General features: G+C 57.9%; 182 protein-coding genes, 3 pseudogenes and 8 riboswitches (2 of these 193 only partly in view). Of the genes and pseudogenes, 53 read left to right on the top strand and 132 right to left on the bottom strand.

Annotated features, from left to right (window positions below; genetic code table 11):
• The 3 genes in view from FFV09_RS13380 to FFV09_RS13370 are tightly spaced (each overlapping or abutting the next) and all read right to left on the bottom strand, a layout consistent with a single transcriptional unit that may run on beyond the window.
• Window positions 1–632, bottom strand: the beginning of a protein-coding gene (locus FFV09_RS13380; RefSeq protein WP_170315027.1) for a response regulator. The gene continues 1,681 nt to the left of window position 1, outside the view; only the first 632 of its 2,313 coding nucleotides appear in the window; it begins with the start codon at window positions 630–632; its stop codon lies off the left edge, out of view.
• The gene (locus tag FFV09_RS13375; RefSeq protein ID WP_141448294.1) at window positions 625–3,810 is read right to left on the bottom strand and encodes an ATP-binding protein; all 3,186 of its coding nucleotides are present in this window, start codon (window positions 3,808–3,810) and stop codon (window positions 625–627) included. The genes FFV09_RS13380 and FFV09_RS13375 overlap by 8 nt, the downstream gene beginning before the upstream one ends.
• On the bottom strand, window positions 3,807–4,190 hold the full coding sequence (locus FFV09_RS13370) for a response regulator transcription factor (RefSeq protein WP_141448293.1): 384 nt from the start codon (window positions 4,188–4,190) through the stop codon (window positions 3,807–3,809). The genes FFV09_RS13375 and FFV09_RS13370 overlap by 4 nt, the downstream gene beginning before the upstream one ends.
• Window positions 4,191–4,404: 214 nt before the next feature.
• Between FFV09_RS13370 and FFV09_RS13365 the strand changes: the two genes are divergently transcribed.
• Entirely contained in the window at window positions 4,405–4,956 is a 552-nt protein-coding gene (locus FFV09_RS13365; RefSeq protein ID WP_141448292.1) for a CcdC family protein, read from the top strand.
• Between the two features lie 688 nt (window positions 4,957–5,644).
• Here FFV09_RS13365 and FFV09_RS13355 read toward each other — a convergent pair.
• Window positions 5,645–7,078: a glycoside hydrolase family 1 protein gene (locus tag FFV09_RS13355; RefSeq protein WP_141448291.1), complete on the bottom strand. Its 1,434-nt coding sequence runs from the start codon at window positions 7,076–7,078 to the stop codon at window positions 5,645–5,647.
• Between the two features lie 95 nt (window positions 7,079–7,173).
• Here FFV09_RS13355 and FFV09_RS24185 point away from each other — a divergent pair, with 95 nt between their 5' ends.
• Together FFV09_RS24185 and nagZ are read left to right on the top strand one after the other, a co-directional pair.
• Window positions 7,174–8,391, top strand: a complete 1,218-nt coding sequence (locus FFV09_RS24185; protein ID WP_246098334.1) for a LacI family DNA-binding transcriptional regulator — start codon at window positions 7,174–7,176, stop codon at window positions 8,389–8,391.
• 108 nt (window positions 8,392–8,499) lie between these two features.
• Window positions 8,500–10,335, top strand: a complete 1,836-nt coding sequence (gene nagZ / locus FFV09_RS13340) for a beta-N-acetylhexosaminidase (RefSeq protein ID WP_141448290.1) — start codon at window positions 8,500–8,502, stop codon at window positions 10,333–10,335.
• A gap of 173 nt (window positions 10,336–10,508) precedes the next feature.
• On the opposite strand, the gene FFV09_RS13335 is transcribed toward nagZ, so the two are convergent.
• Window positions 10,509–11,507 carry an NADP-dependent oxidoreductase gene (locus FFV09_RS13335; RefSeq protein WP_141448289.1) on the bottom strand — a complete coding sequence of 333 codons (999 nt, stop codon included), beginning with the start codon at window positions 11,505–11,507 and terminating at the stop codon, window positions 10,509–10,511.
• A gap of 308 nt (window positions 11,508–11,815) precedes the next feature.
• On the opposite strand from FFV09_RS13335, the gene FFV09_RS13330 reads away from it, so the two are divergent.
• Window positions 11,816–12,772, top strand: coding sequence for an L-lactate dehydrogenase (locus tag FFV09_RS13330; RefSeq protein WP_141448288.1), 957 nt, complete (start codon window positions 11,816–11,818; stop codon window positions 12,770–12,772).
• Window positions 12,773–12,983: 211 nt separating this feature from the next.
• Here the strand turns inward: FFV09_RS13330 and FFV09_RS13325 are convergent, their stop codons facing one another.
• The 5 genes from FFV09_RS13325 to FFV09_RS13305 form a co-directional block, all read right to left on the bottom strand.
• Window positions 12,984–13,358, bottom strand: coding sequence for a hypothetical protein (locus tag FFV09_RS13325; RefSeq protein ID WP_141448287.1), 375 nt, complete (start codon window positions 13,356–13,358; stop codon window positions 12,984–12,986).
• 137 nt (window positions 13,359–13,495) lie between these two features.
• A complete protein-coding gene (locus FFV09_RS13320) occupies window positions 13,496–14,236 on the bottom strand; it encodes an ABC transporter permease (protein ID WP_141448286.1) in 741 nt (246 codons plus the stop codon).
• A 1-nt stretch (window position 14,237) separates the two neighbouring features.
• Window positions 14,238–14,954, bottom strand: coding sequence for an ABC transporter permease (locus FFV09_RS13315; RefSeq protein WP_141448285.1), 717 nt, complete (start codon window positions 14,952–14,954; stop codon window positions 14,238–14,240).
• A complete protein-coding gene (locus tag FFV09_RS13310) occupies window positions 14,951–15,937 on the bottom strand; it encodes an ABC transporter ATP-binding protein (RefSeq protein ID WP_141448284.1) in 987 nt (328 codons plus the stop codon). The genes FFV09_RS13315 and FFV09_RS13310 overlap by 4 nt, the downstream gene beginning before the upstream one ends.
• 230 nt (window positions 15,938–16,167) lie before the next feature.
• A complete protein-coding gene (locus tag FFV09_RS13305) occupies window positions 16,168–16,941 on the bottom strand; it encodes an SDR family NAD(P)-dependent oxidoreductase (protein WP_141448283.1) in 774 nt (257 codons plus the stop codon).
• A gap of 114 nt (window positions 16,942–17,055) precedes the next feature.
• Between FFV09_RS13305 and FFV09_RS13300 the strand changes: the two genes are divergently transcribed.
• Window positions 17,056–17,412, top strand: coding sequence for a MerR family transcriptional regulator (locus tag FFV09_RS13300; protein ID WP_141448282.1), 357 nt, complete (start codon window positions 17,056–17,058; stop codon window positions 17,410–17,412).
• 75 nt (window positions 17,413–17,487) lie between these two features.
• On the opposite strand, the gene FFV09_RS13295 is transcribed toward FFV09_RS13300, so the two are convergent.
• The 28 genes from FFV09_RS13295 to FFV09_RS13200 all read right to left on the bottom strand — a co-directional run bounded on the left by FFV09_RS13295 (window position 17,488) and on the right by FFV09_RS13200 (window position 42,096).
• Window positions 17,488–17,682 carry a DUF4177 domain-containing protein gene (locus FFV09_RS13295; RefSeq protein ID WP_141448281.1) on the bottom strand — a complete coding sequence of 65 codons (195 nt, stop codon included), beginning with the start codon at window positions 17,680–17,682 and terminating at the stop codon, window positions 17,488–17,490.
• A gap of 169 nt (window positions 17,683–17,851) precedes the next feature.
• The gene (locus FFV09_RS13290; protein ID WP_141448280.1) at window positions 17,852–18,106 is read right to left on the bottom strand and encodes a hypothetical protein; all 255 of its coding nucleotides are present in this window, start codon (window positions 18,104–18,106) and stop codon (window positions 17,852–17,854) included.
• Between the two features lie 105 nt (window positions 18,107–18,211).
• On the bottom strand, window positions 18,212–19,510 hold the full coding sequence (locus FFV09_RS13285) for an ABC transporter permease (protein ID WP_141448279.1): 1,299 nt from the start codon (window positions 19,508–19,510) through the stop codon (window positions 18,212–18,214).
• Window positions 19,507–20,403: an ABC transporter ATP-binding protein gene (locus tag FFV09_RS13280; RefSeq protein ID WP_212635439.1), complete on the bottom strand. Its 897-nt coding sequence runs from the start codon at window positions 20,401–20,403 to the stop codon at window positions 19,507–19,509. Before FFV09_RS13280 ends, FFV09_RS13285 begins: the two co-directional genes overlap by 4 nt.
• Before the next feature lie 671 nt (window positions 20,404–21,074).
• Window positions 21,075–21,731 (bottom strand): response regulator transcription factor, encoded by a 657-nt coding sequence (locus FFV09_RS13275; RefSeq protein WP_037285098.1) that lies wholly within the window; start codon window positions 21,729–21,731, stop codon window positions 21,075–21,077.
• Window positions 21,728–24,058 (bottom strand): sensor histidine kinase, encoded by a 2,331-nt coding sequence (locus FFV09_RS13270; RefSeq protein ID WP_170315026.1) that lies wholly within the window; start codon window positions 24,056–24,058, stop codon window positions 21,728–21,730. Before FFV09_RS13270 ends, FFV09_RS13275 begins: the two co-directional genes overlap by 4 nt.
• Before the next feature lie 25 nt (window positions 24,059–24,083).
• On the bottom strand, window positions 24,084–24,269 hold the full coding sequence (comX, locus tag FFV09_RS13265; protein WP_141448276.1) for a competence pheromone ComX: 186 nt from the start codon (window positions 24,267–24,269) through the stop codon (window positions 24,084–24,086).
• Between the two features lie 243 nt (window positions 24,270–24,512).
• Window positions 24,513–25,430, bottom strand: a complete 918-nt coding sequence (locus FFV09_RS13260; protein ID WP_141448275.1) for a polyprenyl synthetase family protein — start codon at window positions 25,428–25,430, stop codon at window positions 24,513–24,515.
• A gap of 170 nt (window positions 25,431–25,600) precedes the next feature.
• Window positions 25,601–26,332 carry a nitroreductase family protein gene (locus FFV09_RS13255; RefSeq protein WP_141448274.1) on the bottom strand — a complete coding sequence of 244 codons (732 nt, stop codon included), beginning with the start codon at window positions 26,330–26,332 and terminating at the stop codon, window positions 25,601–25,603.
• Between the two features lie 14 nt (window positions 26,333–26,346).
• A complete protein-coding gene (locus FFV09_RS13250) occupies window positions 26,347–27,690 on the bottom strand; it encodes a YcaO-like family protein (protein ID WP_170315025.1) in 1,344 nt (447 codons plus the stop codon).
• Window positions 27,687–28,268: a TOMM precursor leader peptide-binding protein gene (locus FFV09_RS13245; RefSeq protein WP_141448272.1), complete on the bottom strand. Its 582-nt coding sequence runs from the start codon at window positions 28,266–28,268 to the stop codon at window positions 27,687–27,689. Before FFV09_RS13245 ends, FFV09_RS13250 begins: the two co-directional genes overlap by 4 nt.
• Window positions 28,268–29,089 carry a daptide-type RiPP biosynthesis methyltransferase gene (mpaM, locus tag FFV09_RS13240; protein WP_141448271.1) on the bottom strand — a complete coding sequence of 274 codons (822 nt, stop codon included), beginning with the start codon at window positions 29,087–29,089 and terminating at the stop codon, window positions 28,268–28,270. Before mpaM ends, FFV09_RS13245 begins: the two co-directional genes overlap by 1 nt.
• Before the next feature lie 43 nt (window positions 29,090–29,132).
• Complete coding sequence (locus FFV09_RS13235; RefSeq protein ID WP_141448270.1) at window positions 29,133–29,987, bottom strand: SDR family NAD(P)-dependent oxidoreductase; 855 nt, start codon at window positions 29,985–29,987, stop codon at window positions 29,133–29,135.
• 44 nt (window positions 29,988–30,031) lie between these two features.
• Complete coding sequence (mpaP, locus tag FFV09_RS13230) at window positions 30,032–31,174, bottom strand: daptide biosynthesis intramembrane metalloprotease (RefSeq protein WP_141448269.1); 1,143 nt, start codon at window positions 31,172–31,174, stop codon at window positions 30,032–30,034.
• 127 nt (window positions 31,175–31,301) lie between these two features.
• Window positions 31,302–31,439 carry a daptide-type RiPP gene (locus FFV09_RS23790; protein ID WP_170315024.1) on the bottom strand — a complete coding sequence of 46 codons (138 nt, stop codon included), beginning with the start codon at window positions 31,437–31,439 and terminating at the stop codon, window positions 31,302–31,304.
• A gap of 104 nt (window positions 31,440–31,543) precedes the next feature.
• Complete coding sequence (locus FFV09_RS24380) at window positions 31,544–31,669, bottom strand: daptide-type RiPP (protein ID WP_281288441.1); 126 nt, start codon at window positions 31,667–31,669, stop codon at window positions 31,544–31,546.
• 52 nt (window positions 31,670–31,721) lie between these two features.
• On the bottom strand, window positions 31,722–31,847 hold the full coding sequence (locus FFV09_RS24375) for a daptide-type RiPP (RefSeq protein ID WP_281288440.1): 126 nt from the start codon (window positions 31,845–31,847) through the stop codon (window positions 31,722–31,724).
• Window positions 31,848–31,913: 66 nt separating this feature from the next.
• Complete coding sequence (locus FFV09_RS23785) at window positions 31,914–32,051, bottom strand: daptide-type RiPP (protein ID WP_170315023.1); 138 nt, start codon at window positions 32,049–32,051, stop codon at window positions 31,914–31,916.
• 48 nt (window positions 32,052–32,099) lie between these two features.
• Window positions 32,100–32,225: a daptide-type RiPP gene (locus FFV09_RS24370; RefSeq protein WP_281288441.1), complete on the bottom strand. Its 126-nt coding sequence runs from the start codon at window positions 32,223–32,225 to the stop codon at window positions 32,100–32,102.
• 52 nt (window positions 32,226–32,277) lie between these two features.
• On the bottom strand, window positions 32,278–32,403 hold the full coding sequence (locus FFV09_RS24365; RefSeq protein ID WP_281288440.1) for a daptide-type RiPP: 126 nt from the start codon (window positions 32,401–32,403) through the stop codon (window positions 32,278–32,280).
• 66 nt (window positions 32,404–32,469) lie between these two features.
• Complete coding sequence (locus tag FFV09_RS23780) at window positions 32,470–32,607, bottom strand: daptide-type RiPP (protein ID WP_170315022.1); 138 nt, start codon at window positions 32,605–32,607, stop codon at window positions 32,470–32,472.
• Window positions 32,608–32,628: 21 nt separating this feature from the next.
• A complete protein-coding gene (locus FFV09_RS24360) occupies window positions 32,629–32,751 on the bottom strand; it encodes a hypothetical protein (RefSeq protein WP_281288439.1) in 123 nt (40 codons plus the stop codon).
• Between the two features lie 163 nt (window positions 32,752–32,914).
• The gene (gene mpaD / locus FFV09_RS13225; RefSeq protein WP_141448268.1) at window positions 32,915–34,234 is read right to left on the bottom strand and encodes a daptide-type RiPP biosynthesis aminotransferase; all 1,320 of its coding nucleotides are present in this window, start codon (window positions 34,232–34,234) and stop codon (window positions 32,915–32,917) included.
• A gap of 25 nt (window positions 34,235–34,259) precedes the next feature.
• Window positions 34,260–36,659: a hypothetical protein gene (locus FFV09_RS13220; RefSeq protein ID WP_141448267.1), complete on the bottom strand. Its 2,400-nt coding sequence runs from the start codon at window positions 36,657–36,659 to the stop codon at window positions 34,260–34,262.
• A gap of 642 nt (window positions 36,660–37,301) precedes the next feature.
• Window positions 37,302–38,600 (bottom strand): ABC transporter permease, encoded by a 1,299-nt coding sequence (locus FFV09_RS13215; RefSeq protein WP_141448266.1) that lies wholly within the window; start codon window positions 38,598–38,600, stop codon window positions 37,302–37,304.
• Complete coding sequence (locus FFV09_RS13210; RefSeq protein WP_141448265.1) at window positions 38,597–39,493, bottom strand: ABC transporter ATP-binding protein; 897 nt, start codon at window positions 39,491–39,493, stop codon at window positions 38,597–38,599. The genes FFV09_RS13215 and FFV09_RS13210 overlap by 4 nt, the downstream gene beginning before the upstream one ends.
• Window positions 39,494–39,889: 396 nt before the next feature.
• Window positions 39,890–41,398, bottom strand: coding sequence for a sensor histidine kinase (locus FFV09_RS13205; protein ID WP_170315021.1), 1,509 nt, complete (start codon window positions 41,396–41,398; stop codon window positions 39,890–39,892).
• 20 nt (window positions 41,399–41,418) lie between these two features.
• A complete protein-coding gene (locus FFV09_RS13200; RefSeq protein ID WP_141448263.1) occupies window positions 41,419–42,096 on the bottom strand; it encodes a response regulator transcription factor in 678 nt (225 codons plus the stop codon).
• 268 nt (window positions 42,097–42,364) lie between these two features.
• On the opposite strand from FFV09_RS13200, the gene FFV09_RS13195 reads away from it, so the two are divergent.
• Both FFV09_RS13195 and FFV09_RS13190 read left to right on the top strand, forming a co-directional pair.
• On the top strand, window positions 42,365–42,751 hold the full coding sequence (locus FFV09_RS13195) for a hypothetical protein (protein WP_141448262.1): 387 nt from the start codon (window positions 42,365–42,367) through the stop codon (window positions 42,749–42,751).
• Window positions 42,752–42,958: 207 nt separating this feature from the next.
• Complete coding sequence (locus FFV09_RS13190; protein WP_141448261.1) at window positions 42,959–44,731, top strand: glycoside hydrolase family 13 protein; 1,773 nt, start codon at window positions 42,959–42,961, stop codon at window positions 44,729–44,731.
• A gap of 107 nt (window positions 44,732–44,838) precedes the next feature.
• Here the strand turns inward: FFV09_RS13190 and FFV09_RS13185 are convergent, their stop codons facing one another.
• Window positions 44,839–45,345: a GNAT family N-acetyltransferase gene (locus FFV09_RS13185; protein ID WP_141448260.1), complete on the bottom strand. Its 507-nt coding sequence runs from the start codon at window positions 45,343–45,345 to the stop codon at window positions 44,839–44,841.
• Between the two features lie 178 nt (window positions 45,346–45,523).
• Here FFV09_RS13185 and FFV09_RS13180 point away from each other — a divergent pair, with 178 nt between their 5' ends.
• Window positions 45,524–46,246 carry a serine/threonine-protein kinase gene (locus FFV09_RS13180; RefSeq protein WP_141448259.1) on the top strand — a complete coding sequence of 241 codons (723 nt, stop codon included), beginning with the start codon at window positions 45,524–45,526 and terminating at the stop codon, window positions 46,244–46,246.
• Between the two features lie 147 nt (window positions 46,247–46,393).
• Here FFV09_RS13180 and FFV09_RS13175 read toward each other — a convergent pair whose 3' ends face one another.
• Both FFV09_RS13175 and FFV09_RS13170 read right to left on the bottom strand, forming a co-directional pair.
• Window positions 46,394–47,122 (bottom strand): amino acid ABC transporter ATP-binding protein, encoded by a 729-nt coding sequence (locus tag FFV09_RS13175; protein WP_141448258.1) that lies wholly within the window; start codon window positions 47,120–47,122, stop codon window positions 46,394–46,396.
• Window positions 47,115–48,587 (bottom strand): amino acid ABC transporter substrate-binding protein/permease, encoded by a 1,473-nt coding sequence (locus FFV09_RS13170; RefSeq protein WP_141448257.1) that lies wholly within the window; start codon window positions 48,585–48,587, stop codon window positions 47,115–47,117. The genes FFV09_RS13175 and FFV09_RS13170 overlap by 8 nt, the downstream gene beginning before the upstream one ends.
• A 545-nt stretch (window positions 48,588–49,132) precedes the next feature.
• On the opposite strand from FFV09_RS13170, the gene FFV09_RS13165 reads away from it, so the two are divergent.
• The 4 genes from FFV09_RS13165 to FFV09_RS13150 all read left to right on the top strand — a co-directional run bounded on the left by FFV09_RS13165 (window position 49,133) and on the right by FFV09_RS13150 (window position 55,929).
• Entirely contained in the window at window positions 49,133–50,266 is a 1,134-nt protein-coding gene (locus FFV09_RS13165) for an NADH-dependent flavin oxidoreductase (protein WP_141448256.1), read from the top strand.
• 406 nt (window positions 50,267–50,672) lie between these two features.
• A complete protein-coding gene (locus FFV09_RS13160; protein ID WP_170315020.1) occupies window positions 50,673–52,127 on the top strand; it encodes a sensor domain-containing diguanylate cyclase in 1,455 nt (484 codons plus the stop codon).
• Between the two features lie 233 nt (window positions 52,128–52,360).
• The gene (locus tag FFV09_RS13155; RefSeq protein WP_141448254.1) at window positions 52,361–53,386 is read left to right on the top strand and encodes a LacI family DNA-binding transcriptional regulator; all 1,026 of its coding nucleotides are present in this window, start codon (window positions 52,361–52,363) and stop codon (window positions 53,384–53,386) included.
• A 179-nt stretch (window positions 53,387–53,565) separates the two neighbouring features.
• On the top strand, window positions 53,566–55,929 hold the full coding sequence (locus FFV09_RS13150; protein WP_141448253.1) for a glycoside hydrolase family 65 protein: 2,364 nt from the start codon (window positions 53,566–53,568) through the stop codon (window positions 55,927–55,929).
• A gap of 905 nt (window positions 55,930–56,834) precedes the next feature.
• Here FFV09_RS13150 and FFV09_RS23975 read toward each other — a convergent pair.
• A complete protein-coding gene (locus FFV09_RS23975) occupies window positions 56,835–57,122 on the bottom strand; it encodes a hypothetical protein (protein ID WP_212635438.1) in 288 nt (95 codons plus the stop codon).
• Window positions 57,123–57,575: 453 nt separating this feature from the next.
• On the opposite strand from FFV09_RS23975, the gene FFV09_RS13135 reads away from it, so the two are divergent.
• The 3 genes from FFV09_RS13135 to FFV09_RS13125 all read left to right on the top strand — a co-directional run bounded on the left by FFV09_RS13135 (window position 57,576) and on the right by FFV09_RS13125 (window position 63,116).
• On the top strand, window positions 57,576–59,699 hold the full coding sequence (locus FFV09_RS13135) for a BglG family transcription antiterminator (RefSeq protein ID WP_141448251.1): 2,124 nt from the start codon (window positions 57,576–57,578) through the stop codon (window positions 59,697–59,699).
• Complete coding sequence (locus FFV09_RS13130) at window positions 59,696–61,663, top strand: PTS mannitol transporter subunit IICBA (RefSeq protein ID WP_141448250.1); 1,968 nt, start codon at window positions 59,696–59,698, stop codon at window positions 61,661–61,663. Before FFV09_RS13135 ends, FFV09_RS13130 begins: the two co-directional genes overlap by 4 nt.
• Window positions 61,664–61,967: 304 nt before the next feature.
• The gene (locus tag FFV09_RS13125; protein ID WP_141448249.1) at window positions 61,968–63,116 is read left to right on the top strand and encodes a mannitol-1-phosphate 5-dehydrogenase; all 1,149 of its coding nucleotides are present in this window, start codon (window positions 61,968–61,970) and stop codon (window positions 63,114–63,116) included.
• A 542-nt stretch (window positions 63,117–63,658) separates the two neighbouring features.
• Here FFV09_RS13125 and FFV09_RS13120 read toward each other — a convergent pair.
• The 5 genes from FFV09_RS13120 to FFV09_RS13100 form a co-directional block, all read right to left on the bottom strand.
• On the bottom strand, window positions 63,659–64,648 hold the full coding sequence (locus FFV09_RS13120; protein WP_246098333.1) for a metallophosphoesterase: 990 nt from the start codon (window positions 64,646–64,648) through the stop codon (window positions 63,659–63,661).
• A 393-nt stretch (window positions 64,649–65,041) separates the two neighbouring features.
• Window positions 65,042–65,857, bottom strand: a complete 816-nt coding sequence (locus FFV09_RS13115; RefSeq protein WP_141448247.1) for a carbohydrate ABC transporter permease — start codon at window positions 65,855–65,857, stop codon at window positions 65,042–65,044.
• 12 nt (window positions 65,858–65,869) lie between these two features.
• Window positions 65,870–66,754: a carbohydrate ABC transporter permease gene (locus tag FFV09_RS13110; RefSeq protein WP_246098332.1), complete on the bottom strand. Its 885-nt coding sequence runs from the start codon at window positions 66,752–66,754 to the stop codon at window positions 65,870–65,872.
• Between the two features lie 19 nt (window positions 66,755–66,773).
• Entirely contained in the window at window positions 66,774–68,045 is a 1,272-nt protein-coding gene (locus FFV09_RS13105) for an ABC transporter substrate-binding protein (protein ID WP_141448246.1), read from the bottom strand.
• The gene (locus FFV09_RS13100; protein ID WP_141448245.1) at window positions 68,042–69,235 is read right to left on the bottom strand and encodes an LLM class flavin-dependent oxidoreductase; all 1,194 of its coding nucleotides are present in this window, start codon (window positions 69,233–69,235) and stop codon (window positions 68,042–68,044) included. Before FFV09_RS13100 ends, FFV09_RS13105 begins: the two co-directional genes overlap by 4 nt.
• A gap of 209 nt (window positions 69,236–69,444) precedes the next feature.
• Here FFV09_RS13100 and FFV09_RS13095 point away from each other — a divergent pair, with 209 nt between their 5' ends.
• The 3 genes from FFV09_RS13095 (at window position 69,445) to nspC (ending at window position 72,986) form a co-directional block, all read left to right on the top strand.
• Window positions 69,445–70,332 carry an AraC family transcriptional regulator gene (locus FFV09_RS13095; protein ID WP_141448244.1) on the top strand — a complete coding sequence of 296 codons (888 nt, stop codon included), beginning with the start codon at window positions 69,445–69,447 and terminating at the stop codon, window positions 70,330–70,332.
• 291 nt (window positions 70,333–70,623) lie between these two features.
• Window positions 70,624–71,823, top strand: coding sequence for a saccharopine dehydrogenase family protein (locus FFV09_RS13090; protein ID WP_141448243.1), 1,200 nt, complete (start codon window positions 70,624–70,626; stop codon window positions 71,821–71,823).
• A 20-nt stretch (window positions 71,824–71,843) separates the two neighbouring features.
• Entirely contained in the window at window positions 71,844–72,986 is a 1,143-nt protein-coding gene (gene nspC / locus FFV09_RS13085; RefSeq protein ID WP_141448242.1) for a carboxynorspermidine decarboxylase, read from the top strand.
• Window positions 72,987–73,056: 70 nt separating this feature from the next.
• On the opposite strand, the gene FFV09_RS13080 is transcribed toward nspC, so the two are convergent.
• From FFV09_RS13080 to FFV09_RS13060, 5 genes are all read right to left on the bottom strand, one after another.
• Window positions 73,057–73,554, bottom strand: a complete 498-nt coding sequence (locus FFV09_RS13080) for a glycosyl-4,4'-diaponeurosporenoate acyltransferase CrtO family protein (RefSeq protein WP_141448241.1) — start codon at window positions 73,552–73,554, stop codon at window positions 73,057–73,059.
• Between the two features lie 154 nt (window positions 73,555–73,708).
• Window positions 73,709–74,464: a copper amine oxidase N-terminal domain-containing protein gene (locus FFV09_RS13075; RefSeq protein ID WP_246098564.1), complete on the bottom strand. Its 756-nt coding sequence runs from the start codon at window positions 74,462–74,464 to the stop codon at window positions 73,709–73,711.
• Between the two features lie 119 nt (window positions 74,465–74,583).
• Window positions 74,584–75,375 (bottom strand): copper amine oxidase N-terminal domain-containing protein, encoded by a 792-nt coding sequence (locus FFV09_RS13070; protein ID WP_141448239.1) that lies wholly within the window; start codon window positions 75,373–75,375, stop codon window positions 74,584–74,586.
• Between the two features lie 264 nt (window positions 75,376–75,639).
• Entirely contained in the window at window positions 75,640–76,170 is a 531-nt protein-coding gene (locus FFV09_RS13065) for a transcription repressor NadR (protein WP_141448238.1), read from the bottom strand.
• A gap of 6 nt (window positions 76,171–76,176) precedes the next feature.
• Complete coding sequence (locus FFV09_RS13060) at window positions 76,177–77,337, bottom strand: IscS subfamily cysteine desulfurase (protein WP_141448237.1); 1,161 nt, start codon at window positions 77,335–77,337, stop codon at window positions 76,177–76,179.
• A 135-nt stretch (window positions 77,338–77,472) separates the two neighbouring features.
• Between FFV09_RS13060 and nadB the strand changes: the two genes are divergently transcribed.
• From nadB to nadA, 3 genes are read left to right on the top strand one after another with little or no spacing between them, the layout of a single operon-like run.
• Entirely contained in the window at window positions 77,473–79,065 is a 1,593-nt protein-coding gene (nadB, locus tag FFV09_RS13055; RefSeq protein WP_141448236.1) for an L-aspartate oxidase, read from the top strand.
• A complete protein-coding gene (nadC, locus tag FFV09_RS13050; protein WP_141448235.1) occupies window positions 79,047–79,931 on the top strand; it encodes a carboxylating nicotinate-nucleotide diphosphorylase in 885 nt (294 codons plus the stop codon). The genes nadB and nadC overlap by 19 nt, the downstream gene beginning before the upstream one ends.
• Window positions 79,910–81,016, top strand: a complete 1,107-nt coding sequence (gene nadA / locus FFV09_RS13045; protein WP_141448234.1) for a quinolinate synthase NadA — start codon at window positions 79,910–79,912, stop codon at window positions 81,014–81,016. The genes nadC and nadA overlap by 22 nt, the downstream gene beginning before the upstream one ends.
• A 372-nt stretch (window positions 81,017–81,388) precedes the next feature.
• Here the strand turns inward: nadA and FFV09_RS24180 are convergent, their stop codons facing one another.
• From FFV09_RS24180 to FFV09_RS13000, 10 genes are all read right to left on the bottom strand, one after another.
• Window positions 81,389–81,754 carry an RHS repeat-associated core domain-containing protein gene (locus tag FFV09_RS24180; protein WP_246098331.1) on the bottom strand — a complete coding sequence of 122 codons (366 nt, stop codon included), beginning with the start codon at window positions 81,752–81,754 and terminating at the stop codon, window positions 81,389–81,391.
• Window positions 81,738–82,040: a hypothetical protein gene (locus FFV09_RS24175; protein WP_246098330.1), complete on the bottom strand. Its 303-nt coding sequence runs from the start codon at window positions 82,038–82,040 to the stop codon at window positions 81,738–81,740. Before FFV09_RS24175 ends, FFV09_RS24180 begins: the two co-directional genes overlap by 17 nt.
• Before the next feature lie 104 nt (window positions 82,041–82,144).
• The gene (locus FFV09_RS13035) at window positions 82,145–82,504 is read right to left on the bottom strand and encodes a hypothetical protein (protein WP_141448233.1); all 360 of its coding nucleotides are present in this window, start codon (window positions 82,502–82,504) and stop codon (window positions 82,145–82,147) included.
• 19 nt (window positions 82,505–82,523) lie between these two features.
• Entirely contained in the window at window positions 82,524–83,162 is a 639-nt protein-coding gene (locus FFV09_RS13030; protein WP_141448232.1) for a polymorphic toxin-type HINT domain-containing protein, read from the bottom strand.
• Window positions 83,163–83,272: 110 nt separating this feature from the next.
• The gene (locus FFV09_RS13025) at window positions 83,273–83,818 is read right to left on the bottom strand and encodes a hypothetical protein (RefSeq protein ID WP_141448231.1); all 546 of its coding nucleotides are present in this window, start codon (window positions 83,816–83,818) and stop codon (window positions 83,273–83,275) included.
• Complete coding sequence (locus FFV09_RS13020) at window positions 83,815–91,890, bottom strand: RHS repeat-associated core domain-containing protein (protein ID WP_141448230.1); 8,076 nt, start codon at window positions 91,888–91,890, stop codon at window positions 83,815–83,817. The genes FFV09_RS13025 and FFV09_RS13020 overlap by 4 nt, the downstream gene beginning before the upstream one ends.
• On the bottom strand, window positions 91,887–92,603 hold the full coding sequence (locus tag FFV09_RS13015; protein WP_141448229.1) for an ArpU family phage packaging/lysis transcriptional regulator: 717 nt from the start codon (window positions 92,601–92,603) through the stop codon (window positions 91,887–91,889). Before FFV09_RS13015 ends, FFV09_RS13020 begins: the two co-directional genes overlap by 4 nt.
• 182 nt (window positions 92,604–92,785) lie before the next feature.
• Window positions 92,786–93,598, bottom strand: coding sequence for an undecaprenyl-diphosphate phosphatase (locus tag FFV09_RS13010; protein ID WP_141448228.1), 813 nt, complete (start codon window positions 93,596–93,598; stop codon window positions 92,786–92,788).
• Window positions 93,599–93,833: 235 nt separating this feature from the next.
• Window positions 93,834–94,874: an EAL domain-containing protein gene (locus FFV09_RS13005; RefSeq protein WP_141448227.1), complete on the bottom strand. Its 1,041-nt coding sequence runs from the start codon at window positions 94,872–94,874 to the stop codon at window positions 93,834–93,836.
• Window positions 94,875–95,145: 271 nt separating this feature from the next.
• Window positions 95,146–95,562, bottom strand: a complete 417-nt coding sequence (locus FFV09_RS13000) for a pyridoxamine 5'-phosphate oxidase family protein (RefSeq protein WP_141448226.1) — start codon at window positions 95,560–95,562, stop codon at window positions 95,146–95,148.
• Between the two features lie 172 nt (window positions 95,563–95,734).
• Window positions 95,735–95,848, top strand: a riboswitch (TPP riboswitch).
• 126 nt (window positions 95,849–95,974) lie between these two features.
• On the opposite strand from FFV09_RS13000, the gene FFV09_RS12995 reads away from it, so the two are divergent.
• The 5 genes from FFV09_RS12995 to FFV09_RS12970 all read left to right on the top strand — a co-directional run bounded on the left by FFV09_RS12995 (window position 95,975) and on the right by FFV09_RS12970 (window position 100,699).
• Entirely contained in the window at window positions 95,975–97,036 is a 1,062-nt protein-coding gene (locus FFV09_RS12995; protein ID WP_141448225.1) for an ABC transporter substrate-binding protein, read from the top strand.
• Window positions 97,037–97,116: 80 nt separating this feature from the next.
• A complete protein-coding gene (locus FFV09_RS12990; protein ID WP_141448224.1) occupies window positions 97,117–97,416 on the top strand; it encodes a thiamine-binding protein in 300 nt (99 codons plus the stop codon).
• Complete coding sequence (locus FFV09_RS12985; protein WP_141448223.1) at window positions 97,413–98,213, top strand: ABC transporter permease; 801 nt, start codon at window positions 97,413–97,415, stop codon at window positions 98,211–98,213. Before FFV09_RS12990 ends, FFV09_RS12985 begins: the two co-directional genes overlap by 4 nt.
• Entirely contained in the window at window positions 98,210–99,241 is a 1,032-nt protein-coding gene (locus tag FFV09_RS12980) for an ABC transporter ATP-binding protein (RefSeq protein WP_246098329.1), read from the top strand. The genes FFV09_RS12985 and FFV09_RS12980 overlap by 4 nt, the downstream gene beginning before the upstream one ends.
• A 516-nt stretch (window positions 99,242–99,757) precedes the next feature.
• Window positions 99,758–100,699 (top strand): TatD family hydrolase, encoded by a 942-nt coding sequence (locus FFV09_RS12970; protein WP_141448222.1) that lies wholly within the window; start codon window positions 99,758–99,760, stop codon window positions 100,697–100,699.
• Window positions 100,700–101,461: 762 nt separating this feature from the next.
• Here FFV09_RS12970 and FFV09_RS12965 read toward each other — a convergent pair.
• Window positions 101,462–102,280, bottom strand: coding sequence for a purine-nucleoside phosphorylase (locus FFV09_RS12965; RefSeq protein ID WP_141448221.1), 819 nt, complete (start codon window positions 102,278–102,280; stop codon window positions 101,462–101,464).
• A gap of 390 nt (window positions 102,281–102,670) precedes the next feature.
• Here FFV09_RS12965 and FFV09_RS12960 point away from each other — a divergent pair, with 390 nt between their 5' ends.
• Entirely contained in the window at window positions 102,671–102,880 is a 210-nt protein-coding gene (locus FFV09_RS12960; protein ID WP_141448220.1) for a hypothetical protein, read from the top strand.
• 211 nt (window positions 102,881–103,091) lie between these two features.
• Here FFV09_RS12960 and FFV09_RS12955 read toward each other — a convergent pair whose 3' ends face one another.
• The 7 genes from FFV09_RS12955 to FFV09_RS12925 form a co-directional block, all read right to left on the bottom strand.
• Window positions 103,092–104,066 carry a protein kinase family protein gene (locus FFV09_RS12955; protein WP_170315018.1) on the bottom strand — a complete coding sequence of 325 codons (975 nt, stop codon included), beginning with the start codon at window positions 104,064–104,066 and terminating at the stop codon, window positions 103,092–103,094.
• Window positions 104,067–104,151: 85 nt separating this feature from the next.
• The gene (gene nfsA / locus FFV09_RS12950) at window positions 104,152–104,901 is read right to left on the bottom strand and encodes an oxygen-insensitive NADPH nitroreductase (RefSeq protein ID WP_141448218.1); all 750 of its coding nucleotides are present in this window, start codon (window positions 104,899–104,901) and stop codon (window positions 104,152–104,154) included.
• Between the two features lie 207 nt (window positions 104,902–105,108).
• Window positions 105,109–105,390 carry a hypothetical protein gene (locus FFV09_RS12945; RefSeq protein ID WP_141448217.1) on the bottom strand — a complete coding sequence of 94 codons (282 nt, stop codon included), beginning with the start codon at window positions 105,388–105,390 and terminating at the stop codon, window positions 105,109–105,111.
• Window positions 105,391–105,565: 175 nt separating this feature from the next.
• The gene (locus FFV09_RS12940) at window positions 105,566–106,579 is read right to left on the bottom strand and encodes a hypothetical protein (RefSeq protein WP_141448216.1); all 1,014 of its coding nucleotides are present in this window, start codon (window positions 106,577–106,579) and stop codon (window positions 105,566–105,568) included.
• A 325-nt stretch (window positions 106,580–106,904) separates the two neighbouring features.
• Window positions 106,905–109,469 carry a heavy metal translocating P-type ATPase gene (locus FFV09_RS12935; protein ID WP_141448215.1) on the bottom strand — a complete coding sequence of 855 codons (2,565 nt, stop codon included), beginning with the start codon at window positions 109,467–109,469 and terminating at the stop codon, window positions 106,905–106,907.
• 109 nt (window positions 109,470–109,578) lie between these two features.
• Entirely contained in the window at window positions 109,579–109,779 is a 201-nt protein-coding gene (locus FFV09_RS12930) for a copper ion binding protein (protein WP_141448214.1), read from the bottom strand.
• Window positions 109,780–110,048: 269 nt separating this feature from the next.
• Complete coding sequence (locus FFV09_RS12925; RefSeq protein ID WP_141448213.1) at window positions 110,049–110,402, bottom strand: metal-sensitive transcriptional regulator; 354 nt, start codon at window positions 110,400–110,402, stop codon at window positions 110,049–110,051.
• A 155-nt stretch (window positions 110,403–110,557) separates the two neighbouring features.
• Here FFV09_RS12925 and FFV09_RS12920 point away from each other — a divergent pair, with 155 nt between their 5' ends.
• The 6 genes from FFV09_RS12920 to FFV09_RS12895 all read left to right on the top strand — a co-directional run bounded on the left by FFV09_RS12920 (window position 110,558) and on the right by FFV09_RS12895 (window position 117,552).
• Complete coding sequence (locus FFV09_RS12920; RefSeq protein ID WP_141448212.1) at window positions 110,558–111,133, top strand: thymidine kinase; 576 nt, start codon at window positions 110,558–110,560, stop codon at window positions 111,131–111,133.
• A gap of 206 nt (window positions 111,134–111,339) precedes the next feature.
• The gene (locus tag FFV09_RS12915) at window positions 111,340–112,185 is read left to right on the top strand and encodes an MBL fold metallo-hydrolase (protein ID WP_141448211.1); all 846 of its coding nucleotides are present in this window, start codon (window positions 111,340–111,342) and stop codon (window positions 112,183–112,185) included.
• 372 nt (window positions 112,186–112,557) lie between these two features.
• Window positions 112,558–114,261: a methyl-accepting chemotaxis protein gene (locus FFV09_RS12910; RefSeq protein WP_141448210.1), complete on the top strand. Its 1,704-nt coding sequence runs from the start codon at window positions 112,558–112,560 to the stop codon at window positions 114,259–114,261.
• A 371-nt stretch (window positions 114,262–114,632) separates the two neighbouring features.
• Window positions 114,633–115,679, top strand: a complete 1,047-nt coding sequence (locus FFV09_RS12905; protein ID WP_141448209.1) for an ABC transporter permease — start codon at window positions 114,633–114,635, stop codon at window positions 115,677–115,679.
• Window positions 115,676–116,863, top strand: coding sequence for an ABC transporter permease (locus FFV09_RS12900; protein WP_141448208.1), 1,188 nt, complete (start codon window positions 115,676–115,678; stop codon window positions 116,861–116,863). The genes FFV09_RS12905 and FFV09_RS12900 overlap by 4 nt, the downstream gene beginning before the upstream one ends.
• Window positions 116,860–117,552: an ABC transporter ATP-binding protein gene (locus FFV09_RS12895; protein WP_141448207.1), complete on the top strand. Its 693-nt coding sequence runs from the start codon at window positions 116,860–116,862 to the stop codon at window positions 117,550–117,552. The genes FFV09_RS12900 and FFV09_RS12895 overlap by 4 nt, the downstream gene beginning before the upstream one ends.
• 77 nt (window positions 117,553–117,629) lie before the next feature.
• Here FFV09_RS12895 and FFV09_RS12890 read toward each other — a convergent pair whose 3' ends face one another.
• From FFV09_RS12890 to FFV09_RS12880, 3 genes are all read right to left on the bottom strand, one after another.
• The gene (locus FFV09_RS12890; RefSeq protein WP_141448206.1) at window positions 117,630–119,489 is read right to left on the bottom strand and encodes an ABC transporter substrate-binding protein; all 1,860 of its coding nucleotides are present in this window, start codon (window positions 119,487–119,489) and stop codon (window positions 117,630–117,632) included.
• An 81-nt stretch (window positions 119,490–119,570) separates the two neighbouring features.
• Window positions 119,571–121,106, bottom strand: coding sequence for an ABC transporter permease (locus FFV09_RS12885; RefSeq protein ID WP_141448205.1), 1,536 nt, complete (start codon window positions 121,104–121,106; stop codon window positions 119,571–119,573).
• Window positions 121,107–121,125: 19 nt separating this feature from the next.
• Complete coding sequence (locus FFV09_RS12880; protein WP_141448204.1) at window positions 121,126–122,568, bottom strand: ABC transporter permease; 1,443 nt, start codon at window positions 122,566–122,568, stop codon at window positions 121,126–121,128.
• Window positions 122,569–122,748: 180 nt separating this feature from the next.
• On the opposite strand from FFV09_RS12880, the gene FFV09_RS12875 reads away from it, so the two are divergent.
• Window positions 122,749–124,614 carry an ABC transporter ATP-binding protein gene (locus FFV09_RS12875; RefSeq protein WP_141448203.1) on the top strand — a complete coding sequence of 622 codons (1,866 nt, stop codon included), beginning with the start codon at window positions 122,749–122,751 and terminating at the stop codon, window positions 124,612–124,614.
• 834 nt (window positions 124,615–125,448) lie between these two features.
• Here the strand turns inward: FFV09_RS12875 and FFV09_RS12870 are convergent.
• The 3 genes from FFV09_RS12870 to FFV09_RS12860 all read right to left on the bottom strand — a co-directional run bounded on the left by FFV09_RS12870 (window position 125,449) and on the right by FFV09_RS12860 (window position 128,901).
• The gene (locus FFV09_RS12870) at window positions 125,449–126,966 is read right to left on the bottom strand and encodes an NAD(P)/FAD-dependent oxidoreductase (protein ID WP_141448202.1); all 1,518 of its coding nucleotides are present in this window, start codon (window positions 126,964–126,966) and stop codon (window positions 125,449–125,451) included.
• A 116-nt stretch (window positions 126,967–127,082) separates the two neighbouring features.
• A riboswitch (purine riboswitch) is annotated at window positions 127,083–127,183 on the bottom strand.
• Between the two features lie 226 nt (window positions 127,184–127,409).
• A complete protein-coding gene (locus tag FFV09_RS12865; RefSeq protein ID WP_141448201.1) occupies window positions 127,410–128,333 on the bottom strand; it encodes a hypothetical protein in 924 nt (307 codons plus the stop codon).
• Window positions 128,323–128,901 carry an RNA polymerase sigma factor gene (locus FFV09_RS12860; RefSeq protein WP_141448200.1) on the bottom strand — a complete coding sequence of 193 codons (579 nt, stop codon included), beginning with the start codon at window positions 128,899–128,901 and terminating at the stop codon, window positions 128,323–128,325. The genes FFV09_RS12865 and FFV09_RS12860 overlap by 11 nt, the downstream gene beginning before the upstream one ends.
• A 174-nt stretch (window positions 128,902–129,075) precedes the next feature.
• On the opposite strand from FFV09_RS12860, the gene FFV09_RS12855 reads away from it, so the two are divergent.
• On the top strand, window positions 129,076–129,600 hold the full coding sequence (locus tag FFV09_RS12855; protein WP_141448199.1) for a GrpB family protein: 525 nt from the start codon (window positions 129,076–129,078) through the stop codon (window positions 129,598–129,600).
• Window positions 129,601–130,240: 640 nt separating this feature from the next.
• Here FFV09_RS12855 and FFV09_RS12850 read toward each other — a convergent pair.
• From FFV09_RS12850 to FFV09_RS12780, 15 genes and pseudogenes are all read right to left on the bottom strand, one after another.
• Window positions 130,241–132,442 carry a DEAD/DEAH box helicase gene (locus FFV09_RS12850; RefSeq protein ID WP_141448198.1) on the bottom strand — a complete coding sequence of 734 codons (2,202 nt, stop codon included), beginning with the start codon at window positions 132,440–132,442 and terminating at the stop codon, window positions 130,241–130,243.
• A gap of 686 nt (window positions 132,443–133,128) precedes the next feature.
• Window positions 133,129–134,403 (bottom strand): annotated as a pseudogene (locus tag FFV09_RS24170) (ATP-binding protein); the annotation flags it as partial.
• A gap of 99 nt (window positions 134,404–134,502) precedes the next feature.
• Window positions 134,503–138,858, bottom strand: a complete 4,356-nt coding sequence (locus tag FFV09_RS12840) for a TerB N-terminal domain-containing protein (protein ID WP_141448197.1) — start codon at window positions 138,856–138,858, stop codon at window positions 134,503–134,505.
• A 201-nt stretch (window positions 138,859–139,059) separates the two neighbouring features.
• Window positions 139,060–141,111 (bottom strand): methyl-accepting chemotaxis protein, encoded by a 2,052-nt coding sequence (locus FFV09_RS12835; protein ID WP_246098328.1) that lies wholly within the window; start codon window positions 141,109–141,111, stop codon window positions 139,060–139,062.
• A 250-nt stretch (window positions 141,112–141,361) separates the two neighbouring features.
• On the bottom strand, window positions 141,362–143,500 hold the full coding sequence (locus tag FFV09_RS12830) for a serine hydrolase domain-containing protein (RefSeq protein WP_246098327.1): 2,139 nt from the start codon (window positions 143,498–143,500) through the stop codon (window positions 141,362–141,364).
• A gap of 149 nt (window positions 143,501–143,649) precedes the next feature.
• The gene (locus FFV09_RS12825) at window positions 143,650–144,948 is read right to left on the bottom strand and encodes a sensor histidine kinase (protein ID WP_141448196.1); all 1,299 of its coding nucleotides are present in this window, start codon (window positions 144,946–144,948) and stop codon (window positions 143,650–143,652) included.
• A complete protein-coding gene (locus tag FFV09_RS12820) occupies window positions 144,945–145,685 on the bottom strand; it encodes a LytR/AlgR family response regulator transcription factor (protein WP_141448195.1) in 741 nt (246 codons plus the stop codon). The genes FFV09_RS12825 and FFV09_RS12820 overlap by 4 nt, the downstream gene beginning before the upstream one ends.
• 69 nt (window positions 145,686–145,754) lie before the next feature.
• Window positions 145,755–146,342: a hypothetical protein gene (locus FFV09_RS12815; protein ID WP_141448194.1), complete on the bottom strand. Its 588-nt coding sequence runs from the start codon at window positions 146,340–146,342 to the stop codon at window positions 145,755–145,757.
• 155 nt (window positions 146,343–146,497) lie between these two features.
• On the bottom strand, window positions 146,498–147,319 hold the full coding sequence (locus FFV09_RS12810; RefSeq protein ID WP_141448193.1) for a transglutaminase-like domain-containing protein: 822 nt from the start codon (window positions 147,317–147,319) through the stop codon (window positions 146,498–146,500).
• Between the two features lie 13 nt (window positions 147,320–147,332).
• A riboswitch (cyclic di-GMP riboswitch) is annotated at window positions 147,333–147,416 on the bottom strand.
• Window positions 147,417–147,607: 191 nt separating this feature from the next.
• Window positions 147,608–148,426, bottom strand: coding sequence for a transglutaminase-like domain-containing protein (locus FFV09_RS12805; protein ID WP_141448192.1), 819 nt, complete (start codon window positions 148,424–148,426; stop codon window positions 147,608–147,610).
• A 13-nt stretch (window positions 148,427–148,439) separates the two neighbouring features.
• Window positions 148,440–148,524, bottom strand: a riboswitch (cyclic di-GMP riboswitch).
• Window positions 148,525–148,589: 65 nt separating this feature from the next.
• A riboswitch (cyclic di-GMP riboswitch) is annotated at window positions 148,590–148,674 on the bottom strand.
• Between the two features lie 242 nt (window positions 148,675–148,916).
• The gene (locus FFV09_RS24355) at window positions 148,917–150,818 is read right to left on the bottom strand and encodes a choice-of-anchor A family protein (protein ID WP_141448191.1); all 1,902 of its coding nucleotides are present in this window, start codon (window positions 150,816–150,818) and stop codon (window positions 148,917–148,919) included.
• Between the two features lie 78 nt (window positions 150,819–150,896).
• Window positions 150,897–150,986: riboswitch (cyclic di-GMP riboswitch) on the bottom strand.
• 111 nt (window positions 150,987–151,097) lie between these two features.
• The gene (locus tag FFV09_RS12795; protein ID WP_141448190.1) at window positions 151,098–151,763 is read right to left on the bottom strand and encodes a class D sortase; all 666 of its coding nucleotides are present in this window, start codon (window positions 151,761–151,763) and stop codon (window positions 151,098–151,100) included.
• Window positions 151,764–151,965: 202 nt separating this feature from the next.
• Window positions 151,966–153,945 carry an LPXTG cell wall anchor domain-containing protein gene (locus FFV09_RS12790; protein WP_141448189.1) on the bottom strand — a complete coding sequence of 660 codons (1,980 nt, stop codon included), beginning with the start codon at window positions 153,943–153,945 and terminating at the stop codon, window positions 151,966–151,968.
• A gap of 105 nt (window positions 153,946–154,050) precedes the next feature.
• A riboswitch (cyclic di-GMP riboswitch) is annotated at window positions 154,051–154,141 on the bottom strand.
• An 84-nt stretch (window positions 154,142–154,225) separates the two neighbouring features.
• Window positions 154,226–154,313: riboswitch (cyclic di-GMP riboswitch) on the bottom strand.
• A 142-nt stretch (window positions 154,314–154,455) separates the two neighbouring features.
• Complete coding sequence (locus FFV09_RS12785; protein ID WP_141448188.1) at window positions 154,456–156,162, bottom strand: proline--tRNA ligase; 1,707 nt, start codon at window positions 156,160–156,162, stop codon at window positions 154,456–154,458.
• A gap of 444 nt (window positions 156,163–156,606) precedes the next feature.
• The gene (locus FFV09_RS12780) at window positions 156,607–158,046 is read right to left on the bottom strand and encodes a M14 family zinc carboxypeptidase (protein WP_141448187.1); all 1,440 of its coding nucleotides are present in this window, start codon (window positions 158,044–158,046) and stop codon (window positions 156,607–156,609) included.
• A 176-nt stretch (window positions 158,047–158,222) separates the two neighbouring features.
• On the opposite strand from FFV09_RS12780, the gene FFV09_RS12775 reads away from it, so the two are divergent.
• The 3 genes from FFV09_RS12775 to FFV09_RS12765 all read left to right on the top strand — a co-directional run bounded on the left by FFV09_RS12775 (window position 158,223) and on the right by FFV09_RS12765 (window position 160,693).
• Window positions 158,223–158,555 carry a PadR family transcriptional regulator gene (locus tag FFV09_RS12775; RefSeq protein WP_141448186.1) on the top strand — a complete coding sequence of 111 codons (333 nt, stop codon included), beginning with the start codon at window positions 158,223–158,225 and terminating at the stop codon, window positions 158,553–158,555.
• Window positions 158,552–160,027 carry an FtsW/RodA/SpoVE family cell cycle protein gene (locus FFV09_RS12770; protein WP_170315017.1) on the top strand — a complete coding sequence of 492 codons (1,476 nt, stop codon included), beginning with the start codon at window positions 158,552–158,554 and terminating at the stop codon, window positions 160,025–160,027. The genes FFV09_RS12775 and FFV09_RS12770 overlap by 4 nt, the downstream gene beginning before the upstream one ends.
• Before the next feature lie 318 nt (window positions 160,028–160,345).
• The gene (locus FFV09_RS12765) at window positions 160,346–160,693 is read left to right on the top strand and encodes a hypothetical protein (RefSeq protein WP_141448184.1); all 348 of its coding nucleotides are present in this window, start codon (window positions 160,346–160,348) and stop codon (window positions 160,691–160,693) included.
• Here the strand turns inward: FFV09_RS12765 and FFV09_RS12760 are convergent.
• From FFV09_RS12760 to FFV09_RS12750, 3 genes are all read right to left on the bottom strand, one after another.
• Window positions 160,688–161,761: a hypothetical protein gene (locus tag FFV09_RS12760; protein ID WP_141448183.1), complete on the bottom strand. Its 1,074-nt coding sequence runs from the start codon at window positions 161,759–161,761 to the stop codon at window positions 160,688–160,690. The genes FFV09_RS12765 and FFV09_RS12760 overlap by 6 nt on opposite strands.
• A complete protein-coding gene (locus FFV09_RS12755) occupies window positions 161,758–162,318 on the bottom strand; it encodes an RNA polymerase sigma factor (RefSeq protein ID WP_141448182.1) in 561 nt (186 codons plus the stop codon). The genes FFV09_RS12760 and FFV09_RS12755 overlap by 4 nt, the downstream gene beginning before the upstream one ends.
• Before the next feature lie 145 nt (window positions 162,319–162,463).
• Entirely contained in the window at window positions 162,464–162,817 is a 354-nt protein-coding gene (locus FFV09_RS12750; RefSeq protein WP_141448181.1) for a hypothetical protein, read from the bottom strand.
• On the opposite strand from FFV09_RS12750, the gene FFV09_RS23775 reads away from it, so the two are divergent.
• Both FFV09_RS23775 and FFV09_RS12740 read left to right on the top strand, forming a co-directional pair.
• Entirely contained in the window at window positions 162,792–163,520 is a 729-nt protein-coding gene (locus FFV09_RS23775; RefSeq protein ID WP_170315016.1) for a hypothetical protein, read from the top strand. The genes FFV09_RS12750 and FFV09_RS23775 overlap by 26 nt on opposite strands.
• The gene (locus FFV09_RS12740) at window positions 163,517–163,987 is read left to right on the top strand and encodes a hypothetical protein (protein WP_170315015.1); all 471 of its coding nucleotides are present in this window, start codon (window positions 163,517–163,519) and stop codon (window positions 163,985–163,987) included. Before FFV09_RS23775 ends, FFV09_RS12740 begins: the two co-directional genes overlap by 4 nt.
• Window positions 163,988–164,224: 237 nt before the next feature.
• Here the strand turns inward: FFV09_RS12740 and FFV09_RS12735 are convergent, their stop codons facing one another.
• Window positions 164,225–164,737 (bottom strand): hypothetical protein, encoded by a 513-nt coding sequence (locus FFV09_RS12735; RefSeq protein ID WP_141448179.1) that lies wholly within the window; start codon window positions 164,735–164,737, stop codon window positions 164,225–164,227.
• 273 nt (window positions 164,738–165,010) lie between these two features.
• Here FFV09_RS12735 and FFV09_RS12730 point away from each other — a divergent pair, with 273 nt between their 5' ends.
• Window positions 165,011–166,972 carry an FAD-dependent oxidoreductase gene (locus tag FFV09_RS12730; protein WP_141448178.1) on the top strand — a complete coding sequence of 654 codons (1,962 nt, stop codon included), beginning with the start codon at window positions 165,011–165,013 and terminating at the stop codon, window positions 166,970–166,972.
• A 208-nt stretch (window positions 166,973–167,180) separates the two neighbouring features.
• Here FFV09_RS12730 and FFV09_RS12725 read toward each other — a convergent pair whose 3' ends face one another.
• The gene (locus FFV09_RS12725) at window positions 167,181–167,555 is read right to left on the bottom strand and encodes a DUF2750 domain-containing protein (RefSeq protein ID WP_141448177.1); all 375 of its coding nucleotides are present in this window, start codon (window positions 167,553–167,555) and stop codon (window positions 167,181–167,183) included.
• A gap of 139 nt (window positions 167,556–167,694) precedes the next feature.
• On the bottom strand, window positions 167,695–169,566 hold the full coding sequence (locus FFV09_RS12720; RefSeq protein WP_141448176.1) for an ABC transporter ATP-binding protein: 1,872 nt from the start codon (window positions 169,564–169,566) through the stop codon (window positions 167,695–167,697).
• A 247-nt stretch (window positions 169,567–169,813) separates the two neighbouring features.
• Between FFV09_RS12720 and FFV09_RS12715 the strand changes: the two genes are divergently transcribed.
• Window positions 169,814–170,788 (top strand): aldo/keto reductase, encoded by a 975-nt coding sequence (locus FFV09_RS12715; RefSeq protein WP_212635436.1) that lies wholly within the window; start codon window positions 169,814–169,816, stop codon window positions 170,786–170,788.
• Between the two features lie 117 nt (window positions 170,789–170,905).
• On the opposite strand, the gene FFV09_RS12710 is transcribed toward FFV09_RS12715, so the two are convergent.
• Window positions 170,906–171,646, bottom strand: a complete 741-nt coding sequence (locus tag FFV09_RS12710) for a HEAT repeat domain-containing protein (protein ID WP_141448175.1) — start codon at window positions 171,644–171,646, stop codon at window positions 170,906–170,908.
• A gap of 134 nt (window positions 171,647–171,780) precedes the next feature.
• Here FFV09_RS12710 and FFV09_RS12705 point away from each other — a divergent pair, with 134 nt between their 5' ends.
• Complete coding sequence (locus FFV09_RS12705; protein WP_141448174.1) at window positions 171,781–172,317, top strand: GNAT family N-acetyltransferase; 537 nt, start codon at window positions 171,781–171,783, stop codon at window positions 172,315–172,317.
• Between the two features lie 114 nt (window positions 172,318–172,431).
• On the opposite strand, the gene FFV09_RS12700 is transcribed toward FFV09_RS12705, so the two are convergent.
• The gene (locus tag FFV09_RS12700; protein ID WP_141448173.1) at window positions 172,432–173,040 is read right to left on the bottom strand and encodes a hypothetical protein; all 609 of its coding nucleotides are present in this window, start codon (window positions 173,038–173,040) and stop codon (window positions 172,432–172,434) included.
• Window positions 173,041–173,205: 165 nt separating this feature from the next.
• On the opposite strand from FFV09_RS12700, the gene FFV09_RS12695 reads away from it, so the two are divergent.
• The gene (locus tag FFV09_RS12695; protein WP_141448172.1) at window positions 173,206–175,875 is read left to right on the top strand and encodes a DUF4084 domain-containing protein; all 2,670 of its coding nucleotides are present in this window, start codon (window positions 173,206–173,208) and stop codon (window positions 175,873–175,875) included.
• Window positions 175,876–175,994: 119 nt separating this feature from the next.
• Here the strand turns inward: FFV09_RS12695 and FFV09_RS12690 are convergent, their stop codons facing one another.
• Entirely contained in the window at window positions 175,995–176,339 is a 345-nt protein-coding gene (locus tag FFV09_RS12690) for a hypothetical protein (RefSeq protein WP_141448171.1), read from the bottom strand.
• 163 nt (window positions 176,340–176,502) lie between these two features.
• Window positions 176,503–177,000, bottom strand: coding sequence for a hypothetical protein (locus FFV09_RS12685; protein WP_141448170.1), 498 nt, complete (start codon window positions 176,998–177,000; stop codon window positions 176,503–176,505).
• 348 nt (window positions 177,001–177,348) lie between these two features.
• Here FFV09_RS12685 and relB point away from each other — a divergent pair, with 348 nt between their 5' ends.
• Together relB and FFV09_RS12675 are read left to right on the top strand one after the other, a co-directional pair.
• Window positions 177,349–177,561, top strand: coding sequence for a type II toxin-antitoxin system RelB family antitoxin (relB, locus tag FFV09_RS12680; protein ID WP_141448169.1), 213 nt, complete (start codon window positions 177,349–177,351; stop codon window positions 177,559–177,561).
• 3 nt (window positions 177,562–177,564) lie between these two features.
• Window positions 177,565–177,831 carry a type II toxin-antitoxin system RelE family toxin gene (locus FFV09_RS12675; RefSeq protein ID WP_141448168.1) on the top strand — a complete coding sequence of 89 codons (267 nt, stop codon included), beginning with the start codon at window positions 177,565–177,567 and terminating at the stop codon, window positions 177,829–177,831.
• A gap of 29 nt (window positions 177,832–177,860) precedes the next feature.
• Here FFV09_RS12675 and FFV09_RS12670 read toward each other — a convergent pair whose 3' ends face one another.
• The 15 genes and pseudogenes from FFV09_RS12670 to FFV09_RS12600 all read right to left on the bottom strand — a co-directional run bounded on the left by FFV09_RS12670 (window position 177,861) and on the right by FFV09_RS12600 (window position 187,608).
• Complete coding sequence (locus FFV09_RS12670) at window positions 177,861–178,388, bottom strand: hypothetical protein (protein ID WP_141448167.1); 528 nt, start codon at window positions 178,386–178,388, stop codon at window positions 177,861–177,863.
• Entirely contained in the window at window positions 178,363–178,689 is a 327-nt protein-coding gene (locus FFV09_RS12665) for a hypothetical protein (RefSeq protein ID WP_141448166.1), read from the bottom strand. The genes FFV09_RS12670 and FFV09_RS12665 overlap by 26 nt, the downstream gene beginning before the upstream one ends.
• Before the next feature lie 226 nt (window positions 178,690–178,915).
• Window positions 178,916–179,659 (bottom strand): hypothetical protein, encoded by a 744-nt coding sequence (locus FFV09_RS12660; RefSeq protein ID WP_141448165.1) that lies wholly within the window; start codon window positions 179,657–179,659, stop codon window positions 178,916–178,918.
• A 105-nt stretch (window positions 179,660–179,764) separates the two neighbouring features.
• Window positions 179,765–180,922: an RHS repeat-associated core domain-containing protein gene (locus FFV09_RS12655; protein ID WP_141448164.1), complete on the bottom strand. Its 1,158-nt coding sequence runs from the start codon at window positions 180,920–180,922 to the stop codon at window positions 179,765–179,767.
• A 241-nt stretch (window positions 180,923–181,163) separates the two neighbouring features.
• On the bottom strand, window positions 181,164–181,670 hold the full coding sequence (locus FFV09_RS12650) for a DUF2247 family protein (protein WP_141448163.1): 507 nt from the start codon (window positions 181,668–181,670) through the stop codon (window positions 181,164–181,166).
• 15 nt (window positions 181,671–181,685) lie between these two features.
• Complete coding sequence (locus FFV09_RS12645) at window positions 181,686–182,060, bottom strand: hypothetical protein (protein WP_141448162.1); 375 nt, start codon at window positions 182,058–182,060, stop codon at window positions 181,686–181,688.
• Between the two features lie 3 nt (window positions 182,061–182,063).
• Window positions 182,064–183,188: an RHS repeat-associated core domain-containing protein gene (locus FFV09_RS12640; RefSeq protein ID WP_141448161.1), complete on the bottom strand. Its 1,125-nt coding sequence runs from the start codon at window positions 183,186–183,188 to the stop codon at window positions 182,064–182,066.
• A complete protein-coding gene (locus tag FFV09_RS12635) occupies window positions 183,175–183,369 on the bottom strand; it encodes a hypothetical protein (protein WP_141448160.1) in 195 nt (64 codons plus the stop codon). Before FFV09_RS12635 ends, FFV09_RS12640 begins: the two co-directional genes overlap by 14 nt.
• A 118-nt stretch (window positions 183,370–183,487) precedes the next feature.
• Entirely contained in the window at window positions 183,488–183,871 is a 384-nt protein-coding gene (locus tag FFV09_RS12630) for a hypothetical protein (protein WP_141448159.1), read from the bottom strand.
• 96 nt (window positions 183,872–183,967) lie between these two features.
• Entirely contained in the window at window positions 183,968–184,624 is a 657-nt protein-coding gene (locus tag FFV09_RS12625) for a polymorphic toxin-type HINT domain-containing protein (RefSeq protein ID WP_141448158.1), read from the bottom strand.
• A 93-nt stretch (window positions 184,625–184,717) separates the two neighbouring features.
• Window positions 184,718–184,990 carry a hypothetical protein gene (locus FFV09_RS12620; RefSeq protein WP_141448157.1) on the bottom strand — a complete coding sequence of 91 codons (273 nt, stop codon included), beginning with the start codon at window positions 184,988–184,990 and terminating at the stop codon, window positions 184,718–184,720.
• Window positions 184,991–185,098: 108 nt separating this feature from the next.
• Entirely contained in the window at window positions 185,099–185,806 is a 708-nt protein-coding gene (locus FFV09_RS12615; RefSeq protein WP_141448156.1) for a HEAT repeat domain-containing protein, read from the bottom strand.
• A gap of 353 nt (window positions 185,807–186,159) precedes the next feature.
• On the bottom strand, window positions 186,160–186,543 hold the full coding sequence (locus FFV09_RS12610) for a hypothetical protein (RefSeq protein WP_141448155.1): 384 nt from the start codon (window positions 186,541–186,543) through the stop codon (window positions 186,160–186,162).
• A gap of 14 nt (window positions 186,544–186,557) precedes the next feature.
• Window positions 186,558–187,007: pseudogene (locus tag FFV09_RS12605) on the bottom strand (polymorphic toxin-type HINT domain-containing protein); the annotation flags it as partial.
• Between the two features lie 355 nt (window positions 187,008–187,362).
• Window positions 187,363–187,608, bottom strand: coding sequence for a hypothetical protein (locus FFV09_RS12600; protein WP_141448153.1), 246 nt, complete (start codon window positions 187,606–187,608; stop codon window positions 187,363–187,365).
• Between the two features lie 526 nt (window positions 187,609–188,134).
• Here FFV09_RS12600 and FFV09_RS12595 point away from each other — a divergent pair.
• Window positions 188,135–188,866, top strand: a pseudogene (locus FFV09_RS12595) (IS30 family transposase).
• Between the two features lie 305 nt (window positions 188,867–189,171).
• Here the strand turns inward: FFV09_RS12595 and FFV09_RS12590 are convergent.
• From FFV09_RS12590 to FFV09_RS12530, 13 genes are all read right to left on the bottom strand, one after another.
• Window positions 189,172–190,650 (bottom strand): RHS repeat-associated core domain-containing protein, encoded by a 1,479-nt coding sequence (locus FFV09_RS12590; protein ID WP_141448152.1) that lies wholly within the window; start codon window positions 190,648–190,650, stop codon window positions 189,172–189,174.
• A gap of 35 nt (window positions 190,651–190,685) precedes the next feature.
• A complete protein-coding gene (locus tag FFV09_RS12585) occupies window positions 190,686–191,375 on the bottom strand; it encodes a hypothetical protein (RefSeq protein WP_141448151.1) in 690 nt (229 codons plus the stop codon).
• A gap of 242 nt (window positions 191,376–191,617) precedes the next feature.
• On the bottom strand, window positions 191,618–192,292 hold the full coding sequence (locus FFV09_RS12580; protein WP_141448150.1) for a hypothetical protein: 675 nt from the start codon (window positions 192,290–192,292) through the stop codon (window positions 191,618–191,620).
• Window positions 192,293–192,428: 136 nt separating this feature from the next.
• The gene (locus FFV09_RS12575; protein ID WP_141448149.1) at window positions 192,429–194,471 is read right to left on the bottom strand and encodes a polymorphic toxin-type HINT domain-containing protein; all 2,043 of its coding nucleotides are present in this window, start codon (window positions 194,469–194,471) and stop codon (window positions 192,429–192,431) included.
• Window positions 194,468–197,611: an RHS repeat domain-containing protein gene (locus FFV09_RS12570; protein ID WP_141448148.1), complete on the bottom strand. Its 3,144-nt coding sequence runs from the start codon at window positions 197,609–197,611 to the stop codon at window positions 194,468–194,470. The genes FFV09_RS12575 and FFV09_RS12570 overlap by 4 nt, the downstream gene beginning before the upstream one ends.
• A gap of 35 nt (window positions 197,612–197,646) precedes the next feature.
• Window positions 197,647–199,482 (bottom strand): DNRLRE domain-containing protein, encoded by a 1,836-nt coding sequence (locus FFV09_RS12565; protein WP_141448147.1) that lies wholly within the window; start codon window positions 199,480–199,482, stop codon window positions 197,647–197,649.
• A 953-nt stretch (window positions 199,483–200,435) separates the two neighbouring features.
• The gene (locus FFV09_RS12560) at window positions 200,436–203,801 is read right to left on the bottom strand and encodes a GAP1-N2 domain-containing protein (protein WP_141448146.1); all 3,366 of its coding nucleotides are present in this window, start codon (window positions 203,799–203,801) and stop codon (window positions 200,436–200,438) included.
• Window positions 203,802–203,804: 3 nt separating this feature from the next.
• Window positions 203,805–205,061, bottom strand: a complete 1,257-nt coding sequence (locus tag FFV09_RS12555; protein ID WP_141448145.1) for a TRAFAC clade GTPase domain-containing protein — start codon at window positions 205,059–205,061, stop codon at window positions 203,805–203,807.
• Window positions 205,062–205,117: 56 nt separating this feature from the next.
• Window positions 205,118–205,786, bottom strand: coding sequence for a beta-mannanase (locus FFV09_RS12550; protein ID WP_141448144.1), 669 nt, complete (start codon window positions 205,784–205,786; stop codon window positions 205,118–205,120).
• Between the two features lie 304 nt (window positions 205,787–206,090).
• Entirely contained in the window at window positions 206,091–207,452 is a 1,362-nt protein-coding gene (locus FFV09_RS12545) for a dihydrolipoyl dehydrogenase family protein (RefSeq protein ID WP_141448143.1), read from the bottom strand.
• A 145-nt stretch (window positions 207,453–207,597) separates the two neighbouring features.
• Window positions 207,598–208,872, bottom strand: coding sequence for a vWA domain-containing protein (locus FFV09_RS12540; RefSeq protein WP_141448142.1), 1,275 nt, complete (start codon window positions 208,870–208,872; stop codon window positions 207,598–207,600).
• Between the two features lie 875 nt (window positions 208,873–209,747).
• Entirely contained in the window at window positions 209,748–212,231 is a 2,484-nt protein-coding gene (locus tag FFV09_RS12535) for a transcription initiation factor TFIID (protein ID WP_141448141.1), read from the bottom strand.
• Window position 212,232: 1 nt separating this feature from the next.
• Window positions 212,233–215,622, bottom strand: a complete 3,390-nt coding sequence (locus FFV09_RS12530) for a tubulin-like doman-containing protein (RefSeq protein WP_141448140.1) — start codon at window positions 215,620–215,622, stop codon at window positions 212,233–212,235.
• A 77-nt stretch (window positions 215,623–215,699) separates the two neighbouring features.
• Here FFV09_RS12530 and FFV09_RS23770 point away from each other — a divergent pair, with 77 nt between their 5' ends.
• Window positions 215,700–215,876: a hypothetical protein gene (locus FFV09_RS23770; protein ID WP_170315014.1), complete on the top strand. Its 177-nt coding sequence runs from the start codon at window positions 215,700–215,702 to the stop codon at window positions 215,874–215,876.
• Window positions 215,877–216,417: 541 nt separating this feature from the next.
• Here the strand turns inward: FFV09_RS23770 and FFV09_RS12525 are convergent.
• The gene (locus tag FFV09_RS12525; RefSeq protein WP_141448139.1) at window positions 216,418–218,226 is read right to left on the bottom strand and encodes a vWA domain-containing protein; all 1,809 of its coding nucleotides are present in this window, start codon (window positions 218,224–218,226) and stop codon (window positions 216,418–216,420) included.
• Between the two features lie 678 nt (window positions 218,227–218,904).
• Here FFV09_RS12525 and FFV09_RS12520 point away from each other — a divergent pair.
• The 4 genes from FFV09_RS12520 to FFV09_RS12505 all read left to right on the top strand — a co-directional run bounded on the left by FFV09_RS12520 (window position 218,905) and on the right by FFV09_RS12505 (window position 225,783).
• Window positions 218,905–219,840 carry a hypothetical protein gene (locus FFV09_RS12520; protein WP_141448138.1) on the top strand — a complete coding sequence of 312 codons (936 nt, stop codon included), beginning with the start codon at window positions 218,905–218,907 and terminating at the stop codon, window positions 219,838–219,840.
• Complete coding sequence (locus tag FFV09_RS12515; RefSeq protein ID WP_141448137.1) at window positions 219,837–221,810, top strand: hypothetical protein; 1,974 nt, start codon at window positions 219,837–219,839, stop codon at window positions 221,808–221,810. The genes FFV09_RS12520 and FFV09_RS12515 overlap by 4 nt, the downstream gene beginning before the upstream one ends.
• 170 nt (window positions 221,811–221,980) lie before the next feature.
• On the top strand, window positions 221,981–222,826 hold the full coding sequence (locus FFV09_RS12510; RefSeq protein WP_141448136.1) for a methyltransferase domain-containing protein: 846 nt from the start codon (window positions 221,981–221,983) through the stop codon (window positions 222,824–222,826).
• Between the two features lie 233 nt (window positions 222,827–223,059).
• A complete protein-coding gene (locus FFV09_RS12505) occupies window positions 223,060–225,783 on the top strand; it encodes an ATP-binding protein (protein ID WP_141448135.1) in 2,724 nt (907 codons plus the stop codon).
• 220 nt (window positions 225,784–226,003) lie between these two features.
• Here the strand turns inward: FFV09_RS12505 and FFV09_RS12500 are convergent, their stop codons facing one another.
• Window positions 226,004–226,261 (bottom strand): hypothetical protein, encoded by a 258-nt coding sequence (locus FFV09_RS12500; RefSeq protein WP_141448134.1) that lies wholly within the window; start codon window positions 226,259–226,261, stop codon window positions 226,004–226,006.
• A gap of 503 nt (window positions 226,262–226,764) precedes the next feature.
• On the opposite strand from FFV09_RS12500, the gene FFV09_RS12495 reads away from it, so the two are divergent.
• Window positions 226,765–230,055, top strand: a complete 3,291-nt coding sequence (locus FFV09_RS12495) for an alpha-mannosidase (protein ID WP_141448133.1) — start codon at window positions 226,765–226,767, stop codon at window positions 230,053–230,055.
• A 202-nt stretch (window positions 230,056–230,257) separates the two neighbouring features.
• Here FFV09_RS12495 and FFV09_RS12490 read toward each other — a convergent pair whose 3' ends face one another.
• On the bottom strand, window positions 230,258–230,686 hold the 3' portion of the coding sequence (locus FFV09_RS12490) for a hypothetical protein (protein ID WP_141448132.1). It continues 186 nt past the right edge of the window; 429 of the gene's 615 nt are visible here — the last part of the coding sequence; its start codon lies off the right edge, out of view; it ends in the stop codon at window positions 230,258–230,260.

Here is a 230,686-nt window from a genome sequence, read left to right as displayed (position 1 = left end):
CCGCCGGGCGGCGAAGCTTCCGGAGACGGCGTCTCCGGGGCTGCGCCCGCTTCCGGCCCGGCCTCCGGTGCCGGTCCCGAATGCGCTCCCGCATTCGGGGCCGACCCGGCCGGAGCGCCGGCCTGCGGCCCGTTTGCGGCCGCGGCGGTTCTCTCCGCCGCTTCGCGGGCGGCTCGGGCGTCCTCTTCGCCGGTACCGGAACCGGCGGCCGCGCCGGGCCGGTCTCCGGCACTTGCATCGGCACTTGCACCGCCGTTTGCACCGCCACCTCCGCCGGCACTTGCGCCGGAATGTGCGCCGGCGCCCGGAGCTTCCGGCAGCGGCGGGTAAGGCCGGGCCGGAGGCTCCGTCTCCAGCGCCGCGTCCAGCAGGGCGGACAATTCGGCCAGCTCGGCGGACAGCTCGGCTCCGCCGAACGTCCGCTCGCCGTCTTCGCGGAACCGTTCCAGCAGCCGCAGCGCCGACTCGTACCAGGCCTGCAGCCCGATCGTGCCCGACGTACCCTTGATCGAATGCAGCAGCCGATAGACGGATCGTTCGTCCGTGCGGGCGTCGGGGGCCAACATCCGGCCCAGATTCTCTTCCATTTGACCGACAAACAACTTCTGATATTTATTCATGTATTTATTCATGCCGTTCCCCTCCTTCATCCGGCCGGATCTCCACGATCGCAAAGTCCGATTCCACTTCGATCTTCCGTACGTCCAATCCGTGATGTTCGAGCGAAGCACGCGCCATCGGCTCGCTCGGCAGCGGCAGCGCGAGCGAACCGGCATCGCGGCCCGCTCCCGTCAGCCGCTGTCCGAGCGCGAGCAGCTCTTTGACGGTGAACGGCTTGCGCAGATACTTCTCGCTCTCCGATTCCGCGTACCCGTCCGGCGGATCGAGCGCGGACGAGATCGCGATCGGCACGCGGCGCAGTTCCCCGTCGGCGGCAAGCCGGCGGATAAAGTCCCATCCGCCCAGTTCGCCGGCCAATACGAGATCGACTACGCACAGGTCCGGCACCCCTTCGGCGCGACCTTGCTCCAGGGCGAGCAGCGCCGTCTCCGCTTCGGAGAAACGGGAGACCCGGCGGCCTTCGCCGAGGAACGCTTCTTCGATCAGGCGGCCGAGACCTTCGTCGTCTTCCAGAATGAGCACGGTGCCGGCGGTCTGCGCCAAGGCCAGCGCCGGAAGCGAGAAGCGGAACGCGCTGCCTTCGCCGAGCGTGGAATCGAAGCCGATCTCGCCGCCCAAGCCTTCGACCATCTCCTTGACGATCGCGAGGCCGAGCCCCGTCCCGCCGATCTGACGGCGATCGGAATTGTCCACGCGGTAGAACTTGCCGAACAGCTTGGGCTTCGCTTCGTCCGGAATGCCGAGGCCGTAATCGCGGATCTCGACAATCCAGCGGCCGTCTCCTTCCGGCGAACCGTCCGCTTGGGACGGACTTCCGAGCCGGATGGAACAGTCGACGAAGGAGGCGCCCGGCGAATATTTGATCGCGTTGCTCAGCAGGTTGTGCAGCACCTGCTTCAACCGGTCGGCGTCGCTGCGCACCGCGCACGGTCCTTCCGGCAGGGACAGGCGTACGGCATGTCCTGCGCGGCCGTCCCACTGCGCGGCGACGTCTTCCGTCACCGTTCTCAGGTCAAGCGGCAGCGTGCGGTAAGTCTGCTTGCCGGCTTCGATCCGCTGCAAATCGAGGAAATCCCCGATCAGCCCGGACAGCCGCTTCGCTTCCCCGTGGATCGTGCTCAGGTATTTCTGCGCCTTCTCCGGCTTGACGCTGCGGTTCAGCATAATCTCGGCAAAGCCGAGGATGCTGGCGAGCGGCGTGCGCAGCTCGTGCGACACGACGCTGACGAACTCGTCGCGCAGCCGGTTCGTCTCTTCTTCTTCCGTCCGGTCGCGGAACACGAACAGGCGGACGTCGCCCCAGACCGCGTCTTCGATCCGCTGCACGTACACTTCGAAATACTTCGCCGGGCGTCCAGGCGGCTCGAACGCATACCGCGCCCGGCCGCCGTCCAGCCCCGATTCCAGCACGCCGCGAATCCGTTCGCCGCCATCGCCCCCGATGCCGAGCTTCTCGTTCATCTCGTCCATCGTGTCGGCAAAATTCCGGCCCGTACGGAAGATCGGGTCCAGCAGTTCGCCGGTGATCCGGTTGCACATGAGAATCTCGCCGCCCGGGCTGCAGACGATCAGCGCTTCGTGGATCGAATCGACGACCTGCTGCGTCGAATCGCGCTGGTCGCTCAGATTGCGCTTCTCGCGTTCCAGCTCCCGGTTGAGCCGCTCCATCTCCCGGCTCTGCCGCTGCCGCTGCGCCTGCGTCAGCTGCGCGAACAGCGCTCCGATGAACTGCCGGATCAATCCGTCCGCCAGTTCTTCTTCGCCTTCTTCCGCCGAACGGTCGCCGTACAGCGTCAGCAGCAGGAAGCCCGCGGGACGTTCTTCCCCGCCTCCGTCGTACACCGGATAATACGTGTCCACGGCCGTCTCGTAAGCGCCGTGGGCGCCCCGCTCCGCGCCCGACAGCGGACGCCGCCGCGCGATCGGGCGATTCGTCCGGATCGCCTGCAGCGCCGGGCCGGCCGGTTCCCCGCCGAACTCTTCGGCCGACAGCGGATAGCCCCCGCTGTACAGCACTTCGTAGCCCTGCTCGCCGAAGCGGTCGAGAATGCTGCGGCGGACGTTCTCTTCGTCCGTCCCGCCTGTATGCCGGTTCGACGCGCCGCGGTCTTCCGCCGCTTCGCCGCGCATGACGAGCATACCGGCATCCCGCCCGGTCACGCTCAGCAGCTGCCCGATCGCCTGCTCCAGAAAATCGCCCAGATCCGTCAATCCGACGAGCGACCGCTGGTAGGCGTTGATCGCTTCCAGCTGCGCTTCCCGGCGTGTCAAGCGCTCCAGCGTCCGCTCCAGCCGGCCGCGCTGCTCCAGAATCTGTTCGTTCTGGGCTTCCAGCTCGTCGTTCTGCGCTTCCAGTTCTTCGCGCTGTTCTTCCATCTGAACCAGATTGTCTTCCAGCGCATGCTGCCGGCTGCGAATGCCTTCGGCCATGCGCCCGATTCCGCCGAGCAGGCTGCCGATCTCGTCCTGCCGCGCGGCGCCGGCGAGTTCGACGATCTCGCCGCGCTCGATCCGCCCGACCGCCGATTCGGCGTCCACGACCGGTGCGATAAACGCCCGGCGCAAATACCGGATCAGCAGCATCGCCGCTCCGAGCGCCGCCGCCAGCGCAAGCGCCGGCACGATCAGAATCGCGCGCCCGAGCGTGCGCACCCGATCGGTCAACGACTCGATCTGCTCCCGCTCCTGATTGACCAGACTGGAGAAAGCCGCTTCCATGCGCCGCACGAGCGAACTGCCTTCCGAAGCCGACAAGTCCGCCAGCGCTTCGGCATCGTCCGCCTGGATCAGGCTCAGCGCCGTGATCGAATAGCGGTCGAACCGTTCGTTCAGCTGCGCCAATTCCCGCACGCTTTCCGCTCCGCCCGACGTCTCCGCGGCGTACGCTTCGTTCAGCGCGCGAAACAGCCGGTCGTACCCGTCCCGCGCCGACATCTTCTGCCGGTAGAGGTCTTCGCGTTCATAGGCGGCATACGCCCGCAGATAAGAGACCGATTCGAGGAATTCGCGCTCGGTATCCTGCAGCAGGTTCAGCCGCTCGATCCGTCCGTTCAGACCGTCGGACAACGACGCGTACTGCCGGTGCACGACCAGTTCGGCCGCCGCCAGCAGCACGCCCAACACGAGAAACAGCGCCAGCGTCCCGTACGTGATCCGCCGCGACAATCCTCCGGAGACGCCCGCCTTCATGACGGACGGCTCTCGGTCAGCTTGCGGACGATCTCCGTCAGTTCCACCGGACTGAACGGCTTGGACACGAACATCGAGACGCCGGCCTGCATGGCCGCCTCGCGGTCTTTCCCTTCGGCTTTGGCGGTCAGCAGGATGACGGGCTTGTCCGCGTTCGCCCCGCCTTCGCCGCGCAGCCAACGGCACACTTCGATTCCGGTCGCCTCGGGCATCATATAATCGAGGATGATCAGGTCGTATTCGCCGTACCGCAAACTGTCCATCGCGATCCGGCCGTCTTCGGCTTCGTCGATATCGAATCCTTCGTCTTCCAACGTTTCCGTCAACAAAAAACGCAGTACCATTTCGTCTTCGGCGATCAGAATTTTTTTGCGGGTCATCTCGGCCACTCCGTTCGTTGAAGGCTGCCGGGTCTGGAAGCCAATGGAATTTGTACTCTTCTTTCTAATCTTACCCCAAAACGAATCTCCCGTGCGGAAAGCGGCTCTAAAAACGTCCGGTTCGGTGTGCTATACTGGAACTGCGGCTGTTTACGGCACGCCCGGTCCCACCGCTTTATTCGTACCGATTCCAATCAGAGAAGAGGCCCTATAGATGATAGACTGGATCAATTCCGTATTCGACCGATTTTTCTCGCTGAACCCGATTCTGCTGAGCGTCCTGTTCACCCTGTTCTTCGCGGGCATGGCGTTCATGGCGCTGTTCATGCGGATGAAAGCGAGCAAACGCCCGCTGACCGCACGCAAAATCATGATGCCCCCCGTCGGGATGGCCACCGGCTTCTTCATGTTCGTGATCCGCGACATCCAGATTCCGTGGACGGGCGCGCTGATCGCGTTCCTCGTCGGCTGGTTCCTGTTCGCGTACCCGCTCATTCTCGGCACCAAGTTCGAGCAGATCGGCAGCGACCTGTTCGTCAAAAGATCCAAAGCGTTCCTGTTCATCCTCGTCGCGCTGATCGTGATCCGTCTGGCGCTGCACGGTTACGTCGAACGGTTCGTGACGCTTCCGCAGACCGGCGGCGTGTTCTTCATCCTCGCGTTCGGCATGATTCTGCACTGGCGCCTCAACATGCTGCTGCGTTTCAAGCGCATGACGGGCGGCTCGGAAGGCGGCGGCACGCCGGCGGGCGCGGCAAAAGCCTGAGACGCTGACGCAGACCGCCGCCGCGTTCCTCCCGTCCAGCCGGACAAACCGCGCGCATTCGCATTCGCATTCGCATTCGCATTCGCATTCGCATTCGCATTCGCATTCGCATTCGCATTCGCATTCGCATTCGCATTCGCATTCGCATTCGCATTCGCATTCGCATTCGCAAAGTATACGTCCCGGAATAACTGCGAGAAAACACTTATTTCGCTCCAAGAGCACCTTTTCGGAAAATAACTGCCCCAGAGCAGTTATTTTTTCGTTTACAGCCGTCTTTTCCCCGTTTCCCGCCAAATAAGTGTTCTGAGGCAATTATTTCGAAAAAAGCAGCGGAATTCGGGCAAATAACTGCTGCTGCGCAGTTATTTGCTCTGCCGTACCTGTTGTCCGCCTATGCCGTGCCCGCAGCCCGCAAGTTTGCGGAGCGGCACGGAACCCGGAACCCGAAATCCGGCGCTGCGCGCCCTGAACGCAAGAGCGCCGCTGCCGTTTGATCTCGGCGATCCGTGCCTTTCGCGACGCGCTTTTCCCCGACGCGCAGCACGCTCAGACGCATGGCCCGCCTCCCGCGCGCCCGATCTCCCCATACGCTCCATCCACCAGCGCGCGCACCAAAAAGACGCCTTCCTCTCAGGAAGGCGTCTTTCTTTTCCACATGCAGCCCGCAGTCATTCAGGCTCGAAGCTTAACGCTTCAGACTTTTGCCGTTCGTCGCGATGACGTCTTTGTACCAGTTGAACGATTTCTTCTTGTAGCGTTCAAGCGTGCCGCTGCCGTCGTCGTGACGGTCCACGTAGATGAAGCCGTAGCGCTTCTTGAGCTGCGCCGTGGAGGCGCTGACGAGGTCGATACAGCCCCAGGTCGTATAGCCCATCACTTCGACGCCGTCTTCGATCGCTTCGCCGACCTGCACGAGGTGATCGTTCAGGTAGTTGATGCGGTAATCGTCTTCGACGGTCTTCTCGCCCTGATCGTTCGTGATCAGCTCGTCGACCGCGCCGAGTCCGTTCTCCACGATGAAGAGCGGCTTCTGGTATCTGTCCCAGAACGAGTTCAGCACGTAGCGCAGGCCCTGCGGATCGATCTGCCAGCCCCACTCGCTCGCTTTGAGGTGAGGATTCGGCACGCCGCCGAGCAGATTGCCTTCGCCCTGGATTTTTTTGTCCGGATCGGCCGTCTCGCAAATGCTCATATAATAACTGAACGAGATAAAATCGACCGTATGCTTGAGCGCTTCCGCGTCGCCGTCTTCGAATTTGATCTCGATGCCGTTCTCGCGCAGATAGCGCTTCATGTAGCCCGGGTACACGCCGCGCACGTGGATGTCGGCGAACGCCATGTTTTTGTGATCGGATTCCATCGCCTGGATCACGTCGTCCGGGTTCGGCGTCAGCGGATAAATCGGCATGCTGAGCACCATGCAGCCGATCTGGAAGTCCGGGTTGATCTCGTGTCCGACTTTGACCGTCTTCGCGCTTGCGACCAGCTCGTGGTGAATCGCCTGGTACAGGTCCTGCTTGCTGAGGTCTTTTTTCGGTGTTGAGATGCCTCCGCTCATGAACGGCGCTTCGAGGATCGAGTTGATCTCGTTAAACGTCAGCCAGTATTTGACTTTGTCTTTGTAGCGCTTGAACACCGTCGTCGCGTAATGCACGTAGAAGTCGACCAGCTTGCGGTTGACCCAGCCGTCGTATTCGCGCGACAGATGCAGCGGCGTCTCGTAGTGGGAGATCGTCACGAGCGGCTCGATTCCGTATTTATGGCATTCGTCGAACAGTTCGTCGTAGAACTTCAGGCCTTCTTCGTTCGGCTCGGCTTCGTCGCCTTTGGGGAAAATACGCGACCAGGCGATCGAGGTGCGGAACACTTTGAAGCCCATTTCGGCAAACCATTTTACGTCTTCCTTATATCGGTTATAGAAGTCGATTCCGATCAGCTTCATGTTGTCTTCCGTCGGCGCTTCCGTGATCAGCGGATCTCCGCCGTGTCCCGCGAAGCCGCCCTTGGGCGTGACGTCCTGAATGGACCAGCCTTTACCGTCTGTCTGGTAAGCGCCTTCCAATTGGTTCGCCGCTACCGCGCCGCCCCACAAAAAGTTTTCCGGAAACTGCATGCTCATATCGATTCACTCCTGTGTGTTAGAATGGATAAAGAAGTCTTGAAGTCAGCATAAACCGTGAAACGCGTTCCACGTCAACCCCAAGGAGCCAGAAGATGTCCAATCTCGAAGAAATCGCGAAACTGAGCGGCTTTTCCAAAGCGACCGTCTCCCGCGTCCTGAACAAATCCCGACACGTCAGCCCATCCACCCGGGAAAAGATCCTGAACGTCATCCGCGAAATGGACTACGTGCCGAACCGCAACGCCGTCTCGCTCTCCAAAGGCAAAACGCTGCAAATCGGCATGGTGACGGAAAATATTAGCGAGATCATTCTCCCGTTCATGACGCGCTTCGTCGAAGTGGCGGCAGAACACGGATTCCAGACGATCATCTACACGTCCGATTCCGATCGAACTAGGGAGCTTCAGGCGTTCGAAGACTTGAAGCAGAAAAGGGTCGACGGCCTGCTGATCATTACGTGCGTCAACGAACTGTCGCTCGTCAGCTCTTACGGCAAATACGGGCCGATCGTCTCGTGGCAGCGGACCGACCGCCCGGATATTCCGTCCGTGGCGATGGACCAGTACGCCGGCTACCGGCTGGCGGTCGAACATCTGCTGTCGCTCGGCATCACGGACATCGCCAACGCGTTCGGGCGGCCGAGCAGTCTCAATACGAAGCGGCGGGCGCAAGCCTACGAAGACCTCATGCGCGAGCGCGGTCTGGACATCCGGCGCGACTGGTACTTCGAAGCCGTGTATCATATGGAAAGCGGCCAGGAGACGGTTCGCCGGCTGTTGGCTGGTGCGGGGGATGAAGGCGCGGTGCCGCAAAAAAATCCGGTTCGCAGCGAATCGGATCAGCCTGCGGATGGCGAGGACGCTGAAGACGCTGGGGAAGCTGGGACGCGAAAAATTCCGGAAGGAACATCCGGAAGTTTCGCGGTTTCGCAAAAAATTCCGGCAGAGACATCCGGACTTTTCGCGGTGCTGCAAAAACTTCCGGAAGGAACATCCGGAAGTTTTGCAGTACCGCAAGCCATTATCTGCGCCAACGACTTCGTGGCAACGGGCGTGCTCAGCGAAGCGCGGAGGCTCGACTGGGACGTGCCGGGCGAGCTCAGCATCGTCGGGTTCGACAACATGCCGATCGCGGAGACGCTCGGGCTGACCACGGTCCAGAATCCGATCCGGGATCAGGCTTACAACGCGTTCGCCCTGCTCTCTCCCGGCCTGCTCGGCGAGCAGCTGCCGCTCAAGCCGCTGGAATTCGGCCTGGTCGTGCGCGAGACGACGCAGAGCCCGGCAAGCAGTGCAGTGCGCGGCACCTAAGCCGCACCTGACCTCATCAACCTGACCTCATCAATAGGAAGAAACCCATGCCTCAAGTTCCTCCAGCCTCACCAAATCCATGTATGACGAAAAGGAGCCGATCCGAAGATGGCCCGCAATACCCGGAGCTCCGCTCCCGTTCTCAAAATCGCCGCCGCCGTGTTGATGATGCTCGTTCTGATTAGCGGCGCCCTGCTGTACCTGCAGGATCAAGGCGGCTCGACGTCCACGGCCGGTTCGGCCGCTCCGCCCTCCGCGCCTGCCGCGGAAAGCGAAGCCCCGCCGCCCGACCAACCGCAAGCTGCCGCCGAGGAACCGCCGGCCAAGGCCGATCCCGCGGCCGACCGGATCGCGGCGATCGTCGCGCTCGCCGGGCAAGGCCGGATCGATACGGCCGACTTCACCGTCGGCCGCACCTCCCTGGGCGAAGTCGAGCGCAAATGGCAGTCCGCCGACCAGACTTCGGCGAACGGCAGCTCGACCTACGCCAAGTACGCGGCGCACGCCACGACGATCGGCTACAAGAACAAGGTCGTAACCGACCTGCGCTCAAACGACGGGTCGCTCGCGGAGATTCGCTACCGCGATATTCTCGATACGCTCGGCGAAGCGGACAGCGTCAATACGTACAAAGACGATACGGTCAACCAGCTCATCCTTGGCTATGACCTTCCCGGCGGCTACACGCTGCGCTGGGTGCTGCCCAAGCCGTGGGCCGGCGAAGGCGATACGGCGGAAGAGAATCCGCCGCTCGACCATATCTCGCTCGTCGGCCGGGCGTCGAAGCCCGCCGCGGCCGCTTCCGGCGAATCGCCCGCCGCGCCGCAGGCTGACGGCGGCACCGCGGCGACCGGCACGGCGCCGGCCGCAGGCGCCGAAGCTGCCGCGGACGGACCGACGCCGTCATCTGCCGCTCCCGCCCCTGCGGGCGATACGGCCGACCTGCTCGCCAAGCTGACGCTCGACGAGAAGATCGGCCAGATGGTCATCGCCGGCGTCGAAGGCACTTCGCTGCGCGAAGAAGATCGCGCGCTGATTCGCGATTACGGCGTGAGCGGAGTTATTTTCTACGCGGACAATATCGATTCGGCGGCGCAGACGAGAACGTTCGTCGACGAAGTCCAAGCCGCGAATCCGAACGGCGAACTTCCGCTGCTCGTCAGCGTCGATCAGGAAGGCGGCCGGGTCGCGCGCCTCAAAGGCGTGGACAAGATCCCGACCGCCGGCGCGATCGGCGAACGCGGCGACGCGGCTTACGCCCGTTCGATCGGCGAGCAGTTGGGCGAACAACTGCTCTCGCAAGGGTTCAACCTCGATTACGCGCCCGTGCTCGACGTCAACAGCAACCCGGACAATCCCGTGATCGGCGACCGTTCGTTCGGCGCGGACGCGGCGCTCGTCTCGAAGCTCGGCATCCCGGTCATGCAGGGACTGGAATCCAAAAAGGTCATTCCGGTCGTCAAGCATTTCCCGGGCCACGGCGACACGTCGGTCGATTCGCATATCGCGCTGCCCGTCGTGGACAAAAGTCTGGAGCAGTTGGACAAGCTGGAGCTGATCCCGTTCAGAAAAGCGATCGCCGCGCAGGCGGACGTCGTCATGATAGCCCATATTCTGCTGCCCAAGCTCGACAAGCAGTTTCCGTCTTCCCTGTCGCCCGCCGTCATAACCGATCTGCTGCGCGGCAAGCTGGGCTTCGACGGCGTGATCATGACGGACGACATGACGATGGGCGCGATCGCGGACAACTACGGAATCGGCGAAGCGGCCGTTCAATCGGTAGCGGCCGGCAGCGATATCGTCCTCGTGGCGCACGGCGCGGGCAACGCGATCGATACGATCGAGGCGATCAAGCAGGCGGTGCGATCCGGCCAAATTTCCGAGTCGCGTATCGACGAGAGCGCAGCCCGGATTCTGGCGTTGAAGAAGAAGTATTTGAAGTAACGGATCTATCGCGAAAAAAAGGCGTTCGAACCCCCAAAAAACGCCATAAAAAAACGAGCCCCGGTTTCCCGGCAGGCTCGTTTTTCTTGCGATTTTTATTTATGCTTTTCTCGCGCTTTCCAGTTCTTTTTTCATATAAAAATAAAAAGCCGGTCTCGATTTTCGTCCGGCCGTTAGACCTTGACGAGCTGCTTGCCGAGGTTCTCTCCGCTGAACAGTCCGAAGAACGCTTCCGGCGACTGCTCGAAGCCTTCGACGATATTTTCGCGGTATTTCAGACGTCCGTCTTTGAGCCAGCCTGCCATTTCCGGAATCGCTTCGCCGTATCGATCCTGGTATTGGCCGACGAGGAACCCTTTGACCAGAGCGGTACGGGTCAGCAGCAGCGGCAGAAAGCGGGGACCCGGCTCCGGTTCGGTCACGTTATACAGCGAGATCTGGCCGCACAGCGGCACGCGCGCGTTGGCGTTCAGCAGCTGGAAGACCGCGTCGCTCACTTCGCCGCCCACGTTGTCGAAATAGACGTCCACGCCGTCCGGGCACGCGGCCGCAAGCGCTTCGTCCAGCGATTCGGTCTTGTAGTTGACGACGGCGTCGAAGCCGAGTTCTTCGGACAGATACCGGTTTTTCTCTTCCGAACCGGAAATGCCGACGACGCGCGCGCCTTTGATCTTCGCGATCTGGCCGACAATCATGCCGACCGCTCCGCCTGCGCCGGATACGACGACCGTCTCGCCTTCCTTGGGCTGCCCGATATCCAGCAGGCCGAAGTAGGCGGTCAGTCCCGGCATGCCGAGTACGCCGAGCGCCGTCTGGATCGGAGCGAGGCTCTCGTCGACTTTGACCGCCAGATCGCCGTTCACGACGGCGTGCGTCTGCCAGCCCCAGCCTCCCTGCACGATATCGCCTTCCTTATAGGAAGAATGCCGGCTCTCCGTCACGCGTCCGACCGATCCGCCGCCGAATGTGCCGCCGATCTCGTACGGCTTGGCATACGATTTGCTGTCGTTCATCCGTCCGCGCATGTAGGGATCGACCGACAAATACAGCGTCTCGACCGCGATCTCGCCGTCTTCCGGCCGAGCCGCTTCTTCTGTCTTCAATTCGAAATTTTCCCGCGTCGGCATGCCGTTCGGGCGGCTGGCCAGTACAAAGCGTTTGTTTTGCGTCATGGGTCTCCGTCACCTCCGTTAAAGTTCGCCGTTTGCCGGCAGTTGCTCCCTCACGAAAGCGGACTGCCGAAAAAGGCACCTCTATGTATTACCCTTTTGGCGCGAAAAAAGCCCGTTTTGGCCGTAATTGCTGCTTTTGTCCCTTTTCCTTTCATCGTATCCGCTCGAAATCGTCAATGGTGTCACGTATTGTAACATATTTCTGTATTTGCTGGCTGACAACCGTTCTTTTTTCCGTTAAAATGAAAAAAGTCACTTTACTGAAAAATTTCATGTAAGCAAATAAATCATAAGCAAGAGGTGCGAATATGGGCAAAAAAAACCGTAAAGTCGCGATTATCGGCTCGGGTCTGGTCGGATCGAGCAGCGCTTACGCGATGATCAACCAGTCCATCTGCGACGAGATCGTTATCATCAGCCGCAATCACGAGCATGCGCTGGCTCAGGCGCTCGACCTGTCCCACTGCGCGGACTTCACTTCGACGCGCACGCGCGTGCGGGCCGGACGTTACGCCGACTGCGCGGACGCGGACATCGTCGTCCTGACGGCCGGCGCCAACGTCAAAGCCGGACAGAAGCGCATGGACATCATCGCCGAAGCCGCTTCGATCACCCGCGAAGTCGTCACGTCCGTCATGGGCAGCGGCTTCGACGGCATCTTCGTCGTGGCCGCGAATCCGGTCGACGTCGTGACGATGATCGCGGCCCAGGTGTCGGGTCTGCCGCGCCACCGCGTCATCGGCACCGGCACGTCGATCGATTCCGCGCGGCTCAAAACGCTGCTGGCCGACGTGTTCCAGGTCGATCCGCGCAGCGTCCACGGCTACGCGATGGGCGAGCACGGCGAATCGCAGTTCGTCGCCTGGTCGCACGTCACGATCGGCGGCAAGCCGATGCTGCATATCGTCGAAGAGCACAAGTTGCGCTTCCCGGATCTCGACCTGAACGATATCGCGCGCAAGACGAAGGACGCGGGCTGGGAGATCTTCACCCGCAAAGGTTCGACGCAGTTCGGCATCGGCAGCGCGATCGCCTATATCACCCGTTCCATTTTGAACGACGATCACCGCATCATCGCCGTCTCCGCGATCCTCGACGGCGAATACGGCCAGCGGGACGTCTGCGTCGGCGTACCCGCGATCATCGGCGACGGCGGCATCGAGGAACTGATCGAATTCAATCTGAACGACGACGAGAAGATCCTGTTCGAGCGCTCGTGCGACATCATTCGCGCAGGCGTCGACAGCGTCGTGCAGCCTTCCTGAACGAACGGACGCGCACCGCATATCCACGCGATCGATACTGCGCAGCACCCGGTTTTCCGATCCGATCAAATCGGCCTTCCCCTTGGGGTCAGGCCAACCGCTGTCTTCATCTTCGTTATATCCTTGCCAAGCCGAAAAACCCTTGCGACGGAGTCGCAAGGGTTTTCGTTATGCCGCTTTCGGGTCGGTCCCGTCTCCGCCCGAAGCGGGCTCAGCGGCTCCGGCGGCCGTTTTTTCTCAGGTTCGACAGACCGAACACGCCGAACATCAGCGCCAGCGACAGGGCCATCGATACGCAGAACACGACCAGCCCTTTGCCGTCGGCAAGCGAGGCCGCTTCCGGCTGCAGACGTTCGAGCGCATCCGCCGACACGGCGAGTTCGCGGTTCAACGTCTCCTGCGCGCGGGCCGGGCTTGCGGACGCTGAGGATGCCAGTTCGCCGACCAGCACGTCGGACTCCACGGACGCGGCCGAAGGTCCGGCAGGGAGCACCGGCGCGGCCGCATGGGTCGAAGAGACGGCTCCCGTCAGGGAGAACGCGATCGCGACGGCCAGCGCCGCCGGAGCAAGCTTTCTTTTGAACATGATCGATATAACCTCCTGGGTACGTTTTCCTTTTTCTATATCAACGTCATTTCGGGACAAAACCTTAACAGCGAACAGCAAATTTTTTCGTTTTTTTATTCCGGTCGCGGATTGCTCCGCCCGTTCGCCGCTCTTGTTCAGACCGGCTTGCGGTTGAAATAGACGAGCCCGACAGCCAGAAACAGCGCGAAACTTCCTCCGATCGTCAGCAGCAGCGTTTGCGTCGGCGTCGCGAACGCGCCGAAATCGTAGCCGCCGCCCGCCTCCATCATGACCAGCATCGGCTGCGCCCACGGGTAATACGGGCCGTAGGTCGCCGAGTTCGAGATCAGGATATTGGGTACGGTGAACATCATGTTCAACACGAGCGGAGCGGCGAAGCTGGTCCACATCGTGGACACGAACAGCTGCAGCGCGACAAGCGGCAGGCACGCCACGAAGCCCAACACCGCCCGCTGCGCGAATTCGCCCCACGGCACGTACGAGAGATCGAACCCTTTGAGCAGGCCGACGCCCAGCACCGCGGCGAAGAACAGCAGCTGGCTGATCGCCAGCACGCCCGCCACGACCAGCAGCTTGGACAGGTACAGCGCGCTGCGCGAGACGGGCAGCGACAAAATCTGCTTCCAGCCGCCGCCCGCATGTTCGTAGCGGCAGACAAAAGCCGAGAAGATCCCCGCCATCATCGGCAGCAGTAGCATCGCGTGCAGCATCGTCATGACGAGCAGCAGGGCGAGCCAGCCGTCCGCATTGTTATCGACGCTTGAGAGCAGGCCGATCCCTGCACACAGAATCGGATCGATGATCGCCAGCAGCATGATCTGCGAGCGGCCAAGCTTGATCCGTTCGCTGCGCAGCGCCGAAATCCAGGTTGCCATATCAAGCCACGTCCTTTCTCGAAAAATGCATCGAGCCCAGCAGGTACAATACGGCGAACACGCCGACGCCCAGCCCGATGAACAGCGGCACTTCCTGGCCTTGGAGCACGGCGGCCGGCCAGGCGATCGGAACCGCTTCGCTCATTGCCAGACCGAACACGGAGACGAGCGAGGCGGCGATGCCGATCGAGATGGGAATCGCCTGATTGCGCACGGTTAGCGTCATCCAGAGCATGAAACCGAGCATCGGCAGCGCGGCGAGCAGCGGATAGACGCCAAACTTCAACAGGTCGAGCAGCGGGACCGGTCCGTTGAGCTTCAGGATCAGACCGACGGCCGCGACCGAACCGGCCAGCAGCACGCAGGCCGCGAGCAGCTGCACCATGCAGCAGAGAAACTTCGCCGCGAACACTTCGGAGCGGCGCACCGGCAGCGCCAGCACCTGCTTCCAGGCGTTCTGCCGGTTCTCGACGTTTGCGATCATCGACATAAGCAGCGTCATCGCCAGATAGATCGCGATCGGTACGAACAGGCCCGTCTCGTTCAGCAGGCCGGCCCACGGATCGGCCGCGTAGATGTCCCCTACGAGATAATCGTAGCGCAGGCCGAAGTTGAGCATCTGCATCGCCGCCAGGCCGACGGGTCCGATCAGGACGACCCACCAGATGCCGGTCCGGCGCGTCTTGAGCAGGTCGGCTCTCAGCAGTTTGCCGATCATTGCGCCGCCTCCTTGCGCAGGCCGGCCGCTCTCGGAGCACCGGTGGCTGCCTGAAGTTCGGACACTTCCGCTTCCGAAGTTCCGCTGCCGGTCATCGTCAGGAACAGGTCTTCCAGCGACTTGCGGCGTTCTTCCACCCGGTAGATGCTGTGGCGGGCGTCAACCAGCGCGGATACGAGCCGGGCGATCTGTCCGTTGTCGATACCCTTGAACACGAGCTTGCCCTGATCGAGCCGCGGGAAGCAGCCCTGCTCGCGCGCCGTAATCATGCCCGCTTCTGCGTCGGACAGGGCGATATGGATCTCGCTGCCCGCTTTGCGCTGCAGGTTCGGCATGCTGTCCTGGAAAATCATGCGGCCCTGATTGACGATGCCGACGCTGCTCGCCATCTGCTCGATTTCGCTCAGCAGGTGGCTGGAGACGAGCACCGTAATGCCCTGCTCTTTCGGCATTTTTTTGATCAACTCGCGAATTTCCAAAATGCCCGACGGGTCCAGCCCGTTCGTCGGCTCGTCGAGAATGAGCAGTTCCGGGCTGCCGAGCAGCGCCGCCGCGATGCCCAGACGCTGCTTCATGCCGAGCGAATAGCCTTTGACGGCACGTTTGGCGTCCTTGGTCAGGCCGACCGTACCGAGCACTTCGTCGATCCGGCTTCGCGGCACGTTCAGAATATGGCGGAGCGTCTCCAGATTCTCGACCGCGTTCAGGTGGCCGTAATACGACGGATACTCGACGAGCGAACCGACGCGGCGCAAAATTTTGATCCGGTCGCGCTTCAGGTCCTGCCCGAACAGCTGCACGATGCCGCTGTCGGGCTTGATCAGGCCGAGCAGCATGCGGATCGTCGTCGTCTTGCCCGCTCCGTTCGGTCCGAGAAAGCCGTAAATTTCGCCCTGCGGGATCGCCAGATTAAGCGCGTCCACCGCCCGGGTCCCCCGATATTTTTTGGTCAAGTTCCGGGTCTCGATCATCATTTGTGTCATGTCCCTCACCTCTTGTTCGTTATCGTTGCTTCTTATGATAGAGACGCCAGGTTAAAGGAAGGAGTGGCCCAAGTTTAAATTTCGTTTAAAAAAACAAACAGCCGCATCCCCTCAAAAGGGCCTGCGGCTGTTTTGATCTGTCTTTTCGATCCGTCTTTTCGCGTCTTCGTTTGCTTCAATCTCTCGCTTCGACCGTTTGCTTCATATAGAAGGCTTTCGCTCCCGAACGCTTAATCCCGGCTTCCGGTCTGGCTTCGGCCGGCGTACGGGTAGATCGGATCTTTCAGTTCGAAATCGTACGTCGCGCCGTTCACGATGCCGACTGTGTGCTCGCTGTCGTACAGGTCGAGCAGGAAGCCGGCCATCTGCGCTCCGGTATGGAACTTGGCGACCCGGCCCGCATATTCGAATTCGTCGACGTCAAAAGAACGTTTGGCGAATTCGGTCTCTGTCGCGGCGGGAGCGAGCACTTTGGCGCGCATCGGCAGGTTTTTGCCTTTTAACTCCTGGGCGAGTCCTTCGGTAAAAGCGCTGACGTAGAACTTGGTCGCGCAGTAGGTTACCGCGTCGGCCACGATCGTATAGCCGCCGCCGGACGAAATGTTGAGGATCTGCGTGCCTTCTTGTTCCGCATAATCGCGTACGTACAGAGAAGACAGAATCGTCAGCGCTTCGATATTGAGATGGATCATCTGCTCGATCTTGGGCAGCTGCTGCTCTCCGACGGACGCAAAATTGCCGAAACCGGCGTTGTTGATCCACGTCTCGATCGAATAATCGGCCAGGCTCCCGTAAAATTCGTGCACGTTGGCCGAGACGGACAAGTCCACAGTACGAATCACGACGTCGAGACCGGCATCGATCTCCGCGACCTGCGCTTTGAGCCGCTCCAACTCTTCCGTGCGGCGCGCCGCCAGAATCAGGTTTTTGCCGCGGGCCGCAAACGCCAGCGCCGCTTCGTACCCGATGCCCGAACTGGCGCCGGTAATGACCGTATACTTCATGGATATTCCTCCTGGGGCTCCGATCGAATTTGGGTCTTGCGATCGGGCTATGCGTTGATTATAGTGATTAGAGCTAACTCTAAGTCAAGTTTAATTTCCAGGGAGGGTTCGGACATGTACACGATCGGCGAAACGGCGGAACTGCTCGGTATCAGCGCGCATACGCTCCGGTATTATGAAAAAGAAGAAATCGTTCGTCCGCTCCGGGATGCCGGAGGCGACAGAAGGTACGACGAATCGCATATCAAATGGCTGCAGTTCGTCATCAAGCTCAAGGAAACGCGGATGCCGATCGCTTCGATCAAGAAGTACGCTTCCCTCGTGATCGAAGGCGAACAGACGGCGGGCGACCGCCTAAACCTGCTGGCCGAGCACCAGCGCTCCATTCGGGCGCAGATGCAGACGCTTCAGGACGCGGACGAGATGCTGACGTTCAAGATCGCGTCTTACCGCACATTGGCCGAAGCGTAGGCGCGGGAGAAGACTTACGCTGCAACGACTTCAATAGCCCCGATGACCTCGATCAAAGCCCGCGCGTTCCCTTGCTTACGCTTCCGGCACGAACCGTTCGAAGATCAGCTCGTAGAACGTCGCGATACCGTAACCCGAGATCGCCGGGGCGAAGATCTGATTCAATCTCCAGCCCTCCGCCGCATACTGATGCACGATGTCGTGGTAGGGCTCTTTCGGGTCCCGTTTGAAGCTGCTGAGTTCCACTTTGACGAATTTGTATTCATACATATCAGATTCCTCCTTCATTGTTCAGCAGCCCGCCTCGGCGGAGCTGCTGTTCTTCGTACAGCAGGTACAGATCATTCAGCTCCAGGCCTGCACCGCCGGTTTCGTCTGCCTTCCGGCAACCTCCTACAGGCAGAGCGAGCTCTCTTTTCGCAAAAATGTAAGCTTGTCTTCATCCATGCGCTCGCCCTGGATCAGCACGGTCCATCCTGCGAGCAGACTGCATGCCGGACCGGAAGGACTGACGATACCCTGCGCCCGGATCGGCCGCCAGCACGATTACCGGCGTCCAGGCACCGAAAGCTCCGGCGGCGCCGCGTATCGCTTTGATCTCTCCGCTTCCCTCTTCGAACAAGCGGACCTCCCGCCAACCGACAAGCAGGCCGATAACGGCTCCGAGCAGCAGCGGTACGAATTTTCTAAGCATAATCGACTCCTCTTTGGCATTCGGAATGTGCAGCCGAGCGATTCGAAGCGGATTCCAACGGTATACACTTGGGAGCGAACGAAACGACAAGCGGATAACTCCGGCTTAAGCGGCGTCTTTCGCGCCGGGAGCGGGTGCTCCGGACTGCGAACGGGAAGCTTTCTTCTCTGTGGAACCCAGCATCTTGAGCATCGTCACCATCGAAGGCTTTTGTCCGTACAGCAGCACGCCGCCGCGATAGATTTTGGCCGATAACAGACCAACCAGCACCGTCGATGCGGCGAGAATCACGATCGGCAACGCAATCTCTATTAGCGCGGGTTCGCCAGCACCCACCCGGGCCAGCAGAACCATCGGCGTGAAGAACGGAATGTATGAGGAGACGACTGCCAAGATTCCATCCGGATTGCTAAGCACGATCATCGCGAGAAAATATCCGGCCATCAGTACCATAGAAACCGGCATGATCGCTTGACTGACTTCTTCGCTGCGGCTGACAATCGAACCGGCTGCCGCAAACAAAGTCGAATAGAAGAAGTAACCCAGTACGAACATCAGAGCAGCCACAACGATCATTTTCCCATTAAACACCGATAAGTCGAAGGATAGTCCGGCCAGCGATAGGCTTTCGCCCGTCCCGCTGAATGTCAGCAATAGAGCACCCGAGCCGAGAACGATCGCAAACTGCAGGATACCCGCCAGCCCTACGCCCAATACTTTTCCTGCCAACAGCTGTACGGGACTGACTTTCGTAATCAGAATTTCTTGAATGCGCGAGCCTTTTTCCACGGAGACCGAAGTTGCGACATTTCCGGCGAACAAATAGATCATGAAGAACATCAGCATCAACAACGCATAAATCGGCAGATAGGTCTCGGTCAACGACTTGGCTCCGGCATTCAGCTCGTTCAATTCAAAAATCGGCTGTACCGTTAACGCAGTCGCCTGCTCAGTCGTTAATCCCAGTGATTCCACGCGGTCGCTCACGTTCAGACGCTCCACGTAGGCCGACAGATTCGATGCAAAAGTCACATCATCCTGCCGATTGACCGACAATGTGATTTGCGGAGCCGCAGCAGCGTCCGCGCTTCGTTCAATAACAACGATCGCGGCTAAATCTTCGCTTTGCAGCAGCTTTTGTTGAGCCGCAAGTTCACTCTGCTGCACCATGTCCCATTCATAGATCGGCGAGACGGTCGAGGCCAGCTCGTCGGCTTGAACCGGCAGCGACGAGTTGTTAACAACAGCAACCGTACCCTGCGTCAGCGCTTGACCGCCAAGGAATTTCGGGACTACCACGATCGCTGCAATGACAGCTACCAACAATAAGGTCATCCATGTGAAGGACTTGGAGCGGACGCGCCCCTTGAACGAATGTCCGAATATAATTCCGAATGGTTTCATACCGCTTCTCCCACCTTTTCAATAAAGATTTCATGCAGCGAAGGTTCCTTGAGTTCGAACTTGAGCATCGGTATCCCGGACTGACCGAGTTCGCGCATCAGCGCATGGGCTTGCTGTTCTCCCTGCACCTTGATTGTCCATTCTTGCGCATTGCGACGGATATCCGACAACCCCTTTTCTTCAAGGAAAGGCGTCAGATCCGCGTCGCTTCGCAGAATGAGATTGTTGCGACCGTATGAACTTTTGATATCGGACAAGCTTCCGTTCAGTCGCATCTGCCCTTTTTTCATAATGCAGATGTTTTCGCAAAACTGCTCGACCTGCATCATCTGGTGACTGCAGAAAACCACAGCTTTCCCGAGTTCAATCTGCTCCTTGACTACCGAGGCCAGCATATCCGCATTGACCGGATCAAGTCCGCTGAACGGCTCATCCAGAATCACCAGTTCAGGGTCATGAATCAGCGCCGAAATGATTTGCACCTTCTGCTGATTGCCTTTCGACAGCTGCTCGACCCGCTTATGCTCATGCTCCGCAATGCCGAGACGTTCCAACCAACCCTTAAGAGCCTTCTGCGCTTCGCCTTTCTTCATTCCCTCCAGACGGGCCAGATATGTAAGCTGCTCGCTCACCGTTTCTTTCGGATACAATCCTCGCTCTTCCGGCAGATAGCCGATGCTCGGACGATTTTCCAGAAACGACTTGCCGTTCCAGAGTACCTCGCCCCGGTCATATTCGAGAAGTCCCAGCACCGAACGAATCGTCGTCGTCTTGCCTGCCCCGTTTCCGCCAAGCAGCCCGAACGCTTCTCCGGCTTTAACCTCTAACGTTACATTGTCGACCACGTAATGGCCTCCGTATTGCTTGCCCAATTGATTGATTGAAAGTGTCACTTTACTCGCTCCTTCCGAAATGATAACTGATATCTTGTCTTGATCAGATGTACGTAAACCGACTATTTAAGTGAGAAAAACTGCTGAACAAGTACGGCGCCTCTTGGCTTGATTTCACTATACCAGCCTATTTTCGAGGAGAAAACGACAACCGACTCCGTAATTCCCGCAAATCGCCGTTCTTTCTTTTGCGGTCCGCAAAGACTGTTTTTCGGTAGGTACGCACTTTTGAAAACAGGACAAAAACCCCGCCTCGATAGGAGATGGGGCTAAGGCGTGTCTTCAAACCTCAATGGACGTAGATTGTGCTGAATTTTCGTTCTCGGCGATGCTAGTTTACGCCCCTCGAAAACCCGCTTGAACCGTGCGTGTTTCCGATGAACGCAAACCTCAGATTTGATTCGGTCAAGCTACTAGGCTGTCGAAAAAGTCACGTGAGTACGGGAAGCGAGAAGACTCCGAGAAAAATTCCGTTCCGATCGCGTGTTGAAATCGAGAAAAAGATTGAATGTTTAGCAGAATTTTCTCGCTTCCGGCTACGTTGGACTTTCTCGACGCGTTGAACCCGTCTCCTATCGAGACGGGTTCAACGTGCTCGCAGCGCTTCGCAAGCGCAAGATTATGCTCGTCTGAGGTAAGCCGATGGTGACTTGTCCCAAGTTACCGTAACACTAAAAAATCGTATTCTCGGACAATAGTCCGATTCGTCTCGCTTCGGCGATCGCTTCGGAACGCGAACGCACGCCGAGCTTTTCGAACACGCGCGTTAAGCTGTATTCGACGGTACGCTGGCTCATCAGCAGCTTGGCGGCAATGTCTTTGTTGCTTCGTCCGCTGGCGACTTCCTGCAAAATCTCCTGCTCGCGTTCGTTGATCGAGACCGTTTCGAGCGTGTTGTCTTCCCGCGTAGAGACGCGAATATCGCTGCGCCGAAGCTGGCGAAGCAGCTGCACGGGAATCACGGCCTCGTCGCGCATTACGCACCGGATCGCCGTAAGCAGCTGCTCCCGGCTGGCAGTCTTGCTGACGAAGCCCGAGACGCCGGAATCGATCAGCACATTAAAGTGCGGACTGATGTCGTATCCGGTATAGATCAGCACCCGGCTGTCCGGCTGCGCGGTCACGACCCGCTTCGTCAGCTCCAGTCCGCTGATACCCGGCATATTCAGATCGAAAAGCAAAATATCGAATTCTTCCGTTTGCAGCAGCTCTAACGCTTCCATCGGCAAAGACAGCGAGGTCACGCGAACTTCGGGGTCCTGCTCCAACAGCAGCTTGGTTCCTTCCCCTACGGAAGGGTGGTCGTCGACCAGCAAAATTTTAATCATTGAACGGCCTCCTTATATGAAAAATCAGAACGCGGCTTAAGCGGGATAATAATCTCCGTTTCCATGCCGGCTCCCGGTTGCGAATGCCAGTCGAACGTTCCTTCGAAGCTTCGGACTCTTTCTTTCATGCCGGCAAGTCCCATATGGCTGAATGAGTCCGCCGCGTCTGCTTCATTCATGCCCACCCCGTCGTCCCGATAGCGATAATAAAATGCTTCTTCGTCGGCGAACATGGAGATTTCCACTTTCGAAGCATCCGCGTGCTTATCCGCATTGCGCAGCAATTCCTGGGTAATCCGGTAAATCGCCAGCGTCTGCTCGTCGTCGAGGACACCGCCTATATTGTTGGCCTGAAAATCAACGATATAATCGGCTCTCATCTGGGCTTCAGTGAACAGCTGTTCAAGCGACTGTTCCAGTCCCATCTCTATCAAGAGCGGCGGACGAAGCTCGTTGCAAGTCTCCCGAATCTGATGAATAACGTCCAACAACCCTTCTTTGATCCGATCCAGCTCGGCTTTCAGCAAGCCGCTCATCTCGTAATCTACGATCGCGGTCTCCAAGCGGCGCAGCCAAATGATCTGGTCCTGAAGCGCGGAGTCGTGCAGGTCGGAAGCAAGCCGTCTTCGTTCGTTCTCCGAAAGATTAAAGATCAGGCGCAGCACCCAGCCCGGCGTCTCGCCATGCTTCTTCATTTCCGCTTCCAGACTGCCGATCAGTCCTTCGACCAGATAAAGATTCTCGAACACGATCGCGCTATAGTTGGCGAGCGTGATCAGTCGATTGCGTTCGTCGGGGTTGTACCGGGTATGATCCGCTTTGTCGTCCAGCCAGAGCAGATATGCTTGATCTCCGCGGCGGCCGATCACCAGACAGGCGCCGCGCGAAAGCATCGTCAGCGAACCGGGAACGAGCTGCTCGTTTTTGCGTCGGAGCGCTTCGGCAATCTCGCGTCGTTCCGCAGTCGTCATTTTTTCGATCGATACTTCATTCACCGAAGCGTCCCAATCGAAAAATTGCAGCGCAGGGATGCGAATGCTTTCCTTGATCTCCTGTTCGAGCGCCCGTTCCAAATCGGCCCGCTTCATCACGCGCGCGATATTGTGGGAAAATCGCTCGAAATTCCCATCCAGGCTCGTTCCGCCTTTCCCTTGCCGAAGTTTGCGGTCCAAAGCTTCTTTGACGAACAATAACATGACCAGCACCAGATAAAAAATCAGGAACATCCTCGTTATGCCGATTCCGCTGGGGCCTTCGCTGCGAACGATCCACATGCCGAGCAGCGCCATGATCGCCGAAGGCAATACGGCCACCGAAGCATGATAGATAAATCGGTTTAATACGAAATTTACGTCGAAAATCCGACGGGTCATCAGCATATACATGTAAGCCAGCGGCAGTACCAATAAAAAGGCTGTTGCGGTTCCGACGGAAATGATCGGAGCTCCGATTAACAGAGGGAGGCTGTATAAGACGATAAACGGCGAAAAAGCCAGAATATGCGTGATCAAAGTCAGTTTGAACAAGGAGTCCAGGTCGCCTTTTCGATGTTTTCTGTATTTTCGTATCAGTTGAATGATGGCGATGACGTTCGGAATCGCAAAAAAGAGCGTGAATAGCGGCGATGTCCAAGCCAAAATTTCAAGTTTAACAAATGATCGAATACAAAGTAAGGCAAGCTCAAAACTTAAGCAAGCATAAAAGAAAATCATCCATTTAGAAGATAATAAGCATTCGTTGAATCTTTTCAAATACATATTCATGAAATGGATAAAAACAACGGGAACCATCAAAAACAGAAAACGGAATAACAAATCGCCGACAGGCTCGAGTTTATGAGTCGTATACCCGCCGATATAAGCCGCTCCCGTAAACAGGAAAAAGAGCGCCAGCATAAAAGCGGAAGGGTCCAGTCGTCCGTATTTCCAAAGCACAGCCGCAAAAATTAAAAATAAAACCGAAGCGGCTAAGGGCACCCCGATAAATTGAAGCGTCTCCGACAACGGAGGCCGCTCCAATTCATAATGACGGCTTTCACCTTGAGTATTCACGATATCGAGCGATTTAACCCTTTCAAGCTCGCTGTAACGTCCAACGATATAATTTTCTGAAGGATCTTGACCATTGACTGCTGCGATTCGATTACCGACTTCGAGGTACTTCTCTCCCCATCCGCCTTCTCCAATCGATGTTACGTGATAGGAACCATCCAGCTCGCGAAATACGTCAACAAATATGTTTGGACTTGACGCAACGGTATAAAAATATTGAAAAACAATAATTATGTATATGAATAAGGCAATCGGCCACTTCCATCTTCTTAACATGGAATCCTCCATTTCCTACAGAAATCTATACGACTCCCCAAGCTGCTAGGCTGGCGTTTTTTAAGACCTTGTCGTTTTTGCCTTCTTGGAACACTTCTTTCAATGCCCGCTGCTCCATTGCTCCAAGCCCGACAAACTGTAGTTGTCCCGATTGGAATTCGACCCAAGCATTCTTGTTTTGCATAAGCATCGCTATCGCTTCTTTCAACATTTCCGATCAACCTCCGTAAGTTGGGATGGATGCAGCCGGCAGTGCATCTGCCTGGAGCTGTCAGCTTAACCGGCGATCGGAAGCGAGAAGATTCTGGATAGTGGTTCCGGCGTTTGGCTTGATTTCACTATACCAGCACCAAGAAGTTCGGGAAACGACAACCGCCGCGACAATTCCCGCAATTGTTTTTGCGGTGTTTTTGCGGGAACGCAAAGCGGGCTGCGGACATGCAAAAAAAGACTTTCACACGCGAATGGTCTGGTCCAATATCTGCTTGAATTCAGATTGCACGGGTAACGATTCGATCACGTCCAGACAACGATAATAAGCGATACGCATTCTTACCGAAGCATAGGCGAGCGCACCGGATTGTTCAAGTGCCTCCTCAAATTCGGCTGCTTTGGTTTGGACTTCATCATAGCTTAATTTCCCTTCAAAATACTCCTTTGCCCAATGATCTTCACCTTCCAAATAATTCAGCAGCATCAAAACCGGAAGCGTACGCTTACGGTTCCAAAAATCATTTTTGCCTTCATGATTCGTAATATCTTTGATATCGTTCTTGATCTGAGCCGCTATCCCCAGTTGAAGAGCAAATTCCGCACTTTCGGTCTTGGTTTCCCCGCAACCGAGCAACGTACCCAGTTGAACCGCCAGTACAAGCAAGGAAGCCGATTTACCCGAAATCATCTCCATATACTGTTCTTCCGTATAAACGGCATTCAAAAGATCGATCATTTGTCCGCTTACGGTCGTAAGCAATTGAGCATTGAGCAGCGCAGCCGCTTCATATTTGCGTTCGGACGGAAAAGGAGCTTGCAGCAGCATCTGCTGAGCCAAAAACGAAAATCCGAGCGCGATATTCAAGGTAAGATCGCTTCGGAATTTGCTCCACGGAGCCACTTCATTATCTCCGTCCTGCAGATCGTCGATCATGTCCAAAGACAGTACCAATGCTTCGACGGCAGCCGCCGCTTGCAAAATCCCGTCACCCTCTCCGCCGTACATTTGATAGTGGAGCATAGTAAGATTGCCGAAAAGCGCTTTTTCCGACAGCTTGTACGCCGCGCATTCCGCTGCCATTTCCCGAAGTTCGGCCTGGTTGAATCCTTGTTCGATCCCTTGCATCAACGTTTGCTTAATCGCTTCATTCCAATTCAACGTAGGTTTCTCTCCTTATCGAATACTGATTAGGATTAGATTTATTCCTATCCTCTATTCTACTTCCAAACCCTCTTTATTCCAACAGAGAAACACCAATCTTCATATCCCCTGAATACGCAAAAAAGACCTTTCCGTTCGGAAAGATCTTCTGCATGATTCATATGCGGTTACGGTTTGTCGTACAGAACGACTGCCGCGAGCGCAACTTCGTAAATCCCGTCCAATCCCAGCCATTCATTCACTCTGTCGTCATAAAACGTGGCAATCGGAGCCGTATCTGTTGCTTGAGGCGCGCAGCTCTGCACTTGTTTCGCGATTCGCCCTGCTTCCAGCAGACTATAACGGTAGCCCCGTTCGCCGAGCAGCTTATGCGAACGATGCAAATTGGCGGCGACGAACCAGATCGCCCGCGGCGAGCCGCTCAGCAGTCCCGGCGGAAAAGCATCTTCCAACGAAATATTCCAAGGCCGGCCGCAGCACTTCAATCCCCGCCCTTGCTCCTCGATATGATAGCAAACGTGCTTTCCTTCTTCGTTCCGGCAAACCATGTACAGCTCCGACTGATCGGGCTTGAATCCGGCAGCTTGCTCCAGTACGCGCAAATCCTCGAAAGGAGCTTCGGAATGGAACATCCAGGTTCGGACATAAGCGTCTAACCATTGCTTCAGATTCGGCGGGATGTCCGCTTCGCTCGACGGAATCGTCGACGAACCGAAATAACGTTTGTCCGACGAAGCCTGACCGTCCAGGTGCCGAAACAGGTTGCCAAGCATTTTCATCCGAGATCTCATCAATATGTCCAATTCGGGGTGGTGAGCGGAACCGGCATGGTAGGTCAGCGAGAGACGTTCTTCATCCAATTCACGTTCGGATCTCCAATCGTTAAATTTAAGACTCATCAAGCATTCTCCTTTCAGGGAAAAGGGTGCGGCGCCGCATTCAAGTCCGTCGGCGCGATCGGGAACGTGCGGTACCCCATCTCGACCGGAACATCGAAAATGCGGCGGCTTCCGACCAGGCGTTCATGCTCGCTTCGCGGAAGCTGCACGCTTCCGGGTACGATCATTTTGACGACATGCAGCCCGAGCGCTCTCGCGTCTTCGGTCGTAATGTCCGCGCAGATCGCTTCCAGTCCGCGTGCCGCAAGCCGATCAAGCACCTGCTTCAACTGCTCGGCATTGGACATTTTGACGTCGATCGGGTTCGCGGCGAGCTTTCGCGTTTTGGGTGCCCCGCAGGCGAAATCAAGCTCGCGCATCGCATTGGGCTGCTCGTAATAAGGCAGCCGCAGACCGTAATCGACGATCTGATCCGCTTGCAGCTCGGGAAGTCCCGAGGCGTAAATCTGCGCTTTGTTGCCCATATACAGCTGGCTGATCTCCATCAGCGTCTTGGCGGCGGCCTCCTCAAGCGTACTGCGGGCCGCACCGCCGAACGAGACTTTTCCGTCGCGGGTATGCAGCAGGCCGAAGACGGAAGGCACGCCGATATCCGAAGTCGTATCCACCAAATCAAGCCGGAAACGCCGCTTGTCCATCAGCGCTCCGAACGGTTCCAACAGCGCGGAGCCGTTCAAGTCGATACCCGGCATCTGCAAACGGTTATACCACATGATCATGAACGAATCCCGTTCGATGATTTCCAGCAGCCCGCCGAGCATGGCTTGTTCCAAGGTCGAGCCGGCCGCAGAGCCCGTCATAAGACCGAAGCAAATCGCGTCTTCGTTCGGAGCGATCGGCCGGTAAGAGTCCCAGGTCAGCGCAGCCGGAACGTATACGTTCCTTCTTCGGGTCAGGCTGTAAGCCTCGAACCATCCTATACGGCTGTCCTCCGTGAACGGACGGTACGGAAACCCCGACTTGGCGTGCTGCTCTTTCGTGAACAGCGGAAGTTCGCTCGGGTGCAGCGCGTTGGCACCCAACTCCTGCCACGAAGCGAAGATCGTCCGGTCGGGCTGCACGTAAGACGCGCAATAGCGTTCGACCGCTTCCGCAACAGCAGATGTATTTGCTTCTTCCGGCGTGCGTCCCATGCCGCTCGCAAAAAAGTCGATCAACCCTTCCTGGCCCGGAACGAAGCTTTTGGGATTGCCCGGAATGGCCAGACTCAAAAAAAGCTCGGGATCTTCCGCGTCGGAATTCACATTTATCAAGCCTTTCACGATCCCGCCCCGACCGCCTAGCGTTGCGGCCAATGCTTTCGGCACGCCGGCATTCGCTCCGACGGACGAAGATCTGCGAATCAGTTGACGGCTCATGCGAGCACCGCCGCTTCCGTCCACGGCTGCGCGGCCAGCGAAGCCGATCGACGCACGCCGCATACGCTGCAGGTCGGAACGCGATGTACCGCCGACAACTCGCCTTCGATATGGAACGCATCGAATTCCAACAGATGCCCGAGCGTCAACGGCGCGAAGCTGCTTTTGTGCCGGGATGACCACTTCGCAACTTCAAGCGCGACGATGCCGGCAAAAATCTGCCAAGACAATTCGAACCCGGCTCCCGCCTCCGGAAACTCGGGGCTGGACAAAGACGCCATGCGCTGCTTCAAGCATTCCCGGCAAGCGGTAACTCCGGGAATGACCAGCGGACCCAAACTGCCTCCAAGGCGATTGAAACGCACCGGCAGCCAATTGAACCCTTGGCGATGCGCGATCTCGTTCCAGGCCAAAAGTCGTTCCTCGCTGCCGATCGCGATCACCAATTCAGGCACTTCCCGTACTTCGTCTGGGGACTCCGTCCATCGAACCGGCAGTCCGGCGATTTGAAGCATACCGCCGATCTTCTCGGCTTTCGCCCGGTCTTCTTCCGCGTGAAGAATCCAATATTCGCCCATCAGCTCACCTTTCCTTTCTCAAGCACAAGGCAGCGCACAGGGGCCTGATCCGCGGGATAAGTATGCGTCTCGATCAGCTTCAAGGAAGATCGATTCACGCAGTCCAGAATTTGCGCTTCCGGGAAAAAGCTTTTGGACGTGGAGCCGAAGTAACGGCGCGTGCTTCCGCCTTGTACCACTTCCGCGTAAAAGTTCATAACGGCTTTGCGCGAGTCGTGCTCTTCGTGCTCGCCCATCAATACGAATTGCTTATGATCGGGACCGAGATCGATCGTAACGCCGTCCACTTTGCCGTCGCGCATTTCGCGGTTGTGCTCGCTGTTCTCGTAGACATAGTCGAACACGAAACGCCCGCCTTCCTCCAGATGCGCGTATACCGTTTCCAGCATTCTTTCTACCGAAGCCATATCCGGCAGCAGGCTGACGCTTGTGGCCGACAACACGATCAGCGGAAACTTTTCTGCTTGTACGAACGAAGTCATGTCCGCTTGTCCGACTTCGATACGGCCACGAACATTTTCCGGCAGCCTAACGCTTTTCCGGCGGTACAAGGCCAGCATATCCGGCGACAGATCCAAGCCGAGCGTCGAATGTCCGCGCCGGGCCAGTTGGATCAACACGCGTCCGGCACCGCAAGCCAGCTCCAAAATCCGTCCTTGACCGCGAACCCGTTCGGCTTGCTCGGCCAGCAATTCAATGTCGTACTCGGTCCGATCCGTCAACGCTTCGTAGAACTCCGAGTAATAACCTTCATACAAGTCCATATCATGACTGTGCGGCAGGTTCAGGCTGCGCAGCTCTTTGAAAATTCCGAAATACATAATCCTCTCCCCTTTTCTTGTCGGTCTTATCGAAATCCGTCCGTTAGGCGACCGTCCAGCCGCCGTCCACAATCAGATTATGTCCGGTGATCATACCCGCTTGATCCGAAGCCAAAAACAGCACGGCTTCCGCAATATCCGAAGGTACGGCAAGTTTGCGCAGCGGAATTTTCGGCAGGCTCATTCGGCGGAATCTCGGATCTTCCACATGTTCGCGATTGGCTTCGGTAGCGACGAAAGTCGGCGAAACCGCATTGACGCGAATTCCGTACTTGGCCCATTCCAGCGCCAAAGCTTTGGTGAGATGAATCAATCCCGCTTTGCTGGCGCAATACGGCGCGCGATTCTCGTTGGCCACCACGCCGTGTTGGGAAGCAAGCATGACGATCGAGCCGCTTCTTCGTTTCACCATGCTTTTGGCAATCTGTTGGGTCAGGAAAAACGTACCTTTCAAGTTGACGTCCGCGATCAGATCCCATTGCTGCGGCGTAACCTCCAATGCCGGCACGAGCATGTTGACGCCGGCATTGTTAACCAAATAGTCGATCGCCAGTCCGTCCTGCTTGAGCGCGGCTGCGCACTCTGCTATCGATTCGCCGCTGCGAATATCAAGCATCAGGCTTTTGGTTTCTTGTCCGTACGATTTTCCCAACTCTTGAGCCACCGCTTCCAGCCGTTCCATTTCGGTCGGAATTTCGGTCATGACGATCGCCGCTCCTTCTCTGGCGAAGCTTTCAGCTACCTTGGCTCCGATTCCTCTTCCCGCACCTGTTACAAGAACCCTTTTTCCGGCCAGGTTTCTATGGCTTTGAACAAGCTGATCGCCTTTAGCGGATAATAACCGATCCCTTGCATCTTCGGTCGGTTTCGACAGCATTTGTGCCTCATCCCGGTTCATCGCAGTCCCTCCTCACTCGTACTTCTATCGTCCTTTTATCCGACTTAAACGGTTTCTCTAAGCGTTCTCCAGAACTTCATCGCATGCACGGCCAACATGATCAGCAAGATCGATGCCGCGGCGTAGGCGAACATTCCGAGATAAGGCTGCAACCGATCAATCAGCTGATAGATGCCCCAGCCCCAGAAGAGCGGAGTAAAAGCTGCGGCGGCAATGCCGTAAAGCAGCAGTACTCTTTTCTCGAAAGGTCGTTCCGCATTAGCTTTCATGCCGTCTTTCCGCTTCGAACGGGGCAGGATTTTGCTGAACACGGCACGGAATGCTTTTTGCCTCAAATTGACGATGCCGAGCGAATGGCAGAGCATCCAATAACCGTCGAGCTTTACCAGAGGAATCAGATTGAGCAAACTCATCCCCAAGTTGGCGATAGAGTAGTACAGCAACAGAGGCGCTTCGATTCCGGCTTGCAGCAAACCATAGAACGTGATAGCCGATATAGCGGTCATCATCCACTGGCTGTAAATGCCGGCGAACAGAACAGCCAATTTATGACGCTTCTTTTTGAACAAATAGGTCGAGCTGACGTCGCAGAACATGGCAGGCCCGAAATAAAACAGCATCACGCCGGTTTCAGGAACGCTTCCTCCGTACTTTTTGCATACGGCGGCATGGGACATCTCGTGAAAAGCCGTCGTTGCGATCATCATCAGATACAGGATCAACCCTTCTTTGATTCCGATTCCGTTCAGAGAAATACGGTTGACCAAATCGGGATCGGACATCATCATATAGAGCGCTCCGAGCATCAGCAGTCCGTAGGCAGCAACCGCTACCGGATGCAGCAGGATTCGAATGATATAAAGATTTTTTTCCAACCAGCGGTTCGGATTGAAGCGGAAAAGCTTGATCAGCGTCATATCCCGTTTTTTCGCCGGCATTTCTTCGGCTTCCGTTTGAAGAAATCCCCATTCCTCGAACTTTTCCATCAAATACCGCCGCTCTTTTTCCGTTAATTCGCCTTGATAAAGACGCTCTCGTTCGCTGTCTTCCGGATGGCTGATCAGCAGCTTCAGATAATCCGCTTCCCGTCGGCCTACTTTGATGTATTTGTTCAACAATTTATGTTTAATCATAAAAGAATTATTTTCAGTCTCATGAAATTCAACAACTTCTGCTGCTTGAGTCAATGTTCATCACCTTCGTTTCCCAGAATAGATACGTGGTTCGTAAGGAACGGGGCCTTCCGCCTTTGCGGCTGCCGCTTCAGCGGAATAAGCCCCCTATGTCCCGATCATGTCATGCCAAGCTTATTTTTCAAGTAAAAGCAACCAGTGCCGCTCCTGCCGCAACTACGCCTACGCCTGTCGCTACCCCTGTAATGAAGTCCTGGGCGTTACCCGGTGCTTCCACGTTTTCCAACAGTTCCAGATCCACCGCTTGCTGTTCGTTCATTTTTATATTCCTCCTAGAATTGGGTTTGATTTTCAGGATTTGAAGTTACCAGTTTTCAGATTCAGAGTACTTCTGCTGCGCTTTGCGTTTAGCAAAAATACTCTTTACGTAAAAGCGATCAGACCGCCGCCCACGATGACGCCTACAACTACTCCGCCGATAAACGCTCCGTCTCCCGGTGCCGCTACTTCTTCCAGTTCTTCCAGTTGTACATTCAGCATGTTTTCCATAATTAATCGCTCCTCGATTTTAGTTTTGGTTTTGATTCAGTTTTTGCTTAGCTTACGTCAATGCGACGATTACGCCGCCCACCGCTACGCCTGCCGCGAATCCTGTAGCAATCTCTGCCCAACCCGGCGTGTCCATCATTTCCAGTTCCTCAACATTCAGATTGTTTGCTTGTTCCATGTTCAATCGCTCCTTTTTTCGTATGGATTTATTGGGTGATTCGGTATTTGGTTGTTCAAAATTCGCTTACGTGAAGGCAACCAATGCGGCACCGGCTGCGACTACGCCGACTCCGGCTGCTACGCCTGTTACGAAATCTCTCGCATTGCCCGGCGCTTCCACGTTTTCCAGCAGTTCCAGATCCAGTGCTTGTTGTTCGTTCATTTTCATATTCCTCCTAATGGGTTTGGTTTTGGGATTTTGAAAAAGATTTTACGTGAAAGCGATCAGACCGCCGCCGACAATAACACCGACAACTACTCCGCCGATAAACGCTCCGTCTCCCGGTGCCGCTACTTCTTCCAGTTCTTCCAGTTGTACATTCAGCATGTTTTCCATGATTAATCGCTCCTCGATTTTAGTTTTGGTTTTGATTCGGTTTTTGCTTAGCTTACGTCAATGCGACGATTACGCCGCCCACCGCTACGCCTGCCGCGAATCCTGTAGCAATCTCTGCCCAACCCGGCGTGTCCATCATTTCCAGTTCCTCAACATTCAGATTGTTTGCTTGTTCCATGTTCAATCGCTCCTTTTTTCGTATGGATTTATTGGGTGATTCGGTATTTGGTTGTTCAAAATTCGCTTACGTGAAGGCAACCAATGCGGCACCGGCTGCGACTACGCCGACTCCGGCTGCTACGCCTGTTACGAAATCTCTCGCATTGCCCGGCGCTTCCACGTTTTCCAACAGTTCCAGATCCAGTGCTTGCAGTTCTTTCATTTTCACATTCCTCCTCGAATATTAGGTAAGGGAGATCAATCCGCCGACAACCACGCCTATGATCGGTCCGCCTATGTACATGCCGCCTGTCGGCGCCGTGACAGCTTCCAGCTCTTCGGCTTCTACGCTCCAAGCTTTTTCCATATTTCTCACCTCCTTCACAAAGTAAACTCTTTTAAGGCTCTTGGATATCCGGAAAGGGATTAGAACAATACCGTTGCGTTAAGCGGCTCATCGCCGGGATATTCGCCGCCAAAAAGCGTCGTTTCTTTCAAAGGATCAAACGAATAGCCACGCTGCATACTTCTCACCTGCCTCCCAGCGTTTTTTTGATAATAGCGACGATCTTCGATACTTCCTGAGCGGAAATGACGAATGGAGGATAGAGATGGAATCCTGTTGTGACGCCCGGCGTGTAGAACGGATACACGATTAATCCCCGCTGCTTCAGCCGGTTGACCAGGGCGGAAAGACGCTCGGCCTCCATGCAAACGCCGCCCACCAGATCATCTTGCAGTGCAACCCCTGTCATCAAGCCTTTGCCGCGTGTTTCCAAAAAGACCGGGCAATCCGCAAGCTCTTCGTTCAAAAGTTCGCGCAGCAATTCTCCCATCTCGGAAACATGCTCCAGCATGCCCGGTTGGTTTAAGGCTTCGATCGTCGCCAATCCAGCTGAGCAGGCAATAGGATTGCCATTTTGTGTGGACAAATGCTCAATATGCAGATTGGCAACCGCGAATTCACGGTAGATCGCTTCACTGAACAGAACTGCTCCAAGCGGCAAATATCCGCTGTTAATGCCTTTGGATAAACAAAGGATATCCGGTACGGCACCGCTGTATTCGAATGCGAACATTCGGCCTGTTCTGCCCATTCCCGTGGCTACTTCGTCAAAAGCAAGGAGTGCGCCATGCAAGTCGCACAGTTCCCGAATTTTTCGCAAAAACGAATCCGGCAGAGGAATTGTTCCGCCCGAGCCGATAATCGGCTCAACAATCATTCCGGCAATACGGTCTCCTTCACGTTCAAACAACTCTTCAATCGCACGCAGTTCTTCGTCTTCGCTGCCTCGTCCCAGGCTGCTAAGCGGCGTATCGTGGAACAGGAAGCCCGGTACTTTCGGACCGTAGCCCTGGGAAATCTCCCTATCGATCCCGCTTGCGCTCATCGCTCCGTAATATGTGCCGTGGTAGGAAATGCTCAGCGCCACGATATTCTGCTTTTGCTCCAGACCACGCAGGCTCTGGTATTTGCGTATCAGCTTGATCGCCAACTCGGCCGATTCCGAACCGGTGCAGGTGTAAATCGCCCGGGACAGACGCTCCGGCGTCAGTGCCAACAGCTCTTGCGCGAATTTGACCGTGGTCGGATTGGTCTGATCGACCAGGTTCACGAACGGAATCCGGTCGAGTTGTTCGATGATCGCCTGCCGAATGCCGGAATGTCCGTACCCGAGCGATACATTCCATAGGCCGCTGATTCCGTCAATATAAGGCTTTCCGTTCTCGTCCCGAACATAGATGCCCGATCCTTCAAGCAGAGAAGTGAACGATTCGCCCAGCTGAACGTTTTTTAGCGGGTGGATCAGCGGATAGACCGCCCTTTGCACATTTTGCATCGTAGACATAACCGATTCTCCTTTATCTTTTGCTTTAAGAAGCTCTGCGCGAAGCGGACAAGATGCCCATTTCGTCCAGCTTGAGACCAACCTGACGCGCTGCCGTTTCGGCTTGTGCTTCGTCGGCCTTGAATACTTCGGAAATCGCTCGTCTGAGCGACATTTCGGACAATCCTTTGATCCCCGCTTCTAGCACCAAAGCCATCAGAGGACTCAGTTTCAGCAGTTTCCCTCCATTTGCCTGGTAAAGCAGCGGTTGACCGCCGACGAACAGAACAAACAGATGATCCGGTACCCATGCGTCGCCTTCGCTTGCATAGGACGCGGGCAGCACATGCGTGCAGGTTCGCAGGGATACTCCGATTTCGCGGATATCAATATCACGGAATACCGCCGTATATTGACGCAGTCCTTTAAGCAGTTGCGCGACCTGCATATAACGGTGCAGCAGTACATGACGCTTGCGAAGATCACAGTATTGGTCTCGGGTCATATACCCCGGCAAAAACGTGCATTTGGAGCAGGTATCGCGGATTTCACAGCCGTCGCAGCCGCGCAGCAGTTGTTCGCGAGTGGAAATTGCTGCCGCTTCGCGCTGCAGCGCGTCATAAGAATCTCCGATTCGGCCGATGGCGGAGCACCCTCCGCAGCCGGAAACTTCACCGTCGGCTTCCGTGTACAGGCGCGGAAGCTGCTTGATCGGGCATTGTCCGGCAGCTGACCATCGACAACTGTCCGCGACATACCCTTGTACCTGATAGCCTCGAACGAATCGGCCTTCTCGTTCGAAAGCTTCTACGTCTTCCATGAAAGCATCCAGATCGGCGGGTTGGGCAAGCTGCAAAATCTCCAAACCTCGTCCGTTCGCATTCTCCTTATCGGCCGGCTCGGAAGCTTCCCGATAATTCCTCAGTCCGATCTCAACCGGAGATCCGAAATCAAATTCGCTCATCTCCAAACGCGTCATTCCGTCAGCGGCATTTCGAATCTCCGCATGGACGTGAGGCACATACTGCCGCTGCTGTTCTAACTCATGATCGATAGGCCTGTACCATTCTCGGGTTTGCTTCACGACTCCCTCAATATCGATATATTTTTCTCCCTTTTCCGATTTGCAAACTGAGTTTTCGTTTAAAATGAAGGCGCTGTTGATTCCCATCAGCTGATCCGGCTCCAATCTCGCAAGACCTGCTACATGCTCTTCGGACACCGCGATGTGCTTCACTCCGCTTCCGAGTACTTGCGGCGGATACTGACCCGTTTTGAATGCGAGATAACCGTTCAGCAAGGCCGGATCGCTGCCGCCTGTACAAACCGATAAAAGCTCTGCCGTTTCAGCGTCAAGCTTCGTTTTTTCCGGACCGTTCACGCGAATGGTCAAGTCTCCCTGCCCGATCAAACCGGCATTCAGCCAATCCCGGAGCGCAGGCGCTGTTTCTTGTCCGGATAAGACGCTTTTTTCGTCGAGTTTGATTCGAAGCCTTACATTGGCCCTGCATGTTTTCCAATGTGTCAGTCGATTTCTTGTCTCGGGTGAACGGAAAGCATCGGAATCCGTCACTATGAGTTCAAGCACTGCGATATTCAAGGCTGCCAAACGTTCAGGTTCGATCCAACCCAACTGCTCGGAACTCAAAGCAATCTCGAACCCCGAATCGGTCGCATACTCCCGCAAAACGTCAAGCCCTTGAAGAAGTCGTTGCGGCGATTGTTCAAGCTCAAAGCCTTCTACGACTATCGGCGAGCCGTCTCCGCGATTCGCTTCTTGCTGAAGCTCCCGGGCGAATCGGCTTGCGGAATACCGTCGAAGTCCTTTGCTTTTCGAAATTTCGCCTTGAAGGTCGGCCCAACGAACCGTACATCCTGGACCTTTGGCTGCTTCCGGCGAGCTTAAGCGATCCAGCAGATACAGGTCTTCTTCGATTTCGGCTTCCGTATACGAAAAGGCTTCTTGGTGCATTTCTTCGATATAAACCTCGCCGGCAAGCTTCAAATCCGATTCGCTTCGCCAGCTTTCTTTGTCCGACTCGGACAGTCTCCACAGGAGGCTTTCGGGTCCTGCCATAATGAAAGCATCCGCGCCTGCATCTGCCGGATCCATATCCCGAAGCTTTCCGACCCATTCTCCAAACCAGATGATTCGGATGTCGGGGTCCAATCGCTTCAGCGTTCTGCATAGCCCCCGGCAAAGCGAGTAGGTCTGCGGTTCGACTTCGAGTGCGACAATGGCGCTTCCGAACGATTCGATCTCTTCGGCGCAATCCTGAAGTGTCCCCAAGCTGGCTTCGATGTACTGCGCAGCGTTGCCGCCACGGCTTTTGAAATGGGCTCTTATGTATCGACAGTTCAAGCTGTCGCCGGCTGTGTACAGTCTAGAAGACTGAGCTTTAAAATGAATGAGCGTAATGCCATCTCCGTAAGTGAAACCGTACAACTGCTTCGCCTCCTTAACCATCGGCTTTGATTCGTCCTCACCGGAGCGCTGCGACTTGCTCGGCGGCGTTCTTTTTCGGTGCGGCGTGTCTGTGTTCCTTTTGCTTGATTTCATCATAAACCCGTTTCAAAAGGATTTCACCGAAAAGAATGTAAGGTTTTCCCACAAACGCATTGCGCTGACTTGAGCCTGTCTTTGCGGTCTTTGCGCGGCTCCGCAAGTTTGATGTAGCGTTCGGAATCGCGGTCGGAGCGAAGAGACGAACCACACCTCCATGCGGGATACGGATAGAAGTTCAAAACAAAAAGACGACCGTATATGCGGTCGTCTTCAAACTGTCGGTAAGTCTAGTTCATGCTTGCGCCATGCGGCACTCTTCCCACGCAATCAACGCCCCCGTAAGAAGGCGGACGCTGTCCAGGGCACGAACCGACTGCACGTACTCGCGAGCGGCCTTTTCCGTTCTTTCTATGAAAGCACGGGCTTTGAGCCGCAGCGGCGACGGTAGCAGCCAGCGCGCCGACAGCCGCTCCGATACACAACGGAAACACTTTTCTGAACATAAGCCGCACTCTTTTCCTCCTATATAAAGGGACTTGCAATTCTTCAACCTCATTCCCCTTGCTGCATCGTTGCTGTTCATTAAACCGCGTGTTTGGCTTGGCCTTCGGATGTCGCGATCTTGGCTCGGGAAGCTTTGTTTCCTGCGGAGCCGAGCATTTTAAACATCATGCCCATGGAAGGCTTCTGTCCGTAGAGCAGCACGCCGTTACGGTAAACTTTGCCCGACAGCCAACCGACCAACAGCGTCGATACGACCAGGATCACCATCGGAAACACGATTTCCAGCAAAGCCGGTTCTCCTGCGCCTACGCGGGTTATCAGAACCATCGGCGTCAAGAACGGAATATAGGAAGAAACGACAGCTAATGTTCCGTTGGGGTTCGCCAATATCATCAAGGAGACGATAAAGCACGCCATAAGCAGCATCGACACCGGCAGCATCGCCTGATTCAACTCTTCGCTCCGGCTGACCATCGAACCTGCCGCCGCAAACAACGTCGCATAGAAGAAGTAGCCGAGGATGAATAGTGCAGCCGCAACAACCAGAGTTTGGCCGCCCAGAATCGATAGATCGATAGACAAGTTGCCGATCGACAGCGCTTCTCCCGTTCCGCCGAAACTCATCAACAGCACGCCGAAGCCCGCGATAATGGCAAACTGGAGAATTCCCGCTGCGCCGACGCCGAATACCTTGCCTGCCAGCAGTTGACCGGGTCTGACTTTCGTAATGAGAATTTCTTGAATGCGCGAGCCTTTTTCGACCGAGACCGAAGTGGCAACGTTGCCCGCGAACAGATAGATCATGAAGAACATCAGGGTAAGCAGCGCATAGACCGGCATATAAGTCTGTGTGAACGACTTGCCTCCGGCGTTCAACTCGTTCAGTTCCAAGGAAGGCCGGGCCGTAACCGAAGCCGCCTGTTCCGCAGAAAGTCCGAGCTCTTCGACGCTTTCTTTCACGTTCAACCGCTCCACGTAAGCCGATAGATTCGGCGCGAACGCAACATCTTCCTGACGGTTCACCGACAACGTGATTTGCGGAGCCGCTGACGCTTCGGCAGCCGGCGCAATCGCGACGATCGCGGACAGTTCTTCATTTTGCAACAATTTCGCTTGTTCGGCCTGTTCGCTCTCCGGCACCATCTTCCATTCATACAACGGAGATACGGAAGTTCCCAGTCCCTCCGCATCGATCGGCAGCGAGGTGGTATTGACGACCGCAACCGTTCCTTGCGTCGATGTTCCTCCGCCCGTGAGTCTCGGAATAAGCACGATCGCCGCGATCAGCGCGACAAGCAGCACCGTCATCCACAAAAACGATTTGGAACGAATCCGTTCCTTGAACGAATAGCCGAATACGATTCCGAATGATCTCATACCGCTTCCCCTACCTTTTCAATAAAGATTTCATGCAGCGACGGTTCCTTCAGTTCGAACTTGAGCATCGGCACGCCCGCCTGCCCGAGTTCGCGCATCAGTTCGTGTGCCTGCGCTTCATTGTTCACCTTGAGCGTCCATTCCTGCGCATCCCGGCGAATGTCCGTCAGGCCGCGCGTTTCCAAAAACGGCATCAGATCCGCTTCGCTTCGCAGAATCAGATTGCTGCGTCCGTAAGAGCGCTTGATCTCCGCAAGCTTGCCCCCGATCTGCATGCGGCCTTTTTTCATAATCGCGATATTCTCGCAGAACTGTTCGACCTGCATCATCTGATGGCTGGAGAAGACCAGCGCTTTGCCCGCCGCGATCTGCTCTTTGACCACCGAGGCCAGCATGTCCGAATTCACCGGATCGAGTCCGCTGAACGGTTCGTCCAGAATAACCAGCTCGGGATCGTGAATGAGCGCCGAGATGATCTGGACTTTCTGCTGATTGCCTTTGGACAGCTGTTCGACCCGCTTGTGCTCATGTTCGCCGATGCCGAGACGCTCCAGCCAGCTTCTCAGCGCTTTGTGCGCCGCCTGCTTCTTCATTCCTTCCAGGCGGGCCAGGTAGACAAGCTGTTCGCTGACCGTTTCCTTCGGATACAGCCCGCGTTCTTCCGGCAGGTAGCCGACGCTCGGGCGGTTCGCCAGAAACGGCCTGCCGTTCCAGAGCACTTCGCCTTCTTCGTGCGCCAGCAGTCCCAGCACCGAACGGATCGTCGTCGTCTTGCCCGCGCCGTTGCCTCCCAGCAGCCCGAACGCTTCGCCGGCTCGCACCGTCAGCGAAACGTCGTCTACCACGACCTTGTCCCCGTACCGTTTGCCCAAATGTTTGATCGAAAGTGTCATCTTGATCGCTCCCTTCATTCTGTTCGATAGATTCGATAAGTTTCGCCGCTGATTCGTTTCGCGCTGCGGCGGCGGGGTGTGTATGTACAGTGATTACTGTATATGTCTATATGCACACTATATTACGGAGGCGTTCCTGCTGTCAAATCTTTTTGCGAAAAAAGAACAAGCCCGCCAGAGAAACGGCAGGTTTGTCAAGCGGCACAAACCGCGCCGCATCAACGTTCTTGCGGACAGTAGACGTCGCAAAAAAACGCTTGGGCGCCGTTATCGAACCGGGCGCGCCAAGCGCTTGGAGGTGTGTATATAGAGGCGAAACACTGTGTATAGGGAAGACACAGCCTGCGCCTGCAAAAAAGTGGTCCGCTCTGCTCCGCCATCCGGATCTGCGCTCCGTCAGCCGTCGCTCCGGGCCGAATCGCCCGCCGCGCCGGGCGGCCAAATCGCGATCACCGTGCCGCCTGCGCCGCTCTCGATGCTCCAGTCCATCCCCATCTCGCGGATCATCAGCTCCACGATCGACAAGCCGATCCCCGCTCCTTCGGCGGGGTTGCGGCGCGGCGGCGCTTCCGATTCAAGCGGCCGGCTGATCTCGGCCGAGGCTTCGCTCCCCGCGCCCGCCGGCCCCGGCAGCCCCGGGCCTTTGTCGCGCACCAGCAGCGGGCGCCGCCCGCCTTGGCCTTCCGCGCCGAGCGCCAAGCCGACATAGCGCCCTTCCTTCGCATGGCGCACCGCGTTCTGGAACAGGTTATCCAGAATGCGGACAAACCATTCCCGGTCGACGCGCCAGACCAGCGCTTCGTCCGGCAGGTCGGCATCGACTTCCATGCCTTCCTTCTCGAACACCGGATACCACTGCGCGGCGGCCGTGCGCACGATACGCAGCACGTCCGCGTCTTCCATCCGCATCGGATAGCGCCCGGCGGCGATCAGCGTGTACGACAGCAGATTGTCGATCAATCCGCCGAGATCGTCCAGCTTGCGCTCCATCAGCGCCAGCGATTCGCGCCCGCGTTCGCCGAGCGGCTCGGCTTCGAGCGAATACGCATGGCTGCGAATGACGGTCAGCGGAGTACGCAGATCGTGAGACAGGTTGGCGATCAGCTTCTTGCGCAGTTCTTCTTCTTCGCGTTCGCGTTCGCGGCCCGCCCGCAGCTTGGACACCATCTCGTCGAACGTGCCGCCGAGCGCCGCGATCTCGTCATGCTGGGGATCGGGGCCGATCGGGATCGGCATGCCGTCGCCGTCGTAGGACGTCATCGCGGCCTGCAGCCGGACGAGCCGCCTGCGAATCCGGTAGAAGAACGTCCAGGACAGCACCGCGAACAGCACGAGCAGCAGCACGAACAGCGAGATCGCCACGATCTGCGGCAGCCGGGCGTTCTGGTCGGGCACGGACGAAGCCGTCCACTCCCGGGAGACACGGGCGGCCAGTATGCCTTGCCGTGCGTCGCTCAGGCCGTCTTCCTGCTCCCCAACAAAAGCGACCACGGTAAAATCGGGCGCGTTAACGCCCGTCGAACGCTTCATGAACTCGGCTGTCCAGCCGGGCGTCCACACTTCGGGAATGTCCGGCTGCGGCGGATCGGTCACAATCGTCCGGCCTTGCCCGTCCGTCGCGACGACCGACACGAGCGGATTGGCGGCGCGGAATTTGCGCATCGCTTCGACGATCTCGGCGGCGCCGGCTCCGTCCAGCCCGGCGGCCAGTTCGTGCCAATCGCTCTCCAGAGCCCAGGTCGATACGTTTTTCTTGGGATCGATCTCCGCCGCGCGGGGCTGCCAGATCAGATACGTGTAGCCGAGATAGAGCAGCGTGACGAAGATGAGAATGATCGGCAGCAAAAAAACGGCGAACCCGATCAGCATCAGGTAGCGGGCCATCAGCGAGTCGCGGAATTTCATGCCCGATTGGTGGCGCCTTTTCATCCTCTCACCCGGTAACCGATGCCCCGGACCGTCTCGACGATCGCCGGACTGCCGGGATCGATTTCGATTTTCTCGCGCAAATACCGGATATGGACCATCAGCGTCTTGTCTCCGTCGAGATACGGTTCGCCCCATACCGCTTCGTAGATCTGTTCCTTCGTCAGAATCTGGCCGAGATGGCGCAGGAAATACATGAAGATATGAAACTGCTTGCCGGTCAGCGCGATCTCTTCACCGCTCTGCGCGTCGACGATCCGGCTCTCGCGTTCGTATACGAGCAGATGCCCGATCGCTCTCGCTTCCGGCTCGGCCGGCGCGCTGCGGCGCAGCATCACTTCGATGCGGGCGGCCAATTCGTCCGGATGAAACGGCTTGGTCAGATAATCGTCGGCAAAACGCAGCGCCTCAAGTTTGTCGTCGATCGACGTCCGCGCCGACAGCATCATGACCGGCAGCGACGGATGATCGCGCTTGAGCCGCTGGCCGACCGTGAATCCGTCCAGGCCGGGCAGCATGATGTCCAGCACCGCCGCGTCGCAGTCTCCCGCGGCGGCGGACGCCCCGTCCCCGCTTTCGAGCCAGACGACGCCGTAGCCCCGTTCTTCCAGATTGCGCACGACCCACTCGCCGATCTGCCGTTCGTCTTCGATATACAGCACCGTTTTTTTGGTCACTTCTCAAGTCCTCCCCCTTCGATCGCTTGGGCCGCCGCGCGCATTCCGCCGCCGGCGTCCGTCCTGCGTCCATGATACCAGCATTTGCGTATTCAGGCACATTCGCGCTTTTTCCATAATCTGTTTTTTGGTAAAAAAGCCCGTTTCTGCCCGCCTTGCGCAGGGGTAATGAAGAGTATTGTTTATGACGCCCGCTTCCGCTTCATCTCGCCGCCTTATTCCCTGAACCCTATAGCCTGACCATCCATCATTGAGGAGGGAACCCGCCATGATTCCTGTCGCCGTCTTTTGGATGCTTGGAGCCGCCCTGCTCGCCGGCAGCGTCACCGGCCTGCTGCTGCGCTCCGCGCGCAGCCGCCGCCGGTCTTCCGGCAATATCGTCGATCTCGCCGCCGCCCGCCGCCGCAAGCTCAAAACCGTGTCCGTTCCGGCCAAGCCCGTCGAAGCGGATCTTTGCAAGCCCAAACGTTCGGTCGCGGGCGGGGAGGTCCGCGCTTTTGTTCCCAAAAGCCCGGAAGCCCGGCCGCAGGCGTGTTCCCGCTGCCACAAGAAGAACGGTCCGGTCGGCTTCTACGTCGACGATTACGGCAGCCTGGTCGGCCTCTGCAAAGAATGCCGCAAATCGGCCAAAAATCGCGACCTGATGCCGCTCTGACCGAAGAGGATGCTTCACGTGGAACTTTTTCCCAACTTTTATCAACGGCCTTTTCCCGGACAGAACCCCGGTAAAAGGCCGTTTTTGCCGCTGCCCACTTTTTGTCTGTTTCTCGCTTCCCCGTTCGCGGGTATACCAATCTTGTCGGTCCAGGACCGAAAAAGGTTTACCGAACGCCACCATTCCAACACTCAAGGGGGAAAACCGATGCTGCTTGAAGCGATTGAGCACCGGCCGAAGCTGAACTGGGCCTATACTGTGGACAACGAGACGATCCACCTGCGGATTCGCACGAAGAAAAAAGACGTGGAGCGCGTATTCGTGATCGGCGGAGACAAATATGCGTGGGACCGTACCCGCGAAGAGACGTCCATGCGCCTATTTGCGTCCGACGCTCTGTTCGATTATTGGGAATGCGAGATCAAGCCGCCTTATCGCCGTCTCAAATACGGTTTCCGGCTGGAAAGCGGAACGCAACAAGTCTGGATGAACGAAGACGGCTTCCACCATACGGAGCGCGAGACGTCCGACGATTTCTACGAGATCGCCTACATCAATCCGGAAGACATTTTGCAAACGCCGGACTGGGCCAAAAACGCTGTCTTTTACCAGATCTTCCCCGAGCGTTTCGCGAACGGCGACAAATCCCGCGATCCGGAGAACGTGCAGCCGTGGGGCGGCAAGCCGGAAGTGGACAGCTTCTTCGGCGGCGACCTGGAAGGCGTGCGCCAACATCTGGACTACATCGCGGATCTCGGCGTCAACGCGATCTATTTTACCCCGATCTTCAAAGCGCCGAGCAACCACAAATACGATACCGAAGACTATATGCAGCTCGATCCGCATTTCGGCGATATCGACACGCTGAAGAAGCTGATTGCGGAATGCCACGGCCGCGGTATCCGCGTGCTGCTCGACGCCGTGTTCAACCATTCGGGCAAAACGTTCAAGCCGTTCGTCGACGTGAAGGAAAAAGGCGAACAATCGCAGTACAAAGACTGGTTCCACGTCCGCGAATTCCCGATCGACGTCAAGGACGGCATCCCGACGTACGAGACGTTCAGCTTCGAGCCGAACATGCCGAAGTTCAACACGGGCCACCCGGAAGTCAAAAAGTATCTGCTCGAAGCGGCCCGCTACTGGATCGGCGAGATCGGCTTCGACGGCTGGCGGCTCGACGTGGCGGACGAAGTGGACCACAAGTTCTGGCGCGAATTCCGCAGCGTCGTCAAGGAAGCCAATCCGGAAGCGTACATTCTGGGCGAACTGTGGCACGAAGCGACGCCGTGGCTGCAGGGCGACCAGTTCGACTCCGCGATGAACTATCCGTTTACGTACGCGGTTCGAAACTTCGTTGCGCTCGGTCAGACGGACGCGCTCAAATTCTCCCATTCGCTCGCGACGCAGCTGGCGCGCTATCCGCTGCCGGTCAGCCAGGCCGCGTTCAACCTGCTCGACAGCCATGACACGGAGCGCATGCTGACGGTAGCCGGCGGAGACAAAAACAAGCTCAAGCTGTCCGTCGCCATTCAGATGACGTATCCCGGCACGCCGTGCGTCTACTACGGCAGCGAGATCGGTATCGACGGCGGCGCGGACCCGGACTGCCGCAAATGCATGGAGTGGGAGACGTCGAAGCAGGATCTGGACCTGCACGCGTTCTACCGCAAGATGATCGCCCTGCGTCTGGAGCACAGCGCGCTGCGCACCGGCAGCTTCGACGTGCTGCACGCCGAAGAAGGCGGCCGCGCGATCGCGTACCGCCGGCAGGACGACGCGGGCACGTTCGTCGTCGCTCTCAATGCGTCGGAATCGGCGCAGAGCATTGAAGTGGACGCAAGCGAAGCCGCAGCGTGGAGCGTGCTGTACGCGGGCGGCGCCGATACCGAGTCGCAGTCGGAAGGCAGCCTGGACGCGAACAGCGGCAAGCTGACGATCGAACTGCCGGCCTACGGTTATACGGTGCTGCGGGCGCAGTAACGAACGGAGCGGGCGGCCTTGGCGGCCCGCGTCATGCCCGAACGCGACGTTTAGGCATGGAACAAACGAAAGACCCGGCGCCGAAACGGCCCGGGTCTTTTGCTTGTTCAATTGGGTTCGCGGCCCGGCTTCAGCTCGAACAGCTGGAACCGCCGGTCTTCTTCCATCTGCTCGATCAGCGCAGGCGCGCCGGTCAGATCGAAGATCACCCGGTCCCAGAAACGCTGGGCCGGAATATTGTTCGCCAGTTGGTGCAGCCCCCAGCGGCCGGCCTTCGTCTCGAACACGAGCCGGGCAGCGCGGCTGCCGACGCCCGTGCGGCGGTATTTGCGCATCACGAAGAACTGCGCCAGGTAAGCCGCTTCGTTCTCCCAAAATTCGTGGACCATCGCGAAGCCCGCAATTTGCCCGTCCGCGAGAATGAGGTACGCGCAGTTGCCGCCCCACTTTTTCCAATACAGCTCGAACTCCGCGAAATAAGGGTACGTCCCGTCGGGGCGAACGCTCATGCCGGTAAATTCGCTAAAATCGTACAAATACAACTGCCACAGCCGTTCGAACAGTTCTCGGTCGGCGCTTCGGGCTTTCCTGATCTCCACATGTTCGATGTTCATTCGCCAAGTCCCCTAGTCTGTGTCGTGTCTTCTCTAATCTACCAAACGCTTTTCGAAAAATCCATTCGCGGCCCGGTCTCCTCGGTCTCAAGACCGTTGCCACCGACCGTCCGGGGGACTATGATAGGAAAAAACGCCAGGCGGGCGTCATCGCCATTTCCTTCAAGGAGTGAACGTTATGATCTACAGCGGCGAGCAAGAACCCTCGATCCGCCTGATTGAAGATACCCTGCTGCCGGATGTGCGTCTGGAGAGCGTCGATCCTTTTAATCCGGTCGTGGTGCACCATGCGCCTTCGGGTTGGACGGTGCTTGGAGCGGGCAATTACGCGGCCGTCTTCGAACACCCGATGCTGCCCGGCAAAGTCGTCAAGATCTATGCGCCGGGCCGCCCTGGCTGGCAGGAAGAATGCGACGTATACGAGAAGCTGGGGCAGCACCCCGCTTATTCGACGCTGTACGCGGCGGACGTGCACGGCGAACATGGCTACCTCGTCCTCAAGAAGCTCGAAGGCAAGACATTCTATAACTGCCTGCGCGACGGTACCCGAATTCCGGAGAAAGCGGTCCGCGACGTCGACAAAGCGCTGGACTACGCGCGCTCGCGCGGCCTTAATCCCAAAGACGTGCACGGCAAAAACGTCATGCTCAAAGACGGCCGCGGCCTGGTCGTGGACATCTCCGACTTTTTGCAGGAAGGCCCGTGCATCATGTGGAAAGACCTCAAAAAAGCGTATTTCAAGCTATATAAGCCGCTCATGCCCAAACGCGCTTTCCCGATGCCCGACTGGTCGATGAACCTGATCCGCTTCCTTTATCGCCGCCTGCGCAAAAAGTCCCGCCTCGACGGCCGGCATCCGCAGGGCAAACGGTATAAGGCGAAGCCCCGGAAATCGGGATAAAGGCAGCCCCGGCCCGGCGACGGCGGCCCGCTTCGAGGCCCAAGCCTCCAGCCTCTACAGCAAATCACGCACACAAAAAAAGGACGATCCGATAACGGATCGTCCTTTTTGGCATAAGCCGAACGGCTGCGGAAGACGGGCGGGCGGTTACAGCACCTTCTCCAGAAAACTGATCGTCCGCTCGTGCTTCGGATTGCCGAACACTTCTTCCGGCGTGCCTTCTTCCACGATGTAGCCGCCGTCCATGAAGATGACGCGGTTGCCCACTTCGCGGGCAAAGCCCATTTCGTGCGTGACGATGACCATCGTCATGCCTTCGCGCGCCAGATCCTGCATGACGCCGAGCACTTCGCCGACCATTTCCGGGTCAAGCGCGGAAGTCGGTTCGTCGAACAGCATGACGTCCGGGTTCATCGCGAGCGCCCGGGCAATCGCCACGCGCTGCTTCTGCCCACCCGACAAGGACGCCGGATAAGCGTCCGCCTTGTCGGACAAGCCGACGCGGTCCAGCAGGGTCAATGCCTGTTTGCGCGCTTCTTCTTTGCTCTGCTTTTTGAGCTCGGTCGGCGCGAACATGATGTTCTGCATGACGCTCATATGCGGGAACAGATTGAAATGCTGGAATACCATGCCAATATTTTCACGGATTTTGTTGATATCCGAGCTTTTGTCGCTGAGGTCGTGATCGTCGACGATCACTTTGCCTCCGTTGATCTCTTCCAACAGGTTGAGACAGCGCAGGAACGTGCTTTTGCCGGAACCGGAAGGGCCGATGACACACACCACTTCGCCTTCGCGCACTTCCATATCGATGCCTTTGAGCACTTCGTTGCTGCCAAAGCTTTTCTTGAGGCCGGTCACTTTGATCTTATCCACGGCTTACTCTCCTTTCGAGACGATCCGCAATCTTCGTAAGAATGGTGATGACGATCAGGTACATGATACCGATGGTCAACCAGACTTCGAACGACCGATACGTACTCGCGACGACCAATTTACCCGATTGGGTCAGTTCGACCAGACCGATAATGGACATGATCGACGTGTCTTTGAGCGTGATTACCATCTGATTGATGAAGGACGGAATCATGACTTTGACCGCCTGCGGCATAATGATTTTGCGCATCGCGGTGCGGTAAGGCACGCCGAGCGAACGGGCCGCTTCCATCTGGCCTTTGTCGATCGACTGAATGCCGCCGCGAATGATCTCGGTCACGTAAGCTCCCGCATTAAGCGACAAGGCCAGAATCGCGGCTGTCCAGATCGGCATCGTGAAGCCGAGTGCCTGCGGAATCGCGAAGTAGATGAAGAAGGCCAGAATCAACAGCGGGATGCCGCGGAAAATATCGACGAACACCGTGGCGACCCCGCGCAGCAGTTTGTTGTGACCGACTTTCATGGAACCGAAGATCAGGCCCAGAATGAAGGCGAAGAACAGCGACACGATCGTGTAATACAGCGTGAGCCCCATTCCTTTGAGGAAAGCGGGCATCGAAGCGCCGATCAACTCGAAGCCGCTCATCTGCTCGGTCGCGGCAATTTCGATTTCGCCGCCTTCGGACGCAAACGACTCGCCCAGGTAACCGGCTACGATCTCGTTGTACTTGCCGCTCTCTTTGAGATTGGCCAATCCGGTATTGAACATCTTGAGCAGTTCGGCATCTTGCCCTTTGTTGACGGCAAAGCCGTACGAACCGCCTTTTTCTTTGGGCAGAGGCATCTTCATGCCGTTGCCCTGGGCGATCCCGTAAGCGACGACCGGATAGTCTTCGAAGTAGGCAGCCGAACCGCCCGCTTTGACTTCCTCGATCAGTTGGGGCGAGTCGTCGAACGTCACGATGCTGAACCCGTACTGGTCTTTGATCGATTCGGCGAAAGTCGCGCCTTCCGTACCGGTCTTGACCGCTACGCGCAGTCCGCGCAGGTCTTCATAGGACATGATCGCCGTGTTCTTGGCATCGACGCCCATGATCGGACCCGATTCGAAATACGAATCCGAGAAATCGAACGTCTGCTTGCGCTCGTCCGTGATGCTCATGCCGGCGATGACGCCGTCCACGTTGCCGGACTGAAGCGCCTGAACCGCCGCGTTGAACCCAAGAGGCTGCAGGCGGTACTTGAAGCCCTGATCCTCGGCGATCGCTTTAAGCAAATCCAGGTCGATCCCTACGTAATTGCCGCTTGCGTCTTGATACTCGAACGGCGGAAAAGTCGTATCCGTCGCGATGGTGTACGTTTTGTTCGCTTCCGCGGCCTGGGCCGACGGCACCAAACTTCCCATGAATGAGAAAAAGAATACCAATAAAACCAAAAACCCCGTCACTTTTTTCTGTATACGCATAGGTTCCTCCAGTCGCTGTACGCGGCTTTTGAATTTTTAATTCATTTTACATGACCCATTAACCCTTGACCATGCCTGAGCATTAAAAATTTTAATGAATCATATAAAAAAGCTTCATGATCCCGAAGCATCGTACAAAGTGACAAGCTATGTAAGTTGGATACCCAAATCGCTCGTTCCGCAAAACATCCTGCCTGCTTTTACCCGTTTTTTGCCGGAATGATGAGGTCGTCCGACCGTCTTCTTTTTAAAAAGGAAATCCGAACAAGAAAAGAAGCCGATATTACACGGAAACCCTTTCGGCCCTGCTCTTGAACGGTTGGTCGACGATCGTGAACGATTTTCGAAGGGAAAGGTTGGCTCAACTGGAAACACGAACGCTTCTCAAGATCGAAAAACCGCTTTATTTTGATTTAAATTTTACACGATTAAATAATAAAAAATATTTTTCTCCGAAACGTTGAAATACGCTTATCTTCTTACTATAATATACTTATGTGTTTTTAATAAACGTGCATCATCGACTATGAGGAGGAACTTCCCCTATGACCAACGCCAAATTCGCCAAGCTGTTCGACAGCGTGGAACTGCACGACGGCATCAAGCTGCAAAACCGTATCGTGCTCGCTCCGATGACCCACTCTTCGTCCAACCCGGACCTGAGCGTGTCCGACGCCGAGCTGAGCTACTACGAGCGCCGCATCAACAAGCTGGGACTGGCCGTAACCGCCGTTGCCCACGTTATGCCGGGCGGTATCGGCTTCCAGAACCAATTCGCCGCTTTCGGCGAATCGAACCTGCCGGGCCTGACCCAGCTCGCTTCGACGCTCAAAAAAGGCGGAGCCAAATCCGTCCTGCAAATTTTCCATGCCGGTATTCAAGGCCCCCGCGCCCTCGTGCCTGAAGGCGACGTCGTCGGCCCGAGCGCGATCGAACTGAAAGACGGTTCGATGTCCCGCGAACTGACGCATGAAGAGATCGAATCGATCGTACTGGACTTCGGCCGCGCGACCGAGCTTGCGATCCGCGCAGGCTTCGACGGCGTGGAGATCCACGGCGCCAACGGCTACCTGATCCAGCAGTTCTTCTCCGGCTGGTCCAACCGCCGCGAAGACAAATGGGGCGGCAGCGTCGAAGCCCGCCTGACGTTCCCGCTGGCCGTCGTCGACGAAGTGCAGCGTGCGGCCGCAGCCGCAACCAAAGAACCTTTCATCATCGGCTACCGCTTCTCGCCGGAAGAGCCGGAAGAAGACGGCTTGACGATGGACCACACGTTCGCGCTGCTCAAAGCGCTGGGCGGCAAACATCTCAGCTACCTGCACGTATCGCTGATGGAATACAACTCCAAGCCGCGCCGCGGCGGCGACCTGAACCGGACACGTCTGGAACAGATCGTCGAAGCCGCAACCGGCACGCCGGTGATCGGCGTCGGTTCGATCCATACGCCGGAACAGGCCGTCGAAGCGATCGAGCTTGGCGCGGCCATGGTCGCGCTCGGACGCGAACTGATCGTGGAACCGGATTGGGTACAAAAAGTCGAAGCCGGCCAGGAAGCCGACATCGCGTTGACGCTGACTGCCGCCGATCAGGACCGTCTGGTCGTGCCGGACAATCTGTGGGGCATGATCATCGGCCTGCCGGGCTGGTTCCCGGTCGTCGAAGCCGAAACGGCCGAGTAACCGAACAATAACGACGGCATTCTCCAGAGGCGGACAAAGAGCGTGCGGTTCGAGATTCTCGAACCGACAATCGTTTACGCCGCGTGCCGGCGCTTCCATATAGCCAGACTGATCACGAACCTCGTCCCCGCCGCCCGGCGGGAACGGGGTTCTTTTGTTTGGCGGTTTCGAGGCGGCGACTTTCCGGTTGTACGCTTTTTTTTGCGTTTGACAGCGGCATTCGGCGGTTTCCGCCGCTCTTCCTACAAATTTTGGGAATTATTTGGCGTCATGCCTTTATATTCGTCCCTTTTTCTCATTGCTCCCGGTGAAAAAATCCCGTACCTTTAACATCATCAGGACATGTATGCGCCAAAGGCCGTTTTTTTGCGCGGTCCACGCTTATTTCGGGAAAGGAAGGCTCTTCTTGAACATTTTATTTTACAGGGACTCGCAGGATCAGCTTTTCCATATCAGTCCGCGTCAGCGGCGGGTTGCGCTCGCTTTGTCGCTGATCATGGTTTCCTTTACGGCGGCAGCGCTCTTTTTCGCCCAAGTGCGCCTGCCCGTTATGGCCTCGTTTTTTCCGGTGCTCAGCGCGTGGGGAATCATGGGCGATATTTTGACGGCCTTTATCCTGTTCAACCAGTTCCGCGTGTCGCGGATCGTGCCGCTGCTGCTGCTGGCCTGCACGTTCCTGCTCACCGGCCTGCTCAGCTTGTGTTATCTGCTTGCGCTGACCGATATGCTGCCGGCTTCGGGCTTTCTCGCTTCGGGACCGCAGACCGCTTCGTGGCTCTGGGGATTCTGGCATACGCTGTTCCCGATCGGCATTCTCGCTTTTTTCTGGTCGCTGCGCGCGAAGCTTCCGGTTCTTCCGATGCGTCTGCTGCCGCGTTATTTGCTGGCCGCAACAGGCATCGTGCTGACTGTCGCCCTGCTGCTGCTGGTGCTCGCGACGGCGGGACAGGGACTGCTGCCCGTGCTGGTCGAAGGCGGCAGCTACCGCAGGCTGATCGATTCCGGCATCGGGCCGGTCGTCTGGGCGTTCTGCGCGCTCGCTTTCGTCTTCTCGATCTTTCCGTACAAGGAACGCGGCGTGCTGCGCGTCTGGCTGAGCGTCGCCGTGCTGGCTTTTCTGCTCGGCATTACGCTGAGCCTTGCGGCCGGCGAACGCTACACGCTGGGCTGGTACGGATCGCGCGTCGATTCGCTGATCGCGTCGACCGTCGTGCTGCTGTCGATCGTCAGCGAGGTCAACAAACTGTTTCTTCGCCTCACCCGCCAGCATGAAGAACTCGAAGAATCGAAGTGCGCCCTGGAGGAAGCGAACGAACAGCTCAAAGAGCTGGCCGGCATCGACGCCCTCACCCGTATCGCCAACCGGCGCAAGTTCGACGAAGTGCTGCGGCAGGAACTGAACGCTCCCCAGCGGCAAAAAGAACATTTGTCGCTGCTGATGATCGATATCGACTTTTTCAAAGCGTACAACGACAACTACGGCCATCTCGGCGGAGACATGGTGCTGCGCACCGTCGCGCCCAAGCTCGAATCCGAAGCGCTGGCCCATTTCGGCTTCACCGCCCGCTACGGCGGCGAAGAGTTCGCGATCATCCTGCCGGGCCACAGCGAGCAGGAAGCGCAGCAGATCGCCGAACTGATGCTCGAAAGCGTACGCTCGCTCTCGATCCCGCACCGCTACTCCGCCGTCTCCGACCAGATCACGATCAGTATTGGGGGCTGCACGCTGTACCCCGGCGAGAACACGAGCGCGCACGACCTGATCGGCCGCGCCGACGAAGCGCTCTACCAAGCCAAAGCCGAAGGACGAAGCCGGTTCGTATTCGCCAGATCGGGGCGTCCCAGGCGTCCCTTCTCCTGAAGCTTCCCTGTTCCTGCGCTAGACCGCGGCCCGCGCCGCCCCATTCGGGCGTGCGCGGGCTTTTTGGCGTCGGCGTTGTTCCCGAGCCGGGCTCTTTTGGCCGCATGCCCGTGTTCGCAGCCAAAAAGGTTTCGTTTACAAGCTTATCGGTTTGAACTAATATGAAGACGAAAGAGAGCGCCTTCCCAAGCGGAGAGGCGCAGTCCTACGTCATCGAAAAAGGAGGGGCCCGTTTGCCCGTCACTATCAAGGACGTCGCCCGAGAGGCCGGCGTCTCGCCTTCCACCGTGTCCCGGGTACTCTCCAATCATCCGCGCATCAGCGCCGCCACGGCCCGCAAAGTGCGCGAGATCATGCAGGAGATGGGCTACCATCCGAACCTGATGGCCAAAAGCCTCGTCTCCCGCACGACCCGCAGCCTGTGCGTCGTGCTGCCCAAGCCGGCGGAAGAGCTGTTCCTGAATTTGTTTTTCATGGAGTTGATCCGCGGCATCGTCGCCCAGGCGGCCCATGACGGGTATGACGTACTGATCAGCCCGGGCGCAAGCGCCACCGAAGAGATCGAAGCGGTCGCGCGCCTGGTCAACGGCCGGCGCGTCGACGGCGTCATCCTGCTGTATTCCCGGCGCGACGACCCGGTCGTGGAATTCCTGCGCGAACGGGACTTCCCGTTCGTGCTCGTCGGACGCAGCCCGCAGTATCCGGACGTCCGCTCGGTCGATACCGACAACGTCCGCGCCGCTTACGACGCGGCGAACCACCTGATCGCGCTCGGCCATACGCGGATCGGCTTCGTCGGCGGCCCGCCGGAACTCGTCGTGTCCGCCGACCGGCTGGAAGGCTATCGCCGGGCGCTTGCGGAAGCGGGCCTTCCGGTGCGGGGCGAATGGATCGTCGAAGGCGAATTCCTGCAGGACAGCGGCGTGCGTGCCATGTCGCTGCTCATGCGCCTGGACGAGCGCCCGAGCGCGCTGCTCGTCGTCGACGACTTCGTGGCACTCGGCGTGCTGCGCGGTCTGCCGGAGCTGAACCTGCGCGTGCCGCAGGATCTAAGCCTCGTCAGCTTCAACAACCTGGCGCTCGCGGAGCTTGCGAACCCGCCGATCAGCAGCGTCGATATCGGCATCTACGAGCTGGGCCGCGCCGCTTCCGGCAGCCTGATCGCGGCCGTGCAGCCTGCGGCGGACGAACAGGCGCCCAAGCGGCAGATCGTGCCGCACCGCCTGATCGTTCGGCAGTCCTCGGGCCGCGCCGACTGAGGTTCGCGGCTCTGCGCCGCCTTTCCCTGCCGTGCAGTTCAAACGTTTGCACAAAAAGCCGGGCCGTTCGCTTTTCCCACCTTCCCCCTGCGTGCGCGGCCGTTTTCCGGCTTTTTTTTCACATAAATGTATCCGCTTCACCCGGCTTCAACATTACCTAAACGAGGAGAGATCCAGCGATGAGACCGTACCTGAAAGTCAACGCATGGCAGATTGTCGAAGAAGGCTTCGACCCGCAGCTCAACGAGGTATCCGAAAGTGTATTCAGCATCGGCAACGGCTACATGGGGCAGCGGGCGAACTTCGAAGAAGCTTATGGCGGGCCTTCGCTGCAGGGCAGCTACATGGCGGGCGTGTATTATCCGGACAAGACGCGGGTCGGCTGGTGGAAAAACGGGTATCCCGAATACTTCGCCAAAGTGCTGAACTCCGTCAACTGGATCGGCATCGACGTGGAAGTCGACGGCGAAACGCTGGATCTGTCGACGGCTTCGGCGGAAGATTTCGTGCGGACGCTCGATATGCGCGAAGGGACGCTGAGCCGCTCGTTCACGGCCGTGCTTCCGAGCGGCCGGAAGGTACGCGTCGAATCGCTGCGCTTCGTGAGCGTGCCGTTCAAAGAGATCGGCGCGATCCGCTACTCGGTCACTCCGCTCGGCGAGCCGGCGCAGCTCAAGCTGACCCCGTATCTCGACGCCGACGTCGCGAACAAAGATTCCAATTACGAGGAAAAGTTTTGGGATACGGTGTCGCAGCACGCGGCCGTCGATCATGCCTGCGTCGAAGTGCGCACCAAAAAGCTGGATTTCCGCGTCGCGTCGCATATGGTGTACGAGCTGGCGGCGACCGGCGACCCGAACCAGGAGTTCCACGTGGAAGCCGAGACGCATAAGCGGGACAAGTTCGCGGGCCTCTCGCTGTCGCTGCGGGCCGAAGCGGATCAGACGATCACGCTCAGCAAATACGTCGCCAACGTCACTTCGCGCGATTACGAGCCGGAAGCGCTCGGCGACACGGCGCGGCAGCTGGCAAACGAAGCGCTGGAGCGCGGCTTCGACGCCCTGCTGGACGGCCAGCGCGAAGCGTGGGCGGAGAAATGGCGCGACGGCGATGTTGCCATCGAAGGCGACGAGACCGCGCAGCAGGCGATCCGGTTCAATATTTTCCAGCTGCACCAGACGTACACGGGCGAAGACGACCGGCTGAACATCGGACCCAAAGGCTTTACGGGCGAAAAATACGGCGGCAGCACCTACTGGGATACCGAAGCGTACTGCCTGCCGTTCTATCTGAGCACCGCCGATCAGAACGTCGCGCGCAACCTGCTGATCTACCGTTACAAGCATCTGGAAAAAGCGAAAGAAAACGCGGCCAAGCTGGGCTTTGCCAAAGGCGCGCTGTATCCGATGGTGACGATGAACGGCGAAGAATGCCACAACGAGTGGGAGATCACGTTCGAAGAAATTCACCGCAACGGCGCGATCGCCTACGCCATCCACAACTATGTCGAATACACCGGCGATTTCGCCTACCTCGGCGAATACGGCTTCGAAGTGCTGGCCGAACTGTCGCGCTTCTGGGAAGAGCGGGTGAACTATTCCGAGCGCCGCGGCGCTTACCTGATTCTCGGCGTCACCGGCCCGAACGAATACGAGAACAACGTCAACAACAACTGGTACACGAACCGGATGGCCGCCTGGACGCTGGAATACACGCTTCAGGTCGCCAACAAGCTGAAGCACGAGCAGCCGGAAGCGTTTGCCGCCGTGGCGGAGCGAATCGGCCTGAAGGACGAAGAAACGTCCAAATGGAAAGACATCGCGGCGCGCATGCTGCTGGCCGAAGATCCGGAGACCGGCGTGTTCCTTCAGCAGGACGGCTTCCTGGACAAAGACATCCTGCCGGTGGCGCAGCTCGATCCCGCCCATCTGCCGATCAACCAGAACTGGTCGTGGGACCGCATCCTACGCTCGTGCTACATCAAGCAGGCGGACGTGCTGCAGGGGCTGTTCTTCCTCGGCGACCGGTACGACCTGGAGACGAAGCGCCGCAACTTCGACTTCTACGAACCGATCACGGTACACGAGTCCTCGCTGTCGCCGTGCGTGCACGCGATTCTGGCGAGCGAACTCGGCTATACGGAAAAAGCGTACGAGATGTACCTGCGCACATCGCGGCTCGACCTCGACAACTACAACAACGACACCGAAGACGGCTGCCACACGACGAGCATGGCCGGCACGTGGATGTCCGTCGTTCACGGCTTCGGCGGTCTGCGCGTCCTCGGCGGACGCCTGATCCTGAACCCGTTCAGCCCAGACAGCTGGACGTCGCTGTCGTTCAAGGTCGGCTTCCGCGGCGCGCGGCTGCAGGTGACCGTGGCCGGCGGCCGCACGACCGTGCGCAACGAAGGCCCGGCGGCGGCTTCGCTGACGCTGTACGGCCGCGAGCTCGACCTTGCCGCAGGCGACAGCGTCTCCGGCGAGCGCGACCCGCACGAAGGCGCTCCGCAGGCGGCGGAAGCCGGGGAGGCGGCGGAGTAGGCTGCGGCCGGGCTGCGGTGATGGCGCGTGCGGCGATGGCGCGTGCGGCGATGGCGCGTGCGGCGATGGCGCGCGCGAGATGCGTGAGGGCGCGGCCGGCGGAAGCCGGGCTGCAGTGATAGCTCGCGCGGGCTGCGCGAGAGAGCGCCGCGAACGGCGGAAGCCGGGCTGCGGTGATAGTGCACGCGGGCGCGAACGGCGGAAGCCGGAGAGGCGGCTGAGTACGCTCGGCCGCATTGGCGGCGGCTGCGGAGTCGAATCCAAGAAAAAGCTGACCTGAGGTCAGCTTTTTTCTTTGGATGCGGCTTTTTTTGGCACAATGTTGACTTGCGGTCAGCAATTTAGGCCAAAACAGCTATTGGACAGCCTAAATGCGGCAGATTGCTGACTTTTGGTCAGCTTTTCGCTCCCTGGGCGCTTTTTACTGACGAAATGCTGACTTTTGATCCACATTTAGTGAGGCAGGCAAGCTTCTCGCCGGACGAAGACAAGGGCGAAGACCAGGGCAGAACCAAGGCTGCTGCCAAGAATGGCAGTTCGCCGGCAAACCAGGCCACTCCCCCGGCTCGGCTCGGCTCGGCTCGGCTCGGCTCGGCTCGGCTCGGCTCGGCTCGGCTCGGCTCGGCTCGGCTCGGCTCGGCTCGGCTCGGCTCGGCTCGGCTCGGCTCGGCTCGGCTCGGCTCGGCTCGGCTCGGCTCGGCTCGGCTCGGCTCGGCTAACGGATTGTATGTCCGTTAGAGCGCCGAATCAACCCTTTCGCGCCTTTTAACGGATTTTAGTTCCGTTAGCCGCTTTTTTGCCCTCTTTTTCCGCCAAAAACAAACCGTATTCCCTTCTAAGCGTCATCTGAATCCGTTAGAATGCTCAAGCGTTCCAAATCGGCCGCTAAGCGTCGCCTCGATCCGCTAGAATTCCGTGCCGCTCAATTTTGCCGCTTTGCCGTCCCGTCTTTTGGCTCCACCGCGCCGATAAGCCAAATCGACGTAACGGTAACCGCCATGATCATCGCGCACTTCCCATTCCGCATGCAGATCGTCCAGATGCCCTACCGTCGGAAACCAAATGTGCCGTAAAAATTCGATCGTACCGTGTCCCGGTCCCTTTTGCAGAAGTTCCCGCCGCCGAAAGCCTTTTTCGCCTTCGATCTGCATCGCCAACCAAGTCGCATAGATCTTTTCGAAATCGCCCGCCATCTTTCCCCTCCTTAGCAAAAACGCAAAAAGCCGCCGCGATACCCGAGTATCGCAAGCGAAGCAAGAGCGGGCCTTTTTTCATACTCATCTTCTTGAATCCCATCAAAATCCATCTCATACATATATCAAAACATTAAGTAGGTTGAAAGCCATGAAAAAACATGCACGTTTTCACCCGGAAACTGATTGATTTCCTGCTGCTTTGAGTAATAATGGAATGGAATTCTTTTGTCCGGTAAAGGGATGGCCCGCCGTTGTTCGGCTTTGTCACTGGTTGATTCGGGACAAATTCCGGCATCTTTCCTTTGCCAATCCGAAGCGGGGTGCTTAAAATTTGATTAGAAGACGAGATCTTGCAGCCTGTGGCTTTTATCGCGGCGATTCGTCTCCTCCCTGTTACGGGGGAAATGATACCGTTTTCAAAAAAGAGGGTGTGCAAAAGGAGGAATCCGCGTGGACAAACCGACCGGGCGACTACTGCCGATCCTGAAGCGTCTTCTCGCTTCACGGGAAGGGTTCGTTACGGTACGGGATCTGTCGGATGAATTGGACGTCAGCGAAAGAACGATCAAACGCGAACTTCCCGGCGTGGAACACTGGCTCTCGGCAAGAGGAGCTTCCTTGATCCGCAAACCGGGCGCCGGAGTCAGACTGGAAGCCGCTCCTCCCCAGCTGGACGCCCTCATAGAAGAACTGAGCGCGGCAGGTCCGGTCAGGGATTACAGCAAGGACGAACGGCATTACTTCCTGATCAGCGAGCTGCTGCTCGCGGCCGAACCTGTCAAATCGTACAGTTTTGCTTCACAGTTCAAAGTGACCGAAAGCACGCTGAGCGCCGATCTCGACCGCGCGGAACATTGGCTGGAACCGTTCGGTCTCCGCCTGATCCGCAAACCGGGATACGGCGTCTACGTGGAAGGCAGCGAGAACGCGATCCGCTCCGCCCTGATCCAGCTGGTCTACGAAAGTATCGCCGAAGACCAGGTGGCCGGGCTGCTGAGCGAATTGCCCGCGGACCCTGCGGCCGACCCGGAACGGGTCCGCGCCCATATCCGCAGCCGCCTGCTGAACCTGATCGACGAAGAAGGCGCCCTCCAGCTCCAGCGGATGGTCGAAGAGCTGGAACAAAGCCTCGACCTGAAGCTGACGGACAGCGCCTATATCGGACTGGCGGTTCATCTGGCGCTGGCGCTCCAGCGTATCCGTTCCGGGCAGCGCATCGTGATCGAAGCGCGCGTGCTGGACGGCCTGCGGAACCTGCCCGAATTCGGGCAGGCGCAGCGGCTGGCCGACCGGCTGGAAGAGATGCTCGGCATCGACATTCCCGAAGACGAAGTCGGCTACATCACGATGCACCTGAAGGGAGCCGAGACGCGCCCCGACAGCGAACGCGACAATTATTACGACTACGTCAGCTTCGACCTCGTCCGGCTTGCACGCAATATGCTCAAAGCCGCCGAAGCGGAGTTCGGCTACGAACTCAAAGGCAGCAGCAAGTTGTTTGCCGGCTTCGTCCACCATCTCGGGCCTGCCGTCGAACGGCTCCGGCTCGGACTGGACATCCGCAATCCGCTGCTCCGGCAGATTCGGGAACAGTACGAAGACGTATTCGCGATCGCGGCCAAATGTTCGCGGCTGCTCGCCGATTACGTCGACCGGGAAGTGCCGGATTCCGAAGTCGGCTACATCGCGATGCATATCGGCGCCATGAGCGAATACGCCCGGGCCGAACGCCCGTCCCCGAAAGTGCTGATCGCCTGCGCAAGCGGCATGGGTACTTCCGGGCTGCTGATGGCCCGGGTACGCAAAGAGTTTCCGTCGTTCAACCTGATTGGCCTCGCTTCCGCTTCGGAAGCGGCCGAGAACGACGAAGCCGACTTCATCGTCTCGACGGTGGACGTCGAGACGGACACTCCGGTCGTCCGCGTGTCGGTTCTGCTCTCGTTCCATGACGTCGAGAACATCCGGCGCTTTGTGAACGAGCAGCAGCGGTCGTTCGTCAAGAAAAAGCCGCGGCATAACGTGCAGGCCGACCTCGTCGGCACGCTCGAAGAACACCGCCGGACGCTCGATGGCATTCTCGATCTCATGAAGCATGTCGATATCGCCGACGGCTTCGCTTCCCGCAGCGTCGGCGAGCTGATCGCCGCCATCGCGGAACGCTTTACCGAAAGCGCCGCCGACGCGGACGTGCTCGAACGCGAACTGCACGAGCGCGAGCGGCTCGGCGAGACGGTGCTGTCGCAGGACGGACTGATCCTGCTGCACTGCCGCTCCGAAGTGATCGGGCGGCTGACGCTCGGCATCTTCCGCTTCCCGGCAGGCATCGACGCCGAATCGGAAGACAAGCCGATTACGCTCAAAGCGGCCCTCCTGCTGCTCGCGCCGAAAAGCAGCGGCAAGTCCTACCTCCAGGCGGCCGGGGAGATCAGCAAATCGCTGATCGACAAGCCCGGCTTCGCCGCCCGGCTCGCTTCGGCCGAGCCGGAACTGCTCCGCGGCGAGATCGCCGACATGATGCGCGAACTGTATGCAAGAAAAATCGAACAATACACATTGGAGGTTGAACAATTATGAGCAGCGTATCGACGCCTGCAAAATCGGGCGGAGCCAGACAGGGCGTTCAAAAATTCGGACGTTTCCTGAGCGCGATGGTCATGCCGAACATCGGCGCATTTATCGCCTGGGGCCTTCTGACTGCACTGTTTATTCCGGCCGGTTACTTCCCGAACGAAAACATCAATTCCATGATCGGTCCGATGATTCAGTATCTGCTTCCGCTCCTGATCGCTTATAGCGGCGGTAAAATGATGGCCGATCATCGCGGCGGCGTTATCGCCGCTATCGCGACCATGGGCGTGATCGTCGGTGCCGGCGACGTCAAAATGTTTATTGGCGCCATGATTATGGGTCCGCTTGCCGGATGGCTGATCAAACAGTTCGACCGCTTCATGGAGGGCAAGATACCAGCCGGTTTCGAAATGCTGATCAATAACTTCTCGCTCGGTATTTTCGGTGCTATTCTTGCCATCGGCGGCTATTACGGTATCGGACCGCTGGTCGGCGCATTCACCAACATCCTGGAATCCGGCGTACAAACGATTGTAAACTGGGGCATTTTGCCGCTCGTTTCGATCTTCGTTGAGCCCGGCAAAATTCTGTTCCTCAACAACGCGATCAACCACGGTATCTTTACACCGCTGGGCTTGGAAGAATCCCAACGCCTCGGCAAATCGGTCTTCTTCCTGATCGAGTCCAATCCGGGTCCGGGTCTCGGCGTCCTGCTCGCTTACTGGGTATTCGCCAAAGGTTCGATTAAAAGTTCCGCTCCCGGCGCTGTCATCATTCACTTCCTGGGCGGTATCCATGAAATTTACTTCCCGTACGTCCTGATGAGACCTATCCTGATACTGTCGGTTATTCTGGGCGGTATGGCTGGCGTATTCACTTTTGGCCTGTTCGATGCCGGTCTTGTATCCGCAGCCGCGCCAGGCAGTATCTTTGCCCTGATGGCCGTAGCACCTAAAGGCGGGCACCTTGCCGTACTTGCAGGTGTAGCTGCAGCTACAATTGTATCGTTCCTGTTGTCTGCCATCTTCCTGCGCAACTACAAAGCAGACGACGAAGATTTGGCAAAAGCGCGCGAAGCATCGAAATCGATGAAGAGCACGAATTCCGCGACTGCCGGTGCAGGCACAACGGTACGCGTAAACGGTAAAGTCGAAAAAATCGTCTTCGCCTGCGACGCTGGCATGGGTTCGAGCGCAATGGGCGCCACTTCTTTCCGCAAAAAAGTCAAAGCAGCGGGTCTGCCGATCAACGTGACGAACACCGCGATCGAAAACATCCCCGGAGATGCCGACATCGTCGTGACGCAGCAGAATCTGACCGACCGCGCCAAAGCGAAAGCTCCGAACGCGCATCACGTTTCGATCGACAACTTTATCAACAATCCGGTCTATGACGACCTGATCGAAGAACTGAAAGCTTCCCAGGCAGGCGGATCGCCGGCCGAGCGCAACACGACCGCAACGACGGCCGACGCGCAGTGGGATATCGACAACGCGCTGGACAAAGCGGCGCCGGGCGCCGGTTCCGCAGTCGTGCACTCCGACATCCTGCGCAAAGAAAATATTCGCCTCGGCCTGCCGAGCGTCAGCAAAGAAGAAGCGATCCGCGAAGCGGGACGCCTGCTCTCCGCATCCGGTTACGTCAAGCCGGGTTACGTGGATGCCATGATCGAACGCGAAGGCGTAGCCTCGACCTACATCGGCAACGGCGTCGCGATCCCTCACGGCGTAGGCACCGCGAAGAACGAGATCGACAATTCCGGCATCGTCGTCCTGCAGTACCCGAACGGCGTCGAATTCGAAGCTGGCACGGCTTATCTCGTAATCGGTATTGCCGGAGCGCGCGGCGAGCATCTGAAGATTCTGACCAAGATCGCCGAAGCGATCGAGGACGAATCGACGGTACACCGCCTGGCGCAGACCAAAGACGTCAACGATATTTACAACACGCTGAGCGTGCAGCCGGAGTAATCTTCGGTTAGCGGACGATTCTTGTCGCTTGCGTGCCTTACCGTCAGCCTTTGTCCTTATTGGAATCGCAAGCCGGCAGAGAGCCCCCTCTGCCGGCTTCGGTTTTAATAGCCGGTTTATTTCAAATTCAAGCTTTCTTTTTTTGCTTTTACCGTCCTGCCGTTTCCTTTGCCTTAAAATGGTTTGATGTGTTTTGAAGTGTTTGAGAGTTTCACCGGAAGAACTTTTTCCATATCCCGGGTTCGAATAGGCCGACTGAAGCGACAGACCGGCTATTCGAAGCCCCCACACGGAGGTATCACCCATGACCAAAAAAGCGATTCAATTCGGAGCCGGCAATATCGGACGCGGCTTTATCGGAGCCCTGCTCGTCGAAGCCGGGTACGAGCTCGTCTTCGCCGACGTCAACGAAGCCATGATCAACGAACTGAACGAAAAGCACGGCTATACGATCCAGATCCTCGACCTCGACAAGCGCGAGATTCCGGTGACCGGCGTATCCGGCTGCCTCTCGAACAGTCCGGACATGTCCAAACATATCGCCGAAGCCGAGATCATCACGACGGCCGTCGGCCCGAACGTGCTCAAATTCATCGCCGTCAACATCGCTGCGGGCCTTGAAGAACGGTCCAAATCCGGCTCCGGCTTCTTGAATATCATCGCCTGCGAGAACATGGTCGGCGCAAGCTCGCACCTCAAAGAGCAGGTCTACACGCATTTGTCCGACGAAGCCAAAGCGTACGCGGACGAGCATGTCGGCTTCCCGAACTGCTCCGTCGACCGGATCGTGCCTCCGTTCAAAGGCGACAACCTGCTCGACGTGGGCGTGGAATCGTTCTTCGAATGGATCGTCGAAGAGCCGGCGTTCAAAGGCGGCGTGCCGACGATCGAAGGCATGAAGCTGACCGATACGCTCGTCGCTTATGTGCAGCGCAAGCTGTACACCCTGAACACGGGCCACGCGATCACCGCTTACCTGGGCTACCTCAAAGGGCTGCCTACGGTCGACAAAGCGATCGAAGACGAATCCGTCCGCACGGTCGTACGCGGCGCGATGGAAGAGAGCGGCGCGGCGCTGGTCAAAGAACACGGCTTCGATGCCGGCGAACACGCCAAATACATCGACAAGATCGAGAAACGGTTCCGCAATCCGTACCTCAACGACGATGTCAGCCGCGTCGGCCGCGAACCGCTGCGCAAGCTCGGACCGAACGACCGCCTGAGCGGCCCGGCGCGCATGGCGCTGAGCCTCGATCTGCCGATCGACAATCTGCTGACCGGCATCGCCGCAGCGCTCCATTACAACAACCCGGAAGACAAACAGTCCGTCGAACTCCAAGCTTCCATCGAGGAAAACGGCTTGGAAGGCGCAATCGCCGAAGCGACCGGCTTCACCGAAGACAGCGGCGAGAACGCGAAGATTGCGGACGCTTACGAATCGCTGAAGAAGTAAGGCGATAAGCCGGCAAGTCGGTCAGCCTACAAGTCGGTAAAAGAGACGACCTTGACCGCTCCATCGCTTGCAGCGCTCCCTATGACGACAAAAAGCCCGGCTCTCGGAAGAGGCCGGGTTTTTTCGTTCGGATTTTTTTGCGCCTGTTTTTCTATACCCACTATTTGCTGGATACGCTGTACGGCTTGCGCTGCGGCTCGTCTTCCATAGGCCGCAGTCTGCCCGCTAACGAACCGACATCACGCTATTGCGCTCTTTTCGGTCTTTTTTCACATCTAACGAATCGTCGGTTCCTTATTCGAACTTATAAGCGGCCAATGCGTACAAATCGCAGCAATAGCGCCCCTTCGATTCCTTAGCCTTCGCAAAACGGCCAAAATTCCCGATTAGCGCTATCCGGATTCGTTAGCTTGCACCCTCGACAAGCCGCGGCGCGCATGCGAGCAAGCGGCAGACGCTCCGTCGAGGCGCCAGCGGCAGCGCTGCGGAATCCGCCGAGCTCCCGCTCACGGCGGCGGCCCCGCGCGCTTCCACTCTATCCCCTACTCGAAGCTCACATTAATGATCGTAATCTCCGACCGGGTCCCCATGCGCATCGGCAGTCCCCAGAAGCCGTAACCGGACGTCACGATCGAATGCATGCCTTCTTTTTGCAGGTAACCCCAGTCGTTCTCGTAGATCCGGTTCGTGATGAAGTTCGCCGGGAAAATCTGGCCGCGATGCGTATGGCCGGAAACTTCCAGGTCGATGCCGGCTTTGGCTGCCAGCTCCAGCTCGTACGGCTGATGGTCCAGCAGCACGAGCGGCGCCGCCGGATCGGTCTGCTCCGCAAGCTCCGCGACGGACAGGCGGGCCGGGTCGGTACGGTCTTTGCGTCCGATCAGGGTGACCGGCAGGCCGTCGGAGACGATCTCGTCGTACAGCAGCGTCATGCCGCTACCTTCCAACGTCTCGATCAGTTCCGTATCGCCCGCTTCCAGCCGATCGTGATTGCCGAGCGAGGCGTAGACGGGAGCTTCGATACCCTGCAAAATTTCGGGAATGCCCTGTTTGACGTACTGGACGATATCGTCGTCGACGAGATCGCCCGGGAACAGCACCAGATCCGGCGCTTCTTCGTTGATCAGGCGCACCAGCCGCTTGGCATGCCCCGGCCCGGACAGCGCTCCGAAGTGCATGTCCGCCGCCATGACGATCTTCATCGACTTGCGCCCGTCCAGCGCCGGCTTGGCGATCTTCACGTCGTACGTGAGCACGACCGGGCTGTAGGCGCTGAACACGCCGAACGCGCCCAGAAATAGCGTCAAAGCCAGCGCAACGGCCGTCACCGAACGGGTCAACTTGCGCCGGTCCATACGCGTGAAGAGGCGCAGCAGCAAGACGGCCAGGTTCGTCAGCGGCAGCACGAGCACCATGACGTAAGCGAACATCAGCCAGATCCCCGCCACCCAATGCGCCCAGGCATATTCGCTGAATATGAACCGGAAAGCCATCGACCAGGCCGCGATCAGCAGCCCCGCCGACAAGATCACCAGCCACCTCCGCCGAAGATCCGGCCGAAACGATCGAAGTCCTTTCCATAAATTCCAACCGATATACAAAAGAAACCCGTGGTACACAAGCAGCGAAATGACAATGCGAATAACCAAAACCTTTAGGCTCCTCTCCGACTTTCGACAAGCGGCAGACCCCATCATCCGCCCTTATGCGTTTTCTTCTATTATACGAAGCCGCCAACCGTGAAGTCGAGCCGCGCCCGTCCGTCCCATGGAAAAAGGCCGACCCAAGCCCCTTTCGGGGTCATGAACCGGCCTTCCCTTTGCTCTTTGTCCTGTTTACGAATCAAGGTTGTCCTTTTTTTCGGTTCCAGACCCGAGTCCAGACCCGAATCCGGGCCCGGTTCTACGCCGGCGGCGTTCGCCTCGTCAGCCTTTGATTGCTCCCGCCGTCATGCCCGCGATGAAATAACGCTGCAGGAACAAGAACAGCACCAGCATCGGCGCCGCCGACAAGATGACGCCGGCGAGCAGCGTCGTGTAATTGGTCACGTATTCGCCGCGGAACTGCATGAGCGCAAGCGGCAGCGTGAGCTTGGAATTGCTGTTGATCAGCAGCAGCGGCATGAGCAGATCGTTCCACGACATGACGAACAGAAACGTCGCGCAGGCCGACAGCGCGGGCGCGGACAGCGGAATGGCGATGCGCGCGAACAGCCGCCATTCGCTGGCGCCGTCGATGCTGCCGGCTTCCAGCACTTCGCGGCTCAGCGAGCGCATGAAGCCGGTCAGCATGAACACCGTCAGCGGCAGGAACAGCGCCACCGACACGACCACCAGGCCGAGCAGGTGGTCCGACCAGCCGAGCTTGCGCACGAGCGCGTAAAGCGGCAGCATGTTCACCTGCGTCGGCACGATCAAGCCGGCGGCGTAGAGCGCGAAGAAGAACGCGCCGATCCGGCCGCCGAAGCGCACGATCGCGTAGGCGATCAGGCTGCCGAGCAGCAGGTCGAGCGCCACCGTGCCGAGCGTGACGAGCGCGCTGTTGCCGAAATAACGCAGCATCGGCTGCTGCTCGAACAGCGCGCGGAAATTTTCGAGCGTCAGCGGCTGCGGCCAGCCGAGCGGGTCGGCGAAGAAAGCCGTCGTCGGCTTGAACGCCGAGATGACTACGAAATACAGCGGCGCGGCAATGACCGCCGCGTACAGCAGCATGATCAGCCGGCCGAGCCATTTGAAAGCCATAGGTTCCCCTCCTTAGAAAGCCCGGTCGGTCCGCAGCGCTTTGAACTGCAGATACGTCAGAATCGCCAGCACGACGAGGAAGATCATGGAGCCGGCCGAAGCGAGCCCGAACTCGTAGTTCCCGAAGGCGGTGTGATAAATATACGTCGACAATATTTCGGTGGCGTTGTTCGGGCCGCCGTCGGTCATGACGAAGATCAGGTCAAACGCTTTGAACGACTGGATCGTCGTGTAGGCGATGACGATCGCGGACGACGGCGCAAGCAGCGGCCAGGTGATCTTGCGGAACAGCTGGAAACGGCTGCCGCCGTCAATACGAGCCGACTCGTACAGCTCGCCCGGAATCGCCTGCAATCCGGCGATGAACACGATCATCATCTGGCCGGCGTGCGCCCACACCTGTACCGCCGCGATCGCGTACAGGGCGATCTTGCGGTCGCCGATCCAGTTCTGCGCCAGGCCGTCCAGACCGGCTCCGCGCAGGCCCAGATTCAGCATGCCGATCGTCGGGTCATAGACGAACGACCAGATCAGGCCGACCGAGACCGACGACAGAATCGCCGGCAGGAAATACAGCGCGCGCAGGAAGACGCGCGTTCGCGTGTTGCGGGACAGCAGAAGCGCAAGCACCAGCGAGACGACCGTCTGCACGATCACCACGCTGAGCATGAACTTCACGTTGTTCAGCAGCGTTTTGCGGAAGACGAGGCTCTCGAAGCTGTCTTTGTAGTTGTCGAGTCCGACCATGTTGTAGGACGGCGAGACGCTGTCCCAATCGGTGAACGAATAGAACAGCCCCGACAGCGTCGGGTACGCGAACAGGAAGAGATACAGCAGCGTGCCCGGCAGCAGGAACAGCCACAGGACACGCTTGTGCTTCAATCGGTTATTTTTCATCTGCGGATTTCGCCCCGGCCTAGGACTTGCTCAGGTTCTGATCGATGACCGCCTGGGCTTCCTGCGCCGCTTCCTCCGGCGTGGACCCTCCAAGCACGGCCTGAATGGAATTCGTGACGGTTTTTTGGTTGTCGCCGTTCTTGATCGTGAAGCGCGGCTGGAACAGCGTCTTCTTGCCGGTCCACTGCTCGGCGATCTTCAGTTCCGGACTGTCGTACGAGACGCCGTCGACCGTCACGTTCTGTCCGGTCGCGTTGGCATATTCGCCGGCCGCTTCCGGCTGGCTCAGATAATCGAGAAATTTCTTCGCTTCCTCGGGATGCTTCGACTTGCTGTTGACCGCCAGCATGAACGTGCTCGTATGCACGCCTTCGTACTTGGCTTCGCTCTCGCTTACCGTGATCGGCGCGAGCAGCGCCTGTTCAAGTTCGGGATTTTGCGCCGCGTTCTGCGCGAGCTGGTACGAGCCGCTTGCGAGCATGCCCGCTTTTTCCTGAATGAACAGCGCTCCGGCCGCGGCGTCTTTCGTGCCGAGCGCGTCGGGCTGGAAGTAGCCTTTGTCGTTCAGTTCCTTGATCTGCGTCAGCGTCTTGACCCACCATTCGTCGGTCAGCTTCGCTTCGCCCGCTTCGACTTGCTCGAAAATGTCGTCGCTCGGTTCGTTGTTCATCACCATCGTGTTCATGAACTGCCCCGGACCGATATCGGCGCCGGCGAACGCGATCGGAATGATGCCGTTATCCTTGAGCGTCTGGCACAGCGCCAGGAAGCCTTCCCAGTCTGCCGGCGGCGTCAGGCCGTACTGCTCGAACAGTTTGACGTTGTAGATCGGATCGTTGTAGACGAGCTGGTACGGCACGGCGAGCTGCTTGCCTTCCTGCTGTCCGGCTTCGATCAGGTCGGCATTGAAATGGTCCAGAAAAGCAGAGCCGCTCAGATCCGTGAAAGCGCCGGCTTTGGCCAAAGCGTCGAACTGCGCGCCGGGGAACGAGGCGAACACGTCGCCGACCGAGCCGTCCGACAGTTTCGCCTGCGCCGTCGATTGATACTGATCCGAAGGCAGCGTCTGCATTTCGACCTTGATGCCCGGATTGGCCGTTTCGAACTTGCCGATCAGCGTATCCAGCGCTTTCACGTCTTCGCCCCGCCAGTGCAGGAAATTGATCGTGACGCTGCCGTCCGGGGACGAAGCACCCGATCCGCCGCCTCCGCATGCGGACAAGACCGCCGTCAGCGCGAGTGCGCCGGATGCCAATAAGTAACGAAGCTTTTTCCCGGATTTTCCCGTCATCGTACAACCTCCTTATGAATGTCGGCCCATTTTTGTTTGAACAGCGGCAGCGCTTCGCGGCCGAAGATTTCGGCTTCTTCCAGATGCGGATAGCCGGACAGGATAAACGTCGATACGCCGAGTTCGGCATATTCGATCAGCCGCTGCGACACCTGGTCGGCCGTGCCGACGATCAGGATCGCGCCGCCGGAACGTACGACCGACAGCCCTGTCCACAGATTCGGCCCCGCCACGAAGCGGTCCGCTTTGGACAGCTCGCGCAGTTCGTTCTGGCGCCGCTGGTTGGTCGCGTCGGTAGCGGCGAATTCGCGCTCCGCTTTCTCGATCGCTTCCGGGGACACTTTGCTGATAATGTCCCAGGCCGCGGCCCATGCTTCTTCTTCCGTGTCCCGGACGAGCACCTGGGCGCGCATACCGTAGCGCAGTTCGCGCGGTTCGCCGGTCTCCTGCTCGTACTGCTGCCGCAGACTCTCGATCTCCGCGATCTGCTCCCCGATCCAGGCATGCGGCTCGCCCCACATCAGGAACGTGTCCGCGTGCCGGACCGCGACCCGCTTGGCGCCTGCCGAACTGCCGCCCAGATAGAACGGCGGATGCGGGTCTTGCACCGTGCGCGGCGAACCCGAAGCCCGCTCGAACGTATAATGCTTGCCGCGGAACGGTTCTTGCTCTTTGGCCGAACCGCCCGCCGTTCCCGACGCGAATTCCGAAGCCTGCGGCTTGTCGCCGTTGGCCCACGTTTGGCGCATGACCTGCAAATATTCGTCCGCCCGCTCGTAACGCTCGTCGTGCGAACGCGCCAGCGGATCGCCCAGTTCTTCGAGGTCCTGCACGGAACTGCCGGTGACGACGTTGATCATCGCGCGGCCGCCGGACAGCTGATCCAGCGCCGCGCCCATGCGCGCCGACAGCACCGGAGCCATGAGGCCCGGGCGCACCGCCACAAGCGGACGCAGCGTCGTCGTGCGGCTCATGACGGCCGATCCGACGACCCATGCGTCCAGGCAGGCGCCGCCGGTCGGAATAAGCACGAACCCGAACCCGGCCGCTTCGGCCGTCTGCGCCACCTCCGTCAGATACTGAAGCGTCGCCGGACGTTCCGGTTCCACGCCCACGTACTTGCCGTCTCCCGCGGTAGGCAAAAACCAGCCAAACTCGATCCCGCGCGTTTCCTGTTCTCCGTTTGCCATGTTCGATTCCGTCCTTTCCGCTCCGCCCTGCCAAGCGCTCGGTTTATTTGAATTTTTGTATTTAAAATTGCAGGAGTATATTCCAACTAAACAAGTTGGATTACTTTTGATAGAATGATAGCAAGCCCCCGAGCAATAGTAAATGTCATTTCGCCGTTCCGAACTTTTGTCATTTTGCGTGCAGGACGTTTGAAGGAAGGAGCTTTCCCGTGCCGATCGATGCCGATTACACCAAAGAAGACGCCAACGAATATTTGCGCGTCCACTTGTTCACCCCGTCCGATTACGAGAAAGCCGGGCCCGCCTGGCCGATCCGCCTCGGGTCGAACCTCGCCAAGCCGGACTACCATATCGGGCCGCGTACGACCGCTTATTATTACCTGCTGCTGGTGCTCGGCGGACGCGGCACTTTTGTCCAGAACGGGCGGACGTATCCGCTCGCGGCGGGCGACCTGTACTGCCTGTTTCCGCAGGTGACGCACGAATACTGGACCGACCCGGACGCGCCGCTGCGCAAGATTTTCCTCGCGTTCGACGGCAAAATGGCGCTTGATCTGCTGCGCCGCGTCGGGCTGACGCCCCAGCGTCCCCATCTGCCGGCGCTGCATGCGGAAGAAGCGGCGGCGGACCTGATCGCTTTTCTGCAAAAAACGGCAGGCGGCGCGGCGGAAGCGTCCGATCTCGACCGGTTGTCGGCGTTCTACCGCATCTTCGCTTCGCTGGAGCGCGACGCCGCGCCCGAAGGCAGCGAAGCGAATTCCGTTTCCTGGCTGCAGCGCGGGCTCGACTATATGGAGATCCATTACGCGGACGGGATCACCGTCGAAGAAGTGGCACGGCACGCGGGCGTCGGACGGACCCATTTCAGCAAAAAATTCCACGAGCGCTACGGCATCACGCCGGTCCGTTACATGCAGCGGCTCAAGCTCGACGAAGCGAAAATGCTGCTGGAGCAGACCTCCTACTCCCTGTCGGAAATCGCCCATTCGGTCGGTTACCCGGACCTGTTCTCTTTTTCCAAAGCGTTCAAAAAAGAAAGCGGCATGCCGCCCAAACAATATCGCAAGCAGCATTCGCCGCCTCGCGCCGCGGAATGAAGAAACGCCCCTTCCGCCCCTGCGGGCCCGCTGCGCTTCGATAGGGCTTCCAAATGGCCTGCTGAACGGACAAAACGGAGGAATAGGACGGATTACGGAGGATTACTGTTAAAACTATGTTAAAATACTGGGTTGGTTCGGTAAAAAGCCGTTTTTTTCGTGTTTTTCTTGTGTTTTTGCGTTATTATTTGTATAATCCTTCTTGTTGATTTTTTAACCAGCGTTTATTTCTTGAAGGCCACAAGCAGGCTTGACACTATCTTTTCAAACGGACTAAGGGGGGACTTGATTTTGGGAAAAGCATTGATTATCGGTGCGGGCGGCGTAGCAAGCGTTGTCGTGCATAAGTGTGTCCAGAATCCTGACGTATTTGAGGAAATTTGTATCGCGAGTCGCACGCTGTCGAAGTGCGAAGCTTTGAAGACCAAGTTGGACGGAGGACGCACGAAGATTTCGGTCGCACAGGTCGACGCCGACCGTACGGAAGAAGTCGTGGAGCTGATCAAAAGCTTCGGGCCGGACATCGTAATCAACGTGGCGCTCCCTTATCAGGATCTGACCATCATGGATGCCTGCCTCGAGACGGGCGTGCATTACCTCGACACGGCCAACTACGAGCCGCTCGACAATCCGAAATTCGAATATAAATGGCAGTGGGCGTACCGCGAGAAGTTCGAGAAAGCCGGCCTTACGGCGGTCCTCGGCAGCGGCTTCGACCCGGGTGTAACGGGCGTATTCAGCGCTTACGCCCTGAAGCATTACTTCGACGAGATCCACCAGATCGATATCGTCGACGCCAACGCCGGCGATCACGGCTATCCGTTCGCGACCAACTTCAACCCGGAGATCAATATCCGCGAGATCACGGCGAAGGGCCGCTACTGGGAAAACGGCGAGTGGATCGAGACCGAACCGCTCACGGAGAAAAAAGTGTACGATCTGCCGGAAATCGGACCGAAAGACATCTACCTTCTGTATCATGAAGAGTTGGAGTCGCTCGCCGAGAACATGCCGGGCCTCAAAAAGATCCGCTTCTGGATGACGTTCTCGCAAAACTACCTGAACCATCTGAAGGTACTCGAGAACGTCGGCATGACGTCGATCGAGCCGATCGACTTCGAAGGCCAAAAAATCGCGCCGCTTCAGTTCCTCAAAGCCGTTCTGCCGGACCCGGCTTCGCTCGGACCGAGAACGAAAGGCAAAACGAACATCGGCTGCATTTTCCAGGGCACCAAAAACGGCGAGCCGAAAACGTACTACGTCTACAACGTATGCGATCACGAAGAATGCTACCGCGAAGTCGGTTCGCAGGCGATCTCCTACACGACCGGCGTGCCGGCGATGATCGGGGCCATGATGGTTCTCAAAGGCCTGTGGAAAAAACCGGGCGTCTACAACGTGGAAGAGTTCGATCCGGACCCGTTCATGGAAGAACTGAACAAACAGGGCCTGCCGTGGGTCGAGGATTTCTCGCCGACGCTGCTGGACTAAAAGGGGCTTAGAAAACCATTATGACAGATATCGATTTCAGCGCCGTCCCTTCTCCCTGCTACGTCGTGGACGAGCGTCTGCTCACCAAGAACCTTGAACTGCTCGGCTCCGTGCAGGCACGTACCGGCGCCAAGATCCTGCTCGCCCAAAAAGGATTCTCCATGTTCGCGGAGTATCCCCTGGTCGGGAAGTATCTGGCGGGCGTAACGTCCAGTTCGCTGTTCGAAGCGCGTCTCGGCTACGAGAAAATGGGCAAGGAAGTGCACGTATACGCGCCGGCTTACGTCGATCGCGAGTTCGACGAGCTGCTGAGCTATACGGACCACATCGTGTTCAACTCGTTCGCCCAATGGCGCAAGTTCAAGGATAAAGTGCTGAACTACCCGGGCCGCAAGATCGAAGTGGGCCTGCGCATCAATCCGGAATATTCGGAGCTTGAAGTGCCGCTGTACGATCCGTGTTCGCCGTATTCCCGTATGGGCATTACGCTTGAGAACTTCGACGAGAGCGATCTCGAAGGTATCGACGGCCTGCATTTCCATACGATGTGCGAGCAGAACTCCGATACGCTGGAGAACACGCTCAAAGTCGTCGACGAGAAATTCGGCCACGTCATCTCCAAGATGAAATGGCTGAACTTCGGCGGCGGCCACCATATCACGCGTCCCGACTACGACGTCGAGCGCCTGATCCGCTGCATCGAATTCGCGCGCGACAAGTACGACGTGCAGGTCTACCTCGAACCGGGCGAAGCGATCGCGCTGAATACCGGCTACCTGGTCGCGACCGTGCTCGACACGATGAAGAACGGCATGGACATCGCCATTCTCGACACGTCGGCCGAATGCCATATGCCGGATGTGCTGGCCATGCCTTACCGCCCAAGCATCGACGGCGCGGGCATGCCGGGCGAGAAAGCGATCACGTACCGTCTCGGCGGCATGACCTGCCTGGCCGGCGACGTCATCGGCGACTACTCGTTCGACCGCCCGCTCGAAGTCGGCGACAAGCTCGTCTTCGGCGACATGGCGCATTACACCATGGTCAAGAACCATATGTTCAACGGCGTGAACCTGCCTTCGATCGCTTCGTACAGCGAAGCGGAAGGCATCAAAGTGATCCGCGAGTTCAAGTTCGAAGATTACAGTTCGCGCTTGTCTTAATAACGCCAAATAACCCCCAGCCTGCTCCGATTCTTAATCGGAAGCGGTTTGGGGGTTATTTTTATACGTTTTATACGTCCTGGAGTTCACTTCCCTTGCGTGCCAAGCGCGCTCTCAAGCGGATCAACCGCGGCCGGTTATACCTCTGAATCAGACAAAACGGGATCTGGACCACGACGTTGACGCCCGCGCAAATCAAAGCCATCCCTACATATTCGTGCGGATTCACCGCTATGCAAGCAAAGCCCAGGATCGCCATGGCGAAATGTCCGACTTCTCCGTACTTCGTTTCCAAAATGAATTTATCCGCATAGTCTACCGTAATTTTCTCGTTGAGATTTTTCTTTTGGAATTTCCATAACCCGCCGGCTTCCGGAAGCTTGTGTTTCCACCGATCGAGCCGGATTTTTTTGTAAACCTTTTTTTCAAAAGAACGTTCCGCAAAAAACCAATCGTTTTTCCGATACCATGCAGCCGGCAGGAATCGAACCGCATGGGCGGTCCCCAGGCAGCAGAGCAGCCAAAACGACGTATTGATAAGAATCATCCATACAATAAAACCGACCATTGTCCACCGTCCTTATCTGAGCAAACCGGACCTGCCTCTTCATCATACCCTGCCAGGCGAACATTTTGTACCCGAAAAGGGCAAACCCCGACTCTTCGCGCGAAGGGTCGGGGTTGTTTGGCGGGGAGAGGATGCGGCTTGCCTGCAAGGACGATTAATTCAATTCCCGGCCGACCGTGATGACGTAATCGACCTTCGGATCGATGCCGCCTCTCGTCTTCTTCTTCACCGTATCTCCCTTGCGTACGGCCGTAAGTGGAGGAATAGCCGAACGCGAATAGGGATCCATCGCAAATCCTCCTTTTTTATAATGAATCAGAATATTGATATCCGCTTTACCCGCAGGGATCGTATGACTGGAAACGTTCAGAGCGGTTATCGTCATATCGTCCCCTTCGGTCGAATAAGACTGAATGACCAGCGCATGTTCGTCTCTGACGCTTGCCACATCATTCCCCATAAAGGCTACAAAAGGCGCCCCTTTCACCACCCGATCGTCCGCAAGGACCAACTGCTGCGAAGCCTGGTCCCAACGCCATTTCACGTCGGTCGCATCGAGAAAGAAGCGGAGCGGCAGGAACATCGCTTGGTTCTTCAAAACGGGCGTCGTGTCCATTTGCACGGTTTTCCCGTCGATTACAGCCGTTTGGGAAGCGATCTCGACCCGGAAAGTATGCCCGACCCACTCGACCTCCGCCGTTTTGGCCGCCGCGTCGTACTTCACTTTCCCGCCCAGTAAGTCTTCGATCGAACGCAGCGGAACCTGCACTCTTCGGGCTTGATCGATAAAAGGCGGCGCAGGCTGGGTGTACAGGATCGAATATTTCCCGACTTTCAGGTGAACGGGCACGACAGCGGCTGCACTGGCATCGGCAGAAGAGATTCCAAAACTAAATGCGCTCACCATCACAATCGTCAACAGAACGGCTATCCTCGATTTGAGTTTCATGCGTATCCCGACCTTTCGATTCTGCGTGATCTGTAAATTGAAGTGATAAGCCGTTTACTCCAACTAGCGTATAAGGACACTTATTTTAATTCCCGGCCGACCGTGATCATATAGTCCATGTCTTTAATATCCACCTCCATCTTCTTCTCGACCGTGGCTTCATCCGGCACTTTTTTCAATGGGGGATAAGAAGGACGATTATAGGAATCGACAGAATATTGTCCGTAATTGTAATGCATGTGCGGTTGAATATCGGCTTTTTCGGCAGGGATCGTATGTCCGGATACGTTGAGGGCGGTTAGGGTCAAGCGATTCCCTGCAATCGAATACGATTGGATGATCAGCGCGTTCTCGTTTTTGACACTTGCCGTATCGTGCATATCGAATTCTTCAAAAGGTTTGCCTTTCACCACCCGATCGTCCGCAAGCACCAACTGCTGCGAAGCCTGGTCCCAGCGCCATTTCACTTCGGTCGCATCGAGAAAGAAGCGGAGCGGCAGGAACATCGCTTGATTTTTCAAAACGGGCGTCGTGTCCATTTGCACGGTTTTCCCGTCGATTTGAGCCGTTTGGGAACCGATCTCGACCCGGAAAATATGCCCGACCCACTCGACCTCCGCTGTTTTGGCCGCCGCGTCGTACTTCACTTTCCCGCCCAGCAAATCTTCGATCGAACGCAGCGGAACCTGCACTCTTCGGGCCCGATCGATAAAAGGCGGCGCCGGCTGGGTGTAGAGGATCGAATATTTTCCGACTTTCAGGTGAACGGGCACGACAGCGGCTGCACTGGCATCGGCAGAAGAGATTCCAAAACTAAATGCACTCACCATCACAATCGTCAACAGAACGGTGAGCCTCGATTTGAGTTTCATGCGTATCCCGACCTTTCCTTGCGCTATGATGAGACCGAGTATAGCAGCATACTAATTCAAATCAAATAGTTATTTAAACCCAATTTAATTCATAAAAAATACTCTTCCACCTTCGTCAACCGTCCCGTAAAAATCCCCACGCCAAAATCCCCGTCTCTCCAAGAGAGACAGGGCTTTTTTTCACAAACGACTCCCGAATCGCGCGTACCGTCCAAGTACCGTCCCGTACGACTCGTAGGACCCGGCTTCCAAGCGGCGGAAAGCTCAGTCCTCGATCAGAAAACCGGCTTTTCTCAAAGCTTCGCACGCTTTTTCGATCCGTCCGGGCTCGGGCGCGGAGATCGTGTGCAGATGAACGCCGTCCGTCAGTTCCGACAAATACGAAGCACCGGTCGACGTGATCTTTTCGATGAATTCATAGACTTCGCTTCGCGTGCCGACCCGGATCAGCGCCGTCAATTCGCCGTAGACCGGATGTTCGATGATGACATCGTCGACGCTCACGCCGTAATCGACGAGCAGCAGCAGCTCTTCTTCCGTCCGATCGCGGTCGTGCCGGCAGGCGATGATGCTTCGGGCTGTCGGCTCGTCGCTCGGCGTCACATGGACATAGCCTTGGCTGGTCGCCAGAATGGCATGGTTTTTGGCTTTGAGCAGCGTGATGTCCTGCACGATGACCTGCCTGGACACGGAAGCCCGGCGGGCCAGTTCGCTCCCGGTCAGCGGCGAAGACGCTTTGAGCCATTCCAGCAGCTTTTCGCGCCGCCGCTCTCCCGTCAATTTAATCTCTTCCATAGGAATTCACGAGAAACTCCCTTCTTTTTTGGTCTGTTCCAGTTCGTGCAGCGTTTGAACGAGCAGATCCAGCTGCTGCGTCGTCGTCTCGGGGCCAAAAGAAATGCGGAAAAAGGAACGTCCTTCCCCTTCCGACAAGCCTAACGCAAGCAGCGTGTCCGGAATGGCCTGGTGCCCCGAAGAGCAGGCACTTCCGGTGGAAATGCAGAGGCCTTTTCGATTGCATTCCAGCATAACATATTGGCCTTCGTATCCCAAGCCGGCGCATCCCGCGATATGGGGCAGCACGTTCGCCGGCTCTCCCGACAGTCGGTCGGCTACCAGATAGGCGGACAGGCCGCAGGCGCGGAACCGTTCTGTCAGATGCTTCCTGAGCCGAACGTAATGCGCCGTCCGCGCTTCCCGCTGCCCGCACGTATGGACCGCCGCCGCGGCAAACGCGGCGATGCCCGGCACGTTGACCGTGCCCGGCCGGAAGCCGCTCTCGTGCAAAGAACCCGGGTACAGCGGCACGAACGGAACGCCGGGACGGATATACGCCGCGCCGACGCCTTTGGGTCCTTGAATTTTGTGCGCCGAGAGCGAGACCGCGTCCACGCCCGATTCGCCGACGTCGAGTTCGATTTTCCCAAAAGATTGAACGGCGTCGGCATGCAGCAAAATCCCCCGCTCATGCAAGAACGCGCCGATCGACGCCAGATCCTGCACGAGTCCCGTCTCCGAATTGGCATGCTGCAGCGACATCAGGCCGGTATCCGGACGCAGCAGCGGCTCGATCTGCCGCGGACCGATGCGTCCCGACGCATCCGGCGCCACGTAATCGACCTCGTATCCGAGCGACACCAGACCGGCCACCGCAAGCTTGACCGAATGATGCTCCAAAGTGGACGTCAGAATATGCCGCCGGTCCGGCGGAAGCGCCCCGGCCAACGCCCGAATCGTCAAAAGGTTCGATTCGGTGCCGCCGCTCGTGAAGAACAGGCCGTCCCGGTGTCCCCCGATCGATCCGGCCACGAATTCCCGGCTCCGTTCCAGAATATGGGCAGCGTGCCCGCCTCCGTCGTGCAGGCTGCTTGCGTTGCCGTAGACGTCGCGGCTCATGGTCATCAAAGTCTGCAAAGCTTCCTCGCACATCGGCGAAGACGCCGCGTAATCCAAATAAATCATTCCCAACCCCTCTTCCGGCATAAATCCAGCGATTTATGAAAATGGACTTGAGTTTAGTTTATGTTTATGTAAATATAGGTGTCAAGACACCTGTAATCCAATATGTAAACACTTTGCGAAAGAGAGGGATCGTTCTTGTCCAAGCCATCCGTACTGATCGTCGGAGCCGGAGCGGCCGCCCTCTCGCTGATCGACTCGCTCCCCGAAGGCTGCGACGTGCAGCTTCTGACCAAAGATTCGGTCCGAAGCGGCAACTCCATGTATGCCCAGGGCGGCATCGCCGCCGTCCGTCTGCCGGAAGATTCGGTCGATTGCCATGTCCAGGATACGCTGACCGCGGGAGACGGACATGCCGACGCCGTTCTCGCGGCAGAGCTGCTTGCGGAAGGCAGCGACCTGATCGAACGATTGGACCGGGACGGATTTCCGTTTGACCGGGACGCGCAGAACCGGATCCGGCTCGGCCTCGAAGGCGCGCACTCGTTCCACCGTATCTTTCATGCGGGCGGGGATGCCACGGGCCGCGTGCTGATGGACTATTTGCTGGCCCGCACATCGGGCCGCGCTTCGGTCGTCGAACAGGCGACCGCGGTGAAGCTTGTCGTCGAAGACGGCCGCTGCGTCGGGGTTCTCGCCCTGCACGAAGGCAAACTGACCGAGTTCCGGGCAGACGCGGTCGTGCTGGCAAGCGGCGGATGCGGCAGCCTGTATGCCCACTATACCGGCAGCTCCGGCATGACCGGAGACGGCCTGATGCTCGCTTACGAAGCGGGAGCCGAGTTGTGCGACCTGGAATTCATGCAGTTTCATCCGACCGTATTGGTGAAAAATGGCACAACCTACGGCCTGATCTCCGAAGCGGTACGCGGCGAAGGCGGCGTGCTGCGAGGCGAAGACGGCCGGCCGGTCATGGAAGGCCGGCATCCGCTCGGCGATCTCGCGCCGCGCGACGTCGTGGCCCGCGCGATTCACGAACGGATGCAGAGCGGGCAGAACGTCTATCTGGACATTCGCGGCTGCGTACGTTTCCGCGAGCGTTTCCCGACCATTACCGGCATTCTGGAACAGGCCGGCATTGATGTCGACTTGGGACAAATTCCGGTCGTTCCCGGCATGCATTTTATGATGGGCGGCATCAAGGTCGATGCCTCGGGCGCCTCCCGCGTTCCCGGCTTGTACGCGATCGGGGAAGCGGCCTGCACCGGCCTGCACGGCGCGAACCGCCTGGCCAGCAATTCGCTGCTCGAAGCGCTCGTGCTGGGCCGCAGGGCGGCGCGGCACAGCTTCGACTACGCGCCCCGGCGGCCTGCCGCGGACACGTCGCCGCAGCCGTCGAACGCGGCGGCTGCGCTCCACGCCGGCACGCTCGAAGTGCCGGCGGTCTCGCTCGCCGAGCTTCAGCGGCAGATGAGTCTGCACGCTTCGATCGTGCGCGATGCTGCGGGACTTCGCCGGCTCGAACGGTGGCTGCGCAAGCTGCCCACCGAGCCGGTGCCTCTCTCCGCGCTCAAGCGCGAGCAGGCGGAATTGGCGCGCCTCCGGCAGCTCGCCCTGCTCGTCGTCCGCTCCGCCCTGCTGCGGACCGAGAGCCGGGGCGCCCATTATCGCGCCGATTATCCGGCGCGGCTCGATCCCGACTGGTCCGGTCGGACGATTACCTACCGCGATCAGACCGCTCCCATTTTACGAACAGAAAGGACAACCAGCGAATGCACCGTATCCCTTTGAGACATCTGTTGGAACGATTCTATATGGAAGACATCGGAAGCGGCGATCTCAGCGCCCAGTTGATCTCGGACTCGGGTCCGCAGCAGGCGATCATTCATGCCAAGCAGCCCGGTATTCTAGCCGGCGTCGACGTGATTCGCGAAGCTTTTGCCCTGCTGGACCCGGACATCTCCGTCAACGTGCTCAAGCGGGACGGAGACGCCCTCGCCCCGGGCGACACGATCGCCGCGCTCGAAGGCAATCCGTCGACGCTGCTGACCGGAGAACGCGTCGCGCTGAATCTGCTGCAGCGGATGTCCGGTATCGCTACGGCGACCCGGCGGGCGATCGAGACGCTGGACGATCCGTCGATCCGGATCTGCGACACCCGCAAGACGACGCCCGGACTGCGCATGCTGGAAAAATACGCGGTAACCGCAGGCGGCGGCTATAACCATCGGTTCGGCCTGTACGACGGCGTCATGATCAAAGACAACCATATCGCGGCGGAAGGCTCTATCTCGGCCGCCGTCGCCAAAGCCCGGGCCCGCAACGGGCATATGGTCAAAATCGAAGTCGAGATCGAAGACGAAGCCCAACTGCAGGAAGCGATCGCCGCCGGCGCGGATATCATCATGTTCGATAACTGCGATCCCGCCGCCGTCACCCGATTCGCGCACATGACGCCGCCCTCCATCGTCACGGAAGCTTCCGGCGGCATCGACATGCACACGCTGCACGCTTACCGCGGCACGGGCGTCCATTATATTTCGCTCGGATTCTTGACGCATTCGGCAGGAAGCCTCGACATCAGCATGGACATCATCCCCAAGCAAGAATCGAAACCGGAAAGGCAGGCGACCTCATGTCCATCTTCAATGAATTAATGCCTCAATATCAACTGATGCCCGATGCGTACCGCAGCATTCCCGAGGCGGAAATGGAACGCCGGGTGTGGGAAATCAAACGGAGATACGGCGACGAACTGCTGATTCCCGGCCATCATTACCAGCGCGACGAAGTCATTCAGTTTGCCGACGTGACCGGGGATTCGCTGGAGCTGGCCCGCCTCGCTTCCCTCAATACCAAAGCCCGCCATATCGTGTTCTGCGGCGTGCATTTCATGGCCGAGACGTGCGACATCCTGACCGAGGAACACCAGCACGTCATTCTGCCCGACCAACGGGCCGGCTGTTCGATGGCCGACATGGCCAATATCGTCCAGACCGAAGAAGCCTGGCGCCTGCTGACCGAACAGGTCGGCGACACGATCCTGCCCCTGACGTACGTCAACTCCACCGCCGAGATCAAAGCGTTCGTCGGACGACACGGCGGCGCGACCGTCACGTCGTCCAATGCCCGCCAAGTCATCGAGTGGGCTTTGCGGCAGCGCAAACGGATCCTGTTCCTGCCCGATCAGCATCTGGGACGCAATACCGCTTACCAGCTCGGCATTCCGCTGGACGAGATGGCGGTATGGGACCCTTACGCGCAGCGCCTGCTCACCGACAAAGACCCGGAGCAGATCCGGATCATCCTGTGGAAAGGCCACTGCTCGGTACACGAAAAATTCACGACCGCGCAAATCACGGAGATGAAGCGGCAGGACCCCGAGATTCGCGTGATCGTACACCCCGAGTGCACGCACGACGTCGTGATCGCGGCCGACGACGCGGGTTCCACCAAATACATCATCGACCGCATCAAAGAAGCGCCTGCCGGCACCAAATGGGCCGTCGGTACCGAGATGAACCTGGTCCGCCGCCTCGCCGCCCAGCACCCGGACCAACAAATCGTGTCGCTCAACCCGGACATGTGCCCGTGCCTGACCATGAACCGGATCGATCTGCCGCACCTGCTCTGGTCGCTGGAATGCATCGACCGCGGCGAACCGTCCGGCATCATCAAAGTCCCCGCGAACATAGCCCAAGACGCCAAAGCGGCGCTGGAGCGCATGTTCGAGCATGTGTAAGCGGCGAGTGCCGAGAGAAAACCACCTGGCGGGTCATGCCGCCGGGAGCAGATTACCGCGACGAGCGCCTGTGAGTCAGGGTGGGGTCGCGGTTTTTTGTGGGGGTTATCCATTATTTCTTCAAAGGAATCCGTAGTCATCGCAGTTAAACAATATTGATAATCAGGCCACTTGTCATCTCTCATTTTTTGCAATTCAATTTCAAACCCAAGGATCTCAGCAGAACCGAACAAATCATACGGCTCATATTCCATATATCCATATTGCAGCTCAGGTATATTCAAGCCAGCTTCAATTTTCAAACCTAACTCTTGCAGGGTGCCCTTGTATTGGATAAAAACCTTTGCCTGAGTTCCGTGTATTTCGCTTTCTCTATCCATGATTTCCTCCTATCCATAGGTTGTCTGTAAGTAGGTTTATTAGGGTCTCCTCCTTTTCTGCACTGTAGCAAGACAGATCCACGCCGCTGAACACTTCCTGAATGCCTTTGAGCGTTCCGACGAACGGGGTCACATCCGCGGCGAAGCTTAGTCCGGTCTCCCACCACGTCGCACCGTCTGCGCTTAGGCCGAACGGGTCGATGTACGACACGGGATTGCCGTTGACGTAGGCATACCGGTTCATCGTCAATCCATCAGAGAGGCTGCCGCTCAACACGTCCCGGTTCACAAACCGCTTGATCGCGGGATTATAGTAACGGGCTCTCATCTGGTACAGGCCGTTAACATCCGTCTGCACGCCGCCCGCGTCCATTGTACTGGAACGGCTGCGAGCTTGCACCTTCGTGGCTCAAGCGCTCGCCGTACGTGTCGTAGCTGTACGTATCGGTCACTTGACCCTGCTCGTCGGTCAGAGCGACCGTGCTGCCACGCAGGTCGTAGTGATACGTCTGGTACTTCCCTGCCGCGTCTTCGCGGCCGATCAGACCCAGGCCGTAGACGTAGCGGACTTGCGGCGTTCCGGCCGCGTCGGTCTCCATCATCACCTGGGACAGCACAACTCTACCTTGAAGCGATTTTTGCAATCCTTCATATCTTAAAATTGATTAACATAAAAAGGCTGTTGATACCTTCTCAACAGCCTAAAAAGCAATTCAGTGAAATTAAATGTTATGTTGAACAATTAAATTCAGTTGTAATAACCTGTGCCAGATTGCCACAATAAACTTTCAATTCTTTCAGCAAGATCTTGTATATCCTTTGTATCTACACTAACTAACGGATTGCTCCAATCATAGTTTTTGATTAATTCAAGCCCATAATATCCATCAGGATCCCTTTCTGGATACCAACCAACATCTAACAAGATGCCGAACTTTGTGTGTTTCACTTGAAGCAGGTCCTCTGTAAAGTTAAACCATACATTTTCGTCATCTGTTTTTTGTTGAGATGGGTCCATTTCAGTCAACGAATTATAGCTTACTTCCCAACCAGAAGGGATTCGTAATGGCAGTAATTTGACTTTGGGCACAAACAAATTTGCTTTCAACTTTTCTACCTACTTTCTATTATCTTGACTTGGCTTTATTTAGATAATCTATTAACCTCTGACCCGCTATTGGGTGTCCATGGTATATGCCGCCGTATGTTAATTCTGCTCGAATCCAACTTGCTTCCGTTCCTAAATCATATCTTACTGTCCTTCCCATGTCATAGAAGAAATAAATTGAACCTTTATCTCCTTCAACAATTACTCCCTTCTCCAAATCCATTTTTTCCAAAACTTTATTATTCACTCCTGGTAGATATTGAGCTTGTTTTCTTCCAGTTTCACTAAATCGCTTTGCTTCTTCTGCAGACTTTGCTTTTAGATGCTTATAGCCATGTTCTGTATAAGTAGCATTATAAATCGCAGATCTAAATCCTTTTATTTGAAAAAAACCACCATATGGGTCTGCTTTTTCAGGATCTTTAATTAATCCAGTAATCCCGCAAGGATTATTATTCGTATTATGCACCCAGATCCCCAGGTCGCTCACGAAACACGTATGGAACTTGTCCACCGTCATGTTATACACGCGGGCCGAGCGCGACTCCAGCTCAATCTGCTGGGTCGCAAGCTTTGTTCCGTCCGCTTGTTCCAGCTCGTCTCCGACCTTCAAGTCTTTGACGTATATCCGCCCTTTGTGCTTCTCGAATGGAATCAAATTTTAGCAGTTCTCACTCCAGTTAAGATACGGTCGGTTAAACAATAAGTAAGATTAAAAAACCTTGAAAGGCTTAAAGCCAATCAAGGTTTAATCTTACCTGCGACAATTTAGTGGTCTAGTTCCTTTTTGATTATAAAATCGTCGTTTAAAGAAGAATCTAAACATAACTCATTTACCAATAGTCCGATTAAAATTTTTGTAATCTTTGAGAAGATAGCTTCACTAGAACCTACTCTACTATGAGCACTTAAAGCAAAAGAAAGAGTTCCTGCAAGCTGCAGATTAGATTTAATCATTGCATCCTTTACAGTATTGATAATTACATTAGCATATTCATTTGGGATACTTAAGTAAATATCTTCTTCCGATACAAGCTCAGAATTATACAAAACGTTGCTATCCTTATTTACGTAAACTTTGATTTTCAATTGTGAAGTTTGATTAGGAATGTACTCTCCCCCTAGCAATGCATAATACGAACTATTCCTAGGTAACTTCAATTCTACTGCTATTTTTTTGTATTCAGAGACCATCGGCATACTTAATTGTAGAGATGTTTCTAACTCATTCACTTTTTTATTAGGGTGAATTGGGTATTCATCTTTCCATACCATTACCTTTCTGAATTTGTCGAGATCAATTACTACTTTCATTTTTCTATCCCCCAAAATTTATACCATAATAAATTAAACTCTTCTGGAAGAGATTTAATAACATCTGGATGATAAACACTGAATGGCGAAACATTATACTTCTCAATCGCAGATCCATGAGCAGAATCGTAACTCATGCCTTTTCTCATTTTAGTAAATTCAGAAACTTCATGCATATAAAAACTTGCATCTGCTCCTGTTAAAGGAGTGCCATTTTTCAAAGCATTTTCTAGTCTTTGTATCATCATCTGGTTCGGGACATAAGGATCAAATGTAGAGAGGTGGTTTTTAACGATATCAAGTCCCTTTTGAGATACGCTTATCTCCATCTCTTCAAGTTTCCCTAAACCTTTACCGGCCTTTCCTACAAAATCAGAATTATATGCTCCAGTTCTAACCGTTTTTTCAGCAAAAGATTGAGACTTTACCTTCCCCGCCAACCTAGCCCCGCCTTCAATCCCTTCCTTCGCCAGATACTTCCCGACATGCTTCCCGAACGGGATCACGCTGGCCACCGTTCCGACGCCGGTCGCCACGCGATCCGTCACCGACATCTGCTCTCCGGTGATCAGATCCACGCCGCTAAATACTTCCTGGATGCCTTTGAGCGTGCCGACGAACGGCGTGGCGTCCGCGGCGAAGCTCAGTCCGGTCTCCCACCACGTCGCGCCGTCCGCGCTGAGTCCGAACGGGTCGATGTACGACACCGGATTGCCGTTGACGTAGGCATACCGGTTCAGGGTCAACCCGTCCCCGATGCTGCCGCTCAGCACGTCCCGGTTCACGAAGCGTTTGATCGCCGGATTATAGTAACGGGCACGCATCTGGTACAGGCCGTTAACATCCGTCTGCACGCCGTCGCGTCCATTGTACTGGAACGGCTGCGAGCTTGCACCTTCGTGGCTCAAGCGCTCGCCGTACGTGTCGTAACTGTACGTATCGGTCACTTGACCCTGCTCGTCGGTCAGAGCAACCGTGCTGCCGCGCAGGTCGTAGTGATACGTCTGGTACTTCCCGGCCGCATCTTCGCGGCCGATCAGGCCCAGGCCGTAGACGTAGCGGGCTTGCGGCGTTCCGGCCGTGTCGGTCTCCATCAGCACCTGGGACAGCACGGCGTGCGGATTGATGATCTGCTTGGTCGTCACGCCGTTCACGGTGATGGAATTGCGGTTGTTTTCGTTGTCGTAGCCGTAGCTAACGCCGCCGGCTTCGATCAGGCGATTGCGGGCATCGTACCGATAGCTTTGCAGGCTGCCGTTCAGCGGACCGGTCAGCATGTTGCCTTCGCCGTCGTAGGTGACGGCTGCGCCGTTGACGGTCACCAGACGGTTATCCGCGCCATACGTCATCTGCAGGCCGTACACATCCTGCATGACGGTCGGGTTGCCGTAGACATCCCGAGTCACGCCCGGATTGCCGTACACGTCCCAGGTCACGGTCGGATTTCCATACACGTCCCGGGTTACGCTCGGGTTCCCGTATACGTCCCGGGTCACAGGCACGCCGTAGACGCTGTCGCCTACCGTTCCCGTGCCGCCCGTTCCGTTCGGACCCGTGGCTTCTCCCGGATTCGGCGACAATCCCGGCCCGTTTTCGGTATAGACGACATCGGGCACCGCCTTTTCGAACGTGCCGCTGTTTTCCCGCACGAGGTTGCCGACCGCATCGTATACATACGTCGTCTCGACGCGAAGGCGGCCGTCGGCCTGCAGCTCGGATACGTTCGTCACCTGGCCGGCCGCATCGTACAACCGCGTCTCTCTCGTCCCGTTCGGACGATTCGTGGCGATCAGGCGGCCGTTGGCGTCGTAGTCATAGCGCGTCACCCGGCCGTTCCAATCCGTCACGGTGGACAGACTGCCGATCGCGTTGTACGCGTAGTTGACTTGTTTTCCGTCCGGATACGTCAGTGTCTTGAGCTGGCCGGCCGCGTCATACGCGTAGCCGATCGTGTTCCCGTCGCCGTCCGTATACGTCTCGACCCGATCCAGCGCGTCGAATGTCCGCTTGAGGACCTTGCCGTCACTTCCGGTCACGGACAGGATGTTCCCGTTGGCGTCGTACTGATATGAGACGCGGCCGGCTTCGTCCGTGAACTGGCTGAGCTGGCCGGCGGCATCGTAGGCGTACGCCGTGCTGCGGCCGTTTTTGTCCGTGTCCGCACTGAGCAGGCCAAGGGCGTTGTACGTGTACGTCCGGCTGCCGCCCGCCGCGTCGGTCTCGTTCATCAGACGCCCGAGCCGGTCGTATTGCGACTTCGCGGAATGGCCGTTGGCATCCGACCGCTGCGTGATCTGGCCGAACGCGTCCGCGGTCTGCGACGTTTGGCCTTGCATGGCGTCGGTCACGCTCGTCAGCAGGCTGCGCTTGTCATAGCCGTAGCGGGTCGCGTGGCCCAGCGGATCGACCGATTCCGTCAACTGATTCAGCTGGTTGTACGTGCTCATATACGCATTGCCCCGCGCATCGGTCCGTTTGACCGGGTTGCCGGCGCTGTCGTATTGCACCGTGTAGACCTTGTTATTCAGCGCGTCGTACGCTTCCGTCGGACGGCCGAGCGCATCGTATACGTAGCGGACGCTTGCGCCCAGCGCGTTCGTCTCGCTCAGCAGGTGGCCGGCTTCGTCGTACGCGAACTTCGTCTCGCGCTTCAAGGCGTCCGTTACGCCGGTCATGCGGCCTTCGGCGTCGTACCGGATCGTGCTGCGGCCTCCAAGCGCGTCCGTCACGCCCGTCAACTGCGCATTATTATCGTACGTATAACGGGTGGTATTGCCCATCGCGTCCGTCACGCTCGTTAGATTGCTCTGATCGTCATAAGCATAACGGGTCGGATGACCGAGCGCATTGATCACGGCCGTCAGCTGATCGCCGTCGTTGTACACGATTTTGGAAATGTTTCCGTCGGCGTCGGTCTGGGTGGTCATTCGTCCGGCTGCGTCGTAACCGATACGATCCACTTCGCCCGTTGATTGGGTGACTTGGGTCAGTCGGTTGTTTTCGTACGCATACTTCGTCGTTCCGCCCTGCGGATCGGTCGCCGAGAGCAGCTGCCCTTGAGCATTATACGCGTAAGCGACCGTGTGTCCTTCGGTGTCGGTCGTGCTCAGCAGGCGCCCGGCCTTGTCATACGTATGCGTGACCCGGCTGCCGTCCGGTCCGACCGCAGTCAGCAGGTCGCCGCGGGCGTCGTACGTCATCGTGATCGACTGCCCCGACGGATCGGTCGCTTGGGTCAGATTGCCCTTGTCGTCATGCGCGAATGTGGTCGTCTGGCCCAGCGCATTCGTGAGGCCGGTCCGGTTGCCTTGGGCGTCGTACGTATACGTCGTTTTGCCGGCCCGCGTGTCCTGCATTTCGACCAGCTGGTAGCGGGTATCATGGACGCGTTCTTGGACATTCCCGCTGCGGTCGTTGATGGTGGTCGTCAGCCGCCCTTCCGACCGGCTGTACACCAAGGTCGTCGAATGAGCGGCCACGCCGTCGGTCTGCTTCACGACTCGGCCCTCTTCGTCGTAGGTGTTGGCGAAGCGTTCCTGACCGGCCACCGATCCGGTGACGATCCGGTCTTGCCCGTCATACGTGTAGGCGGTCTTCTGCCCGGAAGGATCGGTGAGCGTCAGCAAACGTCCGGCCGGATCGTATACGAAGCTCGCCGTCCGGTCGGCTTGATCGCTGACCGAAACGACCCGACCCGCGGCGTCATAGGTCAGCCGCAGCTTGGCGCCGGTCGCCGCTTCGGTGACCGCTGCCAGCTTGCCGTCCGCGCCGTACTGCAGCGTCAGTTCGAAGCCGCCGGCCGTGTGCATCGATTGGAGCACACCGTTCGCATTGAATTGATACGTCGTGCCTTCGTAACGGTTCAATGTGTAACGGCCGTCGGCGTTCTTTTGCAAAACATCATGACGTGCCGCTTTGTCGGTCGACACATACGTACCGTCCGCTTGACGAGCAAACGTATGGTAGCGGAACGCACTCCAGTGAACGCGTACGGCTGGATCGCCGGGCATTTCCTTGAGGCGGATCTCGTAGTTATGCGTCCACCCTTTGCCGAGTGCCCCGTCGCCCTGCAGCAAGGAATAATACTGGGCCTGGAAAGGCATGTCCACGCTGCCGTGCGCGACCAGCATCGTTTTGTTGATGATCTGCGCGCCAGTGGACGTATCGATCGGATCGGCGTAGAACGTCGCTTCGTCATAATCGGACGGACTGAGCGAAGCGACCGGCGTACCCGCGGGCGGCGCCGTCGGTTCGGTCGTCTCTTCCCAGCGGAACAGGCCGTACGGGCTGTAGACTTCCGCCGCGCTGCCGCTGGTATTGTGCAGCGTGGCGGTGTTGCCGCCGCCGATCAACAGCGGACCGCTGCCGGTCTGCTCGGCCTGCTGCTCGATCCGGTACGCGAAGCGGCCGCTTACCTGCAGCGTGCGGCTCCGATCGGTCACGTTGACCGATTTGAGCCATTTGTCTGCGGCCAGGCTGTAGATCGACAGCGCATCGCGGTCGTGCGCGGCCCAAGTAAACGACTCTTTACCGGCGGTCACGGTCGTGGCCGAGCTCTGGCGGCCGGTCAGGATGGCGTAGCCGCCGGCCGGAACGGCAACGGGAACTCCCGTGCGCAGCCGCTCATAGTTGCCGGTCGGCTGCCCGGAGGCGTCATAGACAGCCAGGTCGTACTTGCCGTTCAGGGTCAGCAGGGCCGGATTGCCCGAACCGTTGACGGCTTTCAGGCTCTCGCCGTCCGCCAGCGAGCGGAGCAGCAGATCGTCGCCCTGCGTGACGCGGATCGCTTCCGTAGGCGCCAGGACAGTGATCGGACCGGCGTCGACGTTGCCGATGTTGATCCGTTCGGAAGCTTCGAAGCCTTGCGTGTTCCGCGTGCGGTCGCTGGAACCGATCAACGTCCCCGACCGGTCATACCGCTGGTACGCGTGGGCTCCGTTGATTTTGAGGGCGAAATAGCCCGGCGTAAGATTGCGCAGCGAATACGTCTCGCCGACGGCCAGCACTTTGGCCGTTACCGCCTTGCCTTTTGCCGCATCCGGCTTGAAGGCATCATAGGAACCGGAAAGCGTAACCGGCGCGGTCGACGCTCCGGTAAAGACGATCCGATCGCCTTGGTCCACCATTTGGGTCGAATCCGCGTTGACGTTATACGCTTTGACTTTGCCTTCGGCATCGAACCGGGCATAATCGTAGACGCCCTGCGTTTGAATGAACCTATTGGAACGTTCGTTTTGAACATAAGCCGCGGTCTCGCCGGGGCTCAGCGTTTTCTTGAACGTGACGGGCGCGGCGCGATCCGTGATCCGGAACGATTCGTAAGGCCCGTACACCACATACGCTTTTTGATCGCTATTTTGGACGGCCAGTTTCCCGCCTGCCGCCACCGTTTGCGCGGACGTGAAGTTCCGGGCGTACTGCTTCAAGCGGCCGGCGGCTTCGAACTCGGCCAGATCATACAGCCCGCCCATATGCAGCTCCGAAGAGGCGGTCTCCAGATGAGTCGTTTCGATCGTGTCGCCGACTTGCAGCGTGCGTTTGATTAACGCAGGATGGGCTCTGGCCGTTATCCGGAAAGCGTCGAACGCGCCTTCAATGATCGTCGGCGCCGCCGACACGCCGGTGATCGCGATCTTCTCGTTGGCCTGCTGCACGGTTGTCGACGGGTTGGCGCCCAGCCCGATCCGGTCAACCGCACCGCTGGCCAAGCGGCTCGCATAATCGAACGGCCCTCCCGCCGTGTACAACCGGTAGGCTTTGCCCTGCGTATTCGTAAAGTCGAAGCTTTCATTCGAATTCAACACGTGCCGGAACGTGACGGGATGGAGCCGGTTCTCCGCCGTATACCGCTCGTAAGCGCCGTACGCCTCGATCGGCGCTTCGCTTGTGTTCATGACCGCCACTTTTTGCGCAGGCGCAACCGAACGGACGCCGGTTATCGTCTGTCTCACGTAGCTGTCCGGTTTGCCCGCGGCATCGTAATCCATCAGGTCGTGCCGCCCCGTCACATAGAGCGATTGGGTCGTCGCGGCGGTGCTGACGAACTCCGCACTCTGATGGATCGCCAGCGTCTTGATCAGCAGAGCCGGATTCGGACTGTCTTGCACCGTGGTTACGTCGTACGGCGCCAGCAGCACGACCTGCGACGCTCCGGCGTTGGTGATCGTCGTCCGCTCGCCGGGATAGAGCGCAAGCGAGCTTTGTTTGCTCTTATGGTCCAGCGATCGCAAAGACTGGTCCGCTTTGTAACTGGCCTGGTCATAGACGCCTTCGGTCTGCAGGCTGAAGTTGGCCGGACTGGTGTTGAACAGCTTGCGGCTTTGCCCCGAATCCAGATAGCCTTTGTAGAGCGCCGGTTCCGAGCGCCGGGTCACGTCGAACGCGTCGATCGGACCCGACACGGTCAGCGTGCCCGTCCCGCTGTTGGTCACGATCAGCTTTTCGTTTGGGGCTACCGGATACGTATCGGCTTGGACCCGGTGATCGAAGCGGCCGACCTTATTGTTCGCCTGATTGTACAAAGCGTAATGGTGCGCCTGATCCGCGGCGATCCCAAACGCGTGGCGCGACGTATTGACGGCTTTGAGCGTTTGTCCCGGTTCGATCGTCCGTTTGAACGTGACCGGCTGCGTCCGGGCGGAGAAGCGGAACGCTTCGTACGGCGCGTAGACGTCTTGCGCCGCGCTGCCCACGTTGGTCAAAGCGACACGCTCCCCGACATTCAAACGGAAACTGGCGTGCAGCTGGGCGGCGCTGTAGTTCGTAAGGCCGATCCCGTCATAAAAAGCGGCGTCGTACCGGCCTTCCCCCCTGAACGTGGCGTCGCCGCGGGTTACGTTGTTCGCTTCGAGCGACTGGCCGGGCTCCAGGGAACTGCGGTACAAGGCGGGATGGGCCGAATCCGAATATTGGGCCTTTTCTTTGGGTACCTTGATCGTGATCGAAGCCGTGGCGCTGGGATTCGTGAACACGGCGAAGTGATCCGCAGGCAGGGAGTAATTCGATAACAGACTGCTTTTGGCATACGCGGCGACTTTGCCGGTCGAATCGTATTCGGCATGTTCGTACGCGCCGTCCAGCAGCAGTTTCATGCGGTCGTTCGACACGTTTTTGACTTTGAAACTGGCTTTCGGAGCCAGCGTCCGGGTGATCATCGGTGGTTCGACCTGTGTCGTGGTAGAGAATGCAGGGTACGCGCCCGATACGACCATGGAAGTCGCAGACACGTTCGTGATGATGAATCGCTGCCCCGGCTTGACTAATCGGCTGCCGGAAGACGTTCTGCCCGTAAAAGCAAGGGTGCCGTCTTTGTTGTACGTGGAATATTCATAAATCCCGGTTCCATCCACATAGATATAATAACTGCTGTCGGAAATATTGGTGGCCTGAAAAGAGCTGTTGGCGGCAAGCGAATGCCGAAAATCGGCAGGTCGATTCGAATCGTTCGCGAACCGGAAAGCCCGACCGGGACCGAATACGTAAATATCTCCGCGATCCCGGTTCGTCAAAGCGATGCTCCCGCCCGCAAGGATGTTTTCTGTACCGCCGGAAGAATTGCGTTCAAAGCTGCTCGCTCGGTAAGCTCCGCCCTTGTATTCGATACTGGCGTTTTTGCCGCTGGCTTTGATGCTGTTTTCGTGCACCCCGTCCGTATTTTCTGCCCAGACGCTTTGGCCGGGCTGCAGTCGCACTTTTGCAAGGGCCCTCGAAGATCGGGGAGTCACGTTGATCACTTTGCTTTTCGTCTCGATTCTGAGGTTGGAAAAAGAGGTGTTGGTAATGTCCAAGTCATTATTTTTGTACAGGATGAAAGACCTTTTGCCTGAATCTTCGCCGTATGAGCCCGTGTTGCCGCTCGTGGTATAACGGGCATAGTCATATTGCGCTCCGTCGACGTATACATAGACCCCGGCTATCGATGTATACGAATGATTGACCGTTACGCTTTGTCCGGGAGCAAGCGTATAAGCATTCACCCCGGCCGATAGCGCCTGAGGCATTCTAATCAGCAGCAGCGAAGACAGAAGCAGAACGGCAAGCATAAATACCGGGAGAACGATTTTCTTTTTCATGATCCGACCTCCGCTGCCGCCGGCTCGAACGTCCGATCCATAAAGCCGGCTTTGGCCTGCCCGTTAGCCCGAAGCAGCACCACCTGCAGATGCACCCGGGCCGTGACGGCGTCCGAAGGCGCCATCCGCTTCTCTTGATACGCCTGCCAATCGGTGTCCTGCTTCAGGCCAAGAATCTGATCGTATCGGATCATCCGGTTGGCGCGGTCGTAATAATTGACGACGACCTGCACCACGGCGTCTTTCATCTGCTCGGCCTTGACCTGCCCTTGGTACGTATAAGCGGTACCGCCCTGTACGGCCAGATCCCTGTAAATATTCGCTCCGCCCGGGCGCGGGCCGTTCAACACAAGAACCTGCGACGCGGAAGGGAGATACGTCTGTTCGGTAACGGTCGCGGAACCGGGAGCCGTCACGCCGCTGCCGTCCGGAGCGGAAGTCGCGTACCGCGGCTGCATGCCGGACGTCCGATACGGCGTCCAGCCCGCAAGGACCGACGACGGTCCGGCCGATGAAGCGGGAGCGGAAGTCGCGCTGAGCAGATTGCCGCCTTGATCATAGGTATAACTCGTGATCCGGCCTTCTTTTTCGACCGAGGCGACCCGATCCAGACCGTCGTACCGATACTCGGCCGCATATATCGTCGACCCGACCAGAGTGAGCATACATAACGTGAGCACGACTGCCGTGGACTTTTTCCCTTTGAATTTCATCGGTTCCGTTCCCCCTTGGATTGGCTTTTCTACTGCTTTACCTACTCAGCCTCAGACTATAGCTTCTTCCTAAGGGTAACCATAGTTGAATTGGCACATTTAACCATTCATAAATACCTAATTTATTTTCTCATACAAAAAAAGCGCGCTTCCCTGTTCGGAGAAGCGCGCTTTTGGATACTTTACAAGAAAATCAACAACAAAATCCCTACCACGAAGCAGTAATACGAGAAATACCTCAGGTTCCCTTTCGCCATGATGCCCATGAACCAGCGCATCGCGAAATACGTCACGATCAGCGCCGCGAAGAACGCCAGCACGTAAGGAAGCAGCATACCGGGCGCGTCCGACGCTTCGATAATGTCGGGTACGCCGAGCACGATCGCGCCCAGACTGACCGGGATGTACAGCATGAACGAGAAGCGCAGCGCGGTGTCCGGCTTCATGCCCGTCCCGATCGAGGCGATGACCGTCGAGCCCGAACGGCTCACGCCGGGAATAAGCGCCACGGCCTGCGCCAGGCCGACCAGCAGGGCGTCGCGGAATTTCAGGTCGCCGTCCTGCTTGCGGCCGCGCATGTTGCGGATCAGCCACAGCGCGAGGCCGGTGAACAGCAGCGCGACCGCGACCGTCTTGACCGACGAGAACGTCGCTTCGATCCAATCTTTGAACAGCAGGCCGACCACGACGGCCGGGATCGTTCCGACGACGACGTAGACGGCGAACATGAAGTCCGACTTGTATGCCGCGTTCCGGGTGCGCATGTACTTCCAGCTCCCCGTGATCAATCTCCAGATGTCGTGCCGGTAAATGAACATGATCGCGATCAGCGATGCCGTATTCGTTAAAATTTCGAACGTCAGTCCCGTCTGATCCACGCCGAGCAGACGCTGCGCGACGATCACGTGACCGCTGGACGAGACGGGGATCGGTTCGGTCGCGCCCTGCACGATGCCCAGAATCAGGTATTTGAGCCACAGCCAGCTTTCTTCCATTTCTCTCCCACTTTCTTCTATGTATACTTGTGCCCGGTCGAAAAACCGAACGTCGGCTCCCGGCACATCTTCCCAATTTAACATGAAGCGGAGGGAATAGGAAAGCCACGCACGCACTCGCCGCCCCTGCCCGCTCGCTGCATCGCCGGCTTCCAAACCAAAAAGCAGGTCCGCCCACCGGGCAGGCCTGCTCTGTTTTTCGCAAAAGAAACGACCGATTAATTATCGCAATCCGTCAGCCGACGGCGATCGGTTCCGACGCCGGGCGGCCGAACAGATAACCCTGGGCCAGCGAAATGCCAAGGCTGCGGCAGAACTCGTATTCTTCGCGCCGCTCGATGCCTTCCGCCAGCACGACGCCGCCGAAGCTCGACGAAATGTTGACGATCTCTTCGATGCGGCGCTGCTTGTCCGGCGATTCGTCGCAGCGGTCGATCAAGCCCCGGTCGACTTTGACGAAATCGGGCTTCAGGTTGGCCAACACTTCCGGCGTCGAATAACCCGAACCGACGTCGTCCAGCGCCACCGACACGCCGCGCGAACGGTACACGTTGAAGATGCGCTGCAAATGCGGCATGTCGCTGATCCGTTCCGTCTCCACCACTTCGAACACGAAGTCCTGCGGGTCCTGCTGGTAGCGCTGAATAGCGGCAAACGTATGCTTCAGGCAGTAGTCCGGATTGTAGATCGAGGACGGCAGAAAATTAATAAAACGTTTTACGCCTTTGGGCAGCACTTCCGCGCTGCGACGGATCGCCGAGATTCGCGCCGCCCGGTCGAGAAACGAGTGCATCCCGGTACGCCGCGCCACGTCGAACAGTTCAAACGGATTGAACGACTCTCCCCCGGGAGCCGCGCGCAGCAGAAATTCGTAAGCGACGATCGCTTCCTGATCGTTGACGATCGGCTGCATGAAGCTTGTGAATTTCTCCTGCGTGATGATGCTGACCATGTCCATGTTTTGAAACCGCGCCGCGATCTGGGAGAACGGCAGCCATGGCAGCAGAACCGGCGAATCTTTTTCCCCGCAGATCTTCACCTGAAGCGGTTCCGTCCATTCGACCGGCAGGCTGTTCAGCCATTCCGCCATCTCCAGAAATTGTTCCTTGCTCGTATATGAAAAAAACAGAACGCCGCTCTCGTAGCCGTTTCGTCCCGATTTCCAGTTGCGATCTTCGACCAACTCATTCAGCATCTCCGTCACGGGACGCAAATACACGGTACCCCAATCTTCGATGGGCTTTACCGGCTGACAGCTGCTGCATATATGCTCCATACTTAAGGAACCCCCCAAAACTTATAATTGACGCAATATCCACTCCGACCAAAAAACCGGTTCCTTTAACCTAGACAGCAAGCGATTCAATCTTCACCTATTACCCAGTGCCCCTCTTTTAGAATCGGGTTCTTTCGACTTATTTTTTAGACCTTTTAGCTGATTATCAAAACAATTTCACACAATTCTCATACAAAAAAGCTCCGACCGGCGCCACTGGGCCGATTCGGAGCTTTTTATACAACAATTGACTTATGCGTTCAGAAGAGGTTTAGCCTTCCCAAACTTCCACTTCGTGTTTGCTTTTGGCGTATTCCGCACGCGAAGGCGTGATTTTGATCACGACGTAATTCGGATCTTCCGGTCCTTCGAGCCACTGCTCGAACGAATCGTGCCACAGCTTTTTGCGCAGCTCTTCGTCACGCGTAATTTCGGCCGTACCTTCGACCTGGACTTCGTCCTGCGTTCCGCCTTGTTCGAAGCCGAGCAGCAGCGCCACGTTTGGGTTCTTCTCCAATTCTTCGACTTTGTGCGTCTGGGAGCTGGTGACCAGATAGATGGTCATGCCTTCATTGAATACGGTCATGTAACGTACTTTCGGACGGCCGCCTTCGACCGTGGCGAAAGATCCGAAACGGTTACGTTCCAAAGTTTCCGTAATTTTTTGTTCCAATTGTTGTTGGTCCATGGTATAAAGCCTCCTAAGCAAGATGGGTGTATTCGAGCTACAGTGGTTCGTCTCTCTATTAGTAAGTACCCGAATAGACGAAAGTGAACCGGATGCTTACCGAATCGATTCGTTCGCTGGACAGCTTTTCTTTTAAAGGCTATAATGACTCCGAAGCAAACCCGACAAATTCATAACCCCCGGGGGGTGCCGGAAGCAAGGCCGGCTGAGAGTGTATCCCAAGCAGATACTGACCCTTATACCTGATCTGGGTAATGCCAGCGTAGGAACGTTTAAGCGTGTTTGCCCCATCTAGCTTCTCGATCGGGACCCGCAGCTTGCATCGACGTGACGCGTCCCGGAATCCGGGGCGCTTTTTTGGCGTTCCGGCGGGCATGAAGCAGCGGGCAATACGGTTGAAGGAGACAGAGAAATGAGAAGCACGCACAAGGGGATCGGCAAAAGAATAAAATGGACGGCTCCGCTCGCGGCGCTGCTGCTGGCGCTGACCGCCTGCTCGGGCGGTGCCGGCGGCGGAACGCCTGCGGCGACCGGTGACCCGAAAGCGGCGGATGGCGGCGAAGCGCAGACGCTGCGCGACGTAAGCGTCGTGCTGGACTGGACGCCGAATACGAACCACACCGGCCTGTATGCCGCGGTGGATCAAGGTTTTTACGAACAGGAAGGCTTGAAGGTCACGATCCTGCAGCCGGGTGCCGGCGGCGCGGACCAGATGGTCGCTTCGGGCGAAGTGCCGTTCGGCATCAGCTACCAGGAAAGCATCACGCAGGCGCGCGTCCAGGGCGTTCCGCTCGTCTCGCTCGCCGCGGTCATCCAGCATAATACGTCCGGCTTCGCGGCTCCGACCGACCGGAACATCAAATCGCCCAAAGACTTCGAAGGCAAACGGTACGGCGGCTGGGGTTCCCCGGTCGAAGCGGCGGTCATGAAATCGATCATGGACCAGGAAGGCGCGGACGTGTCCAAAGTGGAAAACATCAACATGGGCGACGCCGACTTCTTCACCGCGGTCAAACGCGATATCGACTTCGCCTGGATCTTCTACGCCTGGACAGGCATCGAAGCGAAGCTGCGCGGCGAACCGATCGACATGCTGTACGTCAAGGATTATTCCGACAGTCTCGACTACTACACGCCGGTCATCGCGACGAACGAGAAGCAGATCGCGGACGACCCGGAACTGGTCAAAGCGTTCATGAAAGCGACGAGCGAAGGCTACGAATACGCGATCGACCATCCGGCCGAAGCGGCGGATATCCTGATCCAGGCCGTGCCGGACCTTGATCCCGAACTGGTCAAAGCGAGCCAGGAATGGCTCAGCCCGAAATACCGCGACGACGCGGACCAATGGGGCATGCAGAAGCCGGAAGTATGGGACAACTACGGCAAGTGGATGAGTTCGCAGAACCTGCTCGAAGGCGAATTCGATTCCACGAAGGCGTTCACCAACGACTATCTGCCGACAGCGAAATAGAAGCACTCCGGGTCGGGTCCGATTCGGACAAGATTCGGATAGAATCCAGATAAAATTCAGCCCAGAGAGGAAGATGGTTTATGGCAGCGACCCTGCTTAGCATTCAGGTTATCCCGAAGACGCCGAACGGCGAAGACTCCATCCCCTACGTGGACAAAGCGATCGAAGTGATCCAGCGCTCCGGCGTCAAATACGAGGTACACGCGCTGGAGACGACCATGGAAGGCGAACTGCCGGAACTGCTCGAGATCGTGCGGCAGATGCATGAAGCGCTGACCGAAGCCGGCGCGCCGAGTGTCATCTCCCAGATCAAAATCGCGCATTATCCGAGTCCGGACGGGATCAGCATCGAACGTCTGACCGCCAAATACCGTCCATGAGCCTGCGCTTGACGCTCGGCCGATGGTTCCGCTCCGCGTGGCCGCCCTTCGTGGCGGTCCTCTTGTTTTTGTTCGTGTGGGAGATGGCGGTCCGCTTCTTCGCGATCGAAGCGTGGATTCTGCCGTCTCCTTCGCTGATCGCCGGCGAAGCTTCGCGCAGCGCGGACTCGCTCTGGATGCACACGCTGTCCACGCTGCGGCTGACGCTGATCGGATTCGCGATCGGCTCGACGGTCGGCCTGCTGGTCGCCTGCCTGCTGCATCTGGTGCCCCTGCTCAAATCGGCGCTCTATCCGCTGCTGATCCTGAGCCAGAACGTGCCGACGATCGCGCTTGCGCCGCTGCTCATGATCTGGTTCGGCTTCGGCCTGCTGCCGAAAATTATCGTCATTACGCTCGTGTGCTTTTTCCCCGTCGCCGTCTCGGCGATGGACGGATTCGCGCAGACCGACCGGACGATGCTGAACTACATGCGCATGATCGGGGCGAAACGGGTGCAAATTTTCCGTAAACTGGAGTTCCCCCACGCCCTGCCCTCCCTGTTCTCGGGACTGCGCATCGCCGCGACGTACAGCGTCATGGGCGCCGTTATCGCGGAATGGATCGGCGCGCAAAAAGGAATCGGCTATTACATGATTTTGCAAAAATCGGCGTTTCGCACCGACCGCATCTTCGCCGCCATCGTGATCATCGTCGCGCTCAGCCTGCTGCTGTTCCTGCTGGTCACGCTGATCGAGCGGCTCGTCGTGCGCGGCGGACGCCGAAGCGGGAACGCGGAAGGAGGCGAAGCGGAATGAGCGGGATGAGCGGAATCGAAGAGAACGGCCTGCCGGTTAAAAGAGTCGGAGACGACGGTAGGCTCGGGAGCGGTGCGCGTCGCGAGGTAGAGCATGGCGAGAGCGATTCGCGGCGCGGGGTAGAGAACGGCGGGAGCGGTGCCGGAGCGGATGCGGGCCGCCGGCTTGAATCCGGCGGCAGGAACGCTGACGGAGAACACGCGCAGCTGCGAGCCGCTTCCGGAGGCGGGCACGATTCGCCGGTCAAGCTGGCGCTGTCCGGCGTAAGCAAATCGTTCGGCAGCCGACGCAAGCCGCTGCCCGTCATCGGCGGCGTCTCGCTCGAAGTGCGCGAGGGCGAGTTCGTCAGCCTGATCGGACCGTCCGGTTCCGGCAAAAGCACGCTGTTCCACCTCATCGGCGGACTGCTTCGGCCGGACGCCGGCGAGATCGCGCTGGACGGCCGGGTCATTACCGGCGAGCGCGGCCATATCGCCTACATGCCGCAGCAGCCGGCGCTGCTTCCCTGGCGCACGATCGAAAGCAACGTGATCCTCGACCGCGAGATCAACGGCGCCTCGCGCCGGGAGACGCTCGAAGAAGCCCGCCGCTGGATGGCGCGCGCCGGTCTCGCCGGCTTCGAGCAGGCGTATCCGCACATGCTGTCGGGCGGCATGCAGCAGCGCGCGGCCTTTGTGCGCGCGCTGCTCAGTCCGCACGAACTTATGTGCCTCGACGAGCCGTTCAGCGCGCTCGACGCTTTTACCCGCAGCGAGATGCAAGCGTGGCTGCTCGATATTTGGGAAGAGACGCGGCGCTCCGTGCTGTTCGTCACGCACCATATCGAGGAAGCGCTGCTGCTGTCGGACACGATCTATGTGCTGTCCGGCCGCCCTTCCGCCGTGCTTCGGCGGATCGAAGTCCCGTTCCCGCGCCCGCGCCGCGAAGAGATCGCGGAAACGCCGGAATTTCTGGCGCTGCGCCGCGAACTGACCGGACTGATGAAGGAAGAGCAGCGCAAAAGCCGCGACGCGGCTGCGAGAGGGTAAGACGGCCTCGCAGCCGCAGCCGCAGTCGCAGTCGCAGTCGCAGTCGCAGTCGCAGTCGCAGTCGCAGTCGCAGTCGCAGTCGCAGTCGCAGTCGCAGTCGCAGTCGCAGTCGCAGTCGCAGTCGCAGTCGCAGTCGCAGTCGCAGTCGCAGTCGCAGTCGCAGTCGCAGTCGCAGTCGCAGTCGCAGTCGCAGCGTAGGCTGAGGGAATGTTGACCTTTCGTCAACATTTTCACCCGGAAATCCGATTTTTTAGCGAAAAGTGATCAAAATGACAACAAATCCGAGCTTTAAGTACGTTTTGGGCCGATTTTCGCGGAAAATGTGAGCATAATGAACACTTTTTCGCAAAATCGGCTTGTTTCGGTATAAAATGTTGTCATTTTGCACACATTTTAGTTTGGGTTTGGGTTTGGGTTTGGGTTTTAAAGGGTCCGGACGGCCCGTCCTTTTTCGCCCTGCCCTTTGCGCCCCGCCGCTTTTTTTCATATAAAAAAACGACAGGAGGTTCGTCCGCCATGAGCGCCAAATTGGCCGATTCGCATATTCATCTGGAGCAGTACGATCCGCAGCAGGCGGCGCGCATGCTGAGCGAGTTCCAGGACGAAGGTGGAGCGTTTGTCGTTGCCGTCTCGATGAACCTGGAATCCGCGCGCCGGACCGAGGCGCTGGCGATACAATATCCGGACGTCGTGCGCCCGGCTTACGGCTTCCATCCCGAGCAGCCGCTGCCGACTCCCGAGGAAGAAGAAGCGCTATTCGCCTGGATGGAAGCCCGGGCTGCGACAAGTGAGGGGATAGGCGAACGGGCAGATGCGCAGGCAGAGGAAGAGGCTTCGCCGGCAGAGTCCACGCCCGAAACGGCGTCCGGCGTGCAGAAATCGGCAGCACCCTGTTTGCTTTCCGCGCCTTCAAATTCTGCCCAACCGCCGCGCATGACGGCGGTCGGCGAAGTCGGCCTGCCTTACTATAGCCGGCTCGAAGCGTCGGAACGCGGCGAAAGCCTCGACGAAGACGGATACGTCCGGCTGCTCGAACGCTTCGTCGCTTTTGCCGCCCGGCACGACCTGCCGATCGCTCTGCACGCCGTGTACGAAGATGCGGATACCGCGTGCGACCTGCTGGAGCGATACAGCGTCGAACGCGCGCATTTCCACTGGTTCAAAGGCTCCGAGCACACCGTCCGGCGCATGATCGCGAGCGGCTACCGGATTTCTTTTACCCCGGACCTGCTCTATGAAAAAGAAATCCGCGACCTGGCCCGGCTCTACCCGGAAACGCTCGTCATGAGCGAAACCGACGGCCCGTGGCCGTTCGAAGGTCCTTTTTCCGGACGCGCTACCCATCCGTCCATGACCGCCGACGTCTGCCGCGAATGGGCGCAGCTCCGCGGACTCGACGAATCCGCTGCCCGCGCCATCCTGCTGGATAACGCCCGGCGTTTCTACGCGCTGCGTTAGACGGGTTAAGGAGCGAATAGCCGGACGCGGGAGGGTCGGCGGATGCGGGCGTTTACCGGTACGTGAGTCCGCGGATGCGGGCGTTTGCCGGTACGTGAGTCTGCGGGTGCGGGCGTTTGCCGGTACGTGAGTCCGCGGGTGCGGGCGTTTGCCGGTACGTGAGTCCGCGGATGCGGGCACTGACCGGTGCATACGTTTGCTAGTGCGTAGATTTGCTGGTAAATACGCCGCCCGTCTGCACACCCTCGCGCCTGTGTGTACATCCTCGCGCCCGTCTGCACATCCTCGCGCCTGTCCGTCCATCGCCTACCCGGCCGGCAGACCGCCCGTCTATCCGCCGCCCCGCCCAAACTCCAACGAACCCTTCTATCGCTATTTTCGATTTTCCGGCCTTTTTGCAAATCTAACGAATCGTCATATCGCTATTCGTCCGACTTCCCGGCCAAAACCGGCTTTTGGCCCGATTAGCGTGCTCACGATTCGTTACATTCGAAAACCACGCCAAAAAGACGACTTAGCGCGCCCAGGATTCGTTAGCCTCTCCCTTTTCGCACGCCGCGTCATCGGCTATCGCTCCGACGCCCGCTCACCCGGATCGCGGCTCCCTGTTCCCCGCACACCGCGTCCCGAATATTCGCTCCCGCCCAAAACAACCCAAAAAAAGAGCCCAAAAACCGTCATCCGGTTTTCTGGCTCTTTTTCCATGCCCAATTCCCGCCGCGACGCCGCAATGTCTCGCCGCCCCGCCGGTTCCCGCTTTTTTTACGCCCGGTCCAGAATGCCTTTGACCAAGCCCACGAACTTCTCCCGCACCTGCGCCGCGACTTCGATCACTTCGTCGTGGCTGAGCGGCTGATCCAGAATACCGCAGGCCATATTCGTCAGGCAGGAGATGCCGAGCACTTTCATGCCGCCGTGCACGGCCACGATCGTCTCCGGAACGGTGGACATGCCGACCGCGTCGCCGCCGAGCGTGCGGATCATGCGAATCTCCGCAGGCGTCTCGTAAGCCGGACCGCTCCACCAGGCGTAGACGCCCTGCCGGAGCGTCGTGCCCTGCTCAGACGCCACTTCGAGCGCCAGATCGCGCAGTTCGCGATTGTAGACCTGCGACACGTCCGGGAACCGAACGCCCAGCTCGCTGTTGTTCGGCCCGATCAGCGGATTGGCGCCGACGAGATTGATATGGTCGCTGATCAGCATCAGGTCGCCCGGCTTGAAGTCCGTGTTGACCGCTCCGCAGGCATTCGTGACGATGACCGTCTCGACGCCCAGCGCTTTCATGACCCGCACCGGGAACGTCACTTCCTTGAGCGAATAGCCTTCATAGTAATGGAAACGCCCTTTCATCGCTACGACCGTTTTGCCGTTCAGCTGGCCGATGACCAACTCGTTGGCGTGGCCGATCGCTTCCGATTTGGCGAAATACGGAATGTCGGCGTACGGAATAACGACCGCGTTTTCGATCTCGTCGGCGAGCGTGCCCAGACCCGATCCCAGAATCAGGCCGATCGTCGGCCGCTGCTCCGTCTTGGCGGCGATAAAGTCGCGCGCTTCCATGATTTCCTGCGTTTTTTGCATGATGAATCCTCCTCGAATGGTCGCTTCCCGAACGTGTTCCGCGGCTGCGGCAGTGCGGCAGGTCCGGCGAAGCCGTTTTTCCCTCTGGCGTACCGCGTGCCTAGACCAGTGTACCGGGAGAAGCGCCCGCGTGTAAACCGTCCCCGTCCGCGCAGGCCGCAGCGCCGCTGTTTCTCATGAACTTCTAATGTTAGCGACCCACCGAAACGGGTAACTTCAGAGCAAGGACCTCTTTGGCGAAAAGAGTGCCGATCCGACACCGCCGGTCCGGTCCGTCCGGGCCGCAGCCCGATTGAAACGCTGCGCAAGCCGCATCCGTATAGCTCTTATCACGATCGTTATCGCCGAACCGTCTTCGGACGCGGCGCACCCAACCGAGGAGGCATTCCCATGTTCAAAAAAATCGTCGACAAGATCGTCCATTCCGCTTCGAGCTCCAGCCACAAGCGCGGATCGAGCAGCCATCGCGGCCGCCGCCATCACGGGTCCAGCAGCAGCCGTCCGAGATACTCGCGTTCTTCGTCTTCCGATCACCGCCACGGCGGGCACGGACGTCACGGCCATTCCTACTACAAAAGAAAATCCGGCAGCTCCAGTTGATCCCAAGCAGGGACGCTTACGCTGACGGCAGCGCGAAAAGGCCGTTCTCCTCGTCGATATCGACGAAGGGAACGGCCTTTTGACGTTCGGATCGGACGCCGCGCACACCCACATGGTGCTCGGCGCGGCAGCACTTCCGGCCCGCGAAGCGGCCTGCGCCGACGGCAGGCTGTCCGCTTCGCGCACCCGGCTTCTGCCGCCGCGAAGCGCACTAAGCCGGCGGCGTATCTCCACCGCCACCGCCGTCCGCGCCCGCCTCGCTTCCGCCGCGCAGACGCTCCAGACTGGCGCGAATCGCGTGCGCCGCCGCCCGCGTATCCGCATAAGGCTCGTCCAGCCGCAGCAGGCGCCGCAGCAGGGCGGAAGTCGGCCCGGACAGCTCCAGTTCTTCTTCCCAGGACGGTCCGCCCTCCTCCGGCAAGCCGCCGTCTGCGGACGCGGAACTGCCCGCGGCGGCGGAATCTCCGCCTCCGACGCCGGCCCGCAGGCGCGCCGCCGCGGCCGCTTCGGAATCGCGGGCCGTGTCCGGCAGCTCGCCGGGCGGCGCGTAGCCGGAGTAGAGCATGTACAGCAGCAGATGGCCGGCGTCTTCCAGATCCGAGACGATGCGGGCCGGCATGCGGCTCGGCAGCGGCGAACCGTCGGGCGCCGACGCGTCGTCCTCGCCGATGCGCCGGGCCAGGCCGAAGTCGATCAGGTGAATGCCGGCTTCGTCCATCATCACGTTCGGAATCCGAATATCCAGATGGACGTAGCCGCGATCGTGCACATGCCCGATCCGGTCCAGCAGCTCCAGCGCCCAGCTCAGGCAGTCGGCTTCGCCGAACACGCGCCCTTCTTCGAAAATCAGGTCTTCCAGCGTCCGGCCGCGCACGTAATCGGCGGCGAGCCACCGGCTGCGGCGATCAATGAAAAAGCCTTGGCAGCGGGGAATGAACGGATGGTCCATCGCCAGCAGCGCGCGGCTTTCCCGCTCCAGCAGCAGTCCCGCCAGCCGGCGGCGGCTCGGCTTGGCCTGCTTGAGCGCCACCTCGCCGCCGCCCTGCCGGTCGGTGCAGCGATAGCTCAGCCCGTAGCTGCCCATGCCGAGCCATTCGGACACTTCGTAACGTTCCCCGATCACGTCGCCGGGCTGCAGCGGATAATCGCGCCAGGCCCGGATAAACTCTTTGATGGATTCAAGCATCCCCTGCTCCTTCATGCGAACGCCGGCTCAATGTCCCGGCGTCGTCTCTTGTGTCCGCAGCCCGTCTTTTTCCAACGGCTTCGATCTACTCTTTGTTCAACCCTTTTCCGGCCAAAAAAGCCCGAAGCTGCATCCGCGACGGCGTCGTCAGTTTGGCCGCCATCTGCTCGGACCAAGACGATGTGCGCTGACCGCCGGTACGCTCGGTCATGTAGCGGATCGACGTCTCGTCGTAGGCGGCCGTGCCGCGCTCGCTCTGCTCCGCGCTGTAGCCGTTCATGTGCAGCACCGCTTCCTGCGGCAGCCGCGGACGCAGTCCCGCTCCGTGCTGCGGATCGGGATACCCGACGCACATGCCGAATACCGGGTAGACGTAGTCCGGCAGCCCGAGCAGGTCCGACACGCTCTCGATATCGTTGCGGATGCCGCCGATGTACACGATGCCGAGCCCAAGCGATTCGGCGGCCACGGCCGCGTTCTGCGAAGCCAGCGCCACGTCCACCGTCGCGACGATAAAGTTCTCCGCCGCTCCTTCGTACGACGCCGCATCCGGCGCGTGGGTGTCGGCGGCTTTTTTGAGCCGGGACAGATCCGCGCACCAGACGAGGAACACCGGGCATTCGCGGATATACGCCTGATTGCCGGCATATTCGGACAGTTTGCTTTTCAACGCGGAATCGGTAACGGCCACGACGGTATACGCCTGCACGTTGCTGGAACTGGAAGCCATCTGGCCGGCGGCCACGATCGCTTCGAGCTGCTCCTGCGAAACAAGGCGATCGGTATATTTGCGCACGGAGCGGTGGTTCATTAACAGGGATAGCGTTTCGTTCATGAGCCAAGCCTTCTTTCCATCGGTTTTGATTGCTCGATTTCGATTTTTCGGTTTCGATTTCCGTCTCTATTATGGAACTCCGGCGGACGCGGCGCAAGCCTGCGGATAGGCCCACATGTGCAGACGCAGCAAAAAGCCCCTCGGGCAAAGCCCGGGGACCCGCTACGGTCTGTCTCTCGCACCTTGCGTCAGGCCGCGCTCCCGGCGCTAACGTTCTTCGCGGGGAACGTCCGCCCGGACCGGAGCGTGCGGCTCGGAAAGCGTATTCAGAAAATCGGGGCGGAACAGCTCGTACGGCTCGGTGTAGGGCGAAGGCCCGACATCCGGCGCGGCGGCGAACACGGAACCTTCTGTCCGGCGCTCCACGGACAATCGCTCTGGCATGGAATCGGAATCGGAATCGGGGCGAGGATCGCGCAGTGCCTGAATGAGCGCAAAAGCGGCGGTAAACGAAATATTCGGCTGATGGACCCGGCGGCTTCTGCTCATTCCGTTCTCTCCCTTCGCGTGATCTTATCCTACATATCGGCTGAGCTTTTTGTATATTTAACGCTTATATGTCTGTTTGACTCGAAATATTTGGAAAAAAGAGGGTGGATTTCGAACTTTCCCGACATACTTTGTTCACATGGGTCTCAACGGCTGAAGCTTTGGACCGGATACGTTAGCTCTTCGCAGGATTGCGCGCGTCGCGGAACTTCTCCGCCGCCGGCGTCAGCTTGCCTCCGCCCTGCTCCAGCACCGAGACGTAAGCGCGCAGCATCCGGGCAAACGCCGACGTGCCGCCTTTGCGTGCGTGACGCCCATAAGCGGCTTCGGCGTCCGGATCGATCCGCCGCGTCGCCGAGTCGAACAGCGGCACGTTGTCCGTGCCATACAGCACCAGATAGACCGACTGCCGATACATCTGCGCCACGACTGCGGATTCCGGCGAATCGGCGTAACGCTGCAAGTACACGCTCTGACGTTCGGCCCGCTCCAGCAGTTCCTGCCAGCTGACGATCAAGCCGGCGTCCTTCGTCACTTCGCTTCGCGTCTCGTCGGCCCGGATCGTCAAATATTCGGCGTAGCGCCGGCTTACGCGGTCCGCCTGTTTGCGGTAGCGTCCATAATCGATCTTCGGAAAATAGTACCCTTCGGTCACGTCCAGCACGTAGCCTTCGGTCTCGATCTCCCGAAGCAGCGCGTCGGCCGCGGCATTGCCGGTACGCGCGCCGCGCAGCCAGCGCCCGTCCGCGTAGCCGAACAGCTTCGCTCCCGACAGTGCGCTCTGCACCTTCTCTGCGCCCAGTTGTTCTTCCATTAACGTCAGGCGCTTCGCCTGCACGGCTTCGAGGCGGCGCAGCCAGACGGTGACGGTGGACGGCGCGGACCGCGCGGCTTGCGCTTCGATATGCTTCCACATACCCGGCACGTCGCTGCGGGCGGACAGCTTGGCGAACGCGGCAGCCGCGGCTTCGCCGGAAGTCTCTCCGGCGGACGCAGCCGCGTGGTCGCGCCGGGGCTTCGATCCGTTCTGGGCGGCTTTGGCTTCGCGGCCGCTCGGGGACGGTTCCTGCCCCGCGCTTGCCGCTGCCGCCCGTTCCGCCGGAAACGCCGAGCCGGTCAGCGCGGTCATCAATGCGATCGCGGCCAGCGCGGGAATTTTCTTGCTTGTCCGATTTCTTGTTCCGCTCATGCGCTCTCCTCCTCGAATGCCGCTCCGCCGCCTTGTTTTTTTGCAAACGGATACATGGCCTTTCGCGTATATACGCACGAACAATCGAAACGACTCGTAAATTCGAAAAATTAATGTGTTCTTAATGTAGGGAGACGCGGGAGCGTCCAGAAAAAACGTACAGAAAAAGCCGTACCGAGAGCGCTAATGCTCTCCATACGGCTGTTCCGACGCTGCTGCGCACTTTCTTCTGGATCTTTGCGAAATCCGAATCCGCCTCCGCCTCCGCATCGCGGCCCGAAACGTCAGGCGCGCAGCCTGCGGACGCCGGCCCGGATCGCGGCGGTCACAGCTTGACCCGCTGCAGCCGCAGCGCGTTCAGCACGACCGACACGGAGCTGAACGCCATCGCCGCACCGGCCAACCAGGGCGCGAGCAGCCCGATCGCGGCGATCGGAATGCCGAGCACGTTGTAGCCCAGCGCCCAGAACAGGTTCTGGCGGATATTGTCCATCGTGCGGCGGCTCATCAGGATCGCGTCCGCTACGCTGTTGAGGTCGCCCCGCATCAGCGTGATATCCGCGGCTTCCATCGCCACGTCGGTGCCCGTGCCGATCGCCATGCCGGTATCGGCCGTCGCCAGCGCCGGCGCATCGTTGATGCCGTCGCCGACCATCGCCACTTTGCGGCCGGCCTGCTGCAGCTTTTTCACTTCGTCCGCTTTGCCTTCCGGCAGCACTTCCGCCAGCACATCGGCTTCGTCGATACCGGCCTGCGCCGCGATCGCCCGCGCCGTCGCCAGATTGTCGCCCGTAATCATCATGACGCGCAGCCCCATGCCGCGCAGGCGGCGAATCGCTTCCGGCGACGATTCCTTGAGCGTGTCGGCAACGGCGACTACGCCGGCCAAACGGCCTTCGACGGCGACGAGCATCGCCGTCTTGCCGTCGCCTTCCAGGCGCTCCATGTCCGGCAGCGCCGCGGACGCTTCAATACCGAGTTCCTGCAGCATCCGGCGCGTTCCGACCCGCACTTCGCGGCCGTCGACGACGGCAGAGATGCCGTAGCCCGGCAGCGATTCGAACCGTTCCGCCTGAGGCATGGCGACGCCGCGTTCGCCCGCTCCGCGGACGAGCGCTTCGGCCAGCGGATGCTCGGACGCGTTCTCCGCCGCGCCGACCAGCGCCAGCAGGGCGTTCTCGCGCGCAGTTCCGGCGTCCGCCGAAGCGTCGGCCGCCGTCTCGGCCGTAGAATTCGCGGCTTCGAAGTCGCCGTAGACGATAACGTCTGTCAGTTCCGGCTTGCCTTTGGTTACCGTGCCGGTCTTGTCCAGCACGACCGTGTCGACGCTGCGCGCCGTTTCGAGATGCTCGCCGCCTTTGAACAGGATGCCGAACTCGGCTGCGCGGCCGGAGCCGGCCATGATCGAAGTCGGCGTAGCCAGGCCAAGCGCGCACGGGCAGGCAATGACCAGAACCGCGATCGCTTTTTCCAGCGCGCCCGGGAAGTTGCCGATATCGACAGCAAAGTACCAAAAGGCGAACGTCACGACCGCGATGCCGACCACGATCGGCACGAAAATGCCGGAGATGACGTCGGCCATGCGCTGGATCGGCGCTTTGGAGCCCTGCGCTTCTTCCACGACGCGCACGATTTGGGCCAAAGCGGTATCGCGGCCGACTTTGGTCGCTTTGATCAGCAGCGAGCCGTTCTTGTTGATCGTCGCGCCTGCGACCTGCGAACCGGGTTCTTTGCCGACCGGCAGGCTTTCCCCGGTCAGCATCGATTCGTCGACGGAAGAGAGCCCTTCCGTCACGACGCCGTCGACCGGAATTTTCTCGCCCGGCCGTACGCGCACGATATCGCCGGTCATGACTTCTTCTACCGGAACCTGTACTTCTTCGCCGCCCCGGATCACGATCGCCGTCTTGGCCTGCAGGCCCATCAGGCTGCGGATCGCGTCGGACGAACGCCCTTTGGCCCGGGCTTCGAACCATTTGCCGACGAGCACGAGCGTAATCAGCACCGCGCTCGTCTCGAAATACAGAGCCGGCATGCCTGGGGCGCCCATGCCGGACATCCCCGCCATATCCGGTCCGGCCGCGCCGCCAACCGCGCCTCCGCCGGCTGCCCAATTGATCGTCAGATATACACTGTAGAAATACGCGGCCGACGTGCCGAGCGCGACCAGGACGTCCATATTGGCGCTGCCGTTACGCAGCGCTTTGTAGGCGCCGACGTAGAACGGCCAGCCGATCACAAGCTGCACCGGCGTTGCCAGCGCCAGCTGGAACCACGGATTGAGGAACAGGTCCGGCACGTAGAGAAACGACGTGAACGAGAAGTGCCCGACCATCGCCCAGAGCAGCGGCAGCGACAGCAGCGCGGCGGTGAGCAGCCGGATCACGCGCTTGCGTTCTTCGCCGCCGCGATCCCGCTCCGTACCTTCCTGCTTCAGCTTGGCTTCATAACCGAGCTGCTGCACTTTGCGCATGATGTCCGCGGGCGCCATCGCTCCCGGCGAATATTCCACATGCGCCGTCTCCAGCGCCAGATTGACGCTCGCGTTCAGCACGCCGGGCATCCGGTTCAAGCCTTTTTCGATTCGCGTGGAGCAGGCCGCGCAGGTCATGCCGGAAATGTCGAAGTCCGACACTTCCTTGACCGTGCCGTAGCCGAGCGATTCGATCTTGCGTTCGATCTCGGCCGGATTCGTGGCTTTGGGATCGTAGCCGATCGACGCTTTCTCCAGCGCCAGGTTCACGTTCGCTTCGGCGACGCCGGGCATCCGGTTCAAGCCTTTCTCGATCCGGATCGCGCAGGCGGAGCAGGTCATCCCGCTGATCTGGAGCGTCGCCTGCTGCGTGGGACCGCTGCTCGACGCCGGTTTGTTTTCGGTTGCGCTTTGCATCTGAATAGCCTCCTTCTTACTAATTAGTACCCCTGGGGGGTATATTTTATTGAAAATAAAGCCCGGACGAAGCTCGCGAACAGCAACGTCCGGATCGGGGCAGGCGGGCTTAGACGACGTCGTAGCCCTGTTCTTCGATCGCCGATTTGATGGCGTCGAGGCTGACTGCGGCTTCGTCGTACGAGATGTCTACCGTTTTGGCGTTCAGGTCGACCGTGCCTTGGGCTCCGACTTCCTGCACGGCTCCTTCAACGGCTTTGACGCAGTGGTTGCAGGACATGCCTTCGACGTTAAGGGTTGCAGTTTGCATGGGTGGTTCCTCCTTGGGGGTGTGGGATGGTTGGATTATGGTAAAAAAACGGATTGTAGAAGTGAACTTGTTGTGAGAGTGACTTGTTGTAAAAGTGAACTTGGGAACGTGTGCGGACTTCCCGGCCCGGATTGGAATCGCTCCTTGGGAAGCCTTTTACTTCCCGGCCTTCATTGAAATCGCTCCTCGGGAAACCTTTGCTAACCGGTTGGACCGTCCAGTTAGCAAAGCCTTTGATTGAGGTCGCTGGTAGGGCGGCCGGGAAGTTTTTACTTCAATAATTTATTAACCGTAATCAGAAGTTCATCGATCACTTCGGTCTCGCCGGCTTCGATACGTTCGACCACGCAGCTCTTCATATGGCCTTCGAGCAGCAGGCGGCCGACGCTGTTCAGCGCGGACTGGGCGGCGGCGATCTGGTTCAGCACGTCGTCGCAGTACGTATCTTTCTCGATCATGCCCTTGATGCCGCGGATCTGTCCTTCGACGCGGTTCAGCCGGGACACGAGATTGCTCTTGGTAGCTTCGGAGTGATGGCTCTTTCTCGGCAGTTTGCCGTCTTCTCCGGGAACGCCGCAGTGTTCGGGTTCGAGCACGATCTCCGTATTTTTCCGAATCGCCATGGGTCCGCTCCTTTCGTTTGCATGGATAGTGTACCGGTATGCGTCTATTATAATATACCCCCATAGGGTATGTAAAGAGACAATAATTCTTTTTTTCCCGGAGGCGCATTCCTGCTACAATGGAGATCGGACTTTACAGCTAAGGAGAGAATATGATGGCACAGCTTTTTTTCAAATACGGGGCAATGAACAGCGGGAAATCGATCGAGATTCTCAAAGTCGCCCATAATTACGAAGAACAAAACAAAAACGTCCTGATCTTCACCTCCGGCATCGACGACCGCGACGAAGTCGGCCACGTGTCTTCCCGGATCGGGATGAAGCGCGAAGCGATCTCGGTCTACGCGGACACCGACTTATATGAAGAAGTGAACAATTACGACGGCAAAAAGATCAGCTGCGTGCTGTTCGACGAAGTGCAGTTCGTGACGAAGGAACAAGTGCTGCAAATGACGCGCATCGTGGACGAGCTGAATATCCCGGTCATGGGCTTCGGCCTCAAAAACGACTTCCGCAACGAGCTGTTCGAAGGCAGCCAGTACATGCTGCTGTACGCGGACAAAATCGAGGAAATGAAAACGATCTGCTGGTTCTGCGAGCGCAAAGCGACGATGGCGCTCCGCGTCGACGAGAACCGCAAGCCGCTCTACGACGGCGAACAGATTCAGATCGGCGGCAACGACCGCTACTTCCCCGTCTGCCGCAAATGCCACGCCAATCCGCCGCTATAATCGCATATCCGCCGGCACGCCGAATTGGCGGCGCCGCGCCGGCCGGTTGTTTTCCTTCCCGGGAAAAGACCGGCTTTTCTCGTTTCTCGCCTGCCGCGTCTCGCCTGCCGCGCCCGATGTGTCAGCGCTCTCTGTAACGGGTAAAACAGGGCAACCGTCTGATTCCAGCTTTTTCCCAATTCCAAATTTGCGGAGGTGCAACGCGCATGCAAGCTTATCCGAATTCCGGTTCGCCCGATGCGAGCCGTCCCGAAGACCGCCTGCCCGAAGACGTCACTTATTTGCGTACGAAAATTTCGAACGTCGTCCTGATCGGTATGCCCGGCAGCGGCAGCTGGGTGCTCGTCGATACGGGCATGCCCGGCTCGGCGTCCAAGATCATGAAGGAGGCGCGCGAGCGTTTCGGCAGCGAGAAGCCGCTGGCGATCCTGCTGACGCACGGCCATTTCGATCATACGGGTTCTATTCAGGATCTGCTCGAACTGTTCCCCGACGTGGACGTGTACGCCCACGAATTCGAGGTTCCGTTCCTGACCGGAGCAGCGGATTATCCACCCGGCGATCCGACGGTCGGCGGCGGCCTGATGGCCGCTTCGGCTCCGCTCTACCCGAACAAAGGCATCGACCTCGGCAGCCGCGTGAAGCCGCTGCCGGCCGACGGCAGCATGCCGTTCCTGCCGGACTGGCGCTGGCTGCACACGCCGGGGCATTCCGAAGGCCATGTCTCGCTGTTTCGCAGCGCGGACGGGACGCTTGTCGCCGGCGACGCGTTCATTACCGTCAAGCAGGAATCGGCATTGGCCGTGCTGACGCAGCGGCGGGAAATCCACGGGCCGCCGACCTACTTCACGCCCAACTGGGAAGCGGCGCGCACTTCGGTTGCCCGGCTTGCGGCGCTTCGCCCTGCGGCAGCGGTGACCGGACACGGCGAGCCGATGGCCGGACGCGAGCTGACCGAAGGGCTGGAGCTGTTAAGCAGCCGGTTCGACGAACTGGCCGTACCGGCCAGCGGCCGATACGTCGATTCGGCGCATATCGATCCCGAAGCCTGACGCGTAAAGCGAGAAACAGGCCGCCGTTGGCAGGAAAGTCCGGCATACCCCCGGCGGGTACCTTTCCGAGTGCGGGAACGAACCGATCGAACAGACCGACAGACCGAGATCCATGGACGTAAAGTTCATGGATTCCGGTCTTTTTTTCATGCTTTATTATCTGTTATCAGTTATTTTATGAAACAAAACTTAAGAACTAGGCACAAAGGCTTAATTCGACAAAATAACATCCAATAAATTCAAAAAACCGCTTTTAAAATCTTATTCTCCTGCCGATATATAAAATACTTACTTATATTCGACAAAATTCGAACTTTAAATGAATAAATGCAGATAATATTATCCATTTAAAGACACCCAGGAGGCTCTGCCATGAGAAATTTGAACGTACGCTGGAAGATCATGATTTTAACCGTTGTATCCGCTGTCTTGCTTGCCGTCATCGGTGTAGGCGGATATAACGCGACCCAAAAAGTATCCGCCGCTTCCGAACGCATGTATAACCGGAACGTCAAAGCGATGGCGATTTTGGACGAAGTCCGGACCAACAACGTCACCATGCAGTCGATCGTGCTGGAAATGATCGTCTCGACGAATGCGGCCCAGTCCACGGAACTGCAAGCCCAACTCAAGGAACGCCAGGACGCCAACAACGAGTCTTACGCGAAGCTCGAACAAGTTCCGATGTCGGCGCAAATGGAGAAGGAATACACCGCCTTCCGCAACGTTGTGCCGACTTATCGCACCGCGCTGCAGGAAGTCGTGGAGCTCAGCAAGCTGGACGACAAGACGCGGGCCTATACGGTCTTCACGGAAAAAGTCCAATCGCTGCGCCAGCAGACGAACGACATGCTGCAGCAAATCACGGCGCTGCAAGCCGGCGAAGCACAGGCCAGCAGCGAAGCGACCGTGCAGCTCAAGAACGGCTCCCTGATCTTGATCCTCTCCCTGCTGGTCGGCGGCATCGTGCTCTCGCTGGCGTTCGGCTACCTGATCGCGCGCGCCGTCTCCGTTCCGCTGCGCAAGATCCAACAGCTGATGCAGAGCGCCGAAGAAGGCGACCTGACCGTGCAGTCGGATTACCGTTCCCGCGACGAGATCGGCCAGTTGGCCAACTCGTTCAACGGCATGATCGGCGGCCTGCGCAGTATTATCCGCAAAGTGGATGAAAGCGCTCTGACGCTGTCCGCTTCGTCGCAGCAGTTGACCGCCAGCGCCGAACAAACGGCGGTCGCGTCCGGTCATATCGCTTCTTCGTCCAGCACGTTGGCCGACGGATTCGAAGCGCAGACGCAGACGGTGTCGGAAGTGACCCACTCCGCCGAGCAGCTGGCCGATAACATGGACAGCATCCGCGGCGGCAGCGAATCGATTACGGAACTGGCCGGACGCACCGAAGTGTCGGCCCGCGACGGACTGAACGAAGTGCAGGACGTCCTGCGCCAGATGCAGGATATCGATACGAGCGTCTCGCATACCGGATCGGTCATGGTTTCGCTGGAACAGCGCATCGCCGATATCGACACGCTCGTCTCCGCTATTCAACAGGTCGCCAAGCAGACGAACCTGCTGGCGCTTAACGCTTCGATCGAAGCGGCCCGAGCCGGCGACGCCGGTCGAGGCTTCGCCGTGGTCGCCCAGGAGATTCGCAAACTGGCCGAGTCGGCCGCGGAGTCCGCTTCGCAAATTACCGATACCGTCCGTTCCGTCCAGGTCGAGAGCCGCAAAGCCGTCGTCTCCATGGACGAAGCGTCCGGCCGCGTCAAGCACGGCGTGGAAGGCGCCGGCCGCGTCTCCGCCTCGTTCTCCGTCATTCAGCAGTCGATCGCCGACGTGTCCGGCCGGATCGGGCAGATCTCGCATTCCATCGCTTCCGCTTCCGGCCAATCGGCCGAGATCGGCCGGGCAATGCAGAGCATCAGCCGCGTGACCGAGCAGGGTGCGGCGGGCCTCGAAGAAGTGAGCGCGGCGAGCGAGCAGCAGCTGTCGACGATGGAAGAAGTCAACGGCTCCGCCCGTCACCTGTCCCAGCTGGCCGAAGACCTCCAGCATGAGATGACCAAGTTCAGCCTGTAAACCTGTCTCCTTCGCAAGTTCCTCGGCCTCGGGCGGCGCGCTGCCGCCTGCGAAGCGGGTTCCTCCCCTGTTCGCGGCCGTTTCCACATATTTCGAAAAACCGGCAGAGATTTCTGCCGGTTTTTTTGCTTTTTTGCGCTGCGTCGGAGTTCCCGTGTATCTACCGGAATATAGGGAGAAAAGGTTGGCGTCCTATTTTTCAAAAAAACCGTAACGTTTTGTTTTCCGGCAGCGTTTATTTTTTACGGCAAATACCTCTTTTTTATCGATAGCCTTCTTATAGAAGTCTTCTGAAATCTCTTTGAAAAATTAAAGATAAGACTCTTCTTCTTAATGTGGAAGGGTCTTATTTTGTTCTGGAGCGTGGATGCATGTTTTTTCTCAAAAGATCGCTATATCTCATTATTTATTATGTCGTCGTTGCCACTTTTACATGCTTGTCTTTTTCCGCTCTGCTCACTTCCTACGCGAGTACAGAGGTCATCCAGAACGGCTTGACGAAGAATGCCTTACAATTCAATATACATACCGGTGCCGCGGGTGCCTCTTCCGATTTGAAAAACAAACACCTTATCGAGCGTCTCGAACAGGGAAGCGATTCTTTCGTTCTCTACAAAGACCAAGATAATTATTATGCCAAGTCCGTTTACCTGCATCAGGCCAAACTGCCTTTTCCTCTGGATCACGGGCCAAGTCCCGATTCCCTTCCGGCGAACCAGATCTTGTTGGATCGCGGTTTGATGAACAACACGATCGTGCGGGACGGACAGCCCTATTTCTATTATCAGGGTCAGGCTTACCCGGTCTTCGACTCTTTCGTTTGGGTGAACAGTTATATGCATCGAAACAGCAATATTTTGATTACGCTCGATCCGGAAAAGCCGGCCTACGGCCCCTACTCCATTGACGGTATTTCCGAGACCGATCTGAACGCGGTACTGGGTCAGTGGATGTCGGAACAGCCCGAAGCTTTTTCTTATTCCATTGAACCTGCGGTTGCCGGATTCATGGATCGGTTTATGCTCGCCCTACGCGATCAGGCTTTTATCGTCATGGTATTCGGGATCGCTCTTCTGCTGATGATGCTGAGCACGCTTGGCACGACCATGTCCTGGGTACAGTCCAAAACAGACGAGATCCAGGCCCGACATTTGGTCGGAGCGAATGCGTGGCAGATCCGATTCTGGCTGCTTCGGGAATATGCGGTCGTTCTCCTGCTGAGTTTTATCATTGGCAACGTTCTGGCCTGGCTAATCGCAAAATGGGGTATTTTCCATGAACTGATTCGGGAAGTCACCCTGTTGGGCAGCCTGCTGGCCTTGTTGTTCTGTATGATTATAGGCACGTTGACCGCCCTCATCTCGACTTCTCGCTATGATAAAAGAAAGCGGACAAGAAAGAAGGTTGTCCTTCCATGAATCAAATGAAATACTCGGTACAGGATCTTTGGCGGCATAAAGGCAATTCGTTCGTTCTTTTGCTGGAAACGATCATGCTTCTGGTCATCGTCAACCTGATCGCTTGGAGCTTGAACGACATGAGTAAAATGAAGAACGAAATTCAACGGCTTAACGCGACCAAAGAAATTTACGGCTTGATTAATTTTACGGGAAACATGCAACAAAACCTTTTACTGCAAGACGACAAGAATATCCCGAAGTTAAACCGGATATACGATTCGATCTATGCCAACAATAAAGTGGAAGCTTTTTCGCTTTATTCTTCTACCTTTAATTTAAAAAAATCTTCTTTCGGCAATCCTGAATTTTTGTACACCTCGGATGCCAATGTATTTATTCCTTATGTTTATGCGAACGATCTCTTTTTTAAGTATTTCAATCTTGAAGTGGAGAAAGGGAGAACTTTCAGGGCTGAAGATTATCAGAAAAAGTCTTCAATCATTCCGATATTGATTGGCAGCGATCTTACATTCAAATACAAACTGGGAGACATTCTTTCCCCGCTCGGCAGCCAACGCTACCAAGTTGTAGGCATTTTAAAACAAGACAGCTCCTATATCGATATCATGGCAACCAGGGATTTCAAAAATTTGGACCGAATGATTTTGCTTCCGCTTAACAAAAACGACTTGTTAAGCGCGCTTGATTACGAAAGCGTAATTACGAGAGCTTACGTCGCCACCGACGATACGTCCGCGTTGGCTGAAATCGTCCAACGCGCGGCCGAATCCAACACGCTTTCTTTCGCTTTTAAAAGCATGCTCTACCAATCCAAATTCGTCGCCCAGGATAAAGAAAAATCGCTGCAAATCCAGATTCTTCTATCCAGCCTGATCCTGGTCTTTACGTTCGTTACGGTGACGGTCTCTTATTTGCAATTTATCGAAAAGCATATTTACGAATTCGGCGTCCATTTGCTGTCGGGAGCCACGCGGTCAGATCTGGCGCTCCGGCTGGGCGGACAATTTCTGCTGCTGCTGGCATTGGGCAATCTCGTTACGGCCCTCGTATTCGGAGCTTTTTCGAACCTCGCCGTTTCCCTGAGTGTAAGCGCGCTGCTGGCTGTCGTCTTTTTGACCATTCCGGTCATCCGATTGAATCGAATGTCCATGACTTCCATGCTGAGAGGAAGAAGCCGATGAACCCGATCGAAATTCGCAACCTGAACAAAGTGTTCAAAACCAAGCAGCATGCGCTGCACGCTTTGAACGACGTTTCGTTGAGCATACAAAAAGGAGAAATGGTCGCGATTATGGGGACCTCCGGCTCGGGCAAAACGACGCTGCTCCATATTCTCGGCTGCATCGATCATCCGAGCGGCGGCAGCTACCGCCTCAACGATATCCCGGTCGAACAGCAGTCTCCCAAAGCTTTGGCCCGAATTCGCAACCGTGACCTGGGGTTCGTTATGCAGGATTTTGCTTTGGTCGATCACTACTCCGTCCAAAAAAACGTGCTGCTGCCGCTGAACTACATGAAAGAACCGCAGCTTCGCAAAGAACGGGCGGCCCGCCTGCCGGCACTGCTGGAGAAGCTGCATATCGGACAGAAACGGCATGAGAAAGTCATGAATTTGTCCGGCGGGCAGAAGCAGCGCGTCGCGATCGCCCGGGCGCTGATTAACGATCCCGGCATCATTCTGGCCGACGAACCTACCGGAGCGCTGGACCAGAAAACGTCGCAGGAAATCATCGAGCTGCTTAAGTCCATCAATCAAGAAGGCAAAACGATCATCATCGTGACGCACGATCCGAATATCGCGGCTTACTGCGACCGGATCGTAAGGATCGAAGACGGTCGAATGATCGAGGCGGGCGAGCTCATCCCGTAGAACCCAAAAAAGGCGCTTTCCCGAGAGGGAAAGTGCCTTTTTTCTTAGCATTATGTTTCCGATCCGGTCACCCCGTCTTACTTCGCAGCCTCATAAGCCGCCAGCGCTTCTTTGACCTTGGCCGGGTCGGCGGTCAGCACGTTGCCGGTATCGACAAGCGGGCTGACGGTGGAAGCCGCCTTGATCTTGTTGCCTTCGTAGAATTGCAGGATCTCGTCCTGGTTGATCGAGTACAGCACGGCTTTGCGCAGGTCTGCGCTCTTGCCGATCGGACGCTTGTCCGACGTGTTGAACAGCAGGTAGCTGACCGCGTTGCTCTCGATCTTCTGGAGCTGCAGCTTGGCATCGCCTTCGACTACGGAGAATTTCGTCTCCGGCACGCCGTAGTACGAATAGATTTCGCCGCTGCGCAGAGCCGCCAGCGCGCTGTCGGCATCGGCGATAAAGCGGATCGAGATGTTGGAGATGTTCGGTTCGTTCTCCGTTCCCGGCATGTAGGCCGGGTTCTTGACGAACTTCGCGTCATAGTCGTTTTTGGTCGTCAGGATGTAAGGACCGCTGGCGTACAGCGTGTTGTCGTAAGCGGCGCCTTCCGTAACGGTGTTCTGGTCGCCGTAAGGAATGTCTTTGGTAACGTCGAACTTGGCCACGTCGTACGTGTTGATGCTTTCGACCTGCTTCTTGGAGACGATGCCCGCCGATTGGTGAGCCAGATAGTTCAGCACCTGCGGGAAAGGCTCGGTCGTCGTCAGCTTGATGACCTGGTATTTGCCGGCCGCGTTGTCGGCCTGCGTCTTGTCCGCGACCAGAGCGGAGATCGGCGCTTCAAGCCCCTGCTCCAGCGCTTCGCGGACCGTGCCGCCGTCCGCCGTCTTGGCGGAATCCAGTTCGGACAGATCGGAGACCGCCGAGACCGTCTTGATATGTTCGTGCAGCGAGTACGTGCGGTGATCCGGCACGGAGTCTTTGTTTTTCGCGCGATCCAGCGCGAACACGACGTCGTCGGCGCCTACGCGCTCGCCGGTATCGACAGCTTTGTCGCCTTCGACTTTGGCGAAGTTGATATCGTCGCGCAGGATGAAGTAGTAATCCGAGTTGCCGTCGGCGATGCTGAAGTTGCGCGACAGCGAGCCGTCGGACGTGATCTTGTCGTCGTCGGTCAGGTTGATCAGACGCACATACATGTTCGTGTTCAACGTATTGATCGAACCGTCGTTGCCTTTGATCGGATCAAGCGAAGTCAGCGTGGACATCGCCTGCGTCATTACGAGCGGCTCGGTTTTGTTTTTGGCGGAATCTTTGAATTCGATGTCTTCCCAGGCCAGCGCGCGGGATTTGGACAGGCGGACGGATTCCGGATTCAGGATATCCTTGTTGATCGCCTGGCTCTTGAGCGAGATGTACAGCGGCGCGATATACGCGTTGTCGAACACGAGCTTTTGCTCAAGTTCTTTGTAGGTCGCCACGTAATCTTCCGGCGATTCGGTCGCCGCTTTGTCGATCAGCTTGTCGATCTCGGAGTCGGCGAGGATGCTGTAGTCGCCGCCCGTCTTGAACAGCGAGCGCACGGCGTAATCCGGGTTGCCGGTTACCGTCGTCCAGCTCGACAGCGCGGCGTCGTAGTTGCCGGCGTCCTGCTGGGCTTTGAAGCTGCCGTAATCCGGCTGCAGGTTCAGCTTCACGTTGAAGCCGTTCTTGGTGAGTTGGTCGCGGATGATATTGACGTCCGATTCCTGCGAAGTCATGGCCAGCAGCTCGATATCGACCGGAGCCGAAGTCGTCGCTTCGGCGGCCGGCTGTTCGCCCGTGTCCGCCGTGGACGCCGCCGGAGCGGCCGTGTCGGACTTGGTTGTCACCGACGAGCAGCCCGCCAGCACCAGCAATAAGGCCAGCAGCAGTACGGTCAGCGTCTTGGTAAACTTGTAAGAATTACGCATGTTTTTCTCCCCCTCCGTGAGTGTGAAACTGTATATTTTTGTCCGAAGCCAAGCCGTGTTCTTTTGCCGATTCCGATAAGGTCAGTCCAGTTTCGGGTCCAGCGCATCGCGCAGCCCGTCGCCCAAAAAGTTGAACGACAGAACAAGCGCGATGATCGCAAGCCCCGGATAGACAGCCAGATAAGAATTCGTTTCCAGATACGCGCTGCCGAGCTTCAGAATGTTGCCCCATTCGGGAATGTGCGGTTCCACGCCGAGCCCCAGATAACTGAGACTGCTCGTGGAGATGACGGCCGTGCCGATGGTCAGCGTCGCTTTGACGATCATCGGAGCCATGGCGTTCGGAACGATATGCTTGAAAATGATCGACAGGCTGCCGGAACCGAACGCCCGCGCCGCGTCGACGAATTCGTAGGTGGACACCATCATGACGTTGGCGCGCATCGTTCGGGCGTACGTCGGGATGGCCCCCACGCTGAGCGCGAGAATCAGATTGACCGTGCTCGCGCCGAACGCCGCGATGATCGCGATCGCAAGCAGGATGCCGGGAATCGAATACAGGATGTCGAGCGCCCGCATGATGATATTGTCCGTGCGACGTCCGTAGTAGCCGGACACCGCGCCGAGAATTCCCCCGATCACGAACGGAATGAGCGTGGACACGGCGCCGACGATCAGCGAGATCCGGGCACCGAACACGATCCGCGAGAACAAATCGCGGCCGAAGTTGTCGGTGCCCAGCGGATAAGCCAGGCTCGGCGTCTGGAGGATCGCGCTATAATTGTTCTCGACGGCCATGCCGTAATCGAACGTGAACAGACTGGACACGGACAGCGAGAACAGGAAGAAGATGAAGAACATCCCCAGCATCGACGTGGTGCCTCTCGACAACCGGTCGATCGCGTCTTCCCATCTCGGGGAAGCCGGCGATTTCTGACTGCGGATCTTCGCCAGCAGCACGATGCCGAGCAGCAGCGCGAACAGATTGCCGGTCGCCGCCGTCAGGATCAACGCGAGCGCGAGCCCGGTCATTTTGGGCGGCACGGCGTTACGCTTGACGAACGCGGCGATCAGGATCATCGTCAGCAGATGGAAGCCGGCCACGATCAGCAGCACCAGCATGCCGAGCGGGAACGTATCCGCGACGTACGGTTTGAACAGGTTGAGCGCCGACACGGCGATAACGCCGATCTGGGTCAGCACCATGTACCCGGCGAATACGTACTCCGGCGTTTTGGCCTTTTTGACCAGTTGGAACGCGGCGGCGGCAGCGAACACGTTGCCGGTCGCGAGGCTGAGCAGCTGCACCCAGCCGAGCGCCCGCGTACGGTTCTTGATCCGGCCGGCGGTCGCCAGGTCGCGACGGATCAAGAGCGAGATCAGAATCTGTACGAGTGTAAAAAAAGCGTAAGCCGCGGCGATCGTCAGCACCGCGGGCTTGATCGTGCCGGCGGCGTAATCGAACGCGTTGGCCAGTAGCAGCAGCGTCAGCAGCAGCGAAGCGACCCAGGCGAAGCCGGCCTGCGCGTATTCGGACGAAGATTTGGCTCCGCCGGCATCCAGCCCCGACGGGGAAGAACCTGCGGCCGAAGGTTCGGTAACCGATAATTCGGACATTTCGCATGTCCCCCTTTGTCTAATATTGCTTCATCTTGGTCCGGATTCTCGGATCGATGAACGCGTACATGACGTCGATGATGACGTTGACGAGCGAGATCGCGATCGCCGTATAGACGACGCCGCCCATGACGGCCGGAATGTCCGGCACGAACTGCTTGTCGACGATGTAGCTGCCGAGGCCGCTGATGTTGAACACTTTCTCCGTGATGGCCGCTCCGCCCAGCATCCCGCCGAACTGGAGGCCGACCACGGTCACGATCGGAATGAGCGCGTTGCGTACCGTATGCTTCATTAATACGGTGCTGCGCCCGAGCCCTTTGGCTTTGGCGGTCAGAATGTAATCTTCGTTCATGACCTCAAGCGTCGAAGAGCGCGTCATCCGCGCCACCGCCGCCGTCAGGCCCGTGCCGAGCACGACGACCGGCATGATGAACGATAACAGATTGCCCGGCGTGTACGTCGCCGGCAGCCAGCCGAGCTTGATCGAGAAGCCGAGTATGAACACGAGGCCCTGCCAGAAGTTCGGGATGGACAAGCCGATCAGCGCGATGAACATGAAGCTGTAATCGAGCCAGGAACCCCGGCGCGCCGCGGACAGGATGCCGATCGGCAGCGCCACCAGCAGCGCCAGTACCAGCGAGACCGACGCGAGCGTCAGCGTGACCGGGAATTTGCGCAGAATCGTCGAAGCGACGTCTTCGTTGCCGGCGAACGATTTGCCCAGATCAAGCGTCAGCACGCCGCGGATATTGTCCCAGAGCTGGGCCAGATACGGCCGATCCAGTCCGTAGATCCGGTTAAACGTATCGATCTGCTCGGCGGTAGCCGTCTCGCCGAGAATGTTGGCGGCGGGATTCATCGGAGACAGATGCAAAATGCTAAAGACCAGGGCCGACACGCCCACGACCACGAACAGCGTCATGAGCAGCCGTTCGAATATGTATTTCGTGTACGCGTTGGCGTACAGCAGCATCAAAGCAACCATCGGCAGTCCCAGGATCGCCGCCGGCACCGCGAAGACCGGATAGCCGATCAGCGATTCGAACGTCGCCGCGTAATCGCTGCGCGCCACGCCGCCGCTGCGCGCCCGTTCGGCCGTAATCTCGTCGGCCCGGGCCTGCAGCCGTTCTTCGGCCCGGCGATGAACTTCGCGTTCGGTCTCTTTGGCATTCGTGGGCTGCTTGAAAAAGCGCTGCTTCTCCGCCAACTGCCGCGCGAAGTCTTCCTTGAGTTCTTTTTCCCAACCCGACTGCCGAAGTTCTTCCAGCACCGAAGCCCGCAGAGCCGCGTATCCCCCGCTGCCGCGCCGCGCAAGCCATACGGCAAGCACGATCAGGTTGACGGGAGCCCCGAGCAGCAGCAGCCAGAACCGGTAACCGGGAATGCCCAGCATCTTGCGATAGAGTCGCCCGACGGGCAGCTGCCACGGCGAACGTTGATTTTTACGAGCTATATCCATAAAAAACTTGCCTCCTAAAACGTTGCAAATGTATAATCCGTTTAATGACTCATTTAATTCCGATGGATATACTCGTATTTATAGTCGTATTTTAGGGTTGTTTGTCTCCTAAAGTCAAGACATCCGAAAACATTTTTGGTCATGGAATATAATGGAATACATAACGGGGGCCTGTGAAAAATGGAGAAACTGTTGCAAGTCAGCAATTTGCGCGTATCCTTCGCGGCACGCGAAACGGAGACCGCAGCGGTCCGGGGAGTCAGCTTCGACCTGCACAAAGGGGAAACGCTCGGCATCGTCGGCGAGTCGGGCAGCGGCAAAAGCGTCACGGCCCGGGCGATCATGCGGCTGCTGCCGGAAGCTTCCGCGCGCGTCAACAGCGGGGAAATCCTGTTTCTGGGACAAAATCTGGCGCAGAAAACGAGAAAAGAAATGGAACAGATCCGGGGAAAAGAGATCGGCATGATCTTCCAGGACCCGATGACGTCGCTCAATCCGACACTGCGCATCGGCGAGCAGATCGCCGAGACGCTGCGCAAACACCGCAAAATCTCCAAGCGCGAAGCCCGCGAAGAAGCGGTCGAAATGCTCAAGCTTGTCGGTATCCGCGATCCGCAGACCCGCTTCAACCAATATCCGCACGAGTTCTCCGGCGGCATGCGCCAGCGCGCGATGATCGCGATCGCCCTCGCCTGCCGGCCGTCGCTGCTGATCGCCGACGAACCGACGACCGCGCTCGACGTCACGATCCAGGCGCAGATCCTGAACGTCATGAAGCAGATGCAGGAAAAGTTCGGCACGTCGATCGTCCTGATCACGCACGATCTCGGCGTCGTCGCCGGCATGTGCGACCGCGTCGTCGTCATGAAAAGCGGCGAGATCGTCGAAGAAGGCCGCACGGCCGACCTGTTCGCGAATCCGCAGCATCCGTACACGAAAAAGCTGCTCAACGCCCTACCGCGGCTGGACGAACCGAAAAAGCCCAAGCGGGTACGGGCGGGTGCTTCGGTCGGAGAAGCCGGCGGGGCAAGTGGCGGCTTGGCAGGAGCGGCAGCGGACGGAGCCGAACGGCATGTCGAAGGCCGCCTGACGGAACAGGGCGGCGGGACGCCAGCGCTTCCCGAGGATCGCCCCCTGCTCGAAGTCCGCTCGCTGCAGCAGCATTTCAATCTCGGCAAAGGCCGGACGCTGCGCGCCGTCAACGATATCAGCTTTTTTATCCGCGAAGGCGAGACGCTCGGCATGGTCGGCGAATCCGGCAGCGGCAAATCGACGACCGGGCGTGCGATTCTGCGCCTGCACGAGCCGACGAGCGGCGACGTGCTGTACCGCGGCATGGCCGTCAACCGGCTATCGCCGAAAGAGATGAAGCTGATGCGCCGCGAGATGCAGATGATTTTCCAGGACCCGTATGCTTCGCTCAATCCGCGGCTCAAAATTCTGGACATTATCGGCGAAGCGATGGACGTGCACGGCTTGTCGCAAAATCCGGTCCAGCGCCGCGCCCGCGTCGAGGAACTGCTGGAGATGGTTGGCCTCGATCCGGCGTTCGCGCTGCGTTACCCGCACGAATTTTCCGGCGGCCAACGCCAGCGGATCGGCATCGCCCGCGCGCTCGCGGTCGAACCGAAGTTCATCGTCTGCGACGAACCGCTGTCCGCGCTGGACGTGTCGATCCAGTCACAGATCGTGACGCTGCTGGAAGACCTCCAGCAGAAGCTCGGCCTGACGTATCTGTTTATCGCGCATGATTTGTCGATGGTCAAGCACATCAGCGACCGCGTTGCGGTCATGTACGCCGGCAAAATCGTCGAACTGGCCGAAAGCGAAGAATTGTACAGCAACCCTCAGCATCCGTACACGAAGTCGCTGCTGGCCGCCATCCCGGTCCCCGATCCGGCGATCGAAGCGAAGAAAAAGCGCGTCCTGATGGAAGAAGATACGCGCGAAGACAAGTACGGGCTGGAAGGCTCCGCGCTCGTCGAAGTATCGCCGGGGCATTGGGTGGCGATGCCGGCAGGAACGGCGGAATTGGCGGGCGATTGACGGGTAGGGCGGCGGCGTGGGGTTCGCGGTGACGAGTCGCTGGTACGAGGACCGGCATGAGGCGACAAGCCGACGATGGTGACGAGTCGCTGGTACGAGGACGGCGTGAGGCGAAAAGCCGGCGATGGTGACGAGTCGCGGGTACGAGGACGGCGTAAGGTGGCGGTGCAAGACGTACGAAAGTCTGCGGCGAGCTGCGGAAGCGAGTGCTTCGCATGAGGCTTCGGCGGCGGCGAACGTCTCGGGCGCCTTATCCGCAGCCGACGACATGCCGGCGGCGAAATAACTGCGAAACTGCAGTTATTTCGTCTGCAAAATTTGTCCCTGTGCAAATAGGTGCAGGAATACATCTAATTGGCGTGTTTCCGCCGAAGTTTGGGCTTCAGCGGGCAAATAGATGTAGTAGCGCAGCTATTTGCGATTTTGGGCGCGAATTGGGGGAAATAGATGCTCTGGCGCAGCTATTTCTGCTAGCGGTCGCGAAGGCGGGAAACGGCTGCGAATTCGCCGTTCCTTTTGCCGGTTGGCCTTCAGCCGAAGGAATCCGTTCAGCCGCGGGAACCCGTTCGCCAGCGCCAACGACAAATTCATCACAAAAAGGCCCGAATCCCTATGTGTTTGTAGGGATTCGGGCCTTTTCGCCTTCGTTCCGGCTGCCGAGACCGCTTCGGCCGGCCGAACGGATCTTGCCGGGCGACCTTGCATGGTCTTACCCGGTCTTACATGGCCATGCATGGTCTTGCATGGTCTTACCCGGCCTTGTGCCCGGTCCTGCCCGACCCGGCTTGCCCGGCCCAAGCGGCTCGATCGGCCGGCCGCTCAACCCGGCCGATCCTAAGCCAGCGTCCGCTCCGCAGCCGGACGGCCGCCCGCTGCGGCTTTCTTCACCATGCCGCGAGCGACGTGCACGCCCGCCGCGCCGGCCTGGGCCAGGCCGCGCGTGATGCCCGCGCCGTCGCCGCCGCAGTACAGACCGTGGATCTCGGTCTCAAGCGTCTCGTCCAGCTTCGGACGGGCGGAGTAGAATTTCGCTTCGACGCCGTAGAACAGCGTATGTTCGGACGCGATGCCCGGCGTTACTTTTTCCAAAGCCTCCACCATTTCGATCAGACTCTTCATCGTGTTGTAGGGCAGCACCAATCCGAGGTCGCCCGGCACGGCTTCCTTCAGCGTCGGTTCGAGGAAACCTTCGCGAATCCGGTCCGGCGTGGAGCGGCGTCCGCGCAGGATGTCGCCATACTTCTGGACGATGACGCCGCCGCTCGACAGATCGTTGGCGCGTTCGCAGATCTCGCGGGCATATTCGTTCGGCTTGTCGAACGGCTCGGTAAACTTGTGCGAGACGAGCAGCGCGAAGTTCGTGTTGCGCGAACCGAGAGCCGGGTCTTTGTACGAGTGGCCGTTCGCCGCCATGACGCCGCTGTGATTCTCCACCACGACGTGGCCGGACGGGTTGCTGCAGAACGTCCGGACCCGCGTGCCGACCGACGTATTGAACACGAATTTGCCTTCGTACAGATGCTCGTTGATCTGGCGCATAACGACGTCGGACGTCTCGACGCGCACGCCGACGTCGACCTGGTTGTTGGTCAGCTTCAGGCGGCGCTTTTTGAACACGTCCGCCAGCCAGGCCGAACCGTCGCGTCCCGGCGCGATCATGACGCGCGGCGCGTGGTATTCTTCTCCGTTTTTGAGACGAATGCCCGTGACCGTGTGCTCTCCGCCTTCTTTTACCGTAATCAGGTCGTCGACTTCCGCCTTGTATTTCATCTCGACGCGCGGTTTGAGGTATTCGAAAATGGACTTCAGAATCTCCAGATTCTGCTCCGTGCCAAGATGGCGAACCTGAGCGCGCAGCAGCTTGAGCCCGGCCGAATACGCTTTTTGCTCGATGTCGCGGATCGTATCGGTCGTCGGGTCGGTGATCGATTCGGTCGCGCCGTGCTCCAGATTGATGGAATCGACGTACTGAATCAGGTCGAGCACCTGCGAAGGCGCGAGGTAATCGGTCATCCAGCCGCCAAATTCCGTCGTAATATTGAACTTGCCGTCGCTGTACGCGCCCGCACCGCCGAAGCCCGCCGTGATCGAGCAGGCCGGCAGGCAGCCCGCAAACTCTTTGCGCCCCGCGGCAGGCGGACAGAACTGGACTTTATTTTCCAGAATCGGGCAGCGGCGTTTGTAAATATCGTGGCCTTTGTCGACGAGCAGCACTTTCCAGTCGGGCGCCTGGCGCGTCAGTTCGTAGCTGGCAAAAATGCCGGCCGGACCCGCACCGACGATAATGCAGTCGTATCGATTGGACTCTGCGGCATTGCGTTCGATATTTTCGAAAGTCAGGGAATCGGTCATGATGGATAGTCTCCTCCTCGGGTGGACGCATACGTGCTTCGGATTTCGGCAGCATGGCGGGCGGCGGCAGCGGACAAGGTCCCAAACGCGCAAAAAAGCCCGGCTGACGGCAGGTATGCGAAAAGCATCCTATCCGTAGCCGGGACTTTACGGTTCCCTGGTAGAGACTCCCGAACCTTATCTCCGGGAATATACGAATGATTATATGATAAGTGATGGAATTGTTCGCTTTTCAACAAAACCATCATATCCAAACGCAGAGACGGAGTCAAGCATATTTCGTGAAATCATTCGCTTTTCAACTCGAAATCTACACCCATCCCATTATAAAAAGAAGAATAATCGATTTTTCCCGAACATTATTCGTTTCAAGATCCGGTCCATACATTTTTTAAACATATGGTTATGATCCTGCTATGCCTGTCGTTTTCCGCACCTCTCTTCTACGTCCCATTTTCCTCTCGCACGATATCAAGCAGTTTGTCCTGCCAGATGCCCAGTTCGTCCGGCTGTTCCGGTTCGCGCAAAAAGGTGACGGTCAAATATTGGCGCTCGCCGCTTCGATCAAGCGTGTAGAGCAGCTTCTCGTTCCCGGACATTCGCGATCCGCCTTTTCGCTCGAAGTCGCGAAAACGCAGCTCGTTCAGTATCCGCTCTCTCTCCGTATCCGTCAGGTCGGGCTGAAGCACGTCCGTCACATAACGAATTACAGCCGTATCGGACGGGTCCGGGTTCCGGCCGCTCGTCGAAGGACCGAGCCAAAACGTGATTTCGCGCAGGCGGCCGTCGTCGCGATTGCTCCATGCCGCATACCGGTAGCCTTTTTCCGGACGGCCAAAAGCCTGACGGTATTCATCCAGATGCGGCAGACTGTCGAGATACGCCTCTGCCTCGCCGGATACGGCGGTTAATTCGCCGCCGGCCGCGCTCGAACCCTGTTCCCAGCGCTCGCGAAACTCCCCGTAGCCCAAGCTCAGCAGCGGCGCCGCTAACCCTTGCGGAACCGCTTCGTTACCGGCCGCACCGGATGCCGGCGTCTCCCCGCTGCTTGCTTCGCCAATCGCGCTTTCCGTCCGACTTGCCACGTTCAATCCGGAAGAGGGATCTCCTGTCGTCTGAAGCAGCAGGAAGCTCAGCGCCGCCGCGAGCCCTGCCAGGCCCAATCCGCCCCCCAGCAGCACCCGTCGACGCCGGATTCCGCGCGGCTGCGGCTGCACCGGATCTTCTGCACTCTTTTTCCAGGAACGGATTCCGGTCAGAATGCCGCTGCGAATCTGCTCTTTGCGCTGCGGATCCAGCTTCGGAATATCGATCAGCCCCCTGCCCGGTTCCTGCCTGTTTCCGCCCTTCGGTCCGTTAGTCCCCATCGCTCGCTTCTCCCCCGATCCATTGTTGAAATTCGCTGTTCTTGCGCAGGACGCGCAGCGCCCGGTGGCTGGTCGTTCGCACTCTCGCTTCGCTGCAGCCGAGCAGGGCGGCCGTTTCTTTGACACTCCGTTCTTTTTGATACAGAAAAAAGATCACTTCCCGCTGTGCAGGCTTCAGCGCGTCCAGCAGCCCCAGCACTTGGGCGCGCCGTTCTTCCGTCAACAAAGCTCGTTCCGGCTCGTCCGACGGCGGCGCCTTGTCCTCTTTGTGGGATACGAAACCGGTCAGCGCCCAGCGCCTGCGGCGCATCGCATCCAAAGCGGCGTTCCGCGCGATGGCCGTCAGCCACGTTTTGGGCGAAGATTGTCCTTTGAACGCATGCAGATTCCGGTATGCCTTAATAAACACTTCCTGCAAAATATCTTCCGCTTCACCGCCCCGATCTCCCAGCATGAAATACAAATACTGATAAATGTCCTCGTAATAAGATTCGAACCATTCGGCAATCAGGCGCTCTCCGTCCGATCCGTCCGCCGCCTTGCCCCTGTCCCCCGCCCGCTCTGCCAAAACACCGCCTCCTTTCTATCCCTTTTTTATATTAGACGCATCTTGACTGCCGGATATGTCCGTTTGGCACAAATGCGGCAGGAATTTTGCTCCGATCCGTCGAAGCTTGCGAAAGAGATCGCGGGACGGACGGTTCGACTGCCGGTCCGCCCCGATCGCAAAGGAGGAATCGCCATGCAGGTCCGTCTGACCGATTACGATCCGCAGTGGGTCACGAAGTTTGAACAGGAAGCCGCGTTTCTGCGCACCTTGTTCGGCGATACAATCGTCGGGTTCGAGCATTTCGGCAGCACGTCGGTGCCCGGCATGAGCGCCAAACCGGTCATCGACATGATCGCGATCGTCCGCGACCTGACGGTCGTCGACGCCGGCAGCGGGCGCATGATCGAACTCGGGTACGACGCCGCGGGCGACTGGGGCATCCCCGGCCGCCGTTTGTTCCGCAAAGGCGGCGAGGCGCGCACGCATCATCTCCACTTCTACGAGGCAGGCAATCCGCATATCGCGCGCCATCTGGTCGTTCGCGATTATCTGCGGGCCGCGCCGGACGAAGTCCGGGCTTACGCCGCTCTCAAAGCCGACCTGGCTGCCCGCTTCGCAGACACGAGCGGCTACAGCCCTGCCAAAAAAGCTTACGTCGGCGAATTGGAAAACCGTGCGTTGGCGTGGGCGGCAGCGTCCGGACGAAGCGTCGAGTAAGGAGCGCACATACGCGAACAGCCCGGACCGAGGTCCGGGCTTTCGGCTTTGCAGGCGGGGGACGGTGGGTGCGGACGGAGAGGGCGGACGCGCGGAAGATGGCGCGGAGCAGCCCGGCGGCGGTGCGGAGGGCGCGCGGAAGCAGCACTTAGATCGTGCGAAGAACGCACGAAGTCGGCGCAGAGGAGGCGCGAAGCAGCACGGCGACGGCGCGGAGGGCTCGCGGAGCAGCCATGAAGCAGCGCGGACGCAAATAACTGCGCAGAAGCATCTATTTTGCTCAAATCGTCCTTCCCGCGTCAAATAGATGCAGGAATCCATCTATTCGCCGATCAGATCGCCGAAAACTCTCTTTTACCGCGAAATAACGAGATCTGCGCAGTTATTTTCCCAAAAGCGGCTTTTCGTGCTCAAATAACTGGACTTACGCAGCTATTGTCCGTACCGCAGCCCCGCGCGCAAAAGCGCCATCCCTACAGCTACCGCAACCCCGCAGCCGCAGCAAAAAGAAGCCTCCCCACCTCTCCACGAGGCGAACAGGCTTCTTTTTCCATTATCCGCATTCCGACACCGTCCGCGATCCCTGTCCCTGCGGCTGTCGGCGCCTATCACAACCCGGCCCTGACGCCCGAATCCACGGTCAAGCGCCGTAATCCGAACCCCGCAGTCCGCGGCGCAGCCCTTCCAGATCCAGCCCGTCCGCGGCGAAAGCGGCGCGGATCAGGCCGGGCGGCGTGAACTCGTCGTATTTGCCGAGGTACGGCGCTTCGAACTCGTCGAGCATCTGGATCGAATCTTCCATACGCTCGCTCTCGGACACGATCAGATGCTGCAGCTCGTCCGCATCGGTGCGGCCGGCCACGACCATGTAATGAGGTTCCATCGGGACGATCGAGCGAAGCGAGAGCTGCTGCGACAAATTGTTCTTCAGCAGGCGCTCCAGCGTCCGGAATTCCCGGCTGCCGATCCACGGCATGACGAACATCGAATCGCCGCCCGCGGGCAGCACGAGGCGTTCGGTCAGGCCGGTCTCGCGGGACAGCCGCCGGGCGCGTTCGAGCCGGGCCGCCGCGTTGGGCGCCAGATACGGGTAGAGCGTGTTTTCCCGCAAAATATCGCGCATCTTGCGCACGATTCGCGTATGCATGTCGCCGCCGGCTCCGAGCCAGAGCGTATCGACTTTGCCTTTGGCATGCTTGACGTAGACGGCTTTGTGCCGGCTGTCGACTTCTTCGACTTTCCAGAGCCGACCCGCGAGCGAGAAGCAGTAGCCGGCCGGCGGCACGGTCGTGATCGACCCGATCTCTTCCGAGCCGTCGTAGACGGAATGTTCTTCTTCGTCCTGGAACACGGCGTAGAAGCGGTAATGGCCCGATACGCGCTCGCCCATCAGGCCCACGATCAGCATGCCGTCTTCGGTCTGCTCGAGATGGTCGGTCGCAAGCAGGTACTCCAGCAGCTCTCGGTACTGCTCCGTCGTAAAGTTCGCAAAAGGCGGCAGCGTCAGCACGGCGCGGGCGAGTTCGCCCGCTTCGGCTTCGCCGAAGCTGCGCAGCACGCTCATCGTCTGATGGTACAGCAGGCCGAGCGGCAGCTTGCGCACCGTCTGCGGCTCGATCCATTTCTCTTTGACATACAGTTCGCATACCGCGATCGCCCGCAGCAGCGTCCACGGCATCCGTGCCGGAAGCTGCGCTTCCTCGTCGTCTTCTTCCGCGCAGACGAACATCATCTCCGCTACCGCGCCTTCGCGCCGGCCCGATCGGCCGAGCCGCTGGACGAAGCTGGCGCAGGAGTAGGGCGCGCCGAGCTGCATGACGCGTTCGAGGCTGCCGAGATCGATGCCGAGCTCAAGCGTCAGCGTCGCCGCCGCGACCGCCGGGCCGTAGCCTTCGCGCAGCGCGGCTTCGGCTTCTTCGCGCAGCATCGAAGAGATGCTGCCGTGATGCACGTGGAACACGTCGGGCTGCTGACGCAGCGCGGCGATCCGGCGCATCTCCAGAATTGTCGTCTCGGCGACGGTGCGGCTGTTGGTGAAGATCAGCGCTTTTTTGAGATGCGTATGGTCGTAAATGAAGTTGTTGTACGACTTCTTCGCGTTCTCCAGCGCTTCGCTCTGCCGCTCGTCGCGGGCGTCCGGCATGGCGAAGTTCTCGATCGACAGCCGCAGCTTGCGCCCGCCCGGCGGCGAGACCAGCTCGACCGGAATACGCGTGCCGCCGGCCAGCCACGACTTCACGGCTTCGTAATCGCCGAGCGTCGCGGACAAGCCGATCCGGCGCGGCGAACAGCCCGCCATGCGGGACAGGCGTTCGAGCTGGCTGAGCACCTGGGAGCCGCGGTCCGCGCCCATGAAGGCGTGCACTTCGTCGATCACGATAAAGCGCAGGTCGCCGAACAGCGCCGGAATGGCGTTGGGGCGGTTCATGAGCAGTCCTTCCAGCGATTCGGGCGTAATCTGGAGCACGCCCGACGGATGGCGCATGACTTTGGTCTTCTCGGACTGCGGCACGTCGCCGTGCCAATGCCAGACCGGGATATGCGCGTCGCGCATCAGTCCTTCGAGCCGCTGGAACTGGTCGTTGATCAGCGCTTTGAGCGGCCCGATGTACAAGATGCCGACCGACGAAGACGGTTCCTGGTCAAGCAGCGTCAGCGCCGGGAAAAAGGCGGCTTCGGTCTTGCCCGAAGCCGTCCCGGAAGCGATCAGCATATGATGGTTCGTATCGAGCACCACGCGGCTCGCTTCCACCTGTACTTCGCGCAGCTCTTCCCAGCCGCTGCGGTAAATGTATTCCTGAATAAACGGGGCAAGCCGGTAAAACGGATGCTCCGCGCTCACAGATCAAGCTCCGCGAGAATGTCGTCCGGCTCTTCGCCCTGCGGCGCCGACTCTTCGAGCGAGCGAGCCGCGCGTTCCGCGTCGGACAGGTCGCGCGGAGATGAGTCCGCCGAGTCGGAAGATTCCGTTTCCGAAGCACGGGAACCGTTCTCGCGCAGGCCGCGTTCCGGCAGCACGTCGACCGAGCCGCCGCGGACAGCCCGCTGCGCCGAGTCGGTCGAGTCGCCGCCGTACGAAGCGGCGGACGCCGCCGCTTTCAAGCCTTCGACGTTCTCTCCGCTCTGGAACCCGCTTCCGCGCGGACGCAGCGGCCCGGCCGATGCGAGGTCCGGCGCCCCGTAAGGCGCCTCCGCCGGCGAAGACGGTTCGCCGTAGCCGCCGTAACCGCGGCCGGCTCCGTCGCTCCGGCCTCCGTGGCTCCGGCCGGCGCCCGCATCGCGTCCCACGGCTTCGCTTCCCGAAGCTTCGTGGCCTTCGTAGCCTTCACGGCCGCCAGGCGAGCGGCCGCCGTAATCGACGCTCGACCCTCGCGGATCGGAGTCGCCGCCCCGCCCCGCAGGCGGGGCGTTCGTTCCGCTTGCGGACGGCGCGCTCGCCGCAGCCGCAGACGCAGCCGTGCCCTGCGTTCCGCTGCCGCGCGCACCTTCGGAAGCGCCAAGCGTGCCTAGGGCGCCCAGACCGCCGATCTGCGGCGCGCGGCCCAGCAAGTCCGGCAGCAGCTCGTCGAAGCTGCGGTCCGGATATTGATGCAGCGTATTGAGCAAATCCATGAAGTCGCGCACGACTTCGCGCGTCGTCAGCAGCGCGTCCGCGCCCATCCGGCCCAGCTCCGATTCCATGAATCGGGTGAGGTGATGCTGGTCGAGCGCGGACACGTAGCCGTAATGCGACGCGTGCAAATCGCGCAGCTTCTCCAGCAGCACGAGAATCTCCGCGTGCGAGAGCATCTCCAGCCGCAGGATCGGGCCGGCGTAATGCAGCATGCCCGCCCCTTCGCCGAAGCGGCCCGCGACGAGCCGCGAACGCAGCGCGTCGTAGCTGAACAGTCCGCGTCGCTGGTCTTCCACGAACTGCGGCGTACCGCCGAGGAAGATGCCGAGATGCTGGGCTTTGCCCTGCATCGTATCGTTGAAGATCGTCAGCAGCTTCTCGTAATTGCTCTGCCGCGAGACGGTGTTCGTGATCTTGTACAGGTTGACGCCTTCGTCGATAAACAGCAGCAGACCCTTGTACCCGATCTTCGCCATGAATTCCGCCCACAGCTTCATGTAGTCGTACCAGTTGTCGTCGTCGATGATAACGCCGACGCCGAGGCATTTGCGCGCCTCGGTCTTGGTCGGGAACTCGCCCCGCAGCCAGCGCAGCGCGTTCTGCTTCAGTTCGTCGTCGGACATTTTGTAGCCGTTCCAATAAGCGGACAGGACGCGCGCGAAGTCGAAGCCGTGCACCATATGTTCCATGTTGCCCGTCACTTCGAAGATGCGGCGTTCCACTTCGACCGGCAGTTGTTCGTCGTCCGGCCGCAGCGCAAGTTCCGCCATCGCCTGCTGCTGCAGCGAGGCGAACCATTTTTGCAGCACCGCTTCGAGCGCGCCGCCGTCGGGACGCGTGCGCGTCGACAGATGCGTCATCAGTTCGCGGTACGTGCCGAGTCCCTGCCCTTTCGTGCCGACCAGCCGGCGTTCCGGCGACAGATCCGCGTCGGCCACGACGAAATCGCGGTCCATCGCGTAATTGCGCAAAATTTGGATCAAAAAGCTTTTGCCGCTGCCGTACCGGCCCGTAATCAGCTTGAACGCCGCTCCGCCTTCGGCGACGTTGCCCAGCTCCCTGAGCACCGATTCGATCTCGAGCTTCCGTCCGACCGCTATATATTCAAGTCCGATCCGCGGCACGACGCCGGCGCTCAGCGAGTTCACCAGCGCCGACGATATCCGCTTGGGGATCTTCGTCTGATTCACGTTCAGTCACCTCCGAATGTTGCTCTGCAAATCTGTTCCGACCAAACTATACCATAGTCTTTCTTTTTGTTCCGGTTAAAAAAGAGCCGCGCGCCGATTTCACGGCGCGCGCAGCCCGTCCAGATTCGGCAAATATTCGTCCAGCACTTCGCCGGCGTCGATCAGCAGATCGCCGATCGCTTCCATCGCCGCTTCGTTGATCCGGTCGATCATCGTCTCCGGCAGCTCGCCGGAGAGACCGGCGATGGCCATCCGCTCCGCGTCGCCCAGATCCAGCAGGACGGCGCGGATCATGTCCCGCTCGGCCGGGCCGAGCATAGCCGCGAAGGCCTGCCAGTCCGCGTCAAGCTTCGACACGTCCCAGCCGTCTTCTACCGGGGCCGGGGCCGCGCCTGCGGCCGAAACAGGCTCGGCCGCTTCGGCATCCGACTCGGCATTCGCCTCGGCCCGGGTGTCCGCCGCGTCAAGCGAATGCGGCGCAGGCCCGGCGGCTTCGGCCGCCTCCTCGCGCGAACTGCCGCGCGCCGCATACTCCTCCGGCTCGAACGACAACGCGCCCGGAACATCTTCGCCGCTCCACCCTTCTCCGGCATCCTCCGGCAGTTCGAGCATCTCGAAGCCGTCGTATTCGCCGGACTCGGCGCCGATCGGCCGCTCCGCCGCATCGGTCGGAGCGCGATCCAAGCCGGCTTCCCGCTCCCTGTCGGCAGCATCGGCTTGCCCGGTATGTCCGGCTTCTCCAAGCGGTTCCCTGATCGGCTGTCCGTTCGGTTCTCCGCTGGGTTTCCCGCTTGCTTCTCCGTTTATTCCTTCGCCCGGCTGCCCGGCTCCAGCCTCGCCCTGTGCGGCCGGCTTCTCTTCCGGTCCGCCTTCCGGGCCGCCGCCGGCCATCAATTCGCCGGTCAGCATGCGCAGCACTTCGTCGGAATCGCGGCGCAGCTTCTCCAGTTCTTCCAGGTCGAAGCGGACTTCGGGCCGCTTGGGCGCCTGCTGCGCGGCGCGTTCTTCCGGCGGCAGGAACTCGCGCTCGACCGCTTCGGCGATCACCCCCATCAGCTCGGGATCGAGCTTGATCCCGCGCAGCCGCCCGCCGAACTTGAAGCGGGCCCGCAGTTCGTTCTCGCTCTGGCGCACGACCTGCGTCATGAATTCGCGCAGCTGCGCGTGCAGGCCGAGCTTGGGCGCGCGCACGAGAAACGTCCGGCCATACAATTCGGAATCGTAGACCGCGCTGCGGAACAAATAGCGTTCCGTAATCCGGTCGTCGGCCGCGCGGAACAGTCCCGGCAGCCGGATGCCGCGCGCGCGGAGCAAATGCTCGTCGAGCGCCCGCACGACGTGGGGGACGACGCGCGGCAGCACTTTTTTACCCTGATCCTTATAGAAACGGCTCGTCGTCGCGTCGTAGTCCGACAGCCGGGCGATCAGTTCCCACGTCAAATCGAGCGGCTCTTCGGCAAAGCGCCGCGCCAGTTCCAGATCCAGCAGTTCGCCGCCCAGCAGCGCCGAAGTCTGCTCCAGCGCGGACGATTCCGGCAGATCGAGCGCATGCACGAGCGCGAATTCGCGTACCCATTCGGCCATGTAGCCGTCCAGGCGGCGGAAGCGCGCGCGGTACGTCTCCCAGACGCGGACCAGCGTGTCCAGCCCGTCCTGCGGATGCTCCCACCCGACGCCGTTGATCAATTCGTACACGTAGATGAACAGATAAGACAGATCGGTCTCGACTTTTTCGCCCCGGCGGAATTCGCTCCGCCAGTAGTAATACCACTGCTCCTGCTCCGGCTTCATCGCCGCGTACGTCGGCCAATAGCTGGAGAACGGTGCGAACGGCACTTCGGACTCCGTCCGGCCTTCCATCTCCCGGGCGCGGCGCACGAACTCGCGCTCCGCCGACTGCGGCTGTACCGGCCGCACCGGACGGACTTCGCCGCCGGCGTAAGGAGCCGGACGGCGGCGCGCTGCGGAACCCGGTCGCTGCGGCTCCGGCCGCGAGACCTGCGTATCGCGGGGGTCCGGCCGTATGCCGCCGCCACCCGCCCGATCCGCGGCATCTGCGCCGTCCGGGCCCGAAGCCCCGCCCGGGCGGGGCGGGATCGCCAGACCCCGGCCCGGCTGCTTCGCTTTCGCCGCAGGCTCGTCGACGAACAGTTCGGCCATGCCGGCCGCGTCTTTGTGCCAGGAAGGCAGCTGCATCTCCGGCACGCGGCGCAGCGGAGGCCGTGCTCCCGGCGCGGCGGAGCCTTTGCCGGGGTCCAGCAGCAGGAAGCTGCGCGTCAGCGAATCGTACAGCTTCAGCAGCCGGATCTGCACGGCGCGGACGCGCGCATCGTTCATATGCCCTTCGTCCGAATAGACGGCGATCCGCACTCTCGCTTCGGCCGAGTCGATCCGGCTGAACAGCCGCGTCTCGTCGGAACGCACGGAAGCGTCCGGCTCCAGCAGCAGCAAAATATCCGCCTGCAGCTTCTCGTCGAAATCGGCTTTTTGCAGCTGCGAGATCGGCAGCAGGATCAGTCCCGTCGACGCGTCGGCGTAAGCCCCGCCAGATGCGGTCGTTCCGGCATCGGCCGGCGCAGCTTCCGGTGCCGCTTCTGGCGCCGCTTCCGAAGCGGCAAAGCCGCTCCCGGTCCGCGCATCATCGGCGCCCTGTTCTCTTCGCGCAGGCAGCGGCATGCCCCGGCCGGCGCCGGGCACCGATTCCGCCGATTCCGCCGCTTCTTCGCCGTGCGGACGAGCAGGCTCCGCTTCCCCGTCCGCCCAGCGCCGCAGCGGATCAATCGCGCCGCCATGCTCGGCTTCGCTCCCGGCAGCGGCGCTTTCCGCCGCCCCGCCGCCCGCATCGCGGCCTGCCGCTTCGGCCAGCGCCGTCAGCAGTTCGCGCCGCCCGACGACGACCAGCCGGCAGTCCGGCGCTTCGGCGATCGTCCGCGCCGCAAAAGCCGCAAGCTCCGCCAGCCACCGCTCGGCTCCGCCGTGCAGGCCGCCGTTCATACCCCAGCCGGCCAGGTAGCGCAGATGATTATAAGCCGGCCGTGCTTCGCCGGCCTGCACGGGCTTCGGCCCTTCGAGCGCCAGCGGCAGCTCTCCGGCCGCAGCCTCGCCCGGCAGCCCGATCCGCTGCCGGTACGAGAAGCCGGCCGAGATCAGGCCGGCCGACCCGCCGCCCGCGCCGTGCTCGCGCAGGCTTCGGGCAAATTCCGGCGCCTCGAGGTCGATCCATCCGTCCTCAAGGCGCAAATACCGACGCCCTTCGCTCCAGGCGTCGATCAGCTCGGCGGCCGCAAAATGCAGCCCGCCCGCGCTCAATACCGGCTCGGCGCGCACGACGCCGACGCCCCGTTCCGGGACGGGGCCGCCGCGAAGCGACCAGTTCCAATCCGCCGCGTCATAGAGCCGGTGCAGGTCGCGGAATTTCGCCGCTTCCCGCCCGGCAATCAGCGGTCCCCATTCCCGCTCGGCCAGGCGGGCGAACTCCGCCAGCGCGTCGCCGCGGACCGTTCCGCCGCCGTCGGAGCCGAACAGGCGCCGCACGCTCTCCGCCTGCAGCGCCGGGCGCATCGTAAACGCCGGACCGCCGACCGATTCAACCGCATCGGACGCGTCGGGCAGCCGTTCCACCAGGCGATCGCGTTCGCCCGCTCTTTTTTCCACGCCGCCTTGTCCGTCCGATTCTTCGCCTGAAGTCCTCGCTTCCTCAGCCCCGGACCGACCGTCCGCGCCGAATTCGTCGCCGGCTGGCCCGCTTGGCGTGTGCGGTTCCAGCACGTAACCTTCCAGTTCTGCCATACGCAGCACGTTCCCGCCGCCGGATACCGCGACCGCTGCATAGTCTTCGCCGCAGTCCGTAATGTCCAGCCGGCCTGCCGGCTTCGCCGAATATTCGATCTCGCTGCGCACGGCAAGGCCGCGCTCGCGCATCGACGGAATGACCCGGACCAGCAGTTCTTCCCATTCGTCCGCGCCGATGCGGCGTCCGATCCAGTCCAGGTCGTCTTCCTCGAAGCCCGGCAGGTCGATCAGTTCGTAGCCGTCGTCGATAAAGCGGCCGAACCAGCCCGGTTCCAGGTACAACGCCCCTTCCGGCAGCCGGCCGATCAGCGAAGAACGCTCCCCGTCGAGGAAAAAGGCGAGGCCGTGATCGCCGTCCGGGTCGGCCATAAGCGCAAGTTCCACTTCGTCGCCCATATGCAGATGCATGCCCGGGGCGTCGCCCCGACCGATCGCTTTGAGCAGCGTATCGCGCACGACGAGCAGCCGCGAAGCGCGGACCGGCGTCTCTTCCCGGTTCAGCCGATACTCCGGCAGCATGTAGCGCGGCAGCGGCGTCAAGGCATCGCGAAGCAGAACGGGCCCTTCCCCGTCCGTCGCGCTCAGCCAGAACTGTCCCCCGCTGTCCGCATTCAAATATAGATGGTACGAATACGCCGCCGTCCTTGCGAAAAAGTCGCTCATTTCACTCCCCTGACTCCCCTGTCCGACCGTTTGCGTGCGTGCGCCGATCACGGGCTTGCCTGAATTTTCGATTCGTCCATTATACCACCGTTTGACCGGAACGCGGAACCTCGGGCTTTCTTTTTGATCGGCGCATGAAAAAGGACCATTCCGACTTGCCGGAGCGGCCCTTTTCTTTTTCGGTTGCGGGTTCGTGCGCGTTTAGACTTTGAACTGGCCGATCATTTGGTTGAGACGTTCCGCGCTTTCGTTCGTTTTCTGCGCTTCTCCGGCGATGCCGTTCGCTTTGTCGACGACGCTGGCCGTTTTGCTCGCGATCTCTTCCGTACTTTCCGCCGATTCGTTGTTGGAGCCCGAAATTTCGTTGATCGCCTGCGCCAGGCTTTGCACGGACGCGCTCAACTGCTCGCTGGTCGAGCTGAAGTCGGACACCATCCGGTCCATATAGTTCGCGTCGTTCAGGTACGATTCGCTCGTGCGGGTCATCATCGCGTAATCGTTGGCGATCGTCCCGGTCAGGATTTCGACGAGATGCTGCGTGAAATGCTGCAAATTGCCGACCGAATCGGTCACTTCGCCGGTAATGATCTGGATTTGTCCGACCGTATTTTTGGAAGCGTCGGCCAGCTTGCGAATTTCGTCCGCCACGACGGCGAATCCTAGGCCGGCTTCGCCGGCTCTTGCGGCTTCGATCGAAGCGTTGAGCGCGAGCAGGTTCGTCTGTTGGGTAATTTGCAAAATCGCTTCGCTCAGCGCTTTGATCGCATCGACCGATTTCGATTTTTCCAGAGCTTCTTCCAGACCGGATTTCACTTCTTCGTAAGCGCTCGTCGTCTGCGCGATCGACAGTTCGAGCGCCGTTTTCAACTCTTTCGCGCGCGTGCTGATGACAGCCGCTTCCTGCGCGCCTTCCTGCGCTCCCTTGGAGATCGAGCCGATCGCTTTCTCGAATTCGTCCGTGGACGCATTGATCTGCTGCGCCGCGGCCGCCGTCGCTTCCATGCCCGCGGACATGCTCTGCGTCGTGCCCGATACGTCCTGAAGTTCCCGGTCCATATCGGCAAACATGACGCTCGCGGTGTTGGACGACTCTTTGAGGTAACCGGATTCGTCGTTGACCGATTGAATGACCTGCTTCGTGTTTTCGTGCATTTTGTTCATGGACCGAATCAGCACGCCCGTCTCGCCGACGCTGTTCGCGTATTTGGCCGGCATTTCGCCGGAGAAATCGCCCTGGGCCATAATCTCCAACTGCTCGGACGCCACGCGAATCGGGCGAACGATGCTGCGCACGACGAGGAACAGCACGGTCAGGGCGATCAGCAGCGCGGCGAGCGTAATGGCGACCATCGTCGTCAGCATGCCGTACAGATTGTTCATGTAGCTGCTGACCGGCAGGAACGTCACGACGTTCATCTTGAGCACGTCGTCTTTGATGAAAGAAGCGAGGTAGCGCACGCCGTCGATCGTAATGTAGCCCGTACCGGTTCCGGCTGCGGCGATCTGCTGCATGCCTTCTTCGTTGCCGAGTTGGGTAAAGTCCGTCTTGAGCACCTGCTCCGCATCGTTCGAAGCGATTACGATACCTTTTTCGTCGGTCACGACGGTCGAGATCACTTCGCTGTCCGCTTTTTCCGTAATTTTACCGAGCAGCACGTTGATGTTGATCGGCAGCGCGAACACGCTGAGCAGATCCCCGCTGGCGGGATCTTTGACCGGGGACGCGATCACGATCGCCGGCAGGCCGGAGACCGGGGAAGTTTGCAGGTCCCCGACGAGCGGGCTGCCGCTGTCGCGGGCCGGCTTGTACCAGGGCGACGTCGACAGCATGTCCGTGCCCTGCGATTTGCCGGACAGGCCGTCCAGGTACAATTTGTCCTGGTACGTGAAGAAGATATTTTCGTACAAGCCGTTCGAATTGTTCAATTTTGCGTCGAGATTGCTTTGGATGCGGGCAAAAGCCGCCGCGTCCGTCACCCCGGTCGCGATCAACTTTTTGAAATAGTCGACGTTGAACACTTCGGTGGAAATCGAATTGGCCATGTCCTGCTGGGCCGTAATCATCATCTGGAGTTCGGTTACTTTCTCGTCGGCGACCCGCGTCAGGGAATCGGTATTCATGGTCTCGTACGAACGGGACGTCATATACCCGATCGCCACGGTCGAGATGATCATGGATAACACGATACACAAAGCCGCAATAGACAAAATCCGTAAAAACAAGCTCTCGGTGAGGCTTCGTAATAATTTCATGTCGGTTGTAGGCTCCTCTAGTCAAAGTGCGGGGCTTACGTCTTGAAAAAATGAGTCGCTAGTCACATAGGCCCGCATCTATTTTTCGACATTTACGGCCCCAATATGTATAGTGCATGATATTATTTTTTGAAATTCAATTTAAACAGACAATTTTCGTGTTTTTCAGGCAAAAAAATCCGGCTCCCCCCGAAGGAGAACCGGATTTCCGCTTACGATCGCCGCAGCGATTTCTTGTCTAATACCTGGCTTATTTGTGGGTCAGCGTCACTTTCAACACGTCTCCGGCTTTGCCGCCGAACAAGACCGTTCCGCCTTCCGGCAGCACTGCCGTCTTGGCGCCGGTAGCGGCCGAGAGGGCGACCGGCATGCCGTCTTTGTCATACACCGCGAAGCCCGCGCCCTGCGGGAATTCCGCCGTCAGCGTCTTGCCTGCCGCGCTTGCCGGAACGTCGAACCAGCGTACGCTGCCGGCTGCCGGAATGGTCACGACCGAGGAAGCGCCGGCATAGATCGGACCGATCGCGTCTTCGCTCACGTACGTGCGGCCGTCGGCTTTGAGGTACTCGACGCCGCCCTGGCGCGAGAAGTCCAGATCGAACGTATCGCGGCCGTTCATGACCGGAATCTCGGCCGCGTTGACGGCGTGGTCCGCGTCGGTGATCCGGGTTCCGTTGGCGTAGCCGCCGCTCGGGTCCAGCGCAATTTTCTTCGTCAGGATCGAAGGAGCGATATAGAACAGGGAATTGATTTTCTCGTCCACCGCGTAATACGATTTGCCGTCGCGCTTCTGCCAGGCGGCCTTCGCCGCCGGATCGACCTTGTTGGCTTCAAGCTTCTGCGCTTCGTAGAACGCCATCCGCGTGCTGCCGATGCCCGGAAGCTCGATCTGGCTGCTGATACGAATATACGTGTGGCCGTTGGTCTGCTCGTCGAAGCTGAGTTCGGTCCGTCCGTCTTCGCTCGTAAACGCTCCGTTTCCGGTGTAGACGTAAGCCTGCGCCGGAATCATGTCGCTCATCAGCGCCGGCATGGCAAGTTCGCCGTTTTTAAAAGCAATCTGGCGCGTCTCGCCGACCGTTCCGTACAAGCCGGCATATTTCTCGAGTTCGGCCGGAAGCGCCTGTTTGACCGGCTTGGCGAACGTCGGCTCCGGCAGTACCTTCGGAATCTCGCCGTTCTCCGCCAGATACTCCAGCAGGATGCTGCTTGCCGCCGTCGTGTTGAACACCGACGAACCGCCGGACGTCAGGAACGCGATCGAAACGTCGGAATCGGGCAGCGAGACCAGGGCGGAATGGTACATGATCGTGTCTCCGCCTTTGGTAGCTGCGCGGATGCCGTAATCGCCGAACGGTTCGAGATCGACCGAATCCCAGCCGAGGCCGTAACCGAACGCGTTTTTCGTATCTTTGACCCAGACGCCGTTGCGGTATTCCGGCTGAAGCATCGCTTCGACCGACTTCCCGGACAGCAGCTGCGGAGCTTCTCCGGTCAGCACGTCGGAGAACCGTGTCAGCTCTTCCGCCGTGGCGTAGACGCCTCCGGTGCCGAGAATGTTCGCGTTTTCCGGCGGCAGCGCGTTCGGGATGCCCGGCAGCCGGATCGGCTCAAGCTGCGTGCGGTCGAACTCGTCCATCGGCGTCTTCGTGCCGGTCAGGTTCAGCGGATCGCTGATGCGCTGCTTGATGAACGCGCTGTAGCTCATGCCGCTCACCCGCTCCACGAGCAGTTCCAGCAGTTGGAAGCCGTCGTTGGCATACACGGAGTATTCGCCCGGATCGGACTTGAGACGCTGCACGCTCAGGTTCGAGAGCAGGGAATCGTAGTTCTGCGTATCGTTGTCGTTCATCAGAATCGTATTTTTGTAATGCGATCCGTACAGGCCGGACGAATGGTTCATCAGCATGCGAACGGTAATCTGCTTGTAGCGTTCGTCCGCCATTTTGAACTCGGGCACGTAGTCGGTCAGCGGACGGTCGATGTCCACTTTGCCGTCGTCGACGAGCATCATCGCGGCAGCCGTTACGTACATCTTACTGACCGAGCCGATCCCGAACATGCGGCTGGCGGAAATGTTCTGCTTGCTGCCCGCGTCGTCGAGCGTCGCGCCTCCGGACAGGACGACTTTGCCGCCATCGCGAATCGCGTACTGGGCGCCGGTCACGCCGTACGCCTCCATCAGCGTTTTGGTCATCGCTTCCGCTTTGGCCTGTGCGTTTTTCGTGACGGTCGCTTTCGACGCCGATTGAGCAGCCGCCGGACTCGAAGCGTCCGCGCCCTGCGCGAAAGTCTGTGCCTGCGCTACCGGCATCGCCAGCAGCAGAGCCGCCATTGCCGCTGCTCCGCTTTTTTTCCATTTATCCATCGGACGCTTGATTCTTTTCATAATAATTTCGCCTTCTTTCTCTATGTATTCGGGTTGTCCTTGCCTATGGACCCAGCATAACCGGACCGTCCCCGTTGGGCGCAAAAAAATGCCGAAACGTCAAAAAAGGCTCCCGAACGGCATATTCGCCGGGGAACCTGTTCGAACACTCAGGTGGAAAAAGGCAGCACGACCATATTGTCGAACGTCCGATGCTCCGTCTCGATCGCCATATGGCCGCCGTATTTGGTGCAGATCCGCTCAATATTGGTCAGTCCGAACCCGTGGTCGTCCGGATCGGCTTTGCGGCTGCGCAGGTCGGTCACTTCCCGCTCGGTCCGGTTGCGCACGCGAATGAACAGCGCCGCTTCGCTCGAACGGATATGGACGCGGATATGCCGGTCTTCGGCGAGCTTGATCCGCTTCGACGCTTCGACGGCGTTGTCGAGCATGTTGCCGAGCACGACGCACAGGTCGTAGCGTTCGATCGGCAGCTCCGGCTCGCGCAGGCCCAGTTCCGTATCGATGCGGATACCGTTGGCCTGGCCGACGTTCAGCGCGTTCGTGACGAGCGCGTCGACGACCAGGTTGCCGGTATTGACCCGCCGGTAGGCGTTGTCGATCTCGCTCAGCGTCGCCCGGATATGCTCGCGCGCTTCGTCCCCGCGGCCCCGCTCGATATATTCGGCCACGACGAGCAGCTGCTTGTTCGTATCGTGGATGATCCGCTTGATCTCTTTGAAGCTGTGCACCGTTTTCTCGTAGTTGGCGTCCTGATAATCCATCTGGCTCTGCAGCCGTTCGTTCTGCAGCGTCAGCCGGAACCGGGCGATGACCGTATCGAGCATATAGACGACGAGAATGTTAAGCACGATAAAGCCGAAGATGGACAGAAAATAATGAATGTTTTTTACGCTGTACAGCGTAAAGACGTTCACCAGATAGATGCTGATCAGCGGAACGCACAGAAACAGCAGCGTATACCGCGGCTCCAGCGGAAAACGGCGTTTTTTCACCACGAGGCGAATCACTTGAATGACCGCGAACATAATCGTGCAGCCGATCAGCATCGTGACGGCGAGCGAAAGGGTACTCGGAATCTCGTTCGAAGGCGTCCTTAGCCCGAACGGCGCAAGCGACGGATGGATCAGGTAGATCAAGATCAGGTTGATCAACGTCAGCAGCACCGCATACAAGATCGCGAACATCAATTTGAGCTTCTGCGAAACGTCATAGCCCTGCGCAAACATAAAAATAACCGCCACCGCAAAAAAAGACGACAGCAGATCGGGCAGCGCAACGGACAGATACACGAAGATCAACGGTAAAAAAGCGGCGGTCCAATATTTTTTGCTGCGTTTGCTGCGTTCCCTGTCGAACACGGAATTGAAATAAAAATTTACTTGAACGGCCATGACCAGCGAGGTCCCGATATTCAGAATAATCAGAAGCGGCAGATCTCCCATCATTCCGTCCTCGCAACCATGAACCGGGTGCAGGCGTCTTTGACTTCTTTGACTTTGGAGCGCCCGATCGGCAGTTCCGCCGCATTGGACATCACGACGCGGCTGCCGGAAAATTTGTGCACATGCGACAGGTTGATCAGGATCGAACGGTGGATTTGCAGAAACCGTCCATCTTTCAACGCTTCGGCGTAACTTGAGATCATTCCCCGGCCGTCGTGGACGCCGCGGGTCGTCGTAATCTTCAGCTTGTTTTTGACAGTCAGGCCGTTGGCAGCTTCGATCGAGATGATCTCGTCGTGATGCAGCACCAGATCGCCGTCCGCCGACTTGACGATCAGGATCTCGCTTTCTTTTTCTTCAAAATAACGGCACAGCTTGAGCATCTTCTCTTCGAAAACGGCGGGATCGACCGGCTTCAGCAAATACTGGAACGTCATCACGTCGAAGCTCTCCAGCATATATTCGGCGTAGCTCGTCAGGAAGATAATCTGTTCGCTCAGCCGCCGCTTCTCCCGCAGCTTCCGCGCCGTGTCGATGCCCGTGAGTCCGGTCATCTCGATATCGAGCACGAGAATATGAAAAGGCTCTCCGCCTTCGTCGTAATGGTTCAGCAGTTCTTCGCCCGAAGCGAACAGGCCGGTCTCGAAGTCGATGCCCGACTTCACGGACAGCCCGAGCAGCATCCGCTGCACGTCTTCCCTGCGCGGCAGCTCGTCGTCGCAAATGGCGATCCGGTACATAATGGCGTGCCTCCCGTACTTTTTCTTCCTATTATACGTTCAGCGTCTTCAGGGAGAAAGGTCCTTCATTCAAAAGCCGAACCAATCCGGATACGTTTCGCTGAGTTTCCGCCGGACCTCTTTGGCCTGCGCTTCGTTTACCGCCTGCCCGGTAACTTCAAGGTTCCGCGCTGCCTGCTGCGGCTCGCCCATCCATTCAAGGGTCGAAGTCGATAGATGCACCTGTTCAAAATCGTCGTCGAACCAGATCAGCGACGTCTTGATATACTTCGTCCAGTCCGAGCCGGCATATTCGGGGGTATAAGCATGCTGCAAAGTCCCCATATTGATATCCTCGATCCGTTCGCTTGTGATGATTTGGCTGGAATGACGACCGTCGGTCATCCAGCCGAATCCGTCGACGGTCACGGTCACGTTGAATTCCGGTTGGCGAAAAAGTTTATGTGACACTTCGCCCTGAACGCGGATCACGGTCGGCGTGTCCGTATACGTCGTGGCCGCCGCTCCGGAATCGGAACTTTCATACGGATACGGCGTATCGGCGACCGACAAGATTGCCGGAATCTGCGTATCGATCTTTTTGGAGAACGGATATTCCGCCAGAAAGATCGCCAGCATGAACAGGAAAATAAGTCCAAGTGCGTAGTGTGTTTTCATGCGGCCTCCTCGTCTTGCGGGTCGATCGATTTGCCCCGCTTCCTCTCATTGAACGTGTCGCGGGCGGGATTCGTTGTTTCCTATTTTCCATGCCTTCTTTTCCATAAAAAAAGAACCCCGCTATAAGGCGGAGTTCCGGTTCGCGCATATTGGGATCAATACACTTTCTGCACGCTGTACTTGCCGGAGTCTTTCGCAAACGACACTTTCTGTCCGGCCTGCTTGTAGGCCGCATCGACCGTGGCGTCCACGGTCACCCATCTGCCGTTCAGGTAAATCTCGTTCCACGCATGATACTCTTTGACGTAAGTCGTTTTGCCCATGACGAGCTTGGTCGGGACACCGGAACTTCTCAGCATAACGGCCATAAGCGAAGAATAATCGTAGCAGATGCCTGTTTTCGAAGCGAGCGTGCCGTCCGCCGAAGGCAGATACGCGCCGCCGAGCGACTTGGCTTTGGCAAAATCGTAGCGGATCTGCGCCGTGACGTACCGATGCACGGCTTCCGCTTTGGCACGGTCGGTTTTTTTGCCGGCTGTCAGCTTTTTGGCCAACGCCGTGGCGCTTGCGGATTCTTTCCAGTTCACGTTTTGCACCGAGCCGAGAAAGACCCGGTTGGCGCCGGAAGCCTGAAGTTGGACAGACGTGCTGCCGATCTTTTTGTAACTCGTCCCGCTTATTTGTTCAAGCAGCGTCACCTCGTAAGAACCGCTCCCGGATTGCAGCGGAAAAATCTCGGCTCGCTTCGCTTGGCTAAGATCGTACGTATAGACAGTGCCTGCTTTGGCAATCATCACTTTATGCCGTTTGGAGGCTGCGCCGCCGTAATGAACGCCCACCGTTCCCTGTTTGGCATAGGAAGCATCGACCCACGATGGGGCCTGCGCCGCCGCCGCGTTCGCGGTCGCTCCCGTGCCTGCCGTCAAGCCGGCTGCCAAGGTCAGGGCAAGAACGCTCTTCAAAATCCATTTATACATGAAATAGACTCCTTTCGATAGCTGGCTGCCATCCCCTGCGGGTAAGGCCCTATAGCTTTGCGCCCCCGTTTTTCAATCGGGTTTGCCTTTTTCGGGTAGCGGGAGGCACCTCGGATGAACTTGCGTCCAACTTGCGTCCCTACTCTTTACAACGGCAAAATCGGCAGCCCCTTCATGAGATTCAGCTCCTATTTGCATAAAAAATGTAAACGCAAAAAAGCCCCGTCTCCTGGACGGGGCTTTGAAAATTCGTGCGTATGTTCCTATAACAGGAAGGACGGACCTTTTTTAGTACACTTTTTGGGCGCTGTATTTGCTGGCTTCTTTGGCGAACGGAATCGTTTTGCCGGCTTGTTTGTAAGCGGAGTCGACGGTTGCGTCCACGATGACCCATTTGCCGTCCAGGTAGATTTCGTTCCAGGCGTGATACTCTTTGACGTAAGTCGTGCTGCCCATCATCAGTTTGGTCGGGATGCCGGAACTTCTCAGCATAACGCCCATGAGGGAAGCATAATCGTAGCAGATGCCTTTTTTGGAAACGAGCGTGCTGTCTGCCGAAGGAATATATACGTTACCGACCGCTGCGGCCAGCTGCGTGTCGTATTTGATGTTCGAAACGACGTAGTCGTAGATCGCCTGCGCTTTTTCTTTGTCCGTTTTTTTGCCGGCTGTCAGTTTGGCAGCCAGGGCGGAAGCGTTGGCGGCGTCTTTCCAGTTGACGTTCTGCACGGAACCGAGGAAAACGTTCGTTTGGTCGTTCGCGCTCAGCTCGACGGAAGTCGATCCGATCTTCTTGTAGCTCGTTCCGCTCGTGTTCTCGAGCAGCGTCACTTCGTACGAACCTGCGCCGGATTGCAGCGGGAAGTTCTCGGATTTCTTGGACATGTTCAGGTCGTACGTATAGACGGTGCTGGATTTGGCGATCATGACTTTGACTCTTTTGGAAGTGTTGGTGCTGTAGCTGACGCCGATCGTTCCCTGACGAAGGGAAGACGTATCGAGCCACGAAGTTTCTACGGAAGAGGCGGAAGCGGGTGCGGCGACCGTCGGCAGCAAGCCGGCAGTCAAGCTCAGTGCGAGCGTAAGTTTGAGGATCCATTTGCGCATGGATAAAACTCCTTTCGGTGGCTGGCTGCCAACCCCTGCGGGGTAAGGCCCTTTAGCTTTGCGTCCCTGTCTTTCGATCAGGTTTGCCTTTATCGTTTTAGTCTTATCTGGAAATGTCGGGTGCCCGGGGCACAAAAGCGAGAATAAGAAAAAAGCCCTATCTTTCGGCGGCTGGCTGCCATCCCCTGGGGGTAAGGCCCTATAGCTTTGCGTCCCTGTCTTTCGAAGCAGGTTTGCCGTTTGTCGTGAAAAGCTTCTATTAGTTATATAGTATCATTAAAGAGCGACTTAGCAATACGGGTTTTTTTGATTTTTCCAACTAAAGACACAGTTTAATTTTCGTGCGACGCGAAAAAAGGATAAAACTTTGCTTACTCTTTATATTATCGGCATGGATAGACGTTTTCTTTATAAGTCGAACAAACTATTTATGGGCAAAAAAAATCCACTCCCGCCAAACGGGAGTGGATTCGGTGCGAATCTTCGAAGGTTATTTGCGCAGTTCGCGCTTGAGCAGACCCGCTCCGAGCGCGATCAGCGCAAAGCCCCACATATAGAGAGGCATCGGCGAAGCATCGCCGGTCTGCGGCAGCGCGTTCGGCCGTTCCCCGCCGGGTACGACCGTACCCGGCACGGTCGGCGTGCCGAGCGGCGTCGGATCTTCCGGAATCGTCACTTCTTCCGCCGGAACGGACGGCGTCTCCTCTACGGGAGTCGACGGCGTCGGTACCGGAAGGTCAGGCGTACCGAGCGGCGTCGGGTCTTCCGGGATCGTCACTTCTTCCGCCGGAACGGACGGCGTCTCCTCCACGGGAGTCGACGGCGTCGGTGCCGGAACGTCAGGCGTGCCGAGCGGCGTCGGGTCTTCCGGGATCATCACTTCTTCCGCCGCAACGGACGGCGTCTCTACTGGAGTTGAGGGCGTCGGAGTTGAGGGCGTCGGAGCCGACGGCGTCGGACTCGGCGTGACGGAGCCCTGCGGCACCGGTTCATCCGGTAGGAAGACGACGACCGGGTCGGTCGGCATTGTCGTCGGCGGCGTTTCCGGCGTCGGCGGCGTCTCTGGCGTCGGCGGCGTTTCCGGCGTCGGCGGCGTTTCCGGCGTCGGCGGCGTTTCTGGCGTCGGCGGCGTTTCCGGCGTCGGCGGCGTCTCTGGCGTCGGCGGCGTTTCTGGCGTCGGCGGCGTCGGCGGCGTCTCTGGCGTCGGCGGCGTCTCCGGCGTCGGCGGCGTTTCCGGCGTCGGCGGCGTTTCTGGCGTCGGCGGCGTTTCTGGCGTCGGCGGCGTTTCCGGCGTCGGCGGGGTCTCCGGCGTCGGCGGCGTCTCTGGCGTCGGCGGGGTCTCCGGCGTCGGCGGGGTCTCCGGCGTCGGCGGGGTCTCCGGCGTCGGCGGCGTTTCCGGCGTCGGCGGCGTCTCTGGCGTCGGCGGCGTTTCCGGCGTCGGCGGCGTCTCCGGCGTCGGCGGCGTCTCCGGCGTCGGCGGCGTCTCCGGCGTCGGCGGCGTTTCCGGCGTCGGCGGGGTCTCCGGCGTCGGCGGCGTTTCCGGCGTCGGAACGTTGCCTTCGAACGGATGGTTGTGCGATTCGCCTCCGCCGGTCAGCGACGCGGCAATCAGCGTACCGTTCAGCTGTCCGTTATCGAATTGAACGTTCGCTTTTGGCGCAAGGACCGAGCCCTTGATTCCGATTCCCGCGATGTTGAGGCTTGTCGCTTCATAGAAGTTGTAGATGATGTTTCTCTGGTTGACGCCGTTCTCGAGGAACGTCTCGAAATAGCGCATATTCACGCTGCTGCCCGAAATGTTGACGACTACCGTCGATCCGGAAGGAACGTTGATGCGCAGGCCGTTGGCCGAAGAAAGGGCAGCGCCGTCCAGGTTGAAAATGTTCAGGCCGCTGTCTCCGCCCTTCAGTTGAACTTCGCCGTAGTTATTCTTGTATTCCCCGTTCGCTTTTTGCGCCGAGAGCGAGCTGGATTGTCCGTTCAGGTAGACGGCCGCCGAATTGAAATCGACGACCTGGCCCGCGTCGGACGTGACCGTTCCCATGAAGTTGGCCGTAGGCGATTGGTTCAGCGTTCCGCCGTAGGCGACGCTTCCGTTCGCTTGGCCGTTGTTATACGTCAGGTTGCCGCCGACCACGAGCACCGGCTGGTTCGAACCGCTGCCCAGGCTGCTTCCGACGGAATAGCCTTCGACGACGACGTTGCCGCCTGCCGCGATTCGCCCTTCGACGTCCGTATACTTCTGGCTCAGATCGCCGAGCACGAACACGTTGAATAGCTGGGCCGGACCCAGAATCGAGCTGCTCGACGCATGCGTCGTCCCCTGAACGGGACCGAAGCCGATCGAAAAAGCCAGTACGGCCGTTACCGAAATTTTAGTAATCTTGTTCATTTGCTTCTCCTCCGCTGTTTGACCGTATTTGCGGCGTCTCCTGCGCGGAACGCACAAAAAGACCGCCAGGAATTTCTTCGTGGCGGTCGGACGGTCATTGTGCCGAAGAGGCACCGTAGACTCCAGACTTTGCGTCCCAAACTTTCGCTTGGTTTGCGTTTCTCAAAGTTGTTGCTTGTTCCGGTATGGTAAAACGAATAGATCTATCTAGCAATTTACAATTAATATAAGGGCAAAGCAGGACCAAGGGCAATGTGACTTTAGTCGCACTTCGCTCTGCTATTTTCTCAACACGGCATGCACGATCAACCGATGCGTCGGATTGATCAGCGGGTCGCACGTAATAAGCGTCAAAGCGGTCTCGCCTTTTTTGGCATCCAGCACCCAGACGTCTGTCGGTTCGACGATTTGGATATCGTTCACTTCGTACTTGTAGGTCTGGCCTCCCTGGTCGATCTCGACCACGTCGCCGACTTTGGCTTCGTTCAACCGATTGAACAATCTGCCCGTTTTGTGCGCGCGGTGGGCGGCGACGGCCATATTGCTGTCCTGCATACCGGCAAGTCCCGTTCCGGTTACGTGCACGGCTGCGCTTTTCATATTGGCTTTGGTCGCGCCTTCGACGATCGGAAGCTTAATGTCGAGTTTGTCGTAGCGGATGATGCCGAGCACTTCCCCGTCCTGCAGCGAATCGGCATCGAGCGGCGCCACCGTCTCGGCCGAAGCTTCTTCTTCGTCGCCCTCGTCCAGCAGATTCGAAATTTTCTGGTAATCCGGCACCGCTACCTCGCTCGATACCCGCGTCAGATCCAGCGGCTTTTGGCTCTCCGCTTCGGCTTTTTCCAGCAGTTCGGATTGGGCGCGATCGTCCAGCCAGGTGTTCACGCTGGGGTAGAGAATGACGCAGAGTCCGAGCAGCATAATGACGTACGACCATTTCTTCAATGCCGTTCCTCCTTATGGGTGTGAAAATTGCGATCCAATCATTGGAGCCAACCCTTTATTTCCTTATAACCTTAAAAGTATGGCATAAAGCGGAAGCCGTGTTCAAGGGGAATCCCTGAACACGGCTGTCCGTTCAAACCATACTTCGGTCAAATTCGCTGCGGTTATGAAGCGTACGCCCCTTTTTACACAAAAATCGGGACTAGTTTTTGCTGCCGCCGAGGCGGCGCATCCAGGCCGCGATCGCCAGGAAACCCAGACCGAGCGCGTACAGGGGAGCGGAAGTCGCTTCGCCCGTCTGCGGGAGCGCGGCCGGCAGGCTGCCGACAGGCGGCGCGGCATCGGCTGCCGGTTCGATCGCATCCGGCGTGCCAAGCGGCGTAACATTATCCGGCACGTCTACGCTTGGCGCAGGATCGGCGTCGGCGGATACGGACGGAGCGTCCGGTTGAGGCGCGCCCTGCGGCGTCTCGTTGCCTGGTACGGTCACTTCGTCGGCCGGTGCGGGAACGCTGCCTGTGTCGGGAGCGCCCTGCGGCGTCCGGTCATCCGGGACGTCCACTTCGGCGTCCGAAGCAGGAACGCCGCCCGTATCGGGAGCGCCCTGCGGCGTCTCGTTATCGGGAATCGTCACCGTATCCGGCGAAGGCGAAGCAGTTCCGTCGGCCGGTACAGCCGGCGGCGTCGATTGCGAAGGCTGCGACGGCTGTGCAGGTTCGACAATGAAGGTCGGCTGACTCTGCGGCGTCGGGTTATCCGGAATGACGACCGTGTCGCCGCTTGGAGCCGGCGTCGGGTTCGATGTCGGCGGCGTCGTTTCCGTCGGCGGCGCCGTTTCTGTCGGCGGCGTCGTTTCCGTCGGCGGCGCCGTTTCTGTTGGCGGCGCCGTTTCTGTCGGCGGCGTCGTTTCCGTCGGCGGCGTCGTCTCCGTCGGCGGCGTCGTTTCCGTCGGCGGCGTCGTCTCCGTCGGCGGCGTCGTTTCCGTCGGCGGCGTCGTCTCTGTTGGCGACGTCGTTTCTGTCGGCGGCGTCGTTTCCGTCGGCGGCGTCGTCTCTGTTGGCGGCGTCGTTTCTGTCGGCGGCGTCGTTTCCGTTGGCGACGTCGTTTCCGTCGGCGGCGTCGTCTCTGTTGGCGACGTCGTTTCTGTCGGCGGCGTCGTTTCTGTTGGCGGCGTCGTTTCCGTCGGCGGCGTCGTTTCTGTTGGCGGCGTCGTCTCCATCGGCGGCGTCGTCTCCGTCGGCGGCGTCGTTTCTGTCGGCGGCGTCGTTTCCGTCGGCGGCGTCGTTTCTGTTGGCGGCGTCGTTTCTGTTGGCGGCGTCGTTTCTGTTGGCGGCGTCGTTTCTGTCGGCGGCGTCGTCTCTGTTGGCGGCGTCGTTTCTGTCGGCGGCGTCGTTTCCGTTGGCGGCGTCGTTTCTGTCGGCGGCGTCGGTACGACCGGCGTCGTTGGTTCTACAGGCGGCGGCGTTTCCGCTTCGGCCTGCTGCTTTTTCAAGTCTTCGACTTTTTTCCAGGCGTCGGCGGCATTGTCCCGGGCGCGATCGGCGACGTTTTGGGCTTTATCGGCTTTTTGCCGGGCCTGATCGGCCGCTTTCTCGGCCGGACCCAGATCGCATCCGATCAAGCTCGCCGTGCTTTGCGCCTTGTTATATTCGGTGACCGCTTTTTGCAAAGCGCTTGCTGCACGGGTCCAATCGACTTTCGCTGCAATCCAGGCATTGGTCGCATCCTGCAATTTCTTTTTGGCCGAACTGCTCCAGCCCCAGCTGTTGTCGTAGTCCCGCTGCGCTTTGGCTGCGGCGGCCGAAGCCTGGGCCAGTCGGTTGTACGCGTTATCGTACTCCAGCTGCTTCGACTGCACGTCCGCTTTTTTCTGCTGAACGTTCTGCACGGCGTTGTCGTAGGCCTGCTGCAGGGCAGTCACATTCTGAAGCGCGTTGGCGGCCGCCGCGGCGTACCGGTCGGCTTCGGCCTGCTTCGCTGCTGCCTGCTTGTCGGCGTTTTGCGCGGCCGAGGTAGCGTTGGCAATTTCCTGCTCGTAGTTCTTTTTCGTCGGCTGCGTGTTCTGGGAAGGAGCGGGAACCGGTTTGGCGTAATGGGCCTGGGCGGAGAGAGCGGCGTAAGGCGTCAGCGATAGCGTGGAGGTCAATAAGATCGCGGCGGAAACTTTGGTGATTTTGCTCATGAGGGGTCCCCTTTATGTATCTCTTTTTTGTTATTATGTATTTTTTATCTGAAAACAGTACAAAGAAGCGTATAAAAAAACCGCCATGGATGAATGGAAACCATTCGTGGCGGTCGGACGATCGTGGCGAGCGGGCGCTCGACGTAGATTCCAGACTTTGCGTCCCAGCCTTTCGGGTGGTTTGCGTTTCTCGGGGAAAAGCAGCTTTCGAGGTGATTGTGAAGCAGATCGGAAACGGGACTCCGGAACTACAAACAACAAAAAGACCGCCATCAAGTATCGAGGCGGTCGGACGATCGTGGCGAACAAGTCGCTGTAGATTCCAGACTTTGCGTCCCGAACTTTCATCCGGTTTGCGTTTCACTAATCAAGTCGGTTATTTGGTTAATGCGAGTATACCGGAAGGAGCGATTTTGTGTCAATCTCTTTTTTTGATATAAAAAAAAGCCCCGAAACGCTGATACACCGGCGTTTGGGGGGCTTTTTTATACCGGAAGCCCAGCCGTTCGTTCAGGCCAGGCCGGCAGCGCGCGCAAAAGCTTCGTCCGCCGTGAGCGCCTGCTTGTCCGCATCGGCGCGGGCCTTGAACTCGACCCGGCCTTCGGCCGCGTCGCGTCCGACGACGATCCGGTACGGAAGGCCTATCAAGTCGGCATCTTTGAACTTCACGCCCGCCCGCTCGTCGCGATCGTCCAGCAGCGCCTCGATGCCCGCTTCCGCAAATCGCGCGTACAACTCAAGCGCCAAGGCCATCTGCACCTCGTCTTTGACCGACGCCGGAATGATGTGGACCGTCGCAGGCGCGATCTCCGCCGGCCACAGAATGCCGTTCTCGTCGTAATGCTGCTCGACGACCGCGGACAGGATACGCGAGATGCCGATACCGTAGCAGCCCATAATCGCCGCTTGGCGGCGTCCGCCTTCGTCCAGATAATTCGCGCCGAGCGCTTCGCTGTATTTGGTGCCCAGCTTGAAGACGTGCCCGATCTCGATTCCCCGGTAAAATTCCAGTCGGCCGCTTCCGTCGGGACTCAGGTCCCCTTCGGCCGCGTTGCGGAAATCGCCGACCCGGTCGCTTCGGAAATCGCGGCCCGGTCTGGCGTGCTCGACGTGATAGTCCGTCTCGTTAGCTCCCGCGATGCCCGACGGCATCGCCTGCACTTCCCGGTCGACGAGCAGCGTCACGCCCGCAAGTCCTGCCGGACCGGCGAAGCCGACCGCCGCTCCGGTCAGCCGTTCCACGGCGGCGGCGTCCGCCAGCTCGATCCGTTCGCCTCCGAGCGCGTTCAGCACTTTCGTCTCGTTCGCTTCGCGGTCTCCGCGCACGACGACCGCGACAGGCTTACCGTCGACGAGATACAGCAGCGTCTTCATGAAGGCGGAAGCTTCAAGCGCAAAATGGTTGCACAGCTGCTCGATCGTGTGCACGCCCGGCGTATGCACGCGGCCGAGCGGCGGAATGTCGGTATCGGCAGACGCCGCGGCCGGCTCTTCCCAGAACATCTCCGCTTTTTCCAGATTGGCCGCATACGTCCCGCGCTCGCTCACGACGATCGTGTCTTCCCCGATGTCGGCCAGCGCCATGAACTCGTGCGTCTCGCCTTCGCCGCCGATCGCCCCCGCATCCGCCTGCACGGCGCGGAAGTTCAGGCCGACCCGCGTGAAGATACGGGTATACGCGTCGTACATCGCGTGGTATGTCTCGTCCAGCTCTTCCCAGCTGCGCCCGAACGAATAGGCGTCTTTCATAAGGAATTCGCGGCCCCGCAGCAGGCCGAAGCGCGGACGGCGTTCGTCGCGGAATTTCGTCTGGATCTGGTACAGCGTCATCGGCAGCTGCCGGTACGAACTGACTTCGCCCGCGACCAGCGACGTGATGACCTCTTCATGCGTCGGCCCGAGCGCGAATTCGCGGTCGTGCCGGTCTTTGAGCCGGATCAGCTCGGGGCCGTACACGTCGTAGCGTCCCGATTCGCGCCACAGCTCGGCCGGCTGCATGGCGGGCATGAGCAGTTCCTGCGCGCCCGCGCGGTCCATTTCCTGACGGACGATCTCCTGCACTTTTTTGAGCACGCGGAATCCGAGCGGCAGGTACGTGTAGACGCCGGAAGCGAGCTGGCGGATCAGGCCGGCGCGCAGCATGAGCTTATGGCTGGCCGCCTCGGCGTCCGCCGGTGCTTCGCGCAGCGTCGGGATCAACAGTTGACTTTGTTTCATAAAATATCGCTCCTCTGAAAAATGGATGGGCATACGGACAAGCCTACGGGCGGAACACGCAAAAAAAGACGCATTCGTTAGGGACGAATGCATCTTCGCGGTACCACCCTGGTTCCCTTGTTGCGCGCCGGATCGCGACCTTGCACCTGCCCGGGGCAGATTCCGTTCGGCGGCCGCAGCGGCGCAAAAAGGCTCGAAGTCCGGTAACGGGGACGTCCGGCGGCGATTGGAGCGCCGCAGCTCGCGGAGAAGGACTTCGCGGGTCCGCCGGGAATCCTCGCAGCTCAAGGGATTCTTCTCTGTCGGCGGACGGCCGTGCCCCGACGTCAGTCGGCGCTCGCGAAGCAGGGTTCCGGTCATTGCTGTTCGTTCAAGTTAGGCGTCGGTCGGAACGATAAGTCCAACCCGCAACGGCTTAGTTGTACCACTGAAAGCAGCTCAGCGTCAAGGGTTCACGATCACGGGCGGACTCTCGGGCGAAGCGTTCCCTGCCCGATCGGCCGGACTCTTCAGGGAAATCGCTCCGCTGCCGGGGTCTACGGTCAACGCCGCTCCCGCCGCCCGGCTGACTAGCCTTGCGGGCACGTAGACCGTACCTTCGTACAGCCGCGGCGCCGCCGCAAGTTCCACGGCCTGTCCGTCGATCTCCGCCGTCTTCTGCCCCAGCGCAAACCGGATCGTGCCGGAAGGACCGTTCGCCGTCACCGATTTGGCTGCGCCGTCCCAGGTCAGGCGGTAGCCGAGCGCCGTCAGCAGCGGCTTGTACGACACATACGTCGCGCCGTCTTCGTTGAACGCGGCCGGATCGCCTTCGATCCGCACGCCGTCGAGGAACAGCGAGACCGGCTTGACCGTCGTTTTGTTTTTCGCGGCCCACAATGTATAGCCTTCCTGCGCGATCCATAGGCCGATCTTTTTGTTGCGGCGCCATTCTTCCCCGAACGCCGACAGCGGCAGATGGCTCTCCCCGTTCTTGATCCCGATCTCCGGCGTAAAAGCCGGCCGGCCAAGCTTCTGGATAAACCAGTCCGTGTAGCCGCCTCCGCCGTTCGAATTGTAGCTTGGACTGACCTGCGCGTAGCCTGTGAATTGCGTGAAAATATTCGCCAAACGCTTGTCCCGCGGGACGTTGGCGGCCGGCGTCCGGAAGTTCCAGAACAGGATGCGTCCCGCCGAATGGTACGAGACCGCGATTTCCGCATCGATCTCGTACGTGAACGCGATCATCGCTTTATTTTCCCGCGTCGTCATCGGAGCCGTCCCTTTGTGGCCCATCCAATGCGGATAATGGTAATTGTTAATCAATTCTCCCCAGTTGGCGTCGTACTGCCGGTTCGGGTCGACTCCCTGCGCATTCGCTTTCCAGCGCTTGAAGCTGCGGCTGCCGTCGTTCATCTTGATCAGCGCGTCGTGCACATGGACCGGAAAAGACTGCAGGCCCGTCTGTTGAAGCGTCACGCCGTCCGGGTTGACCATCGGCACGAACCAGATCTTCGTCCGGTCCAAAATCTCGCGTACGGGATAGCCTTCGAACCTGCGGTTGTCCGCATAAGCGGCCGCGTACTGCTCGATCATCGTCATATTGAGCGTCGTCGTCAGCCATTCGCGGGCATGGTGCGATCCGTTAAAAAAGACCGTCGAGCTGCCGCTCCCAAGCCCCACCGCCCAGATATCCCGTCCGTACAGCGTTCGGCCGATCGACTTGTATTCGATCAGATCCGGGTACTTGGCCGCCAATTCGCGAATATCGCGGGTGAGTACGCCATACGTGTACGTGACCGACGGATCGACGATGTTCGTCTCCGCGGCCGCCGCCCGTCCCGCCGGCGCAAGCGTCAACAGCCATACGACCAGCGTCAGCAGCGTGATTCCACTCTTTTTCATCCTTACCCCCTGTTGTATGTTCATGATGGCCTCTTCAAGTCTGCCCTGCTTAGCATTCGCGCCACGGCAGGCGGATTCCTGCTTCTCCCTTTTCCAAGAAACCGTTGACAAAAAATAGACCTCGATTTACGATACATAGTAAATCTATGTATTGGCGGTAAAGGAGGATCGGCGCGATGAAAGTAAGCAAAGAACTGCTGAAGGGCTCGACCGGAACGCTCGTCCTGACTGTCCTGTCGGGCAAAAGCATGTACGGATACGAGCTGATCAAGGAACTGGACAGCCGTTCGGACGGCGTATTCGCGCTCAAGGAAGGGACGCTTTACCCGATTCTGCACGCGATGGAAGCGGAGAATTGGGTGTCCGCGCATTGGGAAGAAAGCGGCGGCCGCAAGCGCAAATATTATACGGTCACCGAAGCCGGGCTGAAGCAGCTTCAGGCGAAGAAGGACGAATGGCGGGTATTCAGCGGCGCGGTCAACGCGGTGCTCGGGGAGGGACGCGCATGAACGAAGATCGGCGCAAGACCGAACAGCCGAATACGGCCGAGGATCGCGAGGCCTATATCCGGGAACTGGAACGCCGGGAAGCCGAAGCTTCGATCGGGGCCTACCTCGACCGCCTGTGCGCCCGCGTCAAAGCGAAAGAACTCCATCCCGAGCTGCGGGAAGAAATGCGCGGGCATCTGGACGAGCTGATCGCGGACAAAGAAGACGCCGGCGCTTCCACACTCGAAGCCGCTCTCTGGGCGATGAAGCAGATGGGCGACGCCGACGAGATCGGCGGCACGCTCGGACAGGTCCACCGGCCGAAGTTCAACTGGAAGCTGCTGGTGCCGCTTGGGGTGATGGTTCTTATCGGGTTATTGACCCTCTTCTCGATCGGAAGCGGCAGTTGGGAAAAATATATTTCGGATACCAAAGGTATGCAATCGGTCTCCTTCTCTTATTTGCCGTTGGTCTACGAACAGCTGCTTTACGTAATGATCGGAGCGGCTGCTTTTACGATCTTCATCTTTTTCAACTACAAAAAGCTGCAGCATTACTCGCTGATTCTTTATCTGATTACAATCGGATTATCCTTTTTAGTAGCACTGAAAGGTTGGACCGACGGAGTCAGCGGAACGTTTGGCTATCTGCATCTGGGTAGTTGGAGAATCGAATGGACGATGCCTTCTCTCTATTTGTTCGTCCTGTCGCTTGCGGGCATACTCACGTCAAAAGATTGGCGTTCGCGCCCGGCTTACCATTTGACGGTAATCGTTCTAATGGTCCTGCTGATGGCACCGATACTGCCTTATCTTTGGATGAACAAGACGATGATGGCGTTTTTCTATTTCCTGTTCGTACTGCCGTTATATCTAAAGTTTTGCCGTCGAAGCCAGCATTTATGGATGGTATTTCCGGCTGCGGTTGCTTTGGTAGCGCTGCTATGGATACGGGTGTCATCCTTCAATTATTGGATTGGACGAGCCTTGGAATGGAAAGAAAGATGGAACCTTTTGTTTCGCGCAATCTATGCGCCTGAATCGGTTCGGGAAGAGCCGATCCTTTATTTAAACGGGAAAATCAATGAAATCTTGAGCAGCGTCGGCTTATGGGGCCACGGCTTCGGTTCATCCTTATCTTCCCTGCCTTATGCATATTCCGATTTTGTCTTCACGTATTTGATCTATAGTTTCGGATGGATCGGCGCCGCGTTTGTCCTGTTCGTGATACTCGGGTTAGCCGTTCAATTGATTCGTTCGGGCCGACAAGTACGGGATCTATACGGAAAAACATTGATTATGCTGCTTTCGACTGCTTTTATCGTGCAGACCTTATATGCAATAGGAGCTTCGTTGAATCTCTTCCCGGTAACTAACCTGCATCTACCTTTCTTGAGCTACGGCAGCTCTTCTATTTTATATTTTGCCTTGTTTGGCCTTATCTTCGGTATTCACCGACGCAGGGATATGCTGCCGGCCGCACCTCGCCATTAAAAAACTTTTTATACCTTATAAGATAAATTCATCCAATATAGAAAGGAGTGAACAAGCCTTATGAACAAGCAACTTCATCGCTTCTCGCTCCCTTACGACCGAATTTGATCGAACCCGGCAGCCGCCGGCAGATCGCGTAAGGGCTCGAACCGTCCAGGTTCGAGCCTTTGCTTTTTGCGCACGGTTCGATTTAGACGACGACGCACGCCAACCCGCGGGAGCTTGATACCGTGGGTTTTTGTCGCTGTTTTACGCCCAAGAGGCGCTGCGGGAAGCCATGTCGTTTCGAACCCAAATCGAAAGGGAGTGGCTGTACGCATGATGAAACTGAGCAGTATGAGCAAAATAGTGGACGACGTGAACGAGAACGATTGGAGCAGCCCGGCGGGCGAGACGCTGTGGGCGCACGATCCCGGCAGCGTACGCTTCTGGAGAATCCGTTCGAACGCCGCCTGCACCGTCGACGTGAACGGGCAGCGAACTTGGCCTCCTGCACGCTCGGCTTCGGACTTCGCTGAATCCATAAGCCGCGCACCGATGCGGCGGCCTGCCGCGCAGAACCAAACAAGCGGACGAAACGGTCTTGAAGACCGTCTCGTCCGCTTTTCCCTATGCGCTTCGCCCCGCGCGCGTGCGGGCCCGCGTCTACAGATCGAACAGCTATAGATCGAACAGCTTCGCCGTATGGACGGCGCCGTCCAATTCGTAATCGACGGTACGGGAACCGTCCGCCGCCGTTCCGTAAGCGATCCCATAGCGTTCCACGAACACTTTGCTCCCGTTGTCCAACTGCTGGGCGACTACCAGCTCTTCGCCTTCGACGCCGCCGTCTTCGGGCGGCACTTCCACCGTGTAGATCAACCGTCCGTTAGTCTCGTCGTAAGACAGTTCGAACGGGCTTTCGCCGTCCGAATCGAAATTGGTCAGCAGGCGCACGTCCATGACGGTTCCGAAGCTTGGCGTCGTCGGCAGCCCCTGCGTGTCCACGACCCAGGCCTGTTCGTCTTCGCGGCCCAGACCCGAATCGTCCGCCACATGCACGCTGGTCGTATAGACCGCGTATGCGCCGACGGCCCACAAATGGTCGATATACCAATACCGCGACGAATCCCGGCCGTTCAGCGGCAGTCCCGGCAGCATGAACGATTCCCGTTCCGTAAGCTGCGGCTTGTTCGGATCGCTGAAATACAGCTGGAACGGCGTCTGCGGATGGTCGCCCGGCTGCATGTCCTTGATCGTGGTCGCGCTGCCCGTCATCTGCGGAGCCGGCGTCCATACGATGCCTTCGGTCGTGCGCACGGCGCGCGTCCACTCGGGAATGCTCGCGTTCGAATCGTCGTAAAAGTAACTCTTCCCGCCGAGCGAAAAGGTTGAAACGTCTGCCGGAGGCGCGACGCTCGCCGTGGACGGATCCGCATTGGGTCCGCTCGGTCCCGACGTCATCGGCACGATCGGTATCCGTTCGGACACCTGCATCGCCGCGTACGCGCCTCCTCCGGCCAACAGCAGGACCGCAGCCGCCATCGCCGATATCCGCGCCGTTCCGTTCCTGCGCGCCGCGCGCACAGCCGCGCGGATTCGCCCGTTTTTTGGGCTGCGCTTGTCCTCCTGTTCGTCCGGCTGCCGCTCCAAAATGGCCTGTTCGATGCGCTGCATGTCTTCTTCGGTAAAAGGTTCGCGTTCGAACGGACCTGCCTGCGCCCGCTTGTACCAATCCGGCTCCCGTTCGTTCATCCTCGTTCCTCCTTCAACTGTTTTGCCACTTTGCCTCTCGCCCGGAACAGTCTCGACTTGACCGTTCCTTCGGCGATGCCGAGCAGCTTCGCGATCTCGGCCAGCTTGAGGCCGTGCTTGAGATCCAGCACGAGCACTTCGCGATACCGATCCGGCAGCCGCATGATGGCGGACCAGATCTGCACCGAATCGACGCGGCGCATATAGGTCGCTTCCGCCGACTCCGCCTGCTCCCGTTCAGGCGGTTCGGCCATCAGCACACTGCGCTGCACAAAAGCGGAGCGGCGATAGTCGAATGCGGTATGGCGCGTAATCGACAGCAGCCAGGTCTTGATCTTCGCTTCCCCCCGAAACGAATCCAGTGCGCCATAAGCTTTGACGAACGTATCCTGCGCGATATCGTCGGCCAAATCGCGGCTGCGCGTCAAAAAATACGCATAATGCCACACGTCGCTGCCGTAGCTCTCCATCAGCTGCCTCAACAGGACTCCGCGTTCGTCGCCCGGAACGGCTTCGCGCTTCTGTCCGGACCGTGCTTCTTGGTGCTCGTGCTTCATTTTCGGTCCCCCCTGACATAGCTCTCCGTCAATAAGACCGCATGATACCGAAAAAGTTCCCAATACGCGAAAAAAACTTCGATGCCCGGATAATCCGGGCATCGAAGTGAGGGGCTCCTGCCCGGGATTCGGGCACAAGCGAAGCTTATTTCAGTCCGAGCAGCGGCTTGGTGTTCACGCCGCCCAGCAGGGCGCCCACGGTCGTCGTGGTCGGTGCTGTTGTCGTGGTCGGTGCTGTTGTCGTTGTCGGTGCCGTTGTCGTTGTCGGTGCCGTCGTTGTCGTCGGTGCCGTTGTCGTCGTTTTGGTCGGCGTCGTCGTGGAGGCCGGGGCTGTAGCGGTCGTCGTCGGAGCGGTCGTTGTCGGAGCCGGCGCGGCAGTCGTGCCGCCCAATACGCCGCCGAGCGCGCCCGTCAGGCCCGTCACGGTATTGTTGACCGCGCCGACAGTCGTATTAACCGTGCTGGCGGTATTGGTGACCGTCGTATTTACCACGTTCACGACGGTTTCGACCAGGTTCGGCGACGTCGGAGTCGGCGTCGTAGCCGCCGGAGTTGGCGTGCTGGCTGTCGGCGTCGCAGTCGCCGGAGTTGGCGTGCTCGCCGTAGGCGTCGTAGCCGCCGGAGTTGGCGTGCTCGCCGTCGGCGTCGCTGCCGCCGGAGTTGGCGTGCTCGCCGTAGGCGTTGTAGTCGCCGGAGTCGGCGCGCTCGCTGTCGGCGTCGCAGTCGCCGGAGTCGGCGTGCTGGCCGTAGGCGTCGCAGTCGCCGGAGTCGGCGCGCTCGCTGTAGGCGTCGTAGCCGGAGTCGGCGTGCTGGCCGTAGGCGTTGCAGTCGCCGGAGTCGGCGTGCTGGCCGTAGGCGTCGCTGCCGCCGGAGTCGGCGTGCTGGCCGTAGGCGTCGTAGCCGCCGCGCTCGCTGTCGGCGTGCTCGCCGTCGCCGGGGTCGGCGTGCTCGCTGTCGCAGAAGTCGAGCCGACTGCCGTCGAGACCGTCGACGCCGCCGAGGAAACGGCGGCTTTGACCGGTTCCGCGTTCGTCTGGCGGATGACGGAAGTCGTCGAAGCGGCGGCGGCCGGTGCCGAACCGTCCGTCGGCGCTTTGACGGACTGGCTGCTGCTGTACATCTGGTACGAGCTGGAGCTGATGTCCATGCGCAGCTGGTGCATTTGCGATTTCCAGCTCATGCCCGCTTTGGACACTTTTTGATCGATCGCTTTTTCCGCCAGGTTTTTCATCGTGCTTTTGATATCGTCGGTCTTGATCGAAAACCCGTTCTGCGCGTAGATCGCCTGAAGCAGTTCGTACTGCTGTTTGCGGTTTTGGTCGATTTTATCGTAGAACTGCGTTTTTTCTTTTCTGATCTCGGTATCCGTACGGATCTCTTTGTCTTTACCGAGCGCTTTCGAATCCTGGTCTTTCTTATCGTAAGCCAATACTTTCGAAGCGTCTTTGCTGACGGCGGCGGAAGATTTCGTGGCGTAGTCGTATCTGCTCGTGCGGTCCGCAGCGGAAGCGGCAGGGTAGGACGACAAGGTGCTCATGTTTTACAACCCCCTCAGATTGGTGTGGTCCGTTTCGTTAAGCTAAGTTTACTATTTTTTGGAAAAGAAAGGATATGGGAGGGAACTCCCCACTCTGAAGTTCCTATTTTTCCCAAAAAGCAGGAGACATAGGTGGGCTTTTTAGCAAGCAAGACTGGCTTTTTCTTGTCGGATTCGAGTCTTGAACGAGGATTCGTTTTTAATCGACTTTTTCCAACAGCGTTCGCAAAACATTGACTACAATACAATTTTTTCATATTTATGTAAAATAAAAGCCGAGTGGCTGACTTCCTATTTTCCGATCCCTGTTCAGACAAAAAAAGCGCCCTCCCGCAAAACGGGAAGGCGCTTATGGCGCGTTGAAGCGATTTAGGATCTGACCGGCGCCGATTCGACGGGTTCCCGTTGACGGGACACGTCTTCGTTCAATTTATCGTACGCCTCCATGCTGATCGCCAGGCTGAACTGATGCAGTTCCGATTTCCATTCCAGCTTCAGCGACGAGCCTTCGCGGCTCATCAGCTGTTCGATCGAACGTTCTGCCATCGATTTCATCGAATCCCTGAATTTCTCCGGGGACAGCTCGATGCGCAGCTTCTCGGCGTAGAACGTTTGCAGCAGACGCTGCTGGGCTTGGCGTTCTTCGTCCAGCTTGCGGGCCATTAACGCGTCATGCTTTTTGCGCTCCGCCCGTCCGGCCTCGTTGTTGTCTCCGCCGGCCGCATCGGCTGATCCGGCCGCGTCTTTTGGCAGAATCGATTCCGACACCGCTCCTTCGCTTTTGGGTCTCTTGTCCAACAGGTCCGGATTCACGATGTTTGAAGTCCGATAATCGACACTCCAATCCCCCAAATCGCTTTTGCTAAAAGATATTTTTTCCATTTCGACACCCCCTGCCGAGTAAATTGCTAAGACAGCCTTATAATACTACGCAATTAGACCTAAACATATAAGTCTTAACGACCTTTTGGATTTATTTTTCGTCTTTTTATTATCCAAATTATGCTTACCGTTACAAAATTGTTACTCTTCTTCGAAGTGCGCAACCTTGTCCGGCCGCGGAAAAACCGATATAGTCAGAACATGCGTCCGGAAAAAACCCTCACGCAAATTTGGCTCTCCAGCCGAATCGAAGAAAGGAATTCTACATACCCTATGCGTCTGAAAAACTGGAAAAAAGTCGTTGCTCTGTCTCTTGCCGCCGTTCTCGTTCTGGGCGCGGCCGGATTCATGCTGATCCGCTATCTGGAACACTCGCGCCTCGTCAACCACGGCGTGACGCAGGCGCTGCTGCCGGTCGAGTCCGTCTCGCAAATCGCGGAACGCTACGACGTGATCGTGGCCGGCACGGACCCCGAAGGCATCACGGCCGCGATCTCCGCCGCCCGAAGCGGTTCGAAGGTGCTGCTGGTCGACGGACACGACCGCAAGATGCTCGGCGGCCTTATGACCGTCGGCATGCTGAACATGATCGACCTCAACTATGCGCCCGACCAACCGTTTTTCTTCCCGCAGCTGCGCGAAGCGAATTATTTGAACAAAGGCATTTTCCAGGAATGGTACGACCAATTCGACGGATCTTCGTTCGACGTGAACGTCGCCGCCAATTTGTTCTATACAATGGTCCGGGCCGAACCGAACATCGACCTGCTGATGGAGACGCGCAAGATGTCCCCGATTACCGAAACGCAAAACGGCGGCAAGGTCGTCACCGGCCTTGCGCTGACGCTTCAAGACGGCAGCGCCAAGCGCGTCGGAGCCGACGCCGTCATCGACGCGACGCAGAACGCCGACATCGCGGCGGAAGCCGGTGCCGCATTCACGCTCGGCCGCGAAGACATCGGCGACCTGAACAGCGTCATGGCGTCGACGCTCGTGTTCCGCATGAGCGGCATGACCCAGGAGATCTGGGAGAAGCTCGGGAAGCACGAAGACACGGGCATCGACCGCATGAGCGTTTGGGGCTACAAAGACGCGCAGCTGTACGAATCGAGCGATCCGTCCAAAGTGAAGATGCGCGGCCTCAACATCGGGCGCCAGAACGACGGCACGATTCTGATCAATTCGCTGCTGCTGTTCGGCATCGATCCGCTCGATCCGAAGTCGATCCGCGAAGGCATCGAGATCGGCACGGCGGAAGCGCCGAAGATCGTCGAGTTTCTCAAGCAGCGCTTCCCGGAGATGGCCCCGCTGCAATACGACGGCGTCGCAAGCGAGCTGTACCTGCGCGAATCGCGCCATCTCGAAGCCGAATACCGGCTGACGCTCGCCGACGTGATGGAGAACCGCTCGCATTGGGACGATATCGGCTACGGTTCGTATCCGGTCGATATCCAGAGCACGAGCGACGGGCGAATCGGCACCGTGCTCATGAAGCCGAGCCAATACGGCGTGCCGTTCCGCACGCTCGTGCCGCGCACCGTCGACGGCCTGCTCGTCGTCGGCCGCTCGGCCGGCTTCGACACCGTGCCGCACGGCAGCGCGCGGACGATCCCGGTCGGCATGGCTGCCGGCGAAGCGGCCGGCGCGGCGATCAAGCTGGCGCAGAATGCGGACATGAATCTGCGCGAGTTCTCCGGTTCGGAACCACAAATCGAACGGCTCAAGCAGCAGCTGCGCAAGCAGGGCGTCGATCTGTCCCGGCCGAAGCTCCCGGAACCGGAATATATGAAGCACAAAGATTATCCCGGCATGCTGATCGCGGCCAATATGTATCTCACGTCGGGCGGGTACGAGAACGACGGCTGGGGCCTCGACAGCGAAGCCAACGTGCAGCGGTTCTTCAATGCCGTGCGCGTCATGCGCTCGCTGCACCCGGACTTCTTCCCCGGCGATATGGAAGAGATCATGGTCGAAGTGACCGACAAGGCGGCGCAGCCGCTGTCGGTCAATATGGCCGCGATGCTGATCGCGAGCGCCATGCAGGTGCCCGTGACCGCGGATAGCGCGGCGGCGCGGCTCGTGGCGGACGGTTACCTCCGCCAGGAGACGCTCGACGCGATCGAAGATCCGCAGCAGCTGACGAACGGCGACTATTATTCGATCGTCGGCGACCTGTCCCGGCATTTCCTACCGGCGGACCCTGACGCCGAGCCGGCGAAGGCGACGGCGAAGTAGCGGCCGGCCGTCAGGGCCGCCCTTCTCTTCTCCCGCCGCGTCCATCGGCGCACAACAAAAAGCTTGGCGAAATCCGGGAACGGATCTCGCCAAGCTTTTTCCTCGTCTCTTCGGCGGCAAGAAGCCGGGCCGGAGTCCGATTCATCCGAAGTCCGGCTGCACGAAGCCGCGCGTTTGCGGCTGCGCCTCTACGCGCTCAACCCTGCGCTTAATACTTGCCCAGCGCTTCCCGCAGATCTTCCAGCAGCTTGGCGGCTTCCACGACCGCCGAATCGCTGTTGTTGTAGAAGATCGCCGTTTTGACGCCGTCCTGATCGAGGCGCGGCAAAATTTTCTCGATAAAAGCATGCAGGTCCAGCGGGCGGCTCGTGTAGCCGTTCCATTCGTCGATGGCGCAGTGCAGCGCGAATTCGCTTTTGGGCCACAGCGGAAGCAGGGCCGTGCCGGAAGAATCGGTGGTCATCGCCCAGCCTTCTTCGTACAGCCCCCAGAGCATTTCGGAGTCCGCCGTCTTTTTCACAAAATATTCGTAGCGCAGATCCGCCGGACGGCTGACGATCGCATTGAATTCTTTTAGGTTCATAGGTCCTCCCGTGCAGCCGGATCTTCTTCGGGCTGTCCCGATTCGTTGGTGATTCTAATTATTTACCCACAAGCGGGAAGAAGACGACAGCGAGCCCCTTTATGAAAAAGAACGTCTCCGTCCATCCCGCCCGGCGCGGTCAGCCGCTTCCGAACTGCCCGTGCACCAGCTTCCGGTAAAAAGCGTGCGACGCCAGCAGTTCGTCGTGCGTCCCCTGCCCGGTCGCTCGGCCGTCTTCGATCACGATCAGCTTGTCCGCTCCGCGTACGGTGGACAGCCGATGCGCGATGACGAGCGTGGTCCGCCCCCGCATCAGGGAATCGAGCGCCTGCTGCACAAGTCCTTCGGACGCGCTGTCCAGATGCGCCGTCGCTTCGTCCAGCAGCAGGATGTCCGGATCGCGCAGAATGGCGCGGGCGATCGCCAGGCGCTGCCGCTGCCCGCCGGACAGCTTGACGCCGCGCTCCCCGGCCTGCGTCTCCAGCCCCTGCGGCAGCGAAGCGACGAAGTCCGCCAGATTCGCCTGCCGGACCGCCGCTGCCACGGCCTCGTCGGTCGCAAGCTCCAGGCCGTAGGTCAGGTTCTCGCGGATCGTGCCCGACATGACCGGGCTTTCCTGCGAGACGTAGGCGATCCGTCCGCGCCATTCGCGCAGCGCAATGCCGGCGGCGTCCTGCTCGCCGCTGCGCAGGCGGCCCGCGGTCGGCTCGTAGAACCGCTCGATCAGCGAGAAGATCGTCGTCTTGCCCGCGCCGCTCGGGCCGACGAACGCGGTCGTCTGCCCCGCTTCCGCGGTGAAATTCAGCTCCCGCAGAATCGGCTTGTCTTCGGAGTAGCCGAAGCTCACTCCTTCGAATACAATCGACTGCCGGGCGGCCCGGCCGGGATTGTCCCCGCCCGAAGCTGCTTCTTCCGGTTCCGTTTCTTCCGGCGCCAGCTCCATGATCTCGCGAATCCGCTCGGTCGCGCCGAGCGCTTTCTGGAACTGGGTGAAGAACGTCGCCAGCTGCGTGAACGGCACGACGATCTGGAACATGTACAGGATGATCGCGACCAGCGAACCGGCCGTCAGCGCGCCACGCGCGACCTGCGCGCCGCCGTATCCGATCAGCGCGACGAGGATCAGCAGCATGATCGTCATCATCAGCGGCGATACGATCGACTGGATCCGCGCTTCGCGCAGGCCGAAGCGCAGCAGGCCGGAGATGCGCCGCTCGCCCTGCACGATCTCCGCCGGCTCGGCCAGCGAAGCTTTGACGAGCCGAATATCGGCCAGCACCCGGCCGAGATCGCCCTGGAACTCCGCCGTCTCTTTTTGCATATCGCGCGAGATTGCGTACATGCGGCGGCCGACCGGCCACAGCAGCAGCATCGCGCCGGGAATGGCGAGCAGCGCGAACAGCGTCATTTTCCAATCGATGGTCAGCAGAATTGCGACGGAGCCGACGATCGAGACGATACCGGACAGGAACGTGATCACCTGCCCCGTAATGAAGTCCCGCACGATATTCGTGTCGTTCGTCACCCGGCTCATCGTCTCGCCCGACGTGCTGCGGTCGAAGAACGATACCGGCAGCTTCAGCACCCGCCGCCACAAATCGCGCCGCAGGCCGGAGACGATAAACTGTCCCACGTAGGACATCGTATACATCGCAAGGCCCGACATGAGCGCCTGGGCGAGAAAAGCGACCGCCAGCAGCGCGATCGTCCGTCCGCTGAGGTCCGCCGCCGAGAAACCGTCCACCATCCGGCTCGTCAGCAGCGGAATCGCCAGCGTGAACACGGTCTCGAACAGCCCGAGCACGACGGCGACCGCGATCAGCCAGCCTTTGGGCCGATACTTCGCGATCAACTGCCAAAAAGCCCCCCAACCCGGCGACCCTCCCGCCGGATCGTCCACCGCGGCCGCCGCTTTTTCCCCGGGCTTCGCGTTTCCGCCTTCTTCCGGCCGCCGTTCCCCTCCTTCTTTTTCCTCCACTCTTCCTTCGTGTTCCCCCGATTTTCCGTTCATGCCCATTCCTCCTTGCCTTCCGGCTTCGCGCCTGATACATTGCGCTTCTCGCCCCAGTATAGCCGCTGATGCCCGGTGCCGCGCAAGAGGCGTTCGAAGCGTCCTTCGCCCTTTTTCAAAAAAATCCCGCCGACGCACGCTTTCGCTGCATCAACAGGCGTCTTCGCGGTTAAAGGATAGCGTTTCGATCTTTTCTTACACCCTATACCATTCCAATTCGGCAGCAGCCAAGGAGGCGCGATTCCTGATGGGCATGAACTACAGAACGCTGGGCAAGACGGGACTGAACGTATCGGAGATCGGGTACGGAGCATGGGGCATCGGCAACTCGGGCTGGCTCGGGGCGCAGGACGACGAATCGGTCAAAGCGCTGCACCGCGCGATCGATCTCGGGCTGAACTTTATCGACACGGCGCTCGGCTACGGGGACGGCCACAGCGAGCGGCTCGTCGGACAGGTCGTGCGCGAGCGGTCCGAGACCGTCTACGTCGCTTCCAAAATCCCGCCCGCCAACGGACAATGGCCGGCGCGGGCGGGCGTTCCGTCGAGCGAGACGTTTACGGCCGAACACGTGATTCAATCTACCGAGACGAGCCTGCGCAATCTGGGACTCGACACGCTCGACGTCCAGCAGTTCCACGTCTGGTCGGACGAATGGGTATCGCAGGGCGATTGGCTCGATGGCGTGCAGAAGCTCAAAGAGCAGGGCAAAATCCGCCATTTCGGCGTCTCGATCAACGATTACCAGCCGGCCAATGCGATCAAGCTGATCGAGAGCGGCGTCGTGGACACGGTGCAGGTGATCTACAACATCTTCGAGCAGACGCCCGAAGACGAGCTGCTGCCGGCCTGCCTTGAGCATAATGTCGGCGTCATCGTGCGCGTGGCTCTCGACGAAGGCGGCCTGACCGGAAGCATCACGCCGGAGACGCAGTTCGACGAAGGCGACTTCCGCAGCCGCTACTTCCAGGGCGAGCGCAAGCGCGAAGTGTACGAGCGGGTGCAGCGGATCACGCAGGACCTCGGTATCGCGGACGACGAGATCGCCGAGACGGCGCTGCGCTACGTGCTGAGCCATCCGGCCGTCTCGACCGTCATCCCCGGCATGCGCTCGGTCCGCAACGTCGAACGCAATATGCGGATCGGCGACGGACACGGACTGCCGCAAGAGCAGCTGCACAAATTAAAAGCCCACCGCTGGGCGCGCAATTTCTATCAATAAGCGAACGGGAAACGCAAGCAAGGGAAACGAATTCCAGCTTCCCAAACCAAGCCCAACAAGCCCGCTGCCGGGGAAGATGCACTTTTTCCGGCGGACGGGCTTGTTTGACGCTGTTTTTCAAAGTCTCCGATCCTGTACGCCTGCGTCACCGGCCTCTTCCTTCTTATGCCGCTCTTTAAGCTCCGCTTCTATAGTCAGGTCGATCAACTTCACCGCGATCTCGACCGGAGCGGGCATCGATTCCCGGCCCAACCAATCAAGCGCAGCTGCCCGGATGGTCCTGTAATTGGCGGCGTTTATGACTTCCTTCAGATTATTGCCTGCGGTGCAGCGCTTGTTGAACGCCACAAGCTTCAGGCCGTCCAACAGATCGTTCAGATATGCCTCGCGGCCGCAGCGATACAGCACCTTGAACAAAGCCAGCCGGGTCCAATGCGACTTTTCGCGCGGCAGCCGGCTTTCGAGAAAAGCAGCGACGTCTTCCGGATCGCAGCGCAGCGCTTCGGCAGCATCCCCATAGGAATGAATCGCGTAGGCACGCACCAGCGCGGAGCGGTCTTGGCGGATCTTCCGCTCAAGTACGGACAAGACCGCTTCCGACTCGCCGCGCCCCAACGAATCGCAGGCTTCGGTACGCACGAGCCAATCAGAATCGTCAGCCAGCCGGATCAGCATCCCTTCCGCCCGGACATTGTAATGTAAGCCCAGCGCGACTGCCGCTTCCATGCGGACGAATTCGTCGGAGTCCCGCGAACTTTTTTCCAAAAAATTATAATCTGTCGGTTCTTCATTCTTCTGCATCCGGAACAGACGATCCAGCGCGTTCGGGACTTGTTGTTCGGAAGATTCGGTCTGCATCGTATTCGCTCCCCTTCTTCTGATTAGTCATTGGTATGCTGCAAAAAAACAGGAAAGCCCACCCTAAAGTCGAATTCACTAAGGAAGCTTTACAACTCTGCCAATCAACCTCATCAGTGAAAGGACGTAACGTTATGTATTCGGATCAAGAACTGACGCTTCGCCCGGTCGAAGAACGAGATTCCTTCCGGTTATGGGAACTGATCTACAAGGACGAGCAGCCCGAATGGAAAAAATGGGATGCTCCTTATTATCCGCATGAACCGATGGCTTACGAAAAGTTTCTTCCGATCGTACGGGACTGGGTCGGCGACGACGACTTCTGGGTGATCGAAGTCGACGGCGTCGTTCGCGGAAGCGTGTCGTATTATTGGGAGCACGAACCTTCGCGCTGGCTGGAAGTCGGCATTCTGCTGCACGAATCGGGCTCGTGGAACAAAGGGCTCGGCACGCGCGCGCTGAGGCTGTGGGTCGATCACCTGTTCGCGAAGCTGCCGCTCGTGCGGATCGGGTACAGCACGTGGTCGGGCAACGACCGGATGATCCGCGTCGGCGAGAAGCTCGGGATGCAAATGGAAGCCCGTATTCGCAAAGCGCGCTTTTACGACGGACAGTATTACGATTCGATCCGCATGGGCATGCTGCGGGAAGAATGGACGCCGCTCCCGTAAGCTCCTCAAGCCGGCAGCAGATCGCGTATTCGGGCTTCGGTCCGGATACGCTTTTTGCGTGCGCTTTTTCGCAAGATCCGCACCTCCGGGCTTCGGACGGAAGCCGCCCAAGCCTTACTCCAGCGCGTCGACCAGCTCTCTCAGCTCGGTCAGGGGACGCAGGTCTTGTGCCGCCGCTTCGTCCAGCCGTTCGAACTTCGTCTCCCCGATCCGCATCGCCGCGTCGAATTCGCCGATCAGCGTATCGAGCAGGATACAGTAAGCGCGGAAGAACCGGACGTCTTCGGCGTCGAAGTTCCGGATATGAACCGTCAGGTCGAGCGTCTCCCCCTCCGACTCAAAGCCGAAATAAATATCGTCGTACTCCAGCTCCAGCCCTTCCATCGAGATCCGCACCCCTTCTTCCGAGTCGATCCGCGGACGAAAAGGAATCACATTCCAATAGTTCAGCGCGGGCGCGGCTTCGTACAGGTCGATGACGCTGTCGAACGAGCCAAGCGCGCCGTCGGCGGACAGAACCAGCGCCCTTTTGCCGTCTTCCCCGCGTTCCCCGACTTCGCATACGAGATTGTCGTCGACGTCCCTCAGTGCCGCGGACAGTTCGTCGAGCGCCCCGCCGTCTTCGCTTTCCCATCGGATCGACCATTCGCGCTCTTTTTGCCCAAACCTTTCCCAGAAATGTCCGACAGGATCTATCCGTTTGCCGTTCAACGTTCGCTTCATTTGCTCTCTTCCCCTCATCGCCAACCTCGGTTCGCTTCGTATCTTCCGAAAATTCTGCAAAGCGCCGATAATATGTGTAGGTCTTACGAACTTTGGTTTATAGTAGTATAGACTAGTAAGTTAGCACTTCAGAACCATTTCAAGCAGACAGGAGAGCTTAATAGAATGACAGATCGCAACAAAAACATCGCTCTTTGTACCTTCACTGTTCTATTTACCCTCACTTATTACCTTTGGATTACGATATGGCAAAATAATCCCGACTTGTCCGGCTTCGGCGGCAGCGTATTTGCGGGACTCGGCAACCTGATCGCGATCTATTGGCTGCTCGGCGCCGCCCGGCGCAGCTCGCGCGAACGCAGGATCTTCTGGATTCTGCTCATGCTCGGCAGCGTCAGCTACCTGATCGCCGAAGCGATCTGGCTGTACGACGAAGTCGTGCTTGGCATCGCCGCGCCTTCCCCCGGCTGGACCGACGTGTTCTACGCGCTGCAGACGATTTGCTATCTGGCTGCCTTCATCTATCCGTTCACCCGGTTCGAGCGCAGCCACCGGGTGTTCAAGCTGCTGTTCGACGTCCTGATCGTCATGACCGTCGCGACCACGTTCAGTTGGCACTTCCTGATCGGCCCGCTGCTCCGTTCCGGCGACGCCGATATTTTGCATTTGGCCATTTCGCTCGCTTATCCGGTCGGCGATCTGGTGCTGCTGTTCGGAGCGATCAGCCTGTATTGGGGAGCGCGGCAGTTTTTGGCGGATCGGCTGATTCTGCTCGTCTTCGGCGGGCTTGTCGTCCATGCCGCGGCCAATTCGTTCTACCTCTACCTGATCTCCGTCGGAGATTACGCCATGGGCAGTCTGGTCGATCCCGCGTTCACCCTCAGCCTGCTGCTGATCGGCGGTGCCGGCGTCCTTCAACCGCGCGGCCAGGCCGCGAAGTTTGACGTGCAGGAAGACGACGGCGGGAAAAAGCTTGACCTGCTGCGGCTGGCTCTGCCTTACCTGAACGTGATCGCTTTGTTCGTCTTCATGATCTCGGGTTCGGGAAAAGTGAGCGCGCTCACGATCGGCAGCGGCATCTCGATCCTGCTCGTCATCGTTCGCCAGCTGTTCATCCTGCTGGAGAACCGGCGCCTGCTGCTCAGCCTGTACGACAAAACGGAAGAATTGGAAATCAGCGAACAGCGCTACAAGTCTCTGTTCGATTACCATCCCGACGCGGTGTATTCGCTCGATCTCAGCGGCCGGTTCGACAGCGCGAACGAAGCCTGTTCCGACATGCTCGGCTACGACAGCGGCGAACTGATCGGCTTGACGCCGGCTTCTTTTCTCAAAGATCAGGAGCTGGCCGAATTGTCCGACGACCTGAAGCGGCTGTGCCAGGGCGAATCCGTCCGCCAGCAGATCCGCGTGCGCAGCCGCAGCGGGCAGCTGCACGAAGTCAGCGTCACGAGTATCCCGATCCGCGTGCGCGACAAAATCGTCGGCATCTTCGGCATCGGCCGGGACATCACGGCCAACAAGAAGAACGAAGCCCGGATCCGGCATCTGGCGTACCACGATCCGCTGACGGATCTCGCCAACCGCGCTTCGTTCGAAGAAACGCTGCGCTCGGCCGTTCAGGAAGCGCCTGTCCGTCAGGAGCGGATGGCCGTAGCCTTTATCGATCTGGACCGCTTCAAGACGGTCAACGACACGCTCGGCCACGACGTCGGCGACCAACTGCTGATCGCCGTCTCCCAGCGGCTGCAATCGTGCATGCGCGCGGGCGACACCGTCGCGCGGCAGGGCGGGGACGAGTTCACGCTGCTGCTGCGCGACATCGACGGGCCGGAAGACGTGCACGCCTGCGCCCGGCGGATTCTGGACACGCTCAGTCTGCCCTACGACCTGGACGGCCGTCAGGTGACCAGCCTGCCGAGCATCGGCCTCTCGCTCTACCCGGCCGACGACACGACGACCGTCGGCTTGATGAAAAAAGCCGATATTGCCCTGTATCAGGTCAAAGACGACGGCAAAGGCCATTACCGGCTGTTCGGCGACTGCATGCCGCAAGCGCTCGACCGGCTCTCGCTGGAGAGCGATCTGGCCGCGGCGCTCAAGCAGGGCGAGCTGCTGCTGCATTACCAGCCGCAGCTCGATCCCGATACGGGCGCGCTGGAGGGCGCCGAAGCGCAGCTGCGCTGGAACCGCCCGGGCTTCGGCCTGCTGGAGCCGGAAGCGTTCATGCCGGCCGCGGAAGAAGCCGGCCTGAGCCTGCGGATCGGCGAGTGGATGCTGCGCGAAGCCGGCCGCCAGGCCCGGGCGTGGAGCGACGAAGGCGCGCCGCTGCGCATTACGGTCGGCCTGTCGCGGCAGCAGCTCGAACAGGAAGGTCTGGCGGCACAGATACGCCGCATTCTGGCCGAGACCGGCGCCGATCCGCGTCTGCTGGAACTGCAGCTCGCCGAAGCTTCGCTCGCAAGCCGGCCGGAACTTGTCGTGCGGCAGATTCAAGCCTTCAAGGCGCTCGGCCTGCCGGTATCCGTTGCCGGATGCGGCGCGGGCTATGCCGCCCTGGCCGGCTTGGCGGACTTCCCCGTCGACCGGCTCAAGCTCGATCCGGGCCTGACCCGGCAGATCGGAAGCGTCCGTCTGGCGCAGTCGGTCGCCGCGTCCTTCGCCGGCCTCGCCCGGGCGCTGCACGTTCACGCCGCGGCCGCCGGCGTCGAGAACGCCGAGCAGGCGGCGCTGCTGCGCGGCATGGCCCGCTTCGGCCTGCAGGGGCCGCTGTTCGGGCATGCTTTGCCGCCCGGCGAACTGCGCCGGCGGCCGCTGTTCGCGCCGGAGGCGTGACGCGGCGCGCCGGCAGCGGCAGCAAAAAGCGTAGGTCAACGAGTCTCCTCGTCAACCTACGCTTTTGTCGTTATGGGCGATACGGCCGCCGCAGGAAAGCGGCGAGTCGGCTGCATGTTCTACTGGGCAAAATAAAACCAGCAGAAGCGAACGGCCGGATGCGCGAACGTCGAGCCCATCACTTCCGGGCGGGCATCCGCCGTGCCGTCGAAACCGTCGGCGTCCCACGCCACCTTGTCCGTAATCCGTTCGGCGACCTCCCGGGCCCCGTCCGGGCTGCGCTCGGCTTTGCACGTCGCCCGGATCACCGTCACGTACCAACCGTCGATTTTCCAATACGGCTTGGTGTCCGAGAGCGTATAGCGTTCCATTTTGTCCGCTGCCCCTTGCAGCGCTTCATGGGCGATCTTCTCCGCTTCTCCGGCCTGCTCGCACTCCATCATCATACGCATCGTCAGCACCATTTCGTTTCCCCCGCTTCCGTGTGATTTTTCCAATATATACTAAAAATACACCTACACGTCGCGTTAGACGCAGCGGAGCATGTATTTGACGCGGAAAAACCGTCCTTGATTAGGTTTGCTGTCCTTAGGTAGGTTTCCTGTTCTAATCGGTATTGCCTCAAACTCAGTTGTGCTTCGCCTGCCGCTGCGCCCGGTCAAAAACAGCCTGCTTCCGCTTCCGGTTCTTCTCGCCCGCCGCAGGCGGTTGGATCAGCTTCAGCGCCGCCGCTTCGACCTTATTCTCTTGAAGCGCGAACAGCACCGTCGAGAATGCTTCCGCTTCCAACAGCTGCTCCAACGAAATTTTCTCTTCCTTGATCGCCGTAAGGATGAGGCTTTCGGCGACGATCCGTTGAGAATCCCGGTGCTGCTGCAAAATCTCTGCCATCAGTTCATCGCTAATCACCAAAACGCCGGACATTTTTTCGCGAAAATAGCCCCAGATTAAATGCTCCTGCAAAGCCGGCTCCAGCTCCAGTTCACGCATGATCGGGTACAGCCGCTCTACCGCAAGCTTCGACAGAACTTCCGGCAGCCGCATCTGCTCTTGGGTACTCAGCGATTGCAGCAGCCCCTTGAGTTCGGCGATCGACTTTTTTGATCTGGAAGGGCTTTGCTCCAAAAAACCTTCTTCAGTCAAAATGTCCAGATTTGCCGGGAAACAATCTTCCGTCAGCCGTTCGATTTGCCGATCGGATTGCGCGAAAAAGCAGCTCGGACAATGTTCATACAGGCGGTGCGTGCGTTCATCCTTGTAAATATGCAGCAGCTTTGCGAAAAGAGCGATGAAGTCATGTCCGGCAGCTCCTACCGCAAAGTTTTGGGGTCCGCTTGATCGCGTCTGCCAGAAAACATTGCACTCTCCTGTCAAAATAAAAGAAGCTTCTCAATCATTTTATACAAAAAGTTCAATTTACAAACCAAATAAAACGCAATACAATGTATTACATAAAATGAAGGAGGTTTATTCATGGTTACTATTTCTTTAAGAGTCGATGATCGGGATAACAAACTGATTCGAGATTACGCCAAATTAAAAAAAATGTCCGTTTCTGACTTGATGCGAAATGCGATTATCGAAAAGATCGAAGACGAAGTTGATCTGGACGCTTTCGACCGCGCTTTTACCGATATGGACCATACTTATTCCCTGGATGAAGTCAAAAAAGAACTGGGTTTATAAACGATGATGTATACGGTTCGATTTTCCGATGCGGCTTTGAAAAAGTTGAAGAAAATAGATCGTTACCAGGCTGCTCTTTTGATAGGCTGGATCGAAAAGAACTTAGTGAACTGCAGCGATCCCAGATCCCTGGGAAAAGCTTTGGTCGCGAATCATAGAGGAAAATGGCGTTACCGCATAGGCGATTACCGAATACTGGCGCTGATTGAAGATGAGGAAATTATAATTACCATTATTGATATTGGGCATCGCAGAGACATTTATGGATGATTTGAGGAACCCCAACCTCAAGGTCACTTTTAATTATTTTTCAAATTCTTTAATAAAGGATGTTCGGCTAATTCACTACAGAGAACATAACTACACTCCCAAAAACTGTTGTAGAAGTTCTCAAACATCCTTAAAACTTCACTTTTATCCATACGAACATTATTAGGATCGGGTATCCAGTCTGTACGGCTTGAACAAGTGATTTGTACCTTGTTGTCTTCTTCTTCAAATATAAGAGTTCGTTCGATCCCTTGTTCATAGAAGTCCAGCTCGAAAAAGAAGTCCCCGTTATTTACTTTTTCTAAGATGTAGGGAACTTCTTCAATGACTGTAGCCAAATCCGTTTTGCAATCTACAGGCCATCTCTTTTGCCCAAAACCAGAAACAAAGAACGATACCCTTGCTGAAATTCCAAAAATCTCGCACATCCTTATGAAAACGGCCGTATCACTATCCAGTTCTAAATCCGGATTTAATAGGCTTTCGTCAATTTTGTTTCCGGCTGTGAACTCTTTAACAGTTAACTCCATTCTAAAAATGTGAACTCCTTCTTTCATTTTTTTGCTGCTGTAGTATGCAATCGCGTATCTTTTCTTTCTTATCCATATAGGTATAATACTCTTTCCCATTGGCATAAGCGCCTGCATTCCCGGTGATCTTCGGTTCTTCGATATAGGCTTCGTTGCTCTCGTACAGACGTCCCAGCGTAAAGTCCAGACCGCCCCGCCCCGGCAGGCTGAAGTCCGTTTCCATGCGGGACAACGAGCCGGTGGCATCGGAAATATTCTCGCCTTCGGCGGCTCCGCTGTAAAGAGAGATTGATAGCAATTTTATAGAACCAAAGAGATACGACTCCATTGCCGAACGGGACATTCGATAAGGCGGTTAATGCGATTTTGGAAAAGGAGGAAGCGTATTTGATTAAAAAATAGAGTTGTCCCAAAATCCATTATCATGGCTTGAGACAACCCTACTTAGCAAAATTGCTTTGAACAAAATATTCAAAGAGTAAACTTGATTTCAAATAATATTGTTGCACTTCATTTTACAATCCGTCAAAATGAAAACCATTGATTCGATTCTCTTACTCCTCATACTGATTAACCCGTTGCTCAATATCGTCTATTACTTCCTTTAACAATCCTTCATTCCCATTCATCTTATTCCAATAAACATAAACTAAATTTAAAGGAAGCAAAAAAGCTTCTTCGTTACCTCCTATATCTTTCATAAAAGGGCTTTTACTATATTCATCTAAATCAAGTTGAAAATCATATGAATTCTCAATAAGGCTCATAAGAGTTACACATACTGATTCCATGTCATTGTTTATTGGAACTTCGTTTTTTTGTTTATTTACATAAAGATAGTTTTGCAAAAAAGTTATTGTTTCTTTTCTATTATTTAAATTTAGGTTGTATTGATTTATAAATTTTTTGGCTATAGATTTGTATGAATGAAGCAGTTTCTTAGCAAGGTCTAATGAAGGTTCGTAGAAAATTTCATTAGATTTTTGATCAAGATAAGGGAAAACTTCGCTTTCAAACTTAAAAATAAAGCTTTGCAAAATCTCTTCAAGCTCTTCCTCATCTTTATAATATAAAAAATGACTTCCAATATCCTCTTCGTTAAAACCATTTATATAAGCATAAAATCGTACAGAATTTTTATCATAATTGCTCTGTGAAATTTGTATGATTTGATCTTTGTACTTATGGATGCGCACATAAGTCCAGATTGTAGGAGCATCTTTCTTTTGAAGCTTAAACCCTTTGCTATGCAAAAAAGGATTTATCGTTGTTTTTAAATAATCACTTAATTTCTTCATCTATCTCCGTCCTCCTACAAAAAGATTATATCCCACAATGTTCGTGGGATATATTAAAGTCAACAGTACAATTTATATTATATAAATACGAAAATCAATAAAACTTTACGGAATAAATATAGGAATGCGTGGACGTGGAGCCGGTAATGGAAGGGGCGATGGAGTTGGTTGGAACCAATCCGGTGCTGGTGAATTTAAAAAGTCTCTTATTTGATCCAGCAAAGTCCCTGTTTCAAGTTCTGGGATTTTAACATTAACTGGTGTTCCTTTTGTTGGTGAATTTATCTCGTTATAATAAACCATACCTGGTGCCCTATCATAATAAGTATACAATTTAATTGCCTTACCTTTATTTGGAGATGGCAACAACATACCGTCTGGATCCCACGAAGTTCCTTTTACAGAAAGGTTAGGAAAGTTAGCTCGATTCCTTGAGCTACTGTTTATAGCATTTACATAACCTTGAAGTTGCTTTTTACCTTGTTCATATTCGGAATTTGCTGGATTAGACCATCCTCCAGGTTTCAATTCATATACTTCTGCTGGTCTTCCAGTTCTTTTTAAAATCATATCGGCAAATCCATTCTTTCCTTCTGCCTTATTAACATCATAAATAAATTTCTCTGTCAGAGGAGTGCCATTTTGCATCACAGGAACATGCTGGAATCTAAATATAGTTTCAACCATCCTATGAGCGAATTTTCCGTAGTCCGTTGTTCCTGGCACTATTGCATGGCCGCTAGGATCCAGATATTTTAAAGGATTGTTTTCTACATAAGAGTAAGGATTCAAACTGCTTGGACGATTCACATACCCTTCAAACGTATCCTCCTGAATAAATCGCCCGATGCTCGGGTCATACCAACGGCTTCTCAGGTATTGCAGACCTGTATCTGCGTCCCAGAACTCGCCCGAATAGCCGAACGGATTCTCGACTTGGACGTCTGCGGTCAGCGGGTTGCTCCAGATATCGTAGGTGTAGCTGTTGAGCGCGGTACCGTCGGCTTTTACCAGTCCAGTTACGTCGCCATGACCGTTGTGCTGGTAGTAGGCTTTCTGGTTGTCGAAGCGGATTAAAGCGTTCCGCTTCGACCGACGGCTCGCGTCTTCACGGTAGATTAACTGCGCGCCGCGCACATAGCGGGCTTTGAACGTGACGCTACCGTCTGCGGCTACGGTACCTTCGGCGATGATGTTCGCGCCGTCGTAGTAGTAACGGGTCGTAGTCGCCTGGCCGTTTTTCGTGATGCTGCGCTCGGTCATCAGACCATCGCCGTTGTACTTGTAGCTCACCGAAGTCTGGTTGCGCTGCAGTTGGCTCAGTTGCCTTCAGACACCGCATTTCCTTCGAAGTGCTTGAGTACGCAGCCGGTCGCTTAACGCAGGAACCGCAAATCGCTATGTCACATGCTGCTTAACGAGAGAACCCCCATTCGCTGTTCCCAGAGGGATCGCAATTGGGGGCTCCTTAGTCCATAGGTACATGTAAGAGATTGTCGTATGCCTAACTTTTCTTATTCTCCTTTTTCTTTTTCTCGCAAAACTTTTCCCAATTTTCATACAGCTGTTTTACATTCTCTTGTTTAGAAGAATGGAGAGGATATTGTGGAGGCATATATCTTACAAATCCAGATATTTCTTCCGGGTAATCAAAATCGGCATAAATGATTTCAACCATTTCAAGTGGATCTCCGTACTTCTCACGATTTTCGAAAATCCAATTTAGCAATAAAAATAAAAATTTTTCTTTCAAGTTCTCTTCATCTTCGGGTGAACTTAAATTTGCAAGCTTTATCAAGTATTCATATACAGAATTTTCATCCTTTTCCCAAGCTAAATCTAGAAGTAGTTGTGAAGGATTTGCTTCTGTCTCGATTTGGCCCTCGGCATATCGCAATACCGACTCCTTTGCAACAAATCCATTTTCAACTGCGAATAAAAGGACGTGCCAATCCAAATCGATGTAATCAATAATATAGGAATAAGGGAGTTTAATGTTTAAAGTATTCAAATTCGGTTCACCCCATTATTTTTTAACTTGTTGATTTAATTTTCCGGTTATCTCTCCCCCGTTGATAAATAATTGGTGAGAAACAGTGCCTCCTGGCTGTAGTAGATACTCATATATACTGCTTTTTCCATTCATTTCACCATTAACTTGAAGTAGCGTTCGTTTAACCCCATCTCCTCCTGTAGAATTAAAAGTTTTACCCTTAGACAACTGTGCTTCTGTTAAAAAGCTAGCTGCACGATGGTTTTTATCAGATTTGTTCAGAGCAGACCCTACACGATCAGCAGACGCTATTGCATTCGCTGCTGCTACAGGAGTTATACATTCATCATTATGAACCCAAATCCCCAACCCGCTCACAAAATACGTATGGAATCCTTCCACCGTCATATTTTAAACCGTCGTCTGACGCTGCTGAACTTCGATGGTTCCGACTTCTAAAGTCTTGCCATCACTCTGCTCCAACAGATCGCCCGGTTTCAGGTCTTTGACAAACACCCAGCCTTTGCCTACGACCCAGAACGGATGGTTGTACGTCGATTCGATCACCTGATCGCCGACATGGATGCTGTAGATCTCGTCCGTTTTGTGGTTAAAGGTCGCCGTGACCTGCTTGTACGTGACTTCGTCGGTGTTTTCGTCTTTGGACAAGACGTTGTCGCCGATCTGGACGTCTTCGATGTTTTTCTCGCCTTGATCGGTCTTGACTTTGGTCTCTGCCGTGAAACAGTTGCAGGCTTTGTTGACCGCTTTGGCTGCCTTCGATGCGTCAGCGGCTTTATCTCCTGCCTGAGCCACTTCAACGAATAATTTGCCGCCCTTGATGACTTTGCCTGCTGGAATCAAACTGGCTGCCGCGATTACCTTGTCGATCGTCGAAGACTGCGAGCTCGTCAGCGTCTTGATATCGTCGATAACGAGGAAATCAGCGGTTTCTTTTACGCCGGTCTTGACGGCGCTCCACGTATTCTGTAGCCATTGAGGCGCATAGCCGTTAGGGTCTACGAACTTCAGCGGGTTATTCTCCACATACGTATACGGATTCAAGCTGCTCGGCCGGTTCACGTATCCTTCGAACGTATCCTCCTGAATAAACCGCCCGATGCTCGGGTCATACCAACGGCTTCTCAGATATTGCAGGCCCGTATCTGCGTCCCAGAACTCGCCCGAATAGCCGAACGGATTCTCGACTTGGACGTCCGCGGTCAGCGGGTTGCCCCAGATATCGTACGTATAGCTGTTCAGCGCGGTCCCGTCAGCTTTGACTAATCCCGTTACGTCACCGTGACCGTTATGCTGGTAGTACGCTTTCTGGTTGTCGAAGCGGATTAAAGCGTTCCGCTTCGACCGACGGCTCGCGTCTTCACGATAGATCAGCTGCGCGCCGCGCACATAGCGGGCTTTGAACGTGACACTGCCGTCTGCGGCTACCGTACCTTCGGCAATGATGTTCGCGCCGTCGTAGTAGTAACGGGTCGTATCGATCTTCCCGTCCTTAGTCAGGCTACGCTCGGTCATCAGGCTGTCTGTACGTCGTCGTCAAACCGAACGGATCGGTCATGCTGCTCGTCAGTCCGTTTTTATAATATGTGTACGAAATCTGTTTGCCGTCCGGATACACCATGCGTTCCAGATTGTTGTCCAGCGTGTAGAAGTACTGCGTCATGCCCGTCTCGTCGGTCAAGGCTTTGCACTTCATTTTACAATTCGTTACAAGAAAAACCTTGAAAGGCATAAAACCCTTCAAGGCAAGAGAACTACATTTTTTTTGAATAGATTCTTTAAGATTTTTAATTTGTAAGTCTGAGTATAGATTTTTAGAAGTTTTTTAGATATTCTTCTTGTTGTTTAGCTATCTTAAAAAAGAAGCAAAACAAATGTGCAATCTTTTGTTGAATATCTACGCTTAAATTCCCTTGAGAATTTTCTTCGATCAGGTCTTTTATAAAATAAAAAGGTTCACTACCTATATCCAATCCTTCTTCTGCTTCTTCAGCAGAATTCAAAAGCAATTCTATCACGTTTAATTTATTATCGAGATACATAATATAGTAGTATCCAATTACTGCTTCACTAAAATTAATTTTTTTGCATTTATGTTTCTCTTCGATCAACATATCGCTTAAACATTCATTGAGATCGTTGAATGTTCTAGCCAAAGATACTTCAATAATCCAATTATGAAATTCATCTTTTTCCAAAATTTTTTCATCTGCCCATTCTTGCCACTTTTCTTTATCGTAGTACCCACTGCTTGAAGCAGCTAGAAGAAAATGTGCAACTGCAACGATAACAAATCACCTCGGAGTTTTAGGATGTAATCCTGGAGTTCCTGGTCCGTGTTGGTTAGGATTCTTATAAGGATTAGCATGATAATGTGGATTAGTATGTGAAGGCACATCTGATCTTCCATGATCCGTATAATCATTATTTCCAATTTTTCTTCCAAATTCATCGTAAATAGTTTCTCTTTTATATAACTCTCCCGTTTTTGTATTGATTTTTTGATCTACTATACTCCGATTTCCTGGCGTGGTATAAAGTCTTTGTCTTGTATTCGGTTCTCCTTTGTAGGGATCATTATAAGTTTGTTCCCAATATCTTTGATATCGAGCTGCTTCTGAGCATTCATCATTATGAACCCAAATCCCCAACCCGCTCACAAAATACGTATGGAATCCTTCCACCGTCATATTGTAAACCGTCGTCTGACGCTGCTGGATTTCGATAGTTCCGACTTCTAAAGTCTTCCCATCGCTTTGCTCCAACAGATCGCCCGGTTTCAGGTCTTTGACAAACACCCAGCCTTTGCCTACAACCCAAAACGGATGGTTGTACGTCGATTCGATCACCTGATCGCCGACATGGATGCTGTAGATCTCGTCCGTTTCATGGTTGGAGGTCGCCGTAACCTGCTTGTAGGTGACTTCGTCGGTGTTTTCGTCTTTGGACAAGACTTTGTCGCAAAGACAATGAAGGCGAGTTCCTTCATTGTCTTCTCTTCATTCAGTCCACCTCAAAAGGAGTAATAAATAAGAAGCTCCCCTCTAAATCTTCGCATTTCTTAGCCAATTCTTTGATTTTTTTAAATGCTCTAAAGATTGAATATCTTGCACTTGATTAAGCAGCAACTCCAATTCTCGCATTAAATCAGGTATCCTCGCACTTATGACCAGCAAGTACTCACAATTAGACAACTCACTGAGAAAAGGGAAATTTTCGTCGTCCATATCCTGAATTAAATACTTTTCGTCTCCATCGACTGAAGGTATTTCTTCAATCACTTCAAAGTCTTTGGTTTGCAAAAGAGTCGTAAACATTTTATTTTCCTCCTCTAAAATTCCATCCACCCGGAAATGTATTCATCTTAATACCTTAAACATGCTCGCTGTCTTGCCGTAACGAATAGCCCAGCTGTCGGTAACTTTTCATAGACGTTTGTTTGTAAGTGATTCTGCTATTACTGTCTTACATCGTTCTAAAAGTTCTTCTAATCCTGAACGTACTGACCTTTTCCCTTCTTCCTTCAGCCAATCTATTGCAAACGCCTTGATTTCTTCAGCATTTTCCTGATTCACTATCTCAAACAATTTACCACTCACCGAACATCTCGAAGTATAGGTTTTCTCATAACGTCCTTTAAACAATTCATTCAAGTATTCTTTTTCCCCTAACTCATACATCACCCGATAATATTGATAACGAACATAATTCGATCTTTCGTTTTCTAAGCCTTTTTCTAAAATAGATAGTATTTCAGTTTTTCTCATTTGTAAGGCGGCGGCTACATCATAAAAAGAAAGAACAGCATAGGCACGTACAACCATCGAACGATCTTTTTGAGTCATTCTTTTAATTTTCTTCAATACTTGCAGCGAAAAACTTTTTTGCCCTAATACATCAACCGCTTCAGCACGTACAAGCCAGTACTTATCATGAGCGAGTTTTAAAAGTATTTTTTCAGCTTGTTCATTGAAGCAGTCTCCTAAAGCAGTAGCTGTCTCCGCACGAACCAGACCAAAAGGATCACTTGCGTATAATTCTAATCTTTCAAAATCAGGAACCTTCCCTGCTTCGACCTCAAATAAATAGTCTAACTTTTTATTTAATTCCAATTCGAATTCAGTTTCTTCCATGACTATTACTCCCTTACAAGTTATAAAAAACAGCAGTATTATGTACAATACTGTTATTGAATAGTGAGCAAACTTCACAACGTGAAAACATATTTCGATATGGATAGCTACACTTAGTTGGACAGAAAAATAAGGGTTTGTAGAATAAACCTAACCCAGAAGGGGAGCGGATTCTACAATGTAAAGAAATCCATAAGTACTTTCTTATTCATGGAACGCTAGATTACTTGACACCGGTTCATTCTCGCCAACAAGTCTTTAAAAAAAGTTGTTTGATTTAGTGTTGACGGTCTACACTGGGTAGACAAAAAAAGACCTTAAGGTATAGACAACCTCAAAGTCTCTCACCGTAATTAAATCTTCTGTTTCAGAAACTTAACATTCAAATCTTTTGCACCAATAAAGCAACCACCATCATTCGGAAAATCTTCTGGAATAAACTTGAAAACAAAATAGCCTCGTTCAACTTTAAATTTAATATTTACCTTATATGCTTCTTCTCCTTCAAGAATTTGTAATACTTCAGTAGAAGTATCAGAACACCATTCTACAGGTGTTGAGACGAGACATACATCTTCAAAGTGAATTTCTAATTCATATGGATATGATAAACTTTCTCCCCCCCCTACATACAAATTGTTTTGTTCGTATCTAATAATTTCAAAGTCAAACCACAGACTTTTTTGAATGAACTCATTAATTTGATTAACTTTCAAGAAAACTTCATCTGTACTCATAAAATTCACTTCCTCTAGGGTAGCTGAATATGGGTATTCGCAGCTGCCTGTGCATTATAATTAGGACTTGATGGTTTTAAAGTGCTCGTGTGATGCCATGCTCCATTTGGATCAATATACTCCCATCCAGAACCTTGTCCATTTGCATCATTTCCCTGTTTTTTTCTTGCCACCCTATAGATGTTTCCTGTCTTTCCGTATCTAGAATCTGCCGCATGAACCCTTACTGCAAAATCATACCCATCCTGAGACCATTTTTGCTTTAATCCTCCTGCAGGCACATTAGATAAATTTTGTTTTTTTAAGGCTTGGTTGAGATAGTAATCACTATCCAAACAATTAATATTATGAACCCAAATCCCCAAGTCACTTACGAAATACGTATGGAAATCAGCAACAGTAAAATTGTAAACCTTAACCATTTTCTCATGCTTCACAATTTTAATTTTATCAATCGTCAAGGTGTTTCCATTGCTCTGCTGTCTTCATAACTCCTTCTCGCAATCTAAACGTTCAACTTACCACCTTTAAAGACTTTGCTCACTGGAAGCAGATTGGCTCCCGCAATCGCCTTGTCGATTTCCTAAGATTCCGAGCTCGTCAGCGTATTAATATCATCGATGATGAGAAATCTATGGTTTCTGTCACAACGATTTTAAACGCACTCTATGTACTATTACAGCCTACTCACTTCGACGAATTATTGAAAAAACCTTGATTGGTATAAACCAATCAAGGTACAAATAAACTTAGGATTTAGCTTTACCTGCCAACTGATATAGATCAATTGTTCGCTTGCATTAAAACACCGTCAAATTCTTAACTATTATTAGCCGCACGAATCATTAAATTTATTAAAAAAACCAAAATACAAGCAATTAATAGGGCAAATACAAGACTATAAATACCCCCTCTTAACCCCATTCCTTCAAATAAATCTTTTCCAAAAAGTGCACCGATCATACCAGCGAACAAACTTCCTACCAAATTTTTTGAACCTTCATTTCCCATAGTATACCAACCCACCAAACCGACTATCACGCCAATAACTAGTCCCCAAACCAAACGCTTCACATCCTTTTTTTAATTCGTAGACGAGAATTATTAGCGTTCTTTAATTACATCCCAGATCTGATGAACAATGTGTGGTTTATTTTCTTGAGGGTACATCCAAACTGTAATAATTATAGTTACTACCCAAATAGTAATCCACACCCAAATAGAATGCTTACTTCCGATAAGATGTAGGATCAAGAAACCAAGAGCAACCACTCCAGTATTGTAAAGATACGTTAAAGGGGTAGACACAATTCTTGCCAAACCAGTATAAGGGAAAATCTGAAACAAGATAAGTAACAATAGCGTGCTTGGAGCCAAAGCAGCCATAATCTTTAGTAAAACATTTAAGTTCGCCATATATGCTCTTTTCGTAGTTAATTCTGAAAGTAAAGGTATTGAGAAATTAAGTAACCTTTTAAATGACGGATTGTAAAATGAAGTGCAACACCTCAAACGGAATACCAAAAGGCCCATGGCTGGATTCATGTAGAATAGAGTCACCACCACTACCTTCTACAAGGAGAATCCAACCATGGACTATACTCATGTTACCCTAACCGAACGCGGAAAAACAGAGCTACTTCTTAGTCAAGGAGCGGGTGTCCACGCCATTGGCCGGATACTCGGACGGTCGGCAGGAGCCATCAGTCGAGAGCGAGACCGACTTCGAAAAGACGTATTCGCCCGAGCAGATCCAGCACAGCCACAAAGCTAAAAGGCTTGCTACGGTGGCTTTTAAAACACTGTACAACGGGCTCTATACCGGGCTACTGAGCCGAGGGAATCTGCAGGTCCTCCGGCACAAATGCAAGCGCCAGAAACCCTCGGAGAAACGCAAAAGCAAGGCTTGCGTCGCTACATCGGTGGAGCGAAAAACGCGCTTCTACCAAGCGATTAAGATGCCGAACCGGACGGCCTTGTCGATGGAAATTGCGTTCGGCGTACTGGCCGGGTAGTACCCGAAGTCGGCTATTCAAACGGCAACGTTAGACCGAGGAAAGGAATTGGACTGTCACGAAGCGTTAGAGCGTCTGCACGGCGTGGACGTGTACTTTGCTAATCCGTATTCGTCCTGGCAGCGTGGGTTCAACGAGAACGCAAACGGCCTACTCCGGAAGTTTTTCCCCAAAGGCCACGATTTTGCGCCGGTCACTGATCCCGAACTTGAAAAGCTTTCGCTTTGATCAACAACCGGACTCGCAAATGTTTAGGCTGGAAGTTCACCCATGAATCGTTTCAGGACGAACTGTTGCACTTGGATTGAAAATCCGTCAAATTCAAAGAATAGAATAACGTTCCATAATAAGGTTAACTAACTCACTTCCAATTCCAATTTGGTGCAATGTACTTCTTCCAAGTATCGACATTACTATGCATAACAGAATGGTTATCAACGCTCAACTTTCGACTACCTTCAGGAAGCTCAACTTTAATATTCTTTGCACCATCGAAATATTTACTTGCTTTTACCCAATTACTTGGTCGCGTAAAGAACTGTCCTCCGTTTCTTTGTACTGCATCATAGTCATTAAAAACATTTAGGTGATTATTCACTGCATTGTAATCAAGCTAGTAGTCTTCTCTTACAGGAGTAGCAATAGTGACTAAAGTATCAACTTCTATATTGTTCCTTTTAAGTTCATTTGCAATTAAGATGGCTACATTACCACCATGACTGTGTCCGACCAATCTAATAGGCTCATCTCTATCTTGATTATGGCTCTTGATAATTCTAGCAGCTATATTTTCATTTTCAAAAAGAGGTCCCTGCCCTCCTGTCGCAGCTGCACTTCTAGCAAATGTACTATTACCTCCAGTCCATCCGACAGTATCTACTCTTTCTCCAGTCATATTTTTAAGATACGTTTTGAAGTCCGGTTTCCAAGTCCTTACCCCTGTGTCTGGTGTATCAGCGAAAACAGTACCATGAATCAAATAAGTTCTAGTCCCTGTCGGATCCATATATTTCAGCGGATTATTCTCTACATACGTATACGGATTCAAGCTGCTCGGTCGGTTCACGTACCCTTCGAACGTATCCTCCTGAATAAACCGCCCGATGCTCGGGTCATACCAACGGCTTCTCAGGTATTCCAGGCCCGTATCTTCGTCCCAGAACTCGCCCGAATAGCCGAATGGATTCTCGACTTGAACGTCCGAAGTCAGTGGATTGCCCCAGATATCGTAGGTGTAGCTGTTGAGCGCGGTACCGTCGGCTTTGACCAATCCGGTCACGTCGCCGTGGCCGTTGTGCTGGTAGTAGGCTTTCTGGTTGTCGAAGCAGATTAAAGCGTTCCGCTTCGACCGATGGCTCGCGTCTTCACGGTAGATCAGCTGCGCGCCGCGCACGTAGCGGGCTTTGAACGTGACGCTGCCGTCTGCGGCTACCGTACCTTCGGCAATGATGTTCGCGCCGTCGTAGTAGTAGCGCGTCGTGGTCGCCTGGCCGTTTTTCGTGATGCTGCGCTCGGTCATCAGACCGTCACCGTTATATTTGTAGCTGACGGAAGTCTGATTGCGTGTCACATTGCTCAGCTGTTCGGCCTGGTTGTACGTGTAATCGATGTTGTCTTTGTGTGGCATCTGGATGCTGGATTGCAGCGTCAGTCGGTTGCCTTTGCCATCGTACGTGTACGTCTCTGCGCCTTCGGAGCTGGTGATGATGCGATCCAGTTCGTCGTACGTGAACGTACCGCTTGTCGTGCCGTCGCTGCGGCTGGTGATATCGAAGCGGCTTAAAGCGTCCCGCTTCGATCGGCGATTATCTCCGTTATCGTAGCCGTACGTGAAGACTTTGGTCAAGCCGCCGGCCGACTGCAGCAGCTTCGTCAGGCGTCCGAATCCGTCGTTCGTGTACGTCGTCGTGATCTGTCCGTTACCCAGTTTGGTCTGGTACAGCTGGGACGACTTGAGATAGTTCTCGTCGGATTGGGTCAGGCCGTCGCGGTACGTGTATTCGGCCTGCTTCGTGTTGTCGGTAAGAACTTGCGACAATTGATTGTCCGCATTGTAGATGTACGTCGTTGTCATGCCGAACGGGTCGGTCATGGTGTAAAAAGCTCGCTTAACGCGAGAAACCGGAATCACCAAGCCCGTAGGGATGTGCGATTCCGGTTTCTTGGCAGGCCGTTTTTGTAATACGTGTACGAGATCTGCTTGCCGTCCGGGTACACCATACGCTCCAGATTGTTGTCCAGCGTATAGAAATACTGGGTCGTGCCGGTCTCGTCGGTCATCGACTTGCGCAGACCGTTTTTGTAATACGTCGCTTGGCGCGGGAACCAAAATTCGCCATGCCCTAAGGGGTAAGCGATTTGCGGTTCCTCAGTCAGGCGATTCTGTTCGTCGTACTGATTGACGACGCTGATGCCGCCGCGCGTCGTGCCGCCGGTGATGTTGCTGTTGTTGTCGTACGTGTAGCTTTCTTTGCCGAGCACGGAGTCCGTTTTGGACAACCGGCGGCCCAGTTCGTCGTAGCCGTAGGCGATCTTGGTGAGATCCGGGAACACTTTTTCGGTCATCGCACCGAGCTTGTTGTACGAATATTTCGTGTTCATCAAGGTGCCGCCGGCACTCTGCGTCACGTTCTGCAGGCGGTGCAGCCCGTCGTTCGTGAAGCCGGTCGTGGCGCCTTTGCCGTCGGTGGAACTCATGGCGAACGGATCGCCGCCGACTTCGTACTGGTTGGTCGACTTGATGATGTTGCCTTTGTCATCTGTACGCGTCGTGCCGGTCGAGCGGCCTGTCGCCCTAACATAGGAACTGCAAATCATCTTGCCCAGAGGGATCGAAGATTTTCATTCCATACAAATTGTATTCTTAGCGCTCCTTAATGATTTTCGGCGTGCTGTTTTCCTTATCTTGTTGAATTAATATTCTTCAAGTCCAATTTGAACTTCAGTTACTTTAATTTTTTAATGGATGAGATAAATCTCGCTGCCTGCCTTGAATAAAAGTGAAGGATGAATATGAGAAAAGAAAACCACAGAATCGTTGCACTTCACTTTACAACCCTTCATGAGTATAGCTCCATAAAATTAATCTTCCTTTTTAAAATAAAACCTTTCAAAGAATTAATCTCTAGAAATTTCTCACTTCCATTAAAAAACTTTGCACTATCTATATTTAATCTACGAGAGAAGAAAGCAGCGTCTGCAATTCTCATTTTTCTAAAATCATCTTTTTCTTTTTTCAAAGTTACTCCTTCTAATTCAGTACCACATAGTCCATAACAAGGATCAATATAATCAGACATCGAAAGAAAAATTTTGTATATAAAATCTTTATTTTTATTTTGTATATATCCAGGAACACGATCTAATATATTATCACGATCTATAGTAAAACAGATTTGTTTCCATTCTCCGTCTTCTTCAACAATATTTAAATTACCCGATACTATATTTCCATTTATTTCAATTCCTAGAATAATAGAAGGTGAATAAAAGTCTGAGACCTTTGCAATTAGAGCCTTGATTCTGTTTAAATTCAATTTTTTATCAGTTATTGTTTCTTCAAAATTTTCAGACTCTCCAAAATCCCAAATAGGTCCATCAGTCCAGTAAGAACAATATCCTAAGAGATGAACATTGTAAGTCCATCCACATTCAAATAAAGCTGTCAAAGAATTTTCTAAAAGGACTTTTAGAGACTCATTACTTAAATAACACAAATTTATTTTCATACTCATATTTTTCCTCCATTTTTAAAACTAACTATTAAAACAGCCCATAATCAGATTACTGTAGAATTAATAATATGTCTTCTACAAGAAATCCGATTATGGGTCATCTGCAGCTTGACTTAATTTAAAAATTCAATACATTTTATTTCTTAAGTGGTAAGCCGTTTATATAATTAGCTGTTCCCTCCTTCTTTAAAGGAAATGTAGAAATCCAATTCCCATTATTTACAATGGCTACATTACCATCGTGTAACCAAAACTCAGACTTTCCAAGAGTTTTCCAATCACCAACTTTTATATTTTCCCCGGCATTATTAAGTACATCTTCTGTTATAGCTTTATATTTCATAACCCCTTCTTTGGAACGTGGCAGTTCATAATCGTCTACATGATCAGAAAATTTCTTGCCTATTTGCTTATCAGTGATTGTTGGTATTTGACAATCTATATTGTGAACCCAAATCCCCAACCCGCTCACAAAATACGTATGGAATCCTTCCACCGTCATATTGTAAACCGTCGTCTGACGCTGCTGGACTTCGATGGTTCCGACTTCTAAAGTCTTGCCGTCGCTTTGCTCCAACAGATCGCCGGACTTCAAGTCTTTGACAAACACCCAACCTTTGCCTACGACCCAGAACGGATGGTTGTACGTCGATTCGATCACCTGATCGCCGACATGGATGCTGTAGATCTCGTCCGTTTTGTGGTTAAAGGTCGCCGTGACCTGCTTGTACGTGACTTCGTCGGTGTTTTCGTCTTTGGACAAGACGTTGTCGCCAATTTTTACGTCTTCGATGTTTTTCTCGCCTTGATCGGTCTTGACTTTGGTCTCTGCCGTGAAACAGTTGCAGGCTTTGTTGACCGCTTTAGTTGTTTTCGAGGCTACCGTTCCTTCGTCGATCGCTTTCGTCGCCGCTGCTTTGGTTGCTCGAATAGTCGCACTCGGACTTGGGGCGACAGGAATGGCTATCGCCAAGACATCTGCTGCAACATAAGCTGCATTTTCCCAAGTTGGATCTTTCGCGAGTTTATACAGATCGTAACCGGTTGAAAGTAGATCGTAAATCGTATCCAAGAAGTGCCCGCTCGGATCCACATATTTCAGCGGATTATTCTCCACATACGTATATGGATTCAAACTGCTCGGCCGGTTCACATACCCTTCAAACGTATCCTCCTGAATAAACCGCCCGATGCTCGGATCGTACCAACGGCTTCTCAGATATTGCAGGCCCGTATCTTCGTCCCAGAACTCGCCCGAATAGCCGAACGGATTCTCGACTTGCACGTCCGCAGTTAGCGGATTGCCCCAGATGTCGTAGGTGTAGCTGTTCAGCGCGGTACCGTCGGCTTTGACCAGTCCGGTCACGTCGCCGTGGCCGTTATGCTGGTAGTACGCTTTCTGGTTGTCGAAGCGGATTAAAGCGTTCCGCTTCGACCGACGGCTCGCGTCTTCGCGGTAGATCAGCTGCGCGCCGCGCACATAGCGGGCTTTGAACGTGACGCTGCCGTCTGCGGCTACCGTACCTTCGGCAACGATATTCGCGCCGTCGTAGTAGTAGCGGGTCGTAGTCGCCTGTCCGTTTTTCGTGATGCTGCGTTCGGTCATCAGGCCGTCGCCGTTGTACTTGTAGCTTACCGAAGTCTGGTTGCGCGTAATTCCGCTCAGCTGTTCGGCCTGGTTGTACGTGTAATCGATATTGTCTTTGTGCGGCATCTGGATGCTGGATTGCAGCGTCAGGCGGTTGCCTTTGCCGTCGTACGTGTACGTCTCTTCGCCTTCGGAGCTGGTGATGATGCGATCCAGTTCGTCGTACGTGAACGTGCCGCTTGTCGTGCCGTCGCTGCGGCTGGTGATATCGAAGCGCGTTAAAACGTCCCGCTTCGATCGGCGATTATCTCCGTTATCGTAGCCGTACGTGAAGGCTTTGGTCAAGCCGCCGGCCGACTGCAGCAGATTTGTCAGGCGTCCGAATCCGTCGTTCGTGTACGTCGTCGTGATCTGTCCGTTGCCCAGTTTGGTCTGGTACAGCTGGGACGACTTGAGATAGTTCTCGTCGGATTGGGTCAGGCCGTCGCGGTACGTGTATTCGGCCTGCTTCGTGTTGTCCGTAAGCACTTGCGACAACTGGTTGTCGGCATTGTAGATATAAGTCGTCGTCATGCCGAACGGGTCGGTCATGGTGTAAAAAGCTCGCTCAACGCGAGAAACCGCAATCGCCAAGCCCGTAGGGATGTGCGATTCCGGTTTCCTGGCAGGCCATTTTTGTAATACGTGTACGAGATCTGCTTACCGTCCGGGTATACCATACGCTCCAGATTGTTGTCCAGTGTATAGAAATACTGGGTCGTGCCGGTCTCGTCGGTCATCGACTTGCGCAGACCGTTCTTGTAGTACGTCGCTTGGCGCGGGAACCAAAATTCGCCATGCCCTAAAGGGTACGCGATTTGCGGTTCCTCAGTCAGGCGATTCTGCTCGTCGTACTGATTGACGACGCTGATACCCCCGCGCGTCGTGCCGCCGGTGATGTTGCTGTTGTTGTCGTACGTGTAGCTTTCTTTGCCGAGCACGGAGTCCGTTTTGGACAACCGGCGGCCCAGTTCGTCATAGCCGTAGGCGATCTTGGTGAGATCCGGGAACACTTTTTCGGTCATCGCGCCGAGCTTGTTGTACGAATATTTCGTGTTCATCGACGTGCCGCCGGCACTCTGCGTCACGTTCTGCAGGCGGTGCAGTCCGTCGTTTGTGAAGCCGGTCGTGGCGCCTTTGCCGTCGGTGGAACTCATGGCGAACGGATCGCCGCCGACTTCGTACTGGTTGGTTGATGTGATCACATTTCCCTTTTCATCAGTACGTGTTGTACCCGTATCACGGCCGATTTCATCGGTTTGCGTAGTCACTTTTTCACCGTAATCGGTTGTCGTTGTACTCTGATTCAATGCTGCGTTATGCGCATATCCCGTGACGCGTCCTGCTGCCGAGATCGTTTCTTTGACCTCGCCGTTGGCATCGTACGTGTAGCTCGTCTTATGGCCTTCGCCGTCCGTCGTGTAATCCAGTTCGCCCAGATCGTTGTAGTGATTGGACTGAAGCGTGTAGAACGCGACGTTGTTATTGTTGTCTTTGCGTTTGAGTTCAACTGCGGAAGGACGGCCGAGACCGTCGTAGATCTCTTTGCTTTCTTTGCCTTCTTCGTCCACCGTGTAGAATTGGCCGATCTGGCCGATGGTGCTGTACGAGAACGCAGTGGTCGACGTTGCGCGCGTGCCGTCCGCTGCAGCGGGGCGCGTTACTTTGGTGATCCGGCCCACGTTGTCGTATTCGTACGCTTCGTCGGAACCGGCGGGAGCGCCTTTGGCTACGGCGTTGCCGTCGAAGTGTTTGAGTACGCGGCCGGTCGGCAGATCGTATTCGTAGCGTTCTTCGATGGTTTTCGGCGTGCCGTTTTCCGTCACTTTTTGCTTGATCGCAGTCGGATAGGCGTTTTTGACGGCTGCGCCGTATTCGATATCCGTCTGCTGGGTCTTGTCGTCTTCCAGCTGCTGCACGGTCTGCGTCAGGTTGCCGTAGGCATCGTGCTGGTAGGTCATCTGCAGCAGGCTGGCCTGGCCGCTCTCGTCGGCGTAGTTCTGCGCGGTCTGCGTAATATGCGGCAGCGCCGGATCGGCGGTGTGCGAGATATCGTCGGTGATGACGCCCGATACGGTATTACGCTCGCTCAGCGCAAGTCCCGGGTACGTCGCCGAATACGAATAGCTGCCGATATGACCCAGCGGATTCGTGTAGGTCAGTACGTTGCCGTATTGGTCGTACGTGTACGCATGGACTTTATTGCCGGTCTTCTCCGGCTTCTGCGTGTAGTCCGTATCGGTCTCGGTGATCCGCACGGCCAACTGCTGATCCGGATCGTAGACGGTGTCGATCTGCTTCTTGTATTCGCCCGTTTTCTCGCGCGTTTCCTTGACCGCGAGGTGATCGGCGTTCAGGACGGTCGTCTCGACGATCTTCTCGTTGGAAGGAACGGCTGCTCCACCGTTCGGATTGATGATCGTCGTACGCTTGATCGTAGATGACGTCTGCGCCGGATCGGAGAAGTCCGTGGCATCGGTGTAGTCGTAAGCGACAAAGTTCTTTTTCTTCGTTCCGTTATCTTTCATCGAATCATAGCGCTTTTTCACTCTGTAATAATCCAGCGTACCGGCTTCGCCGAGACGTTTGGTCGTTTTGTCGTATTCGTAAATCGTGCCCGCACCTGTTGGGTAAGTGACGGCATTCAGCCCGGAGTAGATCGTAGAGGAGGCACTCGCCCCGCCGGGTCCGTCGGCGTCGAGGCTGGCGCTCTGCTTCTCGTAGCCATACGAAGTCGTCTCGCCGTTCTCGTTGACCGCGGAAGTGAGATTGCGCTTTTTGTTCGTGTCGCTGATCAGTTTTTTGTTAAAAACGAGCGATTTGCCTGCATACCCGACCGTCACGGAATCGGATCTGTAGGAGAACTTGATCTCGCGGTTCAGCGTGTCGATAACCCGGCTGATCATCGGGTAGGCGTTCTGGTCGTTAACGGCTATCTTGGCGTATTCGACCAGAATCACGTTGCCGTAAGCGTCCTTCGTGCCGATCCAGCGGCCTTCCGCATTGAACAGCGACTGCGTGCCGAGCGTGTCGGTCAGCGAGTACGCGGCCGTGGCGGTTACCGTTTTGCCGGCGGCGTCCTGCGTGGAGATCACGGTCGTCGCAGGCGCGAACTTCACGTCCTGCAGCGGATAATCGACCAGTCCCTGACCGTCCGCGGCGATCTGATACACCGTTCCGTCGGCAAAGTGCAGATAGCGCTGGTCGCCCCGCAGTTCGACGGACGGGAAAGCCCAGGTCCAGCCGACGCCGAGGTTCGACGTGCGTTCGTTGTATGTATAGTATTCGTTGTCGTTCGTGTACACCGTCTGGCCGGAAGCGTTCGTCGTCTGCGCGATCTTCGGCTCCCAGATGTAGGCGGTATTGCTCTCATACAGCCGTCCCAGCGTAAAGTCCAGCCCGCCGCGGCCCGGCAGGCTAAAGTCGGTCTCCATGCGGGTCAGCGAGCCGCTGGCATCGGAGATGTTCTCGCCTTCGGCAGCGCCGCTGTAAGGCGTGTTCGCCGCGATCTCGTACATGGACTGCGGGGCGAACCCGTTATTGAAAGCGACGTTCGACAGCGCCGATACGGCGGCACGGGACGCGGCAGAAGCGGCCGGAGCCGCCTGCGCGCGATTGGGAGCGGCGATCGGCGGCAGCAGCAGGGCTGCGACGAGCGCGGCGTTAAGGACTTTGAAAAATGGTTTTTTCACGAACGATTTCCCCTCGATTCTCTATTTTGGTGTACTCAGAAGCCCTGAACGTATTCTCTTTTGATCAGGTTGCCGTTGGTGTCGTACGTGAAGTTGATCCGTTCGCCGGACGAGAACAGGATGTATTGGAGTCGGCTCTGGTCGTCGTAGAAATACTGGAACTGCATCGGCGTGCCGGCCGCGCTGAGCGTGCTGACCGCGTCGCCTCCGTGGCGGATATGCAGCTGCGGCGCTTCCGCAAACGATGTCGGCTCGCCGGCGCTGTCGATCTGCACGCCGTAGTTCGGCTGCTCGTCGGTCAACCAGCGCGTAATCAGGTCGGGATCGAGGTCGATCCGCGGCTGCCCGGATTCGTCGGTGCGAAGCTTGCCGTAGCTGGCTCCGTCGGCGCGCAGCGCCGTTCTCGGCTGCTCGTCGGAAGTCAGCGTCGCTTCGTTCCACGGTTCCACGGCGCGCAGCACGCGCAGCGTGTCGGGATTGCCGGCTTCGCCGCCTGTGGCGCTCGTCAGATATGCTTCGCGAATGGCCGCGTCTTCCGGCAGGCCGGACAGATCGAACTGGAGATACGTGCGGCGATCCAACGGCTTAGGCGCGGAGCGGGCGAACGTTCTCATCCCGGCGGAAGCTTCGGCAGATTCCGACGGTTCGGCCGTGACGGTCGCCGTCTGCGCGGTCGTCTGCAGCATGATGCCGGTATGCAGTTCTACCGGGTACGCGAGATCGCGGTGATCCGCCTCCACGTCGAGATAGCGGACTCCGCTTTCTTCGCGCAGCGTCTGCCGCGCTTCGCGGCGCTGTCCGTTCGCGTCGGTCAACCAGGCCGGCGATACGGCCAGGCTGCCGCTCGTCAGATCGGCGCCGAGCGGGCCCTGCACTTCGAAACGGAACGTCGCAGGCGCGTCGGCGGAAGCTAGGTTCAGCGTCTGTTCAACGCCTGAAGCGGCAAGCGCCAGATTCGCGTCGGTAGAGTTCCAGACGTTGGCGTAGCTCAGTTGGCCGGAAGCGGATTGGGACACGTCTGCCTGCGCATCCTGCGCGCCGACCGGAACAAGGCCGACGGTGCTGCCGTTTGCGCCGAGCGAAAAGCCTTGTGCGTAAGCGTTATGTAGGCTCGGCGTGTAAGGCACGGTCGCCGAGGTGTAACCGGCTTCGGCAGACGGAGCGGCGGGAGCGGACGACGGTTCGGCGGCCGGAGCCTGCGGTTCTTCGGCGGCGGGAGCCGGCTTGTCTTCGGCAGGCTGCGGAGCGGCTGGCGTCTCGGCGGCCGGTTCGTCAGCGGACGGCGCGGGCTGCGCAGGCGTTTCCTTCGCCGGCTCGGCGGACGGTGCTTCGGCAGCCGGTTCCGCGAGCGAAGCGGAAGACAGCGAGCGGAGTGCAGACGCTTCCGGCTTGGCTGCATCAGATGCAGCTTCAGGCGCTGCGGCTGGGCTGTCGGCGGTCGGCGTTGATTCGGTCGGCGTCGATTCGCTTTCCGTCGATTCGGCCGGCTGCGAGTCGGCGTCGGCCGGAACGTCGGCGGTCGGCGCGCTTTCTTTTTCCGGCAAAACCTCTTCCAACGTCAGCGACAGGCGGATGTCCTGATAATCGCCGTTGTCGTCCCGGTAATGCAGCGGAGCGGCAGACAATACCGTCTCCCGGCTGTTGTCGCTCATGAGGTACTCTTTGCTGTACAGCGTGCGGTCGGCCGTTTCTTCGCTGACCACTTCGGCCGGCGTTTCGATAAAAGCGGCTGCCGCTTTGTCGTTCTTGATCTGCGTCTCGTCCGGCGCCTTGGCCGGTTCGGGATCGGCCAGAGCGGAATGAGGCACGACCTGCGCTCCAAGCGAGGAGACGAGCAGGGTGGACAGAAGCCATTTTTGTTTTGCGCGCATGTGCGATGTTCCTCCAATTCCGATAAACGGTTGATTGCCCGGGATACCCGAGCGACGTACTGACCTTTACGACTAGTGACCCAAGACTAAACTACTTCAAATTTGAAACTAAAGACCCGGCTTTAAACTGTTTATTGTGCCAAGCAAGAGATAAATAAATAATTTGTTACAGGACTAAACAGAATAATATCCTTTTATTTTTATATAAAACTTATTATTTCCATTTCATTTTGGTAAGGGAGTGACCAAAAGTCCCGATATTATTGAACGTAAAAGACCGAGTTAGCATAATTTTTGCAAAAGATTACGCCAAATTTTTACAGTGGAAAAAGAGTAGGAAGTGCGTGGGATTTTACGGTTTGCGCAGCGGACTCGGTTTGTGGAGGCATAGGGCTGGCTCGGTATTCGTACGGGAGGATGGAGGACGAGGCCGAGGGCGAGTCGGGAATAGAGGATGAGAAATTTGGATCAGAGATCGGAAATGGACGACGAAAAATTGGAATCAAGGATTGGAGGTTAAAATCAGAGGTTGGAGGTTAGAAATCAGAGATTGGAAATGGAAAATTGGAGATTAACGGCGTGAGTACACTTATTTCGGCTAAAAAAGGGACAGGATCGCAAATAGCTGCGCAGATGCAGTTATTTTGCGGAGAACAGCGGGTTTTGGTGAAGGTATGGGAAAATAACTGCTCTCTCGCAGTTATTGCGTATTAGACGGGCGAATATAGGGAAATAACGGTCGTCACGCAGTTATTTCGTCTAAGGCGGATAACTATGGGGAAAAGAAGGTCGTTACGCAGCTGTTCGGGAAGGCACGGGCGAAACGGCGAAGTTTGCGTGCCGATTTTTTCCGAATTCCGACTTCTTAGGCAAGGGAACGCATCGGATTTTCATGCAAAAAAGCCCTCTACGCAAGCAGCGAAACGCTGCTGACGTAGAGGGCTTGATCGGTATTATTGCGCCGCGGCATCCATGCGGATATCGTAGCTTTGTCCGTCGACGGTCACTCCGTCGACCGGAGAACCGAGCGGACTCGCGATCCGGTACACGGCCGTGTACGGATAGTCCGCCGGGTCCGCCGCTTCGTAGGCGGACCCGCTTCCCGCTTCGGCCTCTTCGCCGGCCGAAGCGTCCGTGCCCGAACCGGCGGCATCCGCGCCGGTTCCCGGTTCGGCGCCGGAGTCCGGGTCTCCGGCAGAATCGGTTCCGGACTCCGTACCGGAACCTTCGCCGGCCGCCGATGCGGCGGCCGGGTCAGCGCCGGTCGTATCGTCGGCGCCCTCACCGGCGGCGCCGGCCCCTCCTTCGGTGCCGGCTGTACCCGCCGCTTCGTCCGTGCCCGCCGTCGTACCGGCGTCTCCGGCCGTGCCGGAACTTCCGGCGTTTGCACCGCCGGCCGCATCACCGGCGGTCCCGGCGCTCTCGTCGCCGCTGCCGCCGCTTGTCCCGGCGGCAGCCCCATCGGCGCCGTCTGTGCCGGCCGCACCGTCCGTGCCGTCTACACCGGCCGCGCCGTCTGCACCGGCTGCACCATCCGTACCGGCCGCACCGTCCGTGCCGTCTGCACCGGCCGCCCCATCCGTACCGTCTGCCGGTTCACCCGCGGCTGGGTCTTCCGTCCCGGTCGCTCCTTCGATCGGATCGGGATCGGCACCCTGCTCCAGCTTGGGAGCCGCGACCGGAACGCTCTCGTTGTTCCGCAGTTTCAGCGTAAATCCGGGCGGAGCCGCCGCAAAAGCATCCCGCTCCTCCGCCGTCCGGAAGCGGAATTCGACCGACTGCCCGTCGGACGGCGCAAACACCAGCATCGCCGGTCCGCCGTTATCGCCCGCGTCCGGCGTGTCCGTGCCGGTCTCGACCGGCGGCACCGCCGCCGTTTGTTCCGGCGTCTGGGCGGCTTGTTCCGATCCGCCCAATACGCCGGTCGCGTACAGCACGCCGACGGTTCCGCCGCCGACGATCAGCAGGGCGAGCACGCCCATGAGCATGAGCGCGAGGCCGCGGTTTTTGCGCATCCAGCGCACGAGCGGCGAAGCCTGCTGTGCCTGGATTTTGCGGTAGACGGCCGCGAGCGGCGTCGGCGCATTGTCAAAATAATCGCGCCGGTTGTTCTTGTCCTTGAACGCTTCGCGGTCATGCGCGGTAAAATAATGCACGATCGCGGCTTCATACGCCGGATTCAGCTTGCGCCCTTCGGCGTACGGCTCCTGCGAAGCCGACCACTTGAAGAAGCGGTACACCGCTTCGCGGCCGCCGGACGCGGACGAATTGATCCGCACCGCGTCGACCAGGCGGCGGTAATCGACGTCTTCCCCGCCTCCGCTCAGGCTGCGCGAGAACGCCGGCATGAGGCGGCCGTAGCGGCCGGCCGCGATCTCGGCGGGCAGCAGGCGCCGGCCGAGCTTCTGCACTTCGTCGGTCTCCCGCATGCTGAGCCCGTCCAGCAGGCCGGCATCCGGGCGCTCCAGCGTGAACCACAGGTAAGCGGCGCGCAGCGCGGCATACCGGTCGGTTCCGCGCGGACCGCGCACTTTCCGGGTGCGTTCTTCTTCGCTTTCCCCTTCGAACAGGAAGCCGAGTCCGGTCACCTGCTGCAGCGTGACTTTTTCCCATTCCCATTCGTCGAGCAGATGTTGGATCGCTTCTTCGGCCAGCGCGATACAGAGCGGATGCTTCATCAGCTCTTCGCCCGTGCCGTCCATCAGGTTGGCGGTCGGATTGCCGTCGCCGCGCAGCGTCTCGATCACGCCGCCGACGGCGGAGACCGGCTCGCCCGAGCGCCGCAGCTTGCTGCCGAGCACCCGCAGCGACGAATCGCAGAAATGCTCGTTGTTCAGCAGGCCCGGATGGTCGTCGGACCATTTCTGCACGATTCGCACGACCATCGCCGCATCGGCCGCCGCTTCCAGCTTGCGGTCCAGATACGGCTCGAACAGCATCGCCGCCAGCTGGCGGTTGCCGATCAGCGTCGAGAAAAACGTGTCCGCAAGTTCCGGATCGCTCTCGATCACGCCGTAATACGCCATGCCGCCGTCTTTGCGCTTCTGGCGCGTCACCATCGGCATCAGCGTCAGCAGATACCGCAGCACGAGCGCGCCCGCGCCTTTGCCGCCGACCCGGAAATACGCCACGATATCGCGCACCAGTTCCGGTTCGGGGATGCGCCCGGCCATCAGGTCTTCCAGCTCGCGGTCGAGCCGGCTGCCCAGCAGGTCGAACATCCGCGCGTGCAGGCGCGATTCGCCGGGGCGGCGAACCCAGCCGAGCAGCAGGTTCAGAATGCCCCGCCTATCCTGCTCGTACGGCGTCTCATCGCCTTCCTCGATCCGGAACAGCCGGGACAATTCCAGATACCGTTCGGGATTCAGCGCATCCGGCGTGCTGCCGAGCGCTTCGTCCGCGAACGAGTAGAACCTCTCCAGCCGCTGCGGATCGCGCAGGCCGTCATGCAGAAATTCCGCCAGTTCCTGCAAGCTTCCGCCTTCGGCCGCGTTGACGATACGCCCGCGCGAAAAGTCGAACAGGAAGTCTTTCTCGATATTCCGGTCGCCCGGACGCATCGAGCCTTGTTCCACGAACGTCAGATGGACGCCTTTGCGGCTGTGCGGCTCGCGCGAATACGTCACGAAGCCGAGCGCCCGGCGGAATTCCGGCGGCAGCGCGGCGTACAGCACTTCAAGCAGCCGCAGCGCGCGGGCGCTCAGTTCCGAGACCGGCGCGTTCAGCGTCACGTACGTTTTGCGCCGTCCGCCGACCGATTCCATCACGGCGAGCAGCAGGCGCTTGAACGACGACGGATCGAGGCCGATCTCGTCCAGCTTGTCCGGTCCGGTCTTCGGCTGCGGCCGGTCGGCCCGCATCGGCAGGGCGTCAAGTTCCGGCAGCTCCGCGCCGCGCTGTCCTTCTTCGGCCGGTTCTTCGGCGGCGGACACGTAATCGGCGTACAGAAAATTCATGTAGTCCGACGCCAGCGCGTCCGCCCGTTCCGACGGAATGACATAGTTATGGGTGAAAAAAGTGCTGCGCAGTCCTGTAAAATCCGCGGATTTGTACAGGCTGCGTCCCAGCACGACATCGCCGTTCTCAAGCTGCACCAGATGCACCGAATCCGGGTAGGCGGACTCTTCCTTGACGCCGGAAGCGTTCAGTTCGGCCGGCGCGTCGTAGGCGCAGAGCGGGTGCAGCGTTTTTTTGACGAACGAATCATCCAGGCCTTCCGTCCGCGCGATCGTGTCGTAGCCTTCCGTATCCCGGAAAATGCCGCTCCGCGCGCGCGTATAGAGCTGCTGGCCGATTTTTTTGGAGGAGAATGGGCTCAACGTTTATTCTCTCCCCTCGATATAATTCAGCTTGTGCAGCAGCCAGATAAACGGTTCGTCGACCCGGATCGGGCTGACGACGCCCTGAATCTTCTGGTCCACCGGGTTGCTGCCGAGCGCCGACACCGCGAAATACCCGGTCTCGTTGAAGTAGACGTCCATCGTGCCTTTGAACGGACGGTCCACTTTTTCGATAAAGCGCCGCACTTCGCCGTCGATATTGCCAAATTCGGTCAGATCGAAATAGTCATGGTGCTCCATGTTGTTAAACACATTGCTGTTGGGACGTATGTAGTCGCCGTCTTCGTCCGCCAGCGCGCGCAGCATATCGCTTTTGGTGAGCACGACCGCTGTCGGAATGTCCGTTTTGCCTTTTTCCTGATGCGAGATGAAGTCGCTGAACATCGTCAAGACCACGTCGCGCGGCTCGTCGTAGCGGTTCGTCCACTCGCCCGGCTTGTCGCCCAGCATGATCCGGATCCGCTCGCGGATCGAACGGATCTGCAGCGGATCGACCATGAACAGGATGCCGGCGGAGTTGCGAATATGCCGACCGTGCAGGTTCATGTATTCTTCGTCCACCATACCTTCGCCCGCCACGTCGAAAAAGACGAGCGTCAGCGGAGGTTTTTTCTCGTCCTTGAACACGAATTGGAAAATGAACGGTTCCTGCATCCGCTCTTTTTGCGTGGACGCGAGCAGGTCGCCGCGTTCGAACAGCGGTTCTTCGTAGTTCATGCGGAACTTGCGGCTGATCTCCGCGTTCAGCGGCATGCAGGCGGCGTCGAACCGGTCGGCCGTCGTCTGCTGGAGCGTATGGATCAGCGACGTCATATAGACGGATTTGCCGACCTGCGACGCGCCGACGATCGAGATGATGTTGCTCGGCACTTTGCCCGCCGTTACCGGCAGTTCGTTGTGGCAGTGCGGACAGAGCCGTCTGCGCGTCGTCTCGCCGTAGCGGTCCGTCAGCGAAGTGAGGACGTTGTCCGTGTAGGTGCGATGTTCCGGCAAAATATCTTGCGGATTCAGGATCGCTTCCATATCGTACACCGTATCGAGGCCGAAGCGCTCCCGGTACCGGTTCAGCGGCGCGTCTTCGCGCAGCGCGAAATCTTCGTCGTCTTCGCGATGGTGCGAAGCGCGGAAGACGACTTCCTCCGGCGAAAATTTGCTGAAGCAGTACGGACAGACGATGTCGTAAAAGAGCGGTCTCGGCTGCTCCTGCGGCTTTCTTTTGAATCGGCTAAAAAAGCTCATCCCGTTTCCCCTTTGCTTATGAAATGAATGTCCAATTTCCGGCTGGCGCAGCCCACTTACTCCGGCACCAACTCGTACAGCTGGCCGTACCTTTTTCCATCGGTAAAAAAAACGCGGACAAAATCGTTTTTGCCCACTTCGATCTCCGGCAGGCCGGTGCGCCCGGCCGGAAACGGCGCGCTGAACGGATAGACCGTGCCGTCCTGCGGACCGACCGGATAGCCGCCGCTTTTCTTGACGTAGCAGAGCACGTTCTCATCCAGCGGCACTTCGCAGGAGATCTCGATCCGGACCGTTTTGTAAGCGCGGAACAGCGCCTTTCTCTCCCGGACGGAGTAGCGGATCTTCGCGCGCCCGGCCGGCGTCTCGACGAGGTTCGAGCCGTCCGGTTGACGGACCAGCACCGGCTCGCCGGAGCCCGGAAGCGCGGCATACACCATGTACACAAAACGCCCGATGCCGTCCAGACGATCCCGGTACCCGGCCGCGGCTTTGTATTCCTCGCGCGTGTACAGCTTCAGTCCCGACGCGTCGAAGCCTCCGCCGGGCCCGAAGTCCGCCGGCGAGCCGCCGCCCGCCTGTTCCGCATCGAGCGCCCGGCGTCCGATATAGACCGAATCCGTACCGGACGGCCACTGCCATTGCAGTGTGCAGACGTCGCCGCTGACGCGGCGCGTCAATTCGCGGATGACCGGCGAGTCCGGACCCGCTTCGATAAAGCGCATCCCGGATTCCCCCTTTCTTGACCGAATAAGCCGTTTGAGGCGACCGAAATCCCGGCGCCGTCCCGACTTTTTTCTCATTCTTCACAGCTTCTCCCAGTATAACACAGCCGCCTGCCCGCGGCCCCCGTCCACAGCCGGGGAATACGCGTCATCCGGCGACGCGATCGAAGCAAACAGGCGGCCCGCACCCCTTTCGGATGACTCGGCCGCCTGCTTGATGACTCTGAAATACTGTCTGTCTTGAATTCTTTTCTGCTTGGACCTTGCTTGGACCTTGCTTGAATCTTCCTTGAATCTTCGTCCGTTACTTCGCCTGTCCCTGACGCAGCAGTCCCGGAATCGTCGATTCGAACGAAGGGAACGCGTAGACCAACTGATCGGCCTGCTCGGCGGACAGCTTCAGCGCGATGATCGGGGTCAGCGCATTGACGATGTCCAGCGCTTCGCGGCTGTAAGCGGCCGCTCCGGCAAGCTTGCCGTCCCGGTCGAACACCAGCGTCAGATGCGCGTCGGTATCGCCGCGTCCCTGGAAGTCCCACTGCTTGCCGAGTTCGACCGGCTTCACGGTGTACTGCCCGGACTGCTCCGCTTCTTCCGGCGAGACGCCGATCTGCGAAATTCTCGGCAGCGTAAAAGCGATCGTGGCGATCGGCGGATACTCGATCGGCGCGTCGATCGTGCCCGACAGCAGAGCGCCCAGATACTTCGCTTCGAATACGGAAGTCGGCGTCAGGCGCGGCTGCTTTTTGTCGAGCACGTCGCCGCTTGCGTAAATGTTCGGCTGCGACGTGCGCAGGTAGCGGTCGACGACGATGCCTTTTTGCGTATAATTGACGCCTGCCGCTTCCAGTCCCAACAGATCCGTGTTCGGAATGCGGCCTGTCGCGTTAATGACGAGATCGGCAGGCAGCGCAAGTCCTTTTTCCGTGGTGAGCACGTACTCTTCGCCCTGACGCGCAAGGCCCGACGCCCGGTCTTCGAAATGGAACACGACGCCGTCGCCCTGCATTTTCTCGATCAGGCGGCTTGCATACGGCTGATGGAATCCGTCAAGCGCGCGGTTCGACGTCTGCACGACTTCGACGTGTGCGCCCGCTTTGGACGCGATCGACGCCAGCTCCATCGCCACGTAGCCCGCCCCGATCAGCACGATGCGCTTGGGCAGCTCCGGCAGATACAGGAAATCGTCGCTCGTCTTCAGCAGTTCGCTGCCCGGAATGTCCAGCGCCGCGGGACGCTGGCCGGCCGCGATGACGATCGTCTCCGCCGAGTAAGGCACGCCGTCGACTTCGACCGTACGCGAATCGGCAAACTTCGCTTCGCCGTGCAAGATCGTCACGCCCGCACCCGTCAGCATCTCTTCCACCTTGTCCGGCAGCGGATCGAGAATCGAATTTTTGTGCGCCATCAGCTTGGACCAGTCGAGGGTAAACGAACTTTCCAGACCGTTCCCGCCGTACAGCTGCGCATCTTCCATCACTTTGATCGGGCTGTCCAGAATGATCTTCGGGTTGCAGCCGTAGCTCGTGCAGACGCCCGCGATTTTGTGGCGCTCGACCACGGCGATTTTGCGTCCCATCGCGGCAAGCGGCAGCGCCGCGTTCCAGGCCGCCTGGCCGCTGCCGATAAACAAAATGTCGAACGATTGGGTCGGGGATTGAGTCATGATTTTTACTTCCTCTCCGGTTGGGGTATATGATTTCGGTCGTATACTATTGAATCACTCGAAATATATTTACCCGTCCAACCCTACCGTCAACCGCCGGGCGTTCGCGCCTAAGTGTGTTCGTCCCTCTGCCGGCTTTCTTTTTTTAAAAACCGCTGCTGCGATCGCCCGGACGTTTGCCCAGGCCCGCGGAAGGATTCGTCGTGCCCAGACCTTTGCGGCCGCGTTCGCGGCGCTGCGGTTCGCTGACCGGCACGACCAGCGTGAACAGCGCGATGATCGTCGCCAAAGCCAGCACCGCCAGCAGCCGCACGGATGAATGGCCGAGCGTATCGCCCTGCAGGCCGAACTCCAGAATCAAGCCTGCGACCAGACCCGCCACGGCGCCGCCGATCCCGAAGCTTTTGGCCAGAAAACGGTTGTCGAACAGAATGCCGAGCGCAAGCCCCAGCGCCGCCCCGATCAGCAGGATCAGCGCGATATGCAGCACCTGCAAATACGTGCTGCCCGCCGGAGCCCCCGTGCGTTCGGTCAGCAGCGTATGGTCGTCGAGATTGCGGTAAATGTCCTGGAACGCCAGCGAGATCTGGTTGGCGTTGGCGACGTCGGTGTAGGTGCCGCCGGTGCTGTCCGCAACATCGCGCAGCAGGGCAAAGTCGGCTTTTTCTTCCGTACCGAGCCCAAGCGTATTGACCGGTACCCGCTCGCTGCGATAATCGTTCAACACGGCGTCCACTTCGGTTTCGGTAACGCCGTCCGAGAGCAGAATGACCATCGAGCCGCTGCCCGAGTCTCCCTGCTCACGGATCTGCTTCATGGTTTCCGTCAAAGCTTCCGCAATGTTCGTTCCGTAAATCGCGTCTTCGATTCCGTCGATTTTGGCGTAGACCTGCTGTTTCTCCGCTGCGGTAGCGACCGAAGTAAACGGCTGGATCAGCTGCGGTACATTGTCAAAAGTAATGACCGCCACTCGCTTCTCGGCATCCATGCGCTCGATCAGATCTTTGGAAGCCGCAAACCGCTGGTTACCCGGATCGGTCGTCAGCATGCTCTCCGAATTGTCGATCACCAGCACGATATCGTTGATACGCTTCGCTCCGCCCAGATCCAGTTCGTACACGAACTCGAACAGCGAACCCAGTGCCAGAAAAGCCGCCAGCGTCACCGGAACGAGCATTTTCCACGACAAGCCCGCGTAGCGCTCCCTCCACGAACGTCCGTTCAGCTTCGGCGAGATCATCTCCGCGACCAGACAGCCAAGCCCTATGCAAAAAGCAAGGATCGCAAAATAAATGCCGACCAGCAAAATGCTGGACATTTCTCCTTCGTACCGGCTCAGCAGCCATTCCCCGATCGCGAAGCCGACTCCCCCGCCGACCAGTGCCAACAGCAGCAGAAGCCAATTGATTTTTCGCTGCATCTTTCCCACTCCCTTCTTATGCCGCAAACTCTCCCGCAACTTCATCCAATATGCCGCAACTTTATCCAATACCCGTTCGGGCAAATGGATAAGTTCCGGGTGGCGCAGCCACATAGGCCTCGCCGTTTGCGCTTTTTCTCTTTCTCTCTACTCTCTACTCTCTACTCTTTGCCCCTTGCAGCGCCGTGAAACGGCGTCTTGCATTCGGTCAGGTGGGAAATAACTGCTCAAATCCAGCTATTCACTTCCTCTACGTCTCACAAGCGCGAATAATTGCGAGAATCCAGCTATTTCGCTCTCATTTGCCGAAAAAAGCTCAAATCCGCCCAATTAGCTAGATTTAAGCAGCTAATCGATCTTAGTCGGCTAAAAGGAGTAGATTAGCTGGATTTGTGCAGCTATTTGTTTTCTTGCGGCGACCTGCGAAGAAACGGCTGTTAAAACCCGGTAGGTCTATAAGCCAGCTGCTTGCCTTTCTAACTGGACGCCTGTATGAAAATCAATCTGGCGTCTGCATGAAAATAGTTGCGACACGACAACTAATTCCTTCTCGCCGACGTCTCCGCAAAAATAGCTGCTTGAATACAACTATTTCCTTCAGATCCGCCGAAAAAGACTTCTATCCAGCAAATTAAATGTCGCAGCGCAGCTATTTGGCTCCAAACAGTCGAAATGCGCAAAATAACTGCTTTCCTGCACTTATTTTGCGCCTTCCTTTGCACATATAGCGACTTCACGACGTAGAATGTCCCATTAAAAGCAGATCGGTCGGCGATAATCGGTAAGGCGCAATCGTTCGGCTCGAAGCTCGCCTTTTCCGCCCCAGACCGACCCTAACCGACCCTAGCCGACCCTAACCAACCCTAAACCTCCGCTCAAATCTCCGGCAGGCGCTCGGAATCAATCGCGTGGAACAGGTAGCCTGCTTTTACGTAAGCGTCGTAATAGACGCGGCCGTTACGGTAGTACATCAAATCTTCGATATGGAAGCCGCCCATCAGGTTCAGCTTCTCGACGCCGTCGCTGCGGCGTTCGTGGACGTAGCCGACGCGGTAGATCCGCGACGTCTCTTCCTCGTTCAGCGCATAGCGCATGAATTCGCCGTTGCCGTCGCCGAAAAAATACTTTTCTTCGTGGCGGTGTTCCTGGGTGTAGTCGAACAGCCGCAGGTTGATCGCCGCGCGTTCTTCCAGCTTCCGGTAGAGGATGCGGAACAAATCTTCCTTGGTCATCGTCTCGCGGTTCTCGTATTCGACGGCGACGTTCGCGCGGCGCAGCAGTTCCTGCTCGTAGGTCTGTACGAGCGGTTCCGCGCCCAGCAGCTCGCGGGTGCACAGCTCCGCCAGCCGCTGAAGCAGCCGGTGCTCGCCCGCGCTCATTCCCGCGTCCGGCCCCGCGCCCGTTCCGGCCGCCCCGGCCCCGTCCTCCGGACGGTCCGCGATCAGCGCGGCGAGGTCGCCGAGGCGGCGCTCCTCGAAGTAATGGTCGCGGCCGCGGCGGTCTTCCGCGTCGCGCATCAGGCCGTCGACGACGCGCTCGTAATACGGCATCAGGTTCTGGCCGATGTAATCGTCGGCGCTGCGGGCGCTGTATTCCGCGGCGCGGCGCAGCCGTTCTTCCAGCTGCTCCACGCGGCGAATCATCGCCTTATAGCGCACATGCAGCTCGGACAGCGCGTCTTCGTAGCGCCGGTACAGCTCGATCTCCATCTCCAGGCGCAGGATGCGCAGCTTGAGGCCGTAGACGTGCTCGAAGAAGTAGCGGACGAAGTTGCGCACGTTCTGGCTGTCGCGCAGCAGCGCCTTTTTGTGCGGCTGCTCTTCGACGAGACCGCCGTAGAGCCGGTCCAGCTCTTCGCGGGCGCCTTCGCGCTCCAGCATCGCTTCGCGCATCTGCGCAAGCAGCGCCGTCGGCGCGGCGTTCGCGGATTCCGACGAATCGCTCCAGGCGGCGATCCGGTACAGCCCGTGCCGCGCGTCTTCCGCCGCGGCCTGCTCGGCATACTGCCGCAGGCCCCGGCCGATATCGGCTTCGGCCAGGCGCCGCTGCGCTTCCGCCTCGAAATTGCCGCGGAAAAAGCTCTCCGCGGCCGAGCCGAACAGCGTCTCTTCCGCTTCCGCCAGCGTCAGGCGCCGAATCGACGAGTACGACGCGGACGAACTCATGATGCCGTTCATGTCCTCAAGCCGGCCTTCGTCCGGCGCGAGGCGTTCCGCCCGCTCGCGCATATGCGGGCGGTCCAGTTCGAGGCGCGACAGCTGCTCGGCCGCCGGCGTCTCGGGAATCTCCCGCATGCGGCGGTTCAGGCCGCGCGCGAAATGGTACAGCACGGCCAGCGCGATCGAGCGGTCCGGCCGGGTTACCCGGGCGAAGCCGCCGGAAGCGAGGCCGCGGCGGCCGGACTCGTCCGACAAGCCGCTTTTGAACGACGAATTGTTGTACTGGCCGGCGCCGGTCTTCAGCCCTTCCAGCGGCTGCTCTTCCAGAGCCGCGGCGCTGCCCGGCGCCCCGTGGTCGCGGCGGCGGTTCTTGAGCAGATGCGCGTGGCAGATGATCTCGTATCCACCGCGCAGGCCGCCCGGCGCGGCGATGCCGCGCTCGTTTTTGTCCGACAGCAGGTAGACGAGATCGAACAGCGGCGACGGCGCGTGGTTCACGTCGATCGTCAGCCGGTTCTCGGTCACTTGAAGCGGCGCGGAGAATGCGTATTCCGGACGCTGGACATAATCCAGTTCCCGCAGGAACGACACCCCGACCGAACTGGAATAGCCGAAAGAATCGGACTGCTCCTGATCGCTGACGAGCACGTACAGATCCGTCTGCACGGACTTGAACGACTGCCCGAACACCGCGCCGGCCAGCAGCGAGATCTCCGGCGTCAGCACGTTCATGGCGTCGTCGGCATGCGTCACGACCGACAGATGCAGCCGGTCGAACGAGGCGAACAGCCGGCCGCTCTCGGACAGCATGCGGCTAGAGCGGCGCAGCGCGCGGTTCAGTTCGTACAGATGGTCCGCCTTCGAATTGACGAAGGCCCGGTGCGTGTCGCGGCGCAGCGTGTTCTCTTCCGCGCCGCGCCCGCCGAAGGCGTCCCAGCGAAAACGCACCGCCTGGCGGTGGCGGTCCAGTCCGTCTTCCGGCAGCGCGGACGAAGCGACGTGGAAATAGGCGATGCCCGCCGCGTTGTCGTATTTGCCGCCGTTCAGCTCGGTCAAGGCCGACGCCGCTTCGGCTGCCCGGTCCCCGACAAACAGGAAAGCGGCCGGATAATGCAGGCCGCTCCTCCCTTCCGCGAAGCCCGGAAGCCCTTCTTCCCGCGCCGCGTAAGCGGCGGCGAATTGCTCCAGCAGCTCGTTCATGTTATCTCAACCTTTTGCGCAGCTCGTTCAGCTTGGCCGCGGTCTCTTGATAGAAGCGGTACGCTTCTTCGCCGTTCACGAGTTCCATTTTCTCGTATTCCAGCTGCTGCCGCGCTTCGATGAACGTCGTATACAGTTCGTCCAGCTTGCCGACCAGCAGCGAGACGTCTTCCGAAGCGGTCAGCTCGTTCGAGCGGCGGGACGCTTTGCGCAGCAGCGTCTGCCGCTGCCGGTCGCCGAGCGAACGGAACCCGTCATAGATCTCGAAATGCGGATAGCTGCGGCTCTTCATCAGATTGACGAACGGCTCCCAGCTTTCTTCGTCCTCTTCGCGGTCATAGACGTACAGCGCGCCTTTTTTGACAATCGTCTCGGTGTAGAGCGCTTCGATGTATTGATCCAGCAGTTTCTCTTCGCCGGCATGCTGCGACAGCAGCGATTCCAGTTCGGACAATTTGGCCTGGATCGTCTCGTACTTCGCCAGTTCTTCGCGCACGCGGCGGATCTGCTCCGGCGAACGGATCAGGTTTTCTTTGGCCAGATCTTCGTTGATGCTGCCGAAAATGTCCTTGACCGACTCCCGGCCGATGCCTTCGCTCAGCAGGCGCTTGAGTTCGGCGTGCGCGCGCTTCACTTCGCCGAGGTTCGGCTTGGCGCTTTGCAGCTGCATATCGAAGCCGGCGAGCGACGCGAACAGATCGAACGACACCGTCGTGACGACGGAATAGCGGCTGCTGGTCGTCTGATCGGCGTCTTTTTCCACGATGACTCCGTACTGGCGCGCCCGGTCGAACTCGCTGCGAACGCGTCCGTTGTAGTCTTTGACCCGGCCGTTATCGTACACGTCTCCCCACGACTGCTGCGGAATCGGCGACGGCAGATACGTCCAGTTGTCGCGTTCCGTCTGCACCAGATGGCGTCCGACGCCTTCTTTGCCGAGGATGGTCCGTTCGTAGTTTTCTTCATATACCTTCAGCGGCGTATAGACGAACAGCGGCACCCCGTTGCGCGTGTTGAGCCAGAAAATCCGGTTCTTCACCTGGCTTTCCTTGACCGTAAAGTTCGATTTGCCGATCGCGTTCTCCTGGTAGTTGCGGATGCCCTTGAGGATGCCCGGCGCCTGAACCGGCACGGACACGAAGCCCCACGAAGGGAAATGCAGATTGCCGGAGCTGTTGCTCAAATGGAAGACCGGGATCGCTTCCTCGTCCAGCTTGCCCGCGATGTTACGCTCGACGAACTTCTCGATCGACTCGTCTTCGCCGAACTTCATGCGCAGGAAATCTTCCATCGACTGCGTGATCAGATCGCCGAATTTGCTCGTCAGGAAGTCCGAGATCGAACCGACGATATCGACTTCCTGCTCTTTGATCCAGCGGTCCGAGTGGTCGACCAGCTCCTGCGAGAAATCGCGGATGAGGTCGTCCACGTCGCGTTTTTCCATAATATTGCCCACGACTTTGGAGATGTCCGGCACGCTGACCACGTTCCAGTAATACGTTTTGTTGCCTTTGTGGTCCACCTGCTCGTCGCCGCGCGTCAGAATCTCGCCGTTGCGTTCGAAGATGGAGCTCAGCGCGTTCAGGATCTCGGTAAACACGCCGTAGATCCGGTTGTTTTCCCGGTTCAGCAGCTCGTAGAAATCTTCGTAGAACTCGATCATCTGCTCGGTGCGCTCGATGTCGGCCCGCAGCCAGTATTCGTTCATTTTGGCTTCGATATAGGCGTTCTTCTTCTTGTCCCGGGAAATGAGCGCGCTCTTCGCGTCGCCCAGACGCTCGTTCGCCTGCTCTTCGGCCGCTTCGATGTCGCGTGGAATACGCAGCAGCGACTCGCGCAGGTTCTCGATGTACGCCTGAAGCATTTTGAGCAGGGAGAAGCCTTTTTCCGTATAAATGAGGCGCGATACGTAGAACGGACCCTGTTCCGGGCTCAGGAAAGCACGGCGGATCTGTTCGGAAAAACGTTCCAGCATCTCGCCCGGCAGCTGTTTCTTCATCTTGATGTATTCTTCGCGCGCCCGCGTCAGGAACGTCTGCTCCAGCTCGGCGTCCATGCTCACGCTTTGCATTTTGATCACGTTGGCGTAGCTGAGGCGTTCGCTGTTCTGGTAGCCCGGAATCGGTTCCGGCACTCTCGACTCGAACGTTTTGAGCATCGAATCCGGGTCAAGCGCAAGCTTCTGCGCAAAGCGTTCGATCTCTTCCTGGTTCGGCGCGTGCTGGAACATTTTCTCCATCTTCTGGAACAGGCGGTACGCCAGATACGTCGTCATCTCTTCGATCGGAAGCACCGCCGACGAGGCGCCGATGATGTTGTAGTCGTAGTTCGCCGGATAGGCTTTGGTCATCTGCGCGATGTTCGTCCGGATGTTGCTGATGTAATCGTGGATCGCGAACTCTTCGCCCGACGCTTTTTCCTCGCTGGCCATAAAGTTGGTGATGTTCTCGGCCGTCACGTTCATGCAGTAATCGTACGCATTCTCCAGCAGCTTGCCTTCGGTGTTGGTCGCGGAGATCAGATGGCAAAGGTTAAAAGGCGGCAGCGGCGAGTTGACGGTCAGAATGCTGCCGTACTGCTGCTTGAACCGCTCCCCGCGCGCATCGACGTTCATCCAGTAATCCAGTTCTTTGAGCGCGGCGTAGCCGTTTTTGCGGACGTATTCGCGCGTGTGCTCGCTGAGGCTTTTGTTCGACAGGTTGACGTCCGGCGTGAACAGGTAGCCCAGCATGTTGAGGCGGTCGACGCCGGCCGCGCCGTGGTCGCGTTCGACCAGCCCGCGGATGATATACGAAATGTCGAGGAACGAGCCGCTGCCCGTACCGCCGGACAGTCCGGTCAGCAGGAACACGGTGAGCTTCTTGTTCGTGCCCACGGACAGCGTCTTGATCTTCTTGTCGATCGCCTGCACGACCTGGTTGATCTTCGTGAACAGCAGCAGGCGCCCTGCCTGGCGCACGCCGGCCGCGCCGTTCATGCCGTCGGTGATGCTGAGTTCCGGCGACAGCCATTCGGTGATATACGGCTCCAGAATGCTGCGGTTCTGCAGCAGTCCGCCGATCTCGGCGTTGGCGAGCAGCACGAATTCGTTGATCGGGTCCAGCCCGATGCCTTTGTAGCGCTTGCCGCGGTCCTGCTCATTCGTCTCGAAGGCGAGGAATTCGACGTTGGACGGCTTCTCCATCTTCTTCTTGGAGACCGGATCGGCCGGCAGTTTGAAGCGGCGGTTGATCTGGTACTTGAGGCGCAGCAGGGCATCGATGCCCGTGCCGCCGAGTCCGATGATCAGCATCGGATTGTCGATGGTATCGACGCGGATCTTCTCGCTGACGATCCCGCCTCCGAGCGAGACGTCGAGCTGCTGGATATGTTCTCTTACGATCGGTTTCATGAAAAGCTCCTTTCGGGATGCGGCTTTCGCGCTTGTGCTGCTTCGCGGAAAGCCGATTCGGTGCAATGGCGGATAGGATGACGGGAGCCGATGTCGGTATGTGTGGCGGCGTCGGTGGTGGCGGTGGCGGCGTCGGTATGTGTGGCGGCGTCGATGTCGGTGTCGGCGTCGGTGTCGGCGTCGATGTCGGCGTCGGTGTCGGCGTCGATGTCGGCGTCGGTGTCGGCGTCGATGTCGTGCGTTCGCCGGAATGAATGTTGTCATTAGGTCAACATTTCGAGCGAAAAACAACAGTTAGACGAATAATGTGATCAAAAAGGCAGCATTTTCGGCATGATTGCGCTCATTCGCTTCGTATTCGGCGAAAATGTTGTCTTAAAAGCAACATTTTCGATTTTCGAGCTGATTTAGGGCGAAAATGTTGTCGTAAAGGCAGCATTTTGTGTGATGTGGCTGCCGGAAATCGGGTGAAGTCGGAAATCGGGCAAACCTTTGCGTTTTGGAGCGGGTTTGCGTGAGTCGTTTGGAATCGCTTGAGAAATCGGGCAAACCTTTACGTTCCGAAGCGGGTTTGCGTGAATTGATTGGGATTGCTTCAGAAATCGGGTAAACCTTTTTGCGTTTTGGAGCAGGTTTGTCCGAGTCAATTGGGATTGCTTGAGAAATCGGACAAACCTTTACGTTCCGAAGCGGGTCTAGTCAAATTGGATTAAAACCGCTCTTGGATAGAAATCGAAGCGGGTTGAAGCGTCCCACTTCGATCTTCTTTGGTCAAAGTCGCGGAGAGGAGTTTGACTAGACTAGATATTCCAAATTGATCGTTTTCCCGGCTTGGGCCATCGGAACGGTAATGCGGTCGCCGCTTTTCAGTTCCAGACCTTTCGACGTATCGACGACGCGGCCGGATTTCTCGATCGGAACGCCTTCGGCGCTGCTGCGCAGCAGGATGCGGTCGTTCGAACCCGGAGTGAAGACGATGTTCTCGGCGTCTTTGAGTTCGGGCGCGAGCTGAAGCAGCTGATGCAGGTTAAGACGCCCTTTATACGTATTTAGTTTCTTATACTGCGGATAAGAACGTTCGCCGGTGTTTTCGTCGCGGATCTCGATCACCATTTGGCCGACGAAGCCTTTGTTCGCTTTTTTGAGATAACGCATCAGGAAAAAGACAAGCGCGGCAAGAGCAAGCAGCCCCAAAGCGCCGAGAATGACCGGAACGAGCGGGAACGGCTTGTCCGCTTCGGTTCCCGAACCGTCGGACACGGCGCCGGAAGCGGCATCGATGCTCAGCGGAGCGGATTCGCGGTAGAAGCTGTCGGCTTCGGCCCGGACCAAAAGCGTATATTTATGCGCTTCCGGCAGCGGGTAGCTGCCGTCGAACTGTGTGCCCGCGAGCGACATCGGCACGTTCGTCTCGATGCCGGTGTCCTCGTCCTTGACGACAAGCGTTCCTGTCATCGTCTCGTACAGTTCCGGCGTGTCCAGCTTCTGGCCGGCGCTCGTCAGGTAGGCGGAGACGTCGACCGTATCGCCTTTGCCGTAGGAAGAACCGCTCAGCGGAGCGACCGCCAGTTCAAGGTCGTAGTTGAAGACCAGACTGATGTCGATCTGATCCTGATCCGCGCCCTTGACGCTGAGCGTCCAGTCGCCTTCCTGCGGCTTGATCAGCTTGAGCAGCGAATACGTCTTGGACGTGGACAGCGTCACGGCGTCCGACGGAATCGCGACTTCGGCGCCGCTCGGGTCTTTGAGCTTGAGCTCGACTGTTTGGCCGGAGGTAATGGATACGTTCGCTTCCAGCACATTCGCGTTCGGCACGCTGACGGTGACGTCCTGGAACGCGCCGCTGCCGGTCAGCGGATCGAGCGGCACGACGTTAAGTTCCTGATGGCTGGCAAAAATCTCGCTCAGGATGCCCGGCAGCTCGTCCGCGGAATCCGTGACGAACGATTTGCCGTTCGTGTCCGACGCGATCTTCTCAAGCTCGGCCTGGTTCAGCTTGCCGTCGGCGTTAAGCCCGATCGTATAGACCGGAATGCCGGCGTCCGTCGCTTTTTGCACGGAGGCGGCCAACTCCTGCTTCGACTGGTCGAGCGTCTTGGCCTTCGTCGTGTTGAGCTGCGTATTGCCGTCGGCCAGCAGCACGATCATCGGTTCGCGGCCGGTCTGCGCGCTGCGCTGCAGCATGTTGACCGCTTCGGTGACGCCGACCGCCGTATCGGTATAGGCGCCGCGGCCGAGCTGGCCGATAAACGTCTTCAGCTCGTCTTTGTCGCTCTGGCCCTGGATCTCCAGCAGCGCTTTCTCGCGCTGGACGACGTCCGTGTACGACACGATGCCGACGCGGTCGCCCTGCACGGGCAGCATGTCGATAAACAGCCGCATCGCTTCGTTGCCGATCTTCTGCGGATCGCTCGTCGCCATCGAGTTGCTGGCATCGAGCACGAGCACCGCGTCGATCGGGGCGGAGCCGGCGGAAGAAGCCGCGCTTTGCGGGGTCGCGGTTCCCGTGGCCAGAGCGGAAGACGCGCCGGCCGGGAGCAGCGCCGCGCTCAGCAGCAGCGCCGCCAGCAGCGGGTAGACCCACTTTTTGATTGTGTGCACCATTTCGACAAAACCCCTTTATGTGTAAATGCGTTCTTCATTCAGGCTTGCGCCGTTTCGGCAGGGCCGCCCGGTTCGGGGCGGACGCCAACGAAACTATCATAGGCCTGTTTTCTGTGAAAATCCTTAATATTTCGTTAATAACTTCTGAATGGGTTGTAACTTTCCTGCTAAAAACACATTTTAAGGCCGATATTTCAATAAAATCCGAGGAAAACCATTTTTTACTCTCTTTTGTTCAGGGGCTCATGTCCCGCCTGCCTGCTTCCGCCCCGCAATCGAATTGTTGCGCGCGGCGCCTTTTCCGGCTATCGTTAAGCAGGTAAGGTCGTTCGGATCTGCGGGGCCGCGAAGCGCGCCAAGCGGGCGGCCGACAGCAGGTCATGCGCCGAAAGACCTGCTTCGAATTATAACGCAAAACGTGCGGCGGTTCACGAGCCCGTATCTTCCGAAGCCGGAGGACGCGGTTTTTCGCTATTCCGCCCCGAAATCGAGCCCGGAAAGGAACGTGCAGACATTGTCCGCTTTTTTGATCTATCTCACATACGGGATGCTCGGGATTTTGTTTCTTTTTACGGTCATTAAATCCTTTATTTATATGCGCAGCCCGAGAAGGGCGCCCGAACGGGCGGAACTCGACGAGCGGCTGCTCAATACGCTGAACGATCGGCGTGAACCGGAATGAGCAAAAAACTGGCCGTAACGTTCAAGCCGTACGAACGCACTCCGTATGCCTACGACAAACTTCGAGTCTGCCGCAGATGCGGCAGTTATACCGTGCTGTCCCCGGACGTATGTCCGTCCTGCGGACGCCGGGCGCTGTCGGACGTGCCGGCCGCGGCCCGGCGCGAGACCCGGCGTTCCATGCAGTCGGAGCTGCTGTTCGCCGCGCTGCTGACGCTATTGGCGATGTTCTTCGCCGGGTCGATGCCGTGGATCGGCATCTCGGCCGCGGCCGGCGTGCTGCTGATCGCCCTGCTCGGCTTCGCCCAGTACCGGGCGTTCGAACCGCAGCTGCGCATCCGGACCGACCGCCTGTTCGCCCGCGACCGGGACCGGATCCGCCACGGGCTGATCCAGGACATCCGCGCCGCCGAAGCGAGGCTCGATACGGAGCCGGCGCGCGCCTACGAGATGCTGCGCGAAGTGAACACGCTGCTGCGCAACGATCCGATCCGCGGCCTGCAGGCGGAACTGCTGCAGACGTTCGTGCTGCGTCGCGACATGGACCTGCTCGTGGAGCCGCTGCTCATGGACGGCTTCTCCCCGCATCTGGCCGGCTATATCGGCGAGGTGGCGCGGCTGAACCGCGAACTGATCAAGGAAAGTTCGATCCGCTACTGCCTGCGGTACGAGCCGCAGATCCGCAGCCTGCCCCGCGGCGAAGAGATTCTCGCTTCAGTCGCGGGCGCGGCCGTGCGGATGAAGCGGTATATCGAACTGTACCCGGAATTTATCCGGCGCTATGCGCACAAACTGCCCGAAGACCGGCTGGAGCGGCTGCGCGAAGCGCTGTCGCAGCATCCCGGCAGTCTGGAGCCGCTCAAGCTTGAAGCGGACGAAGTGTACCGGGTCCGCTTCGGCGGACGAAGCCCGCGAGGCGGGAACCGGGCATGACGAAAAAGCTCCGCAATATCTTTATGACGATCCGCGGCGCGCTGACCCTGCGCAATTTGCTGGCTTTTCTGTGCGCGCTCGCGCTGCTGGCGGTCATCGTCAAAGGATTCCGCATCGAAGCGAAGATCGGCCAGGTACGGCAGGCGGACGCTTTGTACGCGCAAAACCTGCGCATTCCGGCCGAGGAAGCGTATGCGGCGGCGCTTGCGAACGGCGCGATCCGCTACCGCGAAGCCCATATTCGCGAGCGGCTCGCCGGGCTCGCTCCGGTCACCCGCCTGCGCGAAGAGATCCTGAAGTCCAAAAGCGAACTGCTGAGCGCCGCGGGCCGCGGCGACTTCGACGCTTTTCTGACCGCGTACGAGACGTACGGCCTATTCGGACGGCTGTCGCTCGAAGGCGAGTGGGCGGCCGAATATACGGAACTGAATGAGCGGTACGAGCTGGCTTCGACGGTCGGCGCCGCTTTTTCGGCGTTCCGCGCAGATTATGCCGCGGAACTTGCGGCCAATCTGGAGGCCGGCGATTACGGCGACGAATCCGCCAAGTGGGCGCTGCTGCGGATTCCGGCGCCTTTTTTTGCCGATCATGCCTCGGCGTCGCCCCCTGCTTCTCCCGCTTCGGCCGATGTCCCTTCCGCCGAAGCGGAAACGTCCAAGTCGGAGTCGCTTAACGCCCTGCTCGGCGATTACGATAGGCGCAAGCTCAAGAAACTGGCGGCGGCCGGACAATACGACCGCATGCTGGACGAAGCCGCAGCTACGCTCGGCAGCTATGCGCAGCACGGCTTCGACGCCCCGTGGGTGCAGGAGCAGGCGGAAGAGACCGCCGGAAGAGTGCTGCGCAAAGAGCTGGACGGTTCGTCGTTCGCCGCGTTCGCCGGTCATGCCCGCAGCTTTGCGGACTTTGCTTCGGCGGCCGGCCTGCGCAGCGACCTGAGCGTCTGGATCGAGGCCCGGGTCGGCGAATTGGCGGCTCGCGCCGACGCCCAGGTCGCGGATCGGCGGTTCCGCGAAGCGATTGCCCTGTACGAAGCGCTGGGCGGCTATGCCGACACGGGCGACGCCGTTGCGCGGGCCGAAAGCGCGTGGACCCGGGCCGAACCGCTGCGCATCCTTGAGCGGTGGGATTCGTCGCATACGTATTCGTTTGCCGTAACGGGGCAGGACCGATTCGGCGCGGACGTGTACGCGGCGGCGCTGGACGAGAGCGGCGTCCTGCACTACGGCACCGAGAGCGGCGGCCGCGCGACGGTGCGCAGCGCTCCGCAGGAGCTTGCTGTCGCCGGCGCGCGCGGATTGGCGCTGGAGGAGAGCCTGTCCGGCGGCGAAGCCCTGGTGTTCGTGGCGGAATCGGAATCAACGTCGCGCCGGGCGGTCTACACGGCCCTGCTCGCGCGAAGCGATTCGCTCGACCTGATGTTCCGGATCGAAGCGGACGGCTATACGATCGAAAACGGCGGGCAGACGCTGCGCGCGAACCATCCGATCGATGTCGACGAAGACGGCCAGACGGCGGTGTACGAACGTTCGGGCGACGTTTTCTCCTTCGTCGAACTGGAAGGCGGCACGCTCGACATCGGCGGCGGCAATCCGGCGTCCTATCCGGGGCAGAAAGTCAGCGCCCGTCTGACGGTGTTGGAATCCGGCTACGGACAGGCCCGGGCGCAGGCCGAAGACGGCTCCCGCCTGCTGCTGCGCGGCAGCGTGAATTTCGAACCCGGCACGTACGAGGTGACCGGCGTCTTCGAAGGGAACTATGAAATTATCGCGTGGCCGGAAGCGGCTGAGGCGGCGGAGCCGACAGGGAGCGATGCTCCGTCCGTCAGCGACGACGTTTCGCCGTCGGGCGACGGCATGGCCGACGAAGCGGCTTCCCCGGAGACCGATCCCGGCGGTTCCGGTTCTCTTCCCGCGCCCCTGGCTGTTTCCGTTCCTGTATTCGAAGTCGACGCCGCGCGCGGTTTTTGACTCTTTTCCGAAAAAAAAGAACCCGACAACACACCTCGGCGCGCGGCCGTAACACCCGGCGCTCAACCGCAGGTAGAAAGCGCGCCAAACTCGAATGTCTCTCTATTGTCGGTCGCCGTCTTCCTCTGTAAGCTTGAGCCATAGACCTATTTCCGGAGGAGCGACGACCGATGAAAGAACAAGTGGCAAGAAATATCCATAACTACCGCAAAGCCCAAAAAATGACTCAGGAAGAGCTGGCGCAGGCCGTGGGCATCTCCTACCAGGCCGTATCCAAATGGGAAAACGCCCAAAGCCTGCCGGATATCGCCCTGCTGCCGCAGTTGGCCCGGGCGCTGAATACCGGTATCGACCGGCTGCTCGGTTATGCGGCGTTCGACGCCCCTGTCACCCTCTACGAAAAAGAATATCTGGACAGCGCCTACTATTGGGGCACCGAACCCAATTCGGCCTGTTACGAGATTCTGAAGCGCATGCCGCCGGTTCGTCGGCTGTCCGTGCTGGACATCGGCTGCGGCGAAGGCAAGGATGCCGTGTTTCTGGCCCGCAACGGGTATGACGTGACGGCTTTCGATATTGCGGACGCGGGTCTGGAAAAAGCGAAGCGGCTCGCCGACAAGGTTGGCGTCGAGATCGAACTGTTCAAGGCGGACGTGCAGGATTACCGGCTCGACCGGCCGTTCGATATCCTGTTCTCCAGCGGAGTCCTGCATTACGTCCGGGCGGATCTGCGCGAAGAGCTGTTCGGCAATTACAGACGCTTCACCTCTCCCGGCGGCCTGCACGTGTTGAACGTGTTCGTGGACAAACCGTTTATCGCGCCGCCGCCGGAAAACGAAGCGAACGCCCACGCCTGGCACTCCGGCGAACTGCTCGCGCTTTACCGCGATTGGCGCATCGAGGACAGTTCGGAAGTGATCTTTGACTGTATGTCTTCCTGCGTTCCGCATCAACATGCCATGAGCAAGCTGATCGCCCGCAAACCCGCTCCCGCCGCACAATCTTCCTCCACGTAAACGGGAGCAAACGTCGCCTCTCCTTAACAGACCCGGCCCGAACTTTCCTCAGCCCGGGTCTTTTTGGTGCGCGTGCATTTTTTCCCATTCCCGGAATCGGCAGCGCGGCTCTTAAACATTTTCCAATTCTACGACGACCTGTAGGACAAGGGTGCCCGAAATGGTTTATAATAGTTGAGCACAACTTATTCGACGCATTCGACGACCTACATCCAATCTGGAGGACACCCCACTTGAACTACAAGAAACGACAGGTTTTAGGTTTTGGCGGTCTGCTGGTCATTTTGCTCTCGGTGCTGGCGGCCGCTGCCGGTTTCCTCTACTTCAACAACGAATCGGTCAACGTCGATATGGAATCCCGTTATGGAAAAATGAAAGCCGCGTCCGATCTGCGCAGCGCTTTCTACGCGCTGGACAGCGAGCTCGGACGCCTCGTCAACGAGGACGACGACGCCCGCATAGCGGCGCGGCTCGAACGAATCGAAGAATACCGCCGGCAGTCGCTGGAGCGGCTGATGTTCGCGGAAAGCCTCAACGTCAGCGCCCAGGGCAAAGCCCGGCTTGCGGCCATAAGGCTGGATTACGAAGACTATTTGAACGCGGCCCGGTCACTGACCAAAGAGATCGCGGGCGGCGCGGCCCCCGCTGCGACCGAAGCGCTGGCCCAGACCACGGAAGAAGGCCGGGCTCAGCTGATCGAGAACCTCGACGCTTTCCAGGCGGCCCAGGAAAAAGCGCTGGAGCAGTCCCGCAACCGCACGAGCGAAATGACGCAGTTCATGCTGTGGGCGATCGCGATCGCGGTTCCGCTGCTGATCCTGCTCTCGGCGCTGCTCATGCTGTGGACGATTCGCGGCACGACGCGCAGCCTTCGGGACGTGACCGACGTCATGCGCGGCGTCGACTTCAACCGTTCCGAATCGCTGCCGCGGCTGCGCACCGATACGAACGACGAGATCGGCAATATCGCGCTGTCGTTCAACGAGATGGCCGAGTCGCTGGAGACGCACAACCGCAATACGCGCGAATTGAACGAAGAACTGGAAGAACATAACTGGATTCAGACGGCGTTGGCGGAATCTTCCGCGCTGTATCAGAACATCAACTCGCTGGAACAGCTCGCAAGCACGTTCCTGCGCAAGATCGTGCCGCTGACCGGCTCGGCTTACGGCGTGTTCTACATCCGCCGGGAAGACGAAGAACTGAAGCGGATCGCTTCCTACGCCGGTTATCCGGCCGGCGAGCCCGCGGAGACGTTCCGTATGGGCGAAGGGCTTGTCGGCCGCGCCGCCGAGAGCGGCGAGACGCTGTCGGTCGACGACCTGCCGAACCATTATCTGCGCATCGCTTCCGGGATCGGCGAGATGCCTCCGGCCAGCCTGCTGCTCGTACCGGTCCGGTTCGAGCAGCGCGTCGAGGCCGTGGTCGAATTCGCTTCGCTGGCCGCGTTCACGCCGGCTCAGAAGCGCCTCGTCGAGCAGCTCATGAATACGCTCGGCATTGCGCTCAACAGCGTGTCGGGCCGCATGGAAGTGGACCGGCTGCTGCGGGAATCGCAGATGCTGTCCGAAGAGCTTCAGACCCAGACCGAAGAACTGCAGGCGCAGTCCGAAGAACTGCAGGCCCAATCGGAAGAACTGCGCAGCCAGCAGGACACGCTGCGCGGCGCCAACTCGCTGCTGGAGCGGACGAATATTCAAGTGGAAGAGAAGAACCGGCTGCTCGAAGTCGTGCAGCGCGAACTGGTGCGCAATTCCGAATTCCAGTCCGAGTTCCTCGCGAACATGTCGCACGAACTGCGGACGCCGCTCAACAGCATCCTGATCCTGTCGCAGATCCTGTCCGAAAAAGACGAGAAGCCGTTGACCGGTCAGGAAAAAGACTACGCGTCCACGATCTATCGTTCGGGCAAAGACCTGCTTGCCCTGATCGACGACATTCTCGACCTGGCCAAAGCGGAAGCCGGCCAGATGGAAGTGACGATCGAACCGTACAACGTCACGGAACTTCCGCATTCGATGGAAGGGCTGTTCGGCGAAGTCGCCAAGCGCAAAGGCGTCGGGCTTGATATGATCGTCGAACCGGACGCGCCGGAGCTGATCTGGACCGACGGCCGGCGCCTTGAGCAGATCGTCAAAAACCTGCTGTCCAACGCGATCAAGTTCACGCCGCAGGGATCGGTCTCGCTGAGAATCGGCACAGCCGATTCCGAAAGCGAGACCGGAGAGCCGACGCTGCGGCTGCAGGTGTCGGATACGGGCATCGGCATCGCCGAAGACAAGCGCAGCCTGATCTTCGAAGCGTTCCGCCAGGCGGACAGCGCGACGGAGCGCGTGTACGGCGGCACGGGGCTCGGCCTGTCCATCTGCCGCGAATTCTCGCGGCTGCTGAACGGACGCATCGAAGTGGACAGCGTCGCCGGGGAAGGCAGCACGTTCACCGTGATTCTGCCGCTCGACCTGCGCGACGAACAGCAGACGGAGACCGAAGACCTGTTCAAGTCCGGGTATGCCCGGCCGGCCATCGCGCCCGGCATCTCGAAGCTGCCGATGCCTTCCGATCAGGAAGGCGACCTGGAGCTGTTCCGGGACCGGAAGCTGCTGCTGGTCGACGACGACGCGCGCAACATCTACGCGATCTCCGTCGCGCTGGAGAACAAGGGCGCCGATATCGGCATCGCCGAGAACGGCCGCGAAGCGCTGGACATACTCGAATCGGACCCTACGTACGACATGGTGCTCATGGACATCATGATGCCGGTCATGGACGGCTACGAGACGATGAAAGCAATCCGGTCCAAGCCGCAGTTCGGCGATCTGCCGATCATCGTCCTGTCGGCCAAAGCGATGAAGGACGAACGCGAAATGTGCCTCGCCGCCGGCGCTTCGGACTATATCAGCAAGCCGCTCGATATCGAGAAGCTGTTCTCGATGATGCGCGTCTGGCTGTCGAACTGACGGCCGCTTAACCGACGGGAATCGGGAATTGCAAACGGGAATTGAGAACGGAACGGAAATTCAGAACAAAACCGAAATTCAGATAGGCACAGTCAAAAGAACCGCCGAACCGGCAGGAAAGCCGGAACGGCGGTTCTTTTTTGGCATAAAATCGTCGTTAAATCTCTACCGGGTTGTATCGTTACGGGGCCGGAGCCTGCGGAGTCAGCCCGCTTTCCGCTCAATCGGCCGCGTTCATCCCCATGACTTCAAGCCCGTAGATCCGCGCCGCCGTATCGCCGCCCTGCATCGGCTTGTCTACGACGAGCTGCACGCAGCAGGCCGTCGTCAGCGGAATCCCGTGCTGGTACCGGTATGGGTACATAAGCCCCGACGCGAAAGCGAACAGCACGACGGCCGCCATCGAATAGAGCAGCACGATCCGGTTGAACATTTTTCGCTTCAGATGGTTGAGGTAGAAGCTTCGAAGCGTTCGCATGCCCTGCCCCTTTCCGCCGACTCCGGGCCGCCCCGGCCGGGTCGCGCTTTGCTGCGCACAGTGCACCACCGGCTTTTGCGTACGGCAGCGCCGAAGCGGGCGCGGATCGTTCCAAGTGCTTGCTTCAGGATGGGGATGTCGTCATATTGCACTTTTTTTGTCGCGAATCACCCTTTGAAAAAACGCCCCCTCTGCTTATAATGGCCTTATTGATCCCCAAGATCGCCACACCTTCCGCACGACCCGGCAACTCTTCCCGCAAGCGGCGAGTCTCCCCGGCTTTTTGTGCTTTCCGGCTCGCCTCCGAACGTTCGACGACCGTCGCTTTTTCCGACAGCTCGCCCGCCCGGCGTATCAGGGCGGCCGGGCCGCTTCGCCGCACGCGCAAACGTCCGATTTCCTGAACCGTTTTCCCGCCGCCGGATGGCACTTCAAGCTCGTGTTCACCGCCGCCCGATCCGCCGACGAGTCCGGTCCAGACATCCCGAGGAGGTATTTATCCCATGTTTCTAACCGAAGCCAAACTGCGTTCCCGCCTGCATGAACTGGCCGATTACCGCTACCGCGACCGGATGCCGATCCCGGCCTTCCACTGCATGGAAGACACGCGCAAAGAGATCAATCCCGACATTCCCGCTCTCTCCGACTACGACGGCACGCTCAAGACCGGCGAGACGTGGAGCGGACGCGATCTGTACCTGTGGCTCCACGCCGAAGTGGACGTACCGGGCGACTGGGCCGGACGCCGCGTGCTCGGACGCTTCGATCTGGGCGAGACCGGCGGGGGCAACAACTCCGGGTTCGAATCGCTTTTCTACCTGCACGGCAAGCCGTATCAGGGAGTCGATTCCAACCATTTGGAAGTCTTCTTCAACGAAGAGACGGCCGGCACCGCGCTGCCCCTGACGCTGCGCCTGTGGTCCGGCCTCGAAGGCGGCGGCGTCCGGCGCGACCAGACGCACGGCATCCGCATCGCGGAAGTGTGCTGGCTCGACGAAGCGGCGGACGACTACTATTACACGCTGCTGGCCGTCTCCGAGACGGTGGCGGTGCTCGACGAGAACCTGCCGGAACGTGCGCAGCTGCTCAAGGCGGCGGACCGTTCGCTGCTGCGGATCGACTGGAACGCGCCGGGCTCCGACGCTTTCTACGAGTCGCTGCGCGAAGCGCGCGACGAACTGTCCGGTGCGATCGACGGCATGGACAAACATTCGGCGGTAGAGATCACGGCGGTCGGCCATACGCATATCGACGTGGCGTGGCTGTGGCGGCTCAAGCATACGCGGGAAAAAACGGCCCGTTCGTTCTCGACGGTCATGCGCCTGATGGAGCTGTTCCCCGAGTATACGTTTCTTCAGACGCAGCCCCAGCTCTATGATTATGTCAAAACCGATTATCCCGAGCTGTACGCGGACATCAAGGCGCGCGCGGCGGAAGGACGCTGGGAAGCCGGCGGCGCCATGTGGCTGGAAGCGGACTGCAACCTGACTTCGGGCGAGTCTTTGGTGCGGCAGATTCTGGTCGGGACGAAATTTTACCGGGAAGAATTCGGCGTCGAGTCGGATTATTTGTGGCTGCCCGACGTGTTCGGCTACAGCTGGGCGCTCCCGCAAATCCTCAAAAAATCCGGTATCCATACGTTCATGACGACGAAGATCAGCTGGAACCAATACAACCGCATGCCGCACGACACGTTCATGTGGCGCGGGATGGACGGCACGGAGATCCTCACGCACTTTATCACGACGACGGAACCGTGGTCCGGTCCGGGCTCGTGGTTCTATACGTACAACGGCAACATCATGCCCAAGACGGTCAAAGGCAGCTGGGACGCCTACCGCGACAAGGAGATGAACCAGAAGCTGCTGTTCTCCTACGGGTACGGCGACGGAGGCGGCGGGGTGAACCGGAACATGCTGGAGATGCGCCGCCGCATCGACCGGATGCCGGGCCTGCCGAAGATGAAGACCGGCTCCGCCGGCGACTATTTCCGGGAGCTGCGCGAGACGGTCGAGCAGACCGACAGCTATGTGCATACGTGGGACGGCGAACTGTATCTGGAATACCACCGCGGCACGTATACGAGCCAGGCGTACAACAAGCGCATGAACCGCAAGCTTGAGCTGCTGTACCGGGACAGCGAATGGTTGAGCGCGCTGCATGCCGTGACGAACGAAGACTGGAATCTGTATGCCAAAAAAGAGCTGGACGAAGGCTGGAAAATTATCCTGCGCAACCAGTTCCACGATATCATTCCGGGCTCGTCGATCCGCGAAGTGTACGAAGACAGCACGATCGAATACGCCGAAGCGCAGCGGCTCGGGCTGCAGGCGCGCAGCGCCGCCGAACGCGGCCTGCTTGCGGGCGAAGCCAGCCCCGGCGGCGCAGACAGCGAAGGCGCGCAGACGCGCCGCTACACGGTCTGGAACTCTTCGCCGTGGACGGAGAACGGGCTGATCGAGATTGCGGCGGCGGACGGAGACGGAGACGGCGCCCAGCCGGGCAGCCTTGAGAAGCTGACGTCCGGCACTTGGAAAAACCATCTCGGCGAGACGCTGAACGCGCAGCAGGCGGGCGGAAGCTGGCTCGTCGAAGCTTCGGCGGTGCCCGCGCTCGGCTACGCGGAGCTGACGTTCGAGCCGGGCGAACCGGCGAATCCGGCATCGGCGGAACCGGCCGGGCCGTTCGCGCCGCGCGGCGGCGGCGTCTCGACGCCGTTCTACGAACTGGACTGGAACGAACGCGGCCAGCTGACGCGCCTCTACGACCGCGGCGAAGACCGCGAAGTGCTCGCCGCCGGGCAGCGCGGCAACGTCCTGCAGCTGTTCGAAGACAAGCCGCTGGCGCACGAAGCGTGGGACGTCGACCTCTTTTACCAGCAGAAGTCGTGGGAACTGGATAATCTGACGGACGTCTCGGTGGTCGAGAACGGTCCGCTGCGCTGCGTGATCCGCTTCGTCTGGGAGACCGCAGCTTCGCGCATCGAGCAGCATCTGACGCTCTACGCGCACGACCGCCGCATCGACTTCAAGACGACGGCGGACTGGCATGAGCGCCGCGTCCTGCTCAAAGCGGCGTTCCCCGTGCAGGTCCGCTCGACCGAAGCGACGTACGACGTGCAGTACGGCAACGTTACGCGGCCGACGCACTGGAACACGAGCTGGGATATGGCCCGCTTCGAGACGGTCGGCCACCAATGGGCCGACCTGTCGGACAAAGGCTACGGCGTCAGCCTGCTCAACGACTGCAAATACGGCTACGACATCAAGGACAACGTTATGCGGCTGTCGCTGATCAAGTGCGCGCAGCACCCGGACACCGAAGCCGACCAGGGCGCGCACGCATTCACGTATTCGCTGCTGCCGCACCGCGGCGACTGGCTGGCCGGCGGCACGGTCCCGAGCGCCTGGGCGCTCAACAATCCGCTGCGCGTCTCCGCGGGCGCGCCGGATCGGGCGGCCCTGTCGATGTTCCGCCTGGCGGACGCTTTGGAGCGCGCAGACGGCGCCGAGGCAGGCGCCGCTTCGCCGGCGCACGGCAGCTTCGCCTCGCGGCCGACGGCGATGGTCTCGGCCGTCAAGCGCTCCGAAGACGGCGGTTCCGTCGTCGTGCGCGTGCACGATTTCTCCGGCAGCCGCCGGCGCCTGACGCTGCGCAGCGATCTGACGATCGCGGCCTGGCAGGCGTGCGACCTGATGGAGCGGCCGGAAGGCGACCGGCAGGAGAGCGCGACGATCGGCTTCACGCTGGAACCGTACGAGATCCGCACGTTCGCGATCGAGCTGCGCGCCTGACGATAGCGGCGCGAACCCGCACGGGAAGCGGTATCGCGAGTTCCCGGGCGCGGCACGCGAAAAAGCCCCGAACGAGTCCGGATGGACAAGTTCGGGGCTTTGTTCGCGTTTTACGTTTTTGCGTTTTGCGTTTTTGCGTTTTCGCGCTTTCGCGTTCTTGTCACGCCGGTCCGTGCGCTTTCTTTTCCCGCCCAAATCCCGGTCAGGCTCGGACGTCCAGCCGACGCTGCGGATCGATTCCGTTCAAATCGCGACCGGCCCGGAGCAGGCCGAGCACGAGGAGCAGTTGGCCGATCAGGCTGCCTCCCCCGAAGATCACGATGAGGGTGAACAGGCCCGGAATATCGAAATTCAGCAGGAACGGAGACAGCAGCAGCATCGGAGCCGTGGAGACGAAATACAGCCACCAACTTCCGCGCATATGCTCGGCCAGAGCCGCTTCGCCGTGCCTTTTCGCCAGACGGCATGTTCCTTCGCACAGCGTATAGAAAAGAAGGAGCAGACCGAAGTCTTCGAGAATGCCCGGAATTCCGATCTTTGACCAGGAGACTTCCATAGGGAGACGGCCCTGTTCGAGCAGCACCCGGATACCCAGACCGTTCGCCGCCGGATCGAGCACGGCGGGAATCGC

The organism is Saccharibacillus brassicae (assembly GCF_006542275.1).
GTDB lineage: Bacteria > Bacillota > Bacilli > Paenibacillales > Paenibacillaceae > Saccharibacillus > Saccharibacillus brassicae.
Note: the sequence above shows the minus strand (reverse complement) of the source record. Positions and strands in the feature narration are given on the sequence as shown.

What these genes read in the sequence shown, in the direction of transcription:
- FFV09_RS13375 (WP_141448294.1), bottom strand. Translation starts at nt 3,810, where the DNA reads ATGAAGGCGGGCGTCTCCGGAGGATTGTCGCGGCGGATCACGTACGGG.
- FFV09_RS13370 (WP_141448293.1), bottom strand. Translation starts at nt 4,190, where the DNA reads ATGACCCGCAAAAAAATTCTGATCGCCGAAGACGAAATGGTACTGCGT.
- FFV09_RS13365 (WP_141448292.1), top strand. Translation starts at nt 4,405, where the DNA reads ATGATAGACTGGATCAATTCCGTATTCGACCGATTTTTCTCGCTGAAC.
- FFV09_RS13355 (WP_141448291.1), bottom strand. Translation starts at nt 7,078, where the DNA reads ATGAGCATGCAGTTTCCGGAAAACTTTTTGTGGGGCGGCGCGGTAGCG.
- FFV09_RS24185 (WP_246098334.1), top strand. Translation starts at nt 7,174, where the DNA reads ATGTCCAATCTCGAAGAAATCGCGAAACTGAGCGGCTTTTCCAAAGCG.
- nagZ (WP_141448290.1), top strand. Translation starts at nt 8,500, where the DNA reads ATGGCCCGCAATACCCGGAGCTCCGCTCCCGTTCTCAAAATCGCCGCC.
- FFV09_RS13335 (WP_141448289.1), bottom strand. Translation starts at nt 11,507, where the DNA reads ATGACGCAAAACAAACGCTTTGTACTGGCCAGCCGCCCGAACGGCATG.
- FFV09_RS13330 (WP_141448288.1), top strand. Translation starts at nt 11,816, where the DNA reads ATGGGCAAAAAAAACCGTAAAGTCGCGATTATCGGCTCGGGTCTGGTC.
- FFV09_RS13325 (WP_141448287.1), bottom strand. Translation starts at nt 13,358, where the DNA reads ATGTTCAAAAGAAAGCTTGCTCCGGCGGCGCTGGCCGTCGCGATCGCG.
- FFV09_RS13320 (WP_141448286.1), bottom strand. Translation starts at nt 14,236, where the DNA reads ATGGCAACCTGGATTTCGGCGCTGCGCAGCGAACGGATCAAGCTTGGC.
- FFV09_RS13315 (WP_141448285.1), bottom strand. Translation starts at nt 14,954, where the DNA reads ATGATCGGCAAACTGCTGAGAGCCGACCTGCTCAAGACGCGCCGGACC.
- FFV09_RS13310 (WP_141448284.1), bottom strand. Translation starts at nt 15,937, where the DNA reads ATGACACAAATGATGATCGAGACCCGGAACTTGACCAAAAAATATCGG.
- FFV09_RS13305 (WP_141448283.1), bottom strand. Translation starts at nt 16,941, where the DNA reads ATGAAGTATACGGTCATTACCGGCGCCAGTTCGGGCATCGGGTACGAA.
- FFV09_RS13300 (WP_141448282.1), top strand. Translation starts at nt 17,056, where the DNA reads ATGTACACGATCGGCGAAACGGCGGAACTGCTCGGTATCAGCGCGCAT.
- FFV09_RS13295 (WP_141448281.1), bottom strand. Translation starts at nt 17,682, where the DNA reads ATGTATGAATACAAATTCGTCAAAGTGGAACTCAGCAGCTTCAAACGG.
- FFV09_RS13290 (WP_141448280.1), bottom strand. Translation starts at nt 18,106, where the DNA reads ATGCTTAGAAAATTCGTACCGCTGCTGCTCGGAGCCGTTATCGGCCTG.
- FFV09_RS13285 (WP_141448279.1), bottom strand. Translation starts at nt 19,510, where the DNA reads ATGAAACCATTCGGAATTATATTCGGACATTCGTTCAAGGGGCGCGTC.
- FFV09_RS13275 (WP_037285098.1), bottom strand. Translation starts at nt 21,731, where the DNA reads ATGATTAAAATTTTGCTGGTCGACGACCACCCTTCCGTAGGGGAAGGA.
- FFV09_RS13270 (WP_170315026.1), bottom strand. Translation starts at nt 24,058, where the DNA reads ATGTTAAGAAGATGGAAGTGGCCGATTGCCTTATTCATATACATAATT.
- comX (WP_141448276.1), bottom strand. Translation starts at nt 24,269, where the DNA reads ATGTTGAAAGAAGCGATAGCGATGCTTATGCAAAACAAGAATGCTTGG.
- FFV09_RS13255 (WP_141448274.1), bottom strand. Translation starts at nt 26,332, where the DNA reads ATGAGTCTTAAATTTAACGATTGGAGATCCGAACGTGAATTGGATGAA.
- FFV09_RS13250 (WP_170315025.1), bottom strand. Translation starts at nt 27,690, where the DNA reads ATGAGCCGTCAACTGATTCGCAGATCTTCGTCCGTCGGAGCGAATGCC.
- FFV09_RS13245 (WP_141448272.1), bottom strand. Translation starts at nt 28,268, where the DNA reads ATGGGCGAATATTGGATTCTTCACGCGGAAGAAGACCGGGCGAAAGCC.
- mpaM (WP_141448271.1), bottom strand. Translation starts at nt 29,089, where the DNA reads ATGTATTTCGGAATTTTCAAAGAGCTGCGCAGCCTGAACCTGCCGCAC.
- FFV09_RS13235 (WP_141448270.1), bottom strand. Translation starts at nt 29,987, where the DNA reads ATGAACCGGGATGAGGCACAAATGCTGTCGAAACCGACCGAAGATGCA.
- FFV09_RS23790 (WP_170315024.1), bottom strand. Translation starts at nt 31,439, where the DNA reads ATGAACGAACAGCAAGCGGTGGATCTGGAACTGTTGGAAAACGTGGAA.
- FFV09_RS24380 (WP_281288441.1), bottom strand. Translation starts at nt 31,669, where the DNA reads ATGGAAAACATGCTGAATGTACAACTGGAAGAACTGGAAGAAGTAGCG.
- FFV09_RS24375 (WP_281288440.1), bottom strand. Translation starts at nt 31,847, where the DNA reads ATGGAACAAGCAAACAATCTGAATGTTGAGGAACTGGAAATGATGGAC.
- FFV09_RS23785 (WP_170315023.1), bottom strand. Translation starts at nt 32,051, where the DNA reads ATGAACGAACAACAAGCACTGGATCTGGAACTGCTGGAAAACGTGGAA.
- FFV09_RS24370 (WP_281288441.1), bottom strand. Translation starts at nt 32,225, where the DNA reads ATGGAAAACATGCTGAATGTACAACTGGAAGAACTGGAAGAAGTAGCG.
- FFV09_RS24365 (WP_281288440.1), bottom strand. Translation starts at nt 32,403, where the DNA reads ATGGAACAAGCAAACAATCTGAATGTTGAGGAACTGGAAATGATGGAC.
- FFV09_RS23780 (WP_170315022.1), bottom strand. Translation starts at nt 32,607, where the DNA reads ATGAAAGAACTGCAAGCACTGGATCTGGAACTGTTGGAAAACGTGGAA.
- FFV09_RS24360 (WP_281288439.1), bottom strand. Translation starts at nt 32,751, where the DNA reads ATGGAAAAAGCTTGGAGCGTAGAAGCCGAAGAGCTGGAAGCTGTCACG.
- mpaD (WP_141448268.1), bottom strand. Translation starts at nt 34,234, where the DNA reads ATGTCTACGATGCAAAATGTGCAAAGGGCGGTCTATCCGCTGATCCAC.
- FFV09_RS13215 (WP_141448266.1), bottom strand. Translation starts at nt 38,600, where the DNA reads ATGAGATCATTCGGAATCGTATTCGGCTATTCGTTCAAGGAACGGATT.
- FFV09_RS13210 (WP_141448265.1), bottom strand. Translation starts at nt 39,493, where the DNA reads ATGACACTTTCGATCAAACATTTGGGCAAACGGTACGGGGACAAGGTC.
- FFV09_RS13205 (WP_170315021.1), bottom strand. Translation starts at nt 41,398, where the DNA reads ATGAAATTCCGCGACTCGCTGATGGCCCGCTACCTGATGCTGATCGGG.
- FFV09_RS13195 (WP_141448262.1), top strand. Translation starts at nt 42,365, where the DNA reads ATGATTCCTGTCGCCGTCTTTTGGATGCTTGGAGCCGCCCTGCTCGCC.
- FFV09_RS13190 (WP_141448261.1), top strand. Translation starts at nt 42,959, where the DNA reads ATGCTGCTTGAAGCGATTGAGCACCGGCCGAAGCTGAACTGGGCCTAT.
- FFV09_RS13185 (WP_141448260.1), bottom strand. Translation starts at nt 45,345, where the DNA reads ATGAACATCGAACATGTGGAGATCAGGAAAGCCCGAAGCGCCGACCGA.
- FFV09_RS13180 (WP_141448259.1), top strand. Translation starts at nt 45,524, where the DNA reads ATGATCTACAGCGGCGAGCAAGAACCCTCGATCCGCCTGATTGAAGAT.
- FFV09_RS13170 (WP_141448257.1), bottom strand. Translation starts at nt 48,587, where the DNA reads ATGCGTATACAGAAAAAAGTGACGGGGTTTTTGGTTTTATTGGTATTC.
- FFV09_RS13165 (WP_141448256.1), top strand. Translation starts at nt 49,133, where the DNA reads ATGACCAACGCCAAATTCGCCAAGCTGTTCGACAGCGTGGAACTGCAC.
- FFV09_RS13150 (WP_141448253.1), top strand. Translation starts at nt 53,566, where the DNA reads ATGAGACCGTACCTGAAAGTCAACGCATGGCAGATTGTCGAAGAAGGC.
- FFV09_RS23975 (WP_212635438.1), bottom strand. Translation starts at nt 57,122, where the DNA reads ATGGCGGGCGATTTCGAAAAGATCTATGCGACTTGGTTGGCGATGCAG.
- FFV09_RS13130 (WP_141448250.1), top strand. Translation starts at nt 59,696, where the DNA reads ATGAGCAGCGTATCGACGCCTGCAAAATCGGGCGGAGCCAGACAGGGC.
- FFV09_RS13125 (WP_141448249.1), top strand. Translation starts at nt 61,968, where the DNA reads ATGACCAAAAAAGCGATTCAATTCGGAGCCGGCAATATCGGACGCGGC.
- FFV09_RS13115 (WP_141448247.1), bottom strand. Translation starts at nt 65,857, where the DNA reads ATGGCTTTCAAATGGCTCGGCCGGCTGATCATGCTGCTGTACGCGGCG.
- FFV09_RS13110 (WP_246098332.1), bottom strand. Translation starts at nt 66,754, where the DNA reads ATGAAAAATAACCGATTGAAGCACAAGCGTGTCCTGTGGCTGTTCCTG.
- FFV09_RS13105 (WP_141448246.1), bottom strand. Translation starts at nt 68,045, where the DNA reads ATGACGGGAAAATCCGGGAAAAAGCTTCGTTACTTATTGGCATCCGGC.
- FFV09_RS13100 (WP_141448245.1), bottom strand. Translation starts at nt 69,235, where the DNA reads ATGGCAAACGGAGAACAGGAAACGCGCGGGATCGAGTTTGGCTGGTTT.
- nspC (WP_141448242.1), top strand. Translation starts at nt 71,844, where the DNA reads ATGACAGATATCGATTTCAGCGCCGTCCCTTCTCCCTGCTACGTCGTG.
- FFV09_RS13080 (WP_141448241.1), bottom strand. Translation starts at nt 73,554, where the DNA reads ATGGTCGGTTTTATTGTATGGATGATTCTTATCAATACGTCGTTTTGG.
- FFV09_RS13070 (WP_141448239.1), bottom strand. Translation starts at nt 75,375, where the DNA reads ATGAAACTCAAATCGAGGCTCACCGTTCTGTTGACGATTGTGATGGTG.
- FFV09_RS13065 (WP_141448238.1), bottom strand. Translation starts at nt 76,170, where the DNA reads ATGGAAGAGATTAAATTGACGGGAGAGCGGCGGCGCGAAAAGCTGCTG.
- FFV09_RS13060 (WP_141448237.1), bottom strand. Translation starts at nt 77,337, where the DNA reads ATGATTTATTTGGATTACGCGGCGTCTTCGCCGATGTGCGAGGAAGCT.
- nadC (WP_141448235.1), top strand. Translation starts at nt 79,047, where the DNA reads ATGCACCGTATCCCTTTGAGACATCTGTTGGAACGATTCTATATGGAA.
- nadA (WP_141448234.1), top strand. Translation starts at nt 79,910, where the DNA reads ATGTCCATCTTCAATGAATTAATGCCTCAATATCAACTGATGCCCGAT.
- FFV09_RS13025 (WP_141448231.1), bottom strand. Translation starts at nt 83,818, where the DNA reads ATGAAAGTAGTAATTGATCTCGACAAATTCAGAAAGGTAATGGTATGG.
- FFV09_RS13020 (WP_141448230.1), bottom strand. Translation starts at nt 91,890, where the DNA reads ATGAAAAAGAAAATCGTTCTCCCGGTATTTATGCTTGCCGTTCTGCTT.
- FFV09_RS13015 (WP_141448229.1), bottom strand. Translation starts at nt 92,603, where the DNA reads ATGAAATTCAAAGGGAAAAAGTCCACGGCAGTCGTGCTCACGTTATGT.
- FFV09_RS13010 (WP_141448228.1), bottom strand. Translation starts at nt 93,598, where the DNA reads ATGGAAGAAAGCTGGCTGTGGCTCAAATACCTGATTCTGGGCATCGTG.
- FFV09_RS13005 (WP_141448227.1), bottom strand. Translation starts at nt 94,874, where the DNA reads ATGGAGCATATATGCAGCAGCTGTCAGCCGGTAAAGCCCATCGAAGAT.
- FFV09_RS13000 (WP_141448226.1), bottom strand. Translation starts at nt 95,562, where the DNA reads ATGGACCAACAACAATTGGAACAAAAAATTACGGAAACTTTGGAACGT.
- FFV09_RS12995 (WP_141448225.1), top strand. Translation starts at nt 95,975, where the DNA reads ATGAGAAGCACGCACAAGGGGATCGGCAAAAGAATAAAATGGACGGCT.
- FFV09_RS12990 (WP_141448224.1), top strand. Translation starts at nt 97,117, where the DNA reads ATGGCAGCGACCCTGCTTAGCATTCAGGTTATCCCGAAGACGCCGAAC.
- FFV09_RS12985 (WP_141448223.1), top strand. Translation starts at nt 97,413, where the DNA reads ATGAGCCTGCGCTTGACGCTCGGCCGATGGTTCCGCTCCGCGTGGCCG.
- FFV09_RS12980 (WP_246098329.1), top strand. Translation starts at nt 98,210, where the DNA reads ATGAGCGGGATGAGCGGAATCGAAGAGAACGGCCTGCCGGTTAAAAGA.
- FFV09_RS12970 (WP_141448222.1), top strand. Translation starts at nt 99,758, where the DNA reads ATGAGCGCCAAATTGGCCGATTCGCATATTCATCTGGAGCAGTACGAT.
- FFV09_RS12965 (WP_141448221.1), bottom strand. Translation starts at nt 102,280, where the DNA reads ATGCAAAAAACGCAGGAAATCATGGAAGCGCGCGACTTTATCGCCGCC.
- FFV09_RS12960 (WP_141448220.1), top strand. Translation starts at nt 102,671, where the DNA reads ATGTTCAAAAAAATCGTCGACAAGATCGTCCATTCCGCTTCGAGCTCC.
- FFV09_RS12955 (WP_170315018.1), bottom strand. Translation starts at nt 104,066, where the DNA reads ATGCTTGAATCCATCAAAGAGTTTATCCGGGCCTGGCGCGATTATCCG.
- nfsA (WP_141448218.1), bottom strand. Translation starts at nt 104,901, where the DNA reads ATGAACGAAACGCTATCCCTGTTAATGAACCACCGCTCCGTGCGCAAA.
- FFV09_RS12945 (WP_141448217.1), bottom strand. Translation starts at nt 105,390, where the DNA reads ATGAGCAGAAGCCGCCGGGTCCATCAGCCGAATATTTCGTTTACCGCC.
- FFV09_RS12940 (WP_141448216.1), bottom strand. Translation starts at nt 106,579, where the DNA reads ATGAGCGGAACAAGAAATCGGACAAGCAAGAAAATTCCCGCGCTGGCC.
- FFV09_RS12935 (WP_141448215.1), bottom strand. Translation starts at nt 109,469, where the DNA reads ATGCAAAGCGCAACCGAAAACAAACCGGCGTCGAGCAGCGGTCCCACG.
- FFV09_RS12930 (WP_141448214.1), bottom strand. Translation starts at nt 109,779, where the DNA reads ATGCAAACTGCAACCCTTAACGTCGAAGGCATGTCCTGCAACCACTGC.
- FFV09_RS12925 (WP_141448213.1), bottom strand. Translation starts at nt 110,402, where the DNA reads ATGGCGATTCGGAAAAATACGGAGATCGTGCTCGAACCCGAACACTGC.
- FFV09_RS12920 (WP_141448212.1), top strand. Translation starts at nt 110,558, where the DNA reads ATGGCACAGCTTTTTTTCAAATACGGGGCAATGAACAGCGGGAAATCG.
- FFV09_RS12915 (WP_141448211.1), top strand. Translation starts at nt 111,340, where the DNA reads ATGCAAGCTTATCCGAATTCCGGTTCGCCCGATGCGAGCCGTCCCGAA.
- FFV09_RS12910 (WP_141448210.1), top strand. Translation starts at nt 112,558, where the DNA reads ATGAGAAATTTGAACGTACGCTGGAAGATCATGATTTTAACCGTTGTA.
- FFV09_RS12905 (WP_141448209.1), top strand. Translation starts at nt 114,633, where the DNA reads ATGTTTTTTCTCAAAAGATCGCTATATCTCATTATTTATTATGTCGTC.
- FFV09_RS12900 (WP_141448208.1), top strand. Translation starts at nt 115,676, where the DNA reads ATGAATCAAATGAAATACTCGGTACAGGATCTTTGGCGGCATAAAGGC.
- FFV09_RS12895 (WP_141448207.1), top strand. Translation starts at nt 116,860, where the DNA reads ATGAACCCGATCGAAATTCGCAACCTGAACAAAGTGTTCAAAACCAAG.
- FFV09_RS12890 (WP_141448206.1), bottom strand. Translation starts at nt 119,489, where the DNA reads ATGCGTAATTCTTACAAGTTTACCAAGACGCTGACCGTACTGCTGCTG.
- FFV09_RS12885 (WP_141448205.1), bottom strand. Translation starts at nt 121,106, where the DNA reads ATGTCCGAATTATCGGTTACCGAACCTTCGGCCGCAGGTTCTTCCCCG.
- FFV09_RS12880 (WP_141448204.1), bottom strand. Translation starts at nt 122,568, where the DNA reads ATGGATATAGCTCGTAAAAATCAACGTTCGCCGTGGCAGCTGCCCGTC.
- FFV09_RS12875 (WP_141448203.1), top strand. Translation starts at nt 122,749, where the DNA reads ATGGAGAAACTGTTGCAAGTCAGCAATTTGCGCGTATCCTTCGCGGCA.
- FFV09_RS12870 (WP_141448202.1), bottom strand. Translation starts at nt 126,966, where the DNA reads ATGACCGATTCCCTGACTTTCGAAAATATCGAACGCAATGCCGCAGAG.
- FFV09_RS12865 (WP_141448201.1), bottom strand. Translation starts at nt 128,333, where the DNA reads ATGGGGACTAACGGACCGAAGGGCGGAAACAGGCAGGAACCGGGCAGG.
- FFV09_RS12855 (WP_141448199.1), top strand. Translation starts at nt 129,076, where the DNA reads ATGCAGGTCCGTCTGACCGATTACGATCCGCAGTGGGTCACGAAGTTT.
- FFV09_RS12840 (WP_141448197.1), bottom strand. Translation starts at nt 138,858, where the DNA reads ATGAGCGACTTTTTCGCAAGGACGGCGGCGTATTCGTACCATCTATAT.
- FFV09_RS12835 (WP_246098328.1), bottom strand. Translation starts at nt 141,111, where the DNA reads ATGAAATTATTACGAAGCCTCACCGAGAGCTTGTTTTTACGGATTTTG.
- FFV09_RS12830 (WP_246098327.1), bottom strand. Translation starts at nt 143,500, where the DNA reads ATGAAAAGAATCAAGCGTCCGATGGATAAATGGAAAAAAAGCGGAGCA.
- FFV09_RS12825 (WP_141448196.1), bottom strand. Translation starts at nt 144,948, where the DNA reads ATGATGGGAGATCTGCCGCTTCTGATTATTCTGAATATCGGGACCTCG.
- FFV09_RS12820 (WP_141448195.1), bottom strand. Translation starts at nt 145,685, where the DNA reads ATGTACCGGATCGCCATTTGCGACGACGAGCTGCCGCGCAGGGAAGAC.
- FFV09_RS12815 (WP_141448194.1), bottom strand. Translation starts at nt 146,342, where the DNA reads ATGAAAACACACTACGCACTTGGACTTATTTTCCTGTTCATGCTGGCG.
- FFV09_RS12810 (WP_141448193.1), bottom strand. Translation starts at nt 147,319, where the DNA reads ATGTATAAATGGATTTTGAAGAGCGTTCTTGCCCTGACCTTGGCAGCC.
- FFV09_RS12805 (WP_141448192.1), bottom strand. Translation starts at nt 148,426, where the DNA reads ATGCGCAAATGGATCCTCAAACTTACGCTCGCACTGAGCTTGACTGCC.
- FFV09_RS24355 (WP_141448191.1), bottom strand. Translation starts at nt 150,818, where the DNA reads ATGAACAAGATTACTAAAATTTCGGTAACGGCCGTACTGGCTTTTTCG.
- FFV09_RS12790 (WP_141448189.1), bottom strand. Translation starts at nt 153,945, where the DNA reads ATGAGCAAAATCACCAAAGTTTCCGCCGCGATCTTATTGACCTCCACG.
- FFV09_RS12785 (WP_141448188.1), bottom strand. Translation starts at nt 156,162, where the DNA reads ATGAAACAAAGTCAACTGTTGATCCCGACGCTGCGCGAAGCACCGGCG.
- FFV09_RS12780 (WP_141448187.1), bottom strand. Translation starts at nt 158,046, where the DNA reads ATGAAAAAGAGTGGAATCACGCTGCTGACGCTGGTCGTATGGCTGTTG.
- FFV09_RS12775 (WP_141448186.1), top strand. Translation starts at nt 158,223, where the DNA reads ATGAAAGTAAGCAAAGAACTGCTGAAGGGCTCGACCGGAACGCTCGTC.
- FFV09_RS12770 (WP_170315017.1), top strand. Translation starts at nt 158,552, where the DNA reads ATGAACGAAGATCGGCGCAAGACCGAACAGCCGAATACGGCCGAGGAT.
- FFV09_RS12765 (WP_141448184.1), top strand. Translation starts at nt 160,346, where the DNA reads ATGATGAAACTGAGCAGTATGAGCAAAATAGTGGACGACGTGAACGAG.
- FFV09_RS12760 (WP_141448183.1), bottom strand. Translation starts at nt 161,761, where the DNA reads ATGAACGAACGGGAGCCGGATTGGTACAAGCGGGCGCAGGCAGGTCCG.
- FFV09_RS12755 (WP_141448182.1), bottom strand. Translation starts at nt 162,318, where the DNA reads ATGAAGCACGAGCACCAAGAAGCACGGTCCGGACAGAAGCGCGAAGCC.
- FFV09_RS12735 (WP_141448179.1), bottom strand. Translation starts at nt 164,737, where the DNA reads ATGGAAAAAATATCTTTTAGCAAAAGCGATTTGGGGGATTGGAGTGTC.
- FFV09_RS12730 (WP_141448178.1), top strand. Translation starts at nt 165,011, where the DNA reads ATGCGTCTGAAAAACTGGAAAAAAGTCGTTGCTCTGTCTCTTGCCGCC.
- FFV09_RS12725 (WP_141448177.1), bottom strand. Translation starts at nt 167,555, where the DNA reads ATGAACCTAAAAGAATTCAATGCGATCGTCAGCCGTCCGGCGGATCTG.
- FFV09_RS12720 (WP_141448176.1), bottom strand. Translation starts at nt 169,566, where the DNA reads ATGAACGGAAAATCGGGGGAACACGAAGGAAGAGTGGAGGAAAAAGAA.
- FFV09_RS12715 (WP_212635436.1), top strand. Translation starts at nt 169,814, where the DNA reads ATGGGCATGAACTACAGAACGCTGGGCAAGACGGGACTGAACGTATCG.
- FFV09_RS12710 (WP_141448175.1), bottom strand. Translation starts at nt 171,646, where the DNA reads ATGCAGACCGAATCTTCCGAACAACAAGTCCCGAACGCGCTGGATCGT.
- FFV09_RS12705 (WP_141448174.1), top strand. Translation starts at nt 171,781, where the DNA reads ATGTATTCGGATCAAGAACTGACGCTTCGCCCGGTCGAAGAACGAGAT.
- FFV09_RS12700 (WP_141448173.1), bottom strand. Translation starts at nt 173,040, where the DNA reads ATGAAGCGAACGTTGAACGGCAAACGGATAGATCCTGTCGGACATTTC.
- FFV09_RS12695 (WP_141448172.1), top strand. Translation starts at nt 173,206, where the DNA reads ATGACAGATCGCAACAAAAACATCGCTCTTTGTACCTTCACTGTTCTA.
- FFV09_RS12690 (WP_141448171.1), bottom strand. Translation starts at nt 176,339, where the DNA reads ATGGTGCTGACGATGCGTATGATGATGGAGTGCGAGCAGGCCGGAGAA.
- relB (WP_141448169.1), top strand. Translation starts at nt 177,349, where the DNA reads ATGGTTACTATTTCTTTAAGAGTCGATGATCGGGATAACAAACTGATT.
- FFV09_RS12675 (WP_141448168.1), top strand. Translation starts at nt 177,565, where the DNA reads ATGATGTATACGGTTCGATTTTCCGATGCGGCTTTGAAAAAGTTGAAG.
- FFV09_RS12670 (WP_141448167.1), bottom strand. Translation starts at nt 178,388, where the DNA reads ATGAAAGAAGGAGTTCACATTTTTAGAATGGAGTTAACTGTTAAAGAG.
- FFV09_RS12665 (WP_141448166.1), bottom strand. Translation starts at nt 178,689, where the DNA reads ATGGAGTCGTATCTCTTTGGTTCTATAAAATTGCTATCAATCTCTCTT.
- FFV09_RS12660 (WP_141448165.1), bottom strand. Translation starts at nt 179,659, where the DNA reads ATGAAGAAATTAAGTGATTATTTAAAAACAACGATAAATCCTTTTTTG.
- FFV09_RS12655 (WP_141448164.1), bottom strand. Translation starts at nt 180,922, where the DNA reads ATGACCGAGCGCAGCATCACGAAAAACGGCCAGGCGACTACGACCCGT.
- FFV09_RS12645 (WP_141448162.1), bottom strand. Translation starts at nt 182,060, where the DNA reads ATGACGGTGGAAGGATTCCATACGTATTTTGTGAGCGGGTTGGGGATT.
- FFV09_RS12640 (WP_141448161.1), bottom strand. Translation starts at nt 183,188, where the DNA reads ATGACCGAGCGTAGCCTGACTAAGGACGGGAAGATCGATACGACCCGT.
- FFV09_RS12635 (WP_141448160.1), bottom strand. Translation starts at nt 183,369, where the DNA reads ATGAAGTGCAAAGCCTTGACCGACGAGACGGGCATGACGCAGTACTTC.
- FFV09_RS12620 (WP_141448157.1), bottom strand. Translation starts at nt 184,990, where the DNA reads ATGTTTACGACTCTTTTGCAAACCAAAGACTTTGAAGTGATTGAAGAA.
- FFV09_RS12615 (WP_141448156.1), bottom strand. Translation starts at nt 185,806, where the DNA reads ATGGAAGAAACTGAATTCGAATTGGAATTAAATAAAAAGTTAGACTAT.
- FFV09_RS12610 (WP_141448155.1), bottom strand. Translation starts at nt 186,543, where the DNA reads ATGAGTACAGATGAAGTTTTCTTGAAAGTTAATCAAATTAATGAGTTC.
- FFV09_RS12590 (WP_141448152.1), bottom strand. Translation starts at nt 190,650, where the DNA reads ATGACCGACCCGTTCGGCATGACAACGACGTACATCTACAATGCGGAC.
- FFV09_RS12585 (WP_141448151.1), bottom strand. Translation starts at nt 191,375, where the DNA reads ATGATTTGCAGTTCCTATGTTAGGGCGACAGGCCGCTCGACCGGCACG.
- FFV09_RS12580 (WP_141448150.1), bottom strand. Translation starts at nt 192,292, where the DNA reads ATGAGTATGAAAATAAATTTGTGTTATTTAAGTAATGAGTCTCTAAAA.
- FFV09_RS12575 (WP_141448149.1), bottom strand. Translation starts at nt 194,471, where the DNA reads ATGACCGACCCGTTCGGCATGACGACGACTTATATCTACAATGCCGAC.
- FFV09_RS12565 (WP_141448147.1), bottom strand. Translation starts at nt 199,482, where the DNA reads ATGCGCGCAAAACAAAAATGGCTTCTGTCCACCCTGCTCGTCTCCTCG.
- FFV09_RS12555 (WP_141448145.1), bottom strand. Translation starts at nt 205,061, where the DNA reads ATGAGCTTTTTTAGCCGATTCAAAAGAAAGCCGCAGGAGCAGCCGAGA.
- FFV09_RS12550 (WP_141448144.1), bottom strand. Translation starts at nt 205,786, where the DNA reads ATGCGCTTTATCGAAGCGGGTCCGGACTCGCCGGTCATCCGCGAATTG.
- FFV09_RS12545 (WP_141448143.1), bottom strand. Translation starts at nt 207,452, where the DNA reads ATGACTCAATCCCCGACCCAATCGTTCGACATTTTGTTTATCGGCAGC.
- FFV09_RS12540 (WP_141448142.1), bottom strand. Translation starts at nt 208,872, where the DNA reads ATGCAGCGAAAAATCAATTGGCTTCTGCTGCTGTTGGCACTGGTCGGC.
- FFV09_RS12535 (WP_141448141.1), bottom strand. Translation starts at nt 212,231, where the DNA reads ATGAACGAGCTGCTGGAGCAATTCGCCGCCGCTTACGCGGCGCGGGAA.
- FFV09_RS12530 (WP_141448140.1), bottom strand. Translation starts at nt 215,622, where the DNA reads ATGAAACCGATCGTAAGAGAACATATCCAGCAGCTCGACGTCTCGCTC.
- FFV09_RS23770 (WP_170315014.1), top strand. Translation starts at nt 215,700, where the DNA reads ATGACGGGAGCCGATGTCGGTATGTGTGGCGGCGTCGGTGGTGGCGGT.
- FFV09_RS12525 (WP_141448139.1), bottom strand. Translation starts at nt 218,226, where the DNA reads ATGGTGCACACAATCAAAAAGTGGGTCTACCCGCTGCTGGCGGCGCTG.
- FFV09_RS12520 (WP_141448138.1), top strand. Translation starts at nt 218,905, where the DNA reads ATGAGCAAAAAACTGGCCGTAACGTTCAAGCCGTACGAACGCACTCCG.
- FFV09_RS12515 (WP_141448137.1), top strand. Translation starts at nt 219,837, where the DNA reads ATGACGAAAAAGCTCCGCAATATCTTTATGACGATCCGCGGCGCGCTG.
- FFV09_RS12510 (WP_141448136.1), top strand. Translation starts at nt 221,981, where the DNA reads ATGAAAGAACAAGTGGCAAGAAATATCCATAACTACCGCAAAGCCCAA.
- FFV09_RS12500 (WP_141448134.1), bottom strand. Translation starts at nt 226,261, where the DNA reads ATGCGAACGCTTCGAAGCTTCTACCTCAACCATCTGAAGCGAAAAATG.
- FFV09_RS12495 (WP_141448133.1), top strand. Translation starts at nt 226,765, where the DNA reads ATGTTTCTAACCGAAGCCAAACTGCGTTCCCGCCTGCATGAACTGGCC.